General features: G+C 66.1%; 219 protein-coding genes, 8 tRNA genes, 2 pseudogenes and 1 riboswitch (2 of these 230 running past the window's edge). Of the genes and pseudogenes, 102 read left to right on the top strand and 127 right to left on the bottom strand.

Annotated elements, in window-relative coordinates; all coding sequences use genetic code 11:
• The 4 genes from QNO06_RS08500 to QNO06_RS08485 all read right to left on the bottom strand — a co-directional run.
• On the bottom strand, positions 1-834 hold the 5' portion of the coding sequence (locus QNO06_RS08500) for an acyl-CoA dehydrogenase family protein (RefSeq protein ID WP_227911193.1). It extends 396 nt beyond the left edge of the window; the window shows 834 of its 1230 coding nt (coding positions 1-834); it begins with the start codon at positions 832-834; its stop codon lies off the left edge, out of view.
• Between the two features lie 75 nt (positions 835-909).
• Positions 910-2403 carry an MDR family MFS transporter gene (locus QNO06_RS08495; RefSeq protein ID WP_227911192.1) on the bottom strand — a complete coding sequence of 498 codons (1494 nt, stop codon included), beginning with the start codon at positions 2401-2403 and terminating at the stop codon, positions 910-912.
• Positions 2404-2498: 95 nt separating this feature from the next.
• Positions 2499-2828 carry a hypothetical protein gene (locus QNO06_RS08490; RefSeq protein ID WP_227911191.1) on the bottom strand — a complete coding sequence of 110 codons (330 nt, stop codon included), beginning with the start codon at positions 2826-2828 and terminating at the stop codon, positions 2499-2501.
• A 20-nt stretch (positions 2829-2848) separates the two neighbouring features.
• Entirely contained in the window at positions 2849-4429 is a 1581-nt protein-coding gene (locus tag QNO06_RS08485) for a Na+/H+ antiporter (protein WP_227911190.1), read from the bottom strand.
• Between the two features lie 523 nt (positions 4430-4952).
• Between QNO06_RS08485 and QNO06_RS08480 the strand changes: the two genes are divergently transcribed.
• Positions 4953-5996 (top strand): cupin domain-containing protein, encoded by a 1044-nt coding sequence (locus QNO06_RS08480; protein WP_227911189.1) that lies wholly within the window; start codon positions 4953-4955, stop codon positions 5994-5996.
• Here QNO06_RS08480 and QNO06_RS08475 read toward each other — a convergent pair.
• A complete protein-coding gene (locus tag QNO06_RS08475) occupies positions 5993-7006 on the bottom strand; it encodes an FUSC family protein (RefSeq protein ID WP_227911285.1) in 1014 nt (337 codons plus the stop codon). The two genes, QNO06_RS08480 and QNO06_RS08475, sit on opposite strands and share 4 nt — an antisense overlap.
• Before the next feature lie 120 nt (positions 7007-7126).
• Positions 7127-9667, bottom strand: coding sequence for an ATP-dependent helicase HrpB (hrpB, locus tag QNO06_RS08470; RefSeq protein WP_227911283.1), 2541 nt, complete (start codon positions 9665-9667; stop codon positions 7127-7129).
• 290 nt (positions 9668-9957) lie between these two features.
• Between hrpB and QNO06_RS08465 the strand changes: the two genes are divergently transcribed.
• Both QNO06_RS08465 and QNO06_RS08460 read left to right on the top strand, forming a co-directional pair.
• Positions 9958-10449, top strand: coding sequence for a CarD family transcriptional regulator (locus QNO06_RS08465; protein ID WP_227911188.1), 492 nt, complete (start codon positions 9958-9960; stop codon positions 10447-10449).
• A gap of 115 nt (positions 10450-10564) precedes the next feature.
• Complete coding sequence (locus tag QNO06_RS08460) at positions 10565-11182, top strand: malonic semialdehyde reductase (RefSeq protein ID WP_227911187.1); 618 nt, start codon at positions 10565-10567, stop codon at positions 11180-11182.
• Positions 11183-11261: 79 nt separating this feature from the next.
• Here QNO06_RS08460 and QNO06_RS08455 read toward each other — a convergent pair whose 3' ends face one another.
• Entirely contained in the window at positions 11262-13037 is a 1776-nt protein-coding gene (locus QNO06_RS08455; RefSeq protein ID WP_227911186.1) for a glycerol-3-phosphate dehydrogenase/oxidase, read from the bottom strand.
• A gap of 113 nt (positions 13038-13150) precedes the next feature.
• On the opposite strand from QNO06_RS08455, the gene QNO06_RS08450 reads away from it, so the two are divergent.
• Positions 13151-14152 carry a sugar-binding transcriptional regulator gene (locus QNO06_RS08450; protein ID WP_442860126.1) on the top strand — a complete coding sequence of 334 codons (1002 nt, stop codon included), beginning with the start codon at positions 13151-13153 and terminating at the stop codon, positions 14150-14152.
• A 48-nt stretch (positions 14153-14200) separates the two neighbouring features.
• A complete protein-coding gene (locus QNO06_RS08445) occupies positions 14201-15046 on the top strand; it encodes a putative protein N(5)-glutamine methyltransferase (protein ID WP_227911184.1) in 846 nt (281 codons plus the stop codon).
• Here the strand turns inward: QNO06_RS08445 and QNO06_RS08440 are convergent.
• The 4 genes from QNO06_RS08440 to QNO06_RS08425 form a co-directional block, all read right to left on the bottom strand.
• Complete coding sequence (locus QNO06_RS08440; RefSeq protein WP_227911183.1) at positions 15043-15870, bottom strand: SDR family NAD(P)-dependent oxidoreductase; 828 nt, start codon at positions 15868-15870, stop codon at positions 15043-15045. The two genes, QNO06_RS08445 and QNO06_RS08440, sit on opposite strands and share 4 nt — an antisense overlap.
• A 269-nt stretch (positions 15871-16139) precedes the next feature.
• The gene (sigJ, locus tag QNO06_RS08435; RefSeq protein WP_227911182.1) at positions 16140-17087 is read right to left on the bottom strand and encodes an RNA polymerase sigma factor SigJ; all 948 of its coding nucleotides are present in this window, start codon (positions 17085-17087) and stop codon (positions 16140-16142) included.
• A complete protein-coding gene (locus QNO06_RS08430; protein ID WP_227911181.1) occupies positions 17024-18181 on the bottom strand; it encodes an NAD(P)/FAD-dependent oxidoreductase in 1158 nt (385 codons plus the stop codon). Before QNO06_RS08430 ends, sigJ begins: the two co-directional genes overlap by 64 nt.
• Before the next feature lie 198 nt (positions 18182-18379).
• Positions 18380-20551, bottom strand: a complete 2172-nt coding sequence (locus QNO06_RS08425) for an ABC transporter permease (protein ID WP_227911180.1) — start codon at positions 20549-20551, stop codon at positions 18380-18382.
• Positions 20552-20702: 151 nt separating this feature from the next.
• Between QNO06_RS08425 and QNO06_RS08420 the strand changes: the two genes are divergently transcribed.
• A complete protein-coding gene (locus QNO06_RS08420; RefSeq protein ID WP_227911179.1) occupies positions 20703-21374 on the top strand; it encodes a TetR/AcrR family transcriptional regulator in 672 nt (223 codons plus the stop codon).
• Between the two features lie 4 nt (positions 21375-21378).
• Here the strand turns inward: QNO06_RS08420 and QNO06_RS08415 are convergent, their stop codons facing one another.
• Positions 21379-22380: an NAD(P)/FAD-dependent oxidoreductase gene (locus QNO06_RS08415; RefSeq protein WP_227911178.1), complete on the bottom strand. Its 1002-nt coding sequence runs from the start codon at positions 22378-22380 to the stop codon at positions 21379-21381.
• A gap of 111 nt (positions 22381-22491) precedes the next feature.
• On the opposite strand from QNO06_RS08415, the gene QNO06_RS08410 reads away from it, so the two are divergent.
• Positions 22492-23085, top strand: coding sequence for a helix-turn-helix domain-containing protein (locus QNO06_RS08410; RefSeq protein ID WP_227911177.1), 594 nt, complete (start codon positions 22492-22494; stop codon positions 23083-23085).
• A gap of 10 nt (positions 23086-23095) precedes the next feature.
• Here the strand turns inward: QNO06_RS08410 and QNO06_RS08405 are convergent, their stop codons facing one another.
• The gene (locus QNO06_RS08405; protein ID WP_227911176.1) at positions 23096-24523 is read right to left on the bottom strand and encodes an ABC transporter permease; all 1428 of its coding nucleotides are present in this window, start codon (positions 24521-24523) and stop codon (positions 23096-23098) included.
• Between the two features lie 182 nt (positions 24524-24705).
• Here QNO06_RS08405 and QNO06_RS08400 point away from each other — a divergent pair, with 182 nt between their 5' ends.
• On the top strand, positions 24706-25458 hold the full coding sequence (locus QNO06_RS08400; protein WP_227911175.1) for a MerR family transcriptional regulator: 753 nt from the start codon (positions 24706-24708) through the stop codon (positions 25456-25458).
• Between the two features lie 37 nt (positions 25459-25495).
• Here the strand turns inward: QNO06_RS08400 and QNO06_RS08395 are convergent, their stop codons facing one another.
• A complete protein-coding gene (locus QNO06_RS08395) occupies positions 25496-25966 on the bottom strand; it encodes an NUDIX hydrolase (protein WP_227911174.1) in 471 nt (156 codons plus the stop codon).
• A complete protein-coding gene (locus QNO06_RS08390; protein WP_227911173.1) occupies positions 25963-26424 on the bottom strand; it encodes an NUDIX hydrolase in 462 nt (153 codons plus the stop codon). The genes QNO06_RS08395 and QNO06_RS08390 overlap by 4 nt, the downstream gene beginning before the upstream one ends.
• A 162-nt stretch (positions 26425-26586) precedes the next feature.
• On the opposite strand from QNO06_RS08390, the gene QNO06_RS08385 reads away from it, so the two are divergent.
• Complete coding sequence (locus tag QNO06_RS08385; protein WP_227911172.1) at positions 26587-27204, top strand: DUF1349 domain-containing protein; 618 nt, start codon at positions 26587-26589, stop codon at positions 27202-27204.
• A 90-nt stretch (positions 27205-27294) separates the two neighbouring features.
• Here QNO06_RS08385 and QNO06_RS08380 read toward each other — a convergent pair.
• Positions 27295-27379 (bottom strand) — tRNA-Leu (locus QNO06_RS08380).
• A 124-nt stretch (positions 27380-27503) separates the two neighbouring features.
• Here QNO06_RS08380 and QNO06_RS08375 point away from each other — a divergent pair.
• The gene (locus QNO06_RS08375; protein WP_227911171.1) at positions 27504-28115 is read left to right on the top strand and encodes an ANTAR domain-containing response regulator; all 612 of its coding nucleotides are present in this window, start codon (positions 27504-27506) and stop codon (positions 28113-28115) included.
• A gap of 85 nt (positions 28116-28200) precedes the next feature.
• Here the strand turns inward: QNO06_RS08375 and pyk are convergent, their stop codons facing one another.
• From pyk to hisI, 16 genes are all read right to left on the bottom strand, one after another.
• Positions 28201-29712, bottom strand: a complete 1512-nt coding sequence (gene pyk, locus QNO06_RS08370; protein ID WP_227911170.1) for a pyruvate kinase — start codon at positions 29710-29712, stop codon at positions 28201-28203.
• A 216-nt stretch (positions 29713-29928) separates the two neighbouring features.
• Positions 29929-30489 carry a hypothetical protein gene (locus QNO06_RS08365; RefSeq protein ID WP_227911169.1) on the bottom strand — a complete coding sequence of 187 codons (561 nt, stop codon included), beginning with the start codon at positions 30487-30489 and terminating at the stop codon, positions 29929-29931.
• A gap of 109 nt (positions 30490-30598) precedes the next feature.
• Positions 30599-31366 (bottom strand): ABC transporter permease, encoded by a 768-nt coding sequence (locus tag QNO06_RS08360; RefSeq protein WP_227911168.1) that lies wholly within the window; start codon positions 31364-31366, stop codon positions 30599-30601.
• Positions 31363-32142: an ABC transporter ATP-binding protein gene (locus QNO06_RS08355; protein ID WP_227911167.1), complete on the bottom strand. Its 780-nt coding sequence runs from the start codon at positions 32140-32142 to the stop codon at positions 31363-31365. Before QNO06_RS08355 ends, QNO06_RS08360 begins: the two co-directional genes overlap by 4 nt.
• 54 nt (positions 32143-32196) lie before the next feature.
• A complete protein-coding gene (locus tag QNO06_RS08350) occupies positions 32197-32565 on the bottom strand; it encodes a DUF1048 domain-containing protein (protein WP_227911166.1) in 369 nt (122 codons plus the stop codon).
• A 2-nt stretch (positions 32566-32567) separates the two neighbouring features.
• Entirely contained in the window at positions 32568-32918 is a 351-nt protein-coding gene (locus QNO06_RS08345; RefSeq protein WP_283996746.1) for a PadR family transcriptional regulator, read from the bottom strand.
• A 168-nt stretch (positions 32919-33086) separates the two neighbouring features.
• Positions 33087-34544, bottom strand: a complete 1458-nt coding sequence (locus tag QNO06_RS08340) for a glutamate synthase subunit beta (protein WP_227911165.1) — start codon at positions 34542-34544, stop codon at positions 33087-33089.
• Entirely contained in the window at positions 34537-39141 is a 4605-nt protein-coding gene (gene gltB, locus QNO06_RS08335) for a glutamate synthase large subunit (RefSeq protein ID WP_227911164.1), read from the bottom strand. Before gltB ends, QNO06_RS08340 begins: the two co-directional genes overlap by 8 nt.
• A gap of 267 nt (positions 39142-39408) precedes the next feature.
• The gene (gene lgt / locus QNO06_RS08330) at positions 39409-40443 is read right to left on the bottom strand and encodes a prolipoprotein diacylglyceryl transferase (protein ID WP_227911163.1); all 1035 of its coding nucleotides are present in this window, start codon (positions 40441-40443) and stop codon (positions 39409-39411) included.
• Positions 40440-41249, bottom strand: a complete 810-nt coding sequence (gene trpA / locus QNO06_RS08325; RefSeq protein ID WP_227911162.1) for a tryptophan synthase subunit alpha — start codon at positions 41247-41249, stop codon at positions 40440-40442. Before trpA ends, lgt begins: the two co-directional genes overlap by 4 nt.
• A complete protein-coding gene (gene trpB / locus QNO06_RS08320; protein ID WP_227911161.1) occupies positions 41246-42604 on the bottom strand; it encodes a tryptophan synthase subunit beta in 1359 nt (452 codons plus the stop codon). The genes trpA and trpB overlap by 4 nt, the downstream gene beginning before the upstream one ends.
• Positions 42605-42673: 69 nt before the next feature.
• The gene (gene trpC / locus QNO06_RS08315; RefSeq protein WP_227911160.1) at positions 42674-43513 is read right to left on the bottom strand and encodes an indole-3-glycerol phosphate synthase TrpC; all 840 of its coding nucleotides are present in this window, start codon (positions 43511-43513) and stop codon (positions 42674-42676) included.
• On the bottom strand, positions 43514-43807 hold the full coding sequence (locus tag QNO06_RS08310) for an HGxxPAAW family protein (RefSeq protein ID WP_227911159.1): 294 nt from the start codon (positions 43805-43807) through the stop codon (positions 43514-43516).
• A gap of 147 nt (positions 43808-43954) precedes the next feature.
• The gene (locus tag QNO06_RS08305) at positions 43955-44665 is read right to left on the bottom strand and encodes a Trp biosynthesis-associated membrane protein (protein WP_227911158.1); all 711 of its coding nucleotides are present in this window, start codon (positions 44663-44665) and stop codon (positions 43955-43957) included.
• Entirely contained in the window at positions 44662-46236 is a 1575-nt protein-coding gene (locus QNO06_RS08300) for an anthranilate synthase component I (protein WP_227911157.1), read from the bottom strand. Before QNO06_RS08300 ends, QNO06_RS08305 begins: the two co-directional genes overlap by 4 nt.
• Before the next feature lie 71 nt (positions 46237-46307).
• Positions 46308-46697 (bottom strand): phosphoribosyl-AMP cyclohydrolase, encoded by a 390-nt coding sequence (hisI, locus tag QNO06_RS08295; protein WP_227911156.1) that lies wholly within the window; start codon positions 46695-46697, stop codon positions 46308-46310.
• Between the two features lie 99 nt (positions 46698-46796).
• Here hisI and QNO06_RS08290 point away from each other — a divergent pair, with 99 nt between their 5' ends.
• Positions 46797-47441, top strand: a complete 645-nt coding sequence (locus QNO06_RS08290; RefSeq protein WP_227911155.1) for a TIGR03085 family metal-binding protein — start codon at positions 46797-46799, stop codon at positions 47439-47441.
• 28 nt (positions 47442-47469) lie between these two features.
• Here the strand turns inward: QNO06_RS08290 and QNO06_RS08285 are convergent, their stop codons facing one another.
• The 3 genes from QNO06_RS08285 to QNO06_RS08275 all read right to left on the bottom strand — a co-directional run bounded on the left by QNO06_RS08285 (position 47470) and on the right by QNO06_RS08275 (position 49802).
• Entirely contained in the window at positions 47470-48507 is a 1038-nt protein-coding gene (locus QNO06_RS08285; RefSeq protein ID WP_227911154.1) for a DUF808 domain-containing protein, read from the bottom strand.
• 165 nt (positions 48508-48672) lie between these two features.
• On the bottom strand, positions 48673-49248 hold the full coding sequence (locus QNO06_RS08280; protein ID WP_227911153.1) for a hypothetical protein: 576 nt from the start codon (positions 49246-49248) through the stop codon (positions 48673-48675).
• A complete protein-coding gene (locus tag QNO06_RS08275; RefSeq protein ID WP_227911152.1) occupies positions 49245-49802 on the bottom strand; it encodes an RNA 2'-phosphotransferase in 558 nt (185 codons plus the stop codon). The genes QNO06_RS08280 and QNO06_RS08275 overlap by 4 nt, the downstream gene beginning before the upstream one ends.
• 118 nt (positions 49803-49920) lie before the next feature.
• Between QNO06_RS08275 and QNO06_RS08270 the strand changes: the two genes are divergently transcribed.
• Positions 49921-50577 carry a dihydrofolate reductase family protein gene (locus tag QNO06_RS08270; RefSeq protein ID WP_227911151.1) on the top strand — a complete coding sequence of 219 codons (657 nt, stop codon included), beginning with the start codon at positions 49921-49923 and terminating at the stop codon, positions 50575-50577.
• Positions 50578-50626: 49 nt separating this feature from the next.
• On the opposite strand, the gene QNO06_RS08265 is transcribed toward QNO06_RS08270, so the two are convergent.
• From QNO06_RS08265 to QNO06_RS08225, 9 genes are all read right to left on the bottom strand, one after another.
• Entirely contained in the window at positions 50627-52054 is a 1428-nt protein-coding gene (locus QNO06_RS08265) for an NAD-dependent succinate-semialdehyde dehydrogenase (protein ID WP_227911150.1), read from the bottom strand.
• The gene (locus QNO06_RS08260) at positions 52051-53283 is read right to left on the bottom strand and encodes an iron-containing alcohol dehydrogenase (RefSeq protein WP_227911149.1); all 1233 of its coding nucleotides are present in this window, start codon (positions 53281-53283) and stop codon (positions 52051-52053) included. The genes QNO06_RS08265 and QNO06_RS08260 overlap by 4 nt, the downstream gene beginning before the upstream one ends.
• A 7-nt stretch (positions 53284-53290) precedes the next feature.
• A complete protein-coding gene (locus QNO06_RS08255; protein ID WP_227911148.1) occupies positions 53291-54265 on the bottom strand; it encodes a cyclase family protein in 975 nt (324 codons plus the stop codon).
• Positions 54249-55037, bottom strand: coding sequence for an IclR family transcriptional regulator (locus tag QNO06_RS08250; RefSeq protein WP_227911147.1), 789 nt, complete (start codon positions 55035-55037; stop codon positions 54249-54251). Before QNO06_RS08250 ends, QNO06_RS08255 begins: the two co-directional genes overlap by 17 nt.
• Before the next feature lie 66 nt (positions 55038-55103).
• Positions 55104-56177: an extracellular solute-binding protein gene (locus QNO06_RS08245; RefSeq protein ID WP_227911146.1), complete on the bottom strand. Its 1074-nt coding sequence runs from the start codon at positions 56175-56177 to the stop codon at positions 55104-55106.
• Between the two features lie 210 nt (positions 56178-56387).
• A complete protein-coding gene (locus tag QNO06_RS08240) occupies positions 56388-57443 on the bottom strand; it encodes an ABC transporter ATP-binding protein (RefSeq protein ID WP_284163064.1) in 1056 nt (351 codons plus the stop codon).
• 96 nt (positions 57444-57539) lie between these two features.
• A complete protein-coding gene (locus QNO06_RS08235) occupies positions 57540-58322 on the bottom strand; it encodes an ABC transporter permease (protein ID WP_227911144.1) in 783 nt (260 codons plus the stop codon).
• Positions 58323-58396: 74 nt separating this feature from the next.
• The gene (locus tag QNO06_RS08230; protein ID WP_227911143.1) at positions 58397-59242 is read right to left on the bottom strand and encodes an ABC transporter permease; all 846 of its coding nucleotides are present in this window, start codon (positions 59240-59242) and stop codon (positions 58397-58399) included.
• Positions 59243-59312: 70 nt separating this feature from the next.
• Positions 59313-60155, bottom strand: coding sequence for an IclR family transcriptional regulator (locus QNO06_RS08225; RefSeq protein ID WP_227911142.1), 843 nt, complete (start codon positions 60153-60155; stop codon positions 59313-59315).
• 136 nt (positions 60156-60291) lie between these two features.
• Between QNO06_RS08225 and QNO06_RS08220 the strand changes: the two genes are divergently transcribed.
• The 5 genes from QNO06_RS08220 to QNO06_RS08200 are packed head-to-tail and all read left to right on the top strand — an operon-like array spanning position 60292 to position 64667.
• Positions 60292-61212: a DUF6282 family protein gene (locus QNO06_RS08220; protein WP_227911141.1), complete on the top strand. Its 921-nt coding sequence runs from the start codon at positions 60292-60294 to the stop codon at positions 61210-61212.
• Positions 61212-62171: a 3,5-dioxohexanoate:acetyl-CoA acetone transferase gene (gene kce, locus QNO06_RS08215; RefSeq protein WP_227911140.1), complete on the top strand. Its 960-nt coding sequence runs from the start codon at positions 61212-61214 to the stop codon at positions 62169-62171. Before QNO06_RS08220 ends, kce begins: the two co-directional genes overlap by 1 nt.
• Positions 62168-63079 (top strand): cupin domain-containing protein, encoded by a 912-nt coding sequence (locus tag QNO06_RS08210; protein ID WP_227911139.1) that lies wholly within the window; start codon positions 62168-62170, stop codon positions 63077-63079. The genes kce and QNO06_RS08210 overlap by 4 nt, the downstream gene beginning before the upstream one ends.
• The gene (locus QNO06_RS08205; protein WP_331461465.1) at positions 63043-63909 is read left to right on the top strand and encodes an HpcH/HpaI aldolase family protein; all 867 of its coding nucleotides are present in this window, start codon (positions 63043-63045) and stop codon (positions 63907-63909) included. Before QNO06_RS08210 ends, QNO06_RS08205 begins: the two co-directional genes overlap by 37 nt.
• Positions 63909-64667, top strand: coding sequence for an SDR family NAD(P)-dependent oxidoreductase (locus QNO06_RS08200; protein ID WP_227911138.1), 759 nt, complete (start codon positions 63909-63911; stop codon positions 64665-64667). Before QNO06_RS08205 ends, QNO06_RS08200 begins: the two co-directional genes overlap by 1 nt.
• Here the strand turns inward: QNO06_RS08200 and QNO06_RS08195 are convergent.
• Both QNO06_RS08195 and QNO06_RS08190 read right to left on the bottom strand, forming a co-directional pair.
• The gene (locus QNO06_RS08195; protein ID WP_227911137.1) at positions 64657-65328 is read right to left on the bottom strand and encodes a CoA transferase subunit B; all 672 of its coding nucleotides are present in this window, start codon (positions 65326-65328) and stop codon (positions 64657-64659) included. The two genes, QNO06_RS08200 and QNO06_RS08195, sit on opposite strands and share 11 nt — an antisense overlap.
• On the bottom strand, positions 65325-66050 hold the full coding sequence (locus tag QNO06_RS08190) for a CoA transferase subunit A (protein ID WP_227911136.1): 726 nt from the start codon (positions 66048-66050) through the stop codon (positions 65325-65327). The genes QNO06_RS08195 and QNO06_RS08190 overlap by 4 nt, the downstream gene beginning before the upstream one ends.
• A 128-nt stretch (positions 66051-66178) precedes the next feature.
• Here QNO06_RS08190 and QNO06_RS08185 point away from each other — a divergent pair, with 128 nt between their 5' ends.
• Complete coding sequence (locus QNO06_RS08185) at positions 66179-66970, top strand: IclR family transcriptional regulator (protein ID WP_227911135.1); 792 nt, start codon at positions 66179-66181, stop codon at positions 66968-66970.
• A 63-nt stretch (positions 66971-67033) separates the two neighbouring features.
• Here the strand turns inward: QNO06_RS08185 and QNO06_RS08180 are convergent, their stop codons facing one another.
• Both QNO06_RS08180 and QNO06_RS08175 read right to left on the bottom strand, forming a co-directional pair.
• Complete coding sequence (locus QNO06_RS08180; RefSeq protein WP_227911134.1) at positions 67034-68074, bottom strand: NAD(P)-dependent alcohol dehydrogenase; 1041 nt, start codon at positions 68072-68074, stop codon at positions 67034-67036.
• A 117-nt stretch (positions 68075-68191) separates the two neighbouring features.
• Positions 68192-68962, bottom strand: coding sequence for an SDR family oxidoreductase (locus QNO06_RS08175; RefSeq protein WP_227911133.1), 771 nt, complete (start codon positions 68960-68962; stop codon positions 68192-68194).
• Positions 68963-69106: 144 nt separating this feature from the next.
• Between QNO06_RS08175 and QNO06_RS08170 the strand changes: the two genes are divergently transcribed.
• Positions 69107-69601, top strand: coding sequence for a hypothetical protein (locus QNO06_RS08170; protein ID WP_227911132.1), 495 nt, complete (start codon positions 69107-69109; stop codon positions 69599-69601).
• Between the two features lie 40 nt (positions 69602-69641).
• Here the strand turns inward: QNO06_RS08170 and QNO06_RS08165 are convergent, their stop codons facing one another.
• The 4 genes from QNO06_RS08165 to QNO06_RS08150 form a co-directional block, all read right to left on the bottom strand.
• Positions 69642-70127 (bottom strand): GNAT family N-acetyltransferase, encoded by a 486-nt coding sequence (locus QNO06_RS08165; protein WP_227911131.1) that lies wholly within the window; start codon positions 70125-70127, stop codon positions 69642-69644.
• A gap of 107 nt (positions 70128-70234) precedes the next feature.
• Positions 70235-71005, bottom strand: a complete 771-nt coding sequence (hisF, locus tag QNO06_RS08160; RefSeq protein ID WP_227911130.1) for an imidazole glycerol phosphate synthase subunit HisF — start codon at positions 71003-71005, stop codon at positions 70235-70237.
• A 12-nt stretch (positions 71006-71017) separates the two neighbouring features.
• On the bottom strand, positions 71018-71860 hold the full coding sequence (hisG, locus tag QNO06_RS08155) for an ATP phosphoribosyltransferase (RefSeq protein ID WP_227911129.1): 843 nt from the start codon (positions 71858-71860) through the stop codon (positions 71018-71020).
• Between the two features lie 93 nt (positions 71861-71953).
• Entirely contained in the window at positions 71954-72217 is a 264-nt protein-coding gene (locus QNO06_RS08150) for a phosphoribosyl-ATP diphosphatase (RefSeq protein ID WP_227911128.1), read from the bottom strand.
• Positions 72218-72951: 734 nt separating this feature from the next.
• On the opposite strand from QNO06_RS08150, the gene QNO06_RS08145 reads away from it, so the two are divergent.
• Positions 72952-74703: an NACHT domain-containing protein gene (locus QNO06_RS08145; RefSeq protein ID WP_227911127.1), complete on the top strand. Its 1752-nt coding sequence runs from the start codon at positions 72952-72954 to the stop codon at positions 74701-74703.
• Positions 74704-75261: 558 nt separating this feature from the next.
• The gene (locus QNO06_RS08140; RefSeq protein WP_227911122.1) at positions 75262-76056 is read left to right on the top strand and encodes an alpha/beta fold hydrolase; all 795 of its coding nucleotides are present in this window, start codon (positions 75262-75264) and stop codon (positions 76054-76056) included.
• Positions 76057-76080: 24 nt separating this feature from the next.
• Here the strand turns inward: QNO06_RS08140 and QNO06_RS08135 are convergent, their stop codons facing one another.
• The 3 genes from QNO06_RS08135 to QNO06_RS08125 form a co-directional block, all read right to left on the bottom strand.
• Positions 76081-76620 (bottom strand): (2Fe-2S)-binding protein, encoded by a 540-nt coding sequence (locus tag QNO06_RS08135; protein WP_227911121.1) that lies wholly within the window; start codon positions 76618-76620, stop codon positions 76081-76083.
• A gap of 111 nt (positions 76621-76731) precedes the next feature.
• Complete coding sequence (gene mdlC / locus QNO06_RS08130; RefSeq protein ID WP_227911120.1) at positions 76732-78327, bottom strand: benzoylformate decarboxylase; 1596 nt, start codon at positions 78325-78327, stop codon at positions 76732-76734.
• A 30-nt stretch (positions 78328-78357) separates the two neighbouring features.
• A complete protein-coding gene (locus QNO06_RS08125; RefSeq protein WP_227911119.1) occupies positions 78358-79605 on the bottom strand; it encodes an MFS transporter in 1248 nt (415 codons plus the stop codon).
• Positions 79606-79871: 266 nt separating this feature from the next.
• Here QNO06_RS08125 and QNO06_RS08120 point away from each other — a divergent pair, with 266 nt between their 5' ends.
• From QNO06_RS08120 to QNO06_RS08100, 5 genes are all read left to right on the top strand, one after another.
• Positions 79872-80279, top strand: coding sequence for a YciI family protein (locus QNO06_RS08120; protein WP_227911118.1), 408 nt, complete (start codon positions 79872-79874; stop codon positions 80277-80279).
• A gap of 7 nt (positions 80280-80286) precedes the next feature.
• Positions 80287-81456 carry an RNA polymerase sigma factor gene (locus QNO06_RS08115; RefSeq protein WP_227911117.1) on the top strand — a complete coding sequence of 390 codons (1170 nt, stop codon included), beginning with the start codon at positions 80287-80289 and terminating at the stop codon, positions 81454-81456.
• Between the two features lie 200 nt (positions 81457-81656).
• Positions 81657-83300, top strand: coding sequence for a GT4 family glycosyltransferase PelF (pelF, locus tag QNO06_RS08110; RefSeq protein WP_227911116.1), 1644 nt, complete (start codon positions 81657-81659; stop codon positions 83298-83300).
• Complete coding sequence (locus QNO06_RS08105; RefSeq protein WP_227911115.1) at positions 83297-84622, top strand: hypothetical protein; 1326 nt, start codon at positions 83297-83299, stop codon at positions 84620-84622. Before pelF ends, QNO06_RS08105 begins: the two co-directional genes overlap by 4 nt.
• Positions 84619-85290 carry a spherulation-specific family 4 protein gene (locus QNO06_RS08100; RefSeq protein ID WP_227911114.1) on the top strand — a complete coding sequence of 224 codons (672 nt, stop codon included), beginning with the start codon at positions 84619-84621 and terminating at the stop codon, positions 85288-85290. The genes QNO06_RS08105 and QNO06_RS08100 overlap by 4 nt, the downstream gene beginning before the upstream one ends.
• Before the next feature lie 63 nt (positions 85291-85353).
• On the opposite strand, the gene QNO06_RS08095 is transcribed toward QNO06_RS08100, so the two are convergent.
• From QNO06_RS08095 to QNO06_RS08085, 3 genes are all read right to left on the bottom strand, one after another.
• Positions 85354-85659 (bottom strand): EthD family reductase, encoded by a 306-nt coding sequence (locus QNO06_RS08095; RefSeq protein ID WP_227911113.1) that lies wholly within the window; start codon positions 85657-85659, stop codon positions 85354-85356.
• A gap of 64 nt (positions 85660-85723) precedes the next feature.
• Positions 85724-87163 carry a dihydrolipoyl dehydrogenase family protein gene (locus tag QNO06_RS08090; RefSeq protein ID WP_227911126.1) on the bottom strand — a complete coding sequence of 480 codons (1440 nt, stop codon included), beginning with the start codon at positions 87161-87163 and terminating at the stop codon, positions 85724-85726.
• Positions 87163-87738: a hypothetical protein gene (locus QNO06_RS08085; protein ID WP_227911110.1), complete on the bottom strand. Its 576-nt coding sequence runs from the start codon at positions 87736-87738 to the stop codon at positions 87163-87165. Before QNO06_RS08085 ends, QNO06_RS08090 begins: the two co-directional genes overlap by 1 nt.
• A gap of 216 nt (positions 87739-87954) precedes the next feature.
• Here QNO06_RS08085 and QNO06_RS08080 point away from each other — a divergent pair, with 216 nt between their 5' ends.
• Positions 87955-88524, top strand: a complete 570-nt coding sequence (locus tag QNO06_RS08080; protein ID WP_227911108.1) for a TetR/AcrR family transcriptional regulator — start codon at positions 87955-87957, stop codon at positions 88522-88524.
• Positions 88514-89413, top strand: a complete 900-nt coding sequence (locus QNO06_RS08075) for an endo alpha-1,4 polygalactosaminidase (protein ID WP_227911105.1) — start codon at positions 88514-88516, stop codon at positions 89411-89413. Before QNO06_RS08080 ends, QNO06_RS08075 begins: the two co-directional genes overlap by 11 nt.
• A gap of 21 nt (positions 89414-89434) precedes the next feature.
• Here the strand turns inward: QNO06_RS08075 and QNO06_RS08070 are convergent, their stop codons facing one another.
• From QNO06_RS08070 to QNO06_RS08060, 3 genes are read right to left on the bottom strand one after another with little or no spacing between them, the layout of a single operon-like run.
• Positions 89435-90472: a hypothetical protein gene (locus QNO06_RS08070; RefSeq protein WP_227911104.1), complete on the bottom strand. Its 1038-nt coding sequence runs from the start codon at positions 90470-90472 to the stop codon at positions 89435-89437.
• A 15-nt stretch (positions 90473-90487) separates the two neighbouring features.
• Positions 90488-90628: a hypothetical protein gene (locus QNO06_RS08065; RefSeq protein WP_227911102.1), complete on the bottom strand. Its 141-nt coding sequence runs from the start codon at positions 90626-90628 to the stop codon at positions 90488-90490.
• Positions 90629-90661: 33 nt separating this feature from the next.
• Complete coding sequence (locus tag QNO06_RS08060; RefSeq protein ID WP_227911100.1) at positions 90662-90982, bottom strand: hypothetical protein; 321 nt, start codon at positions 90980-90982, stop codon at positions 90662-90664.
• Positions 90983-91143: 161 nt separating this feature from the next.
• Between QNO06_RS08060 and QNO06_RS08055 the strand changes: the two genes are divergently transcribed.
• Complete coding sequence (locus QNO06_RS08055) at positions 91144-92550, top strand: MFS transporter (protein ID WP_227911099.1); 1407 nt, start codon at positions 91144-91146, stop codon at positions 92548-92550.
• A gap of 62 nt (positions 92551-92612) precedes the next feature.
• Positions 92613-93224, top strand: a complete 612-nt coding sequence (gene yczE / locus QNO06_RS08050; protein ID WP_227911098.1) for a membrane protein YczE — start codon at positions 92613-92615, stop codon at positions 93222-93224.
• A gap of 87 nt (positions 93225-93311) precedes the next feature.
• Here yczE and QNO06_RS08045 read toward each other — a convergent pair whose 3' ends face one another.
• The gene (locus QNO06_RS08045; RefSeq protein WP_227911096.1) at positions 93312-94172 is read right to left on the bottom strand and encodes an alpha/beta fold hydrolase; all 861 of its coding nucleotides are present in this window, start codon (positions 94170-94172) and stop codon (positions 93312-93314) included.
• Between the two features lie 45 nt (positions 94173-94217).
• On the opposite strand from QNO06_RS08045, the gene QNO06_RS08040 reads away from it, so the two are divergent.
• The 3 genes from QNO06_RS08040 (at position 94218) to QNO06_RS08030 (ending at position 96534) form a co-directional block, all read left to right on the top strand.
• Entirely contained in the window at positions 94218-94778 is a 561-nt protein-coding gene (locus tag QNO06_RS08040) for a CGNR zinc finger domain-containing protein (protein ID WP_284163043.1), read from the top strand.
• A gap of 164 nt (positions 94779-94942) precedes the next feature.
• Positions 94943-95395 (top strand): hypothetical protein, encoded by a 453-nt coding sequence (locus QNO06_RS08035; protein WP_227911094.1) that lies wholly within the window; start codon positions 94943-94945, stop codon positions 95393-95395.
• Entirely contained in the window at positions 95323-96534 is a 1212-nt protein-coding gene (locus tag QNO06_RS08030; protein WP_227911092.1) for an HNH endonuclease signature motif containing protein, read from the top strand. Before QNO06_RS08035 ends, QNO06_RS08030 begins: the two co-directional genes overlap by 73 nt.
• Before the next feature lie 187 nt (positions 96535-96721).
• Here the strand turns inward: QNO06_RS08030 and QNO06_RS08025 are convergent, their stop codons facing one another.
• From QNO06_RS08025 to QNO06_RS08005, 5 genes are all read right to left on the bottom strand, one after another.
• Positions 96722-97249, bottom strand: a complete 528-nt coding sequence (locus QNO06_RS08025) for a hypothetical protein (protein ID WP_227911089.1) — start codon at positions 97247-97249, stop codon at positions 96722-96724.
• A gap of 9 nt (positions 97250-97258) precedes the next feature.
• Positions 97259-97570 carry a hypothetical protein gene (locus QNO06_RS08020; RefSeq protein ID WP_227911081.1) on the bottom strand — a complete coding sequence of 104 codons (312 nt, stop codon included), beginning with the start codon at positions 97568-97570 and terminating at the stop codon, positions 97259-97261.
• Between the two features lie 59 nt (positions 97571-97629).
• Positions 97630-98109, bottom strand: a complete 480-nt coding sequence (locus tag QNO06_RS08015) for a hypothetical protein (RefSeq protein WP_227911080.1) — start codon at positions 98107-98109, stop codon at positions 97630-97632.
• A gap of 132 nt (positions 98110-98241) precedes the next feature.
• Positions 98242-99327 carry a DNA alkylation repair protein gene (locus QNO06_RS08010; RefSeq protein ID WP_227911078.1) on the bottom strand — a complete coding sequence of 362 codons (1086 nt, stop codon included), beginning with the start codon at positions 99325-99327 and terminating at the stop codon, positions 98242-98244.
• 48 nt (positions 99328-99375) lie between these two features.
• Positions 99376-100071 carry a TetR/AcrR family transcriptional regulator C-terminal domain-containing protein gene (locus QNO06_RS08005; RefSeq protein WP_227911076.1) on the bottom strand — a complete coding sequence of 232 codons (696 nt, stop codon included), beginning with the start codon at positions 100069-100071 and terminating at the stop codon, positions 99376-99378.
• Between the two features lie 171 nt (positions 100072-100242).
• Here QNO06_RS08005 and QNO06_RS08000 point away from each other — a divergent pair, with 171 nt between their 5' ends.
• Positions 100243-100521, top strand: a complete 279-nt coding sequence (locus QNO06_RS08000; RefSeq protein WP_227911072.1) for a hypothetical protein — start codon at positions 100243-100245, stop codon at positions 100519-100521.
• 132 nt (positions 100522-100653) lie between these two features.
• Here QNO06_RS08000 and ribH read toward each other — a convergent pair whose 3' ends face one another.
• The 13 genes from ribH to QNO06_RS07935 form a co-directional block, all read right to left on the bottom strand.
• On the bottom strand, positions 100654-101136 hold the full coding sequence (ribH, locus tag QNO06_RS07995; RefSeq protein ID WP_227911071.1) for a 6,7-dimethyl-8-ribityllumazine synthase: 483 nt from the start codon (positions 101134-101136) through the stop codon (positions 100654-100656).
• 32 nt (positions 101137-101168) lie between these two features.
• A complete protein-coding gene (gene ribA / locus QNO06_RS07990) occupies positions 101169-101822 on the bottom strand; it encodes a GTP cyclohydrolase II (protein WP_227911070.1) in 654 nt (217 codons plus the stop codon).
• Complete coding sequence (gene ribB / locus QNO06_RS07985; RefSeq protein ID WP_227911068.1) at positions 101819-102463, bottom strand: 3,4-dihydroxy-2-butanone-4-phosphate synthase; 645 nt, start codon at positions 102461-102463, stop codon at positions 101819-101821. The genes ribA and ribB overlap by 4 nt, the downstream gene beginning before the upstream one ends.
• Positions 102464-103183, bottom strand: a complete 720-nt coding sequence (locus QNO06_RS07980; RefSeq protein WP_227911065.1) for a riboflavin synthase — start codon at positions 103181-103183, stop codon at positions 102464-102466. It lies immediately after the preceding gene.
• Positions 103184-104293, bottom strand: coding sequence for a bifunctional diaminohydroxyphosphoribosylaminopyrimidine deaminase/5-amino-6-(5-phosphoribosylamino)uracil reductase RibD (gene ribD / locus QNO06_RS07975; protein ID WP_227911062.1), 1110 nt, complete (start codon positions 104291-104293; stop codon positions 103184-103186).
• Positions 104294-104295: 2 nt separating this feature from the next.
• Positions 104296-104979 (bottom strand): nicotinamide riboside transporter PnuC, encoded by a 684-nt coding sequence (pnuC, locus tag QNO06_RS07970; protein WP_227911059.1) that lies wholly within the window; start codon positions 104977-104979, stop codon positions 104296-104298.
• Between the two features lie 198 nt (positions 104980-105177).
• Positions 105178-105323, bottom strand: a riboswitch (FMN riboswitch).
• Positions 105324-105333: 10 nt separating this feature from the next.
• Positions 105334-106002 carry a ribulose-phosphate 3-epimerase gene (gene rpe / locus QNO06_RS07965; protein WP_227911057.1) on the bottom strand — a complete coding sequence of 223 codons (669 nt, stop codon included), beginning with the start codon at positions 106000-106002 and terminating at the stop codon, positions 105334-105336.
• Positions 106003-106046: 44 nt separating this feature from the next.
• Positions 106047-107534, bottom strand: coding sequence for an RsmB/NOP family class I SAM-dependent RNA methyltransferase (locus QNO06_RS07960; RefSeq protein WP_227911056.1), 1488 nt, complete (start codon positions 107532-107534; stop codon positions 106047-106049).
• Positions 107531-108466 carry a methionyl-tRNA formyltransferase gene (fmt, locus tag QNO06_RS07955; protein ID WP_227911054.1) on the bottom strand — a complete coding sequence of 312 codons (936 nt, stop codon included), beginning with the start codon at positions 108464-108466 and terminating at the stop codon, positions 107531-107533. The genes QNO06_RS07960 and fmt overlap by 4 nt, the downstream gene beginning before the upstream one ends.
• A 5-nt stretch (positions 108467-108471) precedes the next feature.
• Complete coding sequence (gene def, locus QNO06_RS07950) at positions 108472-109086, bottom strand: peptide deformylase (protein ID WP_227911052.1); 615 nt, start codon at positions 109084-109086, stop codon at positions 108472-108474.
• A gap of 44 nt (positions 109087-109130) precedes the next feature.
• Positions 109131-110045, bottom strand: coding sequence for a PD-(D/E)XK nuclease family protein (locus QNO06_RS07945; protein ID WP_227911050.1), 915 nt, complete (start codon positions 110043-110045; stop codon positions 109131-109133).
• Between the two features lie 89 nt (positions 110046-110134).
• The gene (locus QNO06_RS07940; RefSeq protein WP_227911048.1) at positions 110135-110812 is read right to left on the bottom strand and encodes an MBL fold metallo-hydrolase; all 678 of its coding nucleotides are present in this window, start codon (positions 110810-110812) and stop codon (positions 110135-110137) included.
• 140 nt (positions 110813-110952) lie between these two features.
• A tRNA-Val gene (locus QNO06_RS07935) sits at positions 110953-111027 on the bottom strand.
• Positions 111028-111282: 255 nt separating this feature from the next.
• Here QNO06_RS07935 and QNO06_RS07930 point away from each other — a divergent pair.
• From QNO06_RS07930 to QNO06_RS07900, 7 genes are all read left to right on the top strand, one after another.
• Positions 111283-111356 (top strand) — tRNA-Gly (locus QNO06_RS07930).
• A 70-nt stretch (positions 111357-111426) separates the two neighbouring features.
• Positions 111427-111500: transfer RNA gene (locus tag QNO06_RS07925), tRNA-Cys, on the top strand.
• A 29-nt stretch (positions 111501-111529) separates the two neighbouring features.
• A tRNA-Val gene (locus tag QNO06_RS07920) sits at positions 111530-111601 on the top strand.
• A gap of 27 nt (positions 111602-111628) precedes the next feature.
• A tRNA-Gly gene (locus tag QNO06_RS07915) sits at positions 111629-111702 on the top strand.
• 54 nt (positions 111703-111756) lie between these two features.
• Positions 111757-111828, top strand: a tRNA-Val gene (locus QNO06_RS07910).
• A 25-nt stretch (positions 111829-111853) separates the two neighbouring features.
• Positions 111854-111927: transfer RNA gene (locus tag QNO06_RS07905), tRNA-Gly, on the top strand.
• Between the two features lie 385 nt (positions 111928-112312).
• Complete coding sequence (locus QNO06_RS07900; RefSeq protein WP_227911046.1) at positions 112313-112570, top strand: antitoxin; 258 nt, start codon at positions 112313-112315, stop codon at positions 112568-112570.
• A gap of 80 nt (positions 112571-112650) precedes the next feature.
• Here the strand turns inward: QNO06_RS07900 and zapE are convergent, their stop codons facing one another.
• Positions 112651-113688: a cell division protein ZapE gene (zapE, locus tag QNO06_RS07895; protein ID WP_227911045.1), complete on the bottom strand. Its 1038-nt coding sequence runs from the start codon at positions 113686-113688 to the stop codon at positions 112651-112653.
• 298 nt (positions 113689-113986) lie between these two features.
• On the opposite strand from zapE, the gene QNO06_RS07890 reads away from it, so the two are divergent.
• Positions 113987-115075, top strand: a complete 1089-nt coding sequence (locus QNO06_RS07890; protein ID WP_227911043.1) for a prenyltransferase/squalene oxidase repeat-containing protein — start codon at positions 113987-113989, stop codon at positions 115073-115075.
• Here QNO06_RS07890 and QNO06_RS07885 read toward each other — a convergent pair.
• Positions 115068-115964, bottom strand: a complete 897-nt coding sequence (locus tag QNO06_RS07885; protein ID WP_227911041.1) for a LysR family transcriptional regulator — start codon at positions 115962-115964, stop codon at positions 115068-115070. The genes QNO06_RS07890 and QNO06_RS07885 overlap by 8 nt on opposite strands.
• A gap of 174 nt (positions 115965-116138) precedes the next feature.
• Here QNO06_RS07885 and QNO06_RS07880 point away from each other — a divergent pair, with 174 nt between their 5' ends.
• Complete coding sequence (locus QNO06_RS07880) at positions 116139-117038, top strand: DMT family transporter (protein ID WP_227911040.1); 900 nt, start codon at positions 116139-116141, stop codon at positions 117036-117038.
• A 7-nt stretch (positions 117039-117045) separates the two neighbouring features.
• Here the strand turns inward: QNO06_RS07880 and QNO06_RS07875 are convergent, their stop codons facing one another.
• Positions 117046-117687: a hypothetical protein gene (locus QNO06_RS07875; RefSeq protein WP_227911038.1), complete on the bottom strand. Its 642-nt coding sequence runs from the start codon at positions 117685-117687 to the stop codon at positions 117046-117048.
• A 395-nt stretch (positions 117688-118082) separates the two neighbouring features.
• Here QNO06_RS07875 and QNO06_RS07870 point away from each other — a divergent pair, with 395 nt between their 5' ends.
• The 4 genes from QNO06_RS07870 to ybaK all read left to right on the top strand — a co-directional run bounded on the left by QNO06_RS07870 (position 118083) and on the right by ybaK (position 120567).
• The gene (locus QNO06_RS07870) at positions 118083-118547 is read left to right on the top strand and encodes a hypothetical protein (protein ID WP_227911037.1); all 465 of its coding nucleotides are present in this window, start codon (positions 118083-118085) and stop codon (positions 118545-118547) included.
• An 84-nt stretch (positions 118548-118631) separates the two neighbouring features.
• Positions 118632-119534, top strand: a complete 903-nt coding sequence (locus QNO06_RS07865) for a sulfurtransferase (protein ID WP_227911035.1) — start codon at positions 118632-118634, stop codon at positions 119532-119534.
• Between the two features lie 28 nt (positions 119535-119562).
• Positions 119563-120027, top strand: a complete 465-nt coding sequence (locus tag QNO06_RS07860) for a SufE family protein (protein ID WP_227911034.1) — start codon at positions 119563-119565, stop codon at positions 120025-120027.
• A gap of 30 nt (positions 120028-120057) precedes the next feature.
• Positions 120058-120567: a Cys-tRNA(Pro) deacylase gene (gene ybaK, locus QNO06_RS07855; RefSeq protein ID WP_227911033.1), complete on the top strand. Its 510-nt coding sequence runs from the start codon at positions 120058-120060 to the stop codon at positions 120565-120567.
• A gap of 29 nt (positions 120568-120596) precedes the next feature.
• On the opposite strand, the gene QNO06_RS07850 is transcribed toward ybaK, so the two are convergent.
• The gene (locus tag QNO06_RS07850) at positions 120597-121325 is read right to left on the bottom strand and encodes a class I SAM-dependent methyltransferase (protein WP_227911032.1); all 729 of its coding nucleotides are present in this window, start codon (positions 121323-121325) and stop codon (positions 120597-120599) included.
• A gap of 77 nt (positions 121326-121402) precedes the next feature.
• Positions 121403-122725 (bottom strand): MFS transporter, encoded by a 1323-nt coding sequence (locus QNO06_RS07845; protein ID WP_227911031.1) that lies wholly within the window; start codon positions 122723-122725, stop codon positions 121403-121405.
• 59 nt (positions 122726-122784) lie between these two features.
• Between QNO06_RS07845 and QNO06_RS07840 the strand changes: the two genes are divergently transcribed.
• Positions 122785-123339, top strand: coding sequence for an ArsR/SmtB family transcription factor (locus tag QNO06_RS07840; RefSeq protein ID WP_227911029.1), 555 nt, complete (start codon positions 122785-122787; stop codon positions 123337-123339).
• A 111-nt stretch (positions 123340-123450) separates the two neighbouring features.
• Positions 123451-123981 carry a GNAT family N-acetyltransferase gene (locus tag QNO06_RS07835; protein WP_227911027.1) on the top strand — a complete coding sequence of 177 codons (531 nt, stop codon included), beginning with the start codon at positions 123451-123453 and terminating at the stop codon, positions 123979-123981.
• Positions 123982-124050: 69 nt separating this feature from the next.
• On the opposite strand, the gene QNO06_RS07830 is transcribed toward QNO06_RS07835, so the two are convergent.
• Positions 124051-125313: an alpha/beta hydrolase family protein gene (locus QNO06_RS07830; RefSeq protein WP_227911022.1), complete on the bottom strand. Its 1263-nt coding sequence runs from the start codon at positions 125311-125313 to the stop codon at positions 124051-124053.
• 94 nt (positions 125314-125407) lie between these two features.
• On the opposite strand from QNO06_RS07830, the gene QNO06_RS07825 reads away from it, so the two are divergent.
• The 15 genes from QNO06_RS07825 (at position 125408) to QNO06_RS07755 (ending at position 136191) form a co-directional block, all read left to right on the top strand.
• Positions 125408-125899, top strand: a complete 492-nt coding sequence (locus QNO06_RS07825; protein WP_227911019.1) for a hypothetical protein — start codon at positions 125408-125410, stop codon at positions 125897-125899.
• A gap of 14 nt (positions 125900-125913) precedes the next feature.
• Positions 125914-126363: a peptide-methionine (R)-S-oxide reductase MsrB gene (gene msrB, locus QNO06_RS07820; protein ID WP_227911018.1), complete on the top strand. Its 450-nt coding sequence runs from the start codon at positions 125914-125916 to the stop codon at positions 126361-126363.
• Between the two features lie 10 nt (positions 126364-126373).
• Positions 126374-126922: a flavin reductase family protein gene (locus QNO06_RS07815; RefSeq protein ID WP_227911016.1), complete on the top strand. Its 549-nt coding sequence runs from the start codon at positions 126374-126376 to the stop codon at positions 126920-126922.
• A gap of 111 nt (positions 126923-127033) precedes the next feature.
• Complete coding sequence (locus QNO06_RS07810; protein WP_227911014.1) at positions 127034-127354, top strand: ferritin family protein; 321 nt, start codon at positions 127034-127036, stop codon at positions 127352-127354.
• 44 nt (positions 127355-127398) lie between these two features.
• Complete coding sequence (locus tag QNO06_RS07805; RefSeq protein ID WP_227911013.1) at positions 127399-127842, top strand: hypothetical protein; 444 nt, start codon at positions 127399-127401, stop codon at positions 127840-127842.
• Entirely contained in the window at positions 127842-128783 is a 942-nt protein-coding gene (locus QNO06_RS07800) for a V-type ATPase subunit (RefSeq protein WP_227911011.1), read from the top strand. The genes QNO06_RS07805 and QNO06_RS07800 overlap by 1 nt, the downstream gene beginning before the upstream one ends.
• Positions 128770-130059 carry a V-type ATPase 116kDa subunit family protein gene (locus QNO06_RS07795; protein ID WP_227911009.1) on the top strand — a complete coding sequence of 430 codons (1290 nt, stop codon included), beginning with the start codon at positions 128770-128772 and terminating at the stop codon, positions 130057-130059. The genes QNO06_RS07800 and QNO06_RS07795 overlap by 14 nt, the downstream gene beginning before the upstream one ends.
• Positions 130056-130511 carry an ATP synthase subunit C gene (locus QNO06_RS07790; RefSeq protein WP_227911007.1) on the top strand — a complete coding sequence of 152 codons (456 nt, stop codon included), beginning with the start codon at positions 130056-130058 and terminating at the stop codon, positions 130509-130511. The genes QNO06_RS07795 and QNO06_RS07790 overlap by 4 nt, the downstream gene beginning before the upstream one ends.
• Positions 130508-130741 (top strand): hypothetical protein, encoded by a 234-nt coding sequence (locus tag QNO06_RS07785; protein ID WP_227911002.1) that lies wholly within the window; start codon positions 130508-130510, stop codon positions 130739-130741. The genes QNO06_RS07790 and QNO06_RS07785 overlap by 4 nt, the downstream gene beginning before the upstream one ends.
• Positions 130738-131265: a hypothetical protein gene (locus QNO06_RS07780; RefSeq protein ID WP_227910997.1), complete on the top strand. Its 528-nt coding sequence runs from the start codon at positions 130738-130740 to the stop codon at positions 131263-131265. Before QNO06_RS07785 ends, QNO06_RS07780 begins: the two co-directional genes overlap by 4 nt.
• A gap of 92 nt (positions 131266-131357) precedes the next feature.
• The gene (locus QNO06_RS07775) at positions 131358-133217 is read left to right on the top strand and encodes a V-type ATP synthase subunit A (protein WP_227910995.1); all 1860 of its coding nucleotides are present in this window, start codon (positions 131358-131360) and stop codon (positions 133215-133217) included.
• Complete coding sequence (locus tag QNO06_RS07770; RefSeq protein ID WP_227910994.1) at positions 133210-134622, top strand: V-type ATP synthase subunit B; 1413 nt, start codon at positions 133210-133212, stop codon at positions 134620-134622. Before QNO06_RS07775 ends, QNO06_RS07770 begins: the two co-directional genes overlap by 8 nt.
• A 30-nt stretch (positions 134623-134652) precedes the next feature.
• Positions 134653-135252, top strand: coding sequence for a V-type ATP synthase subunit D (locus QNO06_RS07765; protein WP_227910992.1), 600 nt, complete (start codon positions 134653-134655; stop codon positions 135250-135252).
• A 263-nt stretch (positions 135253-135515) separates the two neighbouring features.
• Entirely contained in the window at positions 135516-135899 is a 384-nt protein-coding gene (locus QNO06_RS07760) for a ribosomal maturation YjgA family protein (RefSeq protein WP_227910991.1), read from the top strand.
• Positions 135900-135909: 10 nt separating this feature from the next.
• On the top strand, positions 135910-136191 hold the full coding sequence (locus QNO06_RS07755) for a hypothetical protein (RefSeq protein WP_227910989.1): 282 nt from the start codon (positions 135910-135912) through the stop codon (positions 136189-136191).
• Between the two features lie 58 nt (positions 136192-136249).
• Here QNO06_RS07755 and QNO06_RS07750 read toward each other — a convergent pair whose 3' ends face one another.
• Positions 136250-137416 carry an acetyl-CoA C-acetyltransferase gene (locus tag QNO06_RS07750; protein ID WP_227910988.1) on the bottom strand — a complete coding sequence of 389 codons (1167 nt, stop codon included), beginning with the start codon at positions 137414-137416 and terminating at the stop codon, positions 136250-136252.
• A 60-nt stretch (positions 137417-137476) separates the two neighbouring features.
• Complete coding sequence (locus QNO06_RS07745) at positions 137477-137602, bottom strand: hypothetical protein (RefSeq protein WP_269437313.1); 126 nt, start codon at positions 137600-137602, stop codon at positions 137477-137479.
• Between the two features lie 174 nt (positions 137603-137776).
• Between QNO06_RS07745 and QNO06_RS07740 the strand changes: the two genes are divergently transcribed.
• The 9 genes from QNO06_RS07740 (at position 137777) to QNO06_RS07700 (ending at position 147243) form a co-directional block, all read left to right on the top strand.
• Complete coding sequence (locus QNO06_RS07740) at positions 137777-139408, top strand: peptide chain release factor 3 (protein WP_227910986.1); 1632 nt, start codon at positions 137777-137779, stop codon at positions 139406-139408.
• Positions 139409-140111: 703 nt separating this feature from the next.
• Positions 140112-141518 (top strand): DUF6421 family protein, encoded by a 1407-nt coding sequence (locus QNO06_RS07735; protein ID WP_227910985.1) that lies wholly within the window; start codon positions 140112-140114, stop codon positions 141516-141518.
• On the top strand, positions 141515-142297 hold the full coding sequence (locus tag QNO06_RS07730; protein WP_227910984.1) for an SDR family NAD(P)-dependent oxidoreductase: 783 nt from the start codon (positions 141515-141517) through the stop codon (positions 142295-142297). Before QNO06_RS07735 ends, QNO06_RS07730 begins: the two co-directional genes overlap by 4 nt.
• Positions 142298-142332: 35 nt before the next feature.
• Entirely contained in the window at positions 142333-143415 is a 1083-nt protein-coding gene (locus QNO06_RS07725; protein ID WP_227910983.1) for a threonine aldolase family protein, read from the top strand.
• A 123-nt stretch (positions 143416-143538) separates the two neighbouring features.
• Entirely contained in the window at positions 143539-144162 is a 624-nt protein-coding gene (locus QNO06_RS07720; protein ID WP_227911125.1) for a DUF3000 domain-containing protein, read from the top strand.
• 58 nt (positions 144163-144220) lie between these two features.
• Positions 144221-145558, top strand: a complete 1338-nt coding sequence (locus QNO06_RS07715; RefSeq protein ID WP_227910981.1) for an HRDC domain-containing protein — start codon at positions 144221-144223, stop codon at positions 145556-145558.
• A gap of 333 nt (positions 145559-145891) precedes the next feature.
• The gene (locus QNO06_RS07710; protein WP_227910979.1) at positions 145892-146152 is read left to right on the top strand and encodes a hypothetical protein; all 261 of its coding nucleotides are present in this window, start codon (positions 145892-145894) and stop codon (positions 146150-146152) included.
• 87 nt (positions 146153-146239) lie between these two features.
• Positions 146240-146665: an SRPBCC domain-containing protein gene (locus tag QNO06_RS07705; RefSeq protein WP_227910978.1), complete on the top strand. Its 426-nt coding sequence runs from the start codon at positions 146240-146242 to the stop codon at positions 146663-146665.
• Positions 146666-146721: 56 nt separating this feature from the next.
• Positions 146722-147243 (top strand): GNAT family N-acetyltransferase, encoded by a 522-nt coding sequence (locus QNO06_RS07700; RefSeq protein WP_227910976.1) that lies wholly within the window; start codon positions 146722-146724, stop codon positions 147241-147243.
• Here QNO06_RS07700 and QNO06_RS07695 read toward each other — a convergent pair.
• Positions 147240-147581 carry a mycothiol transferase gene (locus QNO06_RS07695; protein ID WP_227910974.1) on the bottom strand — a complete coding sequence of 114 codons (342 nt, stop codon included), beginning with the start codon at positions 147579-147581 and terminating at the stop codon, positions 147240-147242. The two genes, QNO06_RS07700 and QNO06_RS07695, sit on opposite strands and share 4 nt — an antisense overlap.
• 157 nt (positions 147582-147738) lie before the next feature.
• On the opposite strand from QNO06_RS07695, the gene QNO06_RS07690 reads away from it, so the two are divergent.
• Positions 147739-147978, top strand: coding sequence for a hypothetical protein (locus QNO06_RS07690; protein WP_227910971.1), 240 nt, complete (start codon positions 147739-147741; stop codon positions 147976-147978).
• A gap of 91 nt (positions 147979-148069) precedes the next feature.
• Here the strand turns inward: QNO06_RS07690 and QNO06_RS07685 are convergent, their stop codons facing one another.
• From QNO06_RS07685 to QNO06_RS07675, 3 genes are all read right to left on the bottom strand, one after another.
• A complete protein-coding gene (locus tag QNO06_RS07685; RefSeq protein ID WP_442860125.1) occupies positions 148070-148348 on the bottom strand; it encodes a GlsB/YeaQ/YmgE family stress response membrane protein in 279 nt (92 codons plus the stop codon).
• A 102-nt stretch (positions 148349-148450) separates the two neighbouring features.
• Positions 148451-149032: a hypothetical protein gene (locus QNO06_RS07680; protein ID WP_227910970.1), complete on the bottom strand. Its 582-nt coding sequence runs from the start codon at positions 149030-149032 to the stop codon at positions 148451-148453.
• On the bottom strand, positions 149025-150818 hold the full coding sequence (locus QNO06_RS07675; RefSeq protein WP_502850373.1) for a bifunctional metallophosphatase/5'-nucleotidase: 1794 nt from the start codon (positions 150816-150818) through the stop codon (positions 149025-149027). Before QNO06_RS07675 ends, QNO06_RS07680 begins: the two co-directional genes overlap by 8 nt.
• Positions 150819-151020: 202 nt before the next feature.
• Here QNO06_RS07675 and QNO06_RS07670 point away from each other — a divergent pair, with 202 nt between their 5' ends.
• A complete protein-coding gene (locus tag QNO06_RS07670) occupies positions 151021-152847 on the top strand; it encodes an immune inhibitor A domain-containing protein (protein ID WP_227910966.1) in 1827 nt (608 codons plus the stop codon).
• A 57-nt stretch (positions 152848-152904) separates the two neighbouring features.
• Here QNO06_RS07670 and QNO06_RS07665 read toward each other — a convergent pair whose 3' ends face one another.
• Together QNO06_RS07665 and QNO06_RS07660 are read right to left on the bottom strand one after the other, a co-directional pair.
• Entirely contained in the window at positions 152905-153450 is a 546-nt protein-coding gene (locus QNO06_RS07665; protein WP_227910965.1) for a GNAT family N-acetyltransferase, read from the bottom strand.
• A gap of 25 nt (positions 153451-153475) precedes the next feature.
• The gene (locus QNO06_RS07660) at positions 153476-153739 is read right to left on the bottom strand and encodes a hypothetical protein (protein WP_227910964.1); all 264 of its coding nucleotides are present in this window, start codon (positions 153737-153739) and stop codon (positions 153476-153478) included.
• Between the two features lie 126 nt (positions 153740-153865).
• On the opposite strand from QNO06_RS07660, the gene QNO06_RS07655 reads away from it, so the two are divergent.
• The 3 genes from QNO06_RS07655 (at position 153866) to QNO06_RS07645 (ending at position 158471) form a co-directional block, all read left to right on the top strand.
• Positions 153866-154333, top strand: coding sequence for a PGPGW domain-containing protein (locus QNO06_RS07655; RefSeq protein WP_227910963.1), 468 nt, complete (start codon positions 153866-153868; stop codon positions 154331-154333).
• Positions 154334-154500: 167 nt separating this feature from the next.
• Positions 154501-156240 carry a 3-ketosteroid-delta-1-dehydrogenase gene (locus QNO06_RS07650; RefSeq protein ID WP_227910962.1) on the top strand — a complete coding sequence of 580 codons (1740 nt, stop codon included), beginning with the start codon at positions 154501-154503 and terminating at the stop codon, positions 156238-156240.
• 200 nt (positions 156241-156440) lie between these two features.
• Positions 156441-158471, top strand: a complete 2031-nt coding sequence (locus QNO06_RS07645) for a glycosyltransferase (protein WP_227910961.1) — start codon at positions 156441-156443, stop codon at positions 158469-158471.
• 16 nt (positions 158472-158487) lie between these two features.
• On the opposite strand, the gene uvrA is transcribed toward QNO06_RS07645, so the two are convergent.
• On the bottom strand, positions 158488-161013 hold the full coding sequence (gene uvrA / locus QNO06_RS07640; protein WP_227910960.1) for an excinuclease ABC subunit UvrA: 2526 nt from the start codon (positions 161011-161013) through the stop codon (positions 158488-158490).
• A gap of 320 nt (positions 161014-161333) precedes the next feature.
• Between uvrA and QNO06_RS07635 the strand changes: the two genes are divergently transcribed.
• The 3 genes from QNO06_RS07635 to QNO06_RS07625 all read left to right on the top strand — a co-directional run bounded on the left by QNO06_RS07635 (position 161334) and on the right by QNO06_RS07625 (position 164870).
• Positions 161334-161711, top strand: a complete 378-nt coding sequence (locus QNO06_RS07635; protein ID WP_227910959.1) for an SHOCT domain-containing protein — start codon at positions 161334-161336, stop codon at positions 161709-161711.
• Positions 161712-161768: 57 nt separating this feature from the next.
• On the top strand, positions 161769-164360 hold the full coding sequence (locus QNO06_RS07630; RefSeq protein ID WP_227910958.1) for a helix-turn-helix transcriptional regulator: 2592 nt from the start codon (positions 161769-161771) through the stop codon (positions 164358-164360).
• Positions 164361-164459: 99 nt separating this feature from the next.
• Positions 164460-164870 carry a hypothetical protein gene (locus QNO06_RS07625; protein WP_284163011.1) on the top strand — a complete coding sequence of 137 codons (411 nt, stop codon included), beginning with the start codon at positions 164460-164462 and terminating at the stop codon, positions 164868-164870.
• A gap of 21 nt (positions 164871-164891) precedes the next feature.
• Here the strand turns inward: QNO06_RS07625 and QNO06_RS07620 are convergent, their stop codons facing one another.
• Positions 164892-166268 carry an MFS transporter gene (locus QNO06_RS07620; RefSeq protein WP_227910956.1) on the bottom strand — a complete coding sequence of 459 codons (1377 nt, stop codon included), beginning with the start codon at positions 166266-166268 and terminating at the stop codon, positions 164892-164894.
• A 166-nt stretch (positions 166269-166434) separates the two neighbouring features.
• Between QNO06_RS07620 and QNO06_RS07615 the strand changes: the two genes are divergently transcribed.
• A complete protein-coding gene (locus tag QNO06_RS07615) occupies positions 166435-166794 on the top strand; it encodes a hypothetical protein (RefSeq protein WP_227910955.1) in 360 nt (119 codons plus the stop codon).
• 30 nt (positions 166795-166824) lie between these two features.
• Here QNO06_RS07615 and QNO06_RS07610 read toward each other — a convergent pair whose 3' ends face one another.
• Entirely contained in the window at positions 166825-167760 is a 936-nt protein-coding gene (locus QNO06_RS07610; protein ID WP_227910954.1) for an alpha/beta hydrolase fold domain-containing protein, read from the bottom strand.
• Positions 167761-167946: 186 nt separating this feature from the next.
• Here QNO06_RS07610 and QNO06_RS07605 point away from each other — a divergent pair, with 186 nt between their 5' ends.
• Positions 167947-169188, top strand: coding sequence for a thiolase family protein (locus tag QNO06_RS07605; protein ID WP_227910953.1), 1242 nt, complete (start codon positions 167947-167949; stop codon positions 169186-169188).
• Entirely contained in the window at positions 169188-171317 is a 2130-nt protein-coding gene (locus QNO06_RS07600; RefSeq protein WP_227910952.1) for a 3-hydroxyacyl-CoA dehydrogenase NAD-binding domain-containing protein, read from the top strand. The genes QNO06_RS07605 and QNO06_RS07600 overlap by 1 nt, the downstream gene beginning before the upstream one ends.
• Before the next feature lie 173 nt (positions 171318-171490).
• On the opposite strand, the gene QNO06_RS07595 is transcribed toward QNO06_RS07600, so the two are convergent.
• Positions 171491-172408 carry an SDR family NAD(P)-dependent oxidoreductase gene (locus tag QNO06_RS07595; protein ID WP_227910951.1) on the bottom strand — a complete coding sequence of 306 codons (918 nt, stop codon included), beginning with the start codon at positions 172406-172408 and terminating at the stop codon, positions 171491-171493.
• A gap of 100 nt (positions 172409-172508) precedes the next feature.
• Between QNO06_RS07595 and QNO06_RS07590 the strand changes: the two genes are divergently transcribed.
• The 4 genes from QNO06_RS07590 to QNO06_RS07575 all read left to right on the top strand — a co-directional run bounded on the left by QNO06_RS07590 (position 172509) and on the right by QNO06_RS07575 (position 174224).
• Positions 172509-173174, top strand: a complete 666-nt coding sequence (locus tag QNO06_RS07590; protein WP_227910950.1) for a TetR/AcrR family transcriptional regulator — start codon at positions 172509-172511, stop codon at positions 173172-173174.
• Between the two features lie 74 nt (positions 173175-173248).
• Positions 173249-173443: a hypothetical protein gene (locus QNO06_RS07585; RefSeq protein WP_227910949.1), complete on the top strand. Its 195-nt coding sequence runs from the start codon at positions 173249-173251 to the stop codon at positions 173441-173443.
• A gap of 33 nt (positions 173444-173476) precedes the next feature.
• Entirely contained in the window at positions 173477-173764 is a 288-nt protein-coding gene (locus QNO06_RS07580; protein WP_227910948.1) for a DUF4287 domain-containing protein, read from the top strand.
• A gap of 61 nt (positions 173765-173825) precedes the next feature.
• Positions 173826-174224 (top strand): hypothetical protein, encoded by a 399-nt coding sequence (locus QNO06_RS07575; protein WP_227910947.1) that lies wholly within the window; start codon positions 173826-173828, stop codon positions 174222-174224.
• A 163-nt stretch (positions 174225-174387) separates the two neighbouring features.
• On the opposite strand, the gene QNO06_RS07570 is transcribed toward QNO06_RS07575, so the two are convergent.
• From QNO06_RS07570 to QNO06_RS07545, 6 genes are all read right to left on the bottom strand, one after another.
• The gene (locus QNO06_RS07570) at positions 174388-175365 is read right to left on the bottom strand and encodes an aldo/keto reductase (RefSeq protein WP_227910946.1); all 978 of its coding nucleotides are present in this window, start codon (positions 175363-175365) and stop codon (positions 174388-174390) included.
• A 147-nt stretch (positions 175366-175512) separates the two neighbouring features.
• Positions 175513-175830, bottom strand: a complete 318-nt coding sequence (locus QNO06_RS07565) for a hypothetical protein (RefSeq protein ID WP_227910945.1) — start codon at positions 175828-175830, stop codon at positions 175513-175515.
• A gap of 51 nt (positions 175831-175881) precedes the next feature.
• Positions 175882-176736, bottom strand: a complete 855-nt coding sequence (locus tag QNO06_RS07560) for an SDR family oxidoreductase (RefSeq protein ID WP_227910944.1) — start codon at positions 176734-176736, stop codon at positions 175882-175884.
• Positions 176737-176783: 47 nt separating this feature from the next.
• Positions 176784-178757, bottom strand: a complete 1974-nt coding sequence (gene dxs / locus QNO06_RS07555) for a 1-deoxy-D-xylulose-5-phosphate synthase (protein WP_227910943.1) — start codon at positions 178755-178757, stop codon at positions 176784-176786.
• A gap of 175 nt (positions 178758-178932) precedes the next feature.
• Positions 178933-181758: an aconitate hydratase gene (locus QNO06_RS07550; protein ID WP_227910942.1), complete on the bottom strand. Its 2826-nt coding sequence runs from the start codon at positions 181756-181758 to the stop codon at positions 178933-178935.
• Between the two features lie 297 nt (positions 181759-182055).
• Entirely contained in the window at positions 182056-183345 is a 1290-nt protein-coding gene (locus QNO06_RS07545; protein WP_227910941.1) for a class I SAM-dependent RNA methyltransferase, read from the bottom strand.
• 223 nt (positions 183346-183568) lie between these two features.
• Here QNO06_RS07545 and QNO06_RS07540 point away from each other — a divergent pair, with 223 nt between their 5' ends.
• Both QNO06_RS07540 and QNO06_RS07535 read left to right on the top strand, forming a co-directional pair.
• Entirely contained in the window at positions 183569-184243 is a 675-nt protein-coding gene (locus tag QNO06_RS07540; RefSeq protein WP_227910940.1) for a potassium channel family protein, read from the top strand.
• Positions 184240-185058, top strand: coding sequence for a potassium channel family protein (locus tag QNO06_RS07535; protein WP_227910939.1), 819 nt, complete (start codon positions 184240-184242; stop codon positions 185056-185058). Before QNO06_RS07540 ends, QNO06_RS07535 begins: the two co-directional genes overlap by 4 nt.
• 14 nt (positions 185059-185072) lie before the next feature.
• On the opposite strand, the pseudogene QNO06_RS07530 reads toward QNO06_RS07535, so the two are convergent.
• The 4 genes and pseudogenes from QNO06_RS07530 to dut all read right to left on the bottom strand — a co-directional run.
• Positions 185073-185720: pseudogene (locus QNO06_RS07530) on the bottom strand (DUF3159 domain-containing protein); the annotation flags it as partial.
• A complete protein-coding gene (locus tag QNO06_RS07525) occupies positions 185717-186058 on the bottom strand; it encodes a single stranded DNA-binding domain-containing protein (protein WP_227910938.1) in 342 nt (113 codons plus the stop codon). The gene QNO06_RS07525 and the pseudogene QNO06_RS07530, both read right to left, overlap by 4 nt.
• A gap of 2 nt (positions 186059-186060) precedes the next feature.
• A complete protein-coding gene (locus QNO06_RS07520) occupies positions 186061-186786 on the bottom strand; it encodes a DUF3710 domain-containing protein (protein ID WP_227910937.1) in 726 nt (241 codons plus the stop codon).
• Between the two features lie 172 nt (positions 186787-186958).
• Positions 186959-187471, bottom strand: a complete 513-nt coding sequence (gene dut / locus QNO06_RS07515; RefSeq protein ID WP_227910936.1) for a dUTP diphosphatase — start codon at positions 187469-187471, stop codon at positions 186959-186961.
• Positions 187472-187672: 201 nt separating this feature from the next.
• Here dut and QNO06_RS07510 point away from each other — a divergent pair, with 201 nt between their 5' ends.
• Positions 187673-188140, top strand: coding sequence for a DUF3093 domain-containing protein (locus tag QNO06_RS07510; RefSeq protein ID WP_227910935.1), 468 nt, complete (start codon positions 187673-187675; stop codon positions 188138-188140).
• 7 nt (positions 188141-188147) lie between these two features.
• On the opposite strand, the gene QNO06_RS07505 is transcribed toward QNO06_RS07510, so the two are convergent.
• Positions 188148-188447 (bottom strand): DUF4193 domain-containing protein, encoded by a 300-nt coding sequence (locus QNO06_RS07505; protein ID WP_227910934.1) that lies wholly within the window; start codon positions 188445-188447, stop codon positions 188148-188150.
• 314 nt (positions 188448-188761) lie between these two features.
• Between QNO06_RS07505 and sepH the strand changes: the two genes are divergently transcribed.
• A complete protein-coding gene (gene sepH / locus QNO06_RS07500; RefSeq protein WP_227910933.1) occupies positions 188762-190111 on the top strand; it encodes a septation protein SepH in 1350 nt (449 codons plus the stop codon).
• Between the two features lie 75 nt (positions 190112-190186).
• On the opposite strand, the gene QNO06_RS07495 is transcribed toward sepH, so the two are convergent.
• Genes QNO06_RS07495 through QNO06_RS07480 form a run of 4 tightly spaced genes read right to left on the bottom strand, consistent with a single transcriptional unit; the run spans position 190187 to position 195680 of the window.
• Complete coding sequence (locus QNO06_RS07495; protein ID WP_227910932.1) at positions 190187-191032, bottom strand: thymidine kinase; 846 nt, start codon at positions 191030-191032, stop codon at positions 190187-190189.
• A 9-nt stretch (positions 191033-191041) separates the two neighbouring features.
• On the bottom strand, positions 191042-192250 hold the full coding sequence (locus QNO06_RS07490) for an alkaline phosphatase family protein (RefSeq protein WP_227910931.1): 1209 nt from the start codon (positions 192248-192250) through the stop codon (positions 191042-191044).
• A 7-nt stretch (positions 192251-192257) separates the two neighbouring features.
• Positions 192258-192932, bottom strand: a complete 675-nt coding sequence (locus QNO06_RS07485; RefSeq protein ID WP_227910930.1) for a DUF5998 family protein — start codon at positions 192930-192932, stop codon at positions 192258-192260.
• Positions 192933-192992: 60 nt separating this feature from the next.
• The gene (locus QNO06_RS07480; protein ID WP_227910929.1) at positions 192993-195680 is read right to left on the bottom strand and encodes a bifunctional acetate--CoA ligase family protein/GNAT family N-acetyltransferase; all 2688 of its coding nucleotides are present in this window, start codon (positions 195678-195680) and stop codon (positions 192993-192995) included.
• A 71-nt stretch (positions 195681-195751) separates the two neighbouring features.
• On the opposite strand from QNO06_RS07480, the gene QNO06_RS07475 reads away from it, so the two are divergent.
• A complete protein-coding gene (locus QNO06_RS07475; RefSeq protein ID WP_227910928.1) occupies positions 195752-198253 on the top strand; it encodes a DNA gyrase/topoisomerase IV subunit A in 2502 nt (833 codons plus the stop codon).
• Positions 198254-198367: 114 nt separating this feature from the next.
• Here the strand turns inward: QNO06_RS07475 and QNO06_RS07470 are convergent, their stop codons facing one another.
• The 3 genes from QNO06_RS07470 to QNO06_RS07460 form a co-directional block, all read right to left on the bottom strand.
• Positions 198368-200713: a heavy metal translocating P-type ATPase gene (locus tag QNO06_RS07470; RefSeq protein ID WP_227910927.1), complete on the bottom strand. Its 2346-nt coding sequence runs from the start codon at positions 200711-200713 to the stop codon at positions 198368-198370.
• 75 nt (positions 200714-200788) lie between these two features.
• On the bottom strand, positions 200789-201013 hold the full coding sequence (locus tag QNO06_RS07465; protein WP_227910926.1) for a heavy-metal-associated domain-containing protein: 225 nt from the start codon (positions 201011-201013) through the stop codon (positions 200789-200791).
• A gap of 35 nt (positions 201014-201048) precedes the next feature.
• Positions 201049-201414 (bottom strand): metal-sensitive transcriptional regulator, encoded by a 366-nt coding sequence (locus tag QNO06_RS07460; protein WP_227910925.1) that lies wholly within the window; start codon positions 201412-201414, stop codon positions 201049-201051.
• A 115-nt stretch (positions 201415-201529) separates the two neighbouring features.
• Here QNO06_RS07460 and QNO06_RS07455 point away from each other — a divergent pair, with 115 nt between their 5' ends.
• Entirely contained in the window at positions 201530-202219 is a 690-nt protein-coding gene (locus QNO06_RS07455; RefSeq protein ID WP_227910924.1) for a metal-dependent transcriptional regulator, read from the top strand.
• 16 nt (positions 202220-202235) lie between these two features.
• On the opposite strand, the gene QNO06_RS07450 is transcribed toward QNO06_RS07455, so the two are convergent.
• From QNO06_RS07450 to QNO06_RS07435, 4 genes are all read right to left on the bottom strand, one after another.
• On the bottom strand, positions 202236-203228 hold the full coding sequence (locus QNO06_RS07450; protein WP_227910923.1) for a GNAT family N-acetyltransferase: 993 nt from the start codon (positions 203226-203228) through the stop codon (positions 202236-202238).
• A gap of 28 nt (positions 203229-203256) precedes the next feature.
• Positions 203257-206742 (bottom strand): thiol reductant ABC exporter subunit CydD, encoded by a 3486-nt coding sequence (gene cydD / locus QNO06_RS07445; protein WP_227910922.1) that lies wholly within the window; start codon positions 206740-206742, stop codon positions 203257-203259.
• Positions 206739-207755: a cytochrome d ubiquinol oxidase subunit II gene (gene cydB, locus QNO06_RS07440; RefSeq protein ID WP_227910921.1), complete on the bottom strand. Its 1017-nt coding sequence runs from the start codon at positions 207753-207755 to the stop codon at positions 206739-206741. The genes cydD and cydB overlap by 4 nt, the downstream gene beginning before the upstream one ends.
• Positions 207756-207869: 114 nt before the next feature.
• Positions 207870-209471 (bottom strand): cytochrome ubiquinol oxidase subunit I, encoded by a 1602-nt coding sequence (locus QNO06_RS07435; RefSeq protein ID WP_227910920.1) that lies wholly within the window; start codon positions 209469-209471, stop codon positions 207870-207872.
• A 183-nt stretch (positions 209472-209654) separates the two neighbouring features.
• Between QNO06_RS07435 and QNO06_RS07430 the strand changes: the two genes are divergently transcribed.
• Entirely contained in the window at positions 209655-210020 is a 366-nt protein-coding gene (locus QNO06_RS07430; RefSeq protein ID WP_227910919.1) for a BlaI/MecI/CopY family transcriptional regulator, read from the top strand.
• A 17-nt stretch (positions 210021-210037) separates the two neighbouring features.
• Positions 210038-211012 (top strand): M56 family metallopeptidase, encoded by a 975-nt coding sequence (locus QNO06_RS07425; protein ID WP_227910918.1) that lies wholly within the window; start codon positions 210038-210040, stop codon positions 211010-211012.
• A gap of 25 nt (positions 211013-211037) precedes the next feature.
• Here the strand turns inward: QNO06_RS07425 and QNO06_RS07420 are convergent, their stop codons facing one another.
• A complete protein-coding gene (locus QNO06_RS07420) occupies positions 211038-213149 on the bottom strand; it encodes a DNA gyrase/topoisomerase IV subunit B (RefSeq protein ID WP_227910917.1) in 2112 nt (703 codons plus the stop codon).
• 272 nt (positions 213150-213421) lie between these two features.
• Here QNO06_RS07420 and QNO06_RS07415 point away from each other — a divergent pair, with 272 nt between their 5' ends.
• Positions 213422-213643: a DUF7455 domain-containing protein gene (locus QNO06_RS07415; protein ID WP_227910916.1), complete on the top strand. Its 222-nt coding sequence runs from the start codon at positions 213422-213424 to the stop codon at positions 213641-213643.
• A 192-nt stretch (positions 213644-213835) separates the two neighbouring features.
• On the opposite strand, the gene QNO06_RS07410 is transcribed toward QNO06_RS07415, so the two are convergent.
• The 6 genes and pseudogenes from QNO06_RS07410 to QNO06_RS07385 all read right to left on the bottom strand — a co-directional run.
• Positions 213836-215161 (bottom strand): RNA polymerase sigma factor, encoded by a 1326-nt coding sequence (locus tag QNO06_RS07410; protein ID WP_227910915.1) that lies wholly within the window; start codon positions 215159-215161, stop codon positions 213836-213838.
• 406 nt (positions 215162-215567) lie between these two features.
• Complete coding sequence (locus tag QNO06_RS07405) at positions 215568-216980, bottom strand: DUF4192 domain-containing protein (protein ID WP_227910914.1); 1413 nt, start codon at positions 216978-216980, stop codon at positions 215568-215570.
• Positions 216981-217106: 126 nt separating this feature from the next.
• Positions 217107-217862 (bottom strand): ABC transporter permease, encoded by a 756-nt coding sequence (locus tag QNO06_RS07400; RefSeq protein WP_227910913.1) that lies wholly within the window; start codon positions 217860-217862, stop codon positions 217107-217109.
• 10 nt (positions 217863-217872) lie between these two features.
• A complete protein-coding gene (locus QNO06_RS07395; RefSeq protein WP_227910912.1) occupies positions 217873-218643 on the bottom strand; it encodes an ABC transporter ATP-binding protein in 771 nt (256 codons plus the stop codon).
• Between the two features lie 72 nt (positions 218644-218715).
• Positions 218716-220065, bottom strand: coding sequence for an MFS transporter (locus QNO06_RS07390; protein WP_227910911.1), 1350 nt, complete (start codon positions 220063-220065; stop codon positions 218716-218718).
• Positions 220066-220281: 216 nt separating this feature from the next.
• Positions 220282-221175: pseudogene (locus tag QNO06_RS07385) on the bottom strand (proteasome assembly chaperone family protein); the annotation flags it as partial.
• Positions 221176-221442: 267 nt separating this feature from the next.
• Between QNO06_RS07385 and QNO06_RS07380 the strand changes: the two are divergent.
• From QNO06_RS07380 to QNO06_RS07360, 5 genes are all read left to right on the top strand, one after another.
• On the top strand, positions 221443-222972 hold the full coding sequence (locus QNO06_RS07380) for a leucyl aminopeptidase (protein ID WP_227910910.1): 1530 nt from the start codon (positions 221443-221445) through the stop codon (positions 222970-222972).
• Between the two features lie 189 nt (positions 222973-223161).
• Positions 223162-224544, top strand: coding sequence for a dihydrolipoyl dehydrogenase (gene lpdA, locus QNO06_RS07375; RefSeq protein WP_227910909.1), 1383 nt, complete (start codon positions 223162-223164; stop codon positions 224542-224544).
• A gap of 116 nt (positions 224545-224660) precedes the next feature.
• Positions 224661-226433, top strand: coding sequence for a 2-oxoglutarate dehydrogenase, E2 component, dihydrolipoamide succinyltransferase (gene sucB, locus QNO06_RS07370; protein ID WP_227910908.1), 1773 nt, complete (start codon positions 224661-224663; stop codon positions 226431-226433).
• A gap of 153 nt (positions 226434-226586) precedes the next feature.
• On the top strand, positions 226587-226934 hold the full coding sequence (locus QNO06_RS07365) for a hypothetical protein (RefSeq protein WP_227910907.1): 348 nt from the start codon (positions 226587-226589) through the stop codon (positions 226932-226934).
• A 78-nt stretch (positions 226935-227012) separates the two neighbouring features.
• Positions 227013-227125, top strand: partial view of an OsmC family protein gene (locus QNO06_RS07360; RefSeq protein ID WP_227910906.1) — the 5' portion only. 316 nt of this gene lie beyond the right edge of the window; only the first 113 of its 429 coding nucleotides appear in the window; the start codon lies at positions 227013-227015; its stop codon lies off the right edge, out of view.

Genomic DNA, 227125 nt, shown 5'->3' with positions numbered 1-227125 from the left:
ATGCCCCAGCGCTTCCCAGGCCACTCCCCCTCGCGTGGCAGCCAGCACCTTGTTCACGTCCTTGAAGGAGTTGCAGTTCTCCAGCCGGTTTGCCGCCGGGATGCGCAGGTCCTCAATCACGATGTCCGGCTGCAGCACCGCCCGCTTGCCCATCTTGCCGGTGATGACTTCTGCCGTGTACCCGGCCGGGTGCCGGCCGTCCGCGTCCTTTTCCATCACAAAGGCCTTGACCGCGCCGTCGGCCTCGTCCCGGGCATAGATGATCACGACGTCGGCGAAGCTCGCGTTGCCGATCCACCGTTTGCTGCCGTTCAGGACATACTCGTTCCCCTCCCGGCGGGCACTGGTTTCCAGTGAGACCGAATCCGAACCGTGGCCCGGCTCCGTCAGCGCAAAGGCGCCGATCTTTTCCATCGTGGCCATTGCCGGCAGCCAGCGCTGCTTCTGTTCCTCGCTGCCGAGCATGTCGATGCTGCCCATGGCCAGGCCGGAGTGGACGCCGAAGAAGGTGTTGATGGACCCGTCGCCGCGGGCCAGTTCCGCTGCCGCCGTGGAGGAGGCAATCCGGCTCAGCCCCGGGCAGCCGTGGCCGGTGATGGTGCCTCCGGCTATGTTCAGCGCCGCAAGTTTGGGCACCAGCTCAAACGGGAACTCGGCCCGCTCCCAGTACCCGTTGATGACTGGAAGCAGATCCCTGTCCACAAAGGCACGCACCCGGTCCCGGACGTCGCGCGCCTGCTCGTCGAGCAGTTCGTCCAAGAGGTAGAGGTCTGAATCCACGTCCTGGCCGGCGGCGGGTTCGAAGGCGGGACGGTCGGTCCGGGTTACGGTCATGGGATGCTCCACTCAGCTAAATGATCGTTTAGTTAGTGGTGAGTATGGCCTGCATCACACCGCGGGTCAACCGTTTTAGTGCGGGAGCACGGTCTCCGGCAGCTCGTTGGTCGGCCGGCGGACGAAGAGCGATGCCGCAACGGCGACGAGGGAGACTACCGCACCCCAGAAGAACGCCGTGTGGACGCCGGAAGCCGCAGCCGAGACAGCTGACGCACCGTCGGCCAGCGCCGTCGTCGTGCCGGTGGTCATCAGTGTGATGAAGACGGCGGTGCCGGCGGCTCCGGCCAACTGCTGCAGCGTGTTGATGATGGCACTGCCGTGGGAGTACAGGGACTTGTCCAGCGAGCCCAGTGCAGAGGTGAACAGCGGCGTGAAAATGAAGCCCAGGCCGGCATTGAGCAGGCAGTGCAGCAGGATGACGACGCCAACCGGGGTCTCATCTGTGAGCATGGTCATTCCCCACAGGGCGGCACTGAGCAGCACGGCGCCGGGAATCACCAGCGGGCGGGGACCGAACCGGTCAAACAGGTTACCGACAACCGGCGAGAGGATGGCCATAACCACGCCGCCGGGCAGCAGGAGCAGGCCGGTCTGCAGCGTGGTCAGCCCGAGAACATTCTGCAGGTACAGCGGGAGGACAATCAGGCAACCAAACAGGGCCATCATGGAAACCAGGACCATCAGGATCGCCACCACAAAGGGCTTACTGGTAAACGTGCGAAGGTCCATCAGGGCACTGTCAGTGCGCTGGAGCACCAGCTGGCGCAGCACGAAGCCGGCCATGGCGAGGGCCCCGACGGTCAGCGGGATCCACAGCGGCATCAGTTCCTTGCCCTGCGCAGCTTCGCCGATGCTGCTGAGGCCGAAAATGAGCCCGCCGAAGGCAAAGGTGGACAGCACTATGGACAGGACGTCCAGCGGCACGCGCTTGGTCTCGGTAAGGTTCCGCACCTTCACCGCGCCCAGGCCGAGGGCCAGCAGGGCGATGGGCAGGACCAGCCAGAACATCCAGCGCCAGTCCAGCGCATTGAGGATGATTCCGGAGACGGTGGGCCCGATGGCCGGTGCCACCGCAATGACAATGGAAATGCTTCCCATCATCTGCCCGCGCTTATGCGCCGGAACGGCATCCAGGACCGTGGTCATCAGCAGCGGCAGCATAATAGCCGTGCCGCCGGCCTGGATGATCCGTCCGCCCAGCAGGGCGCCGAAGCCGGGTGCCGTGGCGGCCAGCAGCGTACCGGCGCTGAACAGGGACATGGCGGTGAGGAACAGCCCGCGCATGGAGAACCGCTGCAGCAGGAAACCGGTAGCCGGAATCACCACGGCCATGGTGAGCATAAAGCCGGTGGTAAGCCACTGGGCGGTGCCGGCAGTGATCTCAAGGTCCGACATCAGCCGCGGCAGGGCCACGCTCATGATGGTTTCGTTGAGGATCACCACGAAGGAGGAGACCAGCAGCAGCCCGATCACGGTTTTGGTGCGGGCGTCCAGGGCGTCGGGGGCAGGGGTGCGTCCCGGCTTTCCCTGCGCAGGGGAAACGTCGGTTTGGGGGTCAAGACTCAAGAGGGAGGATTCCTAAACAACGGTTGGTATACGGGGCCGCTGGAGCGGACCCGGCCTGCCAGCTTACGCGTGCACCGCACCGGGTGCGGAATCGGTCAGCCGAATCCGATCACGAGCAGCCCGAACCCCAGCACAAAGGTAATCACCAGCAGCCAGCCGCATACAACAGCCACCACACCCATGAGCGATACCACTAGCCAGGTGCGCTCAAAGCGGCGGCGGATCCAGCCAAAGAGTTCCGGCACTGCGAGCAGCAGCATAACGAGCGCGCCCAGGATCACGGCCAGCAGTACGGTTACCAGCACCGGTTCGGGCAACACCCACAGCTGCAGGAGCACGACGGCGACCGCCAGCGCCAGTGCGGCAGCGGCCTGCACCAGCCAAGCCGCTCCCAGGTGCGGCCATGCTTCCTCTTTGGTACTCATGGTCCCGCAGTCTAACTGCCCTAGTGGTGTTCCCGGTGGTCCATGGTGACGGTGCGCAGGTCCAGCCGGCGCAGCACGCGGTCCACGGCCTCGGGATCCATGCCCGGCTCCCGGCGGGCCGCAAGCACCTCCCGGCGCGCGGCGTCCATCGCCTCGCGCTGCACCACGTCCATGACCTCCAGCGTGGCCTTACGGTCCAGCAGCTTCTGCGGATCGTGTTCCTCATCGCCCTGCAGCATCGAGTGCAGGGAGGACATCCGCTTGGCCAGGACGGCCCGGCGCTCGGGCGGAAGCTCCTGGATGGCCCCGCAGCGCTTCATGGTCTCAACGGCTGCCTTCTCGGCCCGCAGGGCCAGTTCGCGTTCCTTGCGGTTGGCGTCCTTGTGGTCATTGGGCAGCTTCAGGACCCGCATCAGCCACGGCAGGGTCAGCCCCGGGACCACCAGGGTGACTACCAGGACCGCGGCCGCACAGGCCACCACAAAGTTGCGTCCGGGCAGTGCTTCTCCGGCGAGCGTGGTGCCCGGCAGTGCCAGGGCCAGGGCCAGCGTTGCCAGTCCGCGCATACCGCACCAGGTCAGCACCAGGACTTCCTTAAGCGAGCCGGGAACGTGGTTCTTTTCGGCACCGCCGAGGCGGTAGATCGCCAGCATCCACAGGAACCGCACCAGAAGCACCGCGGCGCAGACCGCCACGATGCCGGGAATCATGCCCAGCAGGTCCGAACCCTCATCCTCGATGATGTAGCGCATTTCGATGCCCACCAGGCCGAAGGCGACGCCGGTGGTCAGCAGCTCCACGACGTCCCAGAACGCGGTGCGCGTCAGACGCTCCTCGGAGTCCTGCGGCCGGGCCCTGCGGCCCAGCTCCAGGGCGGTGACCACCACGGCCACCACACCGGAGAAGTGGGCTTCTTCAGCCAGCAGATAAACGGCAAAGGGGGCGACGAGGGTTGCGGCGGACCGGGCCACCATGTTGGGGACGAACCGGTTCAGGCTGCCCACTACCCATGCCATGGCGAGGCCCAGAACCACGGCTCCCGCGGCCCCGATGAGGAACCGGGGCACTATGTCCCACCCCACGACGCCGCCGCTTGTGCTGGCCGCAACGGCGGCCTGGAAGATCACGATGGCAATGGCGTCGTTAAAGAGGCCCTCGGTCTGCAGCACGGTGACCAGGCGCCGGGGCATCTTCACCTTGCCGGCCACAGCTTCCACCGCCACGGGATCCGGCGGAGCAACAATGGCGCCCAAGGCGATGGCGGCAGGGAGGCCAAGAGCCGGAATCATCACCCATGACACGCCGGCCACCACAGCCACGGTTACCGCCACAAGGGCTACGGCCAGCAGCACCAGGGAGCGCCAGCGAAGGCGGAACACCGACCAGGAACTGCGCTGGGCGGCTGCGTAAAGCAACGGAGGCAGGAAGAGCGGGAGGATCAACTCAGGGTTGATGTGGACCTCGGGGATGATCGGCAGGAAGGCAATCATTGCCGAGAAGATCAGCATCAACACCGGGTACGGGAGGCGGATCCGCTCGCCCACGCCTGCGGCCAGCACCGTGCCGAACAGGAGGCAGATCAGGAGCATCAGGAATTCCATTGCTTCAACCCCTTCCGCAATACGGGTCGGAGACTGTCATTCCTGTGCATGCCATATGTGCCTGTAACCTCTTTCGGGTTTGCGTCACTGCGTACCGGTCTGCGGATAATTATTGCACCCAAATCATAAGAGTGTAGGAATGCATCCAGTGCAAGCCTGGATTCAACGGTTCCCGGATGCGGCTCGCATCACTCCGGCAGGTGGGCATCTTCACCACAAGGGGCCTTACTTTCCGCTTCGCACGCTCCCGCCCCCTCGCTAAAATTAACGGGTAAGCATTTGAATCCACAATCAACGGTGATGTGAGTTCGGAAAGATGTTTCCGCCGCCTCAGAACTTTCATCGTCCAACACGGCTTTGGGAGGGAGGTTCCGCTGCCGTGACGCGCCTGTACGGCCTCATAGATGTTTCGCGGCCCAACATGGATCAGCCGATTCCCCCCGTTTCACTGCACGGCGGGGCTCGGCGAGCTGCCCCTGTCCCGTCCACCGGTCCGACCGCTGCGCCTGGGCAGGCACCGGGGATGCTCATCCGGTGGGATCCCGCCGATGTTCCCGCCGCCCTGGACCAGCTCATAGTCGAACATCCCGAGATATTCACCGGGCCGGATGCCCTGCCGGATCGCCCCGTCCCCTTCCGGATGCGCTTGGTGGACGCGGACGTTCCGCCGGAGATTCTCATCCATCCCTCCGTGGAGCAGGCACAGGCCGGCTTTATCCGCGAGCTGGCCCGGGGACTGCCGCTGAACGCCCGGACCCGGAACTATAAAGACTGCTCCGCAAGGCTGGAGGTGGCCGTCGCCATTACTCCCGTCCGCGTCCTCTCGGGCGAGCGCAGCCCGGCAGAATTGCGGGTTATCGCGGAGGAACTCGGCCTGCCCTGGCTGCGGTCCTTCACTGCCTTCCGCCACGAATCCCCCAGCCATGCCATCCTCCGGATGACGCCCGATGAGAAGGCACGGGCACTGGCGGAAACCTATGCTGCCGTGGACCGCGCTGCCTGCACCCCTCCGTCCCCGGGCCCGGTGGCGGACACGATCGCCGTCGTCCACCGCCTCCGCGAGCTGTTCCCCGGGGATCACGGGATCCTGCTGGCCGTCTGCATGAACCTGTTCCACCTCGAACCGGGGCAGGCCATGGTCACTCCGGCCGGCTGCATGCACACCTACCTCTCCGGCCTGGCCATGGTGGTGATGAGCATTTCGGAGAACGCCCTGAAGGTGGGCCTGACCAAGGACTATATAAACGTGGACGAGCTCCAGCAGATCCTGGCCACGGAACAGACGGGGCCGGCACCGCTCCCGGTCGTCCAGGTAGACAGCTTCCGGGAACGGATTCCGCTCTGGAGCGATGAGCTCCTGCTGGAGCGTGCGGTCCTCGATGAGACACCGCGGGACATTGAGCTGGGCCGTTTTACGGTAGTCTTGGCGGCGCTGGGGGATGCCGAAATCACGGTGGGTGATACCACCGCTCCGATCGACCAGGGCTCCAAGGTCCTTTACCTGGGCGATCCGGTGAAGGCGCAGGTCCGCGGCCCGGCGCAGCTGTTCGTTGCGTCCAGGAGCTAGGCTCCCGGGCGCAACGCCTGCGCCCTGCGCGTTGTTCCGGCGATAACGGCCACGGCCACCAGCGCACCGATGGTGGTCTCCACTGCCCGGTCCACGGTCAGCGCCCACACGTCCGCGCTGTGCGTGAACCCTGTCATCAGCAGCGCCACCGGCGTCAGGAACACCATGGCCATCCCGTAATGCCGGATGACGTAGATTTCCCCGCAGAACTGCAGCACGGCCAGCAGAACCGCCAGCTCCACCGGCGACCAGTGCACCTGCAGCAGCAGGGCCGAGAACAGCACCCCGGCGTAGGTGCCCAGAATGAAGTGGGCCGCCCGCTTCGGACCCAACGCGGCGTCGGCGGCTGCCAGCGGCGCGCAGGCGGCCAGCATGGCCCAGTATCCGTGGCCCAGTCCCAGTACCGCCGAAAGCGAGCCGGCCGCTGCCACCGCCGCCGTGTACCTGCCCGAGTGCAGCAGGATCCGTCCCCAGGCCGGCGGCACACGGCTGAGTCGCACCGCGGGTGCATGCCGGCGGGCATGCACCCGGCCGGCCACACCGAGCAGCACAGCCAGGAGCGCCCCGGCCGCGGCGGTCAGGAAGGCTTCAGCCAGTGATCCCGCGAAGGGCGCGGCGGAGGTGGCGGTGAAGGCGAAAATGTAGGTAAACGGACCGGCGGGCCTGACCCGGAGGTAGTCCGAGGCCACGGAAATGGAGCCGGAAATCACAGTTCCAATAGCCACCACGGCCCATGGCCCCGGGTCGGTTTGGGACAGCGCAACGCCCGCCAGCACGGTCAGGATCATCAGGGCACCGGAGGCGGACTGGTGCTTCAGCCGGCGCCAATGCGGCTCGCTGCGGCCAAACACCCCGGTCAGCGAGCCGAAGATTGCGTACATGGTCAGGTCCGTGCGCCCCAGCAGGACCAGGACCAGCAGCGGCAAAAACAAGCCGAGACCAACGCGCACGGCGGGGAAACGGTGCCCGCGGCCGGAGGGAATGCTCAGGAATTCACGGACATGGGTCATCACTGGTGCAGGAAGCCTTTCACTGCGGCCTAGGAATCGTTGCCGCACTTCCAGCCTAGGAGCCGTACCGCTGCCGATTGTGCAGCGGCCGGTGTGAGGATGGTCGCAAGTTGCCGTGCATCACATCCTGGCTTTGGTCCTCGCCGTCGCCCGGGCGCTCCACGGATCCTGGGGCCACGGATGCTTGGGGTACCGGCCGCGCATCTCCGCCCGCACCTGCGCGTACGGGCCGGACCAGAAGGACGCCAGGTCATCGGTGACGGCCAACGGCCGGCCGGCCGGAGAGAGCAGGTGGAACAGTACCGGCACCCTCCCCTGCACCAGCCTTGGGGTTTCCGCCCAGCCGAAGCACTCCTGCAGCTTCACGGCGACCACGGGCCGCCCGTCGCCGTATTCGGGGTAGTCAATCCGCACCCGCGAACCGCTCGGGACTTCCAGCCGTTCCGGGACCAGCTCCGCGAGCCGGGAGGCCTCCGGCCAGGGCAGCAGCCGGCGCAGCGGGTCATTCAGGTCGATTCCGGAAACGGCGGCGCCACCGGCCAGTAGTTCAAGCTCCGGAGCCAGCCAGTCCTCCAGCCGGGCCAGCAAGGCCTGATCGGACACATCGGGCCACGGCTCCCCCAGTTCGCGGTGCAGCAGGGCCAGGCGGCGGCGCAGCGTGTCGGCGGCGGCAGAGAATCCCAGGATGCCCAGTCCCTGCCGGGCCAGCGCTGCGGCCACGGCGTGCCGGCCTTCCGCTGCGGCGGGGCGCACGGGTGTGGAGGAAAGCACAATGGCTCCAAGCCGGTACTCCCGCCGCGCCGCCACTTTGCCGCCGCGCAGTTCCGCGGTCAGTGTTTCTTCCAGCAGGGGCCCCGAGGCTGCCTCCGCCGACTCCCGGCTCAGCGGCGCTGCCGCGCGGATCACGGCGCCCGTGCCGGCGGCATCGCGGCCTTCCGCACGGGCCACATCGGCCACGGCAATCCACTCCTGGCCGGTCAGCGGACTGCCCGCAGGCAACCCGGCCCGGGTGCCCGAGGCCAGCAGGTACCGTTCGGGACCCGCACCCGGAACCCGGCGGGCGATCCGTTCCGGGAAGGCCAACGCGACGGTGAAGCCCACGGCATCGGCAGCGGGCACAGGCTCGTTCCCGCCGGCCGGCAGCCGGGCCCCTTCGCGGCGGACCAGCTGTTCCAGCCGACGGACATCCTCGGCCCAGCGCCGCTCCCCCGGAATTCCGCCCGTGCGCAGGGTGCCCAGCAGCCGGGTCAAATCAGCGCCCGGGGCACGCAAGTCACCGGAAACCGCCGCCACCGTTTCGGCAGCCGTCCGGGCACCCGCCCTCCCTGCGCCGTCGAGGAGGGCCCGGGCCAGCCGGGGATCTGCCGGAACCCGGGCCAGGACCTTACCCATGGATGTGGCGTGTCCCCCGCCATCCACCGCGCCCAGTGTCTTCAGCGTCGCCATGGCTTCCTGCATCGCAGCCTGCGGCGGCGCATCCGGCAGGGCCAGTCCGACGCCGCCCGGAGCGCCCCAGCAGGCCAGCAACAGGGCCGCAGCGGTCAGGTCGGCAACAGCTATCTCGGGCGTCTGGTGCGCCGGCGCCGCACCGTAGGCGCGGTCGTCGTAGCAGCGCACCACCCGGCCAGGCCCCTGCCGGGCCGCCCGGCCGGCCCGTTGTTCGGCGGAGGCACGGGAGCAGGAAACGGTGACCAGCCCGCTCATGCCGCGGGCCGCGTCCCGGCGTGGTTCACGTGCCAGGCCGGAGTCGACCACCAGCCGGACACCGGGCACCGTCAGCGAGGACTCCGCGAGCGACGTCGAGACAATAATCCTCGCCGGCTCCCCGGGTGCGCGGCCGGAGACCGCACGGTCCTGCTCCGCCGCGCCGATGGAGCCGTGCAGCTCCAGCACCTCGGTGCCGCGGCCGGCCCGGGAGCGCAGCCGGGACGCCACATGCGCCACCTCACGGGCCCCCGGTACGAAGACCAGGGCATCCACCTGGGGGTCCGCCGCCACGGCCTCGCCGTGGGCCCGGGCTGCGGTATCCGCTACGTGGTCCAGGAAGGAGCGCGTGATGCCGCGTTCGTCCAGCCTCGGCGCCGCCGCAGGCTGCCACGAGACCTCCAGCGGATACAGTGCCGACGGGCAGCCGATCACAGGAGCCGGATCGCCGCCGTCGCCGCCGATCAACGCGGCAAAGCGCTGCGCGTCGAGGGTCGCGGACATGGCGATGAGCGTCAGGTCGTCGCGGAGCTGGCGCACCTCGGTGAGCATGCCCATCAGCAGATCGGTTTCCAGCCCGCGTTCATGCACTTCGTCGAGGATCACCGCCGCTGCGCTTTCCAGTCCGGGATCGGCCAGGAGCCGGCGCAGCAGGATTCCCGGCGTCACGAATTCAACCAGGGTGCCGGCGCCGGTACGGCTTTCCCCTCTAACGGTGTAGCCCACCCGCTCCCCCACAGCGGAGCCGTCCAGGGCGGCAAGCCGGCGGGCGGCGGACCGTGCGGCCACCCGCCGCGGCTGGGTGACGATGACCTTTCCCCGGCGGCCGGCAGCAGCCACGACGTTGGCCGCAAGGGGCGGAACCATAGTGGTCTTGCCGGTGCCCGGCGGCGCCTGGACGACGGCGGTTCCCGCCCCCTTCGCCAAAACCTCCGCGAGGGCAGGCAGGGACTGCATAAACACCAGGTTGGCCCCGACTGCGGGCAGGTCAAAGGGAGAACTCACCCTTCCATTCTGCCGCGCCAGCGGATCAGGTCCGTGCCGGGAGTTGCAGGAGCGCGCTTTTTCGCGCTCCGCTGACCCCCAACCGCGCTCATAGACCGGATTGGAGCGAAGCAGCGGAGTAAAATGGAAAGCAGTGGCCACGCTCGCAGGTGCGGCCCGTCCCATCCGGCTGGTTCCGGGTGGCCGGTTGCCGGCTAAGGACGCAGAGCATTGGTCCTCCATTTTCGTCAGGAGGCAGCAGATTGCCATTCTCCGAAGGCCAGGTCCTGGTCCATCCGCACCACGGCCCCGCCGTCGTAATGTCCTATCAGACCCATCCCCGCATGCAAAAGGACTGCATTGTCCTTCAGGTGCAGTCATCGCACCTTTTGGTCTGGGTACCCGTCGACCAGATGGCCCGTGTGGGCCTGCGGCCCGTCCTTGACCGCCCCGGCTTGGAGACTTTGTTTGCCGTGCTCCGCGCACCGGCGGACAACGAGGACCCGCAGTGGTCCCGGCGCTACAAGGAAAACAGCGAGAAACTCGCAACCGGTGATCCAATGGTGATTGCCGCCGTCGTCCGCAACCTGATGCTGCGCGACGCCGCGCGCGGACTGTCCCAGGCCGAACGCGAAATGCTGCGCCATGCGCGCCGGCCCCTGCTGACCGAGATCTCCCTGGCGCTGGGAATTTCCGAGGAAGACGCCGGCGTGCGGCTCGACGCCGTGTGGTCGCCGTCCGGCGCTGCGGCCTGAGCAGCGGGCCGCACCGGGCAATACAGGCAACACCGGGTAACAGTGGACGGAGTACCGTCGCGCTCCATGTATAGTCAAACCTTCAACCATTACCTATGACGGAGGTTTGCTGCGCATGAGCGACGGCACTATCCAATCCACCAGTGCGCTCGACGCTGCAGCACTGGACTCACTTTTCCGTGACGCCCGCACCGTGGCCGAATTCAGCGGCGAAGCGGTTACCGACGAGCAGCTCGCCGCCATCTACGAGCTGACGAAGATGGGCCCCACGGCCATGAACATCCAGCCCCTGCGCATCACCTGGGTCCGTACACCGCAGGCCCGGCAGCGGCTGGTGGAGCACATGGCGGACGGCAATAAGGCCAAGACCGCCGCAGCTCCGATGACTGCCGTGCTCAGCTTTGACCGTCAGTGGCACGAGCACTTTGCCGCCATTTTCCCTCCGGCCCCGGCCCAGGGCGCGGTCTTTGCCGCGAACCCCGACCTCAGCGCCGTAATGGGCAACAACAACGCCCACCTGCAGGCGGGCTACTTCCTGCTCGCAGTCCGTGCGCTCGGCCTGGCCGCCGGGCCGATGGGCGGTTTCGACGCCGCTGCCCTGGATGCTGACCTGCACGCCGGGATGGACCGCCAGTCCATCCTGGTAGTCAACATCGGTGTTCCGGCCGCAACCGAACCCCGGTACCCGCGCCTGCCGCGCCTGGACTACGCGACGGCTGTCACCGAGCTGTAGTTTCCGCGGACTCCCGGCAACCGGAGCAAAGCAAAAAGGGCGGGCACCAAACGGTGCCCGCCCTTTTTGCTGCTAACTGCTAGGAAGCCAGCGCAGCGATCTTCATGCCGTGCATATTGACCAGCAGGTCGCGTGCGGACTCGACCTGGCGGCGCGTTTCGGCGTCGTCCCAGCCAAGCTGCGGGGCCAGCAGGCCGGCCATCTCGTTGAGCATTTCCTCGGACACCAGTCCGCGGAAGGCCAGCGAGGTGCGGCGGATCAGGACGTCGGCCAGGCGGGTGATCTGCTCGTTCTGCACCATGTACTCGAGTTCGCGGGTGCTCAGCTCGTTGGTGGAGGCCAGCAGCTGGTCGGTGCCCTTGGCCAGGAAGGCCATCACGTCGGTGGCGCGGGTGCCGTAACGGGTCAGCAGGACGCGGACGCGGTCACGGTCGGCAACCTCGTTGGCGGTGCGGTTGATCCACAGGCGCTCTTCAGCCTCGGTGCGCGGGAAGTCCTTGCCGCCGCCGATCTGAAGACCCGCCGTCGTCGTCTTCCGCGGCATGCCGAGGGCCGTCATGGCCTCGGTGGCGAGGTTCTCGGACAGTGCGCGGAAGGTGGTCCACTTGCCGCCAACCAGCGAAAGGCTGGTGACATTCTTGCCGGCACGCTTGTCCGTGCGCTTCTCGATCCGGTAGTCGCGGGACACGAAGCCGGGCTGCGTGTCGTCGTGCTTCGGGAGCGGGCGAACGCCGGAGAAGGTGTACACAATGTGGTCGCGGCGCACGTCAACGGTCGGGAATACGTGGGCGATGAGCTCGAAGAAGTACTCGATCTCCTCGTCGGTGCATACCGAGGCTTCGCGGATGTCGGCGTCGATGTCCGTGGTGCCCACCAGGACGCGGTCGCCCATCGGGTAGATGAGGACAATGCGGCCGTCAGTGTGCTCGAAGAACATTTCGCGGCCGTTGCATGCTGCGAGCAGCTCCGGGTGGTCCAGCACGATGTGCGAGCCCTTGGTGCCGCCCATGAAAGAGGTGCGCTTGCCGAAGGAATCGTTGGTCTCGTCGACCCAGGCGCCGGTGGCGTTGATGACGACGTCGGCGTCGAACACGAATTCTTCACCGGTCAGCTCGTCGCGCAGCAGCGTACCGGCGTCGGTGGTGCCCACGGCGCTGACGTAGTTGCTGGCGCGGGACTGCTTGTTGGCTTCCAGGCCGTCGCGCAGCACGTCCAGGGTCAGGCGCTCCGGGTTGTGCACGGAAGCGTCGAAGTAAGTGGCGGTGTACTTAACGTCCGGGCGCAGCAGGGGCAGTTCCTGCAGGGACTTCTTCTTGCCGACAAAGTTGTGCTTGGGAGCCACGCGGCCGCCGCGGGAGAAGAAGTCATACATCATCAGGCCGGCCTTGATCAGCAGCGCGCCGCGCTCGTTCGGCTTGCCCGGCTTGTGCGTCAGGAAGCGCATCGGTGCAGCAGTGATGCCCGAGAACGTGCTGGTGATCGGGATGGTGGTCTGCAGCGGCTTGACGTAGTGCGGGGCCAGGTTCAGCAGCGCATTGCGCTCCACGACCGACTCGTGCACTAGGCGGAACTCGCCGTTTTCCAGGTAGCGGATGCCGCCGTGGATCATGTGGGAGGACGCACCCGAGGCGCCCTGGCAGTAGTCGCCGCGCTCCACGAGGGCTACGTCCACGCCCTGCAGTGACAGGTCGCGGAATGTGCCGACGCCGTTGATGCCGCCGCCGATGATCAGTACCGAAGCCCGGGGCCGGTCCTTCAGCTGCTTCACCACCGGACGGGTGGCGGTCTTGTCCTTGCTGGGGTTCACGGAATTGTCCACGTATATCTCCAAACGCTTCTGTGGCTGCATTGCCATATCCCACAATGTTCGAAGCCGCCGGCACGCCCGATCGAGTCAATGAACAAACGTGCACCCTGCGATAATGGTTTTATGGTCAACAAAGCGGTGCGGACGGACAACTTGTGAACATTGGTCTCACTCCCGGGCTTCCGGAGCACATTGGACCCGGAGCGTCGGAGAAAGACGGGCGGGACAGGGACGCCCTCCGGGCGGCGCAGATGTACTACCTGCAGAACCTGACCATGGAGGCGATTGCACGCGAGCTGCGGATCTCCCGGTCCACGGTTTCCCGGCTGCTCTCCCATGCACGCAGCACCGGGCTGGTGCGGATAGAGATCCGCAGCCCCTCGGACCGGGCGCCGGCACTGGAACGGCAGATCAGTTCCCGGTTTGGGATCCAGGCCAACGTAGTACCGGTGACCGAGAGCGTCTCCCCCGCCCAGGTGCTGCAGCGGGTGGCCGTGCAGGCCGCGCATATGATCGGTCCGCTAATTGATTCGGACGCCATTGTGGGTGTGGCCTGGGGATCAACGCTGACGGCGGTCAGCCAGCACCTGCCGATGAAGAACACCCATGACAGCACAATTGTGCAGATGAACGGTGCCGGAAACTTCCGCACCTCGGGCATCACTTACGCCAGCGAAATCCTGCAGCGCTTCGGCCACGCCTACGGGGCCCGCGTGGTGCAGTTCCCGGTGCCGGCATTCTTTGACCACGCCGGGACGAAGGAAGCCATGTGGCGGGAGCGGCCCGTCAAGCGGGTTCTGGACCTGCAGGCACGGATGAACACGGCCATCTTCGGCGTCGGGTCGATGGAAGCCGGCGTGCCCAGCCACGTCTACAACGGCGCATACCTGGACGAGGAAGACGTCAATGACCTGCTGGCCGAAGGCGTAGTGGGCGACGTCGCCACTATGTTCTACCGTGCCGACGGCACCTGGGACGGCATCCGGCTTAATGACCGCAGCACCGGCCCGGACCTGGCCACGCTCCGGCAGGTGCCCCGGCGGATCTGCGTAGTGGCAGGGGAAACCAAAACCACCAGCCTGCTGGGCGCGCTGCGGGCGGGACTGGTCACGGACCTGATCCTGGACGAGAACTCCGCCCGCCGGCTGGCCGCCACCGAATAGTCCGGGCGGGCGCTACCGGGCACGCCCGGAATGCGGGACACTCCTGCCATGGGAAGAGCTCCTGCGCCGGCCGGTGCCGGCCGCGTTGTTGCGCTGCTCCGGGCCGCGGGCTGTGTTTATGCCGAGGAAGAGGCCGCGCTGCTGCTGGCCGAGGCGGCGGACGACGCCGGACTGGAACGGATGCTCGCCGAGCGTGCCGCCGGGCGGCCGCTGGAGTATGTGCTGGGCTGGGCTCAGTTCTGCGGCCTGCGCCTGAACGTCGGCGATGGAGTGTTCGTTCCGCGCCGCCGCACCGAATTCCTGGCCCGGCTGGCGCTGACCGAACTGGTGGAGCGGCCCCGCGCCGTCGTCGTTGACCTGTGCTGCGGCGCCGGCCCGGTCAGTGCCGTGATTGCCCGCCGTGCTGACCCGGACAAAATTTTCGCCGTGGACATCGATGCGGCCGCGGTGGCCTGCGCACAGCGCAACCTGGACGCGCGTGCCACAGTGCTGCAGGGGAACCTCTTCGACGCCCTGCCCGGCGGGCTGCGCGGGCGGGTGGACCTGGTGGTGGCCAACGCTCCCTATGTGCCAACGGGGCAGCTCGCGATGCTTCCGCCCGAAGCACGGCTCCACGAGCCGGAAGTGACGCACGACGGCGGCCCGGACGGCCTCGCGGTCCTGTCCCGGATCGCTGCGCAGGCACCGGCATGGCTGGCGCCGTCGGGCGTGCTGCTGGTGGAATGCGCCGCCGGCCAGGTCGAAGGCCTCTCGCACAGCTTTGCCGCGGCCGGGTTGGTTCCCGCGGTGCGGCGGCGCCGGGCCATGGATGCCACGGTGCTGCGTGGTTCGGTACTGGGCGGTTCGGTACTGGGCGGTTCGGTGCTGGGCGGTTCGGCGGAATTCCGGCCCTAGGGCTCCAGCATCGCCACGGAACGGTTCCACAAGCCCAGGGCCAGCGCGGCGTCGCCGGCCTGCTTGTTCGGGCGAGCCACCTTGCAGCGTTCAAAGTAACGGCCGGTGGGATAGTCCTCCCCCGGTGTGCCTTCGGCCAGGAAGAGCAAGGTGCGGGCTCCCTTTTCCGGGGTGGGCAACAGGCGGCGTACAAAGGGAGCCTGGTAGAGCGAACGCATGGCAGAGCCCTCGGAGCTGGAGAAGCTGGAGCCGATCACGCCGGGATGGAAGGCCGTGGAAGTGGCGCCGTGCGAGCGGTACCGGCGGTCGAATTCCTCCGTGAAGAGGATTTGCTCCAACTTCGTGTCGCCGTAGGCCTTGCGCGGGTTGTAGTTCTTTTCCTCTTCCAGGTCCTCAAGGTCCACGTGCCCGAAGATCCGGTTGGCCACGCTGGAGGTGTTGATGACCGTGCCCTGGGAGGCAATGATCCGGTCGGTAAGCAACCGGGTGAGCAGGAACGGGGCCAGGTAGTTCACCTGGAACGTCATCTCATGCCCGTCACCGGTGACCTGCCGTTCCTTGCCGAAAATGGCTCCGGCATTGTTCGCCAGCACGTCAATGCGGCTGTAACGCTGCAGGAGTTCCGAGGCGAGGTTCCGCACGCTGTCCAGCTCCGCGAAGTCGGCCAAGCAGTACTCGCCGCCGGTCTGCCCGGCCACTGCAGCAGTCTTCTCCCGGGACCTCCCGACCACCACCACATGGTGGCCCTTCTTCGCCAGCTGCTTGGCCGCGGCGGCACCGATCCCGTCGCTGGCGCCGGTGATCACAATGGTCTTGGGAGCCACGGAAGCCTGCCTTCGTTATGGCCCCCGGATGCGGCAGCCGTCCGCATCACACACTAGTACCGAATCTGCCGGCCTCGACAGCGGTCGGCACTGGCGGCCCGGCGTCCCCACGCCCGTGCTGCCTTGACGTGAGCAGATTTTCCCACGCTCTGGGGCACCTGGGGCTGGTGTTTCCCCACAAGGCACACGAGTCACACTCCGTGGGATGTTCTGCAGGTCTAGCCGGGTTCCGGCCCGGAAAGCTTCCCGCTCAGGAAATCCCAGGGCAATTACCCCTGCAGGCGCAGCAGCTTGTCCGGGTTGCGGACGGCAAAGACCGCCTGCACCCGGCCGTCTCCGGACAGCCCCAGCTGGAAAACCGTGGTGACCGCGCCCGCCTCCCGGAAAGCGACGGCGGGCAGCCCGTTGAGTTCGACGAACTCCGGCACTGCTCCGGCCCCGTACTTGCCGACCAGACCGAGCATAAGCCGCGCCACCTTCTCCGGGCCGTGGACCGGCCGCAGCGCCGCGCTGGCCTTGCCGCCGCCGTCGGACACCAACACCACCTCCGGAGCCAGCAGGTCCAGCAGGGACTGGACCTTCCCGGTCATGGCGGCTGCGAGGAACCGCTGGACGGCGGCGCGGTGCTCACCGGTATCCGGAGCCGTCCGGGGCGTGCCGGACCGGAGCCGGACACGTGCCCGGTGGACCATCTGCCGCGCCGCGGGTTCGCCGGCGTCCAGGGCTGCGGCAATTTCCGGATAACCGAAGTCAAAGACGTCGTGGAGGAGGAACGCAGCCCGCTCCGGGCCGGTCAGGGCCTGCAGCACCACCAGCATGGCAGTGGACACCTCGCCGGCGGTGAGCGCCGCGGATTCCGGGTCCGACGCCAGCGCGTCCGGGCCGGTGCGCAAAGGTTCGGGCAGCCATTCGCCCGGATAGTCCTCGCGCCGCCTGCTGGCTGCGCGGAGCGAATTCAGTGCCTGCCGGGTGGCTATCCGCGCCAGGTAGGCCCGCGGATTAGCCACTGGTTCAGGCACCGCCCGCCAGCGCAAATAGGATTCCTGCACCACGTCCTCGGCATCGGCCACGGTCCCCAGGATGTCGTAGGCAATCGTGAACACCAGCGCACGGTGGTTCAGGAACTGGGAGTTCCGCTCCGGGAGACCGCTGCTCAGCCCTTCGTCTGGGCCTGCACCGCCGGCGCCGAGGGCTGCATCTTCGGACCGGTTGGCCATGTGTATGCTCCGCTTCGTTTAGCTTCGCCGCGGATCCACCGAAGCGTCATGCGGCATATTATTTCCTTCTGGACCGCCGCCGTCCTGCCGGACAGGTGCAGGCGGGCCGGCGAATCGTCCGCAGCCACAAACTGGACCACTCCGTCGCTGCGGCCCAGACTAACGCAGACGCCGCGGAACCCGCTGTCGTGACGCGCACCCGCGGCGCCGTCCAGGGAACGCAGGATGTTGCCGGCGGCGCCGGCCCCCATGGGCATCGCCGCGGCACAGCACATCCGCAAATAGGCGTACTCCAGCCGGTCAATCACCGCAGCATCGCCGGCGCCGTAGATCCTCCCGTGCCCGGGCACCTGCAGGGTCGGATCCACGCGCAGCCTGCCCTCTCCGTTCACCGGCAACCCGCTCACCGCTGCCAGCGGCGGTGCGGCAAACCCGGCACACCACAGCACGACGCCGGCGCCCAGGTGACGGCGGACGTCGCCGTCGGGCGGAACGGGACTGCCGGTATGGAGCTGCACCCCGGCCCGGCGGAGCCGCTGTTCCAGCGCCCGGCGGCCCTGCTCCCCGAACCGTGGTGCTATCGGTCCCGCACTGTAGAGTGCCACACGCAGCTGCGGGAAGGCGCGGGCGGTTTCCGCGGCCGTCTCGAGGGCGGTCAATCCGCCGCCCACCACGGCCACCCCCGCGCCCGGCGCCAGGGCTGCCAGTTCCCGGCGGGCCGCCGCCGCGTCGGATAGCCGGTCCACTGCCAATGCCCCGGCAGGTACCGTCGAGTGTCCGGATCCCACGGCGTACACCAAGTAGTCCCAGGGCATTGTCCGGCTGTCTGCTAGCAGCACGGTCCGGTCGCCGTCGTTGATGCGTTTTGCGCTGCCGTGCACCAGCCGGACCGCCGGGTGCAGCAGCGACTCGAAGGCCGCAGTGGGGTCCTCACGGCTTCCGGCCGCATATTCGTGCAGCCGGATCCGCTCCACGAACTGCCGCCGGGGATTGACCAGCTGGACCGCCAGGCCCGGACGCTGCGCGGCAGCGAGCCGGTTGGCGGCCATCACCCCCGCGTATCCTCCGCCCACAATCAGTACTGTGCTGCCCATGGCTTGCTCCTTACCTTGTCCGTCAGCACCGGCGGCTGCCGGCCCGAACATAGGACACCGGCCGGACCGGTTCTGTGACAGGCCGGCAGGAACGGATCTGCAGGAACGGCTGCGGCTCCCCCGCATTAAACGGCAGGGCCCGCCACCGTTGGTGGCGGGCCCTGCCTCAGCCGTTGCCGGCTGCGGAACTGCGGTCAATCAGGCGCGGACCGGCTCCGGGCGGTCTGCGGCGTTGTCTGCGGCAGGCTCCACCGGTGCTTCTTCCGTGGGCCAGGCTTCGTCCCGGGGCGGCTTGATGCGGTCGATAATCATGACGACCACCAGGGAAACAGCGCCCCAAATACCCAGCGTCAGCAGGTGTGAACCCACCGTGTCGCCGCCGAAGTACAGGATGGATCGGATGGCTTCGACCGCTGCCGGCATCGGCAGGTAATCATGCAGGACGCGGAAGAACTCCGGCTCCATGTAAATGGACATTGCCGCGCCGGAGGCTGGAATGCCCAGGAACATCAGGATGCCGATGGCTGGAAGGATGGCCAGCATGCCGATCAGGCGTTCCAGGACCGCGGTGAACATCGCGACGCAGAAGATTGCCACGGCGCCGGTACCCCAAAGGGCGAGGAAGTGGCCGTCGATGGCGTTTACGAAGACGGAGACTATGACCCACAGCAGAGCCGAGTAGCCCACGGCCCAGCCGGCCGTAATCGGCACGAGCTTGCGCAGCGGACGGCTCGCGGGCTGTGCTGTGGAGCCAACAATGATGATCATGAAGCCTGCCATGATCCAACCCATGGCCATGTACATGGTGGACATGCCCATTGAGTCCTTGTTCGGCAGGGGTGCCACGTCCTCCGTGGTCAGCTGCATCTGCTGACCGGCGGCAACCTGCGTAAAGACACGGTTGACCACCTGCTGGGCACTCATGCCGGCAGCCTGGTTGGCAATGAGGGTGGACTTCGGATTCTCGGCCGAAGGCAGCACATAGGCGGCGGTGATGGTCCGGTCCCGGACCTGGTCCCGCGCTTCATCGGCGGAGTCCATGGCGCGCAGGTCAAAGAGCCCGGACATGTTCTCTTCAAGCCCGGCAACTGCCTGCTCGGCCTGTTCGGTGGTGGCGCCGACGACGGCGACGGGCATGTCCCGCGGCGTGGGCTGGTACATGGCGCCCAGCATCAGGGAGAGCATCATCGCTACCATCATCAGCGGCAGGAAGCCGAGGGTGACGTAGCGCCAGGCGCGGTTCTTCGGGCGGGGCCCGCCGTGCAGGGATGCAACGTTGACGGCCAGGGGCTTGTCTTTGCCCTTGCGGCGGCGCATGGCATCAATGCCCAGGGTCAGCAGCAGGGCTGCCACGGCGCCGATGACCAGCACCATCAGGTGCCGGCCCGCGCCGTTTCCGTCGAAGTACAGGACGGACCGCAGGGATTCACCGGTGGCTGCAGCGGGCAGGAAGCTGTGCAGGAACGGGTAGAGACCGGGCATGGTGTGTACGGACATGCTCATGTTGGAGGAGGGAACGCCCAGCACCATCAGGAACAGCATGCCCACCAGGACGGCCATCGGACCCAGGATGCGGGTCAGGAACAGCTGCGCACTGCCCACCGAGAACACGGCGAGCCAGCTGATCCCCAGGACGGCGGCCGTGTGGCCCTCGACGATCCCCATGATCGGGCCGACGACGGTCCAGACCAGGGCGGCGATCAGTGCGGACCAGCCGGCCAGCAGCGGAACGAAGCGACGGAAGCGCATTAGTTCCGGAGAGTTGGACAGGGCCAGGCTCAACGGCATGTAGCCCGCCAGCATCAGGGCCGTGGTCATGAACATTGCGCCCAGGCCAGCCAAATCATTGGCTGGCAGCGGAGCAAGGTCCTCGGTCTGCAGGGTCAGGCCCGAGGCGAGCACCTGGGGTGCGAGCAGTGCGGTGACCGTGCTGGACTGGGAGGCGCCGGCGGCACCGGCAGTGTAGAGAGTGGCGGTTCCGTCACCCAGCACAACGGCACTGCTGACCTCGCGGTCGAGCACCAGCTGGCGGGCATCGTCGGCAGAGTCCACTGTCCGGACATCGACGGCGTCGGCGTTTGCGGATTCCAGTGCCTGCGCAAAGCGGTCCGCCTGCTGGGCGGAGCCGCTGACGGCGATCGGCACGTTGTGCGGGGTGGGTGAGTGCATGGCAGCCAGGTAGCCGCCCACCAGCATGGACACCATCAGCAGGGGCATCAGGAACATGGCGACGTAGCGCCCGATCTTCTCAGCCTTGGCCCGCTTTGCGGCGGCGGCTTCGAGGTCCTGGCTTTCCGTTTCCTGAGCTGGCTCCGCTCCCGGATCATTCTCCGGCGGGGAGTCGGTGGAGGTAGGGGAAGAATTGGTCAAGAACGTGCTCCTGTGCTGAATATACGAGGTGGTGCGAAGTGCGCCGGGGGCCGGATGCGGCCCGGGCGGGGTCAGTGGGACCAACTCGTCAAAATTACGCCATGTGGCGTAAAATCAGTAATCGACGTGCGGAACAGCGTCTGGAAGAGGGATGAGCGGCATGGGACAGCACGGCGACAAGGCACGCGCGGTACTGCTGGACGCGGCCGAGGAACTCTTTGCCCGCTACGGCATCGACGCGGTGTCCAACCGGCGGATTGCCGAACACGCCGGCACCGCCAACCATTCCGCCGTCGCCTATCACTTCGGCAGCCGGGACGAGTTGCTGCGGACGCTCGCAACGCGGCACCTGGAGGACACCAACCGGCGTCGGACCGAGCTGTTGAAGACCCTGCCGCCCGATGCGGCCCTGCCAGACCTGCTCGCGGCCATGATCCTTCCGTGGGTTGAGCATCTGGCTTCGCTGCCCGTGCCCAGCTGGCGGGCGCGCTTCGTGTCACAGATCCGCAGTGCGCCGTCCGTGCACGAGGTAGTGGTGAGTACGGCGGTGGCCAGTCCCGTGATGGAGGAACTGGTCCGCCGCACCCACGCCGCCGCGGGCGACGTCGCCCCTTCCGTCCTCTACGGCCGCTCCTCGATTCTCGGCGGTATGGTGCTGGGCGTTTGCGCCGAGTACGAGGCGCGCCTCCACGCCGGGGTGGAAGAACCGAACTGGACCGGCGTCGGTTACTTCCTCATTGACTCCTGCGCCGGCATGCTCGCTGCACCCGTAACGCATCCGGGGGATTTCCTGGCGGCGCCGTCCTCGGTTTACCTTTTGTAGGCAGTCAGGAGGCCTGGGACACCCCGGGCATACCCGCGGCCGACGCCACGGCGAGCGCAGTGTCCTCAGCCACCAGGTCCGCGTTGATCGCCGCCCCCGCCATCAGTCCTGCCGCCGCGGCGGCAATCACCTGCACGGAAGGGTTGGCCAGGTTGCCGGCAATATAGACGCCGGGCACCGATGTCACTCCGGTGGGCCCGGCCGGGACGGCGGTCCCCAACGGAGCCTCCCCCATGTACTGCTCGGCCGGGACGAGGCCCAGATCCGCCAGATACCCCGCCCGGGCCTCCAGCCGCGTAAACACCACCAGGGCATCCCGCTCCACCAGTTCGCCTCCGGCCAGCCGCACAGCGGCGCCGGTGCCTTCCACACCAACCACTTCCCCGGCCACCGTCCGGATCCCGCGCGCTGCCAGTTGCCGCGCCTGCCCGGCGTCCGGTTCCCCTGCCGTGTGCAGGAACACCACGACGTCGTCGCTCAGCTGCCGCCACAGCAGTGCCTGGTGCATGGCCACGTCCATATCCGTGCCCAGGATGCCGATGGCCTTCTCCCGTGCCTCCCATCCATGGCAGTACGGGCAGTGCAGCACCGTGCTTCCCCAGCGCCCGGCAATGCCGGGGATGTCCGGCAGGATGTCCCGGACCCCGGACGCAGCCAGGATCCGGCGCGCACCCAGCTCCCGCCCGTCGGCCAGCAGCACGGTGAATCCGCCGTCTGGATTCGGCCGAACGGTGGACGCCTGTCCTTCAAGGATTGTTCCGCCGTAGCTGCGCACCTCGTCCCGTCCGGTCCCGTACAGCTCGGACGGCGCGGCGCCCTCCCGGCCCAGGTAGTTGTGGATCTGCGCGGCCGGCGCGTTGCGGGGATCCCCCGCGTCCACCACCGCAACGGACCGCCGGGCGCGGGACAGCACGAGCGCGCCGTTCAACCCGGCGGCACCGCCGCCGATCACAACCGCGTCGTAGGACGCCCCCTGCGGCGTACCGCTCTCTTCTGCTCGTTCCATGAGTTTGCCTTTCCTCCGCCGTCCGTTCCCGGACGTAGTTTTCGATGCCTTCAGTGTCCGGCCGAGCACTTCGCAGGAGCAATATTCTTGCCGCTATGGCAAACTCTTCCTATGAACGACGCCGATACTTCACTTGACGCGGTCGGTGCCCGGCTGCGGTCCCTCCGACTGGAACGGCACACCACGCTGGCACGGGTGGCAGCGGGTACCGGCATATCCGTGAGCACCCTCTCCCGGCTGGAATCCGGCCAGCGCAAACCCACCCTGGAACTGCTGATGCCGCTGGCCCGAACCTACGGAGTCACCCTGGATGAACTGGTGGACGCCCCGGCCACCGGGGATCCCCGTGTACACATGCGGCCCCTGCGCCGGCACGGAGCCACCATCATCCCGCTGACCGAGCGGGCCGGCGGGGTCCGGGCGTACAAGTACATCCTCCCGGCCCGGCGCACGGCCGGGGAACCCTCCCTGCAGACGCACGAAGGCTATGAGTGGCTTTACGTGCTCAGCGGCAGGCTGCGGCTGCTGCTCGGATCGCAGGAGCTGATCCTGCTGCCCGGCGAAGCCGCGGAATTCGATACCCGCACTCCGCACTGGATGGACAACGCCGATCCCGGTGCCGTCGAGTTCCTGGCCCTATTTGGACCGCAGGGCGAGCGGGCCCACCTGCGGGCGCGGCCGGCGTCGGGCACCCGCTCCGGATAAAGCCTGCTGCCTACGCCGCCGCTGGCAGTCCTGCGCCCCGGCGGCCCAGCAGCCGGTCGTAAACCAGGGAAGCCAGCAAAGCCACCAGCACCGCAATCAGGAGGATGATCAGCATCCCAATGATCCCGCTTTGCAGCCCGGCGTCCGCCTCGGCGTCGAAGTACAGCACCGCCCGGTTGGCCGTGGTCATATGGTAGAGCGGCTCACCCGGGGCAATGAACCGGAAAAAGCCGGGCAGCGCTTCCAGGGGCACCACACCGCTGGCGGAAGGCAGGCCCATAAAGACCACATAGATCAGCGACAGAATCATGCCGGCGCTGCCCAGCAGGGCGATCAGGGCGAGGGTCACGGCGGACACCGTGACGATGGACAGCCATGTGGTGAAGAAGAACAACGCCCCGTGCGGGATCGGCATCCCGACGGCGGAGGCCACCCACATCATGAGTCCGGCCGTGGGGAGCGCACCGACCACCACAATCCCCCACATCAGCAGATAGGTGGCCCAGCGGCCTGGACGCAGCGGCGGGTCCAGGACAAAACGCGTTCCCAGCTCCACCGGCGCAACCCCCAGCCGCGCATCCACCAGGAAATGCAGCGACACTGACCCGCTGACACCCACCACCATCAGCAGCACCGAGTAGAAGAAGGCGCCCTCGCCCAGAGCTGCGCCCTCCGGTGGCTCCTCGAAGGCGGTGGTCGTCACGGCAATCGGATCCTCAAGCAGGTCTGCGGAGGTTCCGTCAACGCGTGGGGCGAGCTGCTGTTCCAGCTGCGGCGGCAGGTCCGCGCCCAGCGCCTCCAACCGGCGTTGCAGGTCCGCCTGTGCCGTTGCCTGGGCGGTCTGGGCGGACGCGGTCAGCTGTTCACCCAGACTCTTGTTGGCCTGGTCCAGGGCCGGGTTGATGGCGCCGGTGGCGAGGCTGCTGGCCAGCGGACCGGCCAGTGGATTGGTATAGACCGTCACGGCCGGGCGGGACACGTCAGCGTCGCTGAGGGCACCGCTGACCAGGGCCAGGGCATCGGCGGAAAACGTTTCCGGGATCACCATCATTCCGTGGATCTGACCGTCGCGCATCTGGTCCTGCGCCTCATCCCATGACAGCACCCGCAGATCGATCTCATCCGAGCCGTCGAACCCCTGCCGCATCTGGTCGGTGATGTTACCGCCCAGGTTTTCCCTGCTTCCGCCGGGTGTGTCCGCGCCCCGGTCCTGATTCACCACGGCGATCGGAAAGTGGTCCAGATTCTTCCCCGGGCTGCCCAGCCCGCCGATGTACAGCGCGGTGCCGGCGCCGCCCAGGAGCAGGAGCACCAGCACCGGCAGCAGCCACGTGCGCGGCGAGAGGTAGGCGCCTATCCGCGAGGGCGCGGCTTGCGGTTGTTGCCGCCCGGAAGCGGCGGACTGGGGTTCGGCCGGTTGCGCTGAATGTGCGGGCATGGGGATACCTCCCGGAGCAACTGCTGGGATGTTCTCAGTCCTACCGTTTGAGGGTAGCCGCCCGGCCCGTGCTCCGGATATGCCCGGCGGCCTGCAGGCCGTCCGACGGGCGGATTCGCCAGTCGCTTGACCTTGACGCTGCGTCAACTTCTACGCTGGAGATACAGCGAAAGGGAGGGCACATGGATCTGTCCATCAAGGAAGTGGCGAAGCTTGCCGGGACCACGTCCCGCACGCTGCGCCATTACGACAGCATCGGCCTGCTGCCGCCCAGCCGGGTAGGCAGCAACGGGTACCGGCGATACGACCGGGACGCCCTGGTGCGGCTGCAGCGCATCCTGCTGCTGCGCGGCCTGGGCTTGGGGCTGCCGCAAATCCGGAAGGTCCTGCACGGTGAACAGGACGACGCCGCGGCCCTGGCCCGGCATCTGGTCCAGCTGCAGGCCGAACAGCACCGGCTGCAGGCGCAGGTTGCTGCCGTGCGCTCAACCCTGGCTGCCCTGGAAGGCGGAGAGGAAATCATGGCGGAAAAGATGTTTGAAGGATTTGATTCCACGCAGTACCGCGAGGAGGTGGAGGAACGCTGGGGCCGGGAGGCCTATGCGGAATCCGACCGGTGGTGGCGTTCCCTGGATGACGCCGGCAAACGCAGATTCACGGCCGAACACGCCTCCCTGCAGGATGCCTGGGACGACGTGCAGCGCCGCGGGCTGTCACCTGACAGTGCGCAGGTGCAGGAGCTTGCCCGGCGGCACGCGGAATGGATTGCCGCCGGCGCCGGGAAGCGGCAGCTCGATCCGCAGATGCTGGCCGGCCTCGCGCAGATGTACGCCGCCGATGAACGGTTCGCGGCGCACTACACCCGCGAGTTCGCCTCCGGTGCCCGGTTTGTCCGGGACGCACTGGTTGCGTACGCGCAGACCCTCGCGGGGTAACGGCTGAGGGATCCCCCGACCGGGGATCCCTCAGCCTTTAGGCTTGCCCCGCCAGCCGGCGCAGCAGGGCGTCGAGCACCGGCGCCTGGCCCTTCACGAGCTTGGTCCGGGCTTCGGGCTCGGGGAACCAGCCGGCGTCGTCAATCTCCGGATACTCGCGGACCCGGCCCGAGCCCTTGGGCCACTCAAGGGCAAACGTGTTGCTGGCTATTCGCTCCGGCGCGAATTCCGCCTCGGCGGCGAACACGGTAATCGTCTTTTTCGAGGACTGGCGGAAACTGCCCAGCAGCTCATACTCAGCAGCCGGCGCCGGGCTCCCCATTTCCTCACCGAATTCGCGCAGCGCCGCGGCCAGGGGTTCCTCTTCCCCCGGCAGGTATTCACCCTTGGGCACGGACCAGGCGTGTTGGTCCTTCCGGGCCCAGAACGGCCCGCCCATGTGGCCGATCCAGACTTGGAGACCGTCCGACTGCAGCCGGTACAGCAGGAGGCCTGCGCTGTGGATCATGCGTACTCGAATCCGAACGCGACAATCGGCGGTACACCGCTGCGCAGGCGCTCCAGGACATAGCGTTCATGGGGTACGACGGCGCCGGGCAGCTCATCAAGGCCAAACCACTGCAGCTTCGCCGCCTTGCCGGGTTCCATGATGCGCGGCTCCCCGGTCCAACGGGTGCAGGTGAAGAAGAAGTCCACCCGCTCGCTGATCGCCTGGCCGTCCCCGTTGGTGCGGTGCATCGCGGTCAGGGGCACGACGTCGTCGGCCGCCACGAGAATGCCGAGCTCCTCCCGGGCCTCCCGGACAGCGGCCTGCACGGCGGACTCCCCCGCCTCCACATGCCCGGCGGCTGCGGTGGCCCAGTAGCCGTCCATGTAGCCTGTGCCCTGGCGGAGCTGAAGCAGCACGCGGTCTTCCTGCGGGAAGACCAGATAACTTGCGGGCACTACATGGAACCGTTCGGACACGGCGGATCATTCTCCTCTGGCTGGTATGCGGGCAAGGCGCGCTCCAGCCTAGCCCAGCCGGCTGCTTGCGCGTCGGCTCGTGTCCCGTAGCTGCCCGGCCCGGGATTATTGGCTAAGCTCGCGGCGTGCCGTGCGGCAGCAACCCGTCAGGAAGGCCTGCAAATGTTCAACAGCATGAAGTGGCTCAACGAACCGCCCAAGTGGCAGGACACCGGTGACTCACTAACCCTTCATACCGCCCTTGAGACCGACTTCTGGCGGGAAACCCACTATGGGTTTATCCGGGATAGCGGACACTTTTTCTACCGGGAGGTGACGGGCGACTTCACAGTGGCCGTGACGTTTAGCGGCGACTTCACCACGCTCTATGACCAGGCCGGCCTTATGATCCGGGCGAATGAGCGAACCTGGGTCAAGGCGGGGGTGGAGTACAGCGACGGCGCACTGCAGCTGAGCACGGTGGTCACCAACGGCACGTCGGACTGGTCGCTGAGGCCATTGGCGAGCAGCAGCAGCAATGAGGTGACCCTGCAACTGTCGCGCCAAGCCAATGCAATCCACGTGACGTATCTGGAGCCACAGGGGCCAGGCGCCCGGTGGAGCAGCCTGCGGCTCGCGTATCTCCCGCTGGAGGACCGGCCCTGCCAGGCGGGAATCATGGCCTGCTCCCCCACCCGCGCTGACCTGCGCGTTGACTTTACGGATTTCCGGATCAATCCCTCCCACGGGATTGACCTCCATCCCGACGACGGGCACGGACCCGCCACTTCGGACAACTAGGGCAGATGGATCCTTCCACGAGGTACAGGGCGCTGGTCGCAGCCAAAACAAAACACCCCGGTCCGAAGACCGGGGTGCCTCTTCAACAATTGGTGCCCGAAGTGGGACTCGAACCCACACACCTTTCGATACTGCATTTTGAGTGCAGCGCGTCTGCCAATTCCGCCATTCGGGCGTGCCCTGTGTCACGAACAACGGGTAGTTGCCGTGTTGGACGCAAAACAACTCTACATGCGGATAGGCTGATTACGTGAACTGCCGGTCCGCCGGCAGGCGAGACCGTACCTGAGGAGCCACCCGTGTCAGAGTCCACCGAGTCCGCGTCGTCGAACACCAACGCCCCGGCCCGCCGCGTTCTCGTCGCTGAAGACGAGACCCTTATCCGCCTCGACATTGTCGAGATCCTCACCGGTGAGGGGTACGACGTCGTCGGCGAAGCTGACAACGGAGAGAAGGCCGTTCAGCTGGCCAAGGAACTGAAACCGGACCTGGTGCTGATGGATGTGAAGATGCCGCTGATGGACGGCATCACCGCCGCCGAGCAGATCGTCAAGGCCCGCATCGCCCCCGTAGTGCTGCTGACCGCGTTCAGCCAGAAAGAACTCGTGGAGCGCGCCCGCGAGGCCGGCGCCATGGCCTATGTGGTCAAGCCGTTCACCCCGGCGGACCTGATTCCGGCCATCGAGATTGCCCTCTCCCGCCATGAGGAAATCAAGGCCCTGGAAGAAGAGGTCAGCGATCTGAAGGAACAGTTCGCCACGCGCAAGCTGGTGGAGCGTGCCAAGTCGCTGCTGACCACCAAAATGGGCCTGACCGAACCCGAAGCTTTCCGCTGGATCCAGAAGACTTCCATGGACCGCCGCCTGAGCATGCGTGAAGTGGCCGAAACCATCATCAACCAGGTCAACTGATCTTCTAGACACCGAAGCACCTACAGGAAAGGTCCCGTCCATCTGGACGGGACCTTTCCTGTAGGTGCAGTACGGGCGGCGGAGGCTAGATGGCCTTGGCCTTGCCCTTCTTGCTTTCCTTGACCGGCCACGGGCCGACCTTTTCCTTGATGCGCTCCTGGCCTTCGTAGCGCTGGCCGGCGTCGGCAATGTCGCCCACGCGGTGCACCTTCAGGCTGTTGGTGGAGCCGGCCTGTCCGGGAGGCGAACCGGCAGCGATGACCACCAGGTCATTGTCTTCCACCAGTTCCTCTTCGAGCAGGGTGCGGTCCACCTGGGCGGTCATCTGGTCCGTGTGCTCGACGAAGTCCACCAGCTTGGGAGCCACGCCCCAGAACAGGGTCATGTACTGGTACGTCTGCTCCACGGGGGTGAAGGCGAACACCGGCTTGGACGGACGCAGGCGGGACAGGCGGCGTGCGGAATCACCGGACTGGGTGAAAGTACAGATGTATTTTGCATCCAGCTGGTCGGCGATTTCGACGGCGGCACGGGTGATGGCACCGCCGCGGGTACGCGGCTTGGAGCCCAGCGGCGGAACGCGGTTCAGGCCGTGCTCCTCGGTGGATTCGATGATGCGGGCCATGGTCTCGACGGTTTCGATGGCGTACTTGCCCACCGAAGTTTCGCCGGAGAGCATGACGGCATCCGCGCCGTCGAGCACCGCGTTGGCGCAGTCTGAGGCCTCGGCGCGGGTCGGGCGGGGGTTGTCGATCATGGATTCGAGCACCTGGGTGGCCACGATGACGGGCTTGGCCCAGCGGCGGGCCAGCTCAATGGCGTTCTTCTGCACCAGCGGAACTTCTTCCAGCGGCAGTTCAACACCCAGGTCGCCGCGGGCAACCATGATGGAGTCGAACGCGTCGATGATTTCCTCGAGGTTGGCCACGGCCTGCGGCTTCTCGATCTTGGCAATCACCGGTACGCGGCGGCCTTCTTCGTCCATGATTTCGTGAACGCGGGAAATGTCACCGGCGTCACGTACGAAGGACAGGGCAACCATGTCGACGCCGCGGTTCAGGGCCCAGCGCAGGTCATCCTCATCCTTCTGGGACAGGGCGGGAACGTTCACGGCAACGCCGGGCAGGTTGATGCCCTTGTTGTTGGATACGTTGCCCGGCACTACCACCTGGGTGACCACGGTGGTGGAGGTGACGTCAACGGCGCGGAGTTTGACCTTGCCGTCATCAATCAGCAGGAAATCGCCCACCTTCACGTCGCCGGGCAGGCCCTTGTACGTGGTGGAGCAGATTTCCCGGGTGCCCGGGATGTCTTCGGTGGTGATGGTGAAGGTATCGCCCACATTCAGGAAGTGGGGTTCCTCGGTGAACCGGCCCAGCCGGATCTTGGGGCCCTGGAGGTCGGCGAAGATGCCTACGGGCATCCCGAGCTCGGCGGAGGCCTTGCGCACGTTTTCATACGTGGCGTTGTGTACGGAGTGGTCGCCGTGGCTCATGTTCATACGGGCGACATTCACGCCCGCGCGAAGAACCGCTACCGTATTCTCGTAGCTGGCGATCGCTGGTCCAAAAGTGGCAACAATCTTTGCGCGTCTCATATTCCTAGCCTAGTCCGCCTTGGCTGTTTGCGCATGGGACCGGGCCGCGGGTCTCACAGTGCGGGCACCTTGCGGGACCGCCATGCAGTCATTTCGGCCCGGCGGTAGATACCCGGGCTGCACAGATTCCCACAATCCGAAAAATATGGCGCCTCCTGCTGCTGCGGAGAGGCTAATTTCGCCAATGATGATGGGAATCTGTGCAGCCCGTGCGGGTCAGCTGGTTCGGGCAGGGCCGCCGTCGGCGTCACGGCCGGTGTCCGACGGCGTGGAGAAGCCCGGGTACTGCACCGGCGCAGTTGGGGCGGGCGGCGCCTGAAGCGGGTTCCCGAAGGCATCCGTGCCGGCAGGGGCGGCGTAGTAGCCGGGGTACTGCTGCTGGATAGGAGCACCGCCCGCCGGTGCCGGCAGCGGCAGCCCGTCCGGTGCCTCCCCAGTCGCCCCTGCCGGAGCGACCGTAAACGGCTGGCCGACCTTCGCGGCATAGATGGGACGGACGGCGCCGATCAGGACCACCAGGATCAGGCCCACGGCGTAGCTCGGCACGTTCCATACCGGATACATGGTCACAGCCAGGAACAGGTACAGCGCGCCGCCGGCAATGGTTGCAACCAGCCAGAAGAATGCCTTGGGCCGGAACCGGACCACCACCGGCGGGCGAAGCGGGTCCTTGTTCAGTTCCCTCGCCTCGGCCCGGTTCATCATGTAAAAGACCAGCGTCAAGAGTCCCAGCAACAGCGCTCCGGTGATGCCGGCGAAGGTGAGAAATTCGTCCATTTGATTCTGCCCCCATGTCAGTCAAATCGATGTGCTCGATTGCATGCCACACCATACCCGAATCCGGCGCCGCCGCCGGTACCGCGGTGCGGGCCGCAGTGCCGGAATGTCAGCCGGTCCGCCGCCGGTAGGCAACGGCCGCCGCTGTGTAGGCGGCGGCGAGGACGGCACCCAGCCAGAGCAGGGCGCTCCACAATTCGGCACCGGGTTGCTGCCCGGCCAGAAGTGCCCGCAGCGTTTCCACGATGGGAGTAACGGGCTGGTTCTCGGCGAACCAGGCAACCGGACCGGGCATCGAATCGGTGGGAACAAACGCAGAACTGATAAACGGCAGGAAAACCAACGGGTAACTGAACGCCCCCGCGCCGTCGGCCGTTTTGGCGGTAAGCCCGGCTACTACCGCAAGCCAGGTCAGCGTCAGCGTAAACACGGTGAGGATGCCGGCAACACCCAGCCATGCCCAGGCCGAGGCGCCGGTGCGGTATCCCATCAGGAGCGCCACACCGATCACCACCGCGACAGACGCCAGGTTGGCCGTCAGCGACGTCAACACGTGGGCCCACAGGACGCCGGACTTGGCCACGGGCATGGACCGGAGCCGGTCAAAGATTCCGCCTTGGATGTCCAGGAACAACCGGTAGGCGGTATAGGCCACACCGGATGCAACGGTGATCAGGAGAATGCCCGGGAGCATGTAGTTGATGTAGGGCCCGTCCGAGCCGGTAGCGACCGCTCCCCCGAACACATAGACGAAGAGCAACAGCAGGGCTATCGGGGTGATCACCGTGGTAATTACGGTGTCCGGGCTGCGCAGGATGTGCCGCAGCGAACGGCCGGTAAGGGCCCGGGTGTCACGGAAGGCGGCGGCGGTGGTCATGGCAGTTCCTTTCCCGGCGCGGTGACTGACAGGAAGATCTCTTCCAGGGAGGGCTGGCGCAGCACATATTCGGCCTTGGCCGGCGGGATGAGCTGCCGGAGTTCGGCGAGCGTGCCGCTCCGGACAATGGTGCCGCGGTTCAGGATCGCAATCCGGTCCGCGAGCTGCTCGGCCTCGTCGAGGTACTGGGTGGTCAGGAGTACGGTGGTACCGCCCCGCGCCAGGTCCCGTATGGTCTCCCACACCGCGGTGCGGGCCTGCGGATCAAGCCCGCTGGTCGGCTCGTCGAGGAACAGCACCGGTGGCCTGCCGATCAGGCTCATGGCAATATCGAGCCGGCGGCGCATTCCGCCGGAATAGGTGCCGACTCTTCGCCGGCCTGCTTCCATCAGGGAGAACCGGTGCAGCAGCTCATCCGCCACCTCCCCCGGATCCGCCAGATGCCGCAGCTTGGCGATCAGCTCCAGGTTTTCCCGGCCGGTGAGCACTTCATCCACGGCCGCGAACTGTCCCGTCAGGCTGATCGAGCGGCGGACGTCGTCGGGGCGGGCCGCGACGTCGAACCCGCAGACCGCGGCACTGCCGCCGTCCGCTTTCGCCAGGGTGGAAAGGATCCGAACGAGCGTCGTTTTGCCGGCACCGTTGGAGCCGAGCAGGGCGAACACGCTGCCCGGGCTGACCTCGAAGGAGACGCCGCCAAGCACCTCCTGTTCCTTGAAGGACTTCTTCAGGCCCTGTACCCGAACAGCGGGTCCCGGGGCGTGCAGGGTATCCATGGCTTTCTCCCGTTCCCAGCGCCCGGTCCCCGGCAATCCGGAGGCCGGCCGCCGCTAGGCCTGGTCCTGGGCGGCCGATTCGTCAATGGCATCGATGAGCCGCCGGCGCTCCTTGCTGATCCATTGCCCGTCCGCATAGTTGGCAATAAACGTTTCGGCGAAGTCCACCGGATCTTCACCAACAATCCCGCGGACCGGAACGCCGTCGGCCGCGCCCTGCTCCATCAGGTCAGCGAGGTCTTCCAGCATTTGCGCCAGCACGTCCCCCTTGGAGATGGCGCCCGCGTACATGATGTAGCGTTCCAGCCCGTCCGTTGCCGTGCGGTAGGGGGCTGGAAGAAGTGCTTTCCGCTCCTTGTAGCGGTGCCAGCGTTTTTTGTCCTCAAAAGAGCCGGTCACCTGCTCAATCCATCGTGCGGCCATGGTTATGCTCCTTCTTGAGGCGGGTTTTCAACGAGCTGGCGGAGCCGGCCCAGGTGTTCCTCGAGGAAACTCCAGCTGCTCCAGAATTCTGCGAGGTACTCGGAGCCCCGCAGATTCAAGCTGTAGACCTTGCGCGGCGGCCCCTTCTCCGAGGGGATCTTCTCAACGTCGACCAGTCCGCGTTTTTCAATCCGGATCAGGAGCGCATAAACGGTGCCCTCTGCAATGTCGGAGAACCCCGCTTCGCGCAGCCGGGCCGTGATCTCGTATCCGTAGGCGGGTTTCAGCGCAAGGATCGCCAGGACAATGCCCTCGAGCGTGCCCTTGAGCATCTCGGTCATCTGCTTCGCCACCGGCTGCCCCCTCACTATCTAGTCTTACTGAGTACCACTAAATAGTAACACTGAGTAGCGAGGTGGCAAGGGGTTGTCCGGAGGGTTTTCGCCGGCTGTTCGGAGCGTGCACCGGATACGCAGCAGGCGCCGGACTGTGCCGGCGCCTGCTGCGTATCCAAGGAAGTCCTACAACACGGTGATCGCCCGGTCGGTGGGTGCCACGGGTGCCGGCAGCCGGGTGCTGCCCATCAGCCACTGGTCGACGGCGGCCGCTGCGGCACGCCCCTCGGCGATGGCCCATACAATCAGGGACTGCCCGCGTCCGGCGTCGCCGGCGGCAAAGACTCCGGGGGTGCCGGTCATGTAGTAGCCGTCGCGGACCACGTTGCCTCGGTCATCAAATTCCGCGGAGACCTGCTCGGCCAGTCCGGCCGGCTCCGGCCCGGTGAAGCCCAGGGACAGGAACAGCAGGTCCGCGGGAATGACCCGTTCGGTGCCCGCCTTGGGCACGCGCCGGCCGTCCACAAACTCGGTTTCAGCCACCTTCACCCCGGTCAGTTTCCCGCTCTCCCCCACAAACTCCACGGTGGACGCCAGGTAGGTGCGTTCGCCGCCTTCTTCGTGGGCACTGGCCATCTCGAACAGCGTGGGGAACAGCGGCCACGGCTGGTGTGCGGCCCGCTCCGCCGGCGGCTGCTGGCCGATCGCCAGGGTGGTTACCGAGGCGGCCTGCTGCCGGTGGGCGGTGCCGAGGCAGTCCGCACCGGTATCGCCGCCGCCCAGGATCACCACGTGCTTGCCGCGGGCATCAATCTGGTTCTTCACCTTGTCCCCGGCCACGGCCTTGTTGGACTGCACCAGGTAGTCCATGGCGAAATGTACGCCGGACAGTTCCCGCCCGGGGATGGGCAGGTCCCGCGGTACGGTGGCACCGGTGGCAATAACCACGGCGTCGTAGCGGCGGCGCAGCTGCTCCCAGCTGATGTCCTTGCCTACTTCGACGCCGGTGCGGAACCGGGTGCCTTCGGCGCGCATCTGCTCCAGGCGGCGGTCCACCTGGATTTTCTCCATCTTGAAGTCCGGGATGCCGTAGCGCAGCAACCCGCCAATCCGGTCATCGCGCTCGTACACGGCCACGGTGTGCCCGGCGCGGGTCAGCTGCTGCGCGGCGGCCAGCCCGGCGGGACCGGAACCAACGACGGCGATGGTACGGTCCGTCAACCGCTCCGGCGGGTGCGGGGTCACCCACCCCTCGCCCCAGGCTTCGTCGATAATAGAGACTTCCACCTGCTTGATGGTGACCGCCGGCTGGTTGATGCCGAGCACGCAGGACGCCTCGCATGGTGCCGGGCACAACCGTCCGGTGAACTCCGGGAAGTTGTTGGTCGCGTGGAGCCGTTCAATGGCCTCGGCGCCCTTGTCCCGCCACATCAGGTCATTCCATTCCGGGATGAGGTTGCCCAGCGGGCAGCCCTGGTGGCAGAACGGAATGCCGCAGTCCATGCAGCGCCCGGCCTGGGCCCGCAGCACACCCTTTTCCTGCGCCTCATAGACTTCCTTGTAGTCCATGATCCGCACCGGCACGGGGCGCCGGGGCTGGGTAACGCGATCGCGTACCTTCAAGAATCCGCGTGGGTCAGCCACCGGTAACCTCCAAAATCTGAGTCCAGGCCTCGGCGCCGTCGGGATCGAGTCCCGCTTCGGCGGCGGAGGCGCGGGCACTGAGCACTGCTGCGTAGTCACGCGGCAGCACCTTGGTTATGCGGGACACCGTGTCCTCGAAGTTCTCCAGCAGTTTCCGGGCCAGATCGGACCCGGTCTCCTCCAGGTGGCGGATCAGCAGTGCCCGGACAATGTCGATGTCTTCGGCGTCCGGAGCTTCGAGCCGCAGCTCGCCGCGTTCCAGCGACTCCTTGTTCACGCGCGCCGGGTCCAGGTCCACCACAAAGGCGGTGCCGCCGGACATGCCGGCACCGAAGTTCCGGCCGGTCGGGCCCAGGATGAGGGTCTGGCCGCCGGTCATGTATTCGCAACCGTGGTCGCCAATGCCTTCGACGACGGCGGTGGCCCCGGAGTTGCGGACCATAAAGCGTTCGCCCACCTGTCCGCTGAGGAACATTTCGCCGCTGGTGGCACCGTAGCCGATCACGTTGCCGGCAATCACGTTGCGCTCCGCGGCAAACACGTTGCCCCGCTCGGGGCGGACAATGATCCGCCCGCCGGAGAGGCCCTTGCCCACATAGTCATTGGAATCGCCCAGCAGGCGCAGGGTGATCCCGGCCGGCAGGAACGCGCCCAGGGACTGTCCGGCCTGCCCGGTCAGGGTTACGTCGATGGTGTCCCTCGCCAGGGTTTCCGTACCGAAGGTCTTGGTGACGGTGTGCCCGAGCATGGTGCCCACCGAACGGTCCGTGTTCACCACGTCCAGCGCAATCCGCACCGGCGCCCGGTTCTTCAGGGCGTCGGCGCTCATTTCGATCAGCTTGTTGTCGAAGTGCAGGTCCAGTTCGTGGTTCTGCGGGACCATGTTGCGCAGCGGCGCCCCCGGATCCACTTCCGGGCCGCGCAGGATCGGTTCCAGGTCCAGTCCGTCGGCCTTCCAGTGGTCGATGGCTGCCGCGGTGTCCAGCAGCTCGGTGCGGCCAATGGCCTCCTCCAGGCTGCGGAAGCCCAGTTCGGCGAGGATTTCGCGGATTTCCTCGGCAATGAACTCGAAGAAGTTCACCACAAACTCGGGCTTGCCGGTGAAGCGGCTGCGCAGTTCGGGGTTCTGCGTGGCTACGCCCACGGGGCAGGTGTCCAGGTGGCATACGCGCATCATGATGCAGCCGGAAACCACCAGCGGGGCGGTGGCGAAGCCGAATTCCTCGCCGCCCAGCAGTGCGGCAATAACGACGTCGCGTCCGGTCTTCAGCTGCCCGTCCACCTGCACCACCACGCGGTCCCGCAGCCCGTTGAGCATCAGGGTCTGCTGGGTTTCGGCCAGGCCGAGTTCCCAGGGGGCGCCGGCGTGCTTGAGGGAGTTCAGCGGCGAGGCGCCGGTGCCGCCGTCGTGCCCGGAAACCAGTACGACGTCGGCCTTGGCCTTGGTCACGCCGGCCGCCACGGTGCCGATGCCGGCTTCGGAAACCAGCTTTACGTGCACCCGGGCACTGGGGTTGGACCGCTTCAGGTCATAGATCAGCTGCGCGAGGTCCTCGATGGAGTAGATGTCGTGGTGCGGCGGCGGGGAGATCAGGCCGACGCCGGGTGTGGAGTGCCGGGTGCGGGCCACCCACGGGTAGACCTTCTGCGCCATCAGCTGGCCGCCCTCGCCGGGCTTGGCGCCCTGGGCCATCTTGATCTGGATGTCCTGTGCGTTGGTCAGGTACAGGCTGGTGACGCCGAAGCGGCCGGAGGCAACCTGTTTGATGGCCGAGTTGCGCTCGGGATCCAGCAGGCGTTCCGGGTCTTCCCCGCCCTCGCCGGTGTTGGATTTGGCGCCCAGCCGGTTCATCGCAATGGCGAGGGTTTCATGGGCTTCCTGGGAAATGGACCCGTAGCTCATGGCGCCCGTGGAGAAACGCCGAACGATGCTGGAGACGGGCTCCACCTCGTCCAGCGGCACGGCCGGCCGGTCCCCAAGCCGGAAGTCCAGCAGCCCGCGCAGGGTCATCAGGTTCTTCGACTGGTCGTTGACGCCGCTGGTGTACGCCTTGAACACGTCGTAGCGGCGTTCCCGGGTGGCGTGCTGGAGGCGGAAGACGGTTTCGGGGTTGAACAGGTGCGGCGGGCCTTCCCGGCGCCACTGGTATTCCCCGCCGTTGTCCAGGGCGCGGTGCGGTTCCTCCACGCCGTCGCTGGGGTAGGCGTCGGCGTGCCGTGCGGCGGTTTCGGCGGCAATGACGTCCAGGCCGACGCCGCCTAGCTGGGTTTGGGTGCCGTGGAAGAACTCGTCCACGAGTTCCTGTCCCAGGCCCAGGGCTTCGAAGGTCTGGGCACCGCAGTAGGAAGCGACGGTGGAAATGCCCATTTTGGACATGATCTTCAGGACGCCCTTGCCCAGGCCCTTGATGAGGTTGGTGACCGCCTCGTCCGGGGTGACACCGGTGATGTCGCCGTTGCGGACCAGTTCCTCGCAGCTTTCCATGGCCAGGTACGGGTTCACCGCAGAGGCGCCGTAGCCGATGAGCGCGGCCACGTGGTGGACCTCGCGGACGTCGCCGGCTTCGACCAGCAGGGAAATCTTGGTGCGGTTGGCGCTCTTGAGCAGGTGGTGGTGCACGGCGGAGAGCAGCAGCAGGGACGGGATGGGCGCCCATTGGGCGTTGGAGTCGCGGTCGGACAGCACAATGTACTGCACCCCGCGGTTGATCGCCCCGGAGACCTTTTCGCTGATTTCGCGCAGCCGGGCCCGCAGTTCGGCTTCGCCGCCTTCGGGCCGGTAGAGCCCGCGGACCTTCAAGGCGATCCGGTCGCCGTCGTCATCGGTCTGGTTGGCGATCTTGGCGAGCTCGTCATTGTTGATGACCGGGAACTTCAGCGCGATCTGGCTGGTCTTCACCTGCTTCAGGGACAGCAGGTTGCCGTTGGGGCCGATGGATGCCTGCATGGAGGTGACCAGTTCCTCGCGGATGGCGTCCAGCGGCGGGTTGGTCACCTGGGCAAAGGACTGCACAAAGTAGTCGAAGAGCAGCCGGGGCCGCTTGGAGAGCACCGCAATGGGGGTGTCGGAACCCATGGCACCCAGCGGTTCGGCGCCGGTGCGGGCCATCGGGCCCAGCAGGATCCGCAGTTCCTCCTGGGTGTAGCCGAAGGTCCGCTGACGGCGGTTGATCGAGGCCTTGGTGTGCAGCACGTGCTCACGTTCGGGCAGTTCCTCCAGCCGGACCTGGTTCTCGCGGACCCATTCCGCCCACGGGTTGGCGGCGGCGATTTCGGACTTGATTTCCTCGTCCTCGATCAGCCGGCCCTCGGCGGTGTCCACCAGGAACATTTTGCCCGGGGAGACGCGGCCCTTGCGGACCACCTTGGCCGGATCAATGTCCACCACGCCCACCTCGGAGGCCAGGACCACCAGGCCGTCATCAGTGACCCAGTAGCGGGCCGGACGCAGGCCGTTGCGGTCCAGTACCGCGCCCACCTGCGTGCCGTCGGTGAAGGACACTGCCGCGGGGCCGTCCCACGGTTCCATGAGCATGGAGTGGTACTGGTAGAAGGCGCGGCGGGCCGGATCCATGGTGGCGTGGTTTTCCCAGGCCTCGGGGATCATCATCATGATCGCGTGCGTGATGGGCCGGCCGGAGAGCATCAGCAGTTCGGCCACCTCGTCGAAGGACGCGGAGTCGGACGCGCCGGGGGTGCAGATGGGGAACAGCTCTTCGGGGGTCTCCCCCAGCAGCGGGTTCTTCATCTGCGACTGCCGGGCCCGCATCCAGTTGCGGTTGCCCTTGACGGTGTTGATTTCCCCGTTGTGGGCAATGGTGCGGAACGGCTGGGCCAGCGGCCAGGACGGGAAGGTGTTGGTGGAGAAGCGGGAGTGGACAATGCCCAGCTTCGTCTTGAAGCGCGGGTCGGAGAGGTCCGGGAAGAAGGGTTCCAGCTGCGCGGTGGTGACCATGCCCTTGTAGACCATGGTCCGAGAGGACAGCGAAGGGAAGTACACGCCGAACTTGTTCTGCGCACGCTTGCGCACGCGGAAGGCGCGGGCATCCAGGTCCGAAGCCCCCGTCCCCTCGGCGGGTGCCAGGAAGACCTGGACAAAGTACGGCATGCAGGCCCGGGACATGGCGCCCACCAGGTCCGCGGCAATGGGTACCTCGCGCCATCCCAGCACCTGCAGGCCCTCGGACTCGGCAATGGCTTCCACGCCGGCGCGGGCAGTGTCCTGCTCGCGGTCTTCGGTGGGCAGGAAGGCGGTGCCGACGGCGTAGCCGCCCGCGGCGGGCAGCTCGAAGTCCACCACGGCACGGAAGAACTCGTCGGGAACCTGGGTCAGCAGTCCGGCGCCGTCGCCGGTGCCTTCATCGGCGCCCACGGCGCCGCGGTGTTCGAGGTTGCGCAGGGCGGTGAGGGCGGCGTCGACAATCCCGTGCGTGGGCTCACCGCGCAGGGTGGCGATAACCGCCAGGCCGCAGGCGTCCTTTTCGTTGCCGGCGCGGTACAGCCCGGCGTCCCCGGGGAGCGCGGCAAACCGGGTGAAGGGTGAGACAACGGATTCGGCAGAACCGGAGCCGGAAAAACCAAACAGGGAATCAGTCATAAGAAGTGAGTCCTTCCCCCTTATTAGAGCGTCGGGAGGGGACAGCGCTGGCCCCACGGCGGAATCCACTGAGGGGACGCTCCGCGGCGTTTATAGAGTCTACGGCTCGCTACTGCCCCGCGAACCCGGAAATTGCTCCGGTTTCGCTGGGAGTCGGGGGTACCGCATGCCGGCGCTTTTCCGGATGGGTCTCCCGGTGCTGCAGCCGTGTGGCGCCACGTCCATGTGGCTTACCGCCTGCAGTACCGGGAGGGTAACCCGGGATTCTCAGGCGGAAGGTCCGTTGTCCTTGGACCGGTGAGGAAGGGGCTCCTCGGTTTTTGTCTCTGCGAGATTAGCACGCGCCGGGGCATCCGATGACGCCGAATCCGCATTGCGGCCTTCTGTTTCTTTCTTGTTATCCGCCGCGGCACTTTCGGTTTCCGGGGAAGGCTCGTGCCCGGGCAGGTAAAGCGAGCCTTCCTTGCCCTTGCGGGCCTTGAAAGTCAGGTAAACGAACATTGCCAGTGCAGCAATCAGCAGCAGCAGGCTGGTCCAAACATTGAGCCGTTGTGTGACGCCGAGAATCGTGATCATTTCGGCGTCGTCAATGCGCAGCAGCTCAATCCACAGCCGGCCCACGGTGTAGAACGCAACGTAGAGCCAGAAGAGGCGGCCCCCGCGCAGCTTGAACCGGCGGTCCAAAACCAGCAGCAGGGCTACTCCGGCCAGGTTCCACAGCGACTCATAAAGGAAGGTCGGGTGGAACAGGGTTCCCGGTGCTGCGTCCGCAGGGAAGTTGGCGTTGTCCGGGTCGATTTCCAGGCCCCAGGGCAGGTCGGTTTCGGAGCCGAAGAGTTCCTGGTTGAACCAGTTGCCCCAGCGGCCCACCGCCTGCGCCAGCAGCAGGCCCGGCGCGCCGACGTCGGCGAAGGTGGAGAGCTTGATCCCGGCCCGGCGGCAGCCGATCCAGGCGCCCACGGCCCCCAGCGCCACGGCACCCCAGATGCCCAGCCCGCCCCGCCAGATCTGCGGGATCAGGGCCAGGTCGCCGTCGGCGCCGAAGTAGGCGTCCGGGGAAGAGATGACATGGTAGAGCCGGCCGCCGATGATGCCGAAGGGAATGGCCCAGATGGAAATGTCCCAGACGGCGTCCGCGGGCAGGCCGCGGTCCTTCCAGCGCCGGGAAGTAAGCCACAGCGCCAACACGATGCCGGCGAGGATGCACAGGGCGTAGGCGTGGATGGTCAGCGGCCCCAGGGAGAAGCTGGCGAATTCGGCCGAAGGGCTGGGGATGCCCGCGGGCACCAGGATCGGGTTCATGCGTTGCCCTTCGGGGTACCGGTACTGAGCTCACGGGTCAGGTCTGCGACGGCGTCGGCACCGCCGTCGCGCAGGGCGGCCACCAGGGCCGTGCCCACAATAACGCCGTCGGCGTAGGCGCCGATCTCGCGGACATGCTCGGCGCGGGATACACCCAGGCCCACGCACACCCGTTCGGCACCGGCGGCTCGGGCCGCGCTGACCACGTCCTGCGCGGCGTCACTGACACTGTCCCGGGCGCCGGTGACGCCCATGATGGACACCGCATAGACAAACCCGCGGCTGGCGGCAACGGTGCTCTTCATCCGGGCCGGTGTGGAGGACGGCGCCACGAGGAACACGCGGTCCAGTCCGTACTTGTCCGAGGCTTCGAACCATTCGCTGGCTTCATCCGGGACCAGGTCCGGTGTGATGAGCCCTGCTCCCCCGGCTTCGGCCAGGCGGCGGGAGAACTCGTCCACGCCCATCCGGACCACGGGGTTCCAGTAGGTCATCACCAGCACGGCGGCGTCGGTGGCCGCGGTGATGCCGGCGACGACGTCGAACACCTGCGCCACGCGGAATCCCTGGGCCAGGGCCTGGGTTGTCGCGGCCTGGATCACGTGCCCGTCCATGACCGGATCGGAGTACGGGATGCCGATTTCAATGAGGTCGGCACCGTTCTCGGCCAAGGCAATGCCCGCGTTGATGGTTTCCTGGACGCTGGGATAGCCGGCGGGCAGGTAACCGATCAGCGCTGCGCGGCCGTCAGCTGCCGCCCGGTCAATTGCGGCGGCGGCCTTGCTCTGCTGTACCTCGGTGCTCAAAGCTGTTCCCCTTCTTTGCCGATTTCGGCTTCGGCTGACTCGTTGTCCAGCAGGTTGAACCATTCGGCGGCGGTGGCCACGTCCTTGTCGCCGCGGCCGGAGAGGTTGACCAGCACAATCTTCTCGGAAACATTTCCGTCGGAGCCGGCCTCGGCGGCCAGGCGCTGGCCCACCTTGATGGCGCCGGCCAGGGCGTGCGCGGACTCGATGGCGGGGATGATGCCTTCGGTGCGGCAGAGCAGCTGGAAGGCCTCCATGGCCTCGGCATCGGTGATCGGTTCGTAGCTGACCCGGCCAATGTCGTGCAGGTAGGCGTGCTCAGGTCCCACACCCGGGTAGTCCAGGCCGGCAGAGATGGAATGCGACTCAGTGGTCTGGCCGTCCTCATCCTGCATCAGGTAGGAGCGGGCGCCGTGCAGCACGCCCGGGCGGCCCAGCGTGATGGTGGCTGCGTGCCGGCCGGTTTCGACGCCGTCGCCGCCTGCCTCGAAGCCGTAGATCTTCACTTCCGGGTCATCCAGGAAGCCGTGGAAGATGCCGATGGCGTTGGAGCCGCCGCCGATGCAGGCGCAGACGGCGTCCGGCAGGCGTCCGGCCTGCTCCAGCATCTGGGCGCGGGCTTCCTCGCCGATCACTTCGTGGAAGTACCGGACCATGGCCGGGAACGGGTGCGCGCCGGCAGCGGTGCCCAGCAGGTAGTGGGTGTTGTCCACGTTGGCCACCCAGTCCCGCAGGGCTTCGTTGATGGCGTCCTTCAACGTCTGGGAGCCGTTGGTTACGGGGATGACCTTGGCGCCGAGCAGTTCCATGCGGGCCACGTTAAGGGCCTGGCGGCGGGTGTCCTCCGCGCCCATGTAGACCACGCACTCCAGCCCGAGCAGGGCAGCCGCGGTGGCACTGGCCACGCCGTGCTGGCCGGCGCCGGTTTCGGCAATAACGCGGGTCTTGCCCATCCGCTTGGCGAGCAGGGCCTGGCCGAGCACGTTGTTGATCTTGTGCGAGCCGGTGTGGTTGAGGTCTTCGCGCTTGAGGAAGATCCGCACTCCCCCGGCGTGCTGGGAGAAGCGCTTGGCCTCGGTGAGCAGGGACGGGCGCCCGGAGTAGTTCTTGTTCAGGTCCGCGATCTGGGCGCGGAACTCCGGATCGGCCTTGGCCTTCTCGAAGGTGTCTTCCAGCTCGTCCAGGGCAGCAATCAGGGATTCGGGCATCCATCGGCCGCCGTATTCGCCGAAGTACGGACCGGAGGCGTGGCGCAGGGAGGAAACTCCCCCGTTGAGGAAGGCCTCAGTGACGCTTCCGGTTCCGGTTTCTGCGGCAGCACCGGCTGCCTGTGCCTGTTCCGACTTCCCGATCATTGGGTGGTGTCCTGTCCTGCTTGAGCCCGGACCGTGGCGGCCCGGGCAGAGGGGATGTGGTGCTATGGGTCAGCTTTCACCGGGGCTGCGCCAACTGCGGGCGGCAATGGCCTTGGCACCGGTCGCGGTGAATTCACCGATGGTTTCGGCCGGTGAGGCATGCTTCACCAGGGCCTCGCCCACCAACACGGCATTGGCTCCATTGGCGGCATAATGCTCGACGTCGGCGGCGTCGCGTACACCGGACTCGGCAATCACTACGGGTCCGGCCGGAATACCGGCGGCCAGCGGGGCGAAGACGGCACGGTCTACGTCCAGGGTCTTGAGGTTGCGGACGTTGATGCCGATGAGGCGGGCACCCAGTGCCACGGCCCGGTCGACTTCCTCCGGGGTGTGCGTTTCCACGAGGGCGTTCATGCCCAGTTCATGGGTGAGATCCAGGAAGGCGCGCAGCTGGGAATCGTCCAGCGCGGCGACAATCAGCAGGACCAGGTCCGCGCCGTGGGCGCGGGCTTCCCAGATCTGGTATTCGTCAACGGTGAAGTCCTTGCGCAGCACGGGAATGCCCACAGCTGCGCGGACGGCGTCCAGGTCTGCCAGCGATCCCCGGAACCGGCGCTGCTCGGTGAGCACGCTGATCACGGCCGCTCCGCCGCGCTCGTAGGCTGCGGCGAGGGCGGCGGGATCGGCGATGTCGGCCAGGGTGCCCTTGGAGGGGCTGCTGCGCTTAACCTCGGCAATCACGCGCAGCTCGCTGCGCGGGGAGGCGGTGCCGCCCAAGGCAGCGTACGCGTCCAGTGCTGCCGGGGCGCCCAGTGCCTGTTCGCGGAGCTCCTCGAACGGGACACTTTGCCGGCGTTCGGAGAGGTCCTCCCGAACGCCGGCAATGATGACGTCGAGAACGCTCACTTAGTGGCTGCTGTTCTTCAGCTTCGAACCGTTGACGCCGTAGCCTGCCTTGCGCATGATGAAGCCCACGAGCAGGCCTACGAGCATAACTGCGATGCCGGCGAAGAAGCCGATGTAGCTGGCCATAACGTAGGCGACGGACGAAACCGCGGCGCCCACGATCATGATCAGGACGCAGGTCCAGGCAGCGGGGGTGTTGCCGTGGCCAATGGTCTCGTCATGGATGTTGGCGTGGGTTTCGCCTTCGTTTTCCTGGCCGGCGTCAAGGTGCTGGTCGGTGGCGTTTGTGCTCATGCTGAATCTCCTCTTAACGAATCTGGTTTCCATTCTGCCATTACTGGGCGGAAACCCTTTCACATATTGCGCCGGTGTCCGGCGTAACTTGTTTGGTCTGACTGGCCGGTGAGGCCCGGGAAGCTGCTTAGCGGGCTACTTATCGGGCTACTTATCAGTGGGGTCTTCGCCCCGGGTGAGCCGGTCCCAACCGTCGATTTCATCCATCGGTTCGGCGCTGTTGTCCGCAGCTGCCTGCTTTTGGGCTGCCTGGCTGCCGATCTCCGGCGTACCTGATCCCGGGGTGCCTGGTTCCGGGATGCTGCCGGCGTCGTCCGTGCCTGCCGCCGCAGCCGGTGCCGCAGCGTAGCGGCGCGAGGTGGTCCAGTGCCGCCCGGCCAGGGCGAGCCAGATGCCGGAGAGGGCCATCAGGATGCCGATCACCAGGGCGGCGTACGGCATGGCGGTCAGTTCCACCTCGGTCCCTTGGGCGGAGGTGACGCCGATGGCCTTGCCGATGGCCCCGGCGGCTCCCTGCAGCGGATCGCTGATGATCCGGTAGCTGGCTGCTGCCACGCCTACCCCGGCCACCACCAGGATGACGGCGGTGATCCAGCGTCCTATCCGGCCCGCGATGGCCGCGGCCAGCGCTGCTGCCACACCCACCACGGCGAAGGCCGTGACGGCGGTGGCGGCGTCGGACCCGGAGACCGCGACGTCGGGGGTCGCCACGGTGGTGGCCGGCAGGGCCACGTTCAGCCAGGTGCGGGTGGTGGTGCCGAAGGCCAGGGCAGCCAGCAGGACGGCGCCCATGATGACGGTGCCCTTGCGCTGCCAGCGCGGTGCGGTGCGGGGTGCTGCGGGGTCGGTGGTGCTCACTTCTCTGCTTCCTGGAGGGGGGTTTCCGGGGCTGCTACGGTCTGCAGCGATGCGGCTATCAGGGCGGCGCGCAGGGGTGCGGCTGCCTTGTTGACGGTTTCCTGGGCTTCGGCCTCGAGGTCGGAGTCGGCCACGATTCCGCCGCCGGCCTGGACATACGCTTTGCCGTCGCGCAGCAGGGCGGAGCGGATGGCGATGGCCATGTCCATGTCCCCGGCGAAGTCGAGGTAGCCCACCACCCCGCCGTAAATGCCGCGGCGGTGCGGTTCCACCTCATCGAGCAGGCGCAGGGCGCGCGGTTTCGGGGCACCGGAAAGAGTCCCGGCGGGGAAGGTCGCGGCGAGTACGTCGTAGGCGGTGGAGGCATCCGCGAGCCGCCCGACGACGGTGGAGACCAGGTGCATGATGTGGCTGAACCGCTCCACCTCCATGAACTGGGTGACGTCGATGCTGCCGGGCCGGCAGACCTTGGACAGGTCGTTGCGGGCCAGGTCCACCAGCATCAGGTGTTCGGCGCGTTCCTTCTCGTCTTCGAGCAGTTCCGCAGCCAGTTCACGGTCCAGCTCCTGCGTTTTGCCGCGCGGGCGGGACCCGGCGATGGGGTGCGTAATGACATCGCGGCCGGTGACGGTGACCAGTGCCTCCGGCGAGGAACCAACCACGTTGAACGGGTTGCCGTGGGCGTCCTCGAAGTTGAACAGGTACATGTACGGGCTGGGGTTGGTGGTGCGCAGCACCCGGTAGACGTCCAGCGCCTCGGCCCGGCATTCGGCTTCGAAACGGCGGGAGATGACCACCTGGAACACTTCGCCGTCCACAATGGCCTGTTTCCCGCGCTGTACGGCGCGGGTGTAGTCCGGCTTGGGCCAGCTTTCCTTGACGTCGGCGGTGAGGTTTTCGGAGTTGATGCCGGCCTCGGGCAGCACGGACACGGCCTGCGGCGTGGGCGCAGCCAGGCGCGTGAGCATGGAACGCAGGCGGGACACGGCGTCGTGCCAGGCCTCATCCACGCGGTCATCGGTTCCGTCGAAGTTAATGGCGTTGGCAACCAGCGTGACGGTGCCGTCGCTGTTGTCATGGATGGCCATGTCGGAAACCAGGTTCATGGCAATATCGGGCAGGCCCAGGTCATCGGCAGGCGGGTTGGGAAGCTTTTCCCAGTGCCGTACCGTTTCCCAGCCGACAAAACCCACCATCCCGGACGTGAACGGCGGCAGTTCCTCGAACCGTTCGGTGGCCAGCAGTTCCACGGTGCGGGCCAGCGCTTCCACCGGGCTCCCGTCCACCGGAACACCCGCCGGCGGCTCGCCGAGCCAGTGCGCCTGGCCGTCCAGCGTGGTGAGGGTAGCCCGGGACCGGGCGCCGATGAAGGAGTAGCGGGACCAGACGCCGCCGGAGGCAGCGGATTCCATCAGGAAGGTGCCGGGTTCACCGTTGGTGAGCTTGCGGTAGATGCCGATGGGGGTGTGCGCGTCCGCCAGCACGGTCAGGCGTACGGGAATGACCCGGCGGTCGGCCGCCAGGGCCCGGAATTCCTCCAGGCCGGGACGGATGGCTCCAAGATCCTGCATGTTCTTCTGCTTCTCCCCTGTCGGGTCGGGTGCGGCGGGTGTTTGCGGCGGCGTGTTTGCGGGCGGAATTCTCAGCGGGAGCCGACGACGGCATCCAGCTCCCGGCCGTCAAAGCAGGTGCGGGTACCGGTGTGGCAGGCCGCTCCCACCTGGTCCACGCGGACCAGCAGCGCGTCGCCGTCGCAGTCCAGCGCCACGGACTTAACCCACTGCGCATGGCCGGAGGTGTCCCCCTTGCGCCAGTATTCCTGCCGGGAGCGGGACCAGAAGGTCACCCGGCCGGTGGTCAGCGTGCGGTGCAGGGCTTCCTCGTCCATCCAGCCCAGCATCAGGACCTCGTTCGTGTCGTACTGCTGGACAACGGCGGCAACCAGCCCGGCGGCGTCGCGCTTGAGGGCCGCACGCAGCTCCGGAGCGAGGTCCGAGGGCTGCTGGTTCTGGGGGAAAGGTGAGGATGGCATCGTCCCAATTCTAGTGCCACGCGTTATCTTGCCGCCCAACCCGCGGCAACCCGCCGCTTCGCCGCCGGTTTCGGGCGTTCCATGCTAGTTTCAGCAGTGATGCATTACGTAGAACCGTCCCGTGAAGTCCTCGCCGAGACCTTGCTTGCGGCGGGTCCCCATGCGCCCACGCTCTGCAAGGGGTGGCAGACCAAGGAACTGGCCGCGCACCTGTACCTGCGCGAGCACAAACTCAGTTCGGCCGTGGGCCTCTTCGTCAAGCCCCTGGCCGGCCGTGCGGATAAAGCCCTGGCCGAAGTTGCCGAAAAGGCGTCCACCACGGAAAGCTACGCCAAGCTGGTCCGCCGGTTCCGTTCCGGCCCGCCCGCGTACTCCCCCATGCACCTGAAGGCGGTGGACAACAGCGCGAACCTCAGTGAGTACTTTGTGCACACCGAAGACGTCCGCCGCGCCTCGGACCGCTGGGCGCCGCGCGCCCTGGACAGCGAGTACTCGGACGCGCTCTGGGCCGAACTGATCAAGCGTGCCGCCATCCTGTACCGAGGCGTGGACCTGGGCATTGTGCTGGTCCGTCCGGACGGACCCCGGCATGTGGCCAAGCGCGCACCGGTCTCCGTGGCCATCGTGGGCGAACCGGGGGAACTGCTGATGCACGCCCACGGCCGTACCCGGCACGCGCTGGTCATGTACGAAGGCCAGCCCGACGCCGTCGCACTGCTGGAAAGTGCGGAGATCGGGATCTAGGTCCCAATCCCCGCACGTCCGCGGGTGGTTAGCTGGCGGAGTCGGCTTCGGGTTTCTCCGGGCTGTGCCCGGCTGCGGCGGCCCGGGCGTCACCGTCCTCATGTCCGTCCTTCTTGCCATCCTTCTTACCGAAGGGCAGGACCTTTTTCAGCGGGTGCGCCACGGCCATGACAACCAGGCCCCAAACCAGTCCGACGATGGCCGAGCACAGCGTGTTCACGAGCCACCCCAGGATGCCGCCCACCACCGCAAGGCCGGCGACGGGGTGCTCCAGCGTGTGGACCAAGTCATACGGCGCGTGCCAGCCGAGGTCGGCTGCCCCTACCAGCATGATGTGGCCGCCCACCCAGAGCATGGCAATGGTTCCCACAAAAGTGATGACAGCCAGCACATGGGGCATGCCGCGGACCAGCAGTCCGCCCAGGCGCTGTGAGCTTGCCGAGTCCTTTTGGGCAAGGTGCAGGCCGATGTCGTCCATCTTGACGATCAGCCCGACGGCCCCGTAAACGAGAATCGTGATGGCAATGGCCACAAACACCAGGATGACCGCGCGGATCCAAATGGACGCGTCGCCCACCTCGTTCATGGCGATGACCATGATTTCGCAGGACAGGATGAAGTCGGTGGTGATGGCGCCCTTGACTACCTTGGACTCCGCGTCGGGTCCGCGCTCTACTGCGGGCGCGTCCTTGTCTGCGGCTTCGTGGTGCCCGAAGAACTTGTGCCATACCTTCTCCGCACCTTCGTAGCAGAGGTACGTGCCGCCGAGCATCAGGATGAACGGGATCACACCGGGGATGAAGGCGCTGATCAGCAGCAGGGCCGGGAGGATGAACAGGAGCTTGTTGCGAAGCGAGCCCCAGAAGATCTTTTTGATCATTGGCAGTTCGCGGGACGGGTCGGCGCCGGACACGTATTGCGGGGTCACGGCGGCGTCGTCAATCACGACGCCGGCGGCCTTGGCTCCTGCTTTCGCTGCTCCGGCGGCGATGTCATCCACCGAGGCGGCGGCTATGCGTGCCAGGGCAGCGACGTCGTCCAGCAGGGCTACGAGTCCCCCGCTCACAGTGCGGGTCCAAGCTGATACGGGACGGGCAGTTGTTCGGAGGTGGCGCCCTCGAGGCGCAGAATTGCCATGGTGCCAATTATATGGGGGCCGGGACGGCGCTCACCTACGTCTTCGCTGCCGGAGCTTCGACCCCGTCCGTGGTGTCTGCAATGCCCCCGTCCCTCATGGGCGCCCCTCCTCCCCTGTTTGCGCATTGGCGAAATCGGTGAGGATTTGCAGGAGGGTTTCGTATTCGGCGTTCAGCTCCTCATCAAAGGCTCCGTCGCGGCAGACATAACGGTCGCTAAGACTGCCCACGCCTCGTCCAAAACTGCCGGAAACCCACTCCCTTGCCTCGGCTACCATGCCGGGGGACGTGTCGGTTCGAAGCTGCCAGGCAAGAGCTTCATACTTCTGCGCCAACGGGCCGAGGCCCATGACTCTCAGGATCGAGGCAAAACGGGACATGTCGTCCGGCAAGGAAAGAAGGCTGCCGTCCGGAAGCTGCCGCCCGTACGGGTAGTCCACCCATTGGCCCGGCATGCCTTTGCCTGCCACAGCCCTGGCTCCGTCTACCGTTGAATGAAAGTCAGCGGGATAGCGGGCACCTTGCAGCACGTCATCAATATTCACGTCCGATTGCACTTCGCCGTTTGCATAGCGCACGTCGTAGGAAAGATATGCTGCGCCGAAAAACAGGGACCGGCGTTGGCGCGGCACCCAGGTTGCCCGCGCATGGACCGGCAGCGGGTTTTTCACTGGCTTTCCCGCACCGCCGACGCGGGGATCTCGTCCGCGAGCCACACTCCCGAATCGGACCGGTAGAAGCTGATTCCCTGTGCCGCGGCGATGCCGGTATCGATGGCCAGGATCACCGGCTCCGCATCTTTGCGCCGCCCCACTTCCCGCGCCTGTTCCACGGTGTCTGCCAGGTGGACGTACTGCCGCCGCATGGGGAGGATTCCGGACTCCCGGATGGCGGCCGCAGCAGCGCGGGCCGTTCCATGGAAAAGCACGGCCGGGGGCTGGACCGGATCGGAAACCTGCTGCACGGGGACGGAATGTCCGTGCACCGCCCGTATCCTGCCCTCGCGTATCTGGTGCCGCTTCTTCACAGCCGCTTCCAGCACCTCATCCAGCATGGCCTCGTCGACGGACTCCCACTGCGGGCCCATCCGGTGCAGTGCAGCAAGCACCTCGGTGACCGGTGCCCATCCTTCCGCGTCCAGGCTCAGGCCGTACTCTGCCGGGGCATGGCGCAGCGCGTGGGACAGCACCTTGCTGATGTCCAACGCCGTCGGTGAGGCGGTCATGGCGAAAGTCCTTTCATCTGCATGCCGGACTCACATTCACGGATGGCCGGCAGGGATTGAACCTGCATTATGCCCTAATTAGCGTTGGAGCCTCCGCCCACCCCACCGGGAGCCGATCATGACCCGTGTCCGAGTCGACCTCAACATCTCGCTGGACGGTTTCGCCACCACCACCGACCAGACTCCGGAGAACCCGTTCGGTGCGGACTGGGCGCGGCTCACCGCCGCCTATGTGGCCACAAGGACGTTCCGGGAGCGGGTGCTGCAGGACCAAAGCGGCGAGGGAACCACCGGCGTCGACGACCGTTATGCCCAGCGCTACTTCGAAGACATCGGCGCGGAAATCATGGGCGCCGGGATGTTCGGCCTGCATGCGAACCCCGACGACGCCGACTGGCAAGGCTGGTGGGGCGAGGATCCGCCCTTCCATGTGCCTGTTTTCGTGCTGACGCACACCGCCCGCCCGCCGCTGGACATGGCCGGCGGCACCAGCTTCCACTTCCTCAGCGCGTCACCGCAGGAAGCCCTGGATACTGCAATCGAAGCTGCCGGCGGCGGCGACGTACGCATCGGGGGCGGTGCGGAGACAGTGCGCGAATTCCTCCGGGCCGGTCTTGTTGATGACCTCCACGTTGGCATTGCCCCCATCATCCTTGGGCGCGGCACACGGCTCTGGGACGATCTGCGGGGCCTGGAGGCGGACTGCGAGGTCAGCTCGGAAGCGGCACCAAGCGGGACCACCCATGTCACGTTCCGGCGGCGGGTCAGAGCATGAAGGGGAACGAAACTGCGCCCCGCTGCTGCAGCTCCGTATCCGCCGGAACTCAGGCAGTGAGCGCGATGTACTTTTCTTCCAGGAACTCGAGGATTCCCTCTGACCCTCCTTCCCGGCCGAGCCCACTCTGCTTCACTCCGCCAAACGGTGCCGCCGGGTCGCTCACCACTCCCCGGTTGACCGCAACCATCCCGGCTTCGAGCTGCCGTGCGACGGACAGGGCTTCCCGTTCCTCTCCGAAGACGTAGGCCATGAGACCGTACTCGGTGTCGTTCGCCATCCGGATCGCCTCATCTACGTCGTCGTACACCACAACAGCGGTTACCGGCCCGAAGATCTCGGTTGAGTTGATGCGCGCCCCATGCTTGACGCCGGTAAGAAGGGTCGCGTCATAGAACGCGCCACCCGTGTGGCTGTGCCCTCCCTGCACGATGGTTGCCCCCTCCGACACAGCCGAGGTGACCAGGGCCGCTACTTTGTCGCGTTCCGCAACGGATACAAGCGCCCCCAACCGGTTGGTCCGCTCCATTCCCGGACCGGCTGTGTACCCAGTCAAAGAGTCCGCGAACCTTGAGATAAATGCATCGTGGAGCGAGGAGTGGACGTAGAAACGGTTCGCAGCGGTGCACGCGGAGCCGCCGTTACGCATCTTGGCGAGAAGTGCGCCCTCAACAGCTGTGTCCAGATCCGCCCCCGGCAGCACGATGGCGGGAGCGTTTCCGCCCAGCTCCATGGACGCGCTTACGACGCTGCCGGCACATTCGCGCAGCAGGTCCCGGCCCACCTCAGTCGATCCTGTGAAGGAAAGCTTGCGCACTTCGGGGCGGGCAATCATTTTCGCGACGAGGGGACCTGTAGGAACCGGGGTGACGAGGTTGACGACTCCTTGCGGCACACCCACCCGGCGCAACACCTCGACGATGTAGGCGGCGGTCAGCGGAGTCTCCCGGGCGGGCTTGAGGATGGCGGTGCACCCTGCGGCAAGTGCCGGCGCGAGTTTCCGGGTCGCCATTGCGGCCGGAAAGTTCCAGGGGGTGATCAGCAGGGAGACTCCGACAGGTTGCCGCTCAACCAGGATGCGTTTATCCCCGGACGGGGACAGGCGGTCATCCCCCGGTATCCGGACAGCTTCTTCGGAAAACCAGCGGAAGAATTCCTTGGCGTAGTTTGCTTCCGCCACGGCATCTGCCCAGGACTTCCCATTTTCGCGCACCATGACCTCAGCGAAGATCTCCACTTCTTCTGTGAGGACCTCGTAGGCGCTGCGCAGCAGTTCACTGCGGGTCCGGGGAGCGGTCGCCGCCCACGGTTCCTGTGCCTTGGCGGCCGCGTCAACAGCGGCCATACAGTCTTCCTCGGTCGCGACGGCGAAACGCGCAATGGTGGAAAGGTTTGACGGGTCAATAACGTCGAAACGCTCCCCTGAGGAGCCAGGCCGCCAGTTGCCGTCAATGAACAGGTCGGACAGGTAGGTCACGCGGGACTCCCGTTGCTGAGGGTGCCGGCGAAGGCACGGGTGAGGATATCGACGAGAAGCTCCGGCGTCGCGGATGCGGGGGCGATGGCGACAAGGCGCTGGGATGCCATCCCCAACTGCGCGATGTGCGGCAGCTGTTCTTCGGTAATCCCGATCTCACGCAGTGAGCGGGGAACCCCGATGGCTTCATTGATGGCGACAATCGCCTTAACGGCGTCGGATGCGCGCTGGTCGGGCAAGCTCGCGTTGGACCCGAGCGCAGTACCGATGGCTGCTATCCGGTGCATCGTCTCCGGATCTGTCCGGCAGGCATCGAGCACATAGGGCAGGAGCAAACCCGTGCCCAGTCCGTGGGGGGTCTTGGATAAGGCACCTATGGGGTATTGGAGAGCATGCGAGAGATGCGTCCCGGTGGATCCGAACGATATTCCACCGAGGAGGGCCCCGAGGGAGACCTGTTCCCGCGCTTCCCTGTTCTCCGGATCGGCGACAGCGACGGGCAGCCAGGTACCGAGTGTCGCTATCCCCTGCAGCGCAAGTGTCTCTGCAAAAATATTGCGGCCCGTAAATACCGGAAGGGCCGAAGACCAATCCAGCGGGAGGGTGGCTGCAGTGAAAGACTCGACCAGATGCACCAGCGCGTCGATTCCGGAGAAGGCTGTGACTGCGGCGGGTGCACCGAACGTAAATTCAGGGTCAACGACGGCAGCCACCGGGATGAGGAAAGGACTCGATATACCGACTTTCAGCGCCAGATCCGGGTCGGACACGACGGCGACGGGAGTGACCTCCGAGCCGGTCCCGGCGGTCGTTGGAACCGCAACTATGGGAACGATTGGTCCGGGGACAGCATTCTCGCCGTAGTAACCGCTGAGCGGTCCGCCGTGCGCGGCGAGCAGCCCAATGAGCTTCGCCGCATCCAGGGTGCTGCCCCCTCCGACAGCCAAGATGGCGTCCGGGGCCAGGAAACGCGCCATCGTTCCCGCGGCGTCCAGTGACGTGGCAGGCAGTTCAGCACTGATGTCGCTGTACACGGTGACATCGAAGCCGTTGCCGCGCAGTTCGGCCAGCAGAGTGCGGAACAGCTTCGTCGCCGGAAGAAACGGATCTACGACGGCGAGCACTCGGGTGCCATGAAGCTTGAGTAGCTCGGGCAACTGGGCCCGCGTGCCATAACCGAAGTGGACGTGGGCTGGCAGCCGGAGCGTCCCGGTCAGAGAGGGATTCATAGTTCTCCTATTTGAAAGCCATGGCGTTGGGCGGCGACCCGACACCTCCGGGAATATTCAGTGGCTTGCAGGTGACGAAACATTCGTAGACCCCGTCCGCCGCGCAGTCCTCAGCAAGTTCGTCGAGTTTCCACAGCTCCCCCAATGCCATTCCAAGGAGGGCAATTAGCGGACGATGCAACATTCCGCTGTGGTCGACGCCGATAGCCGGTGGTGAGTCCCCGGGAGTCCGAAAGTCGGAGTCGATGACGGGATCGGCTTCCACGGCGAGGTTGTCCGCTGCGACAAGCGCGATTTCGTGGTCCCAGAGCCACCGGAGCGTGGATTCGCGTTGCGCGAGGCCGGGCGATTGCCGCCACGGGTCCGAGAGGCGGCGTTCGGGGGTCTTTGCGAGGTAGTCCTCGGCCCAAGCGGTGCGCAGGAGCAGTATGTCCCCTCCCTGCCAGGAAACGTTCTGGCTCTCCGCTATTTCGTCGAGAAGATCCGCGCCGATCGCGATCGTTGACGATGCATCGTAGGACAGGCCCCGTTTGGCGAAAAACAGTGGAACATCGAGCAGGACTCCCCGTCCGGCAATACCGGAAGCGGCCCAATTGTGGATGCCCAGCCGTACCGAATCGCCAGAATTCTCTTCCGCGGACAGGCCGTTGTAGAAACCGTATTCGGGATGGCCAATGTGGCGGAGCGCATCTATCTGGGAGGAGGACTGCAAATAGAACGAATCAACCCAGTCATCCCGATGCCATGTGTTGTTGGAGAACACCGAGTGCTGCAGCGGACGGCGGGTTCCGGTCGGATACGGCTCGAAGGCAGTGACGGGATGGTCAAGTCCGAAACGGCGGCCGGACCGGATCAGCCGGGCCGCTGATGCGATCCGTTCAGGAGTTAGAAAGTTGATGGTGCCGAGCTGATCGTCCCTTCCGAAGACGTTCCAGCTCGACTGCGGCGGCTCGGCGGAGGCGAGCTCATCGTAGGTCGGCAATCTGTTGTCCTTCTTGGCCGCCGCCCAGTTCGTCGCTGAGTGCGGCCGCGGTTCCCGTGAGCCGGGTGAGGATGGGTGAGCCGGGACTGAGGTCTGCAGTCCGGTCGGCGCCGAGAAGCGCGACCGTGGCGGCGATACCGTATTCGTCAAAGACTGGGACGGCGACGCCGAAGAGTCCCCCGGGATGGTGGGCGATGCTGTAGCCGTGGCGGCGGGCGTTGTAGATTGCCGCATCAAGTTCTGCCCGCTGGGCAGCGGACAGGCCCGCTGCGATCGAGGCGGCGGCATGCGGATCCTTGAGGTAGGCAAGGAACACCTGGGTTTGTGCTGCGGTGGCCTCCAGGAGCGAACCGGGGCGGACAGTCACAATGATCGATTGCTTCCGGTCTTCCTCCACGAGGGTTGCCACAGGCCCACCCACCGCCCAGAGGCTGAGGACTGCCGTCATCCGGACGGCGCCGCTCAATTCCGCCAGATAGGGCGGTGCAATCGAAACCACCCGTCGCCGGCTGAGCGCGTGGATGCCAAGTTGCAGCATGAGGCCGCCAAGGATGAAAGCTCCCCGCCGCGGGCTTCGTTCCAGGATTCCAGCCGCCACCAGCGCCATGCAGTACCGGTAGGCCGTAGTTCTGTTCAATTCGAGCCGCGTTGCCACCTCTACGGCCGTAAGCTCGACCGTGTGGGGCCCGAACAGCGCGCAGATCTGCGCTGCCCGGGAAACTGCCTGAATGTCGTAACCGGATGTCTCGGCACTGCCCTCCATGTTCACCATTCAAGAAGGATAGTTCAAATGGAGAACATGTCAGGGAACCCCGGCCGGAGCGAACCGGGGTCCGTCTCATCCCGCCAGCCACGTAGTGACCTTGGTGGATGCTTCGTTGAAATTCTTGGCGTACCAATCCACGTCCTGGAGGATCGTCTGTCCAGTGTTCACCTTTCCGCCTACTTCAACCTTGGACGTGTACTCATCAAGTTTGGGCTCCGCCTCGGTATTGACGGGTGCAACCCCGAGCAATTCCGCAATCTGCGCAGCCGGGCCCGGTTCCACGACGCTGGCCAGGAAGCCCTCCACATCAGCTTTTTTCTTGGAGCCCAACGGCACGGCAAATGCGTTCAGTGAGGTGACAGTGACGTCCCAGACGATGGTGATGTCGTCGTTTTCCTTAAGGAGGGGAACGAGTCGCGAGTCGGGAAGGAAGAACATATCGACCTGATCGGCGCTAACGGCCTGCTGCAGTGCGCCTACGTTGGGCGCGAAGGTGGTGACGTCCCGGATGGTGTCCAGCTTCTCCAATGCACGGTCCACATCGAGCGGGTACATTGCGTCGGGTTTCACCCCGTCAGCCGTAAGGGCGTACTCGAGGATACCGTTCTGCAGGTTCGTGACCATGCCGCGTTGTCCCGGAAAGGCCTTTGTGTCGAAGAAGTCGGCAATGCTTTCAGGCCCCTTGCCGGCCGGGAAAGCATCCGTTCGATAGGCCATGGGCGTGGCATTGATCCAGTTGCCGAGGTAACACTCCCCTACGGTTCCGGGGGCGAGGTTTGTCTGGTCAACGGAAGACAGGTCGAGTTTCTCGAACAGGGTGCCGCAATTCTGTTCCGCCGCGTACGGAGCCACCGCCATGACATCCCACTGCACGGCGCCGGCCTCCACCTGCGCCTTCACCTGCGCTACATCGGGCGGGGAAGTATTCACGAAGGTCACGTTGGAGTGGCTGGAGGTGTACGGCTTTTGCCACGCTTCAATCTGGGCTGCCTGGCCGTCGCCACCGTAACCCACGTAGGTGATCTGGACGGGTGCATCAGCTGCGTCTTCGCCGGCCGCTCCTGAGGAGCTTGCGCAGCCCGCAAGAAGTCCGGTGACGGCGATGACGCTGACGACGGGTGCGAAAACAAATCTGGATCTGGACATCATTGTCACTTTCCTTTGGTTTGTGGCCGAAAACCGCGACCGGTATTGTTCAGGATATGAATATTTGTTTCACCAGATGAAAAATAGTGAGACCGTAGCACCCGCAACTCCGGGAAACCAGTGCGACACCGAAAACACTTATCCAAGAGGGGTGCAGGGGCGCCCATCATGCGGACAACTGATCGACGAACCGGTGCGGACAGGGGTCCGCTAGGCGGCAACGACACGCTGTCGCTCAGGGCGCCACCAGGCGGTGACCTGGTCGCCGACAGTCAACGTTGATTCGGATGCATCAATCCGCGCGCGGCCACGAAGGCCGTTTCCGCCGAGATGCAGCAGGGCGGTGCGATAGGACCCCATGTATTCGAGGTCTTGAATAGTGGCTGAGACAGCATTCGCGCCGGGCGGCACGGATACGGGATCGCGGGCGATAAAGAGGTCTTCAGGACGGACCACAATGGCAGCATGTGAAAGGACGCCCGGATGCCCCGCAACGGTGTAGGAGTCCACGGTCCACCGGCAGTCTTCCCAGCCCGCGTGCGTCCCGAATCCTTTGTCGCCCAGATCGAACACGTTCGAATCGCCCAGGAACGTTGCAGTGAAAAGTGTTTCAGGCTCACGGTATAGCTGTTCCGGAGTGCCTACCTGCTCAATGCGGCCGTTGTTGAACAGGGCAATCCGGTCGGAGAGGTTCATGGCCTCTTCCTGATCATGGGTCACGAATACGAAGGTGGAACCCACCTCTCGGTGGATTCGCCGGATCTCTTCCTGGAGGGTTCCCCGAAGATTCCGGTCGAGCGCTCCCAACGGTTCATCGAGAAGCAACGCCTCGGGCTGGAAGACAATCGCCCGGGCGAGGGCAACGCGCTGCTGCTGCCCTCCCGATAGCTGTGCCGGGTAATTTCCGTCGCGCCCGGGCAGCTGCACCAGGTTGAGCACTTCGGACACGCGCCGCGCAATATCGGTTTTCGCCATCTTCCGCTCACGGAGCGGGTAACCGACGTTCTGGGCAACCGTCATGTGGGGGAACAGTGCGTAGTTCTGGAACAGCATTCCCAGATTCCGCTTATGCGGTGGAAGTGAACCTACGTCCGTCCCGTTGAGGGCGATTGTCCCGCCGGACAAAGTATCGAAACCGGCAATGAGGTTCAGCGTTGTGGTCTTGCCGGATCCGCTTGGTCCGAGGAACGTCATGAACTCCCCCGGTTCAATCGTCAGGGAGATGTCATCAACGGCGGGGACGGCCAGTCCGTAGTCCTTTGTCACGCCGGTCAACCGGATTTGGGTGCCCCGGCGGGCCGTCCGCGGGGATGCCTTCCCGTGGAGAACTGATTTTTCATTTGAGAGGGTCACTGCGTACTCCTAATCGGTCTTCTTGCGGTTGCCCATGAGCTGCGGCACCAGGAAAAGGACGGTAACTGCGACGACGATGAGGCTCGATGCCGCGGAAATTGTGGGATCGAGCTCAAAGGTGACGCTGTTGTACATCTGCACTGGCAGGGTTTGGAACGTCGGCGACCGCAGGAACAATGCGATGACCACCTCGTCGAAGGACGTAGCGAAAGCGAAGACCGCACCGCTGAGGATGCCGCGGCTGATGAGCGGCATGGTGACGGTCAGAAAGGAACGTATCGGGGAGGCCCCCAGGGAGGCCGCGGCCCGCAGCAGCTGTGGGTCGAAACCGCCAAGTGCACTGGTGACGGCGACCAGCACGAAGGGGACACCGAGGGCGGCATGTGCCAGCACGTATCCGGGTAGCGAGCCGGTCAGATGCCATTTGAGGAACGAGATGTATACGGCCACCGCAATGACGATCGAGGGGGTCACCATGGACACCATAAGGAGGGTGCGAAGGAAGGATGCGGCCCTGCCGGTCATCCGGTTCAATCCCACCGCAGCCGCTGTGCCGACTATTGTGGCCAGGGCTGCCGCTGAAACGGCCACAAGAAAGGAATTGCCGAGCGATGTGAGCCAGATGGGGTTGGTAAAGAAGTTTGTGTACCACCGCAGCGTGAACCCCTCCGGGGGAAACTTGAAGGCAGAAGTCGTGGAGAAGCTGGAGGGGATCACCACGAGGGTGGGCAGGATGAGGAAGAGAGCCACGCCGGCACCGACTATCCATAGCCAGACGGGTATCGGATCCACCCCCCGGTTCCGGCGTCGGCTACTGCGTGGAACAGGGGACTTTTTGTAGCCGTTCTCCGTCTGCTGCCGGCTGGTCATGGTGTGTCCTTTGTCTTTGAGGTGGCCACGACGCCGATCGCGGAGATCGTGCCGCCGATCCGGTTTGCCCAGACGACCAGCACGAGCGTGACCACCAGGACGAGCAGCCCCAGGGCGCTGGCTCCGCCAAAGTCGAGGAGCTGAGTGGTGCGTTGAGCGAGGAGCTGTGCGATGAGGGACTGCTGCGGGGAGCCGAGGAGCGCCGGGGTCACATAGAAACCGAGGCTTAGCGTGAAGACCAGGATCAGTCCCGAAACAACCCCGCTGCGCGAGAGGGGCCAGTAGACCTTCCAGAACGCCGCCAGTGGAGACGAACCCAGGCCCTGCGCGGCCAGGAGCAACTTGCGGTCGATGGAACCGAGGGTGCTGTACAGCGGGAGCACCATGAACGGCAGCAGGACCTGGCTCATGGCTACCGTGACGCCCACCACGGTCCCATAGAACACGACGTCGTCGGCTCCCAGGGCGTCGAAGAGGTTCTGCACCGGCCCCCCGCGCTGAAGCAGGACAATCCACGAGAAATTACGGGCCATCACGGATGTCCAAAACGGGACAAGGACAATTACCAGCAGCACTCCCCGGAAACGCGGGCCGACCCTGGTCATGAGGTAGGCGTAGGGATATCCAAGGAGGAATGTCACAACGGTAACCATGGCTGCCGTCCCGGCTGTCCTGCCGAGCACGGTCATCGTAACGCCGTCCGTGAAGAGTGCTTCGTAGTTGGCAAGGGTGAAGTCGGGCGCGCCAAAGCTGCGGAAGAGGCTCTGGACCAGAGGTAGGAGGAGCACTCCGGCGACGAGCGCAAGAGCCGGGGCCAGAAGGACCCAATTCGAGCGCGGCATACGCGCTGTTCGTGATACTCGGGTCATTGTCTAGTCATCCGTTCGGGATAAGGAATCGTCGGGGCAGGCATCAGATAGTCACCATCGAACTGATTTGTTGGGCGGCCCCGCGAAGCAGGTCGACTCGGTGCGAGGAGGGGCCGGAGGAGGAGAGCATCGCCGTGGTACCGAGCACGGCTATCGCGGCCTGTATATCGCGGCTCCCGAAGACCGGTGCCGCAACCGAAGCCAGGCCCGCGCGGTCCAGGTCTGCCCAGGCCACCCGGTTGCGCCGCGCCAGGGAGAGCTCGGCCTGCTCCTGGTGAGCTTCCACCCCGGAGAGGGCTGCGTGCATCCGGGTAATAACGCCCGGATCGGATTGGAAGGCGAGGAGGATCCGGGATTGTGCCGCTTTAAGCTCAAGCACGGTCCCCGTGCGCACGGTCAGGACGATGGTCCCCGCGTTTGCTTCCTCGACGTGGCTCACCACCGCGCCGGTCCGGCCCAGGAAACTGAGCACGGCCGTGAGGCCCGATTGATCGGAAAGCTTCCGGAGAATAGCCGGAGCGACGGCGAGTATCTGCTGACGGGCAGATACCAATGACGACAATTGGTCGATCAGCGGGCCCGGGCCATAGGCCTGACCCAGAAACCCCGAGGCCTGAAGGGAATGCAGATAGCGGTGCGCGGTCGTCCGGTTAAGTCCCAACCGCTCGGCCACCAGCGCGGGGCTGAGAGCACGGGTGTGCTGGTCGAACAGGGCGAGAATCATGGCTGCGCGTTCTATCGTCTGAATCGCGCCACGGTCACTGCCTGGCAGCCCAACGGCACGGCCGTCAGCGGGAAGAATGTCAAACGGGTCAGGCATAGTCACCTCCTCATCGAGGTTGTCCGGCGTCATGGATGCCAAGTAAAGCAACCGAATGTTCATCATGCAAGCATCAAATTCATTCTGCGAACCAGACGCCGCCGCACATGAGGAACGGATAGCAACGAACCCTAGACATCCGAGCCCTTACTTCGTATGGTGAACATCATTCGCACAATCCGAACAACAAGGAGGTTCTCGGATGTTGAACACCGCTGACCCGGCCGTTCCCTCCCCCGCTCTGCTGAAGGTCCTCGAGGGTGCTGTCGACCTTCACGTTCATTCCGGACCAAGCCCATTCCCCCGCCGGCTCAACCACGTGGAGGCCTCCTACGACGCGGCCCGCATCGGGATGAGGGCGTTGCTTATCAAGTCGCACCACCACAACACGGTGATGGACCTGCTTGCCATGGAGTCACAGCTGGCCAATGCTCCAACCCCTGTCTACGGCGGCGTTGCGCTGAACTCCGAGGTCGGGGGCATCAATCCTTCGGCTGTCGCGGTCGCAATCCAAATGGGTGGGCGTGCCGTGTGGGGTCCAACCGTCTCGGCCGCCCAGCACATCGCGGCCCATAACCACGACGACGGGTTCCCCACCCTCGGTTCCAATCTCGAAGAGCAGGAAGTGTCGATCTGGGATACGGACGGAAACGTTTCAGCGGAAACGGTTCGCGTCACCCAGCTGGTCGCCGAAGCGGACATTATGCTCACCGGAGGTCACCTGGATGCGGCGTCCATGAAAGCCCTTTTCGAAACGGCAAAGGAGAACGGGGTCCGCCGGCTCCTGCTTCACCACCCCGACTTCATCGTCAACGCTTCCGATGATGATGTGGAAGAGATGCTGAAGTACGGTGCCTTCGTAGAGCACGAACTGTCGATGTACCATCCGGATGTTCCTGCTCCCGGGTTTCCCATTTCAAGGCTGGTGGACTGGATCGAGAAGATCGGGCCCGAGCGCACCGTCATTGATTCGGACCTGGGCCAGAAGACGAATCCCCTGCCCGTTGACGGCTATATCCATGTCATTGGGCAGCTGCTGGACCACGGGGTGGCGGAAAAGGACATTCGCCAGATGATCTGCAGGAACACGGCATTCCTGCTCGGCTTGGAAGAATCCATCTGATGCGCCAGGCCGAGAAAGTCATCATCACCACGGCAGTGACAGGGTCCGTCAACATTCCCTCACAGAGCCCCCACCTTCCCCTGTCCGCGGAAGAGGTGGTGGCCTCGGCTCTCGGGGCTGCCGCCGCAGGCTCCGCGGTCATCCATCTCCATGCACGGCACCCGGACGGGCGTCCTGCGTGGGAGGCCGAAATCTACGAGGAGATAGTCCCGGCCATACTCGACAGGGCCGACGTCGTCATCAACATCACCACCGGCGGATCGTCCGCCATGACGATGGAGCAGCGGCTGGCGGGTGCCCTCCGGTTCGCACCCGAGCTGGCCTCCCTGAATATGGGTTCGATGAATTTTGTCTACGCAGGCATTGCGGACAAGGTCACGGATTGGAAGCACGACTGGGAAAAGGAATACGTGCTCAACACGTATTCACATCCCTTTATCAACTCGTTCGACCGTATTGAGCACACCCTCCGGACACTCGGTGACGGCCTCGGCACACGCTTCGAATTCGAGTGCTACGACATCGGCCACCTGTACTCGCTCGCATACTTCGCCGATATGGGCCTTGTGAAGCCGCCATTCCTTATCCAAGGGGTATTCGGCATCCTGGGCGGGATTGGCGCGGATCACGAAAACCTCACCCATATGGTCACCATCGCGGACAAGCTCTTCGGCGACGACTACTACTTCTCAGCCTTCGCGGCCGGACGAAACCAGATGCAGTTCGGCACCCACAGTGCCTGGCTTGGCGGGAACGTTCGGGTCGGCCTCGAAGACAGCCTTTGGATCAACAAAGGCGAACTGGCCATCAGCAACGCCCAACAGGTCACGAAGATCCGCACTGTAGTGGAGGATCTCGGCAAAGACATCGCGACCCCCGATGACGTTCGCCGGATGCTGAACCTCAAAGGTATTGGAAAAGAACGTCACCGACGGAATGAGAAGGTAATTGCCCCATGAGCATGTATGCCAAAGACGACATCCGGTCCGCCTTAGCAACAGCCGCACCGGAGAAAGCCATCGACCCCTCAACCCCTGTCAAGCCGGCCCAGTGGATCGAGTTCCTCTCCCATGAACCGACCGAGATAGGCGAACACGGCAGCCGTACCTGGACAGCACGCGCCGCTAATCTCGTCCTGAGCTACACGGAGGCGAAATCCGGTGAGGTATTCTCCCGCTCCGCCCAACCCGACGAATATGCCGTCCTTCTGTACTCGGAGAGTTCTCCCCTGCACATAGTTGCCGGCAGTGAGTCGGTGAGCATAGGTGAAGAAGCGTTCGTCGTCGTTCCGCCCGGAGACAGTGCCATCACCGTTATGGCCGACGGGATCCTCATCCGTTTGTTCTCCGCAATAGCCGACGACTTGAGAGAAGGAGCGCTCAACGCTGCTGCGTACGCCGAACCGGATCTTCGGGCCGCCCCACTCGAGCCGTGGCCGGATCCGGTGGGCGGGTTCCGTCTCCGTACATACCCACTGGCCGATACCCCAGTCATTCCCGGTCGGTTCGGGCGGATCTTCCGAACGACGAACCTGATGGTGAACTTCCTCGCAGAGGAACCGGCCCCGCGCGAGCGGACCAAACTCTCGCCGCACTTCCATGAGGACTTCGAACAGATTTCCCTGGCCGTCAAGGGCAGCTTCGTCCACCATATCCGCTATCCCTGGGGCCCGGACTCGACGCAATGGCGCCCTGACGAGCACCGTCAGATCGAGACCCCGTCCATCTGCATCATTCCTCCGCCCACAGTCCACACCACACAGGGCGTTGGCCGGCATCAACAGCTCATAGATATCTTTTCCGCGCCCCGGGAGGACTTCTCCGCATCCGGATGGGTTCTCAACGCCGACGATTACCCGTCGAAATGATGTCCCCGAACCGGCGGAGCCTGTTTCGGCAGGCACTGCAGAATCCGGATGCACCCGCACTGGGGACCTGGGTGAAAATCCCCGCAATGGAAAGCATCGAACTCATTGCCCTGGCAGGCTTCGATTTCGTGGTCATCGACCTTGAACATTCCGCTATGAGCCTGGAGACGGCATATCGTCACATCGGGACCGCCCTGTTCGCCGGTGTGGCCCCCCTGGTCCGGATTCCCTCCCTGGATGCCGGCATAGTCCAGCGTTTGCTCGACGCAGGCGCTGAAGGCATCATGGTGCCTCACATCGATACCGTTGAGCAGGCGCGGGCAGCCGCGGCGGCTGTCCGGTTTCCCCCGCTCGGAACCAGGGGCGTCGGTTCGACGAGCCGCGCCGGAGCCTGGGGGGCCATGTCCCGTGCGGACTACGTTCGCTACGGCCAGGAAGAGGTAGTGCTTATCGCCCAGATCGAGAGTGGGAATGCGGCCCGTGCCGCCGGGGCCATCGCAGCAGTGGACGGTATTGATTGCCTGCTCATTGGCGCTGCAGATTTATCGACGGTTGAGGGCGGGACAGAGTCCTCCCCGCACGTGCTGGAGCTCATTGCAGGCGCCGTCCGCGATGCCAGGGCGGCTGGGGTGCCCATCGGCAATGCCGGCGGCTCGACGGCGGCAGCAGTCCAGGCCGCCGTCGACGCCGGTTACTCCTTCACGCTCATGGGCAACGACGCCAGTATGCTCGGTGCCGCAGCGGCCGCTGCAGCTGCCGCCGGGCGCACTGTCCGGTATGCAGCGTCAACGACGGCGCAGCATTCCTCAGCCGGCACGAAAGGAACTTGATGACTGCACGTCTTCTCGAAGGAAAAGTAATCCTCGTAGTTGGCGCCAGCACGGGCATCGGAGCCGATGCAGCGCGGGTTTTCGCCCGGGACGGGGCATCCGTCGTGCTTGCCGCACGGACAGAACCCGGCCTCCGTGCAGTCGCCGACGAGCTAACCGTTGAAGGTACGCCGGTGGCGTGGGTGACGGGCGACGCAAGTGTCGCTGCCGATGCCGCACACTTCGTGGATACGGCGCTGGAGCGGTTTGGACGGCTCGATGGCGCCTTCAACAACGCAGGCGTGACAGGATCCGGGAAGCTGCATGAGGTCAGCGAAGAGGACTTCGACCGGATCATGGCGGTCAACGTCAAGGGAGTGTGGCTCTGTATGCGCGAGGAGGTGCGTGCAATGCGCGCTGCGGGCGGCGGCTCCATCGTCAATGTCAGCAGTGTCGGCGGGATCCGCGGAAGCACCGGAATGGGTGCTTATCAGGCGACCAAGCACGCCGTCATCGGCCTCACCCGCACAGCAGCCCACGACAACGGTCCGGAAGGCATCCGCGTGAACTCCATCGCGCCCGGCCCGATTGAAACACCTATGCTGCAGAAGACCCGCGAGGCCATCCCAGGCGGGGTTGAGGCGCGGATCTCGGCTACCCCCCTCCGTAAGGCCGGCTCCACCACCGAGGTGGCCGATGCCGCTGCCTGGCTCCTAAGCAACCGGGCCAGCCACATCAGCGGCATCGTCCTTCCCGTGGACGGAGGCTTCAGCTCCTGATGTCGGCACATGTCGCCCGGGTCAGCGTCCCGGCGATGCGGAACCGGGCCCCGGTCTTGGCCCGCACCTCATCGAGGGTCACGCCGGGTGCAACGGCCTGGAGCTCGAGGCCGCCGTCGGCCACGGAGAACACCGCAAGGTCGGTGATGATTTCATCAACGCATCTGCGGCCCGTGAGGGGTAACGTGCACTCCCTGACAATTTTGGGGCTGCCGTCCTTCGCCACATGGTCGGTAATCACGACGACCCGAGGGGTACCGGCGACAAGATCCATCGCACCGCCCATGCCCTTCACCATCGCCCCGGGGACCATCCAATTGGCAAGGTCCCCCTGTTCCGACACCTGGAGGGCGCCGAGGACGGCCGTATCTATATGCCCGCCGCGGATCATCCCGAAGGACATAGCCGAGTCGAAGAAGCTTGCCCCCGGGGTGGCCGTGACCGTCTGCTTACCGGCATTGATGAGGTCGGCGTCTTCCTCTCCTTCGAACGGGAACGGGCCGATACCGAGCAGGCCGTTCTCGCTGTGCAGGACCACCTTCAACCCCGGCGGGAGGTGATTCGCCACGAGCGTGGGCATACCGATGCCCAGATTGACGTAGTCTCCGTCTTGGAGTCCCCGGGCGGCAATGGCCGCCATATCGTTCCTTGTCCAGGTCATGCTTTCTTCCCGTCGCTAAGCGTAAGCATGCGCGGCCGCGTAGTCCGCTGCTCGATTTCCTTTGGCCGCGATGTCCGCACGAGCCGCTTCACAAAAATCCCGGGGGTCACCACCAGGTTCGGGTCCAGGTACCCGGGGTTCACCACTTCTTCGACCTCCGCTACGGTCACCCGGCCGGCGGCCGCGACGAGCGGATTGAAGTTCCGCGCAGTGTTGCGGTAGGTCAGGTTGCCCTCGAGGTCGCCGCAGTGTGCGTGCACAAGCGACAGATCGGCGACTATGCCCCGCTCCAACAGGTACTCTTTCCCATCCAGGATTCTGGTGGGTTTCCCCTCGGCGACCGGCGTACCTACGCCGGTTGCAGTGTAGAAGCCCGGAATTCCCGCTCCGCCTGCCCGGAGCCTTTCAGCGAGCGTTCCTTGGGGAACGAACTCGACGTCGAGCGTCCCGGCCAGATAAGCCGCGGCGAAGCCCTTGTTCTCACCTACGTAAGACGAGATGACTCGTGAAACCTGCGCATTCTCCAACAAAAGGCCTAGACCTTTCCCGTCTACCCCCATATTGTTCGAGACGACCGTTAGGTCGCGCACTCCGGAGTCCCGAACCGCCTCGATGAGGTCCGCCGGAATTCCACTCAGGCCGAAACCTCCTACGGCCAGCGTCATGCCGTTACGGAGTAAACCTTCAAGGGCCGCTGTTGCGCTAGTCCACATTTTGGGCATCGGAACTTCCTTCGCTCGGATTACCCGTGAGCTAAGCAGAGCCGGAAATTGCGATCAACAGGAAGGAATGAATTAAGCAACATGTGAATTTGTGCCGTCCATCTGTCCACATAGTGAATTGAGGCTCAATGCCTGAAGCCCTTCCCGGAGGTCAGGTGGTCGCCCGTGTGGCCGCCATCCTCCGAGCACTCAGCTCCTCCCCTGTCGGACTGTCCACGGGAACTGTTGCCGCTGCGGTTGGGCTCACCCGCTCAACGGCCTACCGGATCCTGCGTTCCCTCGCGGCCGAAGGTTACGTCGACTTTGACGAGGACGATTCGCGCTGGGTACTGGGCACCGAGCTCCTCGTCATGGGAACAGTCGCGGCGGCGCGGCACGACATCACTGAACTCGCACTCCCATTCGTCCGGCGTCTCGCGGCGCTGACGGGCGAGAGCGCATTCTTCTCGATCCGGCGGGGGGATGAAACTGTGTGTCTCCTCCGCGAGGAGGGCACCTTCCCGGTACGGTCGTTTGTCCTATATGAGGGTGTGCGATTCCCATTGGGCATAGCTTCAGCGGGGCTCGCAATTCTCGCGTTCAGTGACTCCGAAGACGTTGATGCGTATTTCCGGCGGAACAGCCACATGGAGAGGCGGGGATACAACGGGCATTCCGAGGCCGAAATCCGCTGCCGGATGCTTCGCACCCGGCAGCTCGGGTTCGCTGTGAACCCTGGGCTCATTGTCGAAGGCAGCTTCGGCATGGGGGCGGCAGTCTTCGACAGCGCCGGCCGCGCCCAGTATTCGCTGAGCATCACCGGCATCGAGCAACGCTTCGGTCCCGGCAGGGTCCCGGCACTCGGCCGGATGCTGCTCGATGAGGCGCATCAGCTCACTCGGCGCCTGGCCGTGGTGAACCCCGGAAGGGCGCAGAGCTAGCTGCGGACAAAAGTATGGGCACCCCGCCATCTTGGCGGGGTGCCCATACTGGCGGCTAACAGATTAGATGGTCGCCGCATCAATGACGAAGCGGTACCGCACGTCGGACTTCAGCACACGCTCGTAGGCGGTGTTGATTTCGGCGGCCTCGATCAGCTCCACCTCGGGGGCGATGCCGTGTTCGGCACAGAAGTCCAGCATTTCCTGGGTCTCGCTGATGCCGCCGATGTTTGAGGCGGCGTAGGAGCGGCGCTTGCCCATCAGGGTGAACACGGAGATCGGCATGGGCTCGGGCGGGGCGCCCACGCTGACCATGGTGCCGTCCAGCCGCAGCAGGGCCAGGTACTGGTTGAGGTCGAGTGGGGCGCTGACCGTGTTGATGATCAGGTCGAACGTGTTGGCCAGCTTTTCGAAGGTGCTCTCGTCGCTGGTGGCGTAGTAGTCCTTCGCACCGAAACGGAGTCCGTCTTCCTGCTTGCTCAGCGTCTGGGACAGGACGGTCACGTCGGCGCCCATGGCGACGGCGATCTTGACGGCCATGTGGCCCAGCCCGCCCATGCCGACGACGGCGACGCGCTTGCCCGGTCCTGCGTTCCAGTGGGCCAGCGGTGAGTAGGTGGTGATGCCGGCGCACAGCAGCGGGGCGGCAGCTTCGTAGGGAATGCTTTCCGGCACGCGGAGCACGAAGTCGTCGTTGACCACTACGGAGGTGGCGTAGCCGCCCTGCGTGATGGTGCCGTCCACGTCCTTGCTGGCGTAGGTGCCGATGTTGCCGTTGAGGCAGTAGTTCTCCATGCCGGCCTTGCAGTTCTCACACTCGCGGCAGGAGTTGACCATGCAGCCCACACCCACCCGGTCGCCGACTTTGTGCTTGGTGACGTCGGAGCCGACCTCGGCCACGGTGCCCACGATTTCGTGGCCAACTACCTGCGGGTACGCAATGGGCCCCCATTCGCCGCGGACGGTGTGGATGTCCGAGTGGCACACACCGGCGTAGGCGATGTCGATGAGGACGTCATGGGCGCCGACCTCGCGGCGTTCGATCGTGGTGGGAACCAGCGGATCGGTGGCGGAAGTGGCTGCGTAAGCGCGTGCGGTAGTCATATTTCTCCAAGCTGTGGGGTAACCGTGCCGTAGGGCACTTAAAGCACAAGCCGGATCCGGCGTGGTCTATTCCCGCGCCTTCCGGACGACGACGCCGGCATGCACTGATTGCCGAACTCACCAGGGTTGGTTGACCGGTCCGACAGTGAACTCGTTGACCGTGGTGTCCGCCGGCAGGTCCAGGGCGTAGGCAACGACGTCGGCCACCCGCTCCGGCGAAATTCCGTAGCGTTGGTACAGGGCCTGCGCATCCTTGGCGGTGTGCTGGTCGCTGATAGTGTCCAGCAGTTCAGTGTTGATGGCCGCCGGATAAATGGTGGCGGTGCGGATGTTCGTGCCCTCGGCGGCGGACTCCATGCGCAGCACTTCCATGAAGTCCCGCAGGAACCATTTGGTTCCGCCGTACACGGCACCGCCCGGATAGGCCTTCAGTCCGGCGACTGATGACGTGGCGATCACGTGGCCGGACCGCTGCTGAATAAACGGGGGCAGTACGGCTGCGATGCCGTTGAGCACCCCGGTGACGTTCACGTCCACCATCCGGTGCCACTCATCGGTTTTGAGCGCGGACAGCGGGCTGTTCGGCATCAGGCCGGCGTTGAGGAAGATGGCGTCCACGCCGTCGAACGTTTCCAGGGCCAGCCTCACGATCGCGTGGTTGGAGTCCTGCACGGTAACGTCGAGGACCTGGTGGACCGCTTCCCCGCCGGCGTCCCGGATCTGCGTGGCAATCCGTTCCAGTTTGTCTTCGCGCCGGGCACCGAGCACAACCCTGGCTCCGCGTTCGGCGAGCAGCTTTGCCGTCGCTTCGCCTATCCCGGACGATGCTCCGGTGATGATGACTACCTTGCCGGAAATGTTGTTGGCCATCCGGTCCTCCTTGGTCACCGTTCCAGTCTCCCGCCGCGCAACCGGATGCGGAAGCTGAACGCAGCCCTCAGCCAGCGGCAAGGCGAACGGATATCATTGGAGGTCCGCCGAACCCGTCGACCGGATGCGAACCGGCTGCCCCACCGCAAGGAACCCCTCCCGTTGAACAAGAAATCACTCAAGGCCAACGGCTTCACCGGCTTCCGGCCCATCGACAACCTCGACTTCAACCGGATCCCGCAGCGCCAGGGGATCTTCGCCGTCGTGCGCCCCGACGGGTTTGAACCGCGGTTCCTCAAGGAGAGCACGGCCGGGGTGTTCAAGAAGAAGAAGCCGTCCCTATCCCGGGATGAACTTGCCGCCGAGTGGGTGGCGGAGGCGGACATCCTCTTCTTCGGCAAGGCCGGGGCCGGCAGCCAGGGCAACCGCGGCCTGCGGCGGCAGATCAAGGAATTCGTGGACTTCGGCAGGGGGAAGCCGCCGGGCCACTGGGACGGCCGGCTGGTCTGGCAGCTGGTCGATGCAGAGGATCTTCTGGTGGCCTGGAAGGAACTGCCGCCGGAAGAGCTCAACGCCGCTCTCGCGGAGTGTCAGCAGCAGTTCACCCACCAGTATGGCCGGCTGCCCTTCGCCAACCTCGTTCCGGCCCGCGCCTAGAAGAACCACCGTTTGGCAGGGGAACCTCCCTGCCGGGCGTTCAGCCCAACAATGCCCGGTCATCCCCTGCAACGGGGCTGAGCGTCTTGCTGAACAGCACATACTCACCGTCTTGACCCGTGGCTTCGTAACCCGCGGCCCGGTACAGCAGATGGGCCTGGTTGCTTCGGAAAACACCGAGTTCCACAACGCGGGCTCCGCTGGGAACGGCGCTCTGCTCGAACGCATCCAGAAGGACCCTGCCGAGTCCTTGGCGGCGATGGCTTCCGAGGACACTGATCGAGACCAGTGTTGCGGTGTCGCCGTCGAGGCTCCCCATCACATACCCGAGCGGGTGACCTTCTGCATCAAGGCAGAAGAGCGTGGAGGGAAGGCAATCGATCCAGAGTTCCAGGTTCTGGTCGAGAACGCTCATCCACCCCAGAAGCGCATGCGGCTCGATGGTCTCCATGTATTCGCGCTCTTGACGCAGGATAAAGGGCAGATCGCTTACTTCGGCGCGTCGGACGCGTGTTGGCATAGTCATGAGACGGAAGCATGCCACATCCGTCTGCGTTCCTAGCCGAGCGCAGCCCAGCGCGCCCTCACGGCCGGGCCTGCCGGTGTGGCCGGGGAGGCTGTGAGGGGCAGCAGCTAGCGGACGTCGAACCCGGCGTCGCGGATGGCCTGCTTCACCTGGTGGATGGCGTCATCCGGGCCGAAGTGGAACACCGAGGCGGCCAGGACGGCGTCGGCCCCGGCTATCACGGCTGCCGGGAAGTGCTCGGGCTTACCGGCCCCGCCGGAGGCGATCAGCGGCACGTCCACGGCGGCGCGGACGGCCTTGATCATTTCGATGTCGAAACCCTCGCGGGTGCCGTCGGCGTCGATGGAGTTCAGCAGGATCTCCCCCACGCCGCGGTCCGCGGCCTCCTTCGCCCAGGCAACGGCGTCGATCCCGGTGCCCGTGCGCCCGCCGTGGGTGGTGACTTCAAAGCCCGACGGCGTGGCGCCGTCGTGCGTGCGGCGTGCGTCCACGGAGAGCACCAGCACCTGTGAGCCGAAGTGCCGGGTGATCTCGTCGATCACGTCCGGGCGGGCGACGGCGGCGGTGTTGATGGAGGCCTTGTCCGCGCCGTAGCGCAGCAGCCGGTCCACGTCGGCAATGGAGCGCACTCCCCCGCCGACGGTCAGCGGAATGAAGACCTCTTCGGCGGTGCGCGCGACGACGTCGAACGTGGTGTCCCGGTTGCCCGAGGACGCGGTGACATCCAGGAAGGTCAGCTCGTCGGCGCCGGCCTTGTCGTACCGGTGCGCAAGTTCCACCGGGTCCCCGGCGTCGCGCAGGCCTTCGAAGTTAATGCCCTTGACCACCCGGCCGGCGTCGACGTCCAGGCAGGGAATGACGCGGATGGCAACACTCATGGTGTTCTCCCCCTAGATCCGGCAGGCGTGGATGCTGCTGACCAGGATGGCGCGGGCGCCTATGTCGTAGAGCTCGTCCATGATGCGGTTGGTTTCGGACTTCCGAATCATGGAGCGGACGGCCACCCAGTCGCTGTTCTGCAGCGGGGACACGGTGGGCGATTCCAGGCCCGGGGTCAGGGCGGCGGCCTGCTCCACCAGGTCCTTGCGGACGTCGTAGTCCATCATCACGTACTGCCGGGCCACCAGCACACCGCGCAGGCGGCGGATCAGCACGTCGACGCCGGCGGGGTTGGCGCCTGGCCGGCCGATCAGCACGGCTTCGGATTTCAGGATCGGTTCGCCGAAGATTTCCATTCCTGCGGCGCGCAGGGTGGTGCCGGTTTCAACGACGTCGGCAATCGCGTCCGCGACGCCGAGGCGTACGGAGGATTCCACGGCGCCGTCGAGCCGGACCACGGAGGCGTTGATGCCGCGTTCGGTCAGGTAGGAGCGCAGCAGGCCGTCGTAGCTGGTGGCCAGGCGCTTGCCTTCAAGCTGGTCGATGGAAGTGAAGTCCCCCACCGGGCCGGCGAAGCGGAAGGTGGAGGCGCCGAAGCCGAGGCTCAGAAGTTCCTCGGCGTCCACCTGGGCGTCCAGGAACAGGTCGCGGCCGGTGAGGCCGACGTCGAGCGTTCCGGCACCCACGTACACGGCGATGTCGCGGGGCCGGAGGAAGAAGAATTCGACGTCGTTGTCGGGGTCCACCATGACCAGTTCGCGGGTGTCGCGGCGCTGGCGGTAGCCCGCCTCGTTGAGCATGGCGGAGGCGGATTCGGACAGGGCACCCTTGTTGGGTACGGCTACACGGAGCATGGGAAGCATCTTTCGCTGGAAGTTTGTTGCTGCGGGTTTGTTACTGCGCAGGGAGTAGTTCAACCGGCGGGCCACACGCTGAGAGGCGCGTGGCTAGAGATGCTTGTAGACGTCCTGCAGGCTCAGGCCTTTGGCGAGCATGAGGACCTGGAGGTGGTAGAGCAGCTGGGAGATTTCTTCGGCGCATTCGGCATCGGATTCGTATTCGGCGGCCATCCACACTTCGGCGGCCTCCTCAACAACCTTCTTACCGATGCCATGCACGCCCGACTCGAATTCGGCCACGGTGCGTGACCCGGCGGGGCGGTCCTGAACTTTCTGGCTCAGCTCGGCAAAGAGGTCTTCGAAGGTTTTCACAGTGCCAAGGGTACGCTGTGGCGCCCGGTGGGGCGGAATCGTGGGGCGTGGTGTGACGGGGTGGTGCCGCCTTATGAGGCGACGATCCGTGGGATAACAAAACCCGGCATCGATCTTCCCGGTCCCCAACCGAGCCCCTTCGAGCCATCATGACGGGCAATACAACCGCTGAACATCAACTTCCTCCCTGCGGGAACTTCGCGCATATCCCTCCCACCTCAGACAACCTCGAGTAGTCTTCAACCCAATATGCCGAAATGCGGCAGTGAAAGCACGGGGGTTCAAAAATTAACTGGAGTCAGCTGGAAGAGAAAGTCCGCTCCATCGCGGAAGCAAAGTGGTCGCTGCCCTGCAGGAGCCAACTGGTACACGGCGTCCAGATCGATGGTGTTATTGAACTCAGAGAAGACCATTGGGTCCTTATCGAAGTTTCCAAGAGCAGTACACTGGCAAAGCTCCGTACCGACCTCGCGAAGCTGGTCAACGTTAAGCAAGTCCTCCTGGGTGAGGGCATTTATGCCGAATGCTACTTTGTAACAGAAAGTAGCGGCCATCCTTCATTACACGTAACTGCAGCTGCATCAAGAGTCAAACATCATACTCTCGAGAGCTTTTCGAATACCTATCTAGGTTCGAAACAATATTTGAACGAGAGGCCGAAACAACCGTTCGGCAGCGCTGTAATCCCCGACTCCGGCACCCCTGACGATAGCGCCTATACTCCGATATCATACGTGGACAACAAAGGCAAAAAGTACTCCGTAAGCGATATAACCAAAGCCGTAGCATCAGGCCGTCAAATCGTTTTACTAGGAGAGTTTGGGACTGGCAAATCTCGTTGCGTTCAAGAGACATTCCACCAGCTTTCCTTAGCCGATGAACTCTTTTCACCAATGGCCATCAATCTTCGTGATAACTGGGGTATCAAGAAGATGAGCGGTATTGTCCGGGGCCACTTGGAGGACCTCGGCATGGAAGAATATGCGGGGAGCGTCCTCAAGAGCGTCAGATCTGGGAACCACCCTGTTTTGCTAGATGGCTTTGATGAAATTGGGTCCCAGTCCTGGTCGGGCGAAGCATCGCGCCTTGAATATATACGCCGCGCGAGTCTGCAGGGGGTTCGAGATCTCATCGAGAATCTGAGCGGCGCAGGCCTTCTCATCACAGGTCGCGAACACTACTTTTCTTCGGAAGTAGAAATGCTCATGTGCTTGGGCTTGAATTCAAATACTTGCACCATACTTCGTTGCCCCGAAGAATTTACACGGGAGGAAGCCAAGGCATACCTGTCCCGCACCTCCAGTAACGCAACGTTGCCTGATTGGCTTCCCCGTAAACCGCTGGTGTGCCAGCTTTTGGCGAAACTCGACGTAGCCGACTTGAAGCTGCTGGACGACCAGGCAAATGGCGAGGTTGAATTCTTCGAAAGTGTACTCGACGCAATATGTAAGAGGGAAACTCGCATACATGCTGCGCTCGATTCAGAAACTATCAAGCGCATTCTACTACATCTAGCGCAAGAATCTCGACTTCAGACGGACTCTGCTGAGTCTCTAACGCCTGAACAGATTAATAACGCTTTCTACCAAGTAACTGGTACAACACCCATCGACGAGTCTGCCGTTTTGCTCCAGCGTTTGCCATATTTAGGACGAGTTGGCTCAGGCGGATCAGACCGAATCTTCATCGATGAGTACGCCAAGAATGGGCTAAGAGGCTTGGCTACTCATATAGCTATATCTACGGCAGATAAGGATGTTCTAGCACAGAGGTGGCGTCAGCCCCTCAATGACTTCGGTCTTCGAACACTGGCCCATAAGGTCCCGAGCGACAACTCTGCCCTCAAGTACTTGAAACAGTGTACAAACTACGGCAACCATCAAATCGCTGCTGATTACGTTGCTGCGAAGGTTCTGGCACACAACGTATGCGACTTCGAGAATTTGATAGTTGATGACGCTTCTATCGTTGAGCTTAATTTCTCAAGTTCTACTGTTTCCCGCCTAACCTTGCTCAATATTGACTTCCGTTTGTTGGTCATTGAGGATTCGGCGTTTAACGAAGTATTCATCGACGATTGTATTATCGAGGTGGTCGACGGGGTAAGCGCCAGAAATGAGCTTCCGGAAATGTTCGGTCACAATTGTGTAGTGAGTGACTATCGATATGCCCTAACTACAGCGAGCATCAGTGGACTCAATCTGAGCAACTCTCAGAAGACACTACTCGCACTCCTCAAGAAGCTGTTCTTCCAGCGGGGGTCCGGAAGAAAGGAGGAAGCTCTCTTGCGTGGGGCTGAGGCCTATTGGGATTCTGGGGCTGCAGAAGAGGCTATCGCGTTCATGTTACGAGAAGGGATTGTGACCAAACGAAAAGGTGACTCTGGATGGGTTTACTCGCCACAACGGAAACACACGAAACGCATGAATCTAATCGTCGAGAAACAGAAGCAATCCGGTGATGTTCTCTGGGACCTGGTGAGCTAGTAGAGCAGTCACGACAAGCGCAGCTGGTTCTATGTTCTGCTCTTTTCTGCGTCTCATCCCCCAATGGGACCCTCCAGATGGAGGGCAGGGGCGAGATTATGAACGTCCGTAAACAACTCCCGGAGAGAACGGAAGCATCCCCACGGACAGACCTCCAAGCTGGCTGGGCAAACAGTGGCTCGACACCCGCTGATTAGTCTGGCTGCTGGTCTCTCGGCATACTATCTGCAGTCTAAGGGGGTTTGACATCGTCGAGCCTGGTCGACATGGGCGACCAGGCTCGACGATGTTGGGCTTCTAAGCACGGCTTAGGATTAGCTGGATACAACCCTGCTGTCGGCAGAGTTCGCGGTCTGTCTGTGGGTCTGTGAGCGACACAAGTCCCGAGCAGGCCGCCCACTTCGACTTTGGCGCATCCGCGGGGAGGATTGTTGTCAATTCTTAGACCTATCGAGCTCAGTGTGCTTGGGCAGGGCAGTGGCATGGCGGTGAGCTTTCCTTGGCACCGGGACCCTCGTGCCTCTCGAACCCGCACTAAGGTGCGGCGTACCCTGAACCATGGAATCCGAAGTCCGGAATCTCCCGCTCCACACCGGCATCACGGTGCCGTGCCTGGTCCGAGGCGACGCGGATGCACCACCGCTACTGCTGCTGCACGCATGGGCCGAATCCCGCCGGAGCTTCGACCGGCTGCTGCCCGGGCTGGCCGACTTCCGGGTCTATGCCCCGGACCTCCGCGGCCAGGGCGATGCGGACAAACCGCAGGACGGGTACTCGCTGGCGGAACAGGCAGCGGATGCCGCCGCAGTTCTGGACGCCCTCGGGGTTTCTACGGCGTCGGTCCTTGGCTCATCCAGCGGCGGCTATGTGGCCCAGCAGCTGGCCGTCGATCACCCCGACCGGGTGGCGGCACTCGTGCTGGTGGGCGCCCCCTTGACCCTGCAGGGCCGGCCCGGGTTCGCCGACGACGTCGACGGCCTGACAGATCCCGTCGGCGAAGACTGGGTGCGCGGTTTCCTCGGCTGGTTTCCGTTAATCCAAGAGGTTCCCCCGTGGTTCATCGAGGACCGGGTGCGCGACGGCGTCAAGATGCCCGCCCACGCGTGGAAGCTGAGCCTGCGCGGCCTGTACACGGCCGTGCCGCCCACCGAAACGGGAACCATCGAGGTTCCGACGCTAATCCTGTGGGGTGGACAGGACGAGCTGCTGCCCCGCGCGGACCAAGACACCCTGGCCACCCGCATTGAGGGCGCGGAACTGAAGATCTATCCCGACGCCGCGCACCTGGTTTTGTGGGAATGCCCGCAACAGGTCGCGGCGGACACGACGGCGTTCCTGGGTTCCCTCGCTTGAGGACGCGGCCCCGCCCAAAAACCGTTAAGCCTCAGCCGGTTCCCGGCGAGCCGTTCCACGGTTGAGCGCGAGGTGCCCGCCCAAGAAGCCGGAACCCGTCAGAACCGCATTGCCCGCAAGGGCCAGGGCCACACCCAGCCCGTGCCACCCCCGTGTCCTGGCGATGAGGGATCCGGCGTTGGCAAACACCGCCACATCCGTACCGAGCGCGTGAACCGCGCCGATCCGACGCGCGTCGCCGGTCATTCCCGCCCAGTCGCTCGCACCGGCGATAGCGGTGGGTACCGCCGCGGCCAGCCCCGCGCCCAGCAGGACGGTGGCACCGTGCCGTGACTGGACTCCGCCGGCCAGATCGAGGATGGACGCGCTGCCCCAGCAGCCAAGCGTCAGATCGGTGAGCGGCGGATGGATCGAGTGACCCAGGACGCCGGTATGGAACGGGCTTTTCCGCGCCCACTCGAGCACCGGTTTGTAGAGGAACTCCTGCGCGGCGGCAACGCGTTCCGAGACCGGGCTGGCGCCCACGGCCCTAGCCAGACGCAGCGGCAGCGGAATTTCACTCACGCTGATGGACGCTACGCCCGCCGGGCACAGCTGTATAGGCTCTGCCGCAACTCGCCGAGGCAACCATGGGACGGCCTCTCCCCAGCAGTATTCCGACTTCGAGTCCGCCGGTTAAAACGGGGACACCGTACTGACGCGGACTTCGATGAGGGCCGGCAGGTCGGATGCGAGTGCCTTTGCCACCTGGTCGCGAAGCTCGCCCTCCGACTCAGCCAGCTCCGCGTCCACGCCGTAGCCGGTGGCAAGCGAAACGAAGTCGATGCCGGGGACGTCCAGCCCGGGAGCGTCCAAGGCGTCGAGCTTGGCAGCAAAACCGCGCAGGGCACCATATGTGCCGTTGTTCAGGATGATGAACACAACGGGGATCCCATGCTGGGCGGCAGTCCACAGGGCCGTGATGCCGTAGTTCGCCGAACCGTCGCCGATGAACGCAATCACGCGGCGCCCGGGCTCGGCCAGCTGGACGCCCACGGCGGCGGGCATGCCGAAACCGAGCCCGCCGGAGGCCGGAAAGTAATAGCTGCCGGGATGGCGCATCTGGATCCGGTCCCAGAACGCGGTCACCGTCGCAGTGGCTTCGTTGACATAGATGGCATCTTCCGGCGCCAGCTCGTTCACGACGTCGAAGACCGCCTCCGGTGCCAACCGGCCGCCGGCGTCAGTCTGGTGGGACACAGCAGGAGCCGCCGGGCGGGGCTGCATCAAGATTCCTCGGGGCGCCACGGCGTCGGCAAGCTGTCGCAACGCCGGACCGATCGAGGCGACCACCGCCCGCCCCATCGGTGCGCGGGCAGCTTCACTCGGATCGCAGGTGATCTGCAGCAGCTCAGTACCGTCCGGCAGGTACTCCCCCGGTTCGTACTGGTGGTAGCGGAACACCGGAGCCCCCACCACCAGGATCAGGTCGTGCCCGGAGAGCAGCCCGGTGATCCCGGCAACGCTGGCGGGCAGCACGCCGCGGAAGGCGGCATGCGAAGTCGGGAAAGGGCACCGCGACGCCGAGGGCGCCACCCACACCGGAGCACCCAGCCTCTCCGCCAGCCGGACGGCGTCGTCGTTGCCCCGCGCGGAATCGACGTCGGGCCCCAGCACCAGCACGGGATTGGCAGCGGCATCCAGTGCAGCCACGAGGTCCGCGAGCTGGCCGTCGGACAACTCCCCCGCCGTCTCGACCGTGCGCTCCCCCAGATGTTCCTCTTCCGCCCCGGTGTCCTGCGCCCAGTCGTCGTAGGGAATGGACACATACACCGGTCCGGCCGGCTCCAGCACAGCGGTATGGATCGCCTGCCCCATGGTCCTGACGACGTCGCGCGCCGACGCCGGTTCCGCGCTGAACTTCACCAGCGGGCGCGGCAGGGACACGGCGTCCACATTGGAGAGCATCACCTCCTGGCCGATGGTGGAGCGGACCTGCTGACCGGCGGTAATTACCAGCGGCGTGTGCGCGTACCAGGCGTTGGTCAGCGCGCCCATGGCATTGCCCGTCCCCGACGCCGCATGCAGGTTCACCAGCGCGGGCCGGCGCGTTGCCTGCGCATAGCCGTCGGCCATGCCCGCCACCACGCCCTCGTGCAGGCCCAGGATGTAGCGGAAGTCCTCCGGCATGCCGGCCAGGAACGGCAGTTCGTTGGAGCCCGGGTTGCCGAAAATCGTGGTCAGCCCGTGCCGGCGCAAGAGGTCGTAGGTGGCCTCGCGAATGGTGGTCATCTCTTCCTCCTGTCCCCCGGGTCCGTTCGGTCAGCCCAGCGGCACCGGTTTGCCGGACCCCGGAGGTACCGAGTCCGCTGCCTCCGGCGTGGACTCCCGCGGCCGCGGGATGACGGCCACCGCCGCTACGCCCAGCACGGCCGCTGCCGCGAAGACGTAGAACCCGAACGGATAGGCGATCCCGGCAACCACCAGCAAACCGGTAATCCACGGCCCGGCAATGGCCCCCAGCCGGCCAACGCCGGACACGAAGCCCATCCCGGAGGCGACGATGTGCCGCGGGTAGAGGTAGCCCACAAACCCGTAGACGAGCACCTGGGCGCAGAAGACAAAGAAACCCGTCACGAACACTACGCCGTTCAGCAGCAGCTGGTCCTGGATCCGGATGCTCAGCACCGCCAGCAGCACGGCCGCGGCACCGAACCAGAACATGGTGGTTCCCTTCACCCCGCGCCGGTCGGCAACGCCGCCGCCCACCAGCAGGCCGGCGATCGCGCCGAGGTTCAGGACCAGCAGCAGCACCAGCGAATCAGCGACGGCGTAGCCGGCCTCGCGCATCAGCTGTGGCAGCCAGGTGTTCAGTCCGTAAACCAGCAGCAGGCCCATAAAGGCAGCAACCCAGAGCCCCAGGGTGATGCGCACGTACCGCCCGCGGAGCACGTCCCGGACATGCACCTTCGGGACCTCCGTGTCCGCGGATTTGCGCGCCTCGATCACGGGAGAGGTTTCGGGCAGCTTCGACCACAGCAGCAGGGAGGCGAGCAGGCCGAGGATCCCGCCGGTATAGAAGAGCCATTCCCACCGCTGCCCCACCAGCAAGGCCGTAACCGACGCGGCCACGGCGCCTACGTGGTAGCCGGTCATGGTGAGCGTGCTGGACTGGGCCTTGCCGTTGGCGCGGGCGGTTTCCTGCATGATGGTCACCGCCACCGGCATGCACCCGCCCAGCCCCAGTCCGGCCAGGAAGCGCAGCAGCCCCATCAGGGCAACGGTGGGCATCAGCGGGAAGATCAGGGTGAAGACGGAGAACACCACTACGCACGCGATCAGCGGCAGGCGGCGGCCGAAGCGGTCCGAGATGGGCCCGCTCAGCGCAGCGCCTATCCCCACACCCACCAGCGAAATGGTGGCCACGAAGGTAGCTCCGCCCGCATCAATACCGGCGTGCCTGGTGTCCAGCAGAGTGGGAATGGAGGCGCCCAGGGCCACGAGGTCGAATCCCTCGAACACCACGGTGAGCCAGCAGAGGATCACAATCCATTTTCGCGAAACCTTCATGATGAACTTCCTTGTTCGAGACGGCTGCCGCTGTAAGAAAGGAGAGCTGCATGAAAGGAGAACTGAAAGTCAGTGTCGACACAAGTGTGGAACCCCCGGCCGGGGAGCACTAGGTGAAGACGAAAATTTGTTTCCGGTTGCGGCGCAGGCGAACGCTCCCGCAGAAATGTCGAAATTCCGGACACTGTCCCGTCCCCGGAGTGAATGCGGCCACAATGGCCGTGTTGCAGCGATTCGACCATCCCCGGAGACCAAGGAGATAAGTCATGGCCAAGTATCTGTTGCTCAAGCATTACCGCGGTGCACCGGCACCCATCAATGACGTGCCGATGGACCAGTGGACACCGCAGGAAGTATCGGACCACATGCAGTTCATGCAGGATTTCGCCGACCGGCTGCAGGCCCGCGGCGAATACATTGACGGCCAGGCCGTCGCACCCGAGGGCACCTTCGTGCGGTACGACGGCGAGGGCCGGCCGCCGGTGACCGACGGCCCGTTCGCGGAAACCAAGGATCTGATCGCCGGCTGGATGGTGATCGACGTGGACGACTATGACCGCGCCGTCGAACTCGCCGGAGAACTGTCCGCCGCTCCCGCCGCTGGCGGGAAGCCGCTGCAGGAATGGATCGAACTGCGTCCGTTCCTGGGCTCGCCCATCACCATCACTGAATAGCGCTGCCATGCAGCCCGGCACCGTGGATGAGCTTCTGGTCCGCATGCTAACCCCGCAGGTCATTGCCGTCCTCGTCCGCCGCGGAGCTGATTTCGCGGCGGCCGAGGACGCGGTGCAGGACGCCCTGATCGAAGCCCTGCGCGCTTGGCCCCAGAACCCGCCGCGGGACCCGAAAGCCTGGCTGGTCACCGCCGCCTGGCGGAAGTTCCTGGACGCGACCCGCGCGGACACTTCCCGCCGACGTCGTGAACTCACCGTTGACGCGGAACCTCCGCCCGGGCCCTCCGGTGAAACCGATGACACGCTGCAGCTGTATTTCCTTTGCGCCCACCCGTCCCTGTCGCCGTCGTCGGCCGTGGCGCTGACGCTGCGCGCGGTCGGCGGGCTGACCACCGCGCAGATCGCCGCCGCGTATCTGGTGGGCGAGGCAACCATGGCGCAGCGGATCAGCCGGGCCAAACGCACCGTTGCCGGGGTCGGGTTGAACACAGTCCGGTTCGGCTCCCCCGGCAACGTGGCCACCGTGCTGCGGACCCTGTATCTGGTGTTCAACGAGGGCTACTCCGGGAACGTGGACCTGGCTGCCGAAGCCATCCGCCTCACCCGGCAGCTGGCCACCGGCATCAACCATCCCGAAGTCCACGGGCTGCTGGCGCTGATGCTGCTCCACCACGCCCGCCGCCCGGCACGGACGGACGGCGCCGGGCGGCTGGTGCCGCTGGCCGAGCAGGACCGCGGCCGCTGGGACACCGGCCTGATTGCCGAAGGAGTGGCGATCCTGCAGCGGGCACTGGCTGCGGACCGGCTGGGCGAATACCAGGCGCAGGCCGCCGTCGCCGCCCTGCACGCCGATGCACAGACGGCCGGGGAGACCGACTGGCCGCAGATCGTGTCTTGGTATGACGAATTGGTCCGGCTCACCGGCAGTCCGGTAGCCCGGCTGAACCGCGCCGTCGCCGTCGGGGAGGCGGACGGACCGCGCGCCGGGCTGGCCGCGCTGGCGGAGCTGGATCCCGCACTCCCCCGGCGCACCGCCGCGCTGGCCTACCTGCATGAGCGCGACGGCGACGCCGGCACGGCCGCACGGCTGTACGCCGAGGCCGCCCTGGCCGCGCCGAACCTGGCCGAACGCGAGCACCTGGCCCGGCAAGCCGCCCGGCTGAACGCTGTTCGATAGCCGAACGCTGTTCGATCGCTGAACGCGCCGGGAAAGGGCAGCCGCAAGAGACCCGCAATGTATGCCAAATTTTCGGAAAATTCTTCAACACCCCTACCTCGAAGCATCTGATCGAAGCGAGTAACGGTTACGCGTGTCCCGTCTGACTACCTCGTATTCACTGATATCGATGTCGTCCATCGCTAATTGAGGTCTCGAAAATGTTTAGTTCAGTCACGGGGTTCTGCCGTTCCGCCCAGGTCCACGGATCCACTGCCGTTCCGGCTGTGCCGAAACGGATCCGGGACAAACCGCTGAAGATAGCGCTCGTCACGGAGGGCACCTTCCCGGTAGTCACCGGAGGCGTCAGCACGTGGTGCAACCAGCTGATCACGGGAATGCCGGACCACGACTTCGAAATCTTTGCCCTGACCGGAAGCGGTGCCGACCGTCCCGTCTGGAAGCTCCCCGAAAATGTCCGCTCCCTGAGGATCATCCCCGTCTGGGGACCCCCGGCGGCCCCGCTGCGGCCCGGATCCCGGCGCAAGGAATGGATTGACCGCACGCAGGACGAACTCGCCCTGCTGTGGGACGCCGCACTCGGGTCCGACGACGCGGACGCCGTGGCCCGGACGGACGAGGCACTGCGCAACCTGGTGGCCATCAGCAACCGGATCGGCCTGGCCCATGCCCTGGCTACCCGGGGTTCCGTGGCGCCTATCCTGGCAGCCTGGACGCGGCACCTGGTCAGCGCTGGCGAGCCGCCCATGTCCGTGGCGGACGCCGTGATGGCAGCCAGCATCGTTGACCGCGCCCTGGCCCTGGTTGACCAGCGGCCGGCGGGGGCCGACGTCATCCATGCCTCCAGCAACGGCCCCTCCTCACTGGTCGCCCTGGCCCACTCCTGGCGGCACGGCACTCCCATCCTCCTGACCGAACACGGCGTGTACCTGAGGGAGCGGTACCTCGCCCTGCACGGTGCCAACTTCTCCTGGCCCGTGCGGCGCGCGGTCACGGCGTTCCTGCGCCGGCTGTGCCAGGTGGTTGTGGCCCGGGCGCACATGGTCCTCCCGGTCAACCAGTTCAACGCCCGCTGGGAGCGCCGCCTCGGTGCCCTCCCCGAACGGATCCACACCATCCCCAACGGCGTAGACCCGGAAACGTTCCTGCCGGTCACCTCCGAACCGGAGCTGCCCACCATCAGCTTTGTGGGACGGATCGATCCGCTGAAGGACCTGGAAACCCTCATCTCGGCCTTCGCACTGGTGCGTCAGCAGGTGCCCACGGCCCAACTGCGGCTTTTCGGGCCCACGCCAACGGAAAACCACGCCTACAAGGCGGGCCTGGTGGAACTGGCAGCCAGCCTCGGTGTCACCGACGCGGTGCACTGGGAAGGTCCCAGCAAGGGCAGCCGCCCGGCCATTGAAGCCGGCCACTTGGTGGCACTGTCCAGCGTGTCCGAAGGCCTGCCCTTTACCCTCATCGAGTCCATGATGTGCGGCCGCGCCACCGTCAACACCGACGTCGGGGGCGTAGCGGAATGCCTGGACGAAGAGCGGACCACCGGCATGCTGGTGCCCGCCCGCGAGCCCGCCGCGTTCGCGGACGCTTGCATCACCCTGCTCTCCAATGACCGGCTCCGGGCGGACATGGGGGCGGCCGCACGACGCCGTGCCCTGGCCGAGTTCACGTTGGACCGGTGCCTGGGCCGCTACCGGGAGGCCTATGCTGCCACCCGGGACGGGCGGCTGTTCGAGCACCCCCCGGCTGCCGGTTTCCGGTCCGGCACGGCTACCGGAGCCCACGGCGCACCGACACCCGCGGTTCCCGCACTCCGTGACGCGTCCCAGCGGTTGTCCGCATGAGCGCCGACACTGTCATTGTGCCCGCGGCGGGTTCAGCCGTCCCGAAACTTGAGAACAACCTGATGGCCTACGACGCCGTGGACACCTTTGAGATCACGGCACGGCTGGAAGCGTCCGGACTCAGTGACCGCACCGTGCGCCAGCGCCATGGAGCGAAGGACGTGTTCGACTACGCTTCCTCCCTGGTGCAGGAACGCGGCACCACGCAGGCAACCGCCGAGCCATGGCTCGGACGGGACGACCTGCTCCAATCCGTCCGGCGGGCCATTGTCCTCATCTTGGGGGCAGTGCTGGGCGGTCTCACCGCTACGGTCCTTGCCGCCAACACCAGGGAGGTCCTCGTAGCCGGCATCGGCGCGTGGATCATCGGGCAGGCCGTCTCCGGGATTGTCTGGACCTATGCCGGCGCCGGGCAGCTGAAACGCGGCGTCGCCCGCGGCACCGGGGCAACCCTGCTGATCATGGCCGTCCTCGCCTGCTACGTGGGGGTCTCCCTGATCCTTCCCGGCCATGATGCCACCATGGCCGCACTTCTGATGGTTTGGTGCTGGTACTCCTGTGTTGTTTCCATGCTCGTGATCCTGGGCCGCTCCTGGTTCCTGCTGACGGTCCTGGCGTGTGCCGTCTCGATTGTGGCGACCATGCTGGCGCTCCGTTCCACTGCCGCGGCCGTCATTATGCCCGGCACGGCCTTGCTGGTGGTGGCGGCAGTAACGGCATTGCTCGCCATCCATCTCCGCTCCAACCCGGAGGGCCGCCGGCCCCGATGGGAAGACGGCAGAAGCGCCGTCGCTCCAGCTGCCCAGGCCGGCTTCCTTGCGGCAGCACTGACCTTGGCCCTGACCCGGTTGCCCGCGTGGGAAGGCACCGCGTTGGTGGCGGCCACCGTCGTTGCTGCCGCCGCCACTGATCCAGCGCTGGTACTGATGCGCCAGCGGCTCCAGTGGTCCTCCCAGCGGACACCGCTGCTCCGGAACGCAGCGTGGAACGCCTGGCTGCTGACCCTGGCCATCTCCGCCACGATTGTGGTGATCTCGGCAGCGGTGTCCTCCGTGGTGGTCCTCTTCCTGGTGGAGGACAACAGAGCGGCCGCCACGGTGGTGGTAGCCGCCATCTTCAGCGCCCTGGCCACTATCTCCACGGCCCTGAGCGCGTTCGGACAACCCCGGCGGGGCGTGCTGTTTGCCGCTGCTGCCTGCCTTGCGGCCGCATTGTGGCTGCTGGTCAGCAGCGGAGCCGGCATTCTGGCGGCCGCAGCTTTCCTGCTTGCGGGAATCGTGGTCCTGCTGGCGCTCGTGGCGGATCCGCGGACCTACGCGTGAGGGCACCCCGACTGGCGCTGCCGTGGTACATCCACCCGGCGGAAGGGCCCCGGGAATGGGCGTGGCTGGCCGGACAAAACGTCTCCTTCGCCGTCGTCAACGTCCACAACGGACCCGGCGGAGAAGACGATGCCTACTATCCGGAAGCGATTGCCGGACTGGGATACACCCGGCTCCTGGGGTACGTCGCGGTTAACTACGGCCAGCGCCCGCCGGCGGACGTCGCCCTGGACGTGCTTGCCTGGCAGCGAATCTACGGCCTGGACGGGATTATGTTCGACGAACTTCCCTCCGGATCCGGCAGCCTTGGCCGGTGCGCCGTGTATGCGGCGTCGGCCCGGGCTGCCGGCATCCGGTTCCTCGCTGCGAACCCCGGTGTCTTTCCGACGCCGGGACATGTGCGGCTGTTCGATGTCACCTCGGTGTTCGAGGGAACTGCGGCGGATTATGCGCGCTTCCGGCACCCCGCCTGGGCGCAGAATGTACCTCCGGCGCGGCTCTGGCATCTGGTGCACAGCTGTGATCCGGCACAGATTGCCGGAGTCCGTTTGGCAGCTGGCCACCGCGGCGCCGGGCATGCCTTCGTCACGGACCGATCCATGCCCACCCCGTGGCTGGGGCCGCCGGCGAACGTCTCTGCGCGGCTGGCCAAGACAAAGTCGCCGTGAGGCCGGGACATTGCTGCCCGCCTCACGGCGACTCCTACTTGGATGTCCAGCCTCCTTCGACGCCTAGCCTTCCGATACGTCGGAGAACAGCGCCCTGAACGGTGTGCCCGTGGCGGTCAACTGCCCGAACGTATCGGCAGCCGCAGCGGTCTTCACGGCTGCAGAGGCATCCTCATAACTGTCGAAATACAGGTCCAGGGTCCGGTGGGCCGGAGTGGGCGAGCCGTCTTCCTTGGGCCAAACCTTCCCGGCCTCGTACCGGCGCAGCTTCGGAAGCTGCTTTGCGTTGCCTTCAATGCTTTTGTAGGCGGACTCGAAGGCTCCGGGGTCGGCGGGGTTGTCGATGATGAAGGTGATCTTCGTGGGCATGTTCTTTCCTTTCGTGGGGTGGTTGTGGTGATGGCGGAAGTTTGCGGGCGGGCCGGGCGGTTGTCTACCGTCCTGCGGTTTCCAGCAGCCGAAGCCAGAGCTCGCTCATCGTCGGATAGGCCGGCACCGCATGCCAGAGCCGGTCTAGAGGTACTTCTCCGGCGATGGCGATGGTCGCGGCGTGCACCAGCTCTGCCACGTCGGATCCGACGGCGGTGAACCCGACAATGGTGTTGGTGTCCTCGTTGATGACAATGCCTGCGCGGCCGGCATAACCGTCGGCATGCAGGGATGCGCCGGCAACGGAACCCAGGTCGTACTCCACAGAACGGACCCGCAGTCCGGCATCGGCGGCCGCGGCCAGGGTGAGTCCGGCGGAGGCGATCTCCGGGTCAGTGAAGATGACCTGCGGAACGGCCAGGAGATCGGCGGTGGCTGCATGGCGCCCCCATGCGAAGTCCTCAACCGGGGCACCGGTTGCCCGTGCCACGATCACGTCCCCCGCCGCACGGGCCTGGTACTTGCCCTGGTGGGTGAGCAGCGCCCGGCCGTTGACGTCTCCCGCGGCGTATAGCCACCCGCCGTCGGGCACGTGGCCCCCGGGAGCGGTCACCCGCAGGGTCTCATCGACCTCCAGCCAGCCGGAGTCCGGGAGTCCGAATTGTTCAAGTCCGAGATTGCCGGTGTTGGGCCGGCGCCCCGTGGCAACAAGGACCTCGTCCGCACTGATGACCTCGCCGCCCGCCAGGGTGATCTGCACGGTTCCACTGGGATCCCGTGTGACCCCGGTGGGGCTTGTTCCCGCCATTACCTGTACGCCGCTGCTCTGAAGGGACGCAACGACGTGCTCGGCGGCATACGGCTCCACCCTGGGGAGTACGCCGTCGCGCGCAATCAGCGTCACGAACGCGCCCAATGCGCTGAAGGCGGTTGCCATTTCCGTGCCAACAACACCGCCTCCGATGATCGCAAGCCGTTCCGGAATTTTCTTCACCGACACGGCCTCTCTGCTGGTCCAGGGAGCAGCGTCCGCCAGTCCCGGAATCGGCGGAACGGCCGCGCTGGTGCCCGTGGCGACGACGACGGCGTGCCGGGCCGTAATAGTACTGACGGTACCGTCCCGGCCGGTGACTTCGACGGTCCGCGGGGCGCTGATACGCCCGCGGCCCCGGACAAGCCCAATGCCGGCCTGGCGGAGCCAGGCAACCTGGCCATCATCGTTCCAGTCCGAGGCAAACCGGTCTCGACGCTCCAGCACGGCGTCGACGTCGAGTCCCCCAGTCACCGCCGCGGCGGCACCGGGCAGCTGCCGGACGGCACGGAGCGCGGCCGCGTCCCGGAGCAGCGCTTTGGTAGGCATGCACGCCCAGTAGGAGCATTCTCCGCCGACCAGCTCGGCTTCCACGATTACGGCGCTCAGCCCGCCGGAGACGATGCGGTCGGCTACATTTTCCCCGACCGGTCCGGCGCCAATGATGATGACGTCCGTAGTAGTCCCGGCCATCATGCGCCCGCCTTGGCGGTGCGTCCCAGTCGGATCGCGGAGAGCAGGAAGAAGATGCCGCCGAGAGTTGCGTACCCGGCGACGCCGGTGAGGGATGACGAGGGTCCGCCCGACATCAGGATGAACCCGGTGCCCGCAAGAGTGGAGATGCCGCCGCTGAGGATCATGGGCCACTGCCCGCCCAACCGCAGACGGCTAATGGCTACGGCGAGTTGGACCGCACCCGCGGTGATGGCCCAGGCGCCCCAGACAACCAGGACTGCGGCCGGTCCGGAGGTGACGGCGAAACCGAGTGCAACAGCGGTCAGGAGGCTGAGCGCCATGTTGACGACGAGCAGCGGTCCCGGCCGGGTGGCTCGGGAGGCGCGGTGGTCGACGACGGCTGCCCCGACGTCGAACAGCGGGTAAAGGATGAGCAGTGCGATGCTGAGCGGGCCGATGGTGGAGGCCGTCAGCGCAATGAGGACTGCCCAAAGGACGGCGAATCCGAAGCGGACGAAGTACAGCTTCCGAAGGGCCGGTCCGATGGTGCCGGCGGGGTGTGCGGTGGCGGCGTGTGCGTTGGCGGTGGTCATGGTGTTCCGTTCTGTTGTGGGGTTCGAAGGGGTGTCTCTTGATGGATCAGGGGACACCTCGACCTCGGTAGCGGCCGCGCCGGTCCGACGGGTGCTTCCCGCAGGAAGGTCCGCCGGTACGACTGATGGAACCGTTGGTAGAATGACTAGTCACTCTACTTCGAAGGACTGTAGTCTTGATCACGGAGCGGCACAAGGGCAACGGAAGGAAAACTCATGGCGGAGACTGTGAAGGTATCGATGAGGGATCGCCTCATCGAGGCCGCCACCGAGCTGTTCTATGCCGATGGCTTGCGTTCCGTCAGCGTTGAAAAGGTCATTGCCCGGACCGGCACCACAAAGGTGACTTTCTACCGGCATTTCAAGAGCAAAGATGACTTGGTGGTCGCCCATCTGGAACTGAGGGCCCGGATTGAGCGGGAGGGAATCGGCGCGGCCATGGAACACGCGGACGGCGACGCCGACAGGACACTCCAGCTCATCGCCGACCAGCTGGGCAAGATGTCCTGCGAAGCGGGTTTCCGGGGGTGCCCGTTCATCAATGCTGCTGCTGAATATCCGGACCCCGCCAGCGCCGTCCGGAAAACCGTCAGTGAGCACCGCACCTGGTGCAAGGACGCCTTTGCGGAAATTGTCCGCCCTCTCTCCCCCGCCGATCCCAAGGCCGTTGCCGAAGATCTGATGCTGCTGCGCGACGGGGCGATGGTCGCCGGGTACCTCGACGACGGCGAAGCGCTGGCCGCATCGTTCCTACGCAGCTGCCGCGCGGTTATCAGTGCCGGCTGAGGCCTGGACCACCCGCCGGGCCGGGCCGGCCCGGACCAGGGCAGCCTGCGCCGTCGTAATCGCCGGTGCGGTACTTCTCTCCGGCAGCCTCGCCGGCTGCACTTCCGACGACGGCGCGTCCTCCGGTTCCGCGCCCACCGCGCCAGCGCCGGCCGGGGCGGCGTCGGCGGCGTCGTCATCTGTCCCGTCGTCGTACTGGGCCCCGTCGCCGGGAGCCAGCTGGCAGTGGCAGCTCAGCGGCAGCCTGGACCTGGATGTTGACGCAGACATTTTCGACGTGGACTACGAAACCACCACGGTTGAGCAAACCGCGGCGCTGAAGGCGAAGGGCCGCCACCTGGTCTGCTATTTGTCCGTCGGCTCCCGGGAGGATTTCCGTCCCGATGCCGGCAACTTTCCGGACACGGTCCGCGGAAAAACAATGGACGGCTGGCCGGACGAACAGTGGCTGGACATCCGGCAAACGGACGTGCTGCTGCCGATCATGGCGGCCCGCATGGATACCTGCGCAGCCAAGGGGTTCGACGCCGTCGAACCCGACAACGTGGACGGCTACCGCAACGACACCGGCTTCCCGCTGACTGCCGAGGACCAGCTGGCGTACAACCGTGCCGTTGCCGGCCTGGCCCACGACCGCGGACTGTCCGTGGCCCTGAAGAATGACCTGGACCAGATTCCCGCGCTCGTGGACCATTTCGATTTCTCAGTCAACGAGGAATGCGTCCGGTATGCGGAGTGCGGGGCGTACCAGCCCTTCACTGATGCCGGTAAGGCGGTGCTGCACGTGGAATACGAAGGCACGTTGTCCTTCTGCCCCGGGTCCCGGCAGCGGGGATTCTCTTCAATGCTCAAGCCCCTGGACCTCGGGGCGCCCAGACAGCCCTGCTGACGGCCGCTCCCGCTCCAAGAGTTAAAGCGCGGTTTGTACCGGCTGGCCATCCACGGAATCAACGGTCGGGACAATGCGGGTTCCCGTGGGGTCGGTACTCACGGTGAGGGTCAGCTGCCGCCCGTAGGTGTCCGTGGCGGCCAGGGTGTACGGAGTGATCCGGGGCTTGGCCTTGTCATGCAGGATGAGCTGCTTGGGTTTGGTGACGGTAATGCCGTAGTCCCGTACCAATGATTCCCCGAGCCGGTAACTGGCCGCGGCCACCTTGCCCCGAACCTGTACGGACTTGACCATCAGAATAATGAACAGGACAACAAATGCGAGGAGCATCGCCAGCATCAGGATCATCAGGAAATCCACCATGCCTCCCGTGCTTCCATCCATGGCCATGCCGGTCACTACAGCGCCTGCAATCACGGCAACCATGGCGAACAGCAGCCAGTTCAGGTTGGGTACTTTGGGGATGAGGTTTTCGCCGGGTTCGGCGGAAACGGTCTTTTCAGTCATGTTGTAAAACCTTTCAGCTAAAGGGGTTGGGAGATCCGGCACAACCGCCGGCCGGGCCTTTTCCGGGGTATACCCCTGCTTGCCGGTCGACTTTCCGTCGATAAGAAGGATGGTGGGGACAACATTTGTACCGGTCGTATCCAAGCTCAGTTTCATGAAGAGTTCCCGCCCGTCATCGTCGACGGCATAAAAGGCATCCGGCTGCAGCCTGCAGCTCGCCGTGTTCATAACAACCAGGGCGACCCGGCGGTGCACTGCGATGCCGTAGTCCCGGTGCAGGTTTACGGCAATTCCGTAAGCGGCAGCGGCGACTTTGCGCCGGTTGGACATCACTATGCGGAGGAAGTTGGCAAACCCCAGGAACATGGCTGCCACACCGAGGGCGTCCACCAGCTCCTCACCGCTGCCCAGCGCGCCGCTGATTGACCAGCCGATTAACAGCACCACTGGTGCGGGCAGGAACGCCCAGGCCAGCGCGCCCCACACATTCGCGATCTGCGGAACCAGGCGTTCACTGGGGACAACGGCCGACTTCCGGCGGATTAATGGCATGCCGAGACCTTTCGCTTACGGGTTGTGCGTTTGGACGGGCAACCCGGCCGCGTCAACGACAGTGGGGATTACCCGGGAGCCGGTGGGATCGGTACTGATGGTGATCGTGACCGGCCGGCCATACGCGTCCACCGCGGGAATGATGTACGGATTCAAGTGGGGTTTCGCATTGTGCTGGAGAATAAGCGTTTAAGGTTTGGTGACAGTGATGCCGTAATCCCGGCTCAGGGATTCACCTATCCGGTAAGCCGCAGCGGAAACCTTGCCGCGCAGGGCGGATATCTTAACAATGAAAATGACCATGGTCACCAGGAATACGGGAACCATGGACATGGCAACCACGGCCCAGGCATCGGCTGCATCACCTGAGGAACTATCTCCACCAATGCCGGCTCCCACCATGACCGCTAGCGGTGCCACGATGAGCGCCGCCAACCAGTTGGTGTTTCCCACCTTTGGAATTAGCTTTTCGCTCGGCTGCGCTGCGGTAATCTTTCCATTTTCAGACACGCTTATATACCTTCCCCCATTTGCCCGGGGCACGTGGGTTTCCCGGGAGCGGACACAACCCTAACAGCATTTCCACTGAAGTTATCCGGTGCCGTTCCGCAGCATCCCGGGCTAGGCTGTCCCGGGAAGTGCGCGGCGCTGCAACGTCGAACGGAGGCCGTATGCCCGGTACGAAAGCCAACAGGAACACCCGCCTCCTGGCCGTGGCGATCCTCTCCTCTTTCGTTGCCTTCCTCGACGGTTCCATCGTCACCGTGGCTTTGCCCGCCATCGGCACAGAGCTCGGCGGCGGGCTGGTCACGCAGCAGTGGACCGTCAACGCATATCTGCTGACCCTCGGTGCGCTGATCCTGCTGGCAGGCTCCCTTTCGGACACCTTCGGCCGGCTGCGGATCCTGCGGCTCGGGCTGCTCGGATTCGGCGCCGCATCCCTGGCGTGCGCGCTGGCGTGGAGCCCCGCAGTACTGATCATCGCCCGTGCAGTCCAGGGCATGGCCGGCGCCCTCCTGGTCCCCGGGTCCCTGGCACTGATTACGACGGCGTACCGGGACGAGGCGCGCGCCCGTGCCATCGGCCAGTGGACGGCGTGGACCGGTACCGCCGCCATCATCGGCCCGCTGCTGGGCGGAGTACTGGTGGACTGGGCCAGCTGGCGCTGGATTTTCGCGGTGAACGTTCTGCCGGTGACGGCAACGCTCCTGCTCACTTCCAAACTGCAGGACACCGGCCGGCTGCGCCGCACTTCGCTGGATCTTCCCGGGGCGCTGCTGGCCGTGGCCGGCCTCGCCGGTCCCGTCTATGCCCTCATCGAACAGGAACGCCTCGGCTGGGCCGATCCCGCCGTCGTCGTACCCCTGGTCGCAGGCACCGCGGCACTGGTGCTCTTTTTCCTGCGCGAGGCACGCGCCCCGGCGCCCATGATGCCGTTGTCCCTGTTCCGGGCCCGGAACTTCCGCTACGGGAACCTGGTGACCGCCTTCGCGTACGGGGCCATCTCGCTCGGCTCCTTTGCGGTGACGGTCTTTGTGCAGGAGGCCGCCGGGTTCAGTGCCATTGAAGCCGGGTTCATTTCACTTCCCCTGCCGGTGGCCATGCTGCTGTTCTCCACCTACTTCGGGAAGCTCTCCGGCCGGTACGGACCGCGGCTTTTTATGACGGCCGGACCGGCAATCTGCGGTGCCGGATTCCTGCTGCTGCTTACCGTACAGCCGCCCGTGAACCTGCTCACCGAGCTGCTGCCCGGGTTGCTGCTCTTCGGCGTCGGGCTCAGCGTGATGGTCGCTCCGCTGACCGCGGCAGTGCTCGGCGCGCTGCGCGGTGAGGAGGCCGGAATCGGTTCGGCCGTGAACAACGCCGTGTCCCGGGTGGCCGGGCTGGTGGCCGTGGCTTTGGTGGGCACCATTTCGGGCGGTGCGCTGGGATATGCCGGGTTCCGGCAGACGGCGCTGGCGACGGCGGGGCTGTTCTTTGCTGCCGCCGTGATCGCGTTGCTGGGAATCCGGAATCCGAAGAGCGCTTCGGTGGGTCCGAGCGGCCAGGAACCCCCCGGCAGCAGCCCGCAGAGCTGAGCGGGACGACACACAGTGGGATCGGTTTGGTCCCGCGCCCTTTTTAGGGTTCGCTTTCCTCTATGTCCTGGAACTTTGTGCGCCGCGTGCTGCAGCTGCTGATAGGCGTGTTCTGTTACGGCTTTTCGATCAGCATGATGATCCGCGCCGGGCTGGGCGTTTCTCCGTGGGATGTCCTGGGGCAGGGCACGTCGCTGCAGTCCGGGCTGCCTTTCGGCCTGGTTGCCAACCTGATCGGCATCGGCGTCCTGCTGCTGTGGATCCCGTTGCGCCAGCGGCCCGGGGTCGGCACCGTGGTGAACACGCTGGCGGTAGGGCCAAGCGCGGAGGTCGGGCTGCTGCTGCTGGACCCGCAGACTGAACTGCCCGGCGAGATACTCCTGTTCACCGGCGGCCTGGTGCTGCTGGCGGTAGCCACCGGCCTTTACATCGGCGCCCGGATGGGACCAGGCCCCCGCGACGGACTCATGACCGGCCTGCACCGCCGCCTGGGATGGCCGGTCTGGGTGGTCCGCACCGGCATAGAGGTCATTGTCCTGGTGGTCGGCTGGTTCCTGGGCGGCACGGTGGGCATCGGTACGGTGGCTTTCGCCATCCTGATCGGGCCCATGGTCAACCGGACGCTGCCGCTGCTTAACGTACCGGAACGCCGCTCCGGTCCGGCTGCTGGATAGGGGCAGGTCTGCGGGCTCTGGCTGCCGGCTGGCGGCTGGCGGCCTCTATCGCATCGGTACTGCTCGGTTTGCCTCCACCGTGGACCGCTAGAACCCGGAACGCCAATCCAAAATGATGCGCGCGACGTCGTCCAGGTGCGACTCCAGCAGGAAGTGGCCGCCGTCGAGCAGTTCCACGCGCGCGTGCGGGACGTCGTCAAGGAACGCCGTCGCGCCCGCCGGGCCGAAAATTTCATCGTTCCTGCCCCAGACGGCGAGGACCGGAACCTGGCTGGAGCGCAGCCATTCGTGGACCTCCGGATACAGCGCCCGGTTGGTGGAATAGTCCCCGAACAGGGCCAGCTGCGCTTCATCGACGCCCGGACGGGCCAAGAGGGCGAGGTCATGCTCCCATGCGTCCGGATCAACGGTGGTGGGGTCGGGAACCCCGTGTGTGTACTGCCATTCCACGGCCTTGCGCCCAAGGGCCGGACGCAGTGCTTCCTCATTCTCGGGGGAAGGGTCGGCACCGTAGTTCCAGATCGGGGCCCAGAAGTCCGGGACAAAGCCTTCCTCGTAAGCATTGCCGTTCTGCGAGATCACGCCCTGCACCGCTGACGGGTTGGCCAAAGCCAGCCGCCAGGCGATCGGTGCACCATAGTCCTGGGTGTAGACCGTGTATGCCTCCACCCCCAGTTCCTCGAGGAAGCCCTGCGTCACCTTGGCAAGTGCCTCAAAGGTGTACGCGAACTCCCCAACGGACGGCGCGGAGGACAGGCCGAAGCCGATGTGGTCCGGAGCAATGACGCGGTACTGCTCAGCAAGCCTGGGAATGAGGTGGCGGAACATGTGCGAGCTGCTCGGGTACCCGTGCAGGAGCAGGAGGACCGGAGCGTCCTGCGGCCCCGCCTCACGGTAGAACACGTTGTGGCCGTTGACGGAAACACTGCGGTGGTGGACGGTAACCATGAGCTAACCCCTCTCAATTGTTTTACTGGTTAGGCAGACGCTAGCATGGATGACGTGCAACACAACCCGCTTGAAAGGAATCCGATGGTCGAGGACGAGGAACTGCTGTTGGCACTGCTGAACAGCACCCCGGTTGTATCCGGGCGTCCTGCGGATGAGCTTGCGGGGGCCGCCGGCGGAGAATTTTCCGTGCGGTTCGGGGGCCGCGGATCTGCCGCCGAAGTGGAGCATCTGCGGCAGATGCGGGAATGCCTCCAAGACATCGTGCGGGGAACGGACGGCGCCGTCGAACGCCTCTCAGCGGCGCTGGAAGGAGGCGTCCTGGTTCCGCGGGCCACCGCCCAGGGACTGGATTGGGAGATGCGGTCACCGGAGGACGAGCGGCTGGCGTTCCGGGCCGCGCTTGCGTGGTCCCGGGTCCAGGAAACGGCACCGGGCCGCCTGCGTCACTGCGCGAACGAGGAATGCAACCTGTATCTGATCGACCGGAGCCGGCCCGGCACCGCCAAGTGGTGTTCCATGGCCGTCTGCGGCAACCGGATGAAGGCCCGTGCCCACGCGGACCGGCAGCGCACAGGGACCGGTGGGGTTCTCGGGCACGCCTAGTTAACGGCGTCAGCGCAGGACTAGCGGGGCCAGCGCGCCTATGAGGATCTGTCCGGAAACCGAGTAATCGAAAAGAAAAGACGCGTATTTCGAGGGTGCTTGGACGGACCGGTTAGGCCAGTTTTGGGTCCGGAAATGTCAGTGCCGGGTGAAATCCTTGGGGCATGGATCAGCTCGGAAACACCGAACGGATAACCGAAGAATCAGGGGCTGAACACCAGACGGCCTCAACTCAAACCGGTACCAAGAGTGGGTCCGGCACGGCCTGCACACTAGCTGTATTTCGGGCCGATCCCGGTTCGCATACTGCCGACGACGACGGCGGTCGTACCAGCGGAACCGCCACTGACTTTCCCGACGGTTTCAGCGGGATGCTGGCTCTGCAGAACCTCGAATCCTTCGACGACCAGGCAACCGGTGAAGTCCTGGTCCGGGTCGCACACCTGATCGCGTGGGCGGAGGCGCAGCGGGCCCGGATGCTGAACCGGATGGAAACCATTTTCCGGGAGGATTGCGCCAGTACGACCGGACGGTGGAACCCGGGATGGCTTTCACACTGGCGGCAGCCGAGTGTGCCGCCCTCCTGCAGGTACCGCACGGCACCGCTCAGCGGTTGATGTTCGAAGCCGGCCTCCTATCTGGCGCCCATACGGCCACACTGGAGGCACTGCAGGACGGGAGCCTCAGCTACGGGCATGCCCAGGTGGTGCTGGACCAGTGCGAAAGCGTTCCTGCCGCCGAGCTGCCGGAGTTTGAAGCTGCTCTGCTGAAGGCGGCACAAGGTCAGACCCGGTCCCAGTTCTCCGCCAAGGCCCGCCGGCTGCGGGAGAAGAAGTACCCGCAAACCATTCCAGTCCGGCACCTCACTGCGTTCGAGAAGCGCCGAGTCTCCCTGGACCGGGAAGAAGACGGGATGTCCTGCCTGTCGGCGTATCTTCGTGCGGCGGAAGCGCAGCAGATCTACACTGCCCTGAGCACTGCGGCCCGTGGTGAACAGTCTGATGGGGATTCCCGGACCACGGACCAGCTGCGCTCGGACATTCTGGCCCAGTTGCTTATGGGCGGTCTTGGTTCTGCCCGGTTCGATGACGGGAGTGCACGCCGCGGATCGGGCACGGGACCTGACGGTGGTGGTGCTGGCCGTGCAGCAGGCAGCGGGCCGGAGAATGCCCACGCTGACGAGGACGCCGATAAATCCCGTGTCGACAAATCAGGCATCCTGCCCAGGGCGGAAATCATGGTCCTGATCAACGCGGAAACACTCTTCGGAGCCAACGAAGACCCTGCTGAGCTGCACGGCTACGGGCCAATTAGCGCCGAAGCAGCCCGCCGGCTCGCCCGCAACGCCACCCGCTGGACCGGCCTCGTCCAGGACCCGGACACCGGGGAAGTTCTGGGCGTGGGCAGGCGGCGGAAAGTCCCGGCCGGGCTGGCCCGTTGGTTGCGTGCCCGGGATGGGACCTGCCGGTTCCCGGGATGCCGGGTCAGCACTGCGGTCTCGGAAATTGACCACACTACGGACTGGGTGGACGGAGGCCCCACGGATCATGGCAACCTCGCCCACCTGTGCCGGCGGCACCACCGGTTCAAAACACTGGGATTCTGGAAAGCGTCCCAGCCCGAACCGGGCGTGATGGAGTGGACCTCGCCGAGCGGACGGATCTATCGGACTGAACCATTTCTCGAGTTGGCCCATTCACCCTCAAAGGCAGACCGACAGGCCAAAGACTTGTCAGACGCCGTGCCGCCGTTCTAGGCAAAACGTCCGGACGGCACAACGTCCGGACGGCACAACGTCCGGACGGCACAACGTCCGGACGGCACAACGTCCGGGCGGCACAACGTCGAGAGCCATTCCCGGGGATATCTGCGCATCCACTATGGGGGGCGCGGCTGCCTCTGCCGCGTCTGCCTTAGCCGCGGTTCGATCCGGCGCAATCCTGTCAGGCGCGGTGCCTGCGGGCTTCTTCGTGAACACGGATGCGTTCCCGGTTTCCCAGACCCAGTTGCAGCACGGGGGCCAGTTCAACGTGGGCGTATAGCTCGATCGAGGTCTCCCCCGCATGCCACACTCCGGACCGGTGGCCGTTCGGATACGCGCCTTCATCGATAGGGGGACCATAGGCTGCTTTAAGCCGCGAATGCAGGGCTTCAAACCCGAACTCGCACAGGGCACGGGAGCCCAGCCGACCCGGATAAAAGAAAAAGCCGAGGCTTTCCAGCTTCCCGTCCACGGCAGACCACACACCCCTTTCGCCGCCGGGAAAATGCAACCAGCCCCTTTCTTCTCCCGGCAGGTCCTCCTCCCGGAACGGCAGTGCGGCATCCGCGGTACAGTCCAGACGCGCCAGGTACAGGCCGCACTGCTCCGGATCTTCCGGCCACGGAGTCGACGCAACTTTCTCTATAAGGGCTGCCACCACGTCAGGGGGTGGATCCAAGGCAGCGGAAGGTTCTGTCTGGGAAGTCATCGCCGCACTCTATAACTCGGGTTCAGGCAACGCCACAGGCTTACGTGATTCCTTAGCTGGAGCCGCACCTGCCCGCCCGGTCGGCGGCAAAACCATGCGGAGAATGATCTCCGCGAAGGCCAGCACAAACCACGTTCCCACAGCCTCAAAAGCGAGCAGCATGGGGAAGAACCCACCGCCGATTCCGTTCTCTCCGTAAGCCTCCACATACGCAGCATGGTCGGCCTGTGACCAGGCGAAACACAGGACGGCCGTCACCGGCAGGCCGACCAGAAGCACACAGAAGGTGATCCATGCTTCCCGGCGATGGGCTATGAGCAACCCGGCATGAAACGCCCATACAGCTGCCGCTACACAGGGCAGGCCCCAAAAGGCCACAACTACCCGACCAAAGCGGCAGCCAACCGCTGCGCGGAGTGGTGGCTGGACAGGACAAATTGGTAGCGGCGCCCGTCGCTGACAAACGAAACCACCGCGCTGCCGCCCATGTTCAGCCGAACCAGGGTTCCGCGTTCCAAAGAAACAACCGGCCAGTTCACAGGCCCCGGATTCAAGCCGCTGTCACCGCTGACCTCGACATTGTGCAGATCACGCAACTGCAGGCTGCGTTTCCAGAACGGACCGGAGAGCAGGACCGTCTGCCCCTCAACAGCGGCGGTGATCTTGGCGGACACGCACCACCAAATCGCGGCGAGTCCCATCCCCGCCGCGGGTACGAGAACAATCCAGTACCCATCGCTCACCGCCCCGATGGAGAGCACGACGCCGACGCTCAGCAGCAGCGCACCGCCGCCCCAGCGCAGCCAGCCGGGCGAACGCTCGACGAATTTCACCATTGTGGTCGCTGCCTGAGCGGGCATTCTGCTGGTCCTGTCAGTCGCCGGGGCCGTATCACCAGCCATTATGCCCGCAGGGCTGGTTTGCGCATAGCAATCGGGGTTCCCGGCAAACGACGCCGTCGCCTGCGGCCGGGCTGTGCTCCGACACGACTTTCAGATGGTCACTTCAAACTCCAGCCGCCCGTGCCGCACACCGTTGACCTGAAGTTCCAGAGCGTGAACACCGGCATAGTGCCGCCGCGTCGTCATCTGCCGGAAGGCATGCCGGCCGGTCAGCTTCCGCGACTCCCCCGCCGCAAGCTCAACGGTCGCCAGTTTGAAAACCTTCTCAGCGGTCGAGCCGCTGGCTTTCACATAGTGCACGGCGTAGTCCACAGCCAGTTTCGCGGGCACGTCCCCGGTATTGGTGAGCAGGAACCCGAAGGCCAGCTCCCCAGGCAGCGCCAGCTTCTCTGACTCGGCGTGCAGATCGCCGATGCTCACCTGCGCCGGAGCGAAGCCCATCAGCTCCAGCGCCCCGGGATTGCCCTTTTTGATCAGGGTGCGCAACGCGTGCCGCACCACCCAGGTGCTGCCGGGCGTGCCGGTCTGCTGCCACCGCGCTGCCGTCTCCAGCACCAGGTCCGGGGCATGCCGGGCCAAATCATTGGTGTGGTTGGCCACCGACCGGCGGACATAGATCTCGGGGTCATTGTGCATCGCATCCAGGATCGGCAGCGTCAGCTCAGGCCGCGCCGTCAACTGCGGAACGCGAACGGCCCAAGGCAAATACGTACGAGTGCCTTCGCTGGCCAGCCTGCGAACGTGCTGGTCCGGATGGGCGGTCCACGTCCGGATGATCCCCAGTGCCCGCTCCGGCCGCTCCCGCAGCAGCCGCCGGATGGCGAATTCGCTGGTCAGCCGCGGCGTCAGCTCTGCGAGCAGGGCCAGCGCGTCGTCGAAGTCCTCATCCTCACCGGAGCGCAGGGCCAAAGTTACCGCGGCTTCGGTTACGGGCCAGAGCATCCACCCCGTGAACGCCGGATTAGCCAGACCCATGCGGAACGCTGAAGCGGCAGCCGGATAGGAACCCAATGCATCCACCAGTACATCCGCGACGACGTCGGTGCGTCCCCGCAACGACAACGGCTCCAGCCGCTCGCCCGCCGCGAGCACGGCCTCCCACTGAACTGACGGAACAGCCGACGCCAGTACGTCGTGCAGCTCCCGAACCTCGCCCGGCCCGAGCATGTCATCCATTGATCCCAAATGCGTTCCCCTGTGTCCTTCCTTGCCCTGCCCTCAACCCTAATCCCCGGCGTCGCCCAGCAATTGGGCGGCGAGCCCGGTCAGCAGGATGTCCAGCCCCTGGTCCAACTCCGCCTCGCCGTCGTAATCGGCCAGATCCGGCGCCAGCGTCCTAAGGTTCGGAAAGTCCTTGGCAGGCAGCCGGTACAAGCCGAGGCGCAGGACTGCTTCTTTTTCCTCCGGGTCCACTACGAGCTCCTGCAGCTCATTGAGGATATGTCCGTAAACAAATCCGTAGTACGCCCGGTAGACGTGCAGCGCGTCGGCAGGCGTGAAACCGGCCCTGGTCAGCAGCGCCAGAATCTCTTCCAATGGGCGAAGCGTCCCCAGCGGACGCAGTCCCAACGGGATGGACAGTGGCCGGGTGACCAGCAGCGGCACGGTATGGGGATGTTTCAGGGCCAGAAACCGGACATTATGCGCGTTGCGCCGCAGCTGCGCCTGCCAGTCGGGATCGTCAGGGAAGATGTCGAGCTCGTTCATGACTGTTTCGGCGACCCCGTCCAGCAACGCCGCGCGGTTCTTTGCGTACCGGTAAATGCTCATGGGATCACAGCCTAGCTTTTGGGCGAGACTCCGCATGGTGAGGGCCGCGAGCCCTTCGGCATCCACCAATTCCAACGCCGCGTTCAGCACCAGATCACGGTTCAGGCGCGCTTTATGCGAGCCTGTGTGCGGTTTCCGTGGAGTCTCCATACAGCATCCGCCCTCCTCATGGTCAGGCTGCTGATAATCAGCAAGCTTGCTTATTTGTGAGTCTACAACTAGTGTCTACAGCGTAGAGAAGTTGTCGACATGGTTCCAGAAGAGGAATCACAGTTCACATGGCCACCACGGCCGCTCTCACCAATACTTCAGGAGACACACATGGCTACGGAAACCCGTAACAACACGAACACCGTCCACCACACCAACGAGAACGACATCAAGGTTTCGGTCCGGACCCTCGAATTCGTCCTCTACGTCCTGGCCGTCATCGCCACGATCATCACCGCAGCAGTTGTGGGTGACAACGCCAGCGAAAACGGCGTCGACGCATTCAACGCCAGCCAGGCCATGCAGTACATCACCTGGCTCACCGTCGGCTTCATGGTGGCCCGCGGCCTGGCCAAGTCCGGCAACCGCCGCAACAACGACCACGTCTAACCAACGTTTCGGCTCCTGCTAGGAGCTGCACCACTATGGCGTGCCACCTTTACCGGGTGGCACGCCATAGTTGGTTAACGCCCGTCGCGTCGGTAACACGTTCCAGGCGCGACGGACCCTAGACCCCGGCCCCTAGACCCCGGCCCCGCGCAGCTCCGCGACGGTCAGCACCGCAGCCGCGGTTGCTTCGTAGCCCTTGTCCTCGGAAGAACCGGGCAGCCCGGCCCGGTCCAGCCCCTGCTGCTCGGTATCGCAGGTCAGCACGCCGAACCCCACCGGAGTGCCGGTGGTGACGCTGACGTCAGTAAGCCCGGTGGTAGCCGCAGAACACACGTAGTCAAAGTGCGGAGTGCCGCCTCGGATAACGACGCCGAGGGCCACCACCGCGTCAAAGTGCGGAGCCAGCCGTGCGGCTGCGACGGGAAGTTCGAAACTGCCCGGCACCCGGATCAGCGTCGGCCCCAGGCCGGCATCCTCCGCAGCGCGCAGCGCTCCGGCAATCAGGCCGTCCATAATTTCGGTGTGCCAGCTGGCAGCAACGATGGCCAGCCGAACGGGTACTCCGGCCAGGCGGATGCCACTGAGGTCGGTGGCGGGTGCGCCGTGTCCACTCATGATGAGGTGCTCCTTGGGTCGGGGAAAGAGATTCAGCTCTGCTGCACGGGTTTGGTGCGCAGCAAAGTCAGGTGGTGGTCCATCCGGTCCCGCTTGGTCTGCAGATAGCGCTCGTTCTCCGCACGGATGGGTACCTCGGACGGAACCATGGCCTCAACATCCACGCCGAAACGGCGCATCCAGTCCTGCTTGGCGGGATTGTTGGTCAGCAGCCGGATCCGGTGCAGGCCCAACTGGTGCAGGATGTCGGCAGCGGCCTGGTAGTCGCGGGCGTCCACGGGCAGGCCGAGCTGCTCGTTGGCTTCCACTGTGTCAGCACCGGCTTCCTGGAGCGCGTACGCCCGCAGCTTGTTCGCCAGGCCGATCCCCCGGCCTTCCTGACCGCGGAGGTACACAATGGTTCCCCCGTGCAGGGCAATAAGCTCCATGGCCTGCTCCAACTGTTCCCCGCAGTCGCAGCGGTAGGAGCCGAACACATCGCCGGTGAGGCATTCCGAGTGCAGCCGCACCAGCGGAGCACCTTCGGCCAGCGGACCGGAATTTTCCGTCCCGGGCGCAGTCAGGGTCATATGTTCGACGCCGGTGCGTGTGTCGGTCCAGGCGGTGGCGGTGAAGTCCCCAAACGCGGTGGGCAGATGCACCCCGGGTCCGGGTACCACCGGCTGTTCGGCTGCTGCTTCGCTCATGATTCCTCCCCCATCCGTGCGTGCAGGTACTGCACCAGGTCCTCGATGGAGATCAGCGGAATACCGTGGGCATCCGCAAAGTCCCGCAGCGCAGGCAGGCGCATCATTCCGCCGTCGTCGTGCACCAGTTCGGCAATCACGCCCACCGGAGTGCAGCCAGCCAGGCGGGCGAGTTCCACAGCGGCTTCGGTGTGGCCGCGCCGCTCCCGCACCCCGCCGTCGGCCGCACGCAGTGGAAACATGTGTCCGGGACGGTGCAGTTCGCCGGGAACCGAAACCGGGTTGGCCAGTACGCGGGCGGTCAGCGCCCGGTCCGACGCGCTGATCCCGGTACTGGTGCCCTCGGCCGCATCGCAGGAGACGGTATACGCGGTGCCTTTGGCGTCTTGGTTGACGTCCGTCATGGGCGGCAGCTCGAGCCGGTCCGCATAACTGCCGGGCAGCGGCACACAGAGCACGCCGGAACTGTACCGGACGGTCCACCCCGTCAGTTCGGGGGTGGCGTGCTGGGCGGCAAAAACAATATCGCCCTCGTTCTCACGGTCGGCGTCGTCCACCACGACGACGGCGCGCCCGGCAGCGATCGCCTCCACCGCCTCCGTCACAGGGTTCAGGACAATGTCAGTGTCAGCGGCGCCCACTTAGCCCTCCTTCGCAGCATCACCGGACACAGCATCACCGGACACAGCATCGCCGGACGCAGCGTCCCCCGATGCCGGCTCGGCGGCAGAATGCGCTGGAGGCCGGGGATTGGCGAAGGCCAGCAGCCGCTCGGCGTATTTGGCCAGCACGTCCACTTCCAGGTTCACCCTGCTGCCCACGGACAGGGCACCCAATCCGGTTTCGGCCAGCGTGGTCGGAATCAGCCCTACCTCGAACCAGTGCTGTTCCGCGTCGGCGCCGCTGACGGCAGTAACGGTGAGGGACACCCCATCCACGGCAATGGAACCTTTCTCCGCGATGTACTTCGCGAGCCCGGCCGGCACCGCGAAGCGCAGCCGGTCCCAGCTGCCCAAATGTTCCCGCTCGAGCAGCCGGCCCACACCGTCCACGTGCCCCTGCACCACGTGCCCGTCCAGCCGGCCGCCGGCGGGAACGCAGCGTTCCAGGTTCACCTTCGCGCCGGGTTCCAGATCACCAACGGTGGTGCGCTTCAGGGTTTCGCCCATCACGTCCACGCTGATCGCGCCGCCGCGGATTTCGGTGGCCGTGAGGCAGACGCCGTCGACGGCAATCGAGCCGCCCAATCCCAGCCCGGCACCCGTCTTGGGCGCGGTGATCACCAGGACCGCGCCGTCGCCGTCGGGATTCTGTGCCAGGGAAACCACGCTGCCCTGTTCAGCAACTATGCCGGTAAACATTTATGCGTCCTCCGATTCTTCGGAAATGGCCGTAGCAGGCTGCAGCCGGAGCCGGAGGTCCCTGCCAAGGTGCGCTACGGCACCGCCGGCAGCGGAGTCCCAGCGCCAGCGCGGCGCCTGGCCGAGCGTCTGCACACCGATACCCTGCAGCGAATCCGTGCCCGCGCCCAGCAGCAGCGGTGCGGTGTAGACCACCAGTTCATCCACCAGGCCGGCACGCAGGAACGCGCTGGCCAGGATGGCGCCGCCTTCCACCAGCAGGTGCCGCACCCCGCGCCCGTACAGGTCCGCGGCTACCTCCGCGGGATCGTGGAGGGCCAGCTGGAGGAACCGCCCGTCGGTCCCGCGGACCGCCGCGTTTTCGGGGATCGGACGGCGGCCGACGACGACGCGCAGCGGCTGCCGCTGCGCGTCTGTGTCGTTTGCGGTGCCGTTTGCGGTGCCGTTCGGGGTGCCGTCCGGGATGCGGGCAGTCAGCCGGGGGTTATCGGCCAGGACCGTGCCTGTGCCGGCCAGGACGGCGTCCACCCGGGAGCGCAGTGCGTGACCGTCTCGCCGGGCCTCCGGGCCGGTGATCCACTGGCTGGTGCCGTCCGCTGCGGCAATCCGTCCGTCCAGGCTTTGGGCGATCTTGACCGTGACGAACGGCCGGCGCTCCGCCACAGCCGCAATCCAGCGCTCGTTCAACTCCGTGGCAGCACCGGCACCCAGTCCGGAGGCCACCTCGATACCGGCCGCGCGCAGGGCCTCCGCTCCCCCAGCCGCGGCATCACTGGTATCCGGTGCGGCGAACACCACCCGGCGCGGGCCGGCGTCGATGATTGCCTGCGAGCAGGGCCCCGTGCGGCCGGTGTGGTTGCAGGGTTCCAGGGTCACCACCATGGTGGCGCCGGTGACGTCTGCGCGTGCTGCGCGGGCGTTGGCCAGGGCATCGGCTTCGGCGTGCGGAGTTCCGGCCCCGCGGTGGTAACCGGTCGCCAGGGTGGCACCGTCGGCGTCGAGAATCACGGCCCCCACCAGTGGATTGGCGCCGCGGACGCCGCGCGCCGCCAGGTCCAAAGCTTCATCCATGGCGGCAACTTCGCCCGCAGTGAAGTCTTCGGGGCGCATGGTCAGCGTGTCCGGGGATCAGGCATGAGGACTTCCACCTGGGGCTTTTCGTTCTTTTTAGCCTTCCACCATACAAAGAAGCCGGCCAGGGTAAAGCCGCCGTAGAAGAGGTACATAAAGGCGGTGGCGTAGTAACCGGCGCTGAAGAGCAACGGCACACCCACAATGTCCACAGCCACCCAGATCAGCCAGAACTCCACCCAGCCCTTCGCCATGCCGTAAGTGGCCAGCAGTGAGCCGACGAAGGTCCAGGCATCGGCCCAGACCGGTTCGTAGGAGCCCAGGCGGGCGAAGACCGGAGTGAGGGCCACGGTGCCGAGCAACATGATGACCACCAGCCCGATCCGCTCCCGGCCGGAGGCCCACTGCGGGGTCACGGCGGCGTCGCCGTTGGTTTTGCTCTGCTGCCAGCGCCGCCAGCCATAGATCGAGACAGCAACGAACATGATCTGCCGGCCGGCCTGGCCCAGCAGCGTGGCGGTGTCGGCGTCGCCGAAGATGGAGCCCAGGAACACTGTCAGCAGGAGCAGGTTGCCTACGATGCCCACCGGCCAGGCCCAGACCTTGCGCCGCATGCCGCCGAGGGCGCTGAGCAGTCCGAAAATGTTGCCGAGAAGTTCGCGCACCAGCAGCGAGCTTGAGCCCACCGGTATCTGTGCGTCAAAGAGCCACCGCAGAAAATCCATGTCGTCCTTTATCCCTAAGCTGCTGCTCCGGAGGGTACGACAGGCGTACGGCAGTGGGTGCGTCGCCGGCAGGACAACCCGAATGTGGCCAAAATCCGCGCCGGACCCGCTCAGTGGGGCCCGGAACGGACCCTTGCGCGGGGATCCCGAAACGGGTCCCCTTTTCAGGGTCGGCAAAGCCGGCGGAACAACAAACTGCACGTGCTTCTCCCATCCAGACTTTAACTGTCGGTATCGGAATTTCACCGATTCAACCGAACCGCTTCCCCGAGAAACTCGGTTCAGCAGTGCGGGTCGCGGACTATAACCGCCGGTTCGGAATTACACCGACCCCGGAGCACGTTTTGTTAGGAACTATTCTTGCACAGCTGCTTCGGCCGAAGCGCGCAGTTTACGGATAGCGTCATTAGGATCACCTGATCCGTAGACGGCGGACCCGGCCACAAAGACATTCGCACCGGCCTCGGCGGCCCGCTCGATGGTTTCCGCAGAGATTCCCCCGTCCACCTGGATGGCCAGCGGCAGGCCGGACCCGCGCACCGCGTCAGCGGCACGGCGGATCTTGGGCAGGGTGACGTCCAAGAACTTCTGCCCGCCGAAGCCCGGCTCCACCGTCATGATCAGCAACATGTCCAGTTCGGGCAGCATGTCCAGGTACGGTTCCACCGGGGTGGCCGGGCGCAGCGCCATCCCGGCCTTGGCACCGCGGTCCCGCAGGTCGCGTGCCAGCTTGATGGGCGCCGTCGAGGCCTCCACATGGAACGTGACCGAGGCCAGACCCGCCTCCGCATACAGCGGTGCCCAGCGGTCGACGTCGGAAATCATCAGGTGAGCATCCAGCGGCAGCTTGGACACCTGCTGGATCCGCTCCACCACGGGCAGACCGATGGTCAGGTTCGGTACGAAGTGGTTGTCCATCACGTCCACGTGGACGGCGTCGGCAGCGCTGATCCGCTCCAGCTCGGCTTCAAGATTGACGAAATCGGCCGAGAGGATGCTCGGGTTGATGCAGCACTTGCTCACGTGTGTCTCCCTGGCTAGGACTGGTTGGATCTTGCGGCGGCTGGCTAGATCTTGCGGCGGATGAGCGCCAGGAACATGGCGTCGGTCGCATGGATGTGCGGCCACAGCTGGGCGGTGGACTCATGTCCGGCCTCCAGCGCACCGGGCAGGCTGACCGCATCCAGGGCGGCACCGGCGTCGAGCAGTTCGAGGTCGTTGCGCTTGCGCATCACGTCGGAGACGACGGCGGTGGTTTCGGCCGGGTGCGGGGAGCAGGTCACGTAGGCCACCACACCGCCGGGCTTCACGGCGTCGACGGCGGTGGTCAGCAGTTCGCGCTGCAGGATGCCCAGTTCGCCGACGTCGCCGGGCTGGCGGCGCCAGCGCGACTCGGGCCGGCGGCGCAGGGCGCCCAGTCCGGTGCAGGGAGCGTCTACCAGGATCCGGTCAAAGGTTTCGGGGTAGTCCTCGGCAATGGTGCGGCCGTCCCCGGTGCGTACGTTCCAGGTCTCCCCCGGTACGGCTTCCAGGGCTTGCCGAACCAGCTGGGCACGGTGCGGGGCCGGTTCGTTGGCCAGCAGGACGGCGCCCTGTTCGTGGGCCAGGGCCGCGAGCAGCGCGGCTTTGCCGCCGGGGCCGGCACACATGTCCAGCCACTTCTCCACGCCGTCCTCATCGATGGAGGAACCGTCGAGTTTCAGTTCGGCCAGGGCCCGGGCCACCAGCTGGGAGCCGGCGTCCTGCACCCGCGTGGTGCCGGCGCGCACAGAGTCCAGGCGCCCGACGTCGCCGGCGGAGAAGAGCGCGGAATCCTTTACGAGTTCCCCGTCCACGGCGCCGGCTTTCCGGGCTTCGTCCAGATCTCCGAGGCCGGGCAGGGCCACCAGGTTCACTACGGGCGCGTCGTTGTCGGCACGCAGCAGGTCAGTGATTTCGTCCACGCTGCGCCCGTGCGCCACCAGGGACTGGCGCAGGGCGCGGACAATCCATTCCGGGTGGCTGTGTTCAATGGCGGAGCGCTTCACGGCGTCCGGTTCACCTTCGGTGAGCAGCTGGACCCAGTCCTCCATGCTGCGGGCCGAAACCTTGCGCAGCACGGCATTGATCAGGGCGGAAGGTCCGGCGCCGATGACGGCGCGGGCCAGGCCCACGGTCTGGTCCAGGGCAGCATGGGCCGGCACCCGCATCGCGAGCAGCTGGTGGACGCCGATCCGCAGGGCATCAAGCACTGCGGGATCCAGGCGTTCCAGCGGCCGGTCCACGCACTTGGCCAGGATGGCGTCGTAGGTGCCCTGGCCGCGCAGCGCGCCGTAGGCCAGCTCAGTGGCGAACCCGGCGTCGCGCTTGTCCAGGCGGTGCTTGCGGATGCTCTTGGGCAGCACCAGGTTGGCGTAGGCGTCCTCACCGGAAACCGCGCGGAGCACCTCGAAGGCCACCAGCCGGGCGGGATCGGCAGCACGGGTGCGCTGGCCGGGTGCTGCGGCGGTGCGGGTCTTCACAGCGGCGCGGCGGCGTTCGTGGCCCTTTTCGTTACGGGAATTCTGGGAGGTCATTCGAAGACCACGTCCTCACGGTTGGCGAGGCCGCGGGCCCAGTCGGCCCCCGGCATCATTTTCTTGCCCGCAGGCTGTACCCGCAGCAGTTCCAGGGCGTGCGATCCGGTGCCCACCAGGGCGGCAGCGCTGCCGCCGCCGCTGAATCGGACCTGGCCGGGGAGCAGGTCTGTGACGTCGGGGCGCAGGGCTGCGGCGCCGATCTTGAACCGGGCGCCGTCCCAGCCGGTCCAGGCGCCGGGTTCGGGGGTGACGCCGTTGATCCTTCGGCGGATAGCCAGGGCGGGCTGCTGCCAGTCCACGCGGGCATCGTCGATGGTCAGCTTGGGAGCCAGGGTGATGTCACCCTGCTGCGGGACGGCGACGGCGGCACCGGCGTCCACGGCGCTGAGGGTCTGGGCCAGGAGCACCGCACCGGAGTGCGAGAGCCGTTCCAGCAGGTCTCCGCTGGTGTCCTCCGGCCGGACGGTTTCGGTCATGGTGCCGTACACCGGGCCGGTGTCCAGACCGGTTTCCAGCAGGAAGGTGGAGGCACCGGTGACATCGTCTCCGGCAATCACGGCGTGCTGCACGGGAGCGGCTCCGCGCCAGGCCGGCAGCAGGGAAAAGTGCAGGTTGATCCAGCCGTGCCGCGGCACGGTCAGGGCCCGGGCCGGAACCAGGGCGCCGTAAGCAACAATGGCTGCGACGTCGGGCTCCAGGGCGGCGATGGCGGCAATGGCTTCATCGTCCACCTTGGATGCGCGGATCACCGGCAGGCCCAGCTCCTGGGCACGGGCGGCCACCGGCGACGGGGTCAGGACCTTCTTGCGGCCCAGCGGTGCGTCGGGCCGGGTCAGGACGCCAACAACGTCGAACCCGGCCTCCACGAGGGCATCCAGGGACGGCACGGCCACCGACGGGGTGCCGGCGAAAAGAACTCGAAGCGCCACGCGGACTAGGCCCCTGCCTTGGCGCCGGACCCGAAGGACCCGCCGCCAAAGGAGCCAGCACCAACCGAACCCCCGCCGAAGGAGGACCCGACGCTCTGCGCACGCTCGCTGACGGTGCGTGCGGCCACGGCGTCGTATTCACGCTGGCGGATGGCACGCAGTGCTTCCTTGCGGTCCTCGCCCTCGAGCCGGTCAATGTACAGGGAGCCGTTCAGATGGTCGGTTTCGTGCTGGAAGCAGCGGGCAAGCAACCCTTCGCCCTCGATGCTGATCGGGTTGCCGTGCAGGTCTACTCCGGTGACGCGAGCCCAGCGGAAGCGCGGTGCCCGGTAGCCGAGGCCGGGAATGGACAGGCAGCCCTCCAGCTGCTCTTCCTGCCGGTCTTCGCTCAGTTCCAGGACGGGATTGACCACGTGGCCCGACTGGCCGCCCACACGGTAGGTGAAGACCCGCAGGCTGACGCCCACCTGCGGCGCGGCCAGGCCGGCGCCGTCGACGTCCTCCATGGTTTCCTCCATGTCCGCTACCAGCTTGGCCAGTTCCGGGCCAAAATCGGTGACGTCTTCGGCCCGGGTCCGAAGGACCGGGTCGCCGAGGGTGCGGATAGTGAGGATGGCCATCGGGTGTTCGTTCCTTACTGTTGCTGCTTGGGATCGAATCCAGTCTAGTTGGCTCCGCCGCCCGCCGGGACGGCCGAGGGCTGGATGGGGGCCTCCGGTGCCGGAGCAGCGTGCGCACCAACCGGCGGCGGCGGCACGGGAAGCAGTGCCCGGCCCGCCCCGATGGCATCCATGCTGGTCTGCCAGACCCGCCGCAGGGCGCAGAACTTGAACCAGTGCTGCGGCAGTACCGCGGGGTTGGCGCGCATGGGCCGCACCTCGGTCTGCCCCACGGCGACACCGAGCAGCAGCGGTTCCTGTCCGTAAGCCCAGGGCTCCCAGGTGCCGGCGCCGGCGTCGACCAGGGATTCCTGCGCCTTCATGCCGGCCACCAGCTGCATCACCACCTTGTCATCCAGCGGCTTCACCTGGCCGTCCCGGTCCGTCTTTTTGGTTTTGTAGTCGATCAGGCACAGCCGTCCGCCGATCCGCGCCACCAGGTCCAGGGTCCCGGCGTAACCAACCTCGGCGTTCCAGACGGTGATCTCGGGAGCGATGGGCTGGACCTCGTAGAGTTTCCACCACTCATCGAACCGGTCCGCGAACTGGTGCTCGCCGCGCGAGGCCAGGTCTTCCCTGGCACGTTCCAACTCATGCGGGCGGTCCAGGGCCCGAAGGGCAACCTGCTCGGCGTAGAAGTGCACGCGCGTGCCCCGCTCGGCCGCGGCGTCGCGGTAGCGTTCAGAGGCGGAGGAAGCATCCTTGACCACGCCGCGCAGCGCGGAAGGGTTCCCCAGGGCGGCACTGAGCTTGGGATCCTTGACGACGGCGGAGGCCGCCATGTAACTGTGCCAGCCGTCCAGGGAGGTGGAGCCCTGGGCGATCACCGTAGTAATAGAGGGCACCGTGGGCGGCTCCGAGAGCGACCGCGAGTACATCCGTCCGTATTCGGTAGCGTGTGCCAATGCTGGTTCAGTCATGTTTCCAGTCTGCCACCCGGCGGTGACACTCCGGGTTCAGGGGCTGCCGGGACGGACCTTGTGTCCGGACCGCCTCATGCAGCTGGCCTCTACCGTGTGCCCCCGGCCCGAACGCGGTTGATCACTGCGTCCACCCGGCTGCGGATCTCCGCCCTGGTGCCGGCCAGTGCGAACGGAGGGCCGTCGTCGGTGGTCCCCCACGGTACAAGGACATCGAAATCGAGCTCACGGACCAGTGCCAGGCTGTCGAGGTAGGCCTGCCGCAGCGAGGGGTCCAGGACCACGGCCTTCCATTCGCCGTGCTCAATCCAGAGGAAATCTCCGGTGAACAGGAACCGACCGTTGCCGCTGTCCCATAAATAGCTGGCGGTGCCGGCTGTGTGGCCCGGTGTCGGAATCACTTCCAGGTCGCCGTCGATCATTTGCCGGTCCTCGAACACGCCGGCTACCTCCATGGCGGAAGCCACCTCGGCCCGGTCTCGGGAGTGCACATATACCGGCACATCCAGCCCCGGAGCGCCGTACATGGCTTCATGGGCGTGATTGATCAGCAGCCGGACTGCACCGCCCAGCTCCTCAATGGCTTGATGCGCGCTGCCGATCCCGGGCGAGTTGTAGATGATCACGTTGCCCGCGGGCCGTTGGAGCAGATAGGAACGCAGCAGCACATTGTCCTGATAGGGCAGGCGGGCAGTTGGCGTGGCCAGCAGCCCCTTCAGGAGATTTTCCAGCTGGCTGGTCTCCGGCTGCGGCATCGGCTGCGGCATCGCGCCCCTTCGTCCCGGTGGTGTCCAGTGGTCCAGGTTTCTGTTCCGACTGCACAGCATGCGCCTGCCGGACGGGATATGGAAGCGCCCAGACACAAAAAAGGCCGCCACCTTCCCGTAAGGAAAGTGACGGCCTGTGCTGGTGGGCGATACTGGGTTCGAACCAGTGACCTCTTCGGTGTGAACGAAGCGCGCTACCACTGCGCCAATCGCCCAGCTTTTGCTGTTTTTTTTCTACTTCTTGTCTATTTCTTGTTCTGTTGCCTGCCGGTGTGCCCGTAAGCACTCCAACGAGTAAAGAGCCTAGCCCAGATCCGGCGGGAGTCCAAACCGTCTCAGGATCCGCACCGCAACCAGTGCCGATTGGACGAACCCGCAAACGTCCTATAGAGTTTTTCTTCGTTGGAAAGCGGGGGTTCGCCGCGGAAAGCGCAAGCGTTCCGAGGCAAATAACCCCTAACTTCTTCAATGCGGACGTAGCTCAGCTGGCTAGAGCACCACCTTGCCAAGGTGGATGTCGCGGGTTCGAATCCCGTCGTCCGCTCGCAAGTCACTGTACAAGCCGCTCCTGGTTCTCCCGGAGGCGGACAGCCAAAGCTTCACGCGGCGGTTACGGTGGGGTGGCCGAGAGGCGAGGCAGCGGCCTGCAAAGCCGTATACGCGGGTTCGAATCCCGTCCCCACCTCCACAGTGGATTGCAGCAAAACCCATTTATGGGCGCGATTGGCGCAGCGGTAGCGCGCTTCCCTGACACGGAAGAGGTCACTGGTTCGATCCCAGTATCGCGCACGACAGTACTGTTTTCAGTGCTTTCTTGCGGACGTAGCTCAGCTGGCTAGAGCACCACCTTGCCAAGGTGGATGTCGCGGGTTCGAATCCCGTCGTCCGCTCTCCCTGCTGCCTTTGGTTTTCCAGGAGTAATCCTGAACGGGCCGGGCAGCCGGGCGCGATTGGCGCAGCGGTAGCGCGCTTCCCTGACACGGAAGAGGTCACTGGTTCGATCCCAGTATCGCGCACGGACAGTTTCGACTGTCTACATTTGCGGACGTAGCTCAGCTGGCTAGAGCACCACCTTGCCAAGGTGGATGTCGCGGGTTCGAATCCCGTCGTCCGCTCTCCCCCGGTTTTCAGGCCGGAAAAGAAGGAACAGGTTTTCGCCTGTTCCTTCTTTCGTTTAAGCGCTTCCGAGGGGTGCCAATCCCTGCGCTGTGTCCGCACTGCTGTGCCTTGTGTACAGCAGATGCGGTGCCGGCCTCATCTCCCGTACAGCAGACGCCCCCTGAAGCAGCATTTGCCCGCATCAGCTGTACACAAGGCATACCGCCTGAGCCGGCCTGTCGACCCTGCCGACCCCCCGCCGCGAGTTCCCCCCCCCCCCGCCTAGGCGCCGGGGATGAAAAATTGCGCCCACAAAATAAACCCTTGGCCGCTCCAGCGCCACGGCCTACCATGGAGGGGAACGGGAAACGAGCGGGTTTCCCCTGTGAAAGGAGGTGATCCGTGTCTGTATTTGACGAGCTCAAGGGCAGGGCCGGAGAGCTGAAGGGCAAGGCCGCCGGATTTGTGGGCGAGAACGCCGACAAGATCAAGGGCGGAATCGATCAGGCCGGCAACTTCGTGGACCAGAAGACGGGCCACAAGTACTCCAGCAAGATTGATGGCCTCCAGAGCAAGGTTTCCGAAGCGGTTGATAAGACCAACCGCGGCAAGGAGCCGGGAACCGGCAACGGTCCCGGACAAACCCCTCCGGTCCAGTAAGTCTTACGAGCACGACAAGAAGCGCCGGTCCCGCCGCGAGGCGGCACCGGCGCTTCCGCGTTTAATTGCTGGGAATCTTGCTAGGAATCCTCGCCGGTCTGACCTTCCCGGGCCAGTGCGGTCAGGCGGGAGACTGCACGGAAATACTTCTTCATGTACCCGCCGGCCATCATTTCCGTCGTGAACAGCTGGTCAAACGGCACGCCGCTGGCCAGGATCGGCACGTCCTTGTCATACAACCGGTCCGCGAGGACCACGAAGCGCAGCGCCACCGACTGCTCGGTGATGGTCTGTACGTTCCGCCAGACGACGGCGTCGATACCGTCGATCAGCTGCCGGTAGCGGCTGGGGTGGACGCTGGACAGGTGCGCGATCAGCTCGGAGAAGTCATCGGCTGCCACGGTCTTGCCGCTGAACTCGGACTCCATCCGCTGCTCCAGCTCGGCGTCGTCCAGCGGCGCCGGGGACTCGGGCAGGCCGCGGTGGCGGTAGTCCTCGCCGTCGATGCGGACTACATCGAACTGGTCGGCCAGGACCTGGATTTCGCGTTGGAAGTCGACGGCGGCAAAGCGTCCCTCCCCCAGCGAGCCCGGCAGGGTGTTGGACGTGGCTGCGAGCTTGACGCCGGCGTCGGCCAGTTCCCGCATCAGCCGGGACATGAGCACGGTGTCTCCCGGATCATCGAGCTCGAACTCGTCAATGCAGACCAGCTTGTAGGTGCTCAGGGCGTCCACGGTTTTGCGGAAGGACAGTGCGCCTACCAGGTTGGTGTATTCCACGAACGTGCCGAAGGCCTTCGGGCCCTCCACCGCATGCCAAAGCGAGGCGAGGAGGTGGGTCTTGCCGACGCCGAATCCGCCGTCGAGGTAGAACCCGGCCTTGGTCTCGGGCTTTTTGCCGCCGAAGAACTTCCGGAATCCGCTGGGCTCGGGGGTGTCGACGTCGGCTGCAAAGGAGCGCATGGCGTCCACGGCTTTCGCCTGCGAGGGCTGCGCCGGATCGGGCCGGTAGGAATCAAAGGACACGCTGCCGAAGCGCGGCGAGGGGAAGAATCCCTGCAGCAGTTCGTTTACGGATACCTGGGGAGTCCGTTCTGTCAGGTGCTCCAGTTGTGCCACTGCGTGCTGTCCGTCCGTTTCGTGCCCTGCCGGCAGGGGTCTGCCGGTTCTGATGCTCTTTGGGTGGCGGCATTTCGCCGCCCTGCAAACGATACGCCAACGCGCCCGTGAATGAGATTTGCAAGCCCTGGTGCACCCCGATCCCTATCCACGAGGGCAGCCCGACGCCCTTCTTCTCACGGTCGCGTAAACGCCGCGCACCGGCACGAGCGTCAGTGGTGAGGACATTCAGGGGTATCCGCGAAGTCCGATGCCTTGGGCTCTTTATTGCGTGATCGCCTTCGAATACGATTCCGCCGTGGAATCTTCGCCAAAGAAGTACGAAGCCGATCTCTCACGGACGCCGCGAACGGATGATCCGGTCGTGGAGTGGTTATTGCAAGGCGATCCGGCCATCCGGTGGCAGGTGTTACGCGACCTTCTCGACGCCTCCCAGGATGAGGTGGACGCTGAACGGGCGCGGGTGGAGCACGCAGGGTGGGGCGCCGGGCTGCTCGCAAGGCGTGCCCCTGACGGACGGTGGGCGGACGGGGCCTGCTTCCCGGATACCGCAGCGTTCGCCGAGAGTACGGCGCGGGCCCTGGCCGGCGGGGAACCACCGCCGCCGTTCCCTGCCGCCTTTGCAGAACCGACGCCGGGCGCACAACCGGGCGTGCAACCGGAGCAACCGTGGACCGCTACCTACCCGGTGCTGCTGGACCTGTGCCATCTGGGCGTACCACCGGACAGCGCGGTGATGCAGGAGACAGCGCAGCTGGTCGCCGACAACTGCAGGTGGGAATACGACGGATTGCCGTTCTTCGCCGGGGAAGTCGACTGCTGCATCAATGCCGGTACTATCCTGATCGGCATCTACTTGGGCGTCGACGTCGAGCCGGTGGTGCAGCGGCTCCTTGCGGACCAGATGCCCGACGGCGGCTGGAACTGCTGGGCCGAGACACGTCCGGCACCAGGATCCTTTTCCAGCACCCTTGATGTGGTGGACGCTTTACTGCGGTGGGCGCGGCACACCGGTGGATCCGACGAGGTCCACCGGGCACGCCATGACGGCGAGGAGTACCTGCTTCAACGCTCCCTGTTCCGGTCCTTGCGCACCGGCGAGGTGGTGGACCCGCGATGGCTTCAGTTCTCCTATCCTCCTCGCGGGCACTATGACCTGCTCAAGGCGGCGAGCTACTTCGCCCTGCGCGGCGGACCGGCCGATCCGCGGCTGGCTGAAGCGATCGACCATATCCGTGCGAAACGCCAGCCGGATGGACGGTGGCTGCTGGAGAACACCCACCCCGGCGCGGTCCACTTTCGCTTCGAAGGACCCGACGGCACGCCGAGCCGGTGGAACACCCTGAGAGCCTTGCGGGTTCTGCGCTGGTACGACGCAGCTAGTTAGAGAACGGAATCCGTCGAAGGGCGTCAACGACCTGCAGGACTGCCACCCGCTGGAGTGCTTCAGGCCGGCAGAGGATATCCACGCGCCGTGCCAGCGGCAGGTCGTGGATCGGTTTGAGGACAATCCCGCTGCCTGGCGGCGGGGCTGCGGTGTGGCGCGGCATCAGCGAGACGGCAGAACCGGCGGAGACAATCGCTGCCGCAATGAAAAACTCGTTGATCCGGTGCGTGACATCAAGGGGTTGCCCGGCGTGAACAGCAAGTGCCTGCAGGGCAGACGTCAGCGGAAAGCCGTCCTGGACTGACACCCATTCTTCAGTGATGAGGTCGGCGACGCTGACGCTTGGCTCAATGGCGAGAGGGTGTGTCTCTGACATTGCGACGTCGAGGGGCTCCCGAACCAGCGGCAGGACGGTGATGGATTCGGGCCATGGCGGGCTGTGCTCAAGGCGGTGGGCAATGACCACGTCGTAATCGGCGGCCAGGGCGGGAAAGTCTTCCTGGCCCACATCCCGGTCATGGCAGATTAGCCGCGGGCTATCCTCACCGGACAGCGCTTGAAGCAGGGGCCCGAAGTAGGTCAGGCCGGCGCTGTTGAAGCCGCACAGGTTCACCGTCGCGCGGGGGTCCTGGAGGTAATGGCTGACGGCCTGCTCGGCAGAACGCATGGCGACGCTGACATCAACGGCGGCCCGGGCCAGGGCCTGGCCGGCGCCGGTCAGGACAAGGTTCCGTCCCCGCCGCTCCGTCAGGGGAACCTCTGCCCGGCGCTGCAGCGCCGCCAATTGCTGCGACACGGCGGATGCGGAGACATGGAGCGCGCGGGCAACTGCGGCAAGGCTGCCTCGCTCACCCAATTCCCGAAGCAGCTGTAACTGATGCAGATCCATAAGGCAAACCTAAACCATCAGTTCATCAAATGCCCTCTCGTCTTATCTTTCCATTGCCATAAGACTGGTCAGGTGACCTTCCCCTCCCCGCGTCCCGCCCGGCGAATCCAGCCCGCCCGGCGAATCCGGACTGAACCGCGACGCCTGTTGTTTTCGCTACTTTCTGCGCGCAGGGTGGATCTCCTACTCCTGATGGTCGCTGTCGTGTGGGGCAGCAGTTATCTTGCAGCCAAAACCCTCACCGAGACAGTCGGCGTCACCGTCATCCTTTCCCTGCGCTTCCTGATCACCACGCTGGCCCTGGCACTCATCTGGCTGGTCGGGAACCGCCGTCGGCCCGGTCGCCGCGAGACGCTCGTCGGCGTGGTCCTGGGCCTGACACAGGCCGCGGTACTTCTCCTGGAAACCCAGGGAATCTCCGGTACCAGTGCCACGAATGCCGGGCTGATCATCAGTCTCGTGATTGTGTTTACCCCCGTCACGGAGAGCCTCGCCTTCCGCGTGCCGCTGCCCCGCATGGTCTTCGTGGCGGGGGTGGTGGCAGTGGTAGGTGTATGCCTCCTTGTCTCCGGTGACGGATTCGCTGCTCCGACGCTGGGAGACCTGCTTGTGCTGGCCGCCGCCGTCGTGCGGTCAATCCACGTCACCGCCGTCTCCGGCCTCACCCAGGGACGCGGTCACAGCGCACTGAATCTGACCCTGATGCAAAGTGCGGTCTGCGCCGTCGTATATAGCGCAGCCGACCACCAAGGTGTGCTCGAGGCAGTGCGCAGCTTCGACGCCGGTGAATGGATGGGTGTGCTCTACCTGGGGCTGGCATGCAGCGTGTTCGCATTCCTCGTCCAGACCTGGGCCATCCAGCAGACCTCGGCGTCGCGGGCCAGCCTCCTGATGGGCACCGAACCTATCTGGGCCGTCCTCATCGGAATTACCATAGGCCGGGAAGCCCTTCCGCTGCCGGGCATCGCCGGTGCCGCACTCATCATCACCGGCACGTACCTGGGGCTGAGGTCCGAGACACGCCACCGCGCAGCGACGTCTCCAGCGAAACTCGACGCCGTCGGGACGCCGTGATCGCACTTCAACGGTTCGTCTTTAGCCGGTACCCGAGCACTGCAGCTGCTGCCAAAAGTGCAGTACCTAACCGACTGAGCCCTTCTTCCCACCAGCTATCGGTCTGGACGCCTGCGGCGAGGCCGACAGTCAACGTCAATACTCCGACCAGAACCATCACGATCAGCAAACGTCTGGCTTTCCGCCGTCCCGCCGCCGTCAACGGCTTCGGCGCAGTCTGCTCCTTGGAGTCCTCTCGCTCAAAGAGCAGAAACAACACGGAAGCAAAGAGGACTGCGAACATCGTCTGCAGCAGGAAAGGCCATTCTTCATCACCAGTCGTCGAGAATTGGACGGCGAGTACTATCAGCATTCCTGCAACCGAAATGGCCAGTGAAGCAACAAGTATGAGTCGCTTGCGGTCCCGCGCGAAAACGATCGGTTGACCTTTCGACCGGCCTCTTATGACCCATGCCCCACCGATGGCCGTGGCGCAGCCCCACGCAAAGAAGATCCAGGAAGTGACGGCTTCGCCGCCGGTCCCCTGGATCGCCCGGCTGAAGCTTGCATACACGCATATCAGGCTCAGCCCCAGCGTCAGGCTGCCGCACAGGATCCGTAACGGCGCTTCGCCCGGCTTCCTGCCGGTACGGACCGAACCATGTGTCATCGCAGCCTCCGCGGTCGCAGTAGTTCACCTTGCAGTGCATACTACTCACCGCCTGCTTCTAGCTGCCTCCGTGCCTGGAGCTGCGCACAGTGCTACTGCTTGGCCGGTTGGGGCTCGGCTCACGGCCTAGCGTATTGGCGCGACGACCGATCGGGAACCATAGGCTCGGGCCGGCGAACGGGAAGGCAAGCACCGCGAGCACCCACACTGACCGTGCCCCGGCGGTGAGGTGGGATGCAAGCATTACCGTCCCCCTTTTTTCGGGCCGGAGCGACTCTCGAGGCACACCTGCGGCCGGCCAGGCAGAATCGGAACGTTGGGCCGGCCAGACAGGGCCGGAACGTTGCCCTCCGTCATGTCTGGACGCCGGCCGAAACGCAGCCAATACTCGACACATGACCCCTCGGCGCACCGCGAGCCCAAATGCGGACAGCCCGCGCATCCGCGCTGAACGGACCCTGATAGGCCTGGAGTTCGGCACAGCCGCTGCTGCCTTCGGCGGCGGAATCCTGCTGGCCGTCCGGCCCGACGGCGCGTTCCTCCACGCGGATCCGCATGTGCTGCGGCGGACCCCGTTTACGGACTGGCGGCTGCCCGGCCTGCTCCTGGCCGCCGGGTGCGGCGGCGGATACCTGGCCACCGCAATCCTCCAGCTGCGCCGCCACCGGTCAGCCCGGCCGCTGGGAGTGGCGGCCGGCCTCAGCCTGATCGGATTGGAAGCCTGGGAAACCGCCTACGTCGAGTTCCAGCCGCTGGAGGCCGTGTTCGCCGTCGTCGGCGCTGCAGTTGCAGTGCTGGCGCTGCGCGTCCCCACCGGCCGTCCGGCACTGCGCCTCCCGACCGGGACGTCCCCGGGTTAGGCGGGCATTGGAAGTTTTCGCCTCCCGGCGTCGTTAGGCTTAGAAGGAGCCAATATTCAAAAGCCTAGGAAAGAAGTTTTGCGTATGTCGATCGCCGCTGACAGCAACCCCAAGTTCGCCGCCTACGCCCACCCGGAGCGGTTGGTGTCGACGGACTGGTTGGCGGAACACCTGGACAAGCCGGATAACCTGGTGGTTCTGGAATCCAACGAGGACATCCTCCTCTACGAAACGGGCCACATCCCCGGCGCCCGCAAGATCGACTGGCACACCGACCTCAACGACGCCGACACCCGCGACTTCGTGGACGGCGAGGCCTTCGCGCAGCTCATGTCCCGCAAGGGCATCACCCGCGACTCCACCGTGGTCCTCTACGGCGACAAGAGCAACTGGTGGGCCGCCTACGCCCTGTGGGTCTTTACCCTGTTCGGCCACGAGGATGTCCGGCTGCTCGACGGCGGCCGGGACAAGTGGGTTGCCGAAGGCCGCCCCATGACCACGGACAAGGTTTCCGTGCAGCCCACCGATTACCCCGTGGTGGAGCGCCGCGACGAAGAGATCCGCGCGTTCCTGCCCGACGTCGTCCGCCACCTGGGCAAGGGACCGCTGATCGACGTGCGCTCCCCCGCCGAATACACCGGCGAACGCACGCACATGCCCGACTACATGGATGAGGGCGCCATGAAGGGCGGGCACATTCCCACCGCGAAGTCCGTACCGTGGGGCAAGGCCGCCGCCGAAGACGGCACGTTCCGCAGCCGCGACGAGCTCGAGGCCCTCTACAAGGACGGGGCGGGCCTGCAGGAGGGCGACGACGTCGTGGCCTACTGCCGCATAGGCGAACGTTCCAGCCACACCTGGTTTGTCCTGAAGCACCTGCTCGGTTTCGAGTCCGTACGCAACTATGACGGATCCTGGACCGAGTGGGGCAACGCCGTGCGCGTGCCGATTGCCCGCGGTGAAGAACCCGGCAACGCACCCCGCTGATTTCCACCGCATAAAGAGAGATTTCCCCATGACCGCAACACCCGAAACCGCCATCCCGGACTCCTTGGCCGAAATCGTCGACGACTTCCAGGCAATGGAGGAAGCCGAGCGGCTGGAACTGCTGCTGGAATTCTCCCGCAGCCTGCCCGAGCTGCCCGCGGAAATCGCCGACCGGCCCGAACTGATGGAGCAGGTAGTGGAATGCCAGTCGCCGGTGTTCCTCAGCCTGGATGTGGACGACTCCCCCGAACACCTGGTGTCCCTGTTCTTCAAGGCGCCGCCGGAAGCACCCACTACCCGCGGGTTCGCCAGTGTCCTGTACGAAGGCCTGAACGGACTGCCGGCAGCGCAGATCCTGGCCGTGCCGGCCGATGTTCCGGACCGGCTGGGGCTCACCCGGGCCATCACCCCGCTGCGCATGCGCGGGATGTCCGCCATGCTGGGACGTATCAAGCGCCGGCTCGCTGAACACGAAAAGCTGAACCAGGCGTAGGTTTCACCGGCACAGCAGGAGGGCAGCACCATGGCGGGCAACCGGGACAAGAACGCGGGCCGGAGCGCGACGCCGGCCACGCGTCTGCTGGACCACGGCAAGGTTCCGTACACCGTGCGTCATTACGAGCACGACGCCGGTGCGCCCTCCTATGGACTGGAAGCGGCGGAGAAGCTGCAGCTGCCGCCGGAATCCGTGTACAAAACCCTGATGGTGGATCTGGGCGGACACCTGGCCGTGGCCATGGTGCCGGTGGCGCTGAACCTGGACCTGAAGAAATTCGCCGCGCTGATGGGTGCCCGCAAAGCCGTGATGGCGGACCGCCACGAGGCGGAGAAGCGCACCGGCTACGTGGTGGGCGGGATATCCCCGCTGGGCCAGAAGCACGCCTCCCCCGCCGGCATCGACTCGCGCGTCGAGCTGCTGGACACCGTGTATGTGTCCGGCGGCCGGCGCGGCCTGCAGATCGGCCTCTCCCCGTTTGACCTGATCCGGCTCACGCACGCCGTCTCTGCCCCCATCGCGGCCGCCCCGGCCTGAGGCCGCCTGTCTCGGGCTGCGGCCGGTGCCTAGCCCTTCCGCAGATGGTGCAGGGCGTAGCCGTAACTGAGCCGGGACCGCTGCGGATCGGCTTCCAGCCATGCGTCGGCGGTCCCGTTCGGGAACTCCATCCGCACGACGTCGGCCAGCTCTTCCGGGCGGTCGAAGGTCCAGCTGCTCATCACCCGCGTGGTTGATGCACCGTGTTCCGCCCACCAGGACGCGATGTAGTCGCCCTCGCCCTGGCCGGCTGCCGCGTTGGCCGCCTCGAGCAGGTCCGCGAACTCGCCGTCGTCCTGGTCATTGTCGATGACCACCAGGGACCCGCCGGGCCGCAGCACCCGCAGGACCTCCGCCAGCCCAGCCGAGCAGTCATTCTGAGGCGACGGAAAAAAGTACGCAAACCGGGCATGGACTACGTCCACCGAACTGTCCGGAAGCGGGATGTGCTCCGCCGAACCATGCAGCACTGAGGCGCCGCCGGCCTGTGCCCGTGCCGCTGCCAGAAGCTCCGGATCGGGTTCGACGCCGATCACCGAGGCCGCCTGTTCCGCATACCGGGGCAGCCAGAACCCGGTGCCGCAGCCCAGGTCAAGGATGATGCGGCCCGCCCAAGGCGCGAGACGGGACAGGGCCGCCCATACATACTCCTCCCGGTCCAGGGCACGGTTCTCGATTTCGTACAGGTCCGGATGCAGGCCCTGGTTCCAAGCCCGGAAAAAGTCGGCAGGCATTCCGGCCCGGTCATGATTCAGCATTGGTTACTCTTCGGCATTGGCTCCCCCATTGGTGCTGCTTTTCCACCGAAGATACAGGCCTGACGCCGGGTGCCCGGCTATGGATGACCGTCCGGCAGGTCCCGCATTGCGCGCAGCGGTGACAGGACCAGCGGCAGGAACGCGAGGCACGCGAGGACCCCGGCAATCCAAAGGGCCGGCCGCGCTCCGTAGACCTGGCCCAAAACCCCGCCCAGAACCGCTCCTACAGGCTGGGTTCCCCACACCAGGAACCGCATGGTGGCATTCATCCGGCCGAGCAGCCGGTCGGGAGTCAGCCGCTGGCGGAAACTGACCTGTGCAATGTTGTAGACAACGGTGCCGCAGCTTGCGACCCCAAGGCCCGCTGCTCCGAGCCAGACCGTCCAGCCTTGGCTGGCTGCGGGCCACAGCAGCGCGAAAGGCGCCGTTGCCGCTACCGACATCCAGATGGAGCGGCCTTCGCCGAGCCATGCGGTCACCCGCTTCGCGGCCAGCGCACCCAGCAGGCCGCCCACGCCCAGCAGCGAGAACACGATTCCCATTTGCCCCGAGCCCAGTCCCAAATCGCGGGGCAGGAAAAAGATCAGCATCGCCATGTAGGCGGAGAAAGCCAAGTTGAACAGGCCGCTGGATCCGGCGACGGCTCGCAGCAGCGGGTTGCCCAGGACAAAACGAAGGCCCTCCGCGATGTCGGCACCGAGCCTTGAACCGGGATCCCGCACCGGCCGGGCCTGCGGCTTCCGGATCCGGAAAACGAAGAGCGCTGACAGCCCCATGGCCAGGGCATCCAAGGCCACGGCGAAGGGGGCGGTAAGCCATGCGATGAGCTGCCCGGCCGCAGCGGGGCCGCCCAGCTGGGCGACGGATCGCACGGTCTCCAAGCTGGCATTGCCTTCCACCAGCCTGCTGCGGCCAATCAGCTGCGGAAGGTAGCTTTGGTACGCCACGTCGAAGAACACGCTGAAGATTCCGGTCACCAGGGCCACGGCGTAGAGCTGCCAGATGGACAGCACCCCCAGCCACCAAGCCAGCGGAATGGTCAGCAGGACCACAGAACGGATGACGTCGGAAGAGACCAGTACGTGCCGGTAGCGCAGCCGGTCCACCCAAACCCCGGCGGGCAGTCCGACCAGCAGGAAAGCCACGGTGCTCACGGCAGCAAGCACGCCTGCCTCCAGTTCGCTGGCGTCCAATGACAGGACGGCTACCAGCGGAAGTGCCAGGCCGGAGATCTCCTGCCCGAATCTGCTCAGCGCCGTGGAGTAGAAGAGGTTGCGAAAGTCGTGCTCCCGCAGGATCCCCCGGCCGCCCTTGCCTGCGGGGCTACTCTCCGTGACCTCTGCTGCGCTCTTCTCCGTCACCGCACTCTTGTCCGTCCCTGCACTCTTCTCCGTCGTCATGCGATTGACTTTGTGCAATCGATTGAGTTTTGTCAATAGCCCTCTGATATTCTGCCCGCATGACGAAAGAGAGCCGCCAGGCCCCGCGGCGGCCGGCCAGCGAGGAAGAAGCCAAGGCCCTCGCCTCCGCAATACGGTTCCGGATCCTCCGGCTGTGCCTCAAGGAGCAGCTGACCAACAAGGAAATCGCCACCCGGCTGGGGGCCAATCCCGCCACGGTGCTCTACCACGTCCGCAAGCTCGTCTCCGCGGGTTTCCTCGAGGCGCAAGAGGGCCGGTCCGGGCCCAGCGGAGCCTATGAAGTTCCCTATCTGGCCACGGAAAAGTCCTGGAAACTGGAGTTGGACGGGCATGATCTCGATGTTCGCGGCGCAGTAGTCGGTGCCTTCGTCGATGAAATGGAGCAGGTCCCGGCGTCGGCGGAGGTCATGATTTCCCGGCTGGGGGTCCGCCTCACCAAGGCGGGGCATGACCGGTTCGTGGACCGGGTAATGGGCATCCTGGAGGAGCTCAAGGCGGAGGAAGCCGAAGCCGAAGAGGAAGCGGACAGCACCAGGTATTCCATCTTCCTGGCCGTGCATCCCGAGAACAGGGCTCCCGCCGTAGAAGAGTAACCGTGGTGACCGGTACGCCGTCGTCGCGCTTTCCTCCGCGCGAGGCCGCGCCGGACGCCGTCTGACGGACCGCACTGGCGCTAATGGTCTTTTCCATTGTTGAATACACGGATGCCTACCGCTGAGATACGCCGCGCCACAGAAACCGACATGCCGGCCCTCGGTGCAGTGCATGTCGCTGCATGGCAGTGGGCGTACCGCGGTTTGATGCCGGACACCGTGCTGGACGCGATGGATGCCGACCGCAGGGCCGAAGGCTGGACACGGCTGGTCCGGGAAGGAACCGTCCCGCAGCCGCACGTGGCCGTGATCAGTCTGGAAATGGTCGGGTTTTCCCACGCAGGCACCAGCCGCGACCACGACGCCGGCCCGCAAACCGGAGAGGTCACCTCCCTGTATCTGCGCGAACACCACGTGGGCACCGGATTAGGGCGCCGTCTCTGGGAATCAGCACTGGATCAGCTGCGCGGCAGCGGACACACCGAGGTCAGCGTGTGGGTGCTGGAGACAAACGTCCGCGGCCGGCGCTTCTATGAACGGATGGGGCTGGTCCCGGACGGCTCCGTCAGAACCGAAGTCCTCAACGGATCACCGCTAGCTGAGGTGCGCTACCGCGCACCGCTGGCGGGAACAACGCACTAAGCCGGCTGCCCCGGGGCCCGGGCCGCCGGGGCTCGGAGCCCGGTCCCCGATCCCCCGCTACTTCCCCGGCTATTCCCCCGTACGGTGCTCCGCGGGGTGCCGGGTGCGGCCCAGGGCGCTGTTCAGCCAGCCCAGCACCACACGCTCCCAGCGTTCGGGATCCACGTTGTATTCCTTGGTGTGTCCGGCCTGGGTGAAGGGCTCGAAAGTGATGACTTCCGGGTTCTTCTCCGCCAGTTCGGCTGACGGACCGTAGGGCACGAAGTCGTCATCCTTGCTGTGCAGGATCAGGGTCGGGATCCGGATTTCCTCTGCGCGGGTGACCCAGTCCATGCTCTTGAGGTCCAGCGGAGCGGCCAGTCCGGTCAGCGCCCGGCCGGCGGCGTTGGAGATCAGCCACTGTCCCAGCCGCCCGGCCTGCGCCGGAATCCGGTTCACCCTGGCGTGGTGCGCCAGCACATCCACCCAGTTGATCACCGGCCCGTCCAGCACCATGGCACGGATGTAGCGGCTCAGCGGTGATCGGTCTGCAGCCTGCAGGCTGATCGCCCCTCCCATGGACCAGCCGAACAGGACGACATCCTTGGCACCGTTCTCCAGCGCGTACCGGATGGCGGCCTCGACGTCGTGCCATTCGGTGTGCCCCAGACCGTAGCGGCCATCCGCTGCGTAAGGGGCCTCGCCGTCGTTGCGGTAGGAGATCAGCAGGCTGCTCAGCCCGGCTTCACGCGCGGTGCGCACAGCTCGCAGGCACTCGGTGCGCCGCGCGCCCCGGCCGTGGACCATGACAGCCCAGGTCTCCGCCCCGGGGGTGCGCACCAACCAGGCCGGAGCGGTCCCGTTCTCCAGCGGGATCTGCACTTCTTCTTCGGGCATCCCGACGGCGGCCGGCGAGGGATAAATGGAACCGCTCCACCAGCCGCGCCGGGCCTTGGTGAGGTCACCACTGTAGACCTCTTCGACGTCGCGCTGCACGGTGCCCTCACGCGGCACGTAGGAGCGGATGGCACCGATCCGGGCGTGCCCTTCGCCGTTGTCGAAGTACAGGCTGTATGTCCCGTCCACGGTGGTATCCGCGTTGGCCGGGAGGATGACCTGGCGTCCGTGCTCGCTCTCGGTCACGGCCAGGATCTCCAGGTTCGAGTCGCGGGTGCGTGCCGGGGTCACCACCTGGCGGGCGAAGTAAACGCCCAGGCCCGACGCCGCCGCCACCACCGCAGTTGATGCCACCGCACCTATTCCGGCCCCGAAAGCGGTCCAGCGGACCCAGGGAACCACGGAGCGTACCGCAGCAGAACCGGCAGGAACTTCAGTAGGAACGGAGATAGCCATAAGACTATTCTTACCGACGCTGACGCCCTGCCGCGCATCGAGGCCGCGCCGCGCCGAGCCGTGCCGGAGCGGCGGGCATATTAGGCTGGTGGCCATGACCTCGACAATTGTGGTGCTGACCGAAGAATCGCTGGTTCCCGGCGACATTGAAAACCTGCGTGCCCTGGCCGGTGATACCCCCACCCGCTTTGAGGTGCTGGTCCCGGCCGATCCGGGCCGGAACCTGCTGGTGGACGTGCTGGACAACCTGAGCCTGCTGGAATTCTCCGCCGCGTTCAAGAACCTCACCGGTGACCGGCCCTCCAAGGCCGACGAGGTGAAAGCCGCCGTCACCGAACTGGCCGAATCGCTGGAACTGATGCAGGCCTCCGGCCTGGAAGCCACCGGCACGGTCACCGGCGAGGAGCCGGTGACCGCCGTCGTCGAAACCGCCAAGCGTACGCAGGCGGATCAGGTGGTGGTTATCACCACCCCGCACGCCATCGAAGACACCTTCCGCACCGACTGGGCCAACGAGGCCCAAGACCGGCTGGGCGTGCCGGTACTGCACCTGTACAGCGGCTCGGGATTTATTGGCGACTCTTAAGCGTTGACGCGGATATGACTACCGAAGAGAACGCCGGAACCATCCCGGTGCAAAAGTCCGACGAGCAGTGGCGCGAGGAACTGTCCCCCGAGGAATTCGCCGTCCTGCGCAAGGCCGGCACCGAACGGCCCTACACCGGCGAATACTGGGACACCAAGACCGCCGGCGTGTACCAGTGCCGGGCCTGCGGCAGCGACCTGTTCACCAGCAACGAGAAGTTCGATTCGCACTGCGGGTGGCCGTCCTTCTTCGCCCCGCTGGCCGAGGGCAAGGTCCGCTACCTGCACGACCGCAGCATGGGCATGGACCGCATTGAGGTCCGCTGCGCCAACTGCGACTCGCACATGGGCCACCTGTTCGAGGGCGAAGGCTTTGATACGCCCACCGACCAGCGGTTCTGCATCAACTCCATTTCGGTGAAGCTGGTACCGGGCGACGGCGCCGGCAGCACCACCGAACCGTAAAGGACCGGCGTTGGAGTACGGAGTTTTCCCGGCCGACCCCGTAAAGGGGCCGGACATCCCGGACGAGGCAACGAACCGGTACCGGGAGCTGAGCGCGGACATTGCCTCCGGCGTCGGCGTGGTCTCCACCCGGCTGCGCGGGCGTGACTATGCCGCCACCGTCAGCGGTTTCCTCTCCGTCTCCTACGACCCGCCCACCCTGCTGGTGAGTCTCTACGCCGAGGCCCGCATCGCAGAGGCAGTGGTCGACGCCGGCAGCTGGGCCCTGAGCCTGCTGCCGGCACGTCTGCGCGGCACCGCCAACTGGCTCGCCAGCCCCGGCTCGCCCCTGGAGGGGCTGCTCAACCAGGTTGACTACGGCCGCGGACCGGAAACCGGCGCCGCCGTGATTGAGGGCTCCGTTGCCTGGTTCGAGGTACGCACCACGCAGGTGACGACGGCGGCCACCCACCTGCTCATCGTGGGCGAAGTGGTATCCATGGGCCGGCGCGCGTCCGCCGACGACGAGGCGGACCCGCTCGTCCACTTTGCAGGCGCCTACGCCCGGTTGGGCCGCTGAACCCGCCCGACCATTGTTTCCGGCCGGACCCAAACGTAACCTCGATGGACGGGGGAAACGTTCCGCTCACCGCTCAGAGGGTGCGGAACCACCGGTCCTGAGGAGATGCAAATGGGCACAGATCAGTACCATGAGCCGCCGTCTGAACTTCCCGCGGAAACCCGCACCTTTACCCGCATGTGCGCCAGCCTCAGTGAAGAAGCCGAAGCCATTGGCTGGTACGTGCAGCGGATGGCCGTTGAACCCGACGCCCAGTCCCGGGCCATCATGCTTGATTCCCTCGGCGAAGAGTTCAAGCACTTCAGCATGGAACTGGAGTTCCTGCTCCGCCGCACTCCCCTGTGGCGTGAAATAGCCCAAGGGATCCTCTTCACCGAGGGCGACATAGTCCGGCACGGAGAGGACTCCGAGGCCGAGGCCACCGGAGACTAGCCCGCCCGAGCAGTCCACCCATCCTCCGCTCAGGGAGGTGCCGCATGGCACGCAACAGCCTGCTGGACCGTTTCCGCCCCGTAGGTGCACCCGGTCCGGCCGGGCCCGCCGGGGTTCCGGCCGTGGATGACCAGGGACCGGCCGCCGAACTGATTCCCGTCTTCGAGGCCCTGGACTCCGCGATCGCGGCCGGGCAGCAGTTGACGGCCAGGGCCGAAGCCGACGCCGGATCCACCGTGGCTGCCGCCCGCCTCCAGGCCGCGACCCTGGTGGAGCAGGCGCACATGGACAGTGCAGCGGTGCGGGCCGACGCCGCCGCCCGGGTATCCGCCGACGCTGCCCGGGCAGATGAAGACATGCTCGGCCGGGCCCGCGAACAGGCAGCCGAGCTGCGCCGCCGGGGCGAATCCCGGATACCCGAACTGGCCGGCGCGATTGTGGCCGACCTCGTCTCGGATTTGCTCGGGCGCGGAACGGACAGCAGCTAATGCGCGCGGACTGGGTGGCGGCCTCCGTCCGGGCACGGTCCATGGCCCAGCGCCGGGTCGGTGCCGGTACCTGCCGGGAAGTTGCCGCGATGGCCAGTCTTCCCACCGCCGCCGAGGCCCTGGCCGACTCTGTGTACGGCCCCGGCCTCACCGCAGCCCGCTCCCTGGGCGATGCCCAGCACGCCACTCGACGCACCGTCCTGTGGCAGCTGCGCGTCCTGGCCGGCTGGCTTCCCGCCGGCGGAACCCCGCTGATCCGGGCCGCCGCCGCCCGCTTCGAAGCGGACAACATCATCGCCCTGGCTGCTGCCCTGCACACCGGCACTTTGCCCGCGGGAACCGACATGGCGCCTGCTCCGCTCTACGATCTGGGCGGTCTGGCTACGGCCTGGCCCCGGCTGCGCACCGCCGAATCGCCCGAAACACTGCACGCCATGCTGGCCGCCAGCCCCTGGGGCGACCCCGGGACGGCAGCCCAGCTCCCGGACATCCTCACCGCCGTGTGGCTGCGCCGGCTGGCCGGCGCCGCCGCAGGTGCCCGGCCGTGGGCAGTGTCCGCCGCTGTCCTGCTGGCCGCCCGGCTGCTCCTGGTGGACCGGACCCGCCCCCCGGACCGGCTGGTCTCCCTGCTGCGGCCCTTGCTGGGCACCGGATGGACTGATGCCGCCTCGCTGCCCGAACTCGCGGTGTCCCTGAGCCCGGCCGCCGGACGGGCCCTAAGCGCCACACAGGACCCGCAGGGCCTCTGGCGGGCCGAAGCGCAGCTGGCCGCGCAGGTGGAAACCGACGGATTCGGCCTGCTCCGGGCCGGCCTGCCCGGACCCGACGTGGTGCTGGGCGCCATGGCCGTACTGGCAGCCGATGCCTGGCGCGTCCGGGCCGCCCTGGCCGCCGCGGCTGCCGGAACCGGCGGAAGCGAGGTGCTTGATGCCGTGGCGTGAAACCCTCAGCCCCCTGCGGATGGAGCGCATTGCCCTGGTCTGGCCGCTGGAGTCCCAGCGTGCCGCGCTCACCGAGGTGGCGGCCAGCGGCGCCGTCGAACTGGACCTCCCCTACGAACCCGGCGACGGTCCGGAGGAACTGGACCGGGCCGCGGAGGCCGCCGTTGTGCACGGACCGTTGGCCGCCCTGGTGGGCTGGTCCCCCACCCGGCAGCTGCCGGAACTGCGCGCTGCACTGGAACCGCACGGCGCCGCCGCCGTCCCGCTGCGCCACCCGCGCGGTGTTCAGCCGCCCACCCAGCTCACCGGCACCGGCACGCCGCGCAAAGTCCCGCCGTTGCAGCGCCTGCTGGTGGACACCTACACCACCGTCCCGTACGCCGATCTGGATCCGGCCCGCATCGCCGGGGTGGCGTACGTGGTGATGTTCGGGATGATGTTCGGCGACGCCGGGCAGGGCCTGCTGCTGGTGATTGCCGGGCTGCTGATCCGGTTCCTGAACGTGCCCTGGCTGGAGCGCTACCGGCGCACCTGGCTGTTCATCACCGGCGCCGGCGTGATGGCGGTGTTCTTCGGGGTCCTGTACGGGGAGTTCTTCGGCCCCACCGGCGTGCTGCCGGTGCTCTGGCTGGAACCCCTGGAGGAACCTATTCCGCTGATCGTCGCCGCACTGGTCCTGGGTGCGGTGCTGCTGGCCGGCTCCTACGCCTTGGGCACCATCAACCGGGTGCGGGAAGGCGGCTGGGGTTATGCCTTGTACGCCCGCTCAGGGTTGGCCGGCGCACTGCTGTTCGCCGCGATCGGGCTGGTGGCGTGGGGGCTGCTGGCCGGCAGCGGGGTGATCCTGGTGTTTGCCGGCGTCGCGGCCGTGGTCGCCCTGGTTTTTATCTTCATCGGACTGTTCGCCGAATCGGGCGGCGGGGCCACGGGCGGGCTGCAGGCCACGGTGGAGCTGGTGGATACCGTGGTCCAGCTGGCGTCGAACCTGGTCTCCTTCACCCGGCTGGCGGCCTTCGGCCTCACCCACGCCGCGCTGATGATGGTCGTGTGGCAGGCCACCACCGCTATCTGGGAACCGGGTTGGCGGATCATCCCGGCCATTCTGATGTTCGTACTCGGCAACGTGCTCACGTTCGCCCTGGAGGGCCTGGTGGCCGGAATCCAGGCACTGCGGCTGGAGTACTACGAACTGTTCTCGCGTGTTTTCTCCGAAGAAGGCCGCCGCTTCCGGCCCTGGAGCCCGTCCCTCGCCCCTGCTGAAAGGCACCTGCCGTGAATCCCTGGTTTGCCGGCCTTCCGCTGGTCCTTGTCCTAACCGTAGTGATTACCATTGGCGCCGTCGTACTCATGCGCCGCCGCCGCCGGGCCGGCGTCCGCGCCCTGCTCGGCTTCAACGCCGTGCTGATGGGCGGAGCCTTGGCACTGCTCTTCGCCGCCCTGAACGCCGTCCCGGCCACAGCGGGCGACGGCGGAGCTGCCGCCACCGCCGTCGCGGCGGCCACGGACGGCAGCGACAGCAGCGGCGCCGCCCTGCTGGGAGCGGCCATTGCCGTGGCCGGATCCTCCATCGGCGCGGCCATTGCGGTGGCCTACACCGGGTCCGCGGCGCTGGCGGCCATGAGTGAGCGGCCGGAAATTTTCGGCCGGGCCATGGTGGTGGTGGGCCTGGCCGAAGGCATCGCCATTTACGGGCTGATCATCTCGATCATCCTCATCGGGCAGGCATGAGCCGCCGCGAGGGCACCGTGGCCGCGCTGGGTAGTGCCGCCCTGCTGCAGGGCTACCGGCTAGCCGGCGCACTGCTCTATCCCGCCGCCGGTGCGGCAGACGTACGTGCGGCTTGGTTCCGGCTGCCTGACTCCGTGGCGGTGGTGCTGCTGACCCCCGACGCCGCCGGGCACCTCGTCGTCGAACGGGAGAATCCCCTGTCCCCGCTGACCATGGTGCTGCCCTCATGAGCCGGCTGCCGCAGGGGGCAGACGCCGCCCTGGCACCAGTGCGGCAGGCGCTGGCGCAGGACGCGGATACTGCCGCAGCCCGGACAATCGCGGCGGCGCGGCAGCAGGCAACGGACACCATGTCCCGGGCACAGGCGGAAGCTGACGGCATCCTGGCCGCGGCACGGCGGGACGGGGCCGAGGCCGCACGCGCCGAGGCGGCAGCGTCCTCCGCCCGGGCCCGGCGGCAGGCACGCCGGACCGTGCTGGCCGAGCAGGAACACCTGCGCTCCCTCCTGCAGGCACAGGTGCTGGAGCAGGCCCGTGAACTCCGCCGGGACCCGCGCTATCCGCAAATCCTCCGCAGGCTCACCGCCGAGGCGGACCGGCTGCTGGGACCCATGGCCTCTGTGACGGAGAGCTACAAGGGCGGCGTGACCGGCAGTGCCGGTTCCAGGCGCCTGGACCTGTCGCTGCCCACTCTGGCCCTGCAGGCCATGGATGACCACGCCGGGGAGGTGCGCAGGTTATGGGACGACGGGTAAGGAAGCCGGCTGCATCGGAAGCGTTAACAACGGAGGCGGCAACACCCGGGCCCGCAACACCCGGGCCCGCAACACCCGGGCCGGCCGCTCCGGTGCCGGCCGCCGGCGCTTCCCGTCCGGCGGACAGCGGCCGGATCACCCGGGTCAGCGGACCGCTGGTGGAAATCAGCGGACTCCCCGGCCTGTCCATGCTCGAGGTGGTCAACATCGGTCCGGACGGCATTGCCGCCCAGGCCGTATCCATCAACGGTGACGAAGCCACCCTGCAGGCCTACGAATACACCGGCGGGCTGAAAGCCGGCGACCCCGCGGTGCGCACCGGCCACCAGCTCGCGGGACTGCTGGGACCGGGCCTGCTGGGCACGGTCTTTGACGGGCTGCTGCGCCCGCTTTCCTCGGCCCCGCTCTGGCTGACCCAGCAGCGGCAGGGCTCGGCCGAGGATCCGGCGGTGCTGGACACACAGTGGGAGTTCGCGCCGTCGGTGGCCGTGGGCGAGACCGTGACCGGCGGGCAGGTGCTGGGCACCGTGCCCGAGGCCGGAACGGTGGAATTCCGGGTGCTGGCACCCCCTGCCGTGTCCGGGGAAGTGACTTGGCTGGCCGAGGGGAAGGTCCGCCCGCTGGAAGCCGTGGCCCGGATCGGCACGGTGGAGGTGCCGCTGGCCCAGCGGTGGCCGGTGCACACCCCGCGTCCCTTCGGCGAGCGCATCACCGACGTGGTGCCGCTGCAGACCGGCCAACGGGTCCTTGACCTGCTCTTCCCCCTGCCCCGCGGATCAGCAGCCGCGGTGCCCGGCGGGTTCGGCACGGGCAAGACCCTGACCCTGCAGCAGATTGCCAAGTGGTCCGACGCAGATGTGATTGTCTATGTGGGCTGCGGCGAGCGCGGCAACGAGATGGCCGACGTGCTGGACGGGCTCTCCGGGCTCGATGACCCGCGGACCGGCGGCAAACTCATTGACCGGACCGTCATCATTGCCAACACCTCCAATATGCCCATGATGGCCCGGGAAGCTTCCATTGCCACCGGCGTGACCGTGGCCGAGTTCTTCCGCGACATGGGCTACGACGCGGTGGTGATTGCCGACTCCACCTCCCGCTGGGCCGAAGCCCTGCGCGAGTTCGCCAACCGCAACGGGGACCTGCCCGCCGAGGAAGGCTACCCCGCGTCCCTGGCCAGTGAGCTCGCCGCCTTCTACGAGCGGGCCGCCCGGGTACGCACCCTGGGCGGGGCGACGGCGTCGGTCACCGTGATCGGCGCGGTCTCCCCTCCCGGCGGGGACATGAGCGAACCGGTCACCACCGGCACCCAGCGTTTTGTCCGGTCCCTGTGGCTGCTGGACCGGGACCTGGCCTACTCCCGGCACTATCCCGCGGTCAGCTGGCGCGGCTCCTTCTCCCGCGACGCCGAGTCGCTGGGCCGCTGGTACTCCGCCCACGGGGACCCGCAGTGGGCGCAGCGGCGGGCGCAGGCTTCCCTGCTCCTGGCCGAAGCGGACCGGCTGACCGCGCTGGCCGAGATTATCGGGGCCGGTTCCCTGCCCGGACACGAGCAGATGGTGCTGCTGGGCGGGCGCCTGCTGCGCGACGGAGTGCTGCTGCAGAACGCACTGAGCCCCAATGACGGCTACAGCTCCGAAGCCAAGGGGGCCGCCCTGCTGCAAACAGTCCTGGACGTGGTGGACACCTGCCAGACGCTGGTGGGACGCGGAGTGCCGCCGGCCGACGTCGACCGTTATGACTTCACCCCGGTGCTGCGGCTGCGGGAGGACACCGGTCCCACGGACGCCGAAGGCGTGCAGCAGCGGGGCCGGGCGTTTGTCCGGCAGTTGGCGGCGGACCTGGAGCAGGCCCCGGCCTCCCCCGCGGACGCCGTGCCCGCCTCCGCACCGTCCCCGGCGCCGGAACCGGCCCCGGAACCCCAACCAACGGCGGGAGACGCCCATGGCTAACGAGAGCAGCCACGCGGCTCGGCTGGGCCACAGCGACGTGCGCGAGCTACGCGGCCCCTTGCTGGTCCTTGGGGACACCCAGGGCGTGGGCTGGGACGAGTTCGCCAACGTTTCAGTGGACGGCGGGGCCGAGCGCCATGCCCTGGTTCTGGAGATCGACGGCGACGAGACCACTCTGCAGGTCTTGGAGGGCACCGAGGGCATGTCCCTGGGCGGGGTGGAAGTCCGCTTCCAGGGCCGGCCCCTCGCGGTGCCGGTGGGCACGGACTGGCTGGGCCGGGTCTGCAACGGCCGCGGGGAACCGCTCGACGGCGGCCCTCCAGTGACCGCTGAGCATTCCTCTCCTGTCGGCGGCTGGCCGCTGAACCCCGTCTACCGGGAACCGCCGCAGGATCCGGTGATCACCGGGGTCTCCGTGGTGGATGCCCTCACCACCCTGGTCCGCGGGCAGAAGCTGCCTATCTTCTCCATCCCGGGGCTGCCGCACCTGACCCTGGCCACGCAGATCGCCGCGCAGGCCACCACCTCCTCCGGCCGTGCCTTCCGGGTGGTGTTCGCCGCGATGGGCATGACTCACGCAGACATCGCCTACATTCGGGACCGACTGGAGGAACGTTCGTCCGCCGGAGAACTGGTGCTGCTGCTCAACGCCGCCGACGATCCGGTGATTGAACGCATCCTCACGCCCCGGATTGCACTGACCCTTGCCGAGTCGCTGGCCTACGACGACGGCGCCGACGTGCTGGTGGTGATGTCGGACATGACCAGCTATGCGGAGGCGGTCCGCGAGGTCTCCGCTGCCCGGCGGGAAATCCCGGCCCGGCGCGGGTACCCGGGCTACCTCTACAGCGACCTGGCCACCCTGTACGAACGCTGCGGCCGGGTGCGGGGACGGGAAGGCTCGGTCACCATTGTTCCGGTGCTGACCATGCCCGCCGGAGACATCACCCACCCGGTGCCGGACCTTACCGGCTACATCACCGAGGGGCAGATAGTGCTCGACGGCGACATCGACGCCCGCGGGATCTACCCGCCCGTGGATGTGCTCTCCTCACTGTCCCGGCTCATGCGCAGCGGTGCGGGTAAAGGCCGGACCCGGGAGGACCACCTCGACGTGGCCGCGCAGGTCCTGTCCGCGATGGCCCGGGCCCGGTCCGCGTCCGAGCTCGCTGAACTGGTGGGAACGGCCGCACTGAGTGAGACCGACAAGGCCTACATAGAGTTCCGCTCCGTGGTGGAAAAGGAACTGCTCCACCAGGGCCGCGACGAGTTGCGCACCTTGGAGCAGACCCTGGATCTGGCCTGGCAGGCACTGTCCCTGCTGCCCCGGCGGGAACTGACCATGCTTTCCGGCGAGTTCCTGGACCGGTACCTGCCCGGGGCCGTGGACGGGGCCCGGTTGTGAGCGGGGCGCAGCCGTGAGCGGAGTGCAGCCGTGAGCGGGTTCCGGTCCGGGGGAAGCCGGGCAGAGCGTGCCGAAGTTCAGCGCCGGCTGGCCACCGCCCGGCGCGGTGCGGAACTGCTGGACCGCAAGCAGCGCATCTTGCAGCGTTCCATCGACGGGCTGGCAGAAAGGGCCGACGCCGCGCGGCTGGCCTGGGAGGAACTGGCCCGGGAAGCTGCCGTGTGGCTGCGGCGGACCACGGCGCTGGACGGGGCTGACCGTCTGGCGGAGGCAGCGCCGTCGGACACCGCGCTGGCCACGGTCCGCTGGGGCGGGGCGATGGGTATTTCCTATCCCGAAGATGCGTCCTGCACGGTTCCTGCGGCGCCGCCGGCCGGGGGCAGCTCCGCATTGGCCTACGCTGCGGCGGCACACCGGACTGCGTTGGAAGCTGCCGTAGCCGCGGCCGCGAGCCAGCGGGCGCTGCTGCTGGTCTCGGAGGAACTGGCCGCCACGCGCACCCGGCAGCGCGCCGTGGAGAACCGGTGGATTCCGCGGCTGGAGGAACAGCTGACCGCCATTGAACGGCGGATCGCGGAGCAGGAACTGGAGGAAAGCCTGCGGCTGCGCTGGGCCGCCGGACTCATGTGAGCCGAAAAGGCACAAATAGCCGTTGCCTCGATCGAGAAAGCAAAAATTACCGTTTTTCGCCGGGTAATCGGTAATTTTTGCCTTTTCGATGAGGGCGTGCTCCTGGACGGGCTCCTCTTTGGACGGAAATCTTTGGGTACTGTGACGGCATCGACACTTCATCCACCGGCCCCCGGGTATCCCGAACCTCCCGCGCCGTTCCCATAGACCCGAACACCCCGCACCCGAACATCCCGCCGCGGACTTCCCGCCGCCGCGCCGCCGTGGCCTGCGCCGCCGTCGTTGTCCTGGCGCTGGGCCTGTTTGCCCGCACCGGGTTGCCGGGACTGCTGGGCGACGCGTCCGGCGGCATCCTGTATGCAGCGCTGATGTACCTGCTGCTGGCCTTTCTCCTGCCCGGGGCGCGGCGTTGGCGGCTGGCGGGCGCCGCCGTCGTGGTCTGCATGCTGATCGAGCTGTTCCAGCTCACCCCGTACCCTGCCCAGTGGGGTGCGCAGTGGCCGCCGCTGCGCCTGGTGCTGGGCACTACGTTCAACGTCTGGGACCTGCCGGCGTATGTTGCCGGAGCAGCGGCAGTGTTCCTGCTGGATCTGCGGTTTGGACGGCGGACCGGCGGGCGGCGCCCGGCCGGCGGACCACCTGTGTAAGCATGGTGCCGTGCCAGCCAATGACCGCGACCCCATTCCCTTAGCCTTCCGCGCCACCGCGTATATGCGTCCTTCACGGTGGCGGCGCCGGCCGGTCCGGGCCTTCCGCTATGACGTGCTGTGGAAGGACGGACGCGTGGACCGGGACATCGACCTGGTGAAGGTGATGTATCGGCAGGCACCGGCGGACTACCAGGTCACTGAACGAGCCATGCTCGAGCAGTGCCCGGAGACAGGGACCGGACAGTGGGTCGCCTACGCCTCGGGGTACCCCGTGGACGGCCCCGCCTGAGCGGCGGGGCCGTCTAGCCGGCGGCACCGGCCAACCGGGCCGCGCCTGCGCAGCCCGCCTACAGCCGGAAGCCCTCGTCCAGCCGCTCGATGATGGTGACGTTCGCCTGCCCGCCGCCTTCGCACATGGTCTGCAGCCCGTAGCGGCCGCCGGTGCGCTCCAGCTCGTGCAGCAGGGTGGTCATGATCCGGGCACCGGTGGCTCCGATCGGATGGCCCAGGGCAATGCCGCCGCCGTTGACGTTGACCTTGGCCATGTCCACCCCGAGCTCCCGCTGCCAGGCGAGCACCACGGAAGCGAACGCTTCGTTAATCTCGAACAGATCGATGTCCTCGATACTCATCCCGGTGCGCTTGAGCGCGTGCCGGGTGGCCTCGATGGGGGCGCTGAGCATCATGATGGGATCATCGCCGCGGGCGGAGATGGAGTGGATGCGGGCGCGGGGCTTGAGCCCGTAGCGGCGGACCGCATCCTCGGAGGCCAGCAGCAGGACGGCGGCGGCGTCAGAAATCTGGGACGAGGTAGCTGCGGTCAGGGAGCCGCCTTCGGCCAGCGGTGCCAGGGTGGCAATCTTGGCCCGGTTCGGGTCACGGGGACCTTCGTCCGCGGTAACGCCGTTCATCGGCAGGATCTCCCGGTCAAAGCGGCCCTCGGCCTGTGCCGCAATGGCACGCACATGGGATTCGACGGCGAAGTCCTCCATCTCCTCCCGGCTCAGCCCCCACTGCTTCACCATCATCTCTGCGCCGATGAACTGGGAGACCTGCTGGTTGCCGTAGCGCTTCTCCCAGCCCACGGATCCGGCAAACGGATTCGGAAAACCCAGTTCCTTCGCGGCGGTATTGGCGAAGGACAGCGGCACGGAGGACATGCTCTGCACGCCGCCGGCAATCACCAGGTCGCTGGTGCCGCTCATCACAGCCTGCGCCGCGTAGGACACCGCCTGCTGGCCGGAGCCGCACTGGCGCTCCACGGTGGTGCCCGGAACCCGCTCCGACAGCCCGGCCGCCAGCCAGGAAGTGCGGGCAATATCCATGGCCTGGGGACCGACCTGGTCGATGGCGCCCAGGATGACCTCGTCATATTCCTCGGAATCGATGCCGCTGCGGCGGACCGTCTCGGCAAGCACGTGGGCGGCAAGATCGGCCGGGTGGATCTTGCTCAGTCCCCCGTTGCGCTTGCCGACGGGCGTGCGGACGGCATCGATGATGAACGCTTCAGCCATGATTGGAGGGCCTTTCGTCGTTGTAAGGCGGGTGAGAGCACGTACGTGCCGTGCACCACATTAGAGGACTTCGACGCCGCGCGTCCCGTACCAGCGGTACGAATCCGCGGCGTCGAATCCCTGCGGTTTGTCCGGATCCCTGCAGGCTGTGACAATCCCTTCGCTGCGCGGCGCGGGGATTGCCACAAACCGCAGGGTCCCACCTCCAGGCGCACGACGGCGGCGGCTCCGGCCGTGCCTTCGTCCGGCCGGTCAGTGCGGGACGGGTAGAATGAGAAAGCTGTGTTCTGAGCAGCTGACTGTCGGGCGCGGACACAAGTCCCCCAGCAGTTCCAATCCACAGAGTCTGAAAGCAGCGGAGTGTCACAACAGGTTTCCACCACCGTCAGCGCCACCGCCACCAAGGAGATCATCAAGGAGTCCGCCCGACGGCGCACCTTTGCGGTGATCTCCCACCCCGACGCCGGCAAGTCCACGCTCACCGAAGCGCTGGCCCTGCACGCCCGCGTTATTGGTACGGCCGGTGCCACCAACGGTAAGGAAAACCGCCGCGAGACGGTTTCCGACTGGATGCAGATGGAAAAGGACCGCGGCATCTCCATCAGCTCCACGGCCCTGCAGTTCGCCTACCGGGACACCGTGATCAACCTGCTGGACACCCCCGGCCACGCCGACTTCTCCGAAGACACTTACCGGGTGCTCGCCGCCGTGGACTGCGCCGTGATGCTCGTGGATGCGGCCAAGGGCCTGGAAACCCAGACCATGAAACTGTTCGAGGTCTGCCGTGCCCGGAACCTGCCCATCATCACCGTGATCAACAAGTGGGACCGCCCCGGCCTGGACCCGCTGGCACTGATGGACGAGATCACCGAACGCACCGGCCTGGCTCCCATGCCGCTGACCTGGGCGGTGGGCATTGCCGGCGATTTCCGCGGCGTCTGGGACCTGCAGAAGGACGAATACGTCCACTTTGAACGGCAGAACTCCGGCGCCTCCTTGGCCAAGGAAGAGCACTTCACCCCGGCACAGGCCCTGGAGCGCGAAGGCGATGTCTGGACCGACTCCCTGGACGAGGCCGAACTGGTCATCGACGGCCGCGAGTTCGACCGCGACGCGTTCCTGGACGCCAAGGCCACCCCCATCCTCTTCTCCTCCGCCGCGCTGAACTTCGGCGTCAAGCAGATCCTGGACACCCTGGTGGACCTGGCCCCCTCAGCCTCGGCCCGCGAAGACAAGGACGGCGGCCTGCGCCCCGTCGAAGCGCCCTTCTCCGGCTTCGTCTTCAAGGTCCAGGCCGGCATGAACCGCGCCCACCGCGACCACGTGGCCTTCATCCGCGTGTGCTCCGGCGTTTTTGAACGCGGCATGGTGGTGACGCACTCCAACACCGGCAAGACCTTCGCCACCAAGTACGCCCAGCACCTGTTCGGCCGCGAACGCGAAGTGATCGACCAGGCGTACCCGGGCGACGTCGTCGGGCTGGTCAACGCCTCCGCGCTGCGGGTGGGCGACAGCCTCTACGTCGAAGAGCCGGTGGAGTACCCGCCCATCCCGTTCTTCTCCCCCGAGCACTTCCGCGTGGCCCGCTCCCAGGACCCGAGCCGGTACAAGCAGTTCCGCCGCGGCATCGACCAGCTCGAACACGAGGGCATCATCCAGGTGCTGCGTTCGGACCGCCGCGGTGACCAGGCTCCCGTACTGGCCGCCGTCGGCCCCATGCAGTTCGAGGTGGTCGAAGACCGCATGACGCAGGACTTCAACGCCCCCATGCGCTACGAACAGCTCTCCTACTCGCTGGCCCGGCTCACCACGGCCGATGCCGCGGAGATCCTCTCCAACGTCCACGGCGCCGAGGTCCTTGTGCGTACCGACGGCGCGTACGTCGCCGTGTTCAACGATGTGTGGGCGCTGCGCCGGGTGGAGAAGAACCACCCCGAAGTTTCGCTGACCGTCATCGGCACCGAATCGCCGAACAGCAGCCGCGGCTACTAGGAGCCACGCGCCTCCGCACCCGTGCCTTCTGTACAGCACAGGCTGGCCGGACAAGGCGCAGGCAGCATCAACTGTACGAAAGCTGCGACGCACGCGCCCCGGTCGCAGCCAACTAGGCTAGCCTGCCCACATGACACGAAAAGCGAGGGCAGCAGGCGCGGTTCTTCTGGCCGCCCCGCTTGTGCTGATGGGTTGCGGGGGCTCTTCCCACGCCGCGCCGGCACTACCGGAGGACGCCGGCAATTCCGCACCGTCGGGCACCTCGGCGGTCCAATCTGCCCGGCAGGCCGGGTGCCCGAGCAGCACAGGCGCAGTGCCGGCCGAACCGGCTACGCCCGCAGGACCCGCACCCGCCGATGACACGGCCGAACCAGCCACGCCCGCCGACCCCGACCCCTGCGGGCTCTCCACAGTCCATGCGGCAGAACCCGGCGAGGCGGCGCTGGAATATTGGACGCCCGAACGAATGGAAAGCGCCATCTCCGCGATGCCTACTGAGGACAGATAGCGGCCAACTTCCCGGGGAGTTGAACAGAAGCAAAACTACGGGTGTGACCCCGGACACGTCCGGTCATGCATAAGTGTTGCTAATCAGTGCTCTCGGTTCAGGTAAGCGTTAGGAATTTGTGAGTATGCTGGCCGCTATCTAGTCCAGCTGCCACCCGGTCTCAACGGGACGGCTCCTTCCCGGAAGGTCCCAGCTATGTCATCCCCCGTTTTCTCTTCCCTGTCCCGCCCGGACATCGCCGCCGTACCGGCAGGCTCCAACCCGGCCGACACGGATGCCTGGCATGCTCTGAAGCAGGCCGCCACGGACCTGCAGCCGCTGCAGAACAAGAACGGCTCCATCGAGCCGGAACACCACGCCGCCGCGGCAGAACTCATCGGCACCATCACCGCCGCCGTCGACGCGCTGGCCCCGGCCTTCGCGCACGACGCCGAGTACCTGCGCCTTGCGGTGGCCGACTTCGAGCGCTGGGTTGCCGCCGGCCTGGACACGGAACCCGACTTCCTCGATTCGCTGATGGCCTTCGCCCCGCAGCAGCACCGCACAGACGGCCTGTCCCACCTGGTCGTGTTCCCCATGTACACGCAGAACGGCAGCTCCAACCGCCTGGTGGAGGCCGTGCTGATCGAGGTCATCTGGCCTGAGTTCGTCGCCGAACTCGAGGCGGGTGAATACTCCAACGGCCTGTTCGTCCCGATCCGCTTCCTGGACTTCACCCCCGGCTATGACACCAACTCCGCGGTGCTCTTCCCGGAAACCGTGGCCGTGCGGGAAACCCCGGCCTTCACCTGGGGCGCCATCTTCGCGGACCGGGAGGCCGCCCGCTTCCGCAGGGTGCTCGCCGCCGCAGCAGACATCACGTCGCTGCAACTGCCCGCCGAGGCCGCAGAACTCCTGCAGGACCAGAAGCTCACCGAGGAAACCTTCATCATGTGGGACCTCATCCACGACCGCACCCATATGCGCGGGGACCTGCCCTTTGATCCGTTCATGATCAAGCAGCGCATGCCCTACTTCCTCTATTCCCTGGAGGAATTGCGCTGCGACCTCACCGCCTTCCGCGAAGCAGTGAAAATCCAGCGCAACGAGGACGCCCCGGAGGAAACCCGCCGGCATGCCCGGCTGGTCCAGTACGCCGTCATCTTTGACCGCATCTTCCGCTTCGCCATCACCGGCAGCAGGGTGCGCAACTATGACGGATTGGGCGGCCAGCTGCTCTTCGCCTGGATGCACCAGAACCACGTGCTGCACTGGACCGACGGCAAGCTGAGCATCGACTGGGAGGAAACCGCCGACGTCGTCGTCCGGCTCGGTGCCCAAATCGAGGAACTGTACTGGCGATCCATCGACCGGCCCAAGACGGCGCACTGGCTCGCGGCGTACGATCTGGTGGCAGGAACGCTGACGCCGAACCCGGCGTCGGTCTGGGCGCAGGGTCCGCAGGCGCTGCCGCTGGACGGCCCGCCGCGCGGGCTGACCGACCAGGTGCTCGACGACGAGTTCCCGCTGTCCATGTTCTATGAAGCCCTGTCCAAGAAGATGGCCCCGGTGATCGAATCCACCGCCGGGATCACCGGCACCTCAGGAGACCTCCCCGGATGAACACTGAACCCGGCACCGCGCCAGCAGAAGACTCCAACGCCCTGAAAGGCCGGACGGTCCTGGTGGCCGGTGCCGGGAGCGCGTCGGGCACCGCGGTATGCGAGGCCCTGGACGCCGCCGGGGCCAAGGTGGTGGCCGTGGGGCGAGACGCCGCCCGGCTGGAAAACACCCTCTTCCGCCTCTACGACGCCGATCTGCGCACCTGCAACCTCGACGACGCCGAGGAGGTCGCCGCCCTGGCCAGCGACATGCAGGAAACCTACGGCGGGATCGACGGACTGATCCACCTGGTGGGCGGCTGGCGCGCCGGCACCGGCATCGGCACGCAGGCAGAGCAGGACTGGGACTTCCTGGAAACCAACATCCTGCGCACCCTGCGCAACGTCAGCCGGAGCTTCTACGACCAGTTGGAAGCCTCCCCGGACGGCCGGCTGGCCATTGTGTCCTCCACCGCAGTGGACTCCCCCACCGCTGCCGGGGCCGGCTATGCCGCCGCCAAGGCCGCTGCCGAAGCCTGGGTGCGGGCCATTGCGCAGGGCTTCACGCAGGCCCAGGCCGGAAACAAGGAGCATCCGGCTCCCCAGCACTCGGCCGCCGTCGTATTCGTGGTCAAGGCACTGGTGGATGATGAGCAGCGCGCGGCGGCACCGGAACGGAAATTCCCCGGATACACCGATGTCCGGGACCTTGCCGCCGCCGCCGTCCGGCTCTTCCGGCAGGACGCCGCCGAAATCAACGGACAGCGGATCCTGCTGGCCAACGGTCCTTCCGGAAAGTGACCTGCACAACTGCAACGTAAGAGATACTAGGAACCGTGACTGACATTCTCCCCCTGCACGACACCACCATCCGGGCCTTCGCCTCCGACAACTACTCCGGTGTCCATCCGGAAATCCTGGCCGCACTGACCGCCGCCAACCAGGGCCACCAGGTGGCCTACGGTGAAGACGTTTACACCGCACGGCTACGTGAGGTCCTTACGGACCAGTTCGGCAGCCGCATCCGCGCCTTCCCCGTCTTCAACGGCACCGGCGCCAACGTCACCGCCCTGCAGTCCCTGCTGCCGCGCTGGGGCGCGGTGATCTGCCCGACGACGGCGCACATCAACGTGGACGAAAACGGTGCCCCCGAGCGGATCGGCGGCATGAAGCTGCTGGGTATCCCCACCGGGGACGGCAAGCTCACCCCCGACCTGATTGATCGTGAAGCGTGGGGCTGGGGCGATGAGCACCGCGCCCAGCCGCTGGCCGTGTCCATCACCCAGTCCACCGAGCTTGGCACCCTGTACACAGTGGAGGAAATCGCCGCCATCGCCGACCACATCCACGCCCGCGGCATGAAGCTGCACATGGACGGCGCCCGGCTGGGCAACGCCGCCGCCAGCCTGGGTGTCTCGTTCAAGGAAATGACCGCCGACGCCGGAGTGGACATCCTGTCCCTGGGCGGCACCAAAAACGGCATGATGTACGGCGAATGCATCATCACCTTCGACCCCGAGGCCTCCCCCGGGCTGGACTACCTGCGCAAAATGAACATGCAGCTGGCCTCCAAGATGCGGTTCATTTCCGCACAGTTCGTGACCCTGTACGGCACGGACCTGTGGCTCCGCTCCGCCTCGCACGCCAACGCGATGGCACAGCGGCTGCGCGCCGCCGTGGAGAAGATCGACGGCGTGGAAATCACCCAGCCCACGCAGTCCAACGCGGTGTTCGCAAAGCTGCCGGCCGGCGTCGCCGACCGCCTGCGCGGTGACTTCCGCTTCTACGACTGGGACCAGTCCACCGGCGAGGTGCGCTGGATGTGCACCTTCGACACATCCGAAGCCGATATCGATGCGTTTGCCGAAGCAATCGCCCGCGAAGTCGCCGCCGACCCGGCGCCGCTGGCCGCGCACTGACCCCCCGGTTACCTGCCGTCCGGCCGCCCCGCGCGGCTGGACGGGAGGTAACGAAACGGCCACACCGGCGAGCCTGCCCCGGCCGCAGTGTTCCGCAGGCCATAGTCTGCGGAGGTGAGTGCAATAGGTGACCTGTCCCAGGTGCCCCCGGATTTCCTGACGGCCCTCGGCGCCATGCGCCGGGCCGCGTGCCGGGCGGAGCTGAAGCTCGAGGAGATCCCGGCACCCACCCGCCTGGCCCCGTACGCTGTTTCCCTCGGCGCCGAAGTGCTGGCCCCCGGCCCCGCCGGACCCACCAGCCTGCACGGCCCCGCCGCCCTCCAGATACCCGAGCAGCTGGAACTGGCCACGGGCCGGTTCATCCTGCTGCACGATCCGGCCGGTTCACCGGTCTGGAACGGCACTTTCCGTATCGTCACGTACATCCGGGCCGAGCTGGAACCGGACATGGGCAATGACCAGCTCCTGGGCTCAGTGGCCTGGACCTGGCTGGTCGAGGCGCTGGAGCAGCACGGCGCCCGCTATTCCATGGCCGGCGGAACAGCCACCCGCGTGCTGTCGGAGAGCTACGGGACGCTGGAAGGCCGCGACGACTCGATCGACATTGAACTCCGGGCCTCCTGGACCCCGGCCGACGCCGACGTGCAGTCGCACCTGGAGGCCTGGTCCGACATGGTGTGCACCTTCGCGGGACTGCCGCCGCTGCCCGACGGCGTCACTCCGCTCCCCGGCCGGCGCCGCAGCTAGCTGCTGGCCCGCCGCTGCTGTCCGCGGCCGCCGCCTTCCTCGGTAGAATGGAATCCTTATGACCGCGCACATACCCGGCAGCACCGAAAACCCGTCCAGCACCGCACCTGTCGAAACGGGTGAACCGCCGGAGCCGCAGCCGGTTCCGGTCCTGGAAACACCGAGGGACGGGGTGCCCCTGGTCATCGACTCCCAGCGCGGCCTGGAACGGGCTGCCGCGGCACTGGCCGCCGGTACCGGGCCTGCCGGCGTCGACGCCGAACGAGCATCTGGTTTCCGCTACGGCCAGCGGGCCATGCTGGTCCAGATCCGCCGTGAAGGTGCGGGCACCTGGCTGATTGATCCCGAAGCCTTCGGCGACCTGCGCATCATCAACGACGCCCTGCGCGGCGTCGAGTGGATCCTGCACGCGGCCACCCAGGACCTGCCCTGCCTCTCCGCCCTGGGCATGTGGCCGGATCGGCTTTTCGACACCGAACTCGCTGCGCGCCTGGCCGGCCTGCCGCGGGTGGGCCTTGCCGCCGTCATCGAAAACCTGCTTGGTTTCTCGCTGGCCAAGGAGCACTCTGCAGCGGACTGGTCCACGCGTCCGCTGCCCGAACCGTGGCTGCGCTACGCGGCGCTCGACGTCGAAGTCCTCGCCGAACTGCGCATCGAACTCATCCGGGTGCTGGAGGAAGCCGGGAAGCTCGAACTGGCTGAGGAAGAGTTCGAAGCCATCCGCACGGCACCGCCGGCACCGCCGCGCGTTGATCCGTGGCGCCGCACATCCGGCATGCACCAGCTGCGCGACCGACGCCAGCTGGCGGCTGTCCGCGAACTGTGGACCGAACGCGAGCACCTGGCCGAGCTGCGGGATACCGCACCGGGCCGCCTGATCCCGGATTCCGCCATTGTTGCCGCCGCCCGGGCCATGCCCACCACCGTGCCGCAGCTGCTCAAGACCCCCGGCTTCCACGGCCGGGCCGCGCAGAAGGAAGCGCCGCGCTGGCTGCGCTGCATTTCCGCTGCGCGTTCCACCGAGGATCTGCCCCCACTGCACATCCCCACGCATGCACCGCCGCCCCCGCGCGTCTGGGCCAAGAACGATCCCGCGGCGGCCGCCCGGCTGCAGACCGCCAAACCACGCCTGACCGCACTGGCGGAGAAGCTCAACCTGCCACTGGAGAACCTTCTGACTCCGGACCACCTGCGCCGGCTGGCCTGGCGGCCACCGGCCGAAATCAACCTGGAGACCGTCAGCGCCGCGCTGCGCGAACTGGGCGCCCGGGAATGGCAGATCAGCGAAACTGCCGCGGTGCTCACCGTGGCCTTCCTGGATCCGGACCCGCTTGAGGAGAAGGAACCTGCCTCGGCGGAGGAGCAGCAGGGATCGTCCCGGACCCGGCGCCGGTAGTACCGGCATTCACGCATTGACAGGGCCGCGTCCCTGCGCTGGACTCGGCGGGTGCCCAGTCGAAACGGAACGCTCGCCCTGGTCCTCGCCGCGGTTCTTTACGCTGCGTTCATATGGTCTCTTTCCGCCTTTGTACTCCGGGAAATGCCCTGGTGGCTTGCAGCACTGGTGTTTTTACCGACCTGGGTATCGTGGATTCTTGGCTCAAGGCGCCGCACGCGCCGTTTCCTAGAGCGCGGAGAGTTTAACTGCTGGCTCCGGGTAGTTGCGGACAGCCGTCCCGGATACTCGTCCCGGTGGAAACGCGCCGTCGTTATCCCGTATTCAGGCCGTATGAGTATTACCGGTCAGGCAGCGGCGGCCGGTCAGGGCACCGGTGAAGGTGGTTTACTGCAGCTGTCCAATGCCACGGCTGTCTCCCGCCGTCCCCCGACACTGATCGAATCGCTCCGTTTTGGCCCCTATGTGCTGGTGGGCGACTACGCCGCAGATGGCCTGGAAGTGGAGGTCGCGGCATCAGGTGCGCACCTGGACCACACCGACGCCGTCCTGCGCGGTACCGCCGCCGCTCCCGCGTCCCGTCCACAGGCGTAGCCAAGGGGATAGCGGTGCGGGGCCGGATGGTTTATCGTCGCCGCAGACACGGCTGCGGATCCGCGCCACGAAGCAAGGGGGCCCACCATGACCGATACCTCAGCCACGATTTACCGGACCCGCATCGCCTGCTCCCCCGCCCGCGTCTGGGATGAGCTGACGGCCACCGGTATCCCCCGGCACTGGATGCGGGGTTCGGTCCTGAACGGGTCCCTGGCTGAAGGCAGCACATACGTTATGAATCACGACGGCGAAGCCCTGTTTTCCGGGACCGTCCTGACGGCGGAACCGCCGGTGCGGCTGGCCCTGACCTTCAACCCGCAATGGAACGAACGAGTGGCGGCCGAGGCGCCGGGAGTACTCGAATACACGCTCGAGCAGGCTGGGGCCGGCTGTGAACTGACCGTCCGGATCACGGGGCTCTACGGTGCCTCCGCTGTGTCCGTGGACCATGACACACCGGGGATCTACGCCGGCCTAAAGGCAATGCTTGAATCATTTCCGGTAGCCTGAGCAGTCCGCACCCGTGAGGGGTTGGGTGCCGTCCCCGGCACGCGCAATAATGGCGGATGCCTCTTCTAGCGCCCACCCCGGATTCCCTGCAGGCGGGCAGGTTCATCCTTCGGATACTCACCCCTTCGGACTGGCGCCTGGAACAGGAGCTGTCCATGGACGACGATGTGATCCGCTGGACGCTGTTCCCGCCGAACCTCAGCGATGACCGAGCCAGAATGCGCATGACACGTGTTGCCGAAGCCCGTGGGGAAAGCCTGATTGCCCGTTATTCGGTGCACGATGGCAGTGATGTCCTGGGCACCGCAGGCATTTCCTGTTCCGCGGACGGCACCCCTGAACTGATGTACGCGCTGCTGCCTGCAGGCCGGGGGCGCGGCGCAGCAACGGCAGCCACCCGCGGATTGAGTGAGTGGGCACTTGCCAACGGGTCCTCCAAGGTAGCGCTGCGCACCATCGCCGGAAATACCGTCAGCGAAGCGGTGGCACAGCGCGCCGGGTTCCGGGCCGTCCGGCGGGAACGGCAGCGCCAGCGGGACACCATGGTGGACATGCGCTACTGGACGCGCACCCGCTAATCACCGGTGGAGCCGTCAAGCAGCTCGCGCAGGATGTCCAGGTGTCCACAGTGCCGTCCGGTCTCCTCGATCATGTGCACCAGCACCCAACGCACATTCTGCTTGCCGCCGCCGCCCCGGCAGCGATCCTCAAGCCCGTGCCGGCGCATGACCTCTCGCGACTGCTCGCAGGCAGCTTCGTAGTCGGCGATAATCCCCGCCAGGCTGTCCTGGGGACTGACCCGGAACTCGCCGTCGGGATCCTCCTCGGACCATCGGGTGGGGGAAGCCGGCCAGGGTTTCGAATTCTCCGGCAGTTTCGGGCGGTTCCACCCGCTGATCTGCTCGCATCCGTCCAATCTAGCCCGCGGTTTTCCCCGTCCCGGCAGGCTCCCCGCCGGAATCCGGCGGGGAGCCCGGTTGTCCGTGCCGCATTTACACGGGGGCGTCAAACGGGTTACGCTAGAAACCTTGGTTTAGACGCGGGCCAATGGTTCCTTTGAGTTAGGAAACTTTGTGACCCATAATCCCATCACCCATGTTGACCTTTTCCCGGAATTCTCCACGATGACTGACGCAGCCTTGGAATCCCTGGCGGATCAGGCATTCAGCCAGCTTGAAGACGGCCCCCTCGTAGAGGGACTGTTCGCCTTCTACCTCTCCCTGAGTGTGGAGATTGAGGACCGCAGTGTAGGTCGCACTGCCGCACCGGCGCCCGCTTCCCAGGAAGAAAAAATCCTGCAGACAGCCGTTTAATACTCCGCATACAGAAACCGTCCCGTCTTCCGCGCCGAATGGCGCAGGAGACGGGACGGTTTTTAGTGCGGTATTGCCGCAGCAGCCGGTGCTAGCGGCGGACCTGCCCTTGGCCCTTGCTGCGGCCGGCGATGCCCTCGGCGACGCCGATCAGCAGTACAGCCGCGATGACGGCAACGATGAAGCCCAGGATATTGAGCTCGAAAATGTCTCCGGTGCCAAGCAGATTGGCAATCACGCCGCCGATCACCGAACCTACGAGGCCAAGCAGCAGGGTGGCGATGATTCCGAGGTTCTGCCGGCCCGGCTTAATGAGTCGAGCCAAGGCACCGATAATGAGGCCTGCAATGATGAATCCGATCATGACCATGATCCTTCCTAGCAGTGCATTAGGCAGAACCTCCCCCCTGGTCTGCGGATATTCCGCACCTGTTCTGCCTCATCAATGCTAGACACAGACCCACCGGAATTACTAAGCCTGCTGTTTATCGAGCGTGCGCAGGGCCGCAGAAACCGCCTGCCGCGTGGACTCCAGCTGATCCGCCGGCAGCTCCGGTTTGTCGCGGAGACGCTCAGCCTGCCGGAACTCCCGCAGGGCCCACCCGGGGTGGCCCGCGTCCAGCAGCACCTTTCCCCGGTGCTGGTGCAGGAAAGCGGCTGCGGACAGGACCGCAGCGGACTCTGCTGACCGGGACAGTGCTTCCCCGACGCGGGCGAGCAGGCGGAGCGCCTGCACTAGGTCTCCCTGCCACTGCAGCACCTGTGCCAGCCGGATCCCGGGCAGGACGGCGGCCAGCGGCAGGTCCCGACGCGTGTCACCCGCAGCAGCTGCGGCAAATGACGCGCGGGCCTCCGCCTCGGCCTCCGGAAGCCTGCCCAGGATTCGCAGCCATGCGATCCGGGCAGCCGCCGGCCCGGACGCCGCTTCCGGGCCGGCCAGCCACGCCTCGGCCGCCGCCCGGTCCGCCGGGACCTCGCGGAGGGTCAGCGGGTCTATGCGGTACTGCGGCTCTGCGCTTCCGGCCCCCGCAACGGACCCTTTAGCCCTACTCAAATACAGGCTCGCCGCCCCGCACCAGCCGCCAGTTGTCCTGCGCAAAGACGTCAGGATCCACAGCACCCTGGGCCACCACATAGTCAATGAGCAGCTGGCGGATTTCCGTCTGCTGGTTCACCATCACCGCAGCCGTGCTGATGGAGGGGAAGTTGCCTCCACCGGACTGGCGGTAGTTGTTGGTCGCCACGGCGAACCGCTGCGCAGGGTCCACCGGGGACCCGTTGAAGCTCAGGTTCACGATCCGCTCCCCCACCGGACGGGAGATATCGATGTCGTAATTGACTCCGGTCATGACGTCGTAGTTATAGTCCGGGGTCCCGTTGGCATTGGTCAGGGTGGCGGGGTCCACCGCCGCGCCGGTAGGTGTCTGCACAAAGTACTTGGCGGAGTACTCCAGGTAGTCCTTAACCTGGCTGCCGGTCATTTCGACGGCAAAGAGGGTGTTCGGGAAGACGTAGAGCCCGGCGATGTCACGGATGGTGACCGGCCCTGCGGGAATCTCGGCCGTGCGGCTGAAGGGTGCCGCCACGGACAGCACCGGCAGGTCCGCGTTCGGCCCGCCGTCGAGCGCCCGGTCCACGGCCTGCGCCTGGACCGAGTTCACGAAGTCCATCACCGCCGTGTCGCGGTACCGCGATTCGGCTGCAGGCATCGACTGCGTGGCGGTGCCGATGGGCGTGTTCACGTAGTCGATGACGCGCCGGTGCTGCTCCGCCACCAGTTTGGAGACCTCGGGATCCGCTTCCGCTGTATTGGCGTTCAGCAGGGACGACGACGCCGAAGTCACGTCCCACTTGCCCCGCACCTTGGTCAGTTCGAAGTCCATAACGGACAGGCGCATTCCCCAGTTCAGCGGTTCTGTGAGCAGCACCTGCTCGCCAGTGGCCTTGTTGGTGACGAAGCGTTCCGGGATTTCCTGGTGCGCGTGCCCTACCAGCACCGCATCAATGTCCGGCACCGTTTCCGCAAGCTCGGTTGAGGCGTTTTCCAGCGGCAGTTCGTCCCCGTAGGAGGAAAGACCGGACGTTCCGGAGTGCGAGCTGACCACTACCACGTCAGCACCGCGTGCCTTCATTTCCGGCACATATTTTTGGGCCTGTTCAACGATGCCGGGAAATTCGAGCTGTCCCTCAACATTGTTCTTGTCCCAAATTGCCACCCCTGGGTTTGTGAGCCCCAGGATGCCCACCTTCACGGGTTTGTTTCCTTTGGTCTTGACCGTTTTGATGATGTAGGGGGTGAACGCCGGGGCGCCGGTGGCCGGGTCTACCGCATTGGCGCCGAGCAGCGGAAACGCCAGCTGGCTTTCAAACCCGCGCAGCATGGAAAGACCGTAGTTGAATTCGTGGTTGCCCAGCGCCGCGGCGTCGTAATCCATGGCGTTCATGGCCGCAGCCATGGGGTGGATCTCGCCTGTCTCCGTGATCGGGGCCGTGTTGGCGAAGTAGTCCGCCAGCGAGGTGCCCTGGATCGTGTCGCCCGCATCAATCAGCAGGGTGGATTCCCGGCCCCGGTCAGTGCGTACGGAGTCCACCAGGGTGGAAATCTTGGCCAGTCCCACATCGTTGTGGGCGGCGTCGTCGTACTCGGCATCCTGGAAATAGTCCCAGTTTTCAATGTTGCCGTGCAGATCCGAGGTGCCCAGGACGGTCACTCTTGCCAACTGGTCCTTCCCCGCATGGTCCGGCGGCGCTGCTGCTGCCGGGGTCATTGAACCGAGTGTAACTGCCAGTGCTGCAGTGACTGCAGCGGCCGCATTCCGGCGACCGGCGGATGAAAGCATTTAGAACTCCTCATAGTGCGTGCAGGTTTCCCCCTAAGCACCCTTACAGGAGTTCGGTCTATTTCGGAAGTGTCCGGAGATAAAAACGCACCATTTACGGGTCACTTCGCATAAGAGGGCGTTTTACGGGTTCCCCCGCCCTCAGGAGCCCGTAATTTGTTTTCACCTCATTTACGCACCATGCATTTTCTAAGGGGATCCTTTGACAATCGAAAAAAGTTTTGCGCGGAAGGCTGCGGTGCTGATTGCCAGCGGCGCCCTTCTGCTTGTGCCGGGAACAGCGGCCGCAGTTGCAGCTTCGTCCGTCCTGCCCGCAGCTCCGGAAAGCAGCGGCGCTTTCGGAGCTCCGGGCGCTGACGGCACCGCCGCCAAGGCAGATGACCGCTCGGATCCGGTGGCGGACGAGCGGCGTGCGCTCAACCAGCAGGCAATTGAAAAAGTGGTCCGCGGCGAAGCGCCCGTCCGGCAGCAGGGCGGATCACAGTCGGTCCAGGTGGCGCCGGGCCAGTGGGCGGAGTACGGGCTGGAGGACAGCGACCAGATCCTGTCTTTCCTCATTGACTTTGGCAGCCAGGTGGACACCCGCTTCCCCGCCTCCGCGACGGGCCCGCAGCACAACGGGATTCCGCAGCCGAACCGCAGTGTGGACAACTCGACCTATTGGCTGCCGGATTTCAGCCGTGAGCACTACCAGAACATGTTCTTCGATCCGGCGGGCGAGTCCTTGAAGACGCTGTACGAGGAGATGTCCAGCGGCCGTTACACCGTTGACGGTGACGTCAGCGACTGGGTTACGGTGCCGTACAACTCGGCCAGCTACGGCGAGACCGAGAGCCAGGAGGACATGACCCGGTTCGTGCAGGACGCTGCCGACGCCTGGTACGAATCCCAGATCGCCGCCGGAAAATCTCCTGCCGACGTTGATGCCTACCTGGCCGGTTTCGACCAGTGGGACCGGTACGACTACAACAACAACGGCAACTTTGATGAGCCGGACGGCTACATCGACCACTTCCAGGCCATCCACGCAGGCGAGGGCGAGGAGGCCGGAGCAGCGACGTCGGCCATCTGGTCACACCGCTGGTCCGTAGGCCAGGCAGGCTACGGCATTGACGGCCCGGCGACCAACCCCTTCGGAGGCATCCGGATCGGTGATTCCAAGGTCTGGATCCGCGACTACACCACCGAACCGGAAAACGGCGGACTGGGTGTGTTCGCACACGAGTACGGCCACGATCTGGGCCTGCCCGACCTCTACGACACTGCCGGCGGCGACAACGGCACCGGTTTCTGGACGCTGATGAGTTCCGGTTCCTGGCTGGGCCGCGGCACGGATTCCATCGGCACCACCCCCAACCACATGGGTGCCTGGGAAAAGCTGCAGCTGGGCTGGCTGGACTACGATGTTGCCAGCGCGGGGCAAAAGTCCACGCACATGCTGGGCGCGTCGTACCACGCCACCAAGAAACAGCAGGCGCTGGTGGTCACCCTGCCTCGGGATGCCCAGGGTAACGGCCGCTACTACATTGCCGAAAACCGCCAGTACGCCGGATACGACTCCACCCTGCAGACCGGCCCGTACAACTTCGGCTGGGCACTGAGCTCACCGGATAAGGTGGAACACTTCCCGTACCAGAACGGGCTGCTGGTCACCTACTGGAACGCCGGACAGCGCAACAACAACACCAGCCAGCACCCCGGTGCCGGACTGGTCCTGCCGGTGGACGCCCGCGCCACGGCCCTGCGCTGGACAGACGGCACGGTGGCACGGAACCGCATTCAGAGCTTTGACGCCACGTTCGGCAAGGAAGCAACGGATCCGATCCTGCTGCACCGCGAGACGGCGGCCGGCATGACCACCCTGCAGGTTCCGTCCCGGCCCGGTGTTGCCGTCTTCGATGACAGCAATCCCAATGCCTACTACGACCCCGCCAATCCGCAGGGCAGCGTGGTGGTTGCCGGAACCGGAACCAAGATCACCGTGGTCCAAAGCAACCCCAAGGGCATGATGACCGTCAAGGTCAACTAGCAACCCAAGCGATGAGCGGCAGGTGCCGGAGACTGTTTCTCCGGCACCTGCCGTTTTTTATTGGGCGGCGGCGCTTTTCCCTGTGCCGTGCCCGGGCAGGTCCCAACGCTCCTCGCCGTCCTCGTCCAGCTCCCCGCTGGCGATCAATCCCAGTTTGCAGGCGACGGCGGCGGAGGCCTGGTTCTGCGGATGGATGAACGCGGCAACCGGGCCGCCGGAGCACCGCTGCAGCCAATCCAGCACTGCCCGGGCGGCTTCAGTGGCGATGCCGCGGCCCTGGAACGGTTCGCCCACTACCCACGCCAGGTACGCCGTCGGGCACGGCCCGCCCACAGCCACGGTGGCCTGCACGAATCCGACGGCCGCGCCTTCCTCCCGGATGATCCAGTTCAGCCATGCCTCCCGCCCATCCGGCGAGGCACCGACGGATTGTGCGGCATACCGGCCGGTCAGTTCCCCGCGGGTGGGCGCCTCCCCGCCGATGTACCGGTAGAGGTTGGTACCGGCAAGCACCGGGACCATCTCCGCCGCATGGTTAGCGGTCAAGGGCTCCAACTGCAGGCGGGGTGTGCTGATGCGGGCGGCACGGAGGATGGTGTTCACGGCACCAGTATCCACTGCCCCTGGATTACCAATAGCCACGCATCAGCTCTGTGGCCCAGCCGGGCTGGGCCACGGGCCCCCAGGGACAGGCCGTCCACCGACCGGATCTGCACAATGTGGTGCCGATCCGGTTCGGCCGGCGTGGCTGAACCGCCAGTCCCCACAATGCCTCCTCGGTGAACAGTGCGGGATCCAGCGTAATCACGGCCCGCTCCTGGTCCCACTGGTCATCCCGCACCTCGCTGCGGCTGGACGACACCTGCCCGATGGCCTCCATCTGGAACTTCACTTGGCACTCACCGCTTTCCCTCCGGTTTCCGGCAAGGATTATGTCAGCCGCCGCGGACTGCAGGGGAATCCGTGACGTGACCCTCGGGCACTCCTGCCCGGGCGGGCGATGTGAAAGGCTGGGTCCATGACGCGCACTGAACGGATACCGGCATGGCTGCGCCGTACGGGCATTGAGGTGGCGGGCTGGACGCTGGTTGTCCTGGGCCTGGCGGCCCTGGTGCTCCCCGGGCCCGGCTTGCTGATGATAGTTGCCGGTCTTGCGGTGTTGTCCCTGCGCTACGCCTGGGCCCACCGCTGGCTGAACCCCGTCCGGGTGCGTGCCTTTCGTGCTGCCGCTCAGGGGGTGCAGACCTGGCCGCGGATCGCCGGAACAGTCTGCGGTGCCTTGGCCGTGACGGCAGCCGGGGTGCTGTGGGGTATCTGGCGGCAGGCACCGAAGTGGTGGCCGCTGCAGGATACCTGGTGGCTGCCCGGCGGATGGGCCACAGGCGTCACCATGATTGTTTCCGGCTGCCTGGGACTGGCCCTGATCGGGTACAGCTATGTGCGGTTCCATGGGCCGGACAAGCCGGGGCCGAAGGACATACACTGACCGGCTGCGCGTTCACTGGATATGCCCGGCACGCAGGGACGGAAATGGCACCGGCCCACGTTCCGCGCTAGGGTGCAGAAACCGCTCAGCACAAAGCGTTATCCGGCAACGGATGGGGAACCACTCCCCCGGTGCCGGATAACGCTTGCCCGTCAAAGGAGACTGCAATGCCCAAATCCGCACCCGTCCGCACCGCAACGGCACAGGACACCACGGTGGACCTGCTGGTGATCGGCTCCGGCACCGGTATGGCCGCTGCACTGGCCGCCGCCGAACTGGGGTCCTCCGTCCTGATCGCAGAGAAGACCGCCTACGTGGGCGGCTCGACGGCACGGTCCGGCGGTGCGTTCTGGATTCCGGACAACCCGATCCTGCGCGAAGCCGGTGCCCCCGATTCCCCCGCCCGCGCGGCCGCCTATGTGGACGCCGTCGTCGGCGACACCTCCCCGCGGGAACGCTGGCAGTCTTTCCTCGACAACGGCACGGACACCGTGGACATGCTGCGCCGGACCACCCCCATGCGCTTTATGTGGGACAAGGAGTACTCCGACTACCAGCCCGAGCAGCCGGGCGGCTCCGCCATCGGCCGCAGCTGTGAATGTATTCCCTTCGACGCCAACCGGCTGGGGACCGAACGCGCCCGGCTCCGCGGCGGCACCATGGAGGCACCCCTGCCCATGCCCATCACGGGCAAGGACTACCGCTGGCTGAACCTGCTCGCCAAGGTCCCGGCCAAGGGCTTCCCGACCGCAGTGAGGCGAGCGGTGCAGGGAATCGGCGGACTGGCACTGAAACGGGACTATGTCGCCGGCGGGCAGGCCCTCGCTGCCGGGCTGTTTGCCGGAGTGCTGAAGGCGGGCATCCCGGTCTGGACGGAAACATCCCTGGTTCGGCTGATTTCCGACGGCGGCCGGGTCACCGGTGCCGTCCTGGAGCAGGACGGCACGGAGGTGACGGTGACGGCACGCCAGGGCGTGGTGCTCGCCGCCGGCGGCTTTGACCACGACATGGCCCTGCGGCACAAGCACCAGTCCCCAGCCCTTGAAGGGTGGAGCTTCGGCGCCGAAGGCAATACCGGTGACGCCATCAAGGCCGGTGTGGACGCCGGCGCCGGCACCGCACTCCTGGACCAGGCCTGGTGGTTCCCCGCCGTCGCGCCGCTGCCCGGGGCCGCACCGTCGGTGATGCTGGCGGAGCGTTCCCTGCCGGGCTCGTTTATTGTGGACGACGCCGGCAAGCGGTTCGTGAACGAGGCGGAGAACTACATGTCCTTCGGCCAGCATGTGCTGGAGCGGGAGAAGCAGGGCGACCCGGTGGGCACCATGTGGATGATCTTTGACCAGGAATACCGCAACAGCTATCTGCTGGCCGGCGCGCTGTACCCCCGCTCGCCGCTGCCCGCAGCATGGTACGAGGCGGGCATCGCCGCGAAGGCCGGCAGCCTGGCCGAGCTCGCCCGGAGCATCGGGGTGCCCGAAGACACGTTCACGGCCACGGCGGCCCGCTTCAATGAAGTCGCCGCAGCCGGCGTGGACGAGGACTTCCACCGCGGCTCCAGCGCCTACGACCGCTACTACGGCGACCCGACCATCCGGCCCAACCCGAACCTGCGCCCCCTGAGCGGCAAGACCTTTTACGCCGTCAAGATGGTGCTCTCGGATCTGGGTACCTGCGGCGGCCTGACCGCGGATGCCCGCGGGCGGGTCCTGCGCGAGGACGGCACCGTGTTGGAGGGGCTGTACGCCATCGGCAACACGGCAGCGAACGTCTTCGGCAAGAGCTACCCCGGGGCAGGCGCCACCATCGGCCAAGGCCTGGTGTACGGCTACATTGCGGCACGGGACGCCGCCGGCAAGGGCGCCCCGGCTGCCGCTGCCGGCTCGGCGGAGCGGCCCGCCGGACACTAACCAGTCATTTCCCGCGCCGCCGCCAGATAAGGCGCCGTCCGGCTTGCGTCCCAGCCGGACGGCGCCGGCGGCGGTGCACGGCCGGCCCGCTTCCGGCGATTTCTCTTGTCCACAGCATGCCCCCGGTCTAATGTCACCAGCCTGAAAGCAAGCGGAAAAGCGGCAGGTCTCCGCTTTGGGCCGAACGGGCGGAGCGATCAATGAGCAAGGGCACGCTCGACGAGCTTGGCGGGCAGGTACCGCAGAACGGGCAGGCACCCCGGAACGGACCCGCACCCCAGGACGAGCATGCGCCGGCCGGCAACGGCGTGCCGCTTCGGGTCCTGCAGCGGGTTGTCCTGCCTCTGGACAACGAGCTCGAGACCCTGCCTTTGTACATCGACCGGGATACGGGCCCCGGCGCGCCGGCCGTTGCAGCAGGAAACTCCGAGCAGGCGGGCACAGGCGGCGGGTTCCGTCCAGACGACATCCTCAGCCGCTCCTCGGCCCGCGTCCGGCCCGGGTTGCGGGTCTCCTTCGGCTCCTACTTCAACGGCTTCCCGGGCGGTTACTGGAGGCGGTGGACAACGGTTGAAACCGTGCTCCTGCGGGTCCGGACCACTGGGTCCGGCTCCGTGATGGTCTACCGGTCCACTGCCCTGGGCTCTGCCCAACGGGTGGCAGTCCGTAAGGTCTCAGCCAACGGTGAAGCCATTTTCAGGCTTCCGCTTGCCGCCTTTGGTGACGGTGGGTGGTATTGGTTCGACCTGCTGTCCGGGTCCGGCGGCATGACCCTGGCGTCGGCGGACTGGTGCACCGAGAACGCAGCCCCTGCACGGAAGGCGACACTCGGCATCACGACCTTCAACCGCCCTGACTACTGCTTGGCAACCATGTCCGCCATCGCCGGTGATCCGGGCATCAGGCCGATCCTCCATGAGCTGGTGGTGGTGGACCAAGGCAGCCGCAAGGTCCAGGACGAGGCAGGCTATGAAGCAGTGGCTGCTTCGCTCGGTCAGCAGCTTCGTGTTGTGAACCAAGACAATTTGGGCGGCTCCGGCGGTTTCGCCAGGATTATGAGCGAGACCGTACGCTCACCCGAGTCGGCCTACGCACTGCTCCTGGACGACGACATCGTGCTTGAACCGGAAGGAGTGCTTCGTGCCGTGGCCTTCGCGGATCTATGCCGCAGCCCGGCCATTATCGGCGGGCATATGTTTGATATGTACAACAAGTCCGTCCTTAACGCCTTCGCGGAAATGGTGAATCCGTACCGGTTCTTCTGGGGCCCGGAAAAGGGCCTGGCGGCGCACGACTTCGCGGTCTCCGGTTTGCGTTCCTCCAGTGCGCTGCACCGCCGGTGGGACGCCGACTACAACGGCTGGTGGATGTGCCTGATCCCATCGGAAGTCATCCGTGCCGCCGGGTTGCCCCTGCCTGTCTTCATCAAGTGGGACGACGCCGAGTATTCGCTGCGGGCCCGCGACCTCGGCTTCCCCACCGTGTCTTTGCCGGGCGCTGCGGTATGGCACGTCCCCTGGGCGGACAAGGACGACGCCGTCGACTGGCAGGCATACTTCCACGAACGCAACCGGCTCATTGCGGCGCTCCTGCACTCGCCCTACCCACGGGGCGGGCGGATCCTGCGCGAAAGCCTCGATACCGACTTCCGCCACCTCTTCTCCATGCAGTATTACCCGGCAGCCTTGCGCCTCATGGCCCTGCGGGACGTTCTGAACGGTCCGGCCGGGCTGCACGAGTCCCTTCCGACAATGCTTCCCAAGCTGCTGGCCCTGCGGCACGGATATTCCGATGCCCTCATCAACGCAAAGCCCGGCACCCTTCCCTTCAAGCGGGCAGGACTGAAGCTGCCCAAACCGGTGCGGAAGATGCGTGGCAGCTATCCTCCCCGGTGGGGACCGTGGACCCTGAAGGCGGTGGCGAAGCAGACCGTGCAGCCGTCCCGGACCCAACCTGCACGGGAAGCAGCAGTCAGCCACGACGACAGCAAGTGGTGGGTCCTGTCCCAGCTGGACGGAGCCGTCGTCACCAACGCCGAGGGCACGGGGGCCGCCCGCTACCGGCGTGATCCACGCCAGGTCCGCAGGATGCTCGCCGAAACGACGGCCCTCAAGCTCCAGCTGTACCGCGAATGGGCACGGTTGCGCTCCGCCTACCGTGCAGCGTTGCCGGACGTCACTTCGTTGGAGTCATGGGAGCGGACCTTCACGGCCAGCACCCGCGGGGACTGAGGCGTACTGCGGCCGGCTAGCCCAGCGTTTGGAGCGCCGCCGCCAGATAAGGCGCCGTCCGGCTTGCCTCGCAACCGGCGACGTCGGCGGCGGTGCCGGCGCACATGATCCGGCCGCCCTCTTCGCCGCCCGAAGGACCCATGTCGATCACCCAGTCGGCGGAAGCCACCACGTTCATCGAGTGTTCCACCACCACCACGGTGTTGCCCGCATCGACGAGACGGTTCAGCTGGCGCAGCAGCAGTTGGACGTCCTGCGGGTGCAGGCCGGTGGTGGGCTCATCCAGCAGGTAGAGCGTGTGTCCGCGGCGGGCACGCTGGAGTTCGGTGGCGAGCTTGATCCGCTGCGCTTCGCCGCCCGAGAGCTCGGTGGCGGGCTGGCCCAGGCGCAGGTAACCGAGCCCGACATCGAGCAGGGTCTGCAGGCTGCGGGAGGCAGCCGGCACGTCGGAGAGGAACTCCGCAGCGGACTCCACCCGCATATCCAGCACGTCCGCAATGGACATGCCCCGGTACGTTACCTCAAGGGTTTCCTTGTTGTAGCGGGCGCCGTGGCAGACGGGGCACGGTCCGTAGGTGCCGGGCAGGAACAGCAGTTCGACGGCGAGGAAGCCTTCACCCTGGCACGTCTCGCAGCGGCCCCCGGCCACGTTGAAGGAGAACCGGCCGGCGGTGTAGCCGCGCGAGCGGGCTTCGTCGGTTGAGGCGTAGAGCTTCCGCACGGCGTCGAACAGGCCCGTATAGGTGGCCAGGTTGGAGCGCGGAGTCCGGCCGATGGGCCGCTGGTCCACCCGGACCAGCCGGTCCAGGTGTTCCAACCCTGCGATGGACCGCACCTGCACGCCGGGATCGTCGTCCTCGGTGTCTTCCGTGTCGTCGGCCTCCGGAGCCGCTCCGTTGACCTGCCGGCCCACTGTTTCGGCCAGCACCTGGCTGACCAGGGTGGACTTGCCGGAACCGGAAACGCCGGTGACTGCGGTGAGTACGCCCAGCGGGATGTCCGCGTCCAGGCCGTGCAGGTTGTGCCGGGTGATGCCTTTCAGCGTCAGCCACTCATCGGGTGTGCGGCGGGCCGGCGGTGCGGTCTGCGCTTCGCCGAACAGGAACGGACGCGTGGCGCTTTCCTCTACCTCCGCCAGTCCGTCAACCGGGCCGCTGTAGAGCACGGTGCCGCCGCCGTCGCCGGCCTGCGGGCCGACGTCGACAATCCACTCCGCACTGCGGACCACGTCCATGTTGTGCTCAACAACGAACACCGAGTTGCCGGCATCCTTCAGTTCCTGCAGCACGGTCAGCAGCGGCTCGGCGTCGGCCGGGTGCAGGCCGGCCGAAGGCTCGTCCAGCACGTAGATCACCCCGAACAGGCCGGAGCGCAGCTGGGTGGCGATGCGCAGGCGCTGCATCTCCCCCGGCGAGAGGGTGGGGGTGGCGCGCGAGAGGCTGAGGTAGCCCAGGCCAAGGCCGATCAGCACCTCCAGCCGGCCAAGCAGGTCGCGGGTGATGGTCACCGCCACTTCGGTGTCTTCATTGGAGGCCGCTGCGCGGGAGGCAGTGCCGGCGGACTTCAGTTCCGCCGTCGGCCGGATGATCTCGGCAAGCTCGGCCAGAGTGGCACCGTTCAGCTGGGCAATGTTGCGGCCGGCGAAGGTGACGGCCAGGGCCTCCGGGCGCAGGCCGGCGCCGCCGCAGACCGGACAGGGGCCCGAAACCATGTAGGCGAGAACACGTTCACGCATCTGTGCGCTGCCCGAATCAGCCAGCGTGTGCATAACGTAACTCTTCGCGCTCCAGAACCGGCCCTTGTACGGTTTGGCCACCCGGTCACGCTGCGGGGTGATCATCACGACGGGCTGTTCCTCGGTGAACAGGATCCAGTCGCGGTCCTTCTTGGACATTTTCTGCCAGGGCACGTCGACGTCGTAGCCCAGCTGAATGAGGATGTCCCGCAGGTTCTTGCCCTGCCAGGCCCCCGGCCAGGCAGCAATGGCGCCTTCGCGGATGGTCAGCGACGGGTCCGGCACCAGCGAATCCTCGGTGACGGTATGGGCGATGCCCAGCCCGGAGCACTCCCGGCAGGCGCCCGCGGCCGTGTTGGGCGAGAAGGCATCAGAGTCCAGGCTGCCCGGCTCGGCGTTTGCCGGATAGGTTCCGCCGCGGGAGAAGAGCATGCGCATGGAGTTCGACAGCGTGGTCAGGGTGCCCACGGTGGAGCGGGAACTGGGGGCGCCGCGGCGCTGCTGGAGGGCGACGGCGGGCGGGAGCCCGGTGATTTCCTCCACCTTGGGGGTGTGCCCCTGGGACAGCAGCCGGCGGGCATACGGAGCCACTGATTCGAAGTAGCGCTTCTGCGCCTCGGCGTAGATCGTACCGAAAGCCAGGGAGGATTTGCCCGAACCGGAGACGCCGGTGAAGGCGACAATCGCGTCGCGGGGAATGTCGACGTCGACGTTGCGCAGGTTGTTTTCCTGCGCGCCGCGCACGCGGACCATCCCGGCTGTGCTGGATGTGGGGGCATTCTTCGGGGAAGTTTTCGCGGTACTCATCAATATCAGGTTAGCGAGGCACCGGTTGCTGAACGAAATACTAAGCATGCTTTCCGCCCAGAGCGTTAGTGTCCGGCGCCCCCGCAGCGACCCCGCGTGGCCGCGCTGTGACCGGTCCACTGAGCGCCACCTGCGCACCGACTCGACCCTGTCACCTGCATCGGGTGAAGTATGCCTCCGGCTGCGAACAGCTAGAGGCAACCCCTTCTGCCGGACTGCACCCGCCTGAAAATGAAGTATCGGCGCTGCGGTTGGGTACCAGCCGGTGACCCGCTGGACGGCGTCGCCCCTGCGGGGGACTTCCCTAAGGAGATAGAGCCATGAGTTTCTGGGAGCTGATCTGGACCGTAGTCGTGTCCTTCCTCTTCGTTGCGTACCTGATCCTGTTGTTCCAGATCCTGAACGACCTGTTCAGGGACACGGAACTGGGCGGATTCGCCAAGGCCGTATGGATTTTCTTCCTGTTCGTTACGCCCCTGATCAGCGCCTTGGTCTATGTGATCGCCAGGGGCAACGGCATGGCCCGGCGCAGCCAGGAGCGCTCCGAACGGATTGCGGAAGAGACGGAAAACTACGTCCGACGGGTGGCCGGCAGGCCTACTCCTGCCGAGCAGATCGAGTCCGCACGTACCCTGCTCGCCCAGGGGGAAATCACTGACGCCGAGTATGACCGCCTCAAGTCAATGGCGCTGGCCTAGCGCAGCAATTTGGTCCCAGGCGGTGCAACCGGTTGATGCAGACCTAGAATGGACAGCGTGAACCGCTACGGCGGCGGCGGAGCCCCGAGGGAGTCCCCCGAAGCTCCGCTGCCGGTCCTCGTTGAGCGTCCCCGGTTGACGGCGCGGCTGGATGGGGCCCCTGGATCGGTCCTCCTGACCGCACCAGCGGGGTTCGGAAAAACCACGCTTGTTCAGCAGTGGACAAACGCGTCCGGGCCCGTTCCCATCTGGCTCAACGGTTCGAACCCCCGCCAGCGCGGCGCGGTGTGGCCCACTCTCCTGGCCGGGCTGGAGGCCGCTTCGGTCCTGTCGGCGGAGGTGCTGCACCGGTTGAGCGGAACCGAGGACGCGCCCGGGCCTGCATTCAGCATGCTGCAGGCGGCTCTTAATGCCACTCCGGTGCGCCTGATCTTCGACGACATTGACGTGTTCAGCGCTGCGGAACGCAACCGTTGGTTTCCCGGACTCCTGAACCAGTCGGCTTCCCCCGTCCACATCATTGCCACCACCCGGGACAGATCCGCAGTGGACGCAGGGCAGGCCCGCCTGTCGAGCCGGCTTCTGGACATCACCGCCTGCGATCTGGCCTTCACTCCGGTGGAAACCGCGGAGCTGGCCGCCCGGCTGGCTCCCGGGCTTGGCACACGATCCCTAAACCGGATCCAGCGGCACAACGGAGGCTGGCCGGCTTGTACGGTCCTGACGCTGCGTTCCCTGCACAGCCTTACGGGAATGCCTTCCCCGCCCGAGGGGATGCAGGCCCTCACCGAGTATTTGGACCGGGACGTGCTGCCCACGCTGAGCGCTGCCGAAGTGCACCTGCTCACCAGTATCTGCGTCTGCCCGGAGGCCGACGGCGCGCAAGCGGCAGCCCTGTCCGGCCGGGCCGATGCCGGCACCATCCTTGCCCGGCTCACCGACCGGGGATTAGTGGAGCCGTCCGGCACGTACGGCAACCGCATCCTTCCCATCGTCAGGGAGTATTTCCTCGCCACCCTCGCCCGGACCGACCCCGCCACGCTCCGCCACCTGCACGGCCTGGCTGCGGACTGGCATGGAGCAGTGGGCGATCCAGCCGCTACCCTCCGGCATGCGGCAGCCTCCCGGGATGCCGGGCTCGTGGCGTCAACCCTCGCAAAGCACGGGGTCACCCAAGTCAGTTCCGGACAGGCCGGCGCGGTCCTCCGCGCCCTCACACAGCTGCCGGAAACAAGCCTGGTCGCCAGCCCGAGACTCTCCCTCGTCGCGGCGCTGGCCCACCTCGAGGCACTCGAACCGGTGACCGCCGCACGTTATGCCGCAGCGGCAGAGCGGACGTGGCCTGCTGCGCCCGAGCGTGAACTACGGGAGCTGCGCGCGCTGGTGGACGCGGAACTGATGTGGTTTGTCCCCGAACGGGCAGCGTCCGGGCGCCGATGGGCGGACACCGCGGGTCTGTCCCGCCTCTCAGCGGAACCCTGCATCCGTATCGAAGCGAAAATTCTAACGTCCGCAGCGGAGGCCGCCGCAGGGGATTTCGCTGCTGCGGACAACGCCGCTGCGGATGCGTTCGCCGAGGCAGCGGATACGGGGAACACCTACCTTGCCGGCAAGATTCTTGTTGAACAGGCGTTCAGCGCGGCACTTCAGGGCCGGATGCGCGACGCCGCCCGCCTTCTCGCCCGCGCCGGGAACAGCACTCCCGACCGTCCGTGGCAGGATGTGCCAAACCGATCGGCGGCCCATTTGGTCCAAGCGATCCGGTCCCTGCTCCGGCTGGAGCCGGCCCCTGCCCGGGATCTGAGCGCGGCCACTCGGGCGAACCTGGGCCAGCTGGAGTCCACCTCCAGCGGCATCGGTGCCACACTGCGCTCGGCCACGGCCATCCTGGACGCCTGCGTACTCCACGACTTGGGTGGAGGCTACCGTGCCCTGAACGACCTGCGCCGGGCTCGCAACCAGCTGAACCCGGACATCCCGTTCGGAAAGCCCCTCAGCGCGTTGGCGGTCGTGACGGAACATGCAGCTGCACTGGCCGTCGGGAACACCATGCGCGCTAAGGAAGTGGTGGGATGGGCACACGAGCGGCTTCCGGGAACAGGCGAACTGTGCCTTCTTCGTGCAACAGGTCCCGCCGGGATCAGCAGGTTCGATGCCGCCGCCCAACGGATCCAGCCGCTCCGTGACGGAACCGCCGTCCCTGTTCTCGCGTGGACCGGGATCGAGGCGTCCATTCTGGAGTGCTCCATTGCCGTACGGACCGGCCGGCGGCCGCTGGCCGTTGAACATCTGGTCCATGCCCTGCATCAGGCGGACGAATTGGACGTCCTCCGCCCGTTTGCCACGGCGCCTGCGGAGGTAGCCGGCCTTCTGGCCGAGCGCGCCGGATCCTGCGGCGCAGAGGAAGAAACGGCAGAACGGGTGCTTGCCCTTCGTCCGGCAACGGCGCGCCCGGTGCCCTTCAGTCCGCGCCAGCAGGAGATCCTCTCGTTGCTCCCTTCCCACCTGTCCCTGGGCCAGATCGCCTCGGAACTGCAGCTTTCGGTCAACACAGTAAAAACCCACGTCCGCGTCATTTACTCCAAGCTGGGCGCCACCTCGCGGCACGATGCCGTTACTGCCGCGTACCAGCGCGGGCAGCTGCCCTAGGGGCCAACACTCACCCCATGTGGGTGATAGCCGCGGCTCCGCACAGCCCTAGCCTGATTCCGTTGGCGCAGTCTATTTCCCATAGGGCGGGCGAGTACCGTGAAAAACATCCTGATCACCGTCGGCGTCCAAGTCCTGGCGGCCTGCACCGGGCTCCTCCTGAGCCTTTGGTGGGTTCCGGGCTTCGATATCCAAACCCCAGGCTTCATTGTGGCCGTCCTGGTTGTTGTTCTCGCCCAGGCGGCGTTTACACCGCTTGCCGCCCGGGCGGCACGGCGTTATGCACCCGCCTTCATGGGTGGAACCGGACTCATCGCCGCCCTTTTGGCCCTGGTAATCGCGGGCCTGTTCCCGGGCGGGGTCAGCGTCAGCGGCCTGGCTGACTGGGTCCTTTCCGCCCTCATCCTCTGGGTGACCAGTGCCGCGGGTTCGGTGGTGGCCCATCAGCTTGCAGCCCGGAATGACACTGGCCGTGCCACCCCGAGGGGTGGCACGGCCAGTGTCAGCTAGTGAGCCGGCTGACGTTCTGCGCTACTGCAGCGCTTTGGCGCGGCGGGCACGCATGGCGTCCTCGTCGCGGCCCACGGAGTACATGAACGCGATGGCAAGCAGCACACACACCAGGATCAGCATGAAGGTGACATCCCAGCCGAAGTGGTCCACGGACAGGCCGATGCCGGTGGAGGCCAGCGTGGCACCCAGCACATAGCCGAAGAGGCCGGTGAAACCGGCTGCCGTACCCGCTACCCGGCGGGGGCTGAGGTCCAGGGCCTGCAGGCCGATCAGCATGACGGGCCCGTAGATCAGGCCGCCGATAACCACCAGTGCGCCGTAGGAAATCCACAGCGGCCATTCCACCGGCGAAAGCCAGTAGACCATTACGGCCAGGAATACGCCGATCAGGAAGGTGATGCCCGCCGGCGAACGGCGGCCGCGGAACATTTTGTCACTGATGTAACCGCACAGCAGGGTGCCCGGGATACCTGCCAGCTCGAACAGGGAGAATCCGGCAATGCCTTCGCCCAGGCTCGCCCCGCGCACGTCCGCCAGGTACACCGGTGCCCACACGAGGACGCCATAGCGCAGGGTGTACACAAACACATTGGCCAGGGCCAGCTTGACCATGGTGGCGTTCGTCAGGACATAGCGGCGGACGGTTTCCCAGGTGCTGGCGGTTTCATCCGCTGCATCCTCTTCAACCGGAGCGGGATCATTGCGGTATTCCTCAATGGGAGGAAGCCCTTCGGATTCCGGTGTATCCCGGAGCAGGAAGAAAGCAATAATGGCAATAACCATGCCGACAATGCCCGGGAACCAGAATGCCGACTGCCAGCCGCCGAACCAGGCCAGGGCTGCCCCGGCCAGGGCGCCGGATCCGGCACCGCCTACGTTATGGGCGATATTCCAGAACGCGGTCTTGGAGCCGCGCTCCGAAGTGGAGAACCAGTGCACGAGGGTCCGCCCACTGGGAGGCCACCCCATTCCCTGGAAGAATCCGTTGAAGATCATTACGACGGCCAAGAAGGCAACGGAAGTGCCCACTGCCGGCACAAAGCCGATAAACAGGTTGGCCAGGGCGGAAAGCGCCAGACCAATGGGGAGGAACAGCCGTGCACTGCTGCGGTCGCTCACAATGGCGCTGAAGAACTTGCTGAGGCCGTAGGCCACGAGCACACCGTTGGTGACTACGCCGAGGCCGAAGGCGCTGAAGCCATGCTCGTCACGCAGAATGGTGGCTACCAGCGGCACATTGTTCCGGACGAGGTAATAACCGGCATAGCCGATGAAGATGCCCATAAACACCTGCAGGCGGAGCCGCGGGTATTTTGCCTTTACTGCCTCATCATCGAGGCGCGGGGCGGGCGGCGGAGCAGCAAGAAAACGGAAGGGTCCTCTCTTTGTCCGCATGGGGGGATTTAGTTGTTGTGTCAATGTCTTCCTTAGCCTAACTAACCACTTAAAGGTGCGGCCAGAACGATACTCCTTTCGCCGTCGATTCCCTATTTACCAGCCGGCTTATTACCCTCGCCCGGAATCCCGCGCGATGCCATACGCCGGGTTTATTGGGGGAAACATGAGCACCAACGAGCAGCAGCCGGACCCGCTGTATCCCGGCCAGCAGTATCCGGGCTACCAGCCCTTCTCCGCTCCCGCCCCCGTGCGGGAAACCGGCAAGCGCGTCGCCAGCATGATCCTCCTGGTCATCGGCTACGTGCTGGGCAGCATTTTGCTGCTTGCCGCGATGGTGACGCTGCCGGAACAAGTGAGCGACGCCGACGTCGAATCCGCCGGGGAAGGCTTTGGATACGTGATCGGCACTTTCGTCGGATTCGGCCTAGTGGTTGGACCACCCATCGTTCTCGTGATCCTTGTGCATCTGTGGCGCCGGCGGATTGTGCGCCGGGAGAACGCACAGGTAAAAACCCTCCCCTAGGACCGCTCGCCCATCCTTCCGCCGGGAACTTCAGCCGCTGACCGCAACCAGTGCCGCACCGTACCGCAGCAGCAGGGCATCACCTGCGGTACGGGCTGCAGGCGACACTGCGTCCAGCGTCAGGAAGCCGTGCAGATGCCCGGAGTGCGGAACATAGTCAACGGCGGTTCCGCCCCGGGCCAGTTCGCGTGCCAGCAACTGTCCCTCATCCCGCAGTGGATCGTGTTCTGCGGTGGCCAGCAGCGTCCGCACCGGCAGGTGCTGCCCCCTGGCCAGATCCGCACGGAGAAGATGCACTGGGCTGAACTCCGCCAGCCGTTCCGCTGCCGGCACCCACTGCTTGATGTAGAACGCCAGGTCCCGCACCGAAAGACCCCACCCTTCACCCTTTGTCCGGCCTCCGGGCAGGCTCAGGGTCAGGTCTGCATTCGGGTAGGCCAGCAGCAGCAGGCGGGGTTCGGCCGCGGTACCGGCCAAGCTGCGGGCTGCGAGGAACGCAATAAGCCCGCCGGCGCTGTCACCGGCCAGTCCGGCACCGGGCAGCAGCGGCCCCAGCGCCGGCGGACGGTCCGCCGCCCAGCGCAGGGCCCGGACGACGTCGTCCACCCCCGCGGGAGCGGGATGCTCCGGCGCCAGCCGGTAATCCACTGCCAGGACGGCGGTGCCGGCCAGTAGCGAAAGCCGCCGGCACAGCCGGTCATGGGACTCCAGCCCTCCGAAGACGAATCCTCCGCCGTGCACAAAAACCGTCAGCGGCAGTGCTGAACCGTGAGGACGGTACAACCGGGCGGCCAGCGGTACGGTTCCGGGGATCATCAGATCCCGCACTTCCTGCACCGCCGGACCTGCCGGGCGGCGGCGCGGCACCCGCAGTTGCCTGATCTGTTCCGGCGATGGCTCCGAACTGCCGCCTGAGCGGACTACCGCCAGCCATGCTGCCAGTTCGGCGTCGGCCACGGATTCCATCCGGACAAAGTATCAGCACCGTCCGTACAACGGTTCCTTGGACGGCGGTATGTCGATAGGGTCTGTTGCCGGGGCAGGTGCGCCCCGCACCACCGACAATGCGGGGGTCCCTTGCGGCCTATGTTACTCATGAGTAACATCGAGTCGGACGTTGTTCCGTTTCATATCTCAAAGAGGAGTAAGTACGTGAGCCCACAAAGCCGATCACGGCAGATCAGGGACGTAGTTTTCGTTGACGGAGTGCGGACCCCGTTCGGCAAAGCCGGCGAAAAGGGTATCTACGCCGGCATGCGGGCCGATGACCTGGTGGTCAAGTGCATCCGCGAGCTGATGCGCCGCAACCCTTCCCTCCCTCCGGAACGCGTTGACGAAGTAGCCATCGCGGCCACCACCCAGTCCGGTGACCAGGGCATGACCATCGGCCGCACCGCCGCCCTGCTGGCTGGCCTGCCCCGCACGGTCCCCGGATTCGCCATCGACCGCATGTGCGCCGGCGCCATGACGGCCGTGACCACCACCGCCTCGGGCATCGGCTTCGGCGCCTACGACGTCGTCATCGCCGGCGGCGTGGAGCACATGGGCAACCACCCGATGGGCAAGGACGCCGATCCCAACCCCCGCTTCATGACCGAACGCCTGGTGGACCCGGCAGCCCTGAACATGGGCAACACCGCCGAGAACCTGCACGATAGGTTCCCGCACATCACCAAGGAGCGCACCGACGCGTACGCCGCCGCCAGCCAGGAGAAGCTCGCCAAGGCCTACGCCAACAACGAGATCCAGCCTGACCTGGTGCCCGTTGCCACCAAGAAGCCCGGCACCGGATGGACCCTGAACACCGTGGACGAGCCGCCGCGCCCCGGCACCACGGTTGAGGACCTCGCCCAGCTGCGCACCCCGTTCCGCGCCCACGGCCGGGTCACTGCGGGCAACGCCGCCGGCCTGAACGACGGCGCCACCACCGCGCTGCTCGCCTCCGCCGAAGCCGCCGAGGAACTCGGCCTGGGAGTGAAAATGCGCCTGGTCGGCTACGCCTTCGCCGGCGTCGAACCGGAGGTCATGGGCTACGGCCCGGTGCCTTCCACCGAAAAGGTGCTGAAGCAGACCGGCCTGTCCATTGAGGACATCGGCCTGTTCGAAATCAACGAAGCCTTCGCCATCCAGGTCCTGTCCTTCCTGGACCACTTCGGCATTGCCGACGACGATCCCCGCGTCAACCGCTACGGCGGTGCCATCGCCGTCGGGCACCCGCTGGCCTCGTCAGGCGTGCGCCTGATGAACCAGCTGGCCCGCCAGTTCGAGGAAGACCCCAGTGTCCGCTACGGCATGACCACCATGTGCATCGGCCTGGGCATGGGCGCCACGGTGATTTGGGAAAACCCGAACCACCCCGACTACAACACCGATTCCACGGAGGCCACGAAGTAATGTCTGCTCCCGATTACCAGCGCCTCGCGGGCCTCTTCCCCACCGAGGTTGTTACCCACTCCTACGTCTCGGACATCGCGCTCCCCGGCAATGCCGGCACCTTCGCGCTGATCACCCTGGACAACGACGTCGACCACTCCCGTCCCACCACGCTGGGCCCGAACACCCTGCTGGAGCTCGGCGAAAAGCTGGACGAACTCAAGGTCCGCGCCGACGCCGGCGAAATTGTGGGCGTGGGCGTCACCGGCAAGCCCTTCTACCTGGTGGCCGGCGCCGACCTGTCCGCTGTGAAGTCCATTTCCGACATCGAAGCCGGCTACGCCATGGCCCGCCTGGGCCACGACGTCTACGGCAAGTTGGGCACCCTGGGGGTTCCCAGCTTCGCCTTCATCAACGGTGTGGCCCTGGGCGGCGGCCTGGAGATTGCCCTGCAGTCCGACTACCGCACGGTGTCCACCGGCGCCGGTGCACTGGCCCTGCCGGAAGCCTTCATCGGCCTGGTCCCGGGCTGGGGCGGCGTCTACCTGCTGCCGCGCCTCATCGGCCCCGAGAACGCTGTCAAGGTGATGATCGAGAACCCGCTGAGCAACAACCGCACCCTCGCCGGTCCGGCCGCCTACAAGCTGGGCATCGCCGACGCACTGTTCGAGCCGGCGGACTTCCTCGAGCAGTCCCTGGCCTGGGCCTCCCGCGTAATCAGCGGCGAAGAAAAGGTGGAGCGGCCCAACGCCGTCGAGCCTGCCGACGCCGGCGAAGCGTGGGACGCCGCCGTCGCCAAGGGCCGTGCCTTCGTGGAGGCCAAGACCTCCAACGCCGCACCTGCCCCGGCAAAGGTGCTGGACCTGCTCGAAAAGGGCAAGACCTGGACCCGTGAGGAATCCCGCGAAGCCGAGTGCGACGCCCTGGCCGAACTGATGCAGTCCCCCCAGTTCAGCTCCACCGTGTACGCCTTCCTGGACCTGGTGCAGAAGCGCGGCAAGCGCCCCGCCGGCGCCCCGGACAAGAAGCTCGCCCGCCCGGTCACCAAGGTGGGCGTGGTAGGCGCCGGCCTGATGGCCAGCCAGCTGGCATTGCTCTTCGCCCGCCAACTCAAGGTCCCCGTGGTCATGACGGACATCGACCAGGCACGGGTGGACAAGGGCGTGGGCTACGTGCACGCCGAGGTGGACAAGCTCCTGGCCAAGAAGCGCATCTCCCCCGACGCCGCCAACCGCACCAAGGCCCTGGTTACCGGCTCGGTCTCCAAGGAAGCCTTCTCCGATGCCGACTTCGTCATCGAAGCCGTCTTCGAAGAGCTCTCGGTCAAGAAGCAGGTCTTCGCCGAGGTGGAGGCCGTGGTCTCCCCCGAGTGCATCCTGGCCACCAACACCTCCTCGCTCTCCGTCACCGAAATGGCCGCGGACCTCAAGCACCCGGAGCGTGTGGTGGGCTTCCACTTCTTCAACCCGGTGGCCGTGATGCCGCTGCTGGAAATTGTCCGCGCACCCAAGACCGACGACGCCGTCCTGGCCACCGCCTTTGTGCTGGCCAAGCAGCTCAAGAAGACCGCAGTGCTGGTCAAGGACGCGGCCGCGTTTGTGGTCAACCGCATCCTGGGCCGCATGTTCGGCGAGATCACCAAGGTCTACGACGAGGGCACCGACGCCGCCACAGCAGACAACGCACTGCGTTCCATGGGCCTGCCGATGTCTCCGTTCACCCTGCTCGCCCTGGTGGGCCTGCCGGTGGGCCAGCACGTGCAGGAATCCCTGCACGCTGCCTTCGGCGAGCGTTTCTGGGTCTCCAAGAACCAGCAGAAAATCATCGACGCCGGCATCAAGTCCATTTGGCAGAAGGACGAGAACGGCAACCAGTACATCCCGGAGGAAACCCTGGCCATGCTGGACTTCGGCAACACCCCCTCCACGTCCGAGGAAGTCCTGCGCCGCACGCAGGACGCCCTGGCCGAGGAAATCGGGCTCATGCTCGAAGACGGCGTTGTGGCAGGACCCGAGGACATCGACCTCTGCGTCATCCTCGGTGCCGGCTGGCCGATGCACCTGGGCGGAATTACCCCGTACCTGGACCGCGTCGGTGCGTCCGAGCGGGTTAATGGCAAGAAGTTCCACGAGGCGGCTGTGGCTGCTTAGCCCCTAACGGGCGCCCGCGCCTACCGTCCGCGCCTACCGTCCGCGCCGGGCGGACCGGAACGGCGGCAACGAAAATCCCTGCTCGCAGAGCTCGCAGGGATTATTAAAGCCGCCTAACCCGGTCCGTCCGGCGCTCTCGTTAACAGTCCTGTTGCGGTCGCAGTCAGGTCAGCTCAGGCGAGATGAGGTGAGGCCAGAGGGAAGGTTACCCCCGTGAGTTCCTCCGAGATGGTCCAGAGGCGCTGCTGGACCGCTTGGTCATGGGAGGCAGGGCTGGAGACGACAGGTTTCGGATAGCCGCGGGTCTGTGAGCGGTTGCCGGGACCGTAGTACTGGCCGCCGGTGACCTCCGGATCGGTAGCCGCACGCAGGGTGGGCAGGGCACCCATCTCGGGAGTCTGCGTGAAGTACGGGGCGAGCCAGGTGACGGGCACCCGAAGCGCTGCCGGTGTGTTGCGGGTGAGCTCCGTATTGGAGACGCCCGGATGGGCGGCCACCGCGACGGTGGTACCAAGGGGTTCGAGACGGCGCTGGAGTTCATACGTGAACATCAGGTTTGCCAGCTTGGCCTGGCCGTAGGCGCCGACGCGGCTGTACGAACGCTCCCACTGGAGATCATCGAAGTGGATATCGGCCCGGATGCGGTGCCCGGTGCTGCTGACCGTCACAACGCGCGAGCCGGGAACAGGCAGCAGCCGGTCCAACAGCAGGCCGGTGAGGGCGAAATGCCCGAGGTGGTTGGTGCCGAATTGCAGTTCAAAGCCGTCCGCGGTGGTCCGCTTCGGCGTGTACATCACGCCGGCATTGTTGATCAGCAGGTCTATCCGCGGGTGGTCTGCGCGCAGGGCCGCCGCAGCGGACCGGACCGACTCCAGTGAGCTCAGGTCCAAAGCCTGGACGCTCGCGTCCCCGTTGATGCGGGCAGCCGCCTGCTTGCCCTTGTCGACGTCTCGTACGGCCAGGACCACCGCCGCCCCCCGTTCCGCGAGCATCCGGGCGGTTTCAAAACCCAGCCCGGTGTTGGCTCCGGTCACTATCGCCACGCGTCCGTGCTGATCAGGGATGTGGTTCTCGTTCCAACTGACGTTCATGGGGGCTCCTAAAGTACCGTTGGTCTGTTACGTAGGACGAGCGTAAGCGCCCTGCTTTCCCACGTCAATAGACCGCCGGTCCGTAATGTATGCTGGCCGCGTGACATTCCAGCGGGCGCGCAGCGAAGAGCAGAAAGAGACCCGGCGTCGGGCCATCCTGGACACCGCAGCGGCAATGCTGGACGAGATGCCGGTAGCCGGGGTCAGTCTCAACGAGCTCAGCCGGCGGGTGGGGCTGGCGAAGTCCAACGTCCTGCGCTATTTCGAGTCCCGCGAAGCAGTGCTGCTCGAACTGCTGGATGACTTCCTGGGCACCTGGCTCACCGAGTTGGCACAGGAGCTCCCAATGGGCATCGAGCCCGAAGCGGCACCGGCGGTGCGGGCCGATCAGCTGGCCGAAATCCTCAGCCGGTCCCTGGGGGCACGCCCGGTACTGTGCGACCTGTTCGGGGCGCAGGGCGGCGTCTTGGAGCACAACATTTCGGTTGAGGTGGCCAAGCGGCACAAGCGGGCCTCCCTGGCCAGGCTCGATGCCATGACCGGCATCGTGTGCCGGCACCTGCCAGAGTTGGGGGACGGAGCCCAGCAGTTCTGCCTGATCGCACTGGTTACTGCCGGTGCACTGTCCTCCTACGTCCCGCCTCCCCCCAGCCTCCTTGCCGCCTATGCGGAGGAACCCGCCCTGGGTGTCCTCCACGTAGACCTCACTGACGCCCTAAGGATGGCCCTGTCGTCGGCGCTCCTGGGTGTGCTGCCGCGGGCCTGACATCCTGCAGCGCACCTGGCCGCTTAGCGCCGGCCCTCTGGGCAGGGACGGTCTCCTTCGCTAGCCTTCCGGACGTGAAGGGAACGTCGGAGGAAAACCGCAGGCAAAGCCGGCGCGTGGTAGCGCTGATACTTGCCACGGCAGTTCTTGGCTGGCTGACGGTACTTCTCCCCTGGTCCGCGCCATGGCGCTGGACTCTCGCCGGGATCCTGCTGGCACTCACGGCGGTGATCCTGGTAATACTGGTCCGACTGCAGCGCGCCCGCTAGTTTCGGCGCAAACACGAACAGAGGTAAAAGAGAATGTCCTTTCAGGCTTACCTTGATGCGGTTGAGGACAAGACAGGATTAACGCCCCGCCAACTGGTGGATGCAGCGGCGGCCAAAGGTTTCGGCGAAAGCACCAAGGCCGGGGAAATCCTGGAATGGCTCCAAGCGGACTACGGAATCGGACGCGGCCACGGGATGGCAATTGTCCACGTTATTAAGAACGGTGCCGAAATCGGCACGAAACACGTCGGCACAACGGGAACCCACCGCGACGAATCGGAAACGCTTTGGCTGGACGGCAAGGCCACCAAGCCGGCCTGAGCTTTCCGCCCTGGGAACCCTGCGAACAGCGAGCGGCCAGAGCTGTGCTTGACTATTGCGCATGAGCAGACGCATCGACGCCGGGACATTCCTGACGGTGGGGTTCTTCGCCATGGTGGTGGCCCTTTTTACTACATTCCTGGCGTTTGGGTATGAGTCTGAACTGCGTCCCCGACACAGCGCCTGCTTCTACGGTCAGCAGGTTCCACGCCGCCAGTGGGTCCTGGCTCTTTCCTTGGTACCGCCTGTTACGGCGGCTGCAGCAGCCATACTCTCGCTGGGCTACCGCCCTTGGAATCGGGAAAGGCTGGCCCCGTCCCTGCTGCTCCTTGCGGCGGCAGCCTTGGCGGTCTGGATCAATTGGGCCATTGGCATAGACGCCATCGAACACTCACAGCGCCTCGCCGAAGGCGATCCCGTCTTTCGGATCTGCCCAGAGGACCTGGGCGCTCCCGGCTAGACGACACCATCCACGTAGGCCCGCAGGGTTCGGGCTAGGCGACGCCGTCCACGACGTCCGGAGGGTCCGGGTTAGGCGGCTTTAATAATCCCGGCGAGCTCTGCGAGCAAGGGATTTTCGTTGCCGCCGTTCCGGACCCTCCAGACCCCCGGACGCCCAGACCCTAGAACAAGGCAACCTTCGGCGTCTTCGGGAAGATCCGGTCCAGCTCCTCGAGGTCCTTCTCCGACGGCACCCACGAAACAGCTTCGGCGTTCTGCTGCACCTGCTCCACCTTCGTTGCTCCCGCAATCACGGACGCCACCGACGGCTGCGCAGCGAGCCAGGAGAAGGCCACCTGCACCTCGGTCAGACCGCGCTCGGCGGCGAAACGGCCAAACTCGGCCAGCTGCTCAAAGTCCGCATTCTCCAAGAGGTTGGTCCGGGAGTGGGTGAGCCGGCTGCCTTCCGGAGCCTTGCCGCTGCTGTACTTGCCGGTGAGCAGACCGTTGGCCAGCGGGAAGTAGGGAAGCACGCCCAGCCCGTAGGCTTCGGCGGCGGGGGTCACTTCCAGCTCGGCCCGGCGGTCCAGCAGGTTGTAGTGGTTCTGCGAGGAAATGAACGGCGTGAAGCCACCCATCCGGGCCACAAACTCGGCTTCGGCAATCTGCCAGCCGGCCCGGTTGGAGTGCCCGATGTACCGGACCTTGCCGCTGGTGACGAGGTCATCCAAGGCTGACAGGGTTTCTTCGATGGGCGTGAGCGGGTCCGGGGTGTGGAACTGGTAGAGGTCAATCCAGTCCGTGTTCAGGCGGCGCAGGGAAGCCTCTGCGGCCTTGACGATGTAGCGCCGGGATCCGCGTGCCCCGAAGTCGGCACCGTTGACGCCCTTCATGTCCATACCGAATTTGGTGGCTACCACCACGTCCCCGCGGCGGTTGCCCAACGCTTTCCCGAGCATTTCCTCGCTGAGTCCCGGGGTGCGACCATAGGCGTCGGCAACGTCAAAAAGCGTAATACCGGCGTCGACCGCCGCGTTGATGACGGCGTCCGTGCCCTCCTGCGATTCGGTGGGGGTTCCCGGGCGGCCCAGGTTGTTGCAACCGAGCCCAACTGTGGAGACGGTGAGTCCGGAATTGCCAAGTCTGTTGTAGGAAGTCATAAAACCACGCTATACCCGTCGGCAGGGGGGATATTTCCTCCCCTTCGGGAAAATCCTTACGGTTTGGGAAATCCCTGCCGCTGCGCAGCGGAGGGTTTTCCCAAACCGGCAGCAAGATCCCAATCCGGCAGCAGATTCAGCAGTGTCCTAGGCCGGGAAAATGTCCAGCGGGCTGTTGGGGCTGGGCGCCTTGTCGGTTTCAAGGATGTACTGGATGGGAATGGCTCCCGTGGGCAGCAGGCCGGTATAGACCTGCTCGCTGTGCCGGCGCTCGGCTTCCACGCCTTCCTCACGGACGGCTGCAGAGAATGCCTGCACCGCCAGCGGGGCCAGGCCCTGCTGTTCGCTCCAGATGATGTACATGCCGTACAGATCGGCTACGGGCGTTGCGTCGTCGTCGTCCAGGTCACCCACCGTGCATTCGGCGAGGAAACGGCGTACATCCGGCGTAGATGCTTCGTTCATACCCTCCACCCTATCCGGTGGGCAGGCCCCGGTGCAGCCCTGCAGACGCACCTATCGGCGGGTTTGGAGCAGGTAGTTCTCGAAGCCGAGCGGGGGTGTGCCGGTGAGGTCCAGGACGTCCGTGCTGACGGGAGCCAGTTCCCCGGCAGCAACGGCAGCGTAACTGGAGCTCCAGGCCTCCGCCTGCCACTGCGCTGCGCCGCTTTTGACCCGCGTTGCTACGGCGTCCGAATAGGACTCGTTCTCGAACCGGACGCTGCTGCCCGTGACGGTGCTCAGCACCTGCGCCACGTCCGACATGGTCAGTTCCGCAGGTCCCGTGAGGGTATAGATGCGGTTCCGGTGCTCCCCCGGCGCCAGGAGGATCTTCGCTGCGGTCCGGGCGACGTCCGTACGTGCCACCGGAGCGAAACGCCCGTCCCCCGCAGGACCGCGGATGACGCCGTCGGGCTGGACAAAGGTGGGCAGGATGTCCTGGTACAGGCAATCCCGCAGGAAGGTGTAGGCCACGCCGCGGGACTTGATGTGCTCCTCGGTGGCGTAATGGTCGCGGGCAAGGGTGAACACCGCGTCCGGGGCGGCGCCCATAAAGGACGTGTACACAATGTGCTCCACACCTGCCTCGACGGCGGCGTCCACAAACGTCTGCTGGTCCTCGACCCGGTGCGGACTTTCGGCCGCGGACACCATAAAAAGCGTATGCACGCCCCGCAGCGCACTGACCGCCTGCGCGCGGTCGAGGTAGGACACTGCGAATACCGGTGTATCCGGCAGTTCGGGGAGCCGGGCGGTGCGCCGGGCAAGCAGCCGCTGCCTGGCACCGGTTTCGGCGAGGAGCCGGGCAACGGCACCCCCCAGGGCACCGGTGGCTCCCGTGACGGCGAGGGGTGGAACGTTTTCCGCCATGGCGTCTCTCCCTTATCCCGGCTCCCGGCTTCGGAACCCCTGCTCGGTTACTGGATCTTCGGCACCTGTCCCGTGGGCAGCTCCTGCCCGGGCAGCGGCCGTGCGAACGGCACCTTGGTCCCCAGGACCTGCGCGACGACGTCGTTGGCGATCTGCCGGGCGGTGAGCCCCACCCGCTCCAACACTTCGCTGCGGCTGCCGTGGTCCAGGAACTCCACCGGCAGGCCTACTTCGTTTAGGGCCGTGTCCACGCCGGCCGCCCGCATTTCCTGCCGGATCCGGGAGCCCACGCCCCCGGCGCGGACACCGTCTTCAATCACGATGACGATGCGGTGTTCAGCGGCAATGCTGATGATGGAGCGCGGCACGGGCAATACCCAGCGCGGATCCACCACGGTGGAGCTGATGCCCTGGTCCCCCAGCCGGCCGGCAACGTCCAGGGCGATGTCCGCCATGGCGCCCACGCTGACAATCAGCACGTCATTGGAGCTGTCACCCGCGGGGCGGCGCGCGAGAATGTCCACGCCGTCAGCGGTCCGCTCCACGGCCTCAACGTCGGCACCGACCGTGCCCTTGGAGAACCGCACCACGGACGGAGCATCGGAGATGGCCACGGCTTCGCGCAGCTCCTCCTTCAGCCGGGTGGCGTCGCGCGGAGCAGCTAGGTGCAGGCCCGGCACAATCTGCAGCATGGACATGTCCCACATGCCGTGGTGGCTGGCGCCGTCAGGGCCGGTAACACCGGCGCGGTCCAGCACAATGGTGACGCCGGCCTTGTGCAGGGCAACGTCCATCAACAGCTGGTCGAAGGCCCGGTTCAGGAAGGTCGCGTACAGGGCCACCACCGGGTGCAGACCGCCGAAAGCCATGCCGGCGGCGGAGGTGAGGGCGTGCTGTTCGGCAATACCGACGTCGAATACGCGGTCCGGATGCTTCTCGGCAAAGCGGTGCAGGCCCACCGGGATCAGCATGGCGCCGGTAATGCCCACAACGTCGGTGCGCTCATCGGCAATCCGGGCAATCTCCGTGGCGAAGACCGACGTCCAGGATTCCTTGCCGCCCGGCTCCACCGGATCACCGGTTTCAGGATCAATGATCCCCACGGCGTGGAACTGGTCGGCCTCATGTGCGCGGGCCGGGGCATATCCGCGGCCCTTCTCCGTCATGGCGTGCACAATGACCGGGCCGGCGTAGTTCTTGGCCTTGTTCAGGGCGCGTTCGACGGCGTCGATGTCGTGTCCGTCGATAGGGCCGACGTATTTCATGCCCAGGTCCTCGAAGAGGCCCTGGGGCGTCCACCAGTCCTTGATGCCCTTTTTTGCCGCGTGCAGGCTGCGGTAGGTGAAACGGCCCACCGGACCGCCCTGCTGCAGCCGCTCCCGACACCAGCCGAGGGTGTTTTCGTAGGCGTGGTGGGTGCGGACGGCGTCGATGGTGGGACGCAGGGAGGCGAGGTAGTCGGCCAGGCCGCCGATGGTGGGCGCGTAGGACCGGCCGTTGTCATTGACCACAATCACCACGCGGCGGCGCTGGTCCGCAGCTATGTTGTTCAGGGCCTCCCACGCCATACCGCCGGTCAGGGCGCCGTCGCCCACCATGACCACGGTGTACCGGTCGCCTTCGCCGTTGAGCTGCCGGGCACGGGAAATACCGTCAGCCCAGGACAGCGAGGAGGAAGCGTGGGAGCTTTCCACAATGTCGTGGACCGATTCGGCGCGCGACGGGTATCCGGACAGGCCGTCCTGCTGGCGCAGTGTGGCGAAGTCCTGGCGGCCCGTGAGGATCTTGTGCACGTAGGACTGGTGTCCGGTGTCAAAGACGATGCTGTCCCGCGGCGAATCGAAGACCCGGTGGATGCCCATGGTCAGTTCCACCACACCCAGGTTCGGGCCCAGGTGGCCGCCGGTCTGCGCTACGTTCGTGATCAGGAACGAACGGATCTCTTCAGCAAGCCGCTTCAGCTGTGTCAGCGAAAGCCTGCTGAGGTCCCGAGGATCCCGGATTGTTTCCAGAAGTCCCAACAGGGTGCCTCCCTTGAGTCGGTATCGGCGGCACTGCATCCACCGTCGCAATGGTTAACTCTAACGCGCAGCACGTGCTGCATGGTTCCGTACCAATGCAACAGGGCCCCGGTTCCCTCCTCCGCCCCTGCGGGCGGATCGGGGAATCGGGGCCCTGATGCTGGTGCGTGTACTGCTACTTAGCGGAGATCTGCCGCAGGACGTACTGCAGGATGCCGCCGTTGCGGTAGTAGTCGGCTTCACCCGGGGTATCGATGCGCAGGACCGCATCGAAGGTGATGGCGTCGCCGTTTTCGGGGGTGGCCGTGACCTTTACGGTCTTGGGCGTGGTCCCGTTGTTCAGTTCGGTGACACCCTCAACCGAGAAGGTCTCCGTACCGGTCAGGCCCAGCGACTCGGCATTCACGCCGGCCGGGTACTGCAGCGGAAGGACGCCCATGCCGATGAGGTTGGAGCGGTGGATCCGCTCGTAGCTCTCGGCAACTACGGCCTTGACGCCCAGCAGTGCGGTGCCCTTGGCGGCCCAGTCACGGGAGGAGCCGGAGCCGTATTCCTTGCCGGCCAGGACAACCAGCGGGGTGCCGGCAGCCTGGTAGTTCATCGCGGCATCGTAAACGGCAGCCTGCGGAGCGTCGGCCTGGCTGAAGTCGCGGGTGAAACCGCCTTCAACGCCGTCGAGCAGCTGGTTCTTGATGCGGATGTTGGCGAAGGTGCCGCGGATCATGACTTCGTGGTTGCCTCGGCGCGAGCCGTAGGAGTTGAAGTCCTTGCGGGCTACACCGTGCTCCAGCAGGTACTTGCCCGCCGGAGTGTCGGACTTGAAGGAACCGGCCGGGGAGATGTGGTCGGTGGTGACCGAGTCGCCCAGCTTCAGCAGGACGCGTGCGCCCTCGATGTCGGAGACGGGCTCCGGCTGTGCCTTCATGCCCTCGAAGTACGGAGGCTTCCGGACGTACGTGGACTCAGAATCCCACTCGAAGGTTGCACCTTCGGGGGTGGGCAGGGACTTCCAACGGTCGTCGCCTTCGAAGATGGTGTCGTAGCTGTTGGTGAACATCTCCTTGTTAATGGAGGCGTCGATGATCTCCTGGACCTCGACCGGGTTCGGCCAGATGTCCTTCAGGAAGATGTCGTTGCCGGCTTCGTCCTGGCCCAGCGGGTCATTCTCGAAGTCGAAGTCCATGGTGCCGGCCAGGGCGTAGGCGACTACCAGCGGCGGGGAGGCCAGGTAGTTCATCTTCACGTCCGGGTTGATGCGGCCTTCGAAGTTCCGGTTGCCGGAGAGCACTGCAGTGACGGCGAGGTCGGCTTCCTGGATGGCCGTGGAGATTTCATCTTCCAGCGGGCCGGAGTTGCCGATGCAGGTGGCGCAGCCGTAACCGACAACGAAGAAGCCGAGCTTCTCCAGGTACGGGATCAGGCCGGACTTTTCGTAGTAGTCGGTAACTACCTTGGAACCCGGTGCGATCGAGGTCTTGACCCACGGCTGGGCGGTAAGGCCCTTTTCGACGGCGTTGCGGGCGAGCACTGCTGCTGCCATCATCACCGACGGGTTGGACGTGTTGGTGCAGGACGTGATCGAGGCGATCGACACAGCACCGTGGTCCAGCTCGAAGCTGCGGCCGTCGGCCATGGAGACCTGAACCGCGTTCGTGGAGCGTTCGGCCGGAGCGTCGGCCTTCTCCACCAGGTCATGTTCGTGGTCTTCGATCTGGGTGGCGTTCGCGTTGAACGACGGCGCGTCCGAGGCCGGGAAGGTCTCTTCCAGGGCTTCGTCAACGGTGCCGTTTTCAGCTTCCACCGTCTCGTGGACGTAGTTCTTCAGGTCGTTGCGGAACTGCGTCTTGGCGTTGGTCAGCTCCACGCGGTCCTGCGGACGCTTCGGTCCGGCGATCGAGGACACCACGGTGGACAGGTCCAGCTCGAGGTACTCGGAGTACTTGACCTCGTTGGACGGGTCGTGCCACAGGCCCTGCTCCTTGGCGTAGGCCTCTACGAGGGCTACGTTCTCCTCGGAGCGGCCGGTCAGGCGCAGGTAGTCCAGGGTCACGTCGTCGATCGGGAAGATCGCCGCGGTGGAACCGAACTCGGGGCTCATGTTGCCGATGGTGGCGCGGTTGGCCAGCGGAACGGCTCCAACGCCCTCGCCGTAGAACTCCACGAACTTGCCGACAACACCGTGCTTGCGCAGCATTTCGGTGATGGTCAGCACTACGTCGGTGGCGGTGGCGCCGGCCGGGATTTCCCCAGTCAGCTTGAAGCCGACAACGCGCGGGATGAGCATGGAGACGGGCTGGCCGAGCATGGCTGCCTCTGCCTCGATGCCGCCGACGCCCCAGCCCAGCACGCCCAGGCCGTTGACCATGGTGGTGTGGGAGTCGGTGCCGACGCAGGTGTCCGGGTAGGCGCGCAGGACGCCGTCAACTTCGCGGGTCATGACCGTGCGGGCCAGGTATTCGATATTGACCTGGTGGACAATGCCCATTCCCGGGGGAACAACCTTGAAGTCATCAAACGCAGTCTGGCCCCACCGCAGGAACTGGTACCGCTCGCCGTTGCGCTGGTACTCGATTTCCATGTTGCGCTCGAGGGCGCCGGAGTTGCCGAAGGCATCAATCTGCACGGAGTGGTCAATGACCATTTCCGCGGGTGCCAGCGGGTTCACGCGCTTGGGGTCGCCGCCGAGATCGGCTACGGCCTCGCGCATGGTCGCAAGGTCCACAATGCAGGGGACGCCGGTGAAGTCCTGCATGATCACCCGGGCGGGGGTGAACTGGATTTCGGTGCTGGGCTCTGCTTCCGCGTCCCACTGCGCCAGGGCACGTACGTGGTCAGCAGTGATGTTGGCACCGTCTTCGGTGCGCAGCAGGTTCTCCAGCAGGACCTTGAGGCTGAACGGAAGGCTCTGGGCGCCTTCGACGGAATTCAGCCGGAAAATTTCATATTCGGAACCGTTGACGTCTAGTACGCCTTTGGAACCGAAGCTGTCCACATTAGTCATAACAGGACTCCTCTCGCCACCTTGTTATCTTTGTCCAGCTCACTACTGCCCGCCAGTTAGGTTTCCCTAACCGTTGGATAAAAGGGCCGGCAAGGGAAACCGGTGGTTCATTTCCCTGCCCACAGGCCCCCTGCCGCGGAAATGTTTCCCCCACAATGCGGAAAACTTCCTTTACGGCGCAGGACTGGACAACTGCCTCCCATCCTAGCCTTTACAGGGACGCCCGCAGGAGATATACGCCACGACTCCCCGTGACGGGCTTCGCGCCGGGCCCTGCGGACCCGGCGCGATGGCCGCTCAGGCCTTTCGCAGCACGGCGAAGGACTCCATGTGGTGGGTGTGCGGGTAGAGGTCGAAAACGCGCAGCCGGTCCAGTTCCCAGCCCGCGCTGCGGAAATACCCCAAATCGCGGGAGAACGACGCCGGGTCGCAGGAGACGTAGCCGACCACCCGTGGCGCGGCGGCGTCGATCTGGCTGACAACGGTTTTTCCGGCCCCCGCGCGGGGCGGATCCAGGAGGACGACGTCGAGGTTCCCGGCATCGCGCAGCTCCTTGTCCACGCGGCCCTGGCGGATTTGCACCTGTGGTGCGGCGAAGAGGTTCTTGCGGGCGTCCCGGCTGGTGCCCGGGGAACCCTCAATGGAGAGCACGCTGCCGGCTTCCCCGGCAGCGGCAGCCAGGGGCGCCGTGAACAGCCCGGCACCGGCGTACAGGTCCGCGACTGATTCGCCGGACTGGATCTGCAGGCCGTCCAATACGGCGGTGGCCAGGGTTTCCGGCGCGGAGCGGTGGATCTGCCAGAAACCGGCACCGGTCACCCGGTAGTCGTGCCCCAGGACCGTTTCCTGCACCCAGGTGCGGCCCTTCAAGCGCGTCAGCTCATGGCTTTCCGGGTTCCACGCGGCCACGGACACGCCGTCGGGCAGGTTCTGGGCAATGCGTGCCGGCGTCCGCGGATGGGTTCCCGGTGCGGGGATCAGCAGGACCAGCGGCTGTCCGCCGGCAGCAGGAGCGGCGACTTCCACGCGGTCCATGCCCGTGAAATCCGTCTCCCACAGCTGCAGGGCATTGATGTCCGCGGTGGCCAGCGGCATGGTCTCCACCGGGATCAGCTCATCCGAGCGGTGGGCGTGCATGGCCAGCCGGCCGCTGGGCGCCACCGAGAAACTGACACGGGTACGCCAGCCCAGTCCGTCGGTGCTTTCTTCCAGGGCCGGTTCAACCTCGGGAACCAGGTCGGTGCCGCCGAGCCGGCGCAGCTGCTCGGCGAAAATGTCCGCCTTCAGCTGCCGCTGGACCCCAAGCTCGATGTGGCCGAACTCGGCGCCGCCTACGGGCAGCTTGCCGCGTGACGCAGCACGCAGCGCGTCCGCTTCCTTCCAGAAATGTTCCCTGCGGCCGGCGGCGGGCTCCAGCACCTCAACGACGTCGGCCCGCCAGAACTTGGCGTCCGGACCGGACTCCGTGAGACGCACCCGAACCCGTTCCCCCGGCAGTCCGTGCCGGACAAAAACGACGCGCCCTTCGTGCCGGGCAACAAAGTGGCCGCCGTGGGCCGGAGCACCGATGGTGAGTTCAATGGTCATGGGGGGAGGTTTACTTCCTTGCAGGGGCTAAAACCCCATCTCACCACGAGAGCGGAGCGCTGTGCTATTTGAAGCTGAGACGGGACTAAGCTTGCGTTGAATCAATTTCCGCACGTGTGCGGGCAGGTCACTGCGAACGCACGCCGGAACCACAGACCAAACCGGACCAAACCGAACAAATCCGGACCACACCGGAACCAGACTGAAACCGAGGTAGGGCAAGTTGGCCCATTACGTGATTATGGGGTGCGGGCGCGTGGGCGTCAGCCTGGCCCATACCCTGGATGAGGCCGGCCACTCGGTCGCGATCATCGACCAGGATGAGCGCGCCTTCCGCCGCCTGCGCCAAAGCTTCTCCGGCCGCAAGGTGACCGGCGTCGGCTTCGACCGTGAAACGCTGAAGGCCGCCGGCATCGAGGAGGCCTACGCCTTTGCCGCAGTATCCAGCGGCGACAACTCGAACATCCTGGCCACCCGCGTGGCGCGGGAGACCTTCCACGTGGGCCATGTAGTGGCGCGGATCTACGATCCGGGACGTGCGGAGATCTACCAGCGGCTCGGTATTCCCACGGTTGCCGCCGTGCGCTGGAGCGCGGACCAGGTGCTGCGCCGGATCCTGCCCGAACAGAGCATTAACGGCGATTTCCGGGAGTCCTCGGGCCGGTTGATCCTGGGCGAGCTGTCCCTGCACGAGGGCTGGCTGGGCCGTTCGCTGGGCAGCATCGAAGCTGCCGCCGGTGTGCGGATTGCCTACGTGACCCGGTTCGGTGAAGGGATCCTCCCCCGCCCCGACAGCAGTTACCAGCAGGGCGATGTCCTGCACGCCATGATGTCCGTGGACCGGACGGCCGAAATCAGCAAGGTCCTGTCCAAGGAACCGATCAAGGAGTCCCTGTGAAAGTTGTGATTGCCGGCGCCGGCAGCGTGGGCTCATCCATTGCCAAGGAGCTGCTCGCCCACGGCCATGAAGTACTGCTGATTGATGAGAAGCCCGAGTGCGCCGAGCGCACCGGGCTGCGCGGGGCGCAGTGGCTGATCGGTGATGCCTGCGAGCTCACCACACTGAAGGACGCCCGCCTGGAGGAAGCCGACGTCGTGGTTTCGGCCACCGGCGACGACAAGGTGAACCTGGTGGTTTCCCTGCTGGCCAAGAGCGAATTCGGGGTGGCCCGGACAGTGGGCCGCGTCAACAACCCCAAGAATGACTGGATGTTCGATGATTCCTGGGGAGTGGACGTTGCAGTGAACACACCCCGGCTGATGACCGCCCTGGTGGAAGAGGCAGTGGAGATCGGTGACTTGGTCCGGCTCCTGACCCTGCAGACCGGGGTCTCCTCCATGGTGGAGTTCACTGTCCCCACCGGGTCGCACCTGACCGGGCGCACCCTGGGCTCCATCGACTGGCCGCTGGATTCCACCGTGGTGGCCATCCTGCGCGACGACGCGCCCATCACGCCCAGCAGCGACGACGTCGTGGAACCGGGCGACGAACTTTTCTTCATTACGACCATTGCCGCGGAGGACGAACTGCGGGCCATCCTCTCCCCCGCGGCCCTGACCGGCGCGTCAGCAGCCGGTGCAGCGGACGCGGCTCAGGACTCCGGGTCGGAGGAAGACCCCGATGGGGTCTCCGGCGCGGACGCCGCGGAGTCGGCGGGCACAATGGCCGCAGGACGGGAAACCACCCACGCCAGCCACAGCCCAAGCGCGTAGAGGGGTACGCCCATGGCCAGGCGCATGGTGCCCAGTGCGGCCACGTTGTCGGCAAGGTAGAGCGGCAGCTGGACGGCCAGCCGGAGCGCGAAGACGGACACAATGATCCAGCTGGCCCAGGTGTAGGCCTTCATCCGCACGGGGACGGACCGCCACTCGAGGTTTTCCCCGCGGATGAAACCAAACAGCAGCCCTGCCACCGGCCACTTCACCGCGATGGATACCAGGAACGCCAGGATATAGGCGCCGTTGAGGTAGAAACCGGGTACGAAGTACGTGGCCCCCTCGCCGCTGCGCAACGCCACGAAGGCGCAGATGGCCACCCCTGCCACGCCCGTGAGTGACTGCACCAGCGGGCGGCGCTGGATCAGGTTTGCCACCGAGAACACCGCCGCGGCAGCCACGGCGGCACCGAGAGCCGCGTTCAGCGGCGCGCTCACCGTGTAGAGCAGGGTAAAAAGGAGTCCGGGCACAATAGCTTCGGCCAGGCCGCGCACGCCGCCAACCGACCTCAGCACGTCAATCTGCCCGTCACTGCGGCGCTCAACGCCGGCACGGGCGGCGTACTGGCCAGCCAACTGGTTCAGGTCCGGCTGGTTGTCGGCACGGCCCTGCTGGTTGTCGGCACGGCCCGGCTGACTGTCCGGATCGGGTGTGCTCATGCGTCGGCCTCCGGGCGTCCAATGATTTCGTATCGCGGATTAAAGATCGTGGGCCGGCCGTCGATGACCGAAACCATGCCCTCAAAAGCGAGGTAGGTTCCAGCCTCGATCCCCGGCACCCTGCGCTGCCCCAGCCAGACCAGGCTGACCTTTGGGCGCGGTCCCGCATCGGCGGCGCGGTATTCGGCCGCTAAGTCCTCCAGCACGGCGGTAAACCGCGGAGATTCCGTGGCGGGAACCACGGTGATGGCGGAAACGTAACCGCGGCAGTAGGCGCGCCCGCGTTCCGGCAGCGAGGTGATGCTGATGCAGCGGGTGGAACCGTAAGCAGTTCCCACGCTCAGCCGATCGTCGTGATTTCGGGGCCGCGCTCGGGCGCAGCGGGCTTTCCGGTTCCTGCGTCCGGACGGGGCAGCGGAGACGCATCGCGCGGCAGGCGCAGCTGCAGCAGGTCACGCGGCGGCAGCGGCTGTTCGCCGCGCACCACGACGACGTTCCGGAAGACCTCCTCCAGCGGACCGGCCGCTTCCGGGTTCATGGCGGCCGGACCGCCGAACACGCCGCGGAGGAACCAGCGGGGTCCGTCGACACCCACAAAGCGTGCCACCCGGTACCCCTTGGATCCGTCCTGGGCCTGCGCCGGTACCTTGGCCAGAAGTTCAGTGCCGAAAGTGCCGGACAGTTCATCGACCGTTCCGCCCTGCGAACCCACGGACTTGCCGATCTGGCTGCGGATGTCATCCCACAGAGTCTCGGAACGGGGTGCGGCAAAGGCTTGGAGCTGCAGGCTGGATCCCTCGAGGTCCAGTGTCACGGCAACAACGCGCTGAGTCTTTTCCTCAACCTCGAGGCGCAGCTGCAGGCCCTGGGAGGCAGCAATCCGGAGCGCACCCAAGTCGATGTACCCCTCCTCGGAGGGGCGTTCGCTCAGGTCGTAGGGCCCCGTGCCGCCCGGCTGCCCGGCGTCGCCGGTTCCGGCATCCCCGGTCCCTTCGTCGGCCGTGCCGTTGTCAGCGGCTGTCCCGGCTGGTTCTTCTGCCTTGGTTTTCCTACGGCCAAATGCCATAACCAGGTTCCTTCTCTCTTATCTGCAAGTCTCTTGGGAAATGAAGTCTTTGAAAGCGCCCGTCCGCAGGTTCACCGGCGGAAAGCCGGAGCAGCAGCCGTACGCGTAAAACACCCTGCCGGAACGCCCGCGCTGCACGGGATACGGTTCGGCGGCTGTGCGGCCGCCCGGATCAGGCCGGTACGGCCGTGAACCCGCCCGTGGAGCCGAACCCACCGGTGCCGCGGACGGAGTCCGGCAGCTCGTCCACGGGAACAAAGCGGGCGGTTTCCACGCGCTGGATCACCAGCTGGGCAATCCTGTCGCCGCGGCTCAGGCTAACCGGACGGGCCGGGTCCAGGTTAATCAGGGTCACGGAAATCTCGCCGCGGTAGCCGGCGTCCACCGTTCCCGGTGCGTTCACGATACTGAGCCCGTGCTTGGTGGCCAGGCCGGACCGCGGATGCACAAAGGCTGCGTAGCCGAACGGCAACGCCAGCGCGACGCCGGTGGGCACGAGCAGCCGCTCCCCCGGGGCCAGCGTGAAGTCGATCCTCGAACGAAGGTCCGCGCCGGCGTCGCCCGGATGCGCGTACGACGGCGGTTCCAGCCCGTCGTCGAGCATCTTGATCTGTACTTCCAGGGGTGTCCCTGCTCCTTGCACCAGCTTCTCCGGTTTCACTTCGGCGTACGTGTTTTCTGCCATGTCTACTGGCAGGTGTTCTGGGATGTCTTTTGGGATGTCTTCTGTCTTGCTTTCCACGGCAGCGGGGGCTGCTGCACTGCATGGAGCGGGCCGCCCGGGCCAACGCACTCACTTTAGCGCGTTTTCCTGTACGAACCCCGGGCCGGAGCCACCGGCACGGCGCAGGATGAAATGCCCCGCGAAAGGTGAAAAGCTGGGGGTATGTCATCCCCCGCTGCCAAGACCCCCAACGCCGTGCTCTACTCCGAACGGCTGTTCCCCTCGATTTGGATCTGGCTTATTGCCGCCGGCCTTGCCGCGGCCTGCATCCTGGTGTTTGTCCCCATCAGCCTTTTCGCCGGAATCACCGCCGCCGTCGTCGCTGCAATCATCATGGCGGTGCTGCTCATTGTGTCCACCCCGCTGATCCGGGTAACCCCCGAGACCCTCCAGGTGGGGCGGGCGCAGATTGAGCGCCGCTACATCGGCAAGGTGGAGGCTTTCCGCGGCGAAGACGCCACCCTGCAGCGCGGGCCGGCCCTGAACGCCACCGCCTATATGTGCATCCGCGGCTGGATCTCGCCCGTGGTTCGGATGGAAATCACCGACCCGGCAGACCGGACCCCGTACTGGCTGACCTCCACCCGCCATCCCGAAAAGCTTGTTGCTGCACTCACCGGGGACCGCTGAACCGGTTCTATCCTTCGCAGTCCACGCAGTAGAACATTCCGTTTTTCTCCAAGGCAATCTGTGACCGGTGCCGGACAAGGAAGCAGGAAGCGCAGGTGAACTCGTCAGCCTGCGCAGGCATCACCCGGACCAGCAGTTCCTCACTGGACAGATCGGCGCCGGGAAGCTCGAAGCCTTCGGCTGCTTCCGTCTCATCCTCGTCCACGACGGCCGACTGCGGGTCGGTCCGCCGGGTTTTCAGCTCTTCGATCGACTCCTCGCCGGTGTCCTCTTCGGTCTTGCGCGGGGCGTCATAATCCGTCGCCATAATGTCTTATCTCACCGTCCGGTTGAGTGGTGTTTCGCCGTTGCATGAGCCCGCGCAGGACCGGCTGTCCGGACCCGTGTCAGCGACTCGGAGATATCAACGCCACGGATACCTGTTTTGTGCCCGTAAAGCAGAGATTTTTACCTAACGGGAAGCAAAAAGCGAACCGGCCCCCGCCGGATCTCCCGGCCGCTCCTGCCCGGCACCGCTGCCGGGCGGCCGGAAATGCGCCACACCCGCGCAAAGCTTAGGTTTTCGCCGCCGGGGATGGCATTGTTTCCAGAAGGAATTGCTATCGGGTGGAGGACTTTTTGATGCAGGATCTACGGCTGGTGGGTGTCCATGAAGGTGGCGAACATCTGCTGTTAAGCGGCAAGGGCGGGGAAACCTTCCGTCTCCGAATCGACGAAGCCCTCCGCGTGGCCGCCTCTCGTCCCACGCACCGTTCCGCACCGCAGCCCGATCCCTCCTCGGGATCCGGGCCCAGCATGACCCCGCGGGACATCCAGTCCAGGATCCGGTCCGGCGCCAGCGCCGAAGAAGTGGCGGCACTTTCCGGCCACGACCTGGCCCACATCCGCCGCTACGAAGGCCCGGTCCTCGCAGAACGTGAATACGTGGCCCTGCAGGCACAGGCTGTTGAGGTCGCCGCCCCCATGTCCGCCACGCACGATGGCTACCGCAGCGCCTTCGGCGAGAATCCGGTCAACCTCGGGGACATGGTCCGCCACCGGCTGCGTTCGTTCGGTGTTGATCCCGACTCCGTGGAATGGGACGCCTGGCGCCGTCCGGACGGAACCTGGGACGTGGTGGCCCGCTTTGAGCTGACCGAAAAATCGCGCGTCGCCGTCGGGGAAGAGCCTCCGGCCCGCTGGATCTTCAGTCCCCTGCGCAAGAGCGTCACCAACACCAACCGCTGGGCCCAGGTCCTGAGCGAACTGGAACCCCTGGATACTCCCGTACCCACCCGCAGGCTGGCCGCCGTCGCAGACCGAGTCTTCGATTTTGAAGCCGAGCGCAGTCCGGAGGAACCCTCCGATGACACTGACAGCATCCTCGAAGTGCTGCGTACCCGGCGCGGACAGCGGCTAGGCAGCGACGAAGACGGCGACGACGCCCTGGCGGCGCTGCTGGCCAAAGGCAGTGTTCCTGCCGCGCATCCGCGGGACGGACGCCCGGAGGACGAGGAAGACGCCGGCCGCCGGCCCCGGACCGGGCGGCTGAGCCTTGCGCCTGCCATGGACCCGGCGGACACCGACGACACGGTTGACCCCGTTACGCTTCCCGGCGGTGTCAGCCAAACACGCGAAATCAGTGTGCTGGCCCGCCCCTTCCGCCGCCGCAACGGGCGGGACGAGGACGTCCGCGAAGAAGCCGAGCCAGCTTCCCCGGAGGCTGCTGCCGCTGAAAGCGGGGCGGAGGATTCCGAGCAGGACGCGCCGGAGGAAACTGCAGCTGCCCCGGCCGCCGAGCCGGCGGCCCGCAAAAACGCCGGCCGCGACTTCCCCTGGGACCGGCTGCCCAACGGCGGGCGGGGCCAGCGGGAACCGGAAGCCGGTAAGGATGATGCCAAGGGCGAGGGCACGGAACGCCGTGCCATCAAACCCAAGCGTTCCTCCGTCCCTTCCTGGGACGAGATCGTGTTCGGCACCAAGGGCGACTAGCCCGTTCAGTATCTTCTTTGCACCGCCGGGATCCCATCCCGGCGGTGCTCCCGCTTAACTTCCCCCGCTTGCGCCTCAGGCCAGCCGGTGCCGTCCGGTTTTCAGCTCCACTGAGCACACGTCCGCCGGTGTGTCTCCGCTTTCCGTTGCCGCCGCCTGCTGCGCCGTTACGCGGCGCATATAGTGGCGCCGGCACAGGGTCTCATAGCCCACAGCGGGTTCGGCTGCGGGGGCCGCATGCTCTCCCCCGCCGGCAGCCGAAGCCGCGGCGCCCTGCGGGGAGCCGAGCAGCTCCTCGGCGTCAAACAGCGGCATATCGTCAAACAGTGGTTCGTCCTCAAACAGCGGTTCATCCAGCGGCGCGCCAGCAGCGGGCGCGGCGGCGGTGCGGGACTCGACGTCGCCCACCACCACCTGGTCCCCCTCAGTAACCATCACACCGTCCGCAGTACGGGCGTTATGGGTGGCGCGGCGCCCGCACCAGCACAGTGCCCGGACCTGCAGGACCTCCATCCGGTCCGCCAGTTCCACCAGGCGCTGGGAGCCGGGGAACAACCGGGTCCGGAAATCGGAGGTGATACCGAATGCGAACACGTCAATGTCCATTTCGTCCACGATGTAGGCCAGCTGCTCCACCTGCTCGGCGCTGTAGAACTGTGCCTCATCGCAAATGAGGTAGTCCACGTTGTGCCCGGAATCCCGGCACTGCAGGACCTCCGCCCAGAAATCGGTGCTGTCGCGCACCTCAACGGCCGGGGTCTGCAGGCCCAGCCTGCTGGAAATCATGGATTCCCCCGCCCGGTCGTTGCGGCTGAACAGTATTCCGCCGCGCCCCCGGGCACTGTGGTTGTAGTCCATCTGCAGGGCAAGCGTCGACTTGCCGCAGTCCATGGTGCCCGAGAAAAAGACCAGCTCTGCCATAACTACTTTCTACCCAAGTGCCTTCTGCGGCCGGGACTGCTTGCGGGTGGATGGTTCAGGGGCAGCCAGGATCAGCAGCGGCACTTCGCATTCTGCGCGGGTCAGGGACCCGTGCTGGCCGTTCACCTCCAGCGCCGAGGCGGCCACCCGGCGGGTGTCGTAGAGGGCGATCGGCTCGCGCGCGGCAACCATCAGGTCCCCAATGCGCGGCAGCACGGACTCGTCCACCTCGGGACCGAAATAGCCGGCTCGCACCGCCTCGTCACGCGTGAAGATCCAGGCCCGGGTACCGTACGCGTCCTGCCATGTGGTCTTGAGCCGGTCCAGGGTTCCCTCAGCGGCATCCGGCTCCAGGTAAAGGTGCACCATGCGCGGCTCACCGGCCGTATGGCGGACGCCGTCCACCAGTTCCGGCTGCGCGCTGAAGTCGAAGCGCTGGGAGACCGGGACGTCCACCATGCCGTGGTCTGCGGTCAGCACCACCAGGGTGCCGGCCGGGACGCGGGCCACCAGGCGCTTCAGGGCGCTGTCCAGTTCCTCGAGCTGGTTGCCCCATTCGGAAGACGCAGCACCGTAACGGTGCCCGGCCTTGTCCAGTTCGTTCCAGTACAGGTACATCAGCATCCGGTCGGCGCCGGCAAGGGCGTCGACCGCGGCGGACACCCGGGCATGGACGCCCGTGGCCGGAATGAACGTACCCCCGCGCAGGGCGGCACGCGTCAGCGCGGAATCGGCGAAACGCGGCAGGCTCACCGTGGCCACGGAAACATGCTCGGCGGCCTTTTCCAAAACAGTGGGATACGGCTGCCACTGCAGCGGGTCCACCCCGGCATCCCAGGAGCCGAGCATGTTGACCACTTTGTCCTGCCCGGGATCGAGGACGTCATAACCCACCAGCCCGTGCCGGCCCGGAGGCAGTCCGGTACCGAGGGAGGCGAGGGAAGCCACGGTGGTGGTGGGGAAGGATGCGCTCAGGGTCCGTGCCTTCGGCAGGAAGCCCTTCAGGAAGGGCGCATGTCCACCGCGCTTTTTCAACAGGGACAAACCCAGCCCGTCCACCATCACCACACACACGCGGCGGGCTGCCGGAAGCTTTAGCAGGTTCTCGTAGCCGGGCACTCCCAGCACTGCGGCGGCGCTGGTCAGGACGTCGCCAACCGAACGGGTTCCGTAGGCCGGTGCTGCGGGCAGGGACTCAGGGATTGTGGAAGCTGACACCGCTGGCTTACCGCTGCGGGTGGGCGCGGTTGAAGCGGCCGCCGATACCGGGCATCCGCTGCCGGGAGTCGGCGCCGTCGAACGGGCGCGGCGCGGCGGTGGTGTCGGTATTGACCTTGCGCAGGGCACGGGCGAAGGCCTTGGCGTTCTGCACCGCCTGGGCCCCGTCCGCCTCGGCGCTGACACGCAGGACAATGTCCTCCTGCGCAATGGTGCCGGTGTAGCCGTGGTCGGCCTCGCACTGCGGGTCCGCACATCCCGCAGGTCCCATATCCAGCCGCTGGCCGCCGGACCAGGCTATGGCCAGGGTCATTTCACGGACCGGGTCGGAAGGCTTGTAGTCCTGCGGCTGGGCGTACATGTAACCCAGCACCACGGACCGGATCTGGGTGACCGGTACGGACTCGGTGGAAACCTGGGCCATCATCTGCTCGCCGGCTTCATCCAGCTGCTGGTCATCCACGTGGGTGATTACCAGCATGTCCTCGGTCAGGACCAGCACGGTGATGTGGCGGTGTACCTCGGTGCGCTCAAAGTGCGTTTCCAAGTGGATGAGGTGGGACAGCGGTTCGCGGCCGTCCAGGGCGTCATGGACCACATCGGCCAGGAGCGTCGGGTAGAAACCTGCCCGTTCCATGGAAGCATCAAGGCTGCGGCGTTCAGCGGAAAGTAACGGCGACATGCTTCCAGTTTCCCCCAGACCGCCCCCCAGCGCCTAAATGGCGCGCGGACAGGGGAAAAGTCAGTCCCGCATTGCCCGCCGCGCGCTGTCGGTGCGGCGCTGCGGATTGCCCAGCCGAATGTCGGCGCTGAGCACCGTGATGCCGTCGGCGGAGACCAGCACCGGGTTGATGTCTATCAAGGCAATCTGCGGATGTTCGTCCTTCAGGACCGCCAGCCGGGCAATAAGGTCCTCCAGTGCCGGGGTGTCGGCTTCAGGCAGGCCCTGGTAACCGAAAAGCCTGACGGAGGCGCGCGGTGCACGCACCAGCTCGGCGACGTCGCGGTCCGTCAGCGGCGGCACGCCGTGCGCCCAGTCATCGAGCAGGCCCGTGGCATCCCCGGCCAGGCCGAAGGAGATGACCGGCCCCAGCAGCGGATCCTCAATGGCACGGATCCGGCACCCCTGGCCGCTGGGGGCCATAGACTGGATTTCCATCTCGAAATCCCCGTACCGCTGCAGCGCGCCGCGCATCTGCTCAATGTTGGTCCGCAGTGCCTCGGGGCTGGAAATGTTCAGCCGCACTCCCCCAAGATCCAGGCGGTGGCGCAGATGCCCTTCCCTGGTCTTGACAGCCACGGGCCAGCCCAGCCGGTCCGCGGCGGCCACGGCTTCCTCAGGGGTGGAAAAGTTGACGGACGGCAGCACGGAGATCCCGTAGAACTGCAGCAGCCGGGCGGTATGTTCCTGGTCCAGACGGGTCAGGCGGTCCCCTTCGACCCGGCCCATCAGGGAAGTGATGAAAGCTGCGGCACCCTCGGTGTCCACCCCGGCCGGCTCCACGAAGCTGCCGTGGTCGCGGTTGGCCCACTCGGTGTACCGCACCACGGCCGCCAGTGCGCTGACCGCGGCACCGGGGCTGCTGAAGCACGGCAGACCCTCACCGGGTACGTCGGTATCGGCGGCAAGGATGCCTTCCACATGCGCCCGCGGGTCAACAATTCCGGTGAACGCCGCCACCAGCGGTTTCCCGGTCTCCTGCACGCATTCGGCCAGCACGGCAGCAATGGCATCGGTGGTGAGCCCGGGGGTGGGCAGGATGGCCACAACGCCGGCGTCGACGTCATCGTCGGAAAGGACCCCTATGACGGTCCGGCGCAGCTGCGGCAGGGCCACGCTTCTGCCGGTGTCCAGGGCAAGTTCGGCTTCCAGTGCCGTGATTTCCAGGTCCAGTCCGGTGCACGCGTCGGCCAGCACCCGGCCCAGTGCCACCGAGTTGCTGAAGACGGCCATCCTGCGGCCGCGGGGCAGCGGCTGGCTGACGGCGATCTGCGCCACGTCGATCAGCTGTTCATTGGTGCTGACCCGGATGACGCCGGACTGGCGCAGCATGGCATCCAACGCGCCGGGGGGTGCCTGGGTGGTCCGCACCGCGTGGCCGGGCGGCAGCTGGAGGCCGGTGACATCGGATTTCGCCACGATCACCGGCTTGGTGCGAGCCAGCCGGCGGGCCAGGCGGGAGAACTTACGCGGGTTGCCCACCGACTCCAGGTACATCGCCACCACCTTGGTGTCGGCGTCGTCCTCCCAATACTGCATGGCATCGTTGCCGGACACATCGGCCCGGTTGCCGGCCGAGATGGTGGAGGACAGCCCCAGCGCGCGGCGCTGCGCAGTGGCGTAAAGCAGCACCCCGATGGCCGCGGATTGGCTGAACAACCCCAATCCCCCGCGCCGCGGCAGCGCCGGAGCCATGGACGCGTTCAGTGCTACCTCGGGACGGGTGTTGATCAGGCCCAGCGATGCCGGCCCCACCACCCGCATGCCGTGCGCACGGGCCCGGCGGACAAGGGCGCGCTGCCGGGCCAGGCCTTCCGGCCCCTTGGGCCCGAACCCGGCTGTGACCACAAGCAGCGCCTTGACGCCGGCAGCCGCGCACTCGTCGGCGACCTCCAGGACCTGGTCGTACGGCACTGCGATCACGGCAAGCTGAACCGTTTCCGGAACGTCTGCGATCCGGCTGTAGGAAATCATGCCGGCCAGTTCGAAGGCCTCGGGATTGATGGCATAAACGGAGCCCTTGAAGCCGCCCTCAATGATGTGCTCCAGAAGCTGGTAACCCACCGATCCCCACTCGCGGCTGGCTCCGATAACGGCAATGGACGACGGCGAGAGCAGGTCCGCGACGCTGCGCGCCTCGGCGCGGTGCTCGCGGGCCTCCATCACCGCCAGGGATTTCTCCGTGGGGTCGATGTTGAAGTCCAGGGCAATCACGCCGTCGTCGAAATGCCGGCGCACCTCGTACCCGGCGTCGGCGAAGACACCGATCATCTTGCGGTTCTCCGGCAGCACTTCGGCCGAGAACCGGCGAATGCCGTTTTCCCGCGCGGCGGCGGCAAGGTGCTCCAACAGGATGGAACCCAGGCCGCGGCCCTGGTGGCCGTCGGAGATGTTGAAGGCAACCTCGGCCTCAGTGGGGTCGTCGAGGCGGTCATAACGGCCGATGCCGATAATTTCGTCACCAATGGTGATGACGAACGCCACCCGGTTGCGGTAGTCCACGTTGGTGAAGCGCTCAAGCTCCTTTTTGGTGAGCTTGGCCTTGTAGGTGAAGAACCTAAGATAGATGGAGCTTTGCGACTGCCGCATGTGGAAGGCCTGCAGCGCGTCTGCGTCCGCGGGGGAAACCGGCCGCAGATGGCCGGTACCGCCGTCCCGCAACACGACGTCGGCTTCCCAATATTCGGGGTAATGTCCCTGCTCCACCATAGACTCAGAGTAGTCCCCAACCACCCACCTCCTGCCACCCACCTCCTACCACTGCAAGGATTCGACACAGCATGGCCCGGCGCCAACCCGTCTCCAAGTCCGCACCCGGCGAAGTGATCGCCGAGAACATCATCGATATTGATGTCACCACCGAGATGGAAGGCTCGTTCCTCGAATACGCCTACTCGGTCATCTATTCGCGCGCCCTTCCGGATGCGCGGGACGGGCTGAAGCCCGTCCAGCGCCGCATCCTGTACATGATGTCCGACATGGGGCTGCGCCCGGACCGCGGGCATGTGAAGTCCGCCCGCGTGGTGGGCGAGGTAATGGGCAAGCTGCACCCGCACGGTGACACGGCCATTTACGACGCCATGGTGCGCATGGCGCAGGACTGGGCGCTGCGCCTGCCGCTGATCGACGGGCACGGCAACTTCGGTTCGCTCGACGACGGCCCTGCCGCCGCCCGGTACACCGAGGCCCGGCTGGCGGCCCCCGCGCTGACCATGACGGACCACCTCGATGAAGACGTAGTGGACTTTGTGCCCAACTACGACAACCAGCTGGAACAGCCCGAAGTGCTGCCCGCCGCCTTCCCGAACCTGCTGGTTAACGGCGCCACGGGCATTGCCGTGGGCATGGCCACCAATATGGCCCCGCACAACCTGGGCGAAGTCATTGCCGCCACCCGTCACCTGATCGCCAATCCCGATGCCGGGCTGGATGAACTGATGCGGTTCATTCCCGGCCCCGACCTGCCCTCCGGCGGACGGATCGTGGGCTTGGAGGGCATCCGGGATGCCTACGCCACGGGCCGCGGATCCTTCAAGACCCGCGCCAAGGTCGAAGTGGAACAGCTGACCGCCCGCCGCACCGGCCTGGTGGTGACGGAACTGCCGTACATGGTGGGCCCGGAAAAGGTCATCGAAAAAATCAAGGACGCCGTCACGTCCAAGAAGCTGCAGGGCATTTCCGACATTGTGGACCTGACGGACCGCAGCCACGGGCTGCGGCTGGTGATCGAGCTGAAAAACGGGTTCAATCCCAATGCCGTGCTGGCGCAGCTGTACAAGTTCACGCCCATGGAGGATTCCTTCGGCATCAACAACGTGACCCTGGTGGACGGCCAGCCGCGCACCCTGGGCCTGGTGGAGCTGCTGCAGGTGTACGTGGCCCACCGCATCGGCGTGGTCCGCCGCCGGACCGCTTACCGGCTGGGCCGGAAGAAGGACCGGCTGCACCTGGTCGAGGGCCTGCTGATCGCCATTGTGGACATTGACGAAGTCATCCAGATCATCCGGTCCTCGGATGAGACCGCTCAGGCCCGCCAGCGGCTGATGGCCGTGTACGACCTGACGGAGATCCAGGCCAACCACATCCTGGAACTGCGGCTGCGCCAGCTGACCAAGTACTCCCGCATTGAGTTGGAGAAGGAACAGGACGAGCTGCGCAAGGCCATCGAGGAGCTGGAAGCCATCCTGGGCTCTGAAGAGCTCCTGCGTTCCCTGGTCTCGGACGAGCTGGGCGAGGTAGCGGCCAAGTACGCCACGCCGCGGCGCACCGTGCTGCTGGAATCCGAGGCTGCCTCCCCGCTGAAGGGCGCCGCCGTCGCCGCCGCTGCTGCAGGCGCCACCGGCAAGGGGGCCAAAGCCGTCCTGCCGCTGGAAATCCCGGACGACCCCTGCTGGGCCATCCTCTCCACCTCGGGCCAGGTGGCCCGCACCTCGGACCAGGACCCGCTGGCTGAAAGCGGCCAGCGGGTGCGCCACGACGTCTTCCGCTCCGTGGTGAAGACCACGGCGCGCGGCGAGATAGGCGCGCTGACCTCCAGCGGCCGGATGATCCGCGTGCAGGTGCTGGATTTGCCGGCCCTGCCCTCCACCGCCGGGCTGCCGAACCTGGCCGGCGGGGTTCCCGCGAAGGAGTTCATGACCCTGGCCAAGGGCGAGAAACTGGTTGGCCTGGTGCCGCTGAATGAAGTAGTGGCACTGGGCACCCGCAACGGCGTGGTGAAGCGCGTGAACCCGGATTACCCGTTGAACCGGGACGATTGGGAAGCCGTCACGCTCAAGCCGAAGGACGAGGTGGTAGGTGCTGCGGTGGCCGCGAACGAGACCGATGAACTGGTCTTCATCACCCGTTCGGCGCAGCTGCTGCACTTCCCGGCGTCCGCCGTCCGTGCCCAGGGCCGCACGGCCGGCGGCGTGGCCGGCATCAAGCTGGCAGCCGACGACGCCGTGGTGTACTTCGGAGTGGTGGCCGCGGATGATCCCGATGCGGTAGTGGTGACGGTGTCCACCGCCGCCGAAACCCTGCCGGGCACACCCGGCGGCTCCGTCAAGGTGACGCCGTTCGAGGAATTCCCCGCCAAGGGCCGCGCTACTGCCGGTGTCCGGGCGCACCGTTTCCTGAAGGGCGAAGACGCTCTGGTGGTGGCCTGGGCCGGGCACGGACCAGCCAAGGCAGCTGCTGCCAACGGCGTAGCCCGGGCGCTGCCCACCGAGCACGGGCGCCGGGACGGGTCCGGGGTGCCGCTGGCCAATGCAGTGGACGCCGTCGGCCCCAGCCAAGGCTAGCCCCGGCACACAAGGCACCGCCACACCAAGCACAGCCACACAAGCACCGCGCAAACCAAGCGGCAGGCATGGTCCGTTGGACCATGCCTGCCGCTTTTTTCTGTGCCGTGCAGCCTACTGGGCGTGCTGTTTGCCGAAGCTGCGCAGCCGCAGCGAGTTACCCACCACCAGCACCGAACTGGCGGCCATCGCTGCTCCGGCAATCATCGGGTTCAACAGCCCGAAAGCCGCTACCGGGATGCCCACAGCGTTATAGAAGAAGGCCCAGAACAGGTTGGTCTTGATGGTCGCCAGCGTACGCCGGGACAGCTCGATGGCGGTGGCCACCTGGCCCAGGTCGCTGCCCATCACGGTCAGGTCCGCCGCTTCCATGGCAACGTCGGTGCCCGTGCCCATGGCAATGCCGAGGTCGGCCTGCGCCAGCGCCGCGGCGTCGTTCACGCCGTCGCCGGCCATGGCCACGGTACGTCCCTGGTCCTGGAACCGCCGGACTGCCTCCACCTTGCCTTCCGGGCGGACGTCCGCGAGGACGTCTTCCGCCGGAATGCCGACCTGTTCCGCCACGTGGGCCGCCACCACGGCGTTGTCACCGGTCAGCAGCACCGGACGCAGGCCCAGGCTGCGGAACCTGGCAATGGCAGCCGCCGAGCCGTCCTTCAGGGTGTCCTGCAGCGAGATGATGCCGGCCGCGTGCCCGTCCACCGCCACCAGCACCGCCGTCGAACCGGCAGCCTGCTCCTGGCGCAGTGCCGCATACGCGCCGTCGGGCAGGTCGACGCCGTTCTCATCCAGCCAGGCCGGACGTCCGGCAACAACGCTGCGGCCGTCAGCGGTGCCGCGCACCCCTCCGCCGGGAGCCGAATCGAATCCGGCGACGGAGACGGTGCCCGGGCCGGAGCGGGCGGAGGCCGCGATGGCCCGGGCAATGGGATGCTCCCCGGCATCTTCCACCGAGCCGGCCAGGCGCAGCAGCCCGTCCTGCGTCAGGTCCGCGGGGGCACTGTCCAGGAGCCGGACCCGTGCCACGGACAGCTTGCCGGTGGTGATGGTTCCGGTCTTGTCCAGCACGATGGTGTCCACGGTGCGGGTGTCTTCCAGCACCTGCGGGCCCTTGATGAGGATGCCCAGCTGGGCACCCCGCCCGGTACCGGTCAGCAGGCCCACGGGTGTGGCCAGCCCCAGGGCACAGGGGCATGCAATAACGAGCACGGCAACCGCAGCCACGAACGCTGCCTGCAGGTCACCGGCGAAGAACAGCCAGAGCAGGAAGGTCAGCACCGCAATGCCCAGCACCACCGGCACAAAAACTGCACTGATCCGGTCAGCGAGCCGCGCAATGGGCGCCTTGCCGGACTGGGCATCGCTGACCAGGCGGCCCATCTGCGCCAATGTGGTTTCGCTGCCCACACGGGTGGCCCGGACCAGCAGCCGGCCCGAAGTATTAATGGTCGCCCCGGTAACGGGGCTGTCCACGTCCACTTCCACCGGCAGGGATTCGCCGGTGATCAGGGACGCATCAACGGCGGAACGGCCGTCCACCACGACACCGTCGGCCGGGATTTTCTCCCCGGGCCGGACTACGGCAATGTCGCCCACGGCAAGCTGGTCCGCCGGGATCCGGATTTCCTCTCCGCCGCGCAGCACGGTCGCGTCCTTGGCACCTAGGCTCAGGAGCGATTTCAATGCGTCCGATGCCTTGGTCTTGGCGTTGGCCTCCAGGTAGCGGCCCAGCAGCAGGAAGGTCACCACCACCGACGCCACTTCGAAGTACAGGTGCGGGTCCGCGCCCATGCCCGGGTCTGCGGTCAGCCCCGGATCGGCCAGCAGCTCGCCCACCGAGAACAGATACGAGGCCGCGACGCCGATCGCCACGAGGGTATCCATGGTGGACGCCAGGTGCCTGGCGTTGATGGCCGCGGCCCGGTGGAAGGGCCACGCGGACCACGTCACCACAGGCAGGGCCAGCAGTGCGGCCACCCAGCCCCAGTTGGGGAAGGCCAGGGCCGGAACCATGGAAATCAGCAGGATCGGCACGCTGAGGACGGCGGCGGCAATCAGCCGCGGACGCAGCTGTGCTGCGGTCCCGCCGTGGGACATATGGTCCTCGCCTGAGCCGCCGTGGGCCAGATGGTCCTCGCCTGCGTGGCTGCCGTGGGCCAGATGGTCCTCGCCTGCGTGGCTGCCCTCCGCATGCGCACCATGCGCGGCGGAGTTGCCGGCCCGGGTCTTCAACCGTGCCTGGTAACCGGCAGAGTTCACCGCGTCGAGGATCTGCTGGTCCGTCACTGAAGCCGGTGCCGTTACGCGCGCGCTTTCCAGCGGCAGGTTAACCGATGCTTCCACGCCTTCGATCTTGCCGAGCTTGCGTTCCACCCGTGCCACGCAGGAGGCGCACGTCATGCCCTGGATATCGAGCTCAACGGCCCTGGCGTTGTTGTTCACCAGTTCCTGGGTGTCCATGGTTCTTCCCTTCTGTTGCTTACTGCCGGCTGTCCGGGGCCGGATCCAGCGTTGGGCCGGGCCCGGGAACGGCTCCTAGGCCGTGGTTTCGACGACCATGTAGCCCGCTTCGGCTACCGCTTCGCCCAGTTCCGCCGGTGCCATCCTCCGGGTGGAGGTGACGGTGGCGGTGGAGACCCCGCCGGCGTTCAGGTCAACGGAGACCTCGCTGACGCCGTCGAGCGCTTTCAGTTCTTCCGTGACGGAGGCTACACAGTGGCCGCAGGTCATACCGGAGATGTTCAGTGTGGTGGTTTCCATATCCTTCTTCTTTCTTGGGTATTCTTCGGCGGACCCTAGCGCAGGAGCCGGCCGATCGCGTCGGCTGCTTCCTGCACCTTGGCCTGGACGAGTTCGGGGTTGCCGGTGCGCTCTGCTTCCTGCGCGGCATCCACCACGCAATGCGACATGTGATCCTGGACCAGCCCCAGGCTGACGGCATGCAGCGCCTTATTGATGGCGGCGACCTGCGTGAGGATGTCTATGCAGTACTTGTCTTCCTCCACCATCCGGGCGATGCCGCGGACCTGGCCCTCGACCCGCTTCAGCCGGCGCAGGTACGCAGCTTTATCGGAGGTGTATCCGTGCACTGCGGCCGGCGCCGCAACGCCTGCCGCTGCCGCCCCGGGTGTGTGCACGGCATGTCCGGTTGCTTCTGTCATGGTTCTCTCCCCTCGCTTTCCCCACCAAGGTATACCCCCAAGGGGTATAGGTCAAGTACCCCCTGGGGGTATTTGAGGGCCATTTTTCATGCAGGCCTTCCAGTAAGGTGGGACCGTGGCACCACACAGCGAACTTTCCACGGCTACCCAGGATTACCTGAAGGTCATCTGGACCGCACAGGAGTGGACGGACGAACCCCTGACGGTCTCCGCGTTGTCAGTCCACATGGGGTTTTCGCCGTCGTCCGTCTCCGAAGCGGTGAAAAAGCTTACGGCCCAAGGGCTCCTCACACATGCGCGCTACGGCTCCATTGCCCTGACCGCTGCCGGCGAGACGGCGGCCGTGGGCATGGTGCGGCGGCACCGGCTGATCGAGACGTTCCTGGTGGAGTACCTGGGCTACCGGTGGGACGAAGTCCACGACGAAGCCGAGCACCTGGAGCACGCGGTTTCGGACAAAATGGTGGACGCGTTATCCGCCCGGCTCGGCCACCCCGTCCGCGACCCCCATGGAGACCCGATTCCCGCCCGCGACGGCAGTTTCCCGGTATTGGATGCCCTGCGGCTCAGCCGCTGCGAGCCCGGGACGCGTGGCGTGGTGGCACGCGTGTCAGACAACGAACCGGAACTGCTGCGCTATATCGCCGGACTGGGACTGCACCTGGATACGGTGCTGACCGTCCTGGCGCGCCAGCCCTACGCCGGAACGCTCACCATCGAAGCGTGCGGGCGTCCCATGGAACTGGGCCTCCCCGCCGCCGAGGCGATATGGATCCAGACAACCCCGAAGCACACCCCGGCCTAGAGGGCACGGGCACGTCTTAGAGCACGGGTTTGTCGAAGACCACTTCGCGGTGCGTCGGACGGTAGCCAAGGCTTTCGTACAGGTCATGGGCGCCGGAGGGGTTCTCGGTGTCCACCCCCAGTCCGGCGTTGTCCATCCCGCCGTCGCGGAACCGGCGCATGGCTTCGCCCAGCATGGCCGGTGCCAGCTTGCGTCCGCGCCAGTTCCGTCGCACCCCAAGGAGCATGGTGTAGCCCTCTTTGTAGCCGTGGATGGACTGGCTCTCCGGGTCGAAGCTGGCCAGCTGGTATGCAGCGACTTCCCCGGTGCCGGAATCGATCACGGCGAAGCTCCAGTCCGGACGGAACTCGGGATGCCCAACGGTGAACGCCCAGCGTTCCTTGTTGCGCGGCTCGCTGCCCCAGTGGTCCTTGAACGCTTCATTATGCGCCCGGCGGATGGCGTCGGAATTCGCGGCGCTGAACGTTTGGAACTCCATGCCCGCCGGCAATTCGGCGTCCGGCAGGTCCGTGTGCAGCGGCCGGCTCATCTCCGTGAAGTACCGCACCACACGGGCGCCGGCGGACTCCAGCAGGGCAACGTGCGACGCGTTGGCTTCCTCGGCATAGGTCCGCAGCACACCGTGCTTGCGGTGCTCGCTGAGCAGCCGCTGCCGCAGGCGCGCTTCCTGCCAGCCGAACACGGCCGCGCCGATCCCGCGGCGGCGCCACTGCGGATCCACGCCGCCGAACCCGGACCCGGTTTCGGAGCCCGGGTTCAGCGCAATCCGCCCGTAGGCGCGTGCTGCCCCGTCTTTGTCCAGGCCAATCAGCGTGTCCAGCGCCGGGTCCCCGGAGGCGGTTTCCAGTGCCTGCTCCAGGTCCCGGCGGTCCTCCACCCAGCCCGGTCTGTCCGCCTCCGCCATCCGGCGGATTAGCGCATACCAGGCATCGACGTCGTCGGCTGCGATGGAGCGCCAGCGGAGACCGGTTTCCGGCCCTGGGACTGTGGGAAGGGAGGGCGTCTGCATCCATCCACCCTAGGACACCCCATAAGCGCTAGGACAGAAGCACAGCCCCTGCGCCCAGGCCGACCTCCCGTTCGCACCAGGCGGCATCTGCAGGGTTGTGGGTCACCACCACCACGGCCTTGCCCTGCAGGCCGGACTTCAGGTCCGCCATGAGCTGTTCCCCGGCCGCCGCGTCCAGGTGGGCCGTAGGCTCGTCCAGGAGCACGACGTCGGCCTCTGCAAGCAGTGCCCGCGCCACGGCGAGGCGCTGGCGCTGGCCGCCGGAGAGGAAATGTCCGCCGGCACCGATGGGCGTGTCCAGTCCTTCGGGCAGCGTCCGGAACAGCGGTCCAAGCCCGACGGCGCGCAGTGCCTCGACCATTTCGGCTTCGCTTGGCGCCAGGGCGCGGTCACGGGCCAGCAGAAGGTTTCCGCGCAGCGTGGAGTCGAAGAGGTGGGCCTCCTGCGGGCACCACGCCATGCGCCGGGCAGCGGGCGGCAGCGACTGCGCCTGCTGCCCGTTGATGGTGTATGACCCGCTTTGCGGTGTAAGGAACCCCAGCAGGACGCCCAGGAGCGTGGACTTGCCGCTGCCGGACGGGCCGGTGACAGCCACCCACTCCCCTGCCGATACCTCCAGGTCCACCCCGGCCAGGACATCGCGTGCAGCGCCCGGGTAGCGGTAACGGATGCCGTGCAGTTCCAGGTCCTGCACCGTGCCGAACCGGGCGCGCGCGGCCGCTTCGGCTTCGGTGGTGTCCTCCTCCACGTCATCGGTGCCCAGGTCCGGCAGCACCTTGTCCCCCAGCGTCCGCCAGGCGAAGAACTGCTGGATGGACCCGTTGACCGCAACAAAGGGTTCGATCAGGGCCAGCTGGACCAGGACCACCACGGCGGCCACTGTGGCCGGAGCCTCGCGGGCGGCACTGACCATGTAGAGCGCGCTCAGGGAGCAGGCGAGGGCGGTCAGGGCGTTGGCCAGCCCCTGTGCCCAGGCACTGCGCCGGACGGCTTTGGCCGCCGCCGCTTCGAGTTGTTCCTGGCGGGCCAGCACGGGTGCCGAGCTGGAGTTGGCTTCCAGGTCCCGAGCTGCGGAAAGCAGGCGGGCCATGCCGGACATGGACCGTGCCTGCAGGTTGACCGTGGCTGCCCGTGCTGCGCGGTCGGCGAGCAGTGCCAGCAGCGGAGCAACCAGCATTCCGACGACGCACAGCGCCACCTGCACCGCGAGGCCCTCAGGGACCAGCAGCCAGGTTGCCACGCAGGCTCCAGCCGCAGTGAGCAGTCCGGTCAGCGGCGCGAAGACGACCCGCGGCGCAATGTCCCGCAACTCGTCCACGTCGCCCACGAGCCGTTCCAGTGCACCGCCGCCGCGGGCCACGCGGCGCCAGCCTTCGGGCCGCTGCAGCAGGCCGTTCCACAGCCGTACGCGCAGGGTATTCGTGGCGCGGAAAACCGCGTCATGCAGGGAGAGCCGCTCCAGGTAGCGCAGCAGGGCACGGCCAATACCGAAGAACCGCACCCCCACAATCGCCATCATCAGGTACAGGATGGGCGGCTGCTCGCTGGCACGGACAATCAGCCAGGCAGACAGTGCCGTCAGGGTGACGGCGAACATGGTGGCGGCTGTGCCCAGGACCAGTGCCAGGACAAACTGCTTGCTCCACGGCCGCAGTACCAGCATGTTCTTCCACAGCGGCTGGTGGGCCGGGGCGGCTGCGTTCTCCGCTGCTGCCGTCATCGGCGCGACGGCGGTGGGTTCCGGCGACGGATCCGCCTGCAGGTCGGCGGTTCCGGTCAGCGACTTGGGCAGTTCCTCGGGCAGTGCCTCGGGCGCAGTCTCGAAGACCGTCTCGAACACCGCACCGCTGCCGGCGGGCTGCACCACGCCTGCGGGCGCATCCACGGGGATCAGGGTGTCCGCCACGGCGGCCGTTGCGGCGTCGTGCGCCACCAGGAGGACGGTAGCCCGGCCGCGCAGCCCGGCCAGCGCTGCACGGACAGCCGAAGCGCTGCGGACATCCAGGTGCGCAGTGGGTTCATCGGCCAGCAGCACCCGGACGCCGGGGACGGCGTCGATCCGGGCGAGGGCACGGGCCACGGCCACCCGGCGCTGCTCGCCGGGGCTGAGATCGGCGGTCGCGGCGTCCAGGAGGTGTCCGGCGTCGATTGCGTCCAGTGCGTCGCGGGCTGCGGCACGGGCGGGAGCGTCGGGACGGGTGGCGTCGCCGGCCGGCAGACCCGCGTACAGGGCAATTTCCCGGGCAACGGTGTCCTCCACGAGGACGGGATGCTGGGGTATCCAGGCCAGGGTGGAACGGTCAACGCCGTCAACGGATCCGCTGAGCCGGGTGTCCCCGCCGTCGCGGCGCAGCCCGGCCAGGGCCTCAAGCACCGACGTCTTGCCGGCACCGCTGGGGCCGGTCAGGGCCGCGATGGAGCCTGCGGGTACGGTGAAGCTCAGGTTCTCCACGGCCGGATGCGGGCGTCCCTCGTAACTGATGGTCAGGTTCCGGACCTGCAGGGGCGCGTGTCCGGGCACGGCGTTGCCCGGGGTTCCGGCCCCGGCGCCGCTCCCGGCAGCGGAAACCAGCGGACGGGCAGCCGGTGCGCGAAGCACGGCGTTGGTGCGGTTCAGCGCTTCCAATCCGTCTTCACTGGAGTGGTGCGCGGTACCCAGGTCACGCAGCGGTTGATAGCATTCGGGGGCCAGAATCAGGGCCAGCAGCCCCACTTCCAGCGGCATGCCGCCGTGCACCAGCCGCACGCCGATAAACACGGCCACCAGCGCCACGGAGATGGTGGCAATCAGCTCAAGGGCCAGGGAAGACATAAAAGCAACGCGCAGCGTGGCCAGCGTGGTGGTGCGGTAACGGTCGGCCACGTCCCGCAGGGCCCTGGTCTGGGCCTTGGCACGGCCAAGCCCCACCAGCACCGGCAGGCCCTTGGCCAGCTCCAGCATGTTGTCCGACAGCCGGTTCAGGGCATCCACGGCCGCGGCGGTCTTGTCCTGCGTATGCATGCCGATCAGGATCATGAACACCGGAATCAGGGGCACGGTCAGCACAACGATGAGCGCGCTGACCCAGTCCGCTGACAGGATGCGGATGCCTACCAGCAGGGGAACGACGGCACAGGTCACCAGTGCGGGCAGGTACTTGGAGTAGTAGTTGTCCAGGCCGTCGAGACCGCGCGTGAGCAGGACGCTCAAGGCGCCGCTGCCCATGCCGGGCACCGTGCCGCCGTCGGACAGCACGCGGGCGGAAAGCTGGCGGCGCAGTTCGTCCTTGACTCCGGCCGCTGCCCGCTGGGCTACGGTGTCCTGCCCCCACACCGCCAGGGAGCGGAGCACGGCACCGGCGGCACCGAGGAGCAGCATCCGGTTCCAGTCCGGGCCGCCGCCGGCCAAGCCGGCAATTCCACCGGCCACGGCGTCGGCCAGCAGGACCAGGCCGGCCGCCTTGACGGCGGCCAGCAGGCCAAGAAGATACAGCGCCCGCCGACTGGTGGCGCTGACCGGCAGGACGGGCTTCACTGCGACTTGAAGCTGTGGGCGGCCGGGATCGCTTCAGCGCTGACCCGCTTGCGGAAGACCCAGTAGGTCCAGCCCTGGTAGAGCACCACGACCGGCAGGCCGAATAGTGCCACCCAGCTCATGACCTTCAGGGCGTACGGGGATGCGGAGGCGTTCTCCACGGTCAGGTTCCAGGCGGCGTCCAGCGTGGAGGGCAGTACCACCGGGTACATGGCGGCGAAGATGGTGGCCGCACCGGCCACGAGGAAGACGCCGAGGCTGACGAAAGTCGCCCCGTCGCGGCCGCGCCGGGCAAAGATCCAGGCGAGCAGTGCACCCACCACGGCCACTACCAGCAGGGGAAGCGTCGAGGCCTTGCCGTTCATGAACTGGACAATGATCGCCCAGGCAGCCAGCGGGAGGATGCCCAGCGGCAGCCAGTGCAGGACCACCTTGCGGGAACGTTCGCGGATCTCGCCGTCGGTCTTGAGCATCAGGAACGCGCAGGCGTGAATCAGGCAGAACGCCACAACGGCCACTCCGCCCAGCACGGCGTACGGGGTCAGCCAGGCGAAGGCCCCGCCCACCCGGTCGCCGTTCTCGTTCAGCGGCAGGCCGGTGGTGGTCAGCCCAAGCGCGGCCCCCACGCCGAAGGCGGCCACGAGCGAACCCAGGGCCATCCCCCAGTCCCACCGGTTGCGCCAGCTGTCACTGTCATGCTTGCCGCGGTACTCGATGGAGACCGCCCGGAAAATCAGGCCCATCAGCACAAAGACCAGCGGGATGTACAGCGCGGAGAACAGCGAGGCGTACCACATGGGGAACGCGGCGAACGTCATCGCGCCCACGGTGATCAGCCACACCTCGTTGCCGTCCCACACCGGGCCGATGGTGTTCAGCAGCACGCGGCGTTCCTTCTCGTCGCGGGCCATCAGCTTCATAAGCATGCCCACGCCCAGGTCGAAGCCTTCGAGGAAGAGGTAGCCGACCCACAGGAAGGCAATCACGATAAACCAGAACAACGGTAGCGACATTACAACAGAGCTCCAGGGATGCCGGCGGCCGGCAGGGTTGAAAGGAAGCCGGACAGGGTCGGGGTGGATCCGGTCCCGCAGGTGCGGGACCGGATCCGGCCGGTCCGGAAGGTCTTAGTAGGCAAAGTCGAGGACATCGGACTTCGCCTTTCCGGGCGTGCCGTCCGGGTCCATGCCCGGGGAGTTGAGGCCGCCGGTGTCGCCGTCGTCGTTGCCCAGCAGGTCCGGCATGGCAGCCGGGACGCCGCCGCGGACGAACTTGAACAGCAGCCGGACCTCAACCACCAGCAGTGCCAGGTAGACCACGGTGAACGCGATGACGGAGAAGAGCAGTTCGCCCATACTTACGCCCGGTGAGACGGCAGCCGCGGTGAACATAAAGACGCCGTCGGTGCCGGTGGGATTCGGTGCCACCACAAACGGCTGGCGTCCCATCTCGGTGAAGATCCAGCCGGCGCTGTTGGCGCCGAACGGCGCCAGGATGCCGAACACGGCCAGGCGCATCAGCCACTTCGACTCGGGCACGGTGCCCTTGCGGACCACCCAGAGGGCGAAGGCCGCAGCGACTGCTGCGATGCCGCCGAAGCCGATCATGATGCGGAAGCCCCAGTAGGTGACGGCGAAGTTCGGTGTGTAGTCGATCTCCGCGCCCGAGTTGGAGCCGTAGATTTCGTTGTCCGGCAGGTGGGTGCCGTAGTCGTCCTGGTACTGGTCCAGGAGGGTGTTCACGCCCCGGATCTCGGTGTCGAAGTCGCCGTTGGCCAGGAAGGAGAGCATGCCGGGGATCTCGAGGAGCGTGTCCACGTCCTCGCAGTTTGCAGCGCCGGGGTCCCCGACGGAGAGGACGGAGAAGCCGGTACCGTCGTGGCAGGCAGCTTCAGCCGCAGCCATCTTCATGGGCTGCTGCTCGAACATGAGCTTGCCCTGCAGGTCGCCGCTGACGGCCACGCCGGCGAAGGCGACGACGGCGACGGCGGCGCCCACGCGCAACGAGCGGAGCCAGACGGCGTGGTCGGTTTTGTCGCGGCCGATTTCGGGCCGTTCGCCAACTACTACGTTGCCCTTGCTGTCCACGGTGTCGATGCCGTCACGGCGCCGCTTCCAGAGGTGGTACCAGGAGATGCCGAGCAGGAAGCCGCCGGCTACGGCGAAGGCACCGAAGACGGTGTGCGGGAAGGCCACCAGCAGGGTGTTGTTGGTCAGGACGGCCCAGATGTCATTCATGACCGGGCGACCGTCGACCATTTCCACGCCCACGGGGTGCTGCATCCAGGAGTTGGCGGCCAGGATGAAGTAGGCCGAAAGCATCGAGGCAAGCGTGGTGATCCAGATGCTCGCCAGGTGGATTTTCTTCGGCAGACGCTTCCAGCCGAAGACCCATAGTCCCAGGAACACAGACTCGGTAAAGAAGGCGAGCAGCGATTCCAGGGCCAGCGGGGCGCCGAAGACGTCACCGACGAAACGGCTGTACTCGCTCCACGCCATGCCGAACTGGAATTCCTGCACCAGGCCGGTGGCCAGGCCGAGGATGAAGTTGATGAGGAAGAGCTTGCCCCAGAACTTGGTCATCCTGAGGTACTGCTCTTTGCCGGTACGTACCCAGGCCGTCTGCAATGCTGCGACCACGATGCCCAGGCCAATGGTCAGCGGCACCATAAGGAAGTGGTAGACGGTGGTGATGCCAAACTGCCACCGGGCGATATCCAGTGCTTCCACGCGATTTGTCCTTCAATAGTTCGACGACTTCTACAGGACGTAGAAGACTGACTTCTACACAGCGTAGAACATCGCCGCAAAGATTTCTACGTGATGTAGAACCACAGGCCGAAACGCGGTACATTGGTAGGTCTGGACTGAACTATCGGCTGAGGCCGGGACTGAATAACGAGAAGGATGCACATGGCTACGCTGGGTGACCTGGAACGCGCAATGATGGACCTCCTGTGGGAGTCGCCCGAAGCAGCCACGGCCAACGAGCTGCGGGAAAAACTGGCGCAGCGCGAGGAATCCGCCGACGGCAGGGGCCTGGCAGTGACTACTGTGCTGACCGTCCTTTCGCGCTTGGAGAAAAAATCCCTGGTACGCCGCGAGCGGGACATCCGGCCGCACCGCTACCGGGCAGTGACCACGCGTGCAGAACACACCGCCGAACTGATGCACGAGGCCCTGGGTACCGCCAACGACCGTGAAGCCGTCCTGGCCCGGTTTGTCGGCTCGGTCTCCGACACCGAAGCCGAGATGCTCCGCAGGTTGCTCGGCGCCTAGGCAGCGGCACCAACAGAGTGTTCTGGGCTTCCTACGCACTGGCCGCGCTGGCGATTATCCTGGCGTGGCCCGTGCCCATTCTCCTCTCGCGGGCAAAGTGGCCCGCGCGCTCCCCCTTCACGGCCATGGTCCTGTGGCAGGCCATAGCCCTCGCCGGCGGACTGTCGATGATCGGCGCCATGCTGACCTGGGGCCTGGAACCGCTGGGCAACAACTTGCTGGACGGGCTGCAGGGCCTCTGGGCCATCCTGGTGGCCGGCGCCCCGGCGAGCGAACTCGGCTTGGTCCACGTGTTCGCCCTCAGCGCCGCATCTTTGTTGAGCGCCCATTTGGTCTTTACCCTGCTGCTGACCTGGTACCGCATTCTCCGCGGCCGGCGGCGGCACCGGGACATGCTGAACCTGCTCAGCTCCCCCTCCTCGGACGCACCGGCCACCTTGGTGATCCAGCACCCCACGCCGGTGGCCTACTGCCTGCCCGGCGGCGCACGCTCGGTCACCGTCCTGTCCGACGGGCTGCTGAACATGCTCTCCGAGGATGAGCTTTCCGCCGTCCTGACCCATGAGCGGGCGCATCTGGCTCAGCACCACCACCTGCTGCTGTGGGCGTTCGCGGCCTGGCGCGCGGCGCTGCCGTGGCTGCCGACCTCACTGATGGCGCAGCGGTCGGTCAACGAACTGATCGAAATGCTCGCAGATGATGAGGCGCTGCGGAAGGTGGACCGGCTAACCCTGGTGCGTTCGGTTGCCATAGTGGGTTCCGGCAGCCCCGCACCTGGCCGGGAGACGCCGGCAGCGCCGGCGTCCAACTCTCCGGCTGCCCTGGGCGGCCCGGACTTCCAGGAACCGCTGGGCACAGCCGGCAGGCTCAGCCGGCTGCTGACGCCGCAGCCGCCGCTCCCGCGCTGGCAGCAGGTGTGCGTGCTGTGCCTCTCGGTCCTGCTGCTGGCCGTCCCGACCACACTGCTGATCGCTCCGGGCCTGCTGGACTAAGTCCCTGCCCCGACCCGGCGCACCGCTAGGCGTCGATGCGGTCCCGGTCCAGCATGGCTGCGCCTGCAATGATGAAGTCCTTGCGCGGGGCAACGTCGCTTCCCATCAGCAGTTCGAAGGCGTGCTCCGCTGCTGCAGCCTCCGAGATCCGTACCCGGCGCAGGGTACGGTGCCGGGGGTCCATGGTGGTTTCCGCCAGCTGGCCGGCATCCATTTCGCCCAGTCCCTTGTACCGCTGGATGGGCTCCTTGTACCGCTTGCCCTCCTTTTCAAGGCTTGCCAGGACCTGGTGCAGTTCCTTCTCGCTGTAGGTGTAGACCATCTCGTTGCTCTTGGAACCCGCGTTGATGACCTCCACCCGGTGCAGCGGCGGAACCGCCGCGTACACACGTCCGGCTTCGACCAGCGGACGCATGTAGCGGAAGAACAGGGTCAGCAGCAGCGTACGGATGTGCGCGCCGTCGACGTCGGCGTCCGTCATGAAAATGACTTTGCCGTACCGTGCCGCGTCCAACTGGAAGCTGCGGCCGGAGCCGGCGCCCACTACCTGGATCAGGGCGGCGCACTCGGCGTTGGAGAGCATGTCCGCCACGGACGCCTTCTGCACGTTCAGGATCTTGCCGCGGATGGGCAGCAGCGCCTGGTAGTCCGAGGACCGCGCCAGCTTGGCGGTGCCCAGGGCGCTGTCGCCCTCGACGATGAAGAGTTCGGAGCGCTCCTGGTCATCGATCCGGCAGTCCGCCAGTTTGGCGGGCATGGTGGAGGTCTCCAGCGCGTTCTTGCGGCGCTGGGTTTCCTTGTGCACGCGGGCAGAGATTCTCGACTTCATCTCCGCCACCACCTTTTCCAGCAGCTGCGCGGACTGGGTCTTGTCCGCACGCGCCGTGGAGTTCAGCCGGGCGGTGATTTCCTTCTCCACCACCTTGGTGACGATGGCACGGACCGCGGAGGTGCCCAGGATTTCCTTTGTCTGGCCCTCGAACTGCGGTTCGGCCAGCCGGACCGTCAGCACCGCGGTCAGTCCGGCGAAGACATCGTCCTTTTCGATCTTGTCGTTGCCCGCCTTCAGCTTGCGGGCATTGGCTTCGATGACCTTGCGGAAGGTCTTGAGCAGGCCCTGCTCAAAGCCGGTCTGGTGGGTGCCGCCCTTGGGCGTGGCAATGATGTTGACGAAGGACCGGATGTTGGTTTCGTATCCGATGCCCCACCGCAGGGCAATGTCCACTTCGCACTCGCGCTCGATCTCGGTGATCCTGCTGTGCCCGCTGTCGTCCAGCACAGGCACTGATTCCTTGAACTTGCCCGTGCCGTGGAGGCGCCAGATGTCCGTCACGGCGGCGTCGGCCGCCAGGTAGTCGACAAATTCCGCAATGCCGCCGTCGTGGTGGAAGACCTCTTCCACCGGACCGTTCTCGCCCGGGGTACCGGGCAGCCGGCGCTCGTCGCGGAGGGTGATGCGCAGACCGGGCACCAGGAAGGAGGTCTGGCGGGCACGGGACTGCAGCTCGGTGTAGGAGAACTTGGCGTCCGGGGTGAAGATCTGCCGGTCCGCCCAGTACCGGATCCGCGTGCCGGTGACGCCGCGTTTGGCCTTGCCCACCACTTCCAGGGGCGAACTTTCCGGGGACGGGGTGAATTTCGCCTCCGGTGCGGGGTTCTTGCCGGTGTCGGCAAAGTGCCCGGGCTCGCCGCGGCGGAAAGCCATCTGGTAGGTCTTGCCGGCACGGTCCACCTGGACGTCCAACCGCGAGGACAGGGCGTTGACCACGCTGGCGCCGACGCCGTGCAGGCCGCCGGAGGCAGCGTAGGAGCCGCCGCCGAACTTGCCGCCGGCATGGAGCTTGGTGAATACCACTTCGACGCCGGAGAGCCCGGTTTTCGGTTCAATGTCCACCGGGATGCCGCGTCCGTCGTCGTGGATCTCCACGGAGCCGTCCGGGTGCAGGATCACTTTGATGCTTTGGCCAAACCCGGCCAGTGCCTCATCCACGGAGTTGTCGATGATTTCCCAGAGGCAGTGCATAAGGCCGCGGGAATCCGTGGAACCGATGTACATACCCGGACGCTTGCGGACAGCTTCGAGCCCTTCCAAGACGGAGAGGTGCCGGGCTGTGTAGTTCGAACTTGGGGGCGCCACGTGCGATGAAACTCCTTGGTATCGGCCGCTGGCCAACAAACGGATCAATGTAGACGGATCAGTGTCAAACGGATCAATGTCCGGGAACAACCCGGACTCCTACAAGGTTAATCCCCGGCGGTGACAGAACCTGTCAGCGACTCAGCAGCAGTGAGACTGCCCACACCGCCCCGGCCAAATGGTACGCGCAGAGCGAAAGGCGGCCGAACCTGCCATGGCTGGGCCGGCAAAGATGGTTATATGAAGTATCAACACCCTTGAGGAGGCAACTCATGACAGCAGCAGTAGCAACCCGTGAGCTGAACAGCCTGGACCGCTGCGATCGTTGCGGCGCACAGGCATACGTACGTGCCGTACTGGAATCCTCCGGTGGGGAACTGCTTTTCTGCGGACACCACGCACGGGCGGTCGAGGCAAACCTTCGCCCGCTCACTTCGGAATGGCAGGATGAAACCGCTCGCCTGAACGAGAAGGCGCCGGTTCCTGCGGAGTAATTACCGGCAGAACCACCGCTGCAGCGTCCGCGCAGGTGCGGGCAGCGCGTACCAAGCTTGAAGAAGTCCCCTTCCAACCGGAAGGGGACTTCTTTTGCTATGTGCACATGTGCCCCGGGCTTAAACACAGCGGCACCCCGTCCGCCGGAGCGTAACGGAGTGCCGGCTGCCGGGACGAGCCCGCAGTGTCTTTTAGTCCAGGTAATCCCGCAGGACCTGGGACCGCGACGGGTGGCGCAGCTTGGACATGGTCTTGGATTCGATCTGGCGGATGCGTTCGCGGGTAACCCCGTACACCTTGCCGATTTCGTCCAGGGTCTTGGGCTGGCCGTCGGTCAGGCCGAAACGCATGGCAACTACGCCGGCTTCACGCTCGGAGAGCGTGTCCAGAACCGAGTGCAGCTGCTCCTGCAGGAGCGTGAAGCTCACGGCGTCGGCGGGGACAACAGCTTCGGAATCCTCAATGAGGTCACCGAACTCGGAGTCGCCGTCTTCACCCAGCGGGGTGTGCAGGGAGATCGGCTCGCGGCCGTACTTCTGCACTTCCACAACCTTTTCAGGGGTCATGTCCAGTTCCAGGGCCAGTTCTTCCGGAGCGGGCTCGCGGCCCAGGTCCTGGAGCATCTGGCGCTGCACGCGGGCCAGCTTGTTGATGACCTCCACCATGTGCACCGGAATACGGATGGTGCGGGCCTGGTCGGCCATGGCACGGGTGATGGCCTGGCGGATCCACCAGGTGGCGTACGTGGAGAACTTGAAGCCCTTGGTGTAGTCGAACTTCTCGACCGCACGGATCAGGCCCAGGTTGCCTTCCTGGATCAGGTCAAGGAAGAGCATGCCGCGGCCGGTGTACCGCTTGGCCAGGGAGACCACCAGGCGGAGGTTGGCTTCGAGGAGGTGGTTCTTGGCACGCTTTCCGTCGTGGGACACCCACTGCAGCTCACGCTTGAGCTTGGGGTCCATCTGCTTCTCAGCCGGCAGAAGCTCATCGGCGGCAAGCTTTTCGTCAGCAAACAGGCCGGCTTCGATCCGCAGTGCGAGGTCAACTTCCTGCTCGGCGTTCAGCAGGGCAACCTTGCCGATCTGCTTCAGGTAGTCCTTGACCGGATCGGCAGTGGCACCGGCGGACACAACCTGCTGTGCAGGGGCATCGTCGTCGTCGGCGTCGGAGTACACAAAACCGGACCCTGTGGGTGCGGCATCGGCTGCGGGATCGGCAGCTTCGACGGCGTCAGCGTCGGGTTCGACGTCGGCCGGCTCGTCGTGCAGCTCGTCCTCGGCTTCCGACTTGGCACCCTTGGCCGGCTTTGCCGTTTTGGTGGAGGTCTTTCGACCTGCGGCCGCTGTGCCGGCCTTTGCCGGTGCCTTCTTGGCAGCAGGCTTGCGGGCCGTCTTGGCAGCGGTCTTTTCGCCGGAAGCGGGCTCCTTGACGGCCGTCACGGAGGGGGCGTCAGCTGCGGCAGTGCGCTTTTGTGCAGTGTCAGTCTCTTCGACTGCAGTTGTCTTTCTCGGCGACACAGAAAACCTTTCATACGGCGGGTTGTGGCACCGCCATTGGGGGCAACACCACTATGACCCTGTCAAGTCCGTGCTTCAATCCAAGTGATGTCAGCTCGGCATGTTCTTGGTAGAACACGCAGCGCCGGTGTTTTGTTCCGTCCGCCACATGGGCTGGCAGTTCAAAGGACACTTGATACACGAACCCGACCGGGTCTCGGTTCCCATTGTCGCACGTTTTCCGTCCTGCCACAGCACCGGTGCGGGCATCCGCAGCTACGGCACGGGGCTTGCGCATCATGCAGTCCCGTTCCGGCGCGGCCCTTCTCCATCCGCAGCCCGGACTCCCGTTCGCCGCCGTCCCCCGCTCCCGGAGCCGTCACATTTGCATGCTCCACTGCTCTCAACACTCCCCCGGCTACCCCTGTTACCCCGGTTCCCCCGGCCATGAGCCGGCCCGGGAGCGGGCCCAGTCCGGCAGGACACCGGTTCCCAGTAGTTCCCGCAGCAGCAGCGCCAGCCGGTAGCCCGGCGACTCGTCCAAAGCGTGCTGCAGGAAAACATCAGAGCGGGATCCGCGTCCGCGGGCCCATTCGATCCACGCCAAGAGACAGAGCAGCGCCGCTTTTGGGTCTCCTGCGGCCACCGGAACAAGGTCCCTGAACACCGCGTAGGTTCGGTCCAGCAGGTTCCAATCCGGGACCGTCGGGCTCGTGCCCACCAGGATGTTCCGAAAATCCGCTGCTGCCGTTGGTCGCCCCTCTGCCCGGCCCATGTCCTGCCCGGCAAAGGGCACGGGTGCAAGCGTCCCGTGGGCCCGTGTTCCCCGCAGCGGCTCGGAAGGCAAAGGCTCCGAATGCAGCGGCTCCGAAGGCAGTGCAGGCGCCGGGAATACCGGCGGCTGCGCCTGCCGGGAGGTGAGGCCGTTGGCTTCCGCCCCGGCCAGGGCAGCCTGGGCGCCGGCCGCGCCCAAAACCAGCAGCGTGTCCCGGACGGAGCGGTCCTGCAGGCTTGCCAGCAGGAAACCAGCCAGTTCCGGGTCCTCCCGCAGCCGGGTTGCGACGGCAGGGGCGGAGTCTCCGGCAGGGGCCGGGTCTCCGGAGCCCGCAAGACCCGGGTCAGCACTGCCCGGGTCTGCACTGCCCGATCCGGCGCCGTCGGTTTCGGTGGCCTTTGCCCAGAGCAGCAGTGTTCCGCGGAACTGCGCCTTTCCGTTCCATTGCCCGCCGACCAGTGCCGTGAAACGCTCCTGGGCCTCGGCCACCTGCTCGTGGTTGCCCCACGGCGGCGGAAAGGACTCCCCTACCGCGTTCTCCAAGGAGGAGGCGTACGCACTCCCGCGGTACACGAGTTCGGTGTTGAGCATGCTGTCGGCGATTTGTTGCCGAGGTGTCCCGGGCCAGGGACAGCAGTGGGGCCGGACACAGAAATAGTTGCGCCAGGTGTCCGGCCCCACCAGCCACCCGTCCTGCAGCGGGATGCCGGCGGCACCGAATTCCTTCGCCATGCGCCGGATCAGGGACCGGTATGGTGCGTGCGCGGGCTGGATCCAGGGCTCATCGGTATACATGGCCAGCAGGACCCCGTCGGCACGCGGGTCCGAAGCCATGAACCGGCAGGCATTGAGCGCATATGCGGCGCTGGTGCCGGGCTTGAGGCCCCGCGCAGGCGGCAGGTCGAGGCGCAGGGTTGCGCCGAGCCGGTTGCCGCATAGCGCGAGCAGCACCAGTGAGTTCCGTGGTTCGAAGCCCAAGGTGTGCGGAATCAGGCTAAGGATGTCTGCCGGGGCGCAGACGCGGTATGGGTTCTGCGGGGTGCCGGCGGCCGGTTCTGTGCTCATGCCGCAAGGCTTCCTGCGTGCACAAATCCGTAACAGCGCCTGCCCGGCGGCTGTGTACACACGGCCGGCAGGCCGCCTTCAGTCCCGCCGGTGGAGGAAGAGTGATCCGCAGCCGAAGGTGCCCGGTCAGTTCCAGCGGAAAACCTTCGCGGCCACCACGGCAGATGGAACGGTCCAGCCGAGCATCACCAGGAAGGGAAAGGCCGTAACCGACCCGCCGTACCAGGCAGCGGTAAGCGCCTGGGTCATGGCACCGAGCGGGGTAAAGGCCGCTATCTGGCGGATACCCTCCGGCATCAACGGTCCGGGCGTCCACAGTCCGGCAGTGAACATACACGCCATGAAGACCAGGAACCCGATACCGTAGGCCGTCTGCGAGGTCCCGGCGAGGGCAGCGATGAGAGATCCCACCGCCATCATGGCGGCGGTTCCGAAGGCAAGGATCAGGACAACCAGCGGGATGCTGCTCGGCATCAGGCTGTCAAAAGCCACCCGGGCAAGCAGCATGGCCAGGGTCACTGCCACCGCCAGCGAAGCGGCGCTGATGATCCACTGGGAAAACAGGATCCGGTGTGCACCCACGGGCGTCACCCCCAGCCGGCGCAGCACTCCGGTCTCACGGTAACCGCTGATGGCGGAGGGATAGTTGGTCACCGCCACACTGGACAGTGCCACCGCAAGGGCCAGGGGAACCAGCAGGTCGATGGGGCGGAGGCTGGCATAGAGGGGATCGCTTCCACCCATCGGCGCCGTCGTCCCGGGCATTACGAACCCCTGCAGCAGCAGGATGGCCGAGGGAAGGATCAAAGCCATGAAAATGCTCACCGGATTGCGCAGGTAAAGCTTCGCTTCAGCGGATGTCAGGGCTCCGAGCGTGCGCATGGCCGTGCCTTCACTCTCCTGCAGGCTGTTCGATAAATGCCAGGTAAGCGTCCTCAAGGGAGCCGGCACCGCCGTCGTTCCCGCCGGACGCCGAAAGAAGTTCCTGCGGCGTCCCGACGAACCGTGTCCGGCCGGCATCGATGATGGCGAGGCGGTCGCAGAGACGCTCGACGTCGTCGAGGTAGTGGGTGACCAGCAGGACCGTGATGCCGCCGTCCTTCACCCGTTGAATCAGCTGCCGGACATCGCGCCGGCCCTGCGGGTCCAGTCCCGTGGTCAGCTCGTCGAAAACCACCACATCCGGATTGCCAATCAGGGCAAGGGCAATCGAGAGGCGCTGCTTCTGTCCGCCGGACAACTTGGCGAAGGGACGCTTCCGGTGTTTGTCGAGCCCCACCGTGCGCAGCAGGTCCGTCACGTCCGCCGGAGCAGGATAAAAGGCGGCGAACAGGCGCAGCGCTTCCTCTACCCGCAGGGCAGGGGGCAGGGCCGCGGACTGGAGCTGGTAGCCCACCCGTTCCCGCACTGCCGCCCGGTCTGCGGCGGGATCCACTCCCAGGACGCTGATGTGCCCGGCGTCCGGCCGCAGCGCACCCGTAACGCACTCCACTGTGGTTGTCTTGCCGGCCCCGTTGGGTCCGAGGATTCCGAACGTTTCGCCGGCTGCTACCGAGAACGTAACGTCCTCCAAAGCGGTCACTCCGCGGAAGCCCTTGGCCAGTCCGCGGACATCCACTACTGCAGCGGCCACTGTGCCGCCCAGGGCCTGTGCACCGGTCATGCCGCTCATTGTGGACACCGGCCAGCACCGGGTCAAGGGTGCAGCGGGCAGGCCGGCACGGCGAAGCGCCGGTTAGCGCCGGCCGTCACCGCCGGCAGTCCCCCGGCGTTCTTCCCGGCGGCGCTGGCGCTCCCGGGCCAGGGCTGCGCGCAGCGGCGGCAGCGGCGAGCCGGCGTCGGCCAGCCGGGAGCGGATCTTTGCGCGCGTGCGCAGGATGCCGAGCACGCCCACGGCCATCACGGCGAACTGGACGGCCAGCGCGATCCGGAACGAGCCCAGGGCGTACAGGTCTCCGCCGGAGAACCCGTTGCTGTTCAGCACGTCCAGCACCACGCCAATCAGGTACATGCTGACCAGGGAGGCAATAAAGCCGCCGATGTTCACAATTCCGGTGGCGGTCCCGAGCCGGTGGCTGGGGTTGTAGGTCCGCGCAAAATCGAAACCGATCATTGATCCGGGGCCGCCGACGGCGAGCAGGGCGACCAGGAGCGCCAGCAGCCACAGCGGCGCCGGACCCGGATACAGCAGCACGGCGAGCCAGCCCAGGGCCATGGCGCCGGCGATCAGCAGGACCATGGTGGACCGGCGCAGGGGATGCCGTCCGACCCAGGAACCCATCCACGGGCCGCAGACAATGGCCACCACCACAAAGAAGGTCATCAGCCCCGAGGCGACCGCAGGCGCCACGCCTTCGGCGCTGACCAGGTACGGGAAGCCCCACATCATCACGAACACGGTGCCCGGGAACTGCACCGTGTAGTGGGTCCACATGCCGAGCCGGGTGCCGGGCTGGGCGAAGGCTTCGGACAGGGACGTGCCGGTCTGGCGGAGCGGCAGCGGTACGGGCGCTTCACCGCCGTCGGGCCGGTTCCGCACACATGCCAAGGTGAGCACCAGCGCCAGCAGGGACAGGGAAGCGGCGGATACAAAGGCGGTGCTCCACCCGAAGCGGTGCAGCACAAAGGCAAAAGGAATGGCGCTGGCAACTTGGCCCAGCTGCCCCACGATGCCCGTGTACTGGGTGAGAACCGGGATTTTTCGGCCGGAGAACCAGGCCGGCAGCAGGCGCAGCACCGAGATAAAGGTCAGCGCGTCCCCGGCTCCCACCAGGGAGCGGCCGAGGATGCCCGCGCCTACCGACTCGGCGGCCGCAAGCTGGAATTGCCCGGCCGACATCAGGGCGGCACCGGCCGCGATCAGCATCCGGGGACCGAAGCGGTCCACCAGCACGCCCACCGGAATCTGCAGCCCGGCGTACACCAGCAGCTGCACCACGGTGAAAACGGACAGCACGGAGGCTGTGGCGGAGAACCGCTCGGTGGCTTCCAGCCCGGCGACGCCGAAGGAGGTGCGCTGGGTGACGGCCACCATGTAGGCGAAAACGCCTACTCCCCAGACGAGCCAGGCCCGTTTTCCGTTCATCGGCCGGCCCGCTTCGGGCAGGCCTGCCGCAGGCTAGGCCTGGTCCCGGTGCCCTTCGGCGTCGTTATCGCTCCGGCCCTGATCCGTGCCCTCCGTGGCATGCGGTGCATTCTCCTGATCTGCGCGTCGGTCATCTTGGGTGTTCATCGCCCCGTCCGTGCCGGGGTGCTGGGTCTCCGGCCACAGGGCTTCGGATTCCTCTTCGGCCTGCGGGCTGGCCAGGTAGGCCTCCACAGCGGCACCGATTTCGTCGGCGTTGGCCAGTTCATCGTTGTCCTTGACCAGCAGGGAACGCGTGACGATGCTTTCGGTGTACTGGTCGTAGCGCTTCTCCAGGGTAGCCACCACGCCCTTGACCTCGGCGGAGGCCTCCACCTGCTCGGTGATCTGGCGCTCGACGTCGCGCCCGGCTTCGCGTAGCCGGTCAGTGGGCAGCACCAGCGAGGCGGCAGCGCCCAGGTACTCCAGGCCGGCGACGGCGGCGGGCGGGAACTCGGCCTCGGCGAGGTAATGCGGTACGTGGACCACCTGGCCGACGACGTCGACGCCGGCGTCGGTGAGCCGGATTTCGAGCACGTGCCCGACGGCGGCCTGTATCTGGGCAATCGGGGTCCAGGAACTGATGCCCTCCACCAGGTCGGGACGGTTCCCGTGGGTAGTGACCCCGATGGGGCGGGTGTGCGGGACGGGCATCGGAATGGAGTGGACCCAGCAGACCAGTTCCACCTCGAAGAGATCGACCAGGTGCAGCACAGCGGCGGCGAAGCGTTCCCACTGCAGGTCCGGCTCGAACCCGGTCAGGAAGAGGAACGGCTCCCCCAGCCCGTCGTACATCCGGTACAGCTCAAGCCGCGGCGGTTCATAGTCGCTTAGGTGGTCTTCGATGAAGGAGATCTGCGGCCGGCGATTCCGGTAGTCGATCAGCTGGTCGGCGTCGAAGGTAGCCACCAGGTCATAATCCAGGGCGTCGAAGAGTTCGTCACGGATCTGGCTGACCACATGACCGGCCTCGGCGAAACCGGTAAAGCCGGCCAGAAGCTTCAGTCCGTGGAGGTCCGCGGAGTCCGCCACCTCAGGATTCAAATTAAACAGGGTCAACGGATCAAGCATGTCTTACCCCTCCCGGCGGCTCGTTCCAAAGCGGTTGGCCCAGCATGCCGGCCCGCATCCTGCGGTATCAGCCCTGCTGCGCCCCTTACTCAAGGGTAAACGCACGCAGGTACCCGATTCATTCCGCACCGCGCCCCGGCGCTGCGCCCCTGCGCGCACGCCCGGACACCATGCTCCGGCGCGCAACGTTGCGCGCCGGCACACGGCAAGAGACTACGATCGGTCTGGTAACGGCAAAGCAACACAGAAACGTGAGGAAGCAGCTTCGTGAACAAAGCCAGTGAGCCCAGCCTGTCGGCAGTAGCCAAGGACGGGCGGAAAGTCTCCGCCAACGCCCTCGTAGTCGGCGTTGGCCAGACCCCCGACGGTCCCGTCCTGATCGAGAGCCCGCTTTCCCCCAAGGCCACCGCTGCCCTGGCTGCTTCGCTGCCCATGCTCGGCGTCACCGGTGCCGCCGACCAGGTCCACCGCCTGCCCGGACTGCCCGAAGTTGATGCGGACATGCTCGTCCTCACCGGCCTGGGTGCCGTGTCCCCCGGTGTCGCCATCTCGGAAGAGACCCTGCGCCGGGCTGCCGGTTCGGCTGTCCGCCAGATTGCCGGCACCGCCTCAGTAGCCCTGGCCCTTCCGGCCGGCACGGTGGCGGACGCCGCCGCCGTCGCCGAAGGCGCCCTGTTCGGCGCCTACAGCTTCACCGAGCACCGCAGCGCCGCCACCGCCGAGAAGGTCTCCGCTCCGGTTTCGGCGATCACCGTGATCACGGCCGCCGCTGATGACAAGGCACTCAAACCCGCCCTCGAGCGCGCCCGTATCCTCGGCAAGGCCGTGAACGCCACCCGCACCCTGGTCAACCAGCCGCCCAGCCACCTCTACCCGGAAACCTTCGCCGCCGCAGCCAAGGACCTGGCGAAGTCCCTGCCGGTGAAGGTCACCGTGTTCGATGAAAAGAAGCTTGAACGCGAGGGCTTCGGCGGCATCCTGGGCGTCGGCAAGGGCTCCGCCCGCCCGCCGCGCATGGTCAAGCTCGAGTACTCGCCGCTGCGCCCGAAGGCCAAGCTCGCCCTGGTGGGCAAGGGCATCACCTTTGACTCCGGCGGACTGTCCCTGAAGCCGGCCGCCGGCATGCAGGCGATGAAGTCGGACATGGGCGGCGCGGCCGTAGTGCTCAACGCCCTCCTGGCCATCGCCGAACTCGGCCTGCCGGTCAAGGTCACGTCCTGGCTGTGCATTGCCGAGAACATGCCCTCGGGCACCGCCCAGCGGCCCTCCGATGTGATGACCACCTACGGCGGCCGCACCGTTGAGGTCCTGAACACCGACGCCGAAGGCCGGCTCGTGATGGCCGACGGCCTGGTTGCCGCCAGCGAAGAAGGCCCCGACGTCATCATCGACGTCGCCACCCTCACCGGTGCGCAGATGATCGCGCTGGGCAACCGGGTCTCGGCAGTGATGGGTGAAGAAGGTGTCCGCGACGCCGTCAAGGCTGCAGCGGACCGCTCCGGCGAGCTGTTCTGGCCGATGCCCATTCCGGAGGAACTGCGTGCCAGCCTGGATTCTCAGGTGGCTGACATTGCCAACCACGGCGAGCGTTTCGGCGGCATGATGACCGCCGCCACGTTCCTGCGCGAATTCGTGGGCGAAGTCAACGGCACCAAGATCCCCTGGGCCCACCTGGACATTGCCGGCCCCGCCTTCAACGAGGGCGCTCCGTACGGGTACGTCCCGAAGGAGGGCACCGGCGTCGCCGTCCGCACCCTGGTCGCCTACGCGGAAGACGTGGTCGCCCGCGCTTCATAGCATCCGATCCGGTTCCGTGAAACGGAACTGACGTTTGTTGCTGGTGTTTCTCATTACACTTCGCCCCCTACCGCCTGTCCCCAAGTGGATGCAGGTGGTAGGGGGCGATAGGGTGAGACCTGATCACAAACGCCCAAATACTCATCGGCGCGCATGGGCGCGTCAACGATTACGCGAGGGAGCGTCCAAGTGGCCGATAAGGCAGCTGCGCAAGAGTTCGACATCCTGATCCTCGGCGGAGGCAGTGGCGGCTACGCCGCAGCTCTGCGCTCCGTGGAGCTGGGATTCTCCGTAGGTCTCATTGAAAAGGGGAAGCTGGGCGGGACCTGCCTTCACAACGGCTGCATCCCCACAAAGGCGCTCCTGCACTCCGCGGAGATCGCCGAGAACGCCAAGACGGCCTCCAAGTACGGCATCAACGCCACCTTCGACTCCATCGACATGACGGCGGTGAACTCCTACAAGGACAACATCATTGCGGGCAAGTTCCGCGGCCTGCAGGGCCTGATCAAGTCCAAGGGCATCACCGTCATTGAGGGTGAAGGCAAGCTCACCAGCGAAAAGACCATTGAGGTCAACGGCCAGACCTACACGGGCAAGAACATCATCCTGGCCACCGGTTCCTACTCCCGTTCACTGCCGGGCCTGGAAATCGGCGGCAAGGTCATCACCTCCGACCAGGCCCTGAAGATGGACACCGTGCCCAAGCGCGCGGTCATCCTTGGCGGCGGCGTCATCGGCGTCGAGTTCGCCTCCGTATGGAACTCCTTCGGCGTGGACGTCACCATCGTGGAGGGCCTGCCCTCCCTGGTCCCCAACGAAGACGCAGCCATCATCAAGCAGCTCGAACGTGCCTACAAGAAGCGTGGCATCAAGTTCAGCACCGGCATCTTCTTCGACAACGTCCAGCAGAACGACGATGGCGTCGTCGTCACGCTGGCCGACGGCACCAAGTACGAAGCGGATCTGCTGCTCGTGGCCGTGGGCCGAGGCCCGGTTACCGCCAACCTGGGCTACGAGGAAGCGGGCCTGACCATGGACCGGGGCTTCGTCATCACCAACGAGCGCCTGCACACCGGCGTCGGCAACGTCTACGCCGTGGGCGATATTGTCCCCGGCCTGCAGCTGGCCCACCGCGGCTTCCAGCAGGGCATCTTCGTGGCCGAAGAGATCGCCGGCCTGAAGCCCGTTGTCGTCGAAGACGTCAACATCCCCAAGGTCACCTACTGCGAGCCGGAAATCGCCTCCGTCGGCCTGACCGAAGCCAAGGCCAAGGACAAGTTCGGCGCCGAAAACGTCGAGGTCCAGGAATACAACCTGGCCGGCAACGGCAAGACCTCCATCCTCGGCTCCTCCGGCCTGATCAAGATGGTCCGCGAGAAGGACGGCCCCATTGTCGGCGTCCACATGATCGGCGGCCGCATCGGCGAGCAGATCGGCGAGGCCCAGCTGATCGTTAACTGGGAGGCGTACCCTGAGGATATTGCCAGCCTGATCCACGCCCACCCGACGCAGAACGAAGCGTTGGGCGAGGCAGCCATGGCCTTGGCCGGCAAGCCCCTTCACGGTTAATACCTAAGATTCACTCCCCCGGCGCAGACGGAGCACCGGATGCGCCGGGGAATTCATCACCAGCACCAGCGGTACGGCTGGTCACAAAAGATCTAATAAGGAGAAACGGGGACAATATGTCTGAAACCGTGAACTTACCCGCCCTTGGTGAAAGCGTCACCGAAGGCACCGTCACCCGCTGGCTGAAGAACGTCGGCGACCGCGTTGAGGTCGACGAGCCCCTGCTCGAGGTGTCCACCGATAAGGTCGACACGGAGATCCCCTCCCCCGTGGCCGGTGTGATCGAGGAAATCCTCGTTGCCGAAGACGAGACCGCAGAGGTCGGCGCCGCGCTTGTGCGCATCGGCGACGGTTCCGGCTCCGATTCCCAGCAGGACGACGGCGGCAGCGCCGCCAACCAGGAAGCCCCCGCGCAGGAAGCCCCGGCTGAAGAGGCTCCTGCCCCCGCAGCCGAAGAGGTTCCCGCTGCCGACGAAGGTTCCTCCGCCGGCTCCGGCGACGGCACCGAGGTCACCCTGCCCGCACTGGGCGAGTCCGTCACCGAAGGCACCGTCACCCGCTGGCTGAAGGCCGTGGGCGACGACGTCGAGATGGACGAGCCGCTGCTTGAGGTGTCCACCGACAAGGTCGACACTGAGATTCCCTCCCCCGTGGCCGGAAAGCTGCTGGAGATCCGGGTCAATGAAGATGACACCGCTGAGGTTGGCGCCGTACTCGCCGTTATCGGTTCCGGTGCGGGCGCTCCCGCCAAGGCCGAGCCGAAGGAAGCCGAGCCGGTAGCGGCCGCTTCCAAGGACGAGCGCGAAGCGCCGGCTGTTGAGCCGGAGAAGCAGGAAGCTCCCAAGCAGGAAGCGCCGAAGCAGGAATCTCCCAAGCAGGAGGCCCCCAAGGCTGAAGCACCGAAGCAGGAATCTCCCAAGGCTGAGGCTTCCAACGACGGCGGCACCTACGTGACTCCGCTGGTGCGCAAGCTCGCCAACGAGCACGGCGTGGACCTGTCCACGCTGAAGGGTTCCGGCGTCGCCGGCCGCATCCGCAAGCAGGATGTCCTCGAAGCCGCCGAAGCAAAGAAGTCCGCCGCCCCGCAGCCCGCTGCAGCGCCGGCGTCGTCCTCCGCCGCTTCTGACAAGGCAGCCCCGGCGAAGATCAGCGACGAAAGCGCGAAGCTGCGCGGCACCACGGTCAAGGCACCGCGGATCCGCCAGACCATCGCCCGCCGCATGGTCGAATCCCTGCAGGTCTCGGCCCAGCTGACCCAGGTCCAGGAAGTGGACATGACGCGCATCGCTAAGCTGCGCGCCTCGGCCAAGAACTCCTTCCTGGAGCAGAACGGCGCCAAGCTCACCTTCCTGCCCTTCATCGCCAAGGCTGTTACCGAGGCACTGAAGCAGCACCCGAAGCTGAACGCGTCCTACGATTCTGACGCCCAGCAGATCACATACCACGACGCCGAACACCTGGCGATTGCGGTGGATACCGAGAAGGGCCTGCTGGTTCCCGTCATCGCGGATGCCGGCGACCTGAACATTGCCGGCCTTGCCAAGCGCATCGGCGATGTCGGATCGCGCACCAAGGCCGGAAAGATCGGACCGGATGAGCTTTCCGGCGGAACCTTCACCATCACCAACATCGGTTCCGTGGGTGCCCTGTTCGACACCCCGATCATCAACCAGCCGCAGGTAGGCATCCTGGGCACCGGCGCCATCGTGAAGCGTCCCGTTGTCCTGACCGACGCCGAGGGCAACGACACCATTGCCATCCGCTCCATGATGTACCTGTCCCTGTCCTACGACCACCGCCTGGTGGACGGCGCTGACGCAGGCCGGTTCCTGCAGACGCTGAAGGCACGCCTGGAAGAGGGCAACTTCGAGGCCGACCTGGGCCTCTAGGTTCCAGCCCGAACGGCCGCAGGGCGCTCTCCCGTACGGGAGGGCGCCCTGCGTCGTTAAGGCCGCCGCACTTTCTCTACATGTTGTAGAAAAGTTACGGCGGCGCTGCGTGATCGGGCCGTTGTGCTGACAGTGCGTCAGTAAACTGGAAGCATGGATATCCTTCAAAGCTTCCTTGTTTTCCTGCACATCCTCGGTGCGGCCATCATCGTTGGCCTGTGGTTCGCGCGGATCAAGAACCCGACGGTGCTGCCGGGCCAGTTCCACGGCGCACTGCTCCAGCTGGTCACCGGACTGGCCCTGGTGGCCATCGCCGAGGCGGGCGACGGCGACGTCAACCACCTGAAGATCGGCATCAAGCTCCTGATCGCCCTGGTCATTGCCGTGCTCGCGTTCATCGGCCAGCGCCGCTACAAGAAGGATGAGCCCGTCTCCGCCGGCCTGGCCAACAGCGTCGGCATCCTCACGATCGTCAACATCGCCCTCGCCACCATGTGGTAGTCCGCACACCAGCGGAAATAGGATGGGATGGCGCCGGTTTCCACCGGCCCCATCCCATCACTGCTTAAGGAGCCCCCCATGGCTACAGTCCGCTCAGCCCACACCGTTTGGAACGGCGACCTCTTCAACGGCAAGGGCGATGTAACCCTCGACAGCTCCGGTTTGGGTACCTACGACGTCACGTGGAAGGC

Origin of the sequence: Arthrobacter sp. zg-Y20 (genome assembly GCF_030142075.1) — a bacterium.
Taxonomy (GTDB): domain Bacteria; phylum Actinomycetota; class Actinomycetes; order Actinomycetales; family Micrococcaceae; genus Arthrobacter_B.
The sequence above is the reverse complement of the archived record's forward strand: the minus strand, read 5'-3'. Positions and strand labels throughout refer to the sequence as shown.

Bases quoted from the DNA above. Each gene is read 5' to 3' on its own strand.
- QNO06_RS07390 (WP_227910911.1), bottom strand. From the start codon at position 220,065: ATGAACGGAAAACGGGCCTGGCTCGTCTGGGGAGTAGGCGTTTTCGCC.
- hisG (WP_227911129.1), bottom strand. From the start codon at position 71,860: ATGCTCCGTGTAGCCGTACCCAACAAGGGTGCCCTGTCCGAATCCGCC.
- QNO06_RS07700 (WP_227910976.1), top strand. From the start codon at position 146,722: ATGCCTCTTCTAGCGCCCACCCCGGATTCCCTGCAGGCGGGCAGGTTC.
- QNO06_RS07655 (WP_227910963.1), top strand. From the start codon at position 153,866: ATGACGCGCACTGAACGGATACCGGCATGGCTGCGCCGTACGGGCATT.
- QNO06_RS08115 (WP_227911117.1), top strand. From the start codon at position 80,287: ATGCAGCCCGGCACCGTGGATGAGCTTCTGGTCCGCATGCTAACCCCG.
- QNO06_RS08455 (WP_227911186.1), bottom strand. From the start codon at position 13,037: ATGGCAATGCAGCCACAGAAGCGTTTGGAGATATACGTGGACAATTCC.
- QNO06_RS07885 (WP_227911041.1), bottom strand. From the start codon at position 115,964: ATGGATCTGCATCAGTTACAGCTGCTTCGGGAATTGGGTGAGCGAGGC.
- QNO06_RS08095 (WP_227911113.1), bottom strand. From the start codon at position 85,659: ATGCCCACGAAGATCACCTTCATCATCGACAACCCCGCCGACCCCGGA.
- QNO06_RS08025 (WP_227911089.1), bottom strand. From the start codon at position 97,249: ATGACTTCCCAGACAGAACCTTCCGCTGCCTTGGATCCACCCCCTGAC.
- QNO06_RS07550 (WP_227910942.1), bottom strand. From the start codon at position 181,758: ATGACTAATGTGGACAGCTTCGGTTCCAAAGGCGTACTAGACGTCAAC.
- QNO06_RS07835 (WP_227911027.1), top strand. From the start codon at position 123,451: ATGCCTACCGCTGAGATACGCCGCGCCACAGAAACCGACATGCCGGCC.
- QNO06_RS07580 (WP_227910948.1), top strand. From the start codon at position 173,477: ATGTCCTTTCAGGCTTACCTTGATGCGGTTGAGGACAAGACAGGATTA.
- QNO06_RS07865 (WP_227911035.1), top strand. From the start codon at position 118,632: ATGTCGATCGCCGCTGACAGCAACCCCAAGTTCGCCGCCTACGCCCAC.
- QNO06_RS08205 (WP_331461465.1), top strand. From the start codon at position 63,043: ATGGGTTCTCAACGCCGACGATTACCCGTCGAAATGATGTCCCCGAAC.
- QNO06_RS07450 (WP_227910923.1), bottom strand. From the start codon at position 203,228: ATGCAGACGCCCTCCCTTCCCACAGTCCCAGGGCCGGAAACCGGTCTC.
- QNO06_RS08290 (WP_227911155.1), top strand. From the start codon at position 46,797: ATGCATTACGTAGAACCGTCCCGTGAAGTCCTCGCCGAGACCTTGCTT.
- QNO06_RS08190 (WP_227911136.1), bottom strand. From the start codon at position 66,050: ATGCCCAAAATGTGGACTAGCGCAACAGCGGCCCTTGAAGGTTTACTC.
- QNO06_RS08185 (WP_227911135.1), top strand. From the start codon at position 66,179: ATGCCTGAAGCCCTTCCCGGAGGTCAGGTGGTCGCCCGTGTGGCCGCC.
- QNO06_RS08365 (WP_227911169.1), bottom strand. From the start codon at position 30,489: ATGGACGAATTTCTCACCTTCGCCGGCATCACCGGAGCGCTGTTGCTG.
- QNO06_RS08490 (WP_227911191.1), bottom strand. From the start codon at position 2,828: ATGAGTACCAAAGAGGAAGCATGGCCGCACCTGGGAGCGGCTTGGCTG.
- QNO06_RS08260 (WP_227911149.1), bottom strand. From the start codon at position 53,283: ATGAATCCCTCTCTGACCGGGACGCTCCGGCTGCCAGCCCACGTCCAC.
- QNO06_RS08270 (WP_227911151.1), top strand. From the start codon at position 49,921: ATGACCCGTGTCCGAGTCGACCTCAACATCTCGCTGGACGGTTTCGCC.
- QNO06_RS08250 (WP_227911147.1), bottom strand. From the start codon at position 55,037: ATGGTGAACATGGAGGGCAGTGCCGAGACATCCGGTTACGACATTCAG.
- QNO06_RS07520 (WP_227910937.1), bottom strand. From the start codon at position 186,786: ATGGCATTTGGCCGTAGGAAAACCAAGGCAGAAGAACCAGCCGGGACA.
- QNO06_RS07715 (WP_227910981.1), top strand. From the start codon at position 144,221: ATGACCGCGCACATACCCGGCAGCACCGAAAACCCGTCCAGCACCGCA.
- QNO06_RS07430 (WP_227910919.1), top strand. From the start codon at position 209,655: ATGGCTACGCTGGGTGACCTGGAACGCGCAATGATGGACCTCCTGTGG.
- QNO06_RS07460 (WP_227910925.1), bottom strand. From the start codon at position 201,414: ATGACAGAAGCAACCGGACATGCCGTGCACACACCCGGGGCGGCAGCG.
- def (WP_227911052.1), bottom strand. From the start codon at position 109,086: ATGGCCATCCTCACTATCCGCACCCTCGGCGACCCGGTCCTTCGGACC.
- QNO06_RS08055 (WP_227911099.1), top strand. From the start codon at position 91,144: ATGCCCGGTACGAAAGCCAACAGGAACACCCGCCTCCTGGCCGTGGCG.
- sepH (WP_227910933.1), top strand. From the start codon at position 188,762: ATGCAGGATCTACGGCTGGTGGGTGTCCATGAAGGTGGCGAACATCTG.
- hrpB (WP_227911283.1), bottom strand. From the start codon at position 9,667: ATGCAGTCCCTGCCTGCCCTCGCGGAGGTTTTGGCGAAGGGGGCGGGA.
- QNO06_RS07945 (WP_227911050.1), bottom strand. From the start codon at position 110,045: ATGACTGAACCAGCATTGGCACACGCTACCGAATACGGACGGATGTAC.
- QNO06_RS08245 (WP_227911146.1), bottom strand. From the start codon at position 56,177: ATGTCCAGATCCAGATTTGTTTTCGCACCCGTCGTCAGCGTCATCGCC.
- sucB (WP_227910908.1), top strand. From the start codon at position 224,661: ATGTCTGAAACCGTGAACTTACCCGCCCTTGGTGAAAGCGTCACCGAA.
- ribA (WP_227911070.1), bottom strand. From the start codon at position 101,822: ATGAGCGAAGCAGCAGCCGAACAGCCGGTGGTACCCGGACCCGGGGTG.
- QNO06_RS07505 (WP_227910934.1), bottom strand. From the start codon at position 188,447: ATGGCGACGGATTATGACGCCCCGCGCAAGACCGAAGAGGACACCGGC.
- QNO06_RS07830 (WP_227911022.1), bottom strand. From the start codon at position 125,313: ATGGCTATCTCCGTTCCTACTGAAGTTCCTGCCGGTTCTGCTGCGGTA.
- QNO06_RS08475 (WP_227911285.1), bottom strand. From the start codon at position 7,006: ATGACCCATGTCCGTGAATTCCTGAGCATTCCCTCCGGCCGCGGGCAC.
- QNO06_RS07705 (WP_227910978.1), top strand. From the start codon at position 146,240: ATGACCGATACCTCAGCCACGATTTACCGGACCCGCATCGCCTGCTCC.
- QNO06_RS08225 (WP_227911142.1), bottom strand. From the start codon at position 60,155: ATGATGAACATTCGGTTGCTTTACTTGGCATCCATGACGCCGGACAAC.
- QNO06_RS07870 (WP_227911037.1), top strand. From the start codon at position 118,083: ATGACCCCTCGGCGCACCGCGAGCCCAAATGCGGACAGCCCGCGCATC.
- QNO06_RS08005 (WP_227911076.1), bottom strand. From the start codon at position 100,071: ATGGAGACTCCACGGAAACCGCACACAGGCTCGCATAAAGCGCGCCTG.
- QNO06_RS08080 (WP_227911108.1), top strand. From the start codon at position 87,955: ATGGCGGAGACTGTGAAGGTATCGATGAGGGATCGCCTCATCGAGGCC.
- QNO06_RS08405 (WP_227911176.1), bottom strand. From the start codon at position 24,523: ATGCCCGCACATTCAGCGCAACCGGCCGAACCCCAGTCCGCCGCTTCC.
- QNO06_RS07685 (WP_442860125.1), bottom strand. From the start codon at position 148,348: ATGGTCATGATCGGATTCATCATTGCAGGCCTCATTATCGGTGCCTTG.
- hisI (WP_227911156.1), bottom strand. From the start codon at position 46,697: ATGCCATCCTCACCTTTCCCCCAGAACCAGCAGCCCTCGGACCTCGCT.
- hisF (WP_227911130.1), bottom strand. From the start codon at position 71,005: ATGAGTGTTGCCATCCGCGTCATTCCCTGCCTGGACGTCGACGCCGGC.
- QNO06_RS08015 (WP_227911080.1), bottom strand. From the start codon at position 98,109: ATGCCCGCTCAGGCAGCGACCACAATGGTGAAATTCGTCGAGCGTTCG.
- QNO06_RS07595 (WP_227910951.1), bottom strand. From the start codon at position 172,408: ATGAACGTCAGTTGGAACGAGAACCACATCCCTGATCAGCACGGACGC.
- QNO06_RS07600 (WP_227910952.1), top strand. From the start codon at position 169,188: ATGTCTGCTCCCGATTACCAGCGCCTCGCGGGCCTCTTCCCCACCGAG.
- QNO06_RS08210 (WP_227911139.1), top strand. From the start codon at position 62,168: ATGAGCATGTATGCCAAAGACGACATCCGGTCCGCCTTAGCAACAGCC.
- QNO06_RS08120 (WP_227911118.1), top strand. From the start codon at position 79,872: ATGGCCAAGTATCTGTTGCTCAAGCATTACCGCGGTGCACCGGCACCC.
- QNO06_RS07400 (WP_227910913.1), bottom strand. From the start codon at position 217,862: ATGCGCACGCTCGGAGCCCTGACATCCGCTGAAGCGAAGCTTTACCTG.
- ybaK (WP_227911033.1), top strand. From the start codon at position 120,058: ATGGCGGGCAACCGGGACAAGAACGCGGGCCGGAGCGCGACGCCGGCC.
- QNO06_RS07545 (WP_227910941.1), bottom strand. From the start codon at position 183,345: ATGACCATTGAACTCACCATCGGTGCTCCGGCCCACGGCGGCCACTTT.
- QNO06_RS07825 (WP_227911019.1), top strand. From the start codon at position 125,408: ATGACCTCGACAATTGTGGTGCTGACCGAAGAATCGCTGGTTCCCGGC.
- QNO06_RS07575 (WP_227910947.1), top strand. From the start codon at position 173,826: ATGAGCAGACGCATCGACGCCGGGACATTCCTGACGGTGGGGTTCTTC.
- QNO06_RS08090 (WP_227911126.1), bottom strand. From the start codon at position 87,163: ATGGCCGGGACTACTACGGACGTCATCATCATTGGCGCCGGACCGGTC.
- msrB (WP_227911018.1), top strand. From the start codon at position 125,914: ATGACTACCGAAGAGAACGCCGGAACCATCCCGGTGCAAAAGTCCGAC.
- QNO06_RS07635 (WP_227910959.1), top strand. From the start codon at position 161,334: ATGAGTTTCTGGGAGCTGATCTGGACCGTAGTCGTGTCCTTCCTCTTC.
- QNO06_RS07960 (WP_227911056.1), bottom strand. From the start codon at position 107,534: ATGACCTCCCAGAATTCCCGTAACGAAAAGGGCCACGAACGCCGCCGC.
- QNO06_RS08460 (WP_227911187.1), top strand. From the start codon at position 10,565: ATGAGCGACGGCACTATCCAATCCACCAGTGCGCTCGACGCTGCAGCA.
- QNO06_RS07395 (WP_227910912.1), bottom strand. From the start codon at position 218,643: ATGACCGGTGCACAGGCCCTGGGCGGCACAGTGGCCGCTGCAGTAGTG.
- QNO06_RS08480 (WP_227911189.1), top strand. From the start codon at position 4,953: ATGCTCATCCGGTGGGATCCCGCCGATGTTCCCGCCGCCCTGGACCAG.
- dut (WP_227910936.1), bottom strand. From the start codon at position 187,471: ATGGCAGAAAACACGTACGCCGAAGTGAAACCGGAGAAGCTGGTGCAA.
- QNO06_RS08195 (WP_227911137.1), bottom strand. From the start codon at position 65,328: ATGACCTGGACAAGGAACGATATGGCGGCCATTGCCGCCCGGGGACTC.
- QNO06_RS08395 (WP_227911174.1), bottom strand. From the start codon at position 25,966: ATGATCCACAGCGCAGGCCTCCTGCTGTACCGGCTGCAGTCGGACGGT.
- QNO06_RS08030 (WP_227911092.1), top strand. From the start codon at position 95,323: ATGGCTTTCACACTGGCGGCAGCCGAGTGTGCCGCCCTCCTGCAGGTA.
- QNO06_RS07560 (WP_227910944.1), bottom strand. From the start codon at position 176,736: ATGGCGGAAAACGTTCCACCCCTCGCCGTCACGGGAGCCACCGGTGCC.
- QNO06_RS08040 (WP_284163043.1), top strand. From the start codon at position 94,218: ATGGATGACGTGCAACACAACCCGCTTGAAAGGAATCCGATGGTCGAG.
- QNO06_RS07810 (WP_227911014.1), top strand. From the start codon at position 127,034: ATGGGCACAGATCAGTACCATGAGCCGCCGTCTGAACTTCCCGCGGAA.
- QNO06_RS07940 (WP_227911048.1), bottom strand. From the start codon at position 110,812: ATGCCGCAGCCGATGCCGCAGCCGGAGACCAGCCAGCTGGAAAATCTC.
- mdlC (WP_227911120.1), bottom strand. From the start codon at position 78,327: ATGACCACCATTCGCGAGGCCACCTACGACCTCTTGCGCCGGCACGGG.
- QNO06_RS08180 (WP_227911134.1), bottom strand. From the start codon at position 68,074: ATGACTACCGCACGCGCTTACGCAGCCACTTCCGCCACCGATCCGCTG.
- QNO06_RS08165 (WP_227911131.1), bottom strand. From the start codon at position 70,127: ATGACTATGCCAACACGCGTCCGACGCGCCGAAGTAAGCGATCTGCCC.
- kce (WP_227911140.1), top strand. From the start codon at position 61,212: ATGCGCCAGGCCGAGAAAGTCATCATCACCACGGCAGTGACAGGGTCC.
- QNO06_RS07785 (WP_227911002.1), top strand. From the start codon at position 130,508: ATGAGCCGCCGCGAGGGCACCGTGGCCGCGCTGGGTAGTGCCGCCCTG.
- QNO06_RS07415 (WP_227910916.1), top strand. From the start codon at position 213,422: ATGACAGCAGCAGTAGCAACCCGTGAGCTGAACAGCCTGGACCGCTGC.
- QNO06_RS08400 (WP_227911175.1), top strand. From the start codon at position 24,706: ATGGATCTGTCCATCAAGGAAGTGGCGAAGCTTGCCGGGACCACGTCC.
- QNO06_RS07860 (WP_227911034.1), top strand. From the start codon at position 119,563: ATGACCGCAACACCCGAAACCGCCATCCCGGACTCCTTGGCCGAAATC.
- QNO06_RS08350 (WP_227911166.1), bottom strand. From the start codon at position 32,565: ATGGCCGCACGATGGATTGAGCAGGTGACCGGCTCTTTTGAGGACAAA.
- QNO06_RS08200 (WP_227911138.1), top strand. From the start codon at position 63,909: ATGACTGCACGTCTTCTCGAAGGAAAAGTAATCCTCGTAGTTGGCGCC.
- QNO06_RS08385 (WP_227911172.1), top strand. From the start codon at position 26,587: ATGTTCAACAGCATGAAGTGGCTCAACGAACCGCCCAAGTGGCAGGAC.
- QNO06_RS07565 (WP_227910945.1), bottom strand. From the start codon at position 175,830: ATGAACGAAGCATCTACGCCGGATGTACGCCGTTTCCTCGCCGAATGC.
- QNO06_RS07845 (WP_227911031.1), bottom strand. From the start codon at position 122,725: ATGACGACGGAGAAGAGTGCAGGGACGGACAAGAGTGCGGTGACGGAG.
- QNO06_RS07650 (WP_227910962.1), top strand. From the start codon at position 154,501: ATGCCCAAATCCGCACCCGTCCGCACCGCAACGGCACAGGACACCACG.
- QNO06_RS07850 (WP_227911032.1), bottom strand. From the start codon at position 121,325: ATGCTGAATCATGACCGGGCCGGAATGCCTGCCGACTTTTTCCGGGCT.
- QNO06_RS07805 (WP_227911013.1), top strand. From the start codon at position 127,399: ATGGCACGCAACAGCCTGCTGGACCGTTTCCGCCCCGTAGGTGCACCC.
- QNO06_RS07480 (WP_227910929.1), bottom strand. From the start codon at position 195,680: ATGGTGGAGCAGGGACATTACCCCGAATATTGGGAAGCCGACGTCGTG.
- QNO06_RS07770 (WP_227910994.1), top strand. From the start codon at position 133,210: ATGGCTAACGAGAGCAGCCACGCGGCTCGGCTGGGCCACAGCGACGTG.
- QNO06_RS08445 (WP_227911184.1), top strand. From the start codon at position 14,201: ATGGGAAGAGCTCCTGCGCCGGCCGGTGCCGGCCGCGTTGTTGCGCTG.
- ribH (WP_227911071.1), bottom strand. From the start codon at position 101,136: ATGAGTGGACACGGCGCACCCGCCACCGACCTCAGTGGCATCCGCCTG.
- QNO06_RS07365 (WP_227910907.1), top strand. From the start codon at position 226,587: ATGGATATCCTTCAAAGCTTCCTTGTTTTCCTGCACATCCTCGGTGCG.
- yczE (WP_227911098.1), top strand. From the start codon at position 92,613: ATGTCCTGGAACTTTGTGCGCCGCGTGCTGCAGCTGCTGATAGGCGTG.
- cydB (WP_227910921.1), bottom strand. From the start codon at position 207,755: ATGTCGCTACCGTTGTTCTGGTTTATCGTGATTGCCTTCCTGTGGGTC.
- QNO06_RS08045 (WP_227911096.1), bottom strand. From the start codon at position 94,172: ATGGTTACCGTCCACCACCGCAGTGTTTCCGTCAACGGCCACAACGTG.
- QNO06_RS07475 (WP_227910928.1), top strand. From the start codon at position 195,752: ATGGCCCGGCGCCAACCCGTCTCCAAGTCCGCACCCGGCGAAGTGATC.
- QNO06_RS08140 (WP_227911122.1), top strand. From the start codon at position 75,262: ATGGAATCCGAAGTCCGGAATCTCCCGCTCCACACCGGCATCACGGTG.
- QNO06_RS07795 (WP_227911009.1), top strand. From the start codon at position 128,770: ATGCCGTGGCGTGAAACCCTCAGCCCCCTGCGGATGGAGCGCATTGCC.
- QNO06_RS07405 (WP_227910914.1), bottom strand. From the start codon at position 216,980: ATGAGCACAGAACCGGCCGCCGGCACCCCGCAGAACCCATACCGCGTC.
- QNO06_RS08105 (WP_227911115.1), top strand. From the start codon at position 83,297: ATGAGCGCCGACACTGTCATTGTGCCCGCGGCGGGTTCAGCCGTCCCG.
- QNO06_RS08410 (WP_227911177.1), top strand. From the start codon at position 22,492: ATGAACGACGCCGATACTTCACTTGACGCGGTCGGTGCCCGGCTGCGG.
- QNO06_RS07645 (WP_227910961.1), top strand. From the start codon at position 156,441: ATGAGCAAGGGCACGCTCGACGAGCTTGGCGGGCAGGTACCGCAGAAC.
- QNO06_RS07610 (WP_227910954.1), bottom strand. From the start codon at position 167,760: ATGGAATCCGTGGCCGACGCCGAACTGGCAGCATGGCTGGCGGTAGTC.
- QNO06_RS07750 (WP_227910988.1), bottom strand. From the start codon at position 137,416: ATGGCTGAAGCGTTCATCATCGATGCCGTCCGCACGCCCGTCGGCAAG.
- QNO06_RS08485 (WP_227911190.1), bottom strand. From the start codon at position 4,429: ATGGAATTCCTGATGCTCCTGATCTGCCTCCTGTTCGGCACGGTGCTG.
- QNO06_RS08035 (WP_227911094.1), top strand. From the start codon at position 94,943: ATGGATCAGCTCGGAAACACCGAACGGATAACCGAAGAATCAGGGGCT.
- trpB (WP_227911161.1), bottom strand. From the start codon at position 42,604: ATGATCGGGAAGTCGGAACAGGCACAGGCAGCCGGTGCTGCCGCAGAA.
- QNO06_RS08010 (WP_227911078.1), bottom strand. From the start codon at position 99,327: ATGGATGACATGCTCGGGCCGGGCGAGGTTCGGGAGCTGCACGACGTA.
- QNO06_RS07615 (WP_227910955.1), top strand. From the start codon at position 166,435: ATGAGCACCAACGAGCAGCAGCCGGACCCGCTGTATCCCGGCCAGCAG.
- QNO06_RS07510 (WP_227910935.1), top strand. From the start codon at position 187,673: ATGTCATCCCCCGCTGCCAAGACCCCCAACGCCGTGCTCTACTCCGAA.
- ribD (WP_227911062.1), bottom strand. From the start codon at position 104,293: ATGCGCCCCGAAGACTTCACTGCGGGCGAAGTTGCCGCCATGGATGAA.
- QNO06_RS08355 (WP_227911167.1), bottom strand. From the start codon at position 32,142: ATGGATACCCTGCACGCCCCGGGACCCGCTGTTCGGGTACAGGGCCTG.
- QNO06_RS07875 (WP_227911038.1), bottom strand. From the start codon at position 117,687: ATGACACATGGTTCGGTCCGTACCGGCAGGAAGCCGGGCGAAGCGCCG.
- QNO06_RS08085 (WP_227911110.1), bottom strand. From the start codon at position 87,738: ATGACCACCGCCAACGCACACGCCGCCACCGCACACCCCGCCGGCACC.
- QNO06_RS07570 (WP_227910946.1), bottom strand. From the start codon at position 175,365: ATGACTTCCTACAACAGACTTGGCAATTCCGGACTCACCGTCTCCACA.
- QNO06_RS07485 (WP_227910930.1), bottom strand. From the start codon at position 192,932: ATGTCGCCGTTACTTTCCGCTGAACGCCGCAGCCTTGATGCTTCCATG.
- QNO06_RS08415 (WP_227911178.1), bottom strand. From the start codon at position 22,380: ATGGAACGAGCAGAAGAGAGCGGTACGCCGCAGGGGGCGTCCTACGAC.
- QNO06_RS07800 (WP_227911011.1), top strand. From the start codon at position 127,842: ATGCGCGCGGACTGGGTGGCGGCCTCCGTCCGGGCACGGTCCATGGCC.
- QNO06_RS08220 (WP_227911141.1), top strand. From the start codon at position 60,292: ATGTTGAACACCGCTGACCCGGCCGTTCCCTCCCCCGCTCTGCTGAAG.
- QNO06_RS07735 (WP_227910985.1), top strand. From the start codon at position 140,112: ATGTCATCCCCCGTTTTCTCTTCCCTGTCCCGCCCGGACATCGCCGCC.
- QNO06_RS08125 (WP_227911119.1), bottom strand. From the start codon at position 79,605: ATGAAGGTTTCGCGAAAATGGATTGTGATCCTCTGCTGGCTCACCGTG.
- QNO06_RS07675 (WP_502850373.1), bottom strand. From the start codon at position 150,818: ATGCTTTCATCCGCCGGTCGCCGGAATGCGGCCGCTGCAGTCACTGCA.
- QNO06_RS07495 (WP_227910932.1), bottom strand. From the start codon at position 191,032: ATGGCAGAGCTGGTCTTTTTCTCGGGCACCATGGACTGCGGCAAGTCG.
- QNO06_RS07980 (WP_227911065.1), bottom strand. From the start codon at position 103,183: ATGTTTACCGGCATAGTTGCTGAACAGGGCAGCGTGGTTTCCCTGGCA.
- QNO06_RS07730 (WP_227910984.1), top strand. From the start codon at position 141,515: ATGAACACTGAACCCGGCACCGCGCCAGCAGAAGACTCCAACGCCCTG.
- QNO06_RS07840 (WP_227911029.1), top strand. From the start codon at position 122,785: ATGACGAAAGAGAGCCGCCAGGCCCCGCGGCGGCCGGCCAGCGAGGAA.
- QNO06_RS08275 (WP_227911152.1), bottom strand. From the start codon at position 49,802: ATGACCGCCTCACCGACGGCGTTGGACATCAGCAAGGTGCTGTCCCAC.
- QNO06_RS08230 (WP_227911143.1), bottom strand. From the start codon at position 59,242: ATGCCGCGCTCGAATTGGGTCCTTCTGGCCCCGGCTCTTGCGCTCGTC.
- uvrA (WP_227910960.1), bottom strand. From the start codon at position 161,013: ATGAGTACCGCGAAAACTTCCCCGAAGAATGCCCCCACATCCAGCACA.
- QNO06_RS08310 (WP_227911159.1), bottom strand. From the start codon at position 43,807: ATGAGCACAAACGCCACCGACCAGCACCTTGACGCCGGCCAGGAAAAC.
- QNO06_RS08070 (WP_227911104.1), bottom strand. From the start codon at position 90,472: ATGCCATTAATCCGCCGGAAGTCGGCCGTTGTCCCCAGTGAACGCCTG.
- gltB (WP_227911164.1), bottom strand. From the start codon at position 39,141: ATGACTGATTCCCTGTTTGGTTTTTCCGGCTCCGGTTCTGCCGAATCC.
- lgt (WP_227911163.1), bottom strand. From the start codon at position 40,443: ATGAACCCGATCCTGGTGCCCGCGGGCATCCCCAGCCCTTCGGCCGAA.
- QNO06_RS07470 (WP_227910927.1), bottom strand. From the start codon at position 200,713: ATGGACACCCAGGAACTGGTGAACAACAACGCCAGGGCCGTTGAGCTC.
- QNO06_RS07780 (WP_227910997.1), top strand. From the start codon at position 130,738: ATGAGCCGGCTGCCGCAGGGGGCAGACGCCGCCCTGGCACCAGTGCGG.
- QNO06_RS07710 (WP_227910979.1), top strand. From the start codon at position 145,892: ATGAGTATTACCGGTCAGGCAGCGGCGGCCGGTCAGGGCACCGGTGAA.
- QNO06_RS08420 (WP_227911179.1), top strand. From the start codon at position 20,703: ATGAGCGGCATGGGACAGCACGGCGACAAGGCACGCGCGGTACTGCTG.
- sigJ (WP_227911182.1), bottom strand. From the start codon at position 17,087: ATGGCCAACCGGTCCGAAGATGCAGCCCTCGGCGCCGGCGGTGCAGGC.
- QNO06_RS08000 (WP_227911072.1), top strand. From the start codon at position 100,243: ATGGCTACGGAAACCCGTAACAACACGAACACCGTCCACCACACCAAC.
- pyk (WP_227911170.1), bottom strand. From the start codon at position 29,712: ATGAGACGCGCAAAGATTGTTGCCACTTTTGGACCAGCGATCGCCAGC.
- QNO06_RS07465 (WP_227910926.1), bottom strand. From the start codon at position 201,013: ATGGAAACCACCACACTGAACATCTCCGGTATGACCTGCGGCCACTGT.
- QNO06_RS07620 (WP_227910956.1), bottom strand. From the start codon at position 166,268: ATGCGGACAAAGAGAGGACCCTTCCGTTTTCTTGCTGCTCCGCCGCCC.
- QNO06_RS08430 (WP_227911181.1), bottom strand. From the start codon at position 18,181: ATGGGCAGCACAGTACTGATTGTGGGCGGAGGATACGCGGGGGTGATG.
- QNO06_RS08360 (WP_227911168.1), bottom strand. From the start codon at position 31,366: ATGACCACCGCCGCCGCCTTCCGTGACACCCGGGCCCTTACCGGCCGT.
- pnuC (WP_227911059.1), bottom strand. From the start codon at position 104,979: ATGGATTTTCTGCGGTGGCTCTTTGACGCACAGATACCGGTGGGCTCA.
- pelF (WP_227911116.1), top strand. From the start codon at position 81,657: ATGTTTAGTTCAGTCACGGGGTTCTGCCGTTCCGCCCAGGTCCACGGA.
- QNO06_RS08300 (WP_227911157.1), bottom strand. From the start codon at position 46,236: ATGCAGGATCTTGGAGCCATCCGTCCCGGCCTGGAGGAATTCCGGGCC.